We start from the raw sequence: 211148 nt of genomic DNA on the forward strand, positions 1-211148 counted from the left end.
GTTGAGCCGGCGGAGGGACTCGAACCCACGACCTGCTGATTACAAATCAGCTGCTCTAGCCAACTGAGCTACGCTGGCGACTCATTACGGGTGCAAATATAAAATGGATTTTTGTAATTTCCAAAATAAATTTACTGCTTATTTTAATAAAAAACCACCACTAAAAGTGATGGTTTTGTTGAGCCGGCGGAGGGACTCGAACCCACGACCTGCTGATTACAAATCAGCTGCTCTAGCCAACTGAGCTACGCTGGCGACTCATTACGGGTGCAAATATAAAGCGGTTTTTCGTTTTACCAAAATAAATTTGCACTTTTTTATACTTTTTTTTGCTTACAATTCGTTGATTTTAGCAATCAATTGATTAGCAGTTTCTTCCAATTCAACATTGATTTGTTTGAAGTGTGCTTTTTTGTTTTCAACGTTCTTAGCATTCACTTTTGTGATCAAAGTATCAAATGCAGCAATAGCCTGATCGATCAAAGCATTCGTTTCTGGAGTTGGATTTCCTGTAGTAGACATTTCAAATAAGTAAATTGCCTCAATAATATCTCCTAATACGAAGTTGATGTCTTTCTTTAAATTTTTAACGTTTGCCATTTTTATTTTAATTTTAATTTGCGTCTGCAAAAGTACATATAATCTTTATATTTAGCCCTATGAAATGTAAATTTCTAAAATTGAAGCATTTCCATCTAAAATAAATGCATTTATCTCAGCCGGAACCAGAACAGTATCTCCTTTTTTATATCCTTGTTTAAAACCGTCATATTCAATTTCAAAACTTCCTTCGATACACATATATACTGTAAAAGTCGCTCCTGATTTAGTAACGTTTATCTTTTCTTTTAAAGGAATAAAAGTGGTAGTAAAATAAGGACAATCAACCACAACATTCGACGTATTGTCTTTAGTCTCGTATTTCTTTTGAGTATCTACCTTATTATAGTTTATAGCGTCGAGGGCTAAATCTACATGAAGTTCTCTTTTATTTCCTTGTGCGTCTACCCGATCAAAATCATACAAACGATAGGTAATATCAGAGGTTTGTTGAATTTCGGCCACTACAAGTCCGGCACCAATAGCATGAACAGTTCCGGTTTCTAAAAAGAAAACATCCCCAACTTTTGCCTTTACATCATCTAAAATTGAAACGAGCGTATTATTGTGCAAATGCTCTAAATATTCTTCTTTACTGGAATCTTCTTTAAAACCAACAATAATTCGGGCATCAGTATCGGCTTGCAACACGTACCACATTTCGGTTTTACCAAAAGAATTATGACGTTCTTTTGCCAATTTATCATTTGGATGTACTTGTATCGAAAGATCTTCGCGGGCATCTAAATATTTAAAAAGTAACGGAAACTGTTTTCCAAAACGTTTATAAACTTCCGTTCCCAGAATTTCGTTTGGTGTTTCATCAATAAGCTCCATTAATGATTTTCCATCCAGAACTCCATTTGCAACCGTACTCACATCGCCTTCTACTGTAGACAATTCCCAACTTTCACCGGTAATCTTAGATACAATAGGTTTATTAAGAACTGTTTTTAGTTTTTCTCCTCCCCAGATTCTTTCTTTCAAAATGGGGTGAAATTGTAATGGGTATAATTTTGGCTTCATGAATTTATTTATTTTTCGGCTAATATCTTTATTATTCAAATACCGATATAATACTATTTTTTAGTTTTACAATACTAATTCTTTAATCGTCTCAAGTGCTTTCGGAATGTGTTTGGCAGCGTTCATACTATCAAAAATCAAAATAACAACACCATTTCGATCAATAACATATGTTACCCTACCCGGTACAAGACCAAATAAAGTGTTACGGACCCCAAAAAGGTGTCGTAATCTTTTATCCTGATCAGATAATAATATAAAAGGCAAATGATGTTTTTTGGCAAATTTTTGATGTGACTTCACATTATCACTACTTATACCAATAACCTCAGCACCTAAGTCTTTAAAATCTTCGTATTGATCCCTAAAACTACAGGCTTCAGTAATACAACCCGGCGTGTTGTCTTTTGGATAAAAATAAATCACAAGAGGTTTCCGCCCCAAAACGCTTTTGCTTTCAAAAACTTCTCCATGACTATCTTTTGCAGTAAAATTCGGAACTATATCTCCTATTTTTAATGACATTTATTATTCTCCTTTATAAGTTACAAAATTGCGATCCGTTTCATTCAAAACGATTTCTAAATCAAAATCGGCTTGAATTCTTTTTCTAATTTTATTCCATATCACAACCACAATGTTCTCTGCGGTTGGATTCAAATCTTGAAATTCCGGAACATCCAGATTCAGATTTTTGTGATCAAACGGTACTTCTACTTCTTCGCGTATAATATCCGCCAATACTTTCACATCTAAAACAAAACCAGTCTCCGTGTCAATTTTTCCTGTAACACTTACTGTTAAACCATAATTATGACCATGAAAATTAGGATTATTACATTTTCCAAAAACGGCATTGTTTTTCTCAAATGTCCAATCTTTCCTGTGCAATCGATGTGCAGCATTAAAATGTGCTTTTCTTGATATGGTTACTTTCATTTAGGTTTTTGGTTAATATGGTTTATATTTTGTGGTCTTCTAAATAATGATAAAATTCATCAAAAATTATTTTGAACCAAACGGTATAAATTTCGGGCTGCTTTTCAATATCATTCTTTACATCTTCAATCTTCATCCATTTCCAGGCTTCAACTTCATCAAGATTTATGTTTGCATTGTCATTATAATATCCAATCATAACGTGATCCAGTTCGTGCTCTGTAAGACCATTATCAAAAGGAGCTTTATAAATAAAATGAAAGAGTTCTTTCAATTCGGTTTTAAAACCCATTTCTTCAAACAATCGTCGGCTTCCTGCTTCAATATTTGTTTCTCCTTCACGCTGATGACTACAGCAAGTATTTGTCCAGAGTAAAGGTGAGTGGTATTTTTGATGAGCACGCTGCTGTAGCATAATTTCGTTCTTGCTGTTTAGAATAAAAACTGAAAAAGCGCGATGTAAAAGTGCTTTTTCGTGTGCTTCTAATTTTGGCATTAGGCCAATTTGCTCATCATTTTGATTAACTAATATTACGTTTTCTTCTATCATTAGGGCGTTTTGTACAAACAAAAATACGAAAAAAGAAATGGCTTGAAAATCTTAGAAAAGATTGTGAAAAGTTTAACGAGCATTGCATTTTATACAAAACTGATTTACAGATTTTTACAATCAAAGTTCTTCATAAAAACCTTTAAAAATAAGACTTAAAAACTGTAACTTCTTATTTTTCGTAAATAATAAAAAGTTAAAACATACTTAAATAAATCTGAATTGTAAAGTACACGACATTTCAAGGTAAAATCTCGTTGTATCTTTGAAATAACGAATTAAAGCACACAAAAACAATGAAAACAAAAACTCAAATCTTTAGCCTTTGCTTTTTAATTCCGCTCTTTATTCTACAGGCATGTGGACAGAGCGCAAAAAAACAAACCACAAAAACAGTGGTCATGGAAAACAAAATCTCTAAACCCGGAAATCCTTATTATTCAAATACCGACACAACAAAGCTAAATGTGAGTAATGCCGAATGGAAAAAAGTACTTCCTGATGATGTTTACGCCGTAATGCGCGAAGCTGATACTGAAAGACCTTTTACCGGAAAATACTGGAAGTCTGACGAAAAAGGAACTTACTACTGCGCTTCTTGCGGTAATAAACTTTTTAGATCTGGTGCTAAATTCGCAAGCAGCTGTGGATGGCCAAGTTTTTTTGAACAAGACAACAAAACCAGTGTGGTTTACAAAAATGATAACTCTCTTGGAATGGAAAGAATCGAAGCTCTTTGCGGTCGTTGTGGAGGACATTTAGGGCATTTATTTGATGACGGACCTCCTCCAACAGGAAAACGCTATTGCATGAATTCCATAGCACTTGATTTTATTCCTGATAATAAATAATTAAAGACATGAAAAATACCATTTTAATTTACCTTTTTGCCTTATCCTTAAACGGATTTGCACAAAATAAAAAAGCGTCAAACCTCGAAACTATTACACTTGGCGGTGGATGTTATTGGTGTGTAGAAGCGGTTTATGAAAATCTGGACGGAGTTAAATCTGTTGTTTCCGGATTTTCAGGAGGAAAAGTTGCCAATCCATCTTATGAGGAAGTTTGCACGGGAACAACCGGTCATGCCGAAGTAGTTCAAATTACCTATGATAAAAACGTAACTGACATTAATGAAATTTTCAAGGTTTTCTTTACCGTTCACGATCCAACAACCTTGAACAGACAAGGTGCAGATGTTGGAACTCAATATCGCTCTGTGATTTTCTACAAAAACGAAGAACAAAAAAAGGCTGCTCAAAGTATTATCGCAGAACTTAACAAAGCAAAAGTTTATGATAGTCCGATTGTAACAAAAGTAGAACCTTTTAAAGCTTTCTATAAAGCAGAAGATTATCATCAGAATTATTACGCCAACAATAAAAACCAACCGTATTGCAAAATGGTAATTCAGCCTAAAATTGAAAAATTCGAAAAGGTTTTCAAAGACAAACTCAAAAAGAAATAAAAACACTTTATAAAGGTTAACACTAATTGCCGTCCATTTTATGGACGGTTTTTTTATGCTTTTTTTGCCACGAATTTCACTAATTCACGCTAATTTTATAGTTATAATTCTAAAATTTAATTCGTAAAAATTCGTGGCATACTAATTTTGAAAAATGATTATCACAAAAACAGACAAAATTTTACAAGATCCTAATATTCATTTTAATCAATTGCCACAAAAACAGAACTGATTTTTACCGTACTTTGCATTCTTAAATACATTAAAAATGAAAGCACTTACCTTCTCTACTTTCGGGAATTCTGATGTTTTAGAATATATAGAAATTCCAAAACCGGAATTAAAAAACGATGAAATTTTAGTCGAAATGAAAGCCATCGGATTAAATTTTGCTGATGTTTACAGACGAAAAGGAAATTATCACTTAAAAGGAAATCCGCCTTTTATTGCAGGTTACGAAGGCGCCGGAATTGTTGTTGATGCAAATAATCATTCTGAATACAAAGTTGGAGATCGTGTGGCTTTTGCCGATGTTCCTTTTGCAAATGCAGAATTGGTTGCAGTCAATGTAAATCATGTTCTCCCTTTACCGGAAGCCATTTCTTTTGAAACCGCTGCTGCTATTTTACTACAAGGTTTAACAGCACATTATTTAGCAACCGACAGTCACAAAACTCAAAAAGGCGAAACCGTTTTAATTCATGCCGTTGCTGGCGGAGTTGGACAAACCTTAACTCAAATCACTAAACTTTTAGGTGCTAATGTTATTGGTTTAACCTCATCACCTGATAAAGCCAAGGTTGCTATCGAACAAGGCGCAGATCATGTTTTTCTATACAATGAAGATTGGAAATCGGATGTTTTTAAAACTGTCCCAAATGGTGTCGATGTAGTTTACGACAGCATTGGAAGTACATTGAAGGGAAGTTTTGAAGTCACCAAAGAATGTGGGCAAGTTGTTTTCTTCGGAATGGCAGGCGGCGATCCCGAACCTGTAGATCCAAGAATGCTAATGGATACTTCAAAAACATTAACCGGAGGAGATTTATGGAGTTATTTAAACTCTAAAGATGAAAGAATCAAAAGAACCAATCAATTGTTCAATTGGATTATCGAAGGAAAAATTACGCTTTCGACACCAACATCTTTCAAATTATCCGAAGGAAAACTAGCGCACGATTATCTGGAAAGCCGAAAAAGTACAGGGAAAATAATTTTAATTCCTTAAATAAAGTTTTTCGCCACGAATTCACGAATTATTTTAAAAACTTAATTCGTGAATTCGTGGCGATTATTTTTTATTCAAAAATCTATAAAATCTACAACTGATTAATCTCAATCTTTGTCAACTCAGACAATTCTAAAATTCTGTCTACATCATTTTTATTTGCCACAAAAAACAAATAATTATCTCCATGTGTATCGTAAGTCATCAACTCAAGATTACGTTTCTCTAAAGCCGATTGAATATACGGAAACAAATCGTGGCTATAAGTTTCTTCCGGATATTCGAAATTCAAATCTTCACCTATCATTTCTGAGATAAAATATTCTGCATCTTCGGGATCAAATTTCCAATCGCTGTTCCAGCAATCTATACTTTCGAAGAAACTCCAATGATTTGCAACGATCTCGTGATATTCTTTTGATTCCTTTTTAAAATTCTTCAAAAGCTTTTTAGACTGCTTCTGAAGTAACTTTTCATCGACATTTCCTCTTGAAACCAGTTTTATAAATTCTTCAAAAATTTCCTGTGTCAATTCAACTTCTTCAGGCAACAAATTCTCATCAGAAGGGAGATTAACATTTTCCGGAATTGCAATATTTAAGTGTTGACAAATACCTTGTAAAACTCTTTCAAATTCTTTAAAACCTATTTTCTGAACATCATTTTTTGGATCATTAATGTCAATATATTCTGTATCAAGTATTCCTCTGGTATAATCCAGAAAATAACTGTTATTATACAAAATTCTAAAATCGTTGGTTTCTAAACTGTTTGTACAACAAAAGAAAATAGCGAAATTATGCAAAACATGTTTTAAATGCTTTTTCATTTCCGGAGTTGGCGGCTCAGTATAAAACTGAATATGGATATAATCGTATTCTAATTCTGCCTGAATATCCTCTTCAGAAATAGCCCCAATATTAAGCTTTTTATACAATTCGTTTAAAACTTCATAAGCATTTTCAAAACCTGCTTTCTTAATTTCGTTTTGCGCATCTTCATTATTAAATGAATTTGGAAACGAATATAAATTCACCGAAACTGTATCATGAATCCCTTTCATTTTAAACTCAAATCTATTTTCTTCATTATATAAAGAAGCGTAAATAGAATCAATAACATCAAAAGAAACAATTGATTTTGGGTCGTTATTTCTACCAAAGAAATTAGAAAAGAAGTTTTTCATAAAAACATATTATTTTAGAGTTTCAGCAATCATTAATGCACATTTTTCGCCGTCAATTGCAGCAGATATAATTCCGCCGGCATAACCTGCACCTTCTCCACACGGATATAAACCTTTTATTTGCAAATGCTCATAAGTTAGAGGATCTCTAGGAATTCGAACCGGTGACGAAGTTCTGCTTTCCGGAGCATGCAAAATTGCTTCGTTAGTCAAATAACCTCGCATCGATCTTCCGAATTCTTTAAATCCTTCGCGTAAAATCTGTGATAAAAAACCAGGAAAAACCTGCCCCATCTCTACCGAAGTTGTTCCGGGAACATAAGAAGTTTTCGGAATATCTGCTGAAACTTTATTTTGTGTAAAATCAATCATTCGTTGCGCCGGAACTTTCTGCGTTTCTCCAGCCAAATGCCAAGCTTTTTGTTCAATACTTTTCTGGAACTCCATTCCCGCCAAAGCACCAAATTTTGCAAAGGGCTTAAAATCTTCCAATTTTAATTCGATTACAATTCCCGAATTTGCTGTAGCCTGATCACGTTTAGATGGCGACCAACCGTTTGTAACCACTTCACCCGGGCTTGTAGCACAAGGCGCAATTACACCTCCCGGACACATACAGAATGAATACATTCCACGGCCATTAACTTGTTTTACGATAGAATACGGAGCCGGAGGCAAATGCTCTCCGCGATAATCGCAACTATATTGAATACTATCTATTAATTCTTGTGAATGTTCTGCACGAACACCCAAAGCAAAAGGTTTTGCTTCAATAAAAATTTTCTTTTTATCTAATAATTCAAAAATATCACGTGCCGAATGTCCGGTTGCTAAGATTAATTTATTAGCAAGAATCTTATCTCCGTTTTGTGTTACGATTCCTTCAACTTCATTATTTTTTACCAGAATATCAGTTACCCTTGTATCAAACAAAACCTGACCACCAAACTCGATGATTTTATTTCGGATATCTTCAATGATTTTTGGTAATTTATTCGTTCCGATATGCGGATGTGCTTCTACCAAAATATCTTCAGAAGCTCCAAAAGCTACTAGAAGTTCTAAGATTCTGGTTACATCTCCACGCTTTTTAGATCGTGTATATAATTTTCCATCAGAATAAGTTCCTGCTCCTCCTTCGCCAAAACAATAATTAGAATCTTCGTTCACCAAATGATCTACATTGATTGCTTTTAAGTCACGTCGCCGTCCGCGAACATCTTTTCCACGCTCGATTACAATTGGCTTTAAGCCTAATTCAATTAATTGCAGAGCAGCAAAAAGTCCCGCCGGACCTGCCCCAACAACAATCACTTCTTGTGCCGATGATACATCCTTATATATAGGTAGCTCAATTTTTGTTTCCTGAAAAGGTTCTCCCTGCAAATAAATAATAACTTTCAAATTGATTTTGATCGCTTTTTGACGTGCATCAATAGATCTTTTTAAAATAGAAACGTGTTGAATTCCCTTAGAAGAAACCTTTATTTGTTTAGACAAATAGTCTTTTAGCAACAATTCGTTTGCAGCTATTTCCGGAGTTACCTGAAGTAAAAGTTCTCTTGGCATTTTGTTTTATTTATTCAATTAGCTTTTCTATTTATGAAAAGAACATGCAAAAATAACATTTTGAAATGACTTTATATAATTAACCGCAAAGTGCGCTAAGATTTTTAATGGTATGGTTTTATAAAAACACAAAGTTCGCAAAGCTATATCAACAGAAAGCTTTGCGAACTTTGTGTTTTCTATGAGCAAAGTAAAATTAAATCTCAGCACACTTTGCGGTTAATTATATAATAACTTTTCTCCTCTTCCTAAAATAGACTTTGTACCTTTGCCTCTCTAAACCTTTGCACCTTTAAAAAAATGTCTAGAAAAATAAAACTAATATGGGATTTCCGTGGTCCGGCATCGGCAAAAACTGCTGAGCATCACGAAATTCATTTGAAAGAATATATTGTGATAGAAAAACTTCCGCTAAATATTACTGGGTTTAAAATCATAAACGAAATGCAGGCAATCGCTTTTATGGTTGTCACTGACGAAAATATGATTCAGGTAAGAGATGCTTTGAAACCGCATCGTGGGGAAGTATATACGGAGTAAAATTCCAAATTTTTAAATTCCAAACTCCAATTACTATGGAAAATTTCAAATAAAAAAATCCAAATTCCAAACTATCGCTAGCACTTGGAATTTGGAATTTAAATATTTAGTATTCCAAAATTGGAATTTAACTTTAGTTCGCTACTTCACTAATAAATTTAATTCGCATTAAACGCAATTCATCAATATCATAATCACCATCGAATTCTTTAAGAGCATCTTCGATTTTGTCTGATTCTGATTCCATGAAATAGTCGTGAATTTCTTCTTGCTGATCATCATCAAGCATATCATCAACCCAATATTTGATGTTTAGTTTTGTACCTGAATAAACGATTTGCTCCATTTCCTTGATCAAAGCATCCATAGACAAACCTTTTGCAGAAGCAATATCATTCAAGGATAATTTTCGATCTATATTCTGAATGATGTATAATTTATTAGCTGAGTTTACTCCTGTAGATTTCACCACTAAATCATCTGGGCGGATAATATCATTATCTTCTACATAACGACTGATTAGAGCAACAAATTCTCCTCCGTATTTTTTTGCCTTACCCTCTCCAACACCATGAATATTGTATAATTCAGTTAAAGTCATTGGATATTTTAAAGCCATATCTTCAAGAGAAGGATCCTGAAAAACTACAAACGGAGGAACTCCTAGTTTCTTCGCCACTTTTTTACGCAACTCGCGCAACATTCCCATTAAAACTTCATCGGCTGTTCCTGACGATTTTGCTGCTGTTACGATTGCTTCGTCTTCAGATTCATTGTATTCATGATCTTCGGACATCATAAACGAAACTGGTTTTTTAATGTAGTTTAAACCTTCTTTAGTGATTTTAACCACACCATAAGTTTCAATATCTTTAGACAAATAACCTGCAACTAAAACTTGTCGAAGTAATGCCATCCAATATTTTTCGTCATGATCTGAACCTGATCCAAAAAATGATTGTGTATCTGTTTTGTGTGCTTTAATTACCGCATTTATGCGACCTATTAATGTGAACACAATTTCTTTTGATTTATAAATATGTTTGGTATCGCGAACAATTTCCAATAATTTAACGACTTGCTCCTGGGCTTCGATTCTTGTTTTAGGATTACGAACGTTGTCATCCATATCTGCACCTTCGCCTGTTTCGCTGTCAAATTCTTCACCAAAATAATGCAACAAGAATTTTCTACGTGACATTGAGGTTTCGGCGTAAGCCACAACTTCCTGCAATAAAGCAAAACCAATTTCTTGCTCAGCAACTGGTTTTCCGGACATAAATTTCTCCAGCTTTTCTACATCTTTATAAGAGTAATACGCCAGGCAATGTCCTTCGCCTCCATCACGTCCGGCACGTCCGGTTTCCTGATAATAGCTTTCAAGTGATTTTGGAATATCGTGATGAATTACAAAACGAACGTCTGGCTTATCAATTCCCATTCCGAAGGCGATTGTTGCCACAACCACATCTACGTCTTCCATCAAGAACATATCCTGATGTTTGGCGCGGGTTTTAGCATCTAAACCTGCATGATAAGGAACGGCACTGATTCCGTTAACTTGTAAAACTTCGGCAATCGACTCTACTTTTTTACGGCTTAAGCAATAAATAATTCCGGATTTGCCTTTATGTTGTTTGATAAATCGAATAATATCCGACTCTATATTTTTCGTTTTTGTGCGAACTTCATAGTACAAGTTCGGTCTGTTGAATGATGCTTTAAAAGTGTTTGCATCAGACATATCAAGGTTTTTCAGAATATCTTCCTGAACTTTTGGGGTTGCAGTTGCGGTAAGTCCAATAATAGGAACTTGTCCTAATTGTTTAATAATGTTTTTCAGATTTCTGTATTCGGGCCTAAAATCATGCCCCCATTCTGAAATACAATGCGCTTCATCTATCGCAACAAATGAAATTGGCACGCTTTGCAAAAAAGCAACATATTCTTCTTTAGTCAAAGATTCTGGTGCGACATACAAAAGTTTGGTTAAACCAGATGTTATGTCTTTTTTAACCTGCGCAATTTCTGTTTTGGTAAGAGACGAATTTAACACATGGGCAATTCCGTTTTCTGAAGAGAGGCTTCGAATGGCATCAACCTGATTTTTCATCAAAGCAATTAAAGGAGAAACAACTATTGCTGTTCCGTCCTGAATTAAAGCGGGTAATTGATAACAAAGAGACTTTCCACCGCCGGTTGGCATAATTACAAAAGTATTCTTTTTATCTAAAATACTCGTAATGACTTGCTCCTGCAAGCCCTTAAATTGGCTAAAGCCGAAATACTTCTTTAATTCCTTGTGTATTTCAATTTCGTTTGAATTCATTCTTTATATTAATGGATATTTTGTATAAATTTGCAACACATAAAGATACAACTTTCTTTTATACATACAAATTTTAAATATTCTGTTTTGATCACAAAAGAAAATATATTGGCAATCGCCAAAAAAACCATACTATCTGAAAGTGAAGCAATTACAAAGTTAATTGATTTTCTGGACGAAAATTTCTACGAAGCAACACAGCGCATTTACGAAACCAAAGGTCGATTGATCGTTACCGGCATTGGAAAAAGCGCCATTATTGCTCAAAAAATGGTTGCCACTTTTAACTCTACCGGAACGCCATCTATGTTCCTACATGCTTCAGAAGCCATTCATGGAGATTTAGGAATGATACAAAAAGAAGACATCATTATTTGCATTTCGAAAAGCGGAAACAGCCCTGAAATAAAAGTTTTAGTTCCTTTATTAAAACGTTTCGGAAACACTTTGATCGCGATAACAGGAAATATGACTTCGTTTTTAGCCAAAGGTTCAGATTATGTTTTGAACACAACGGTTGACATGGAAGCTTGTCCTATAAATCTGGCACCAACAAACAGTACTACTGCACAACTTGTAATGGGCGATGCTCTTGCGGTTTGTTTGATGGAAATGCGTGATTTTAAACCTGAAGATTTTGCGGTATATCATCCGGGAGGTGCTTTAGGGAAAAAATTATTACTTCGTGTTAAAGATATGATTGAACATTCGTTAAAACCAATGGTCGATCCGGGTACTTCAATCAAAAAAGCTATTTTTGAAATATCAGAAAAAAGATTAGGTGTAACTGCCGTAATCGAAAATAATAAAATCGTTGGAATTATCACTGACGGAGATATTCGTAGAATGCTTAACGACAGAGATACAATTGCAGATTTAACGGCTAAAGATATTATGTCAAAAAATCCTAAAACAGTATCGTCAGAAACTATGGCGGTTGATGCTTTGAATATTTTAGAAGATTTTTCTATAACACAATTGATTGTTTCAGACAACGGCGAGTACAAAGGAGTATTACATTTACATGACATTTTAAAAGAAGGAATCGTATAATGGCAAAGAAAAACCTTGGCGAGATGTCATTTTTAGACCATCTTGAAGAATTAAGATGGTTATTAGTAAGAAGTACAATTGCAACAATGATAATGGCATTTGCTACTTATTTTGTTAGTGATTATTTATTTGATAAAATTATCTTAGGCCCAACCAGACCTACTTTTTTTACCTATGTATGGTTTTGTGATTTATCACATCAATTAGGTTTTGCGGATAGCATCTGTATTACCGAATTGAATTTCATCATCCAAAATACAGAAATGGAAGGCCAGGTTAACATCTTTGTATGGATGTGTCTTCTGGCTGGTTTCATCTTGAGTTTCCCTTATATTTTATGGGAAATTTGGAAATTTATCAGTCCTGCATTATATGTAAAAGAAAGAAAAAATGCTAAGGTATTTATATTCACTTCTTCTCTACTTTTCTTTTTAGGAGTATTATTTGGATATTTTGTAGTAATCCCAATGTCTGTAAATTTTGTTGCTACTTTCTCTGTGAGTGATGTGGTAAAAAACCAATTTACGCTAGACTCTTATATGGGAATGGTAAAAACAAGTATTCTTGGTAGTGCAATCTTTTTTGAATTGCCAATCGCTATTTATTTCTTAACTAAATTAGGATTAGTAACTCCTGATTTTTTAAGAAAATATTGGAAATATGCCGTAGTAATCATTTTAATTATTGCCGCAATTGTAACCCCTCCAGACGTAGTAAGTCAAACTATTGTAGCAATACCAATGTTGCTTATCTACGAAGTGAGTATCCTGATTTCGAGGATTGTTTATAGAAATAAATTGAAAGAAAATGTCTGATATCATACAAGAATTTAACGACTATCGTTCTAAAATGAACGAAAAATTATTAGCTGACAATAACAAAATTGTTAAGCGAATTTTTAATCTTGACACCAATGCTTATGCTCCGGGAGCTCTTGATGTAAAAACAAAAGAACTTTTAGGATTAGTAGCTTCAGCGGTTTTACGTTGTGATGATTGCGTAAAATATCACTTAGAAACAAGTCATAAAGAAGGCGTTACTAAAGAAGAAATGATGGAAGCAATGGGAATCGCAACTTTGGTTGGAGGAACAATTGTAATCCCTCATTTAAGAAGAGCTTACGAATTCTGGGAAGCTCTAGAAGAAGAAGCTGCAAATTAGAAAATGTGTCAATTAGAGAATTAGATAATTTCCTAAAAACTGTAATTATCTAATTTTGAAAGCGCAATATTTTGTTAATTCATTTATCTGATTGATTATTTTACTTTTAATTTGCCTCTTCTAATAAATTTTAAAATTGAATTGAGTTAGTTTTTCAATTATCTCATTTTCAAATTATCTAATTATCTAATTAAAATAATGAAGCTAAGAGCCGATAATTTAATCAAAACCTACAAAGGTCGTAGCGTTGTAAAAGGAATTTCTGTTGAGGTAAATCAAGGAGAAATCGTGGGACTTTTAGGTCCGAATGGTGCGGGGAAAACAACTTCGTTTTACATGATTGTAGGGTTGGTAAAACCAAATTCAGGAAATATTTATCTGGATGATTTGAACATTACCGATTACCCAATGTACAAACGTGCTCAACAAGGAATTGGTTATTTGGCGCAAGAAGCTTCTGTTTTTAGAAAGTTAAGTATTGAAGATAATATTCTAAGTGTTTTGCAATTGACTAAACTTTCAAAAGAAGAGCAGATTGCAAAAATGGAAAGCTTAATTGAAGAATTCAGTTTAGAACATATTCGTACGAATCGTGGAGATTTACTTTCGGGAGGAGAACGTCGTCGTACTGAAATTGCACGTGCTCTGGCAACTGATCCAAAATTTATTTTATTGGATGAACCTTTTGCGGGAGTTGACCCTGTTGCGGTTGAGGATATCCAGAGAATTGTCGCACAGTTAAAAAATAAAAACATCGGAATCTTAATTACCGATCACAACGTTCAGGAAACTTTGGCAATTACCGATAAAACATACTTAATGTTTGAAGGTGGAATTTTGAAAGCCGGAGTTCCTGAAGAATTAGTTGAAGACGAAATGGTTCGACGTGTTTATCTTGGACAAAACTTCGAATTACGTAAAAAGAAACTTGAATTTTAAAAAAGTTATATAGCAATGGTAAAAAGTGAAATGTAAATTACTTTTTACCTTTTTTTTTACAAATTACATTTTTCATAAATTTCTCAAATGAATTCACAAAAACCAACTCAGCAAGATTACAACAATTGGCATAACGATCCTAATAATTGGCATTTAGGAATGTTTTATTATAACAAGGAAGACAAAAGGATGTTTGTTCCCAAAAAATTAAAATGGGCCGGTTTTACGATAAACTTTGCAAATACAAAAGCAATTTTAATTACGATTGCTTTCCTTTTCTTCATATATACTTTGACACAACTGAAATAAAAATAAACAGTCACAATTTTCGACTACTTTATAGTACTGAAAATTGTGACTGTAAACTTTAGTCTACGGTTATAAACTGCAATTGCTCTAAATCGCCATTGTAGATATTAACATCAACACGATGTTTGATTCCGGGCAAAGATGCTTTCTCCGTAAATTGCCAAAAAAGCCAATCTGGTTCTATTTTCTCCCTGTAGAAATTATAGTTGGCAATCCAAAATAGATATCCTCCAAATTCTTCTTTCAGGAAATCGTCATAATAACGCTCTCCCGTATAAATTATAGGACGAACCTGATAATGTGTTTCTACTTTATTAAGCCAACGTTTCAATCCTTTTTTTAAACTATCCAAAGATTGATTCTTTGGTAATTTTTCTATATCCAAAACAGGTGGTAAATCGCCTTTTTGCAATTTTACTGTTTTAATAAAAAGATTTGCCTGCTCGATAGAGTTTTCATTTGGGCGGTAATAGTGATAAGCACCTCGCATAATTTTATGCTTTTTGGCACCTTCCCAATTTCTCTCAAACTGTCCATCAACTCTGTCATTTCCTGCCGTAGCACGAACAAAAACAAATTTAACAGGATATTTTTCTTCCAGAACTTCAACTTCATCCCATTGAACTTTTCCTTGAAATTCAGATACATCAATACCTATTACTTTTCCTTTATGGTTTTCGAGAACCTGAATATTTCTAACATCGGAAAGATGTTTATCTACCTCATCTTCATCTAAAACCTTATTTGATTTAAATCCAAGATAATATGCCAGTCCATCACGATAATGATAAACTGTGCTAAAAAAAAGTAATACTAAAAAAAAATAAATAATGAAACGAAGTCCACTTGCCAAAAATGATCTTTGAGGTTTCGTCTTTCTGGAATAAGAAGTTCGTCGTGTAGTTGTTTTTCTTGCCATTCAAATAAAACTACTTTTTCAAAAACAAATTATTCACTACTGAAAGTAATACATAAAAAATGATAATTAAAGGAATTGCTATGTATTGAAGCGACACTAGCAATATCAAAGAAATCACTAAAAATATTATTTGCAGCACATTATCCTTTATAGTAAACTTTTTAATTTTTAAAGCAAATAACGGAATTTCGGCATTCAAAATATAAGCACTACACAAAGTAATCACTAATAAAACCCATTGATTAGTTAATATTTCAAGCATCAATAAAGAATCTGAAAATTTTAAAACCAAAGGTAAACTCAATATAAAAAGAGAATTTGCCGGAGTTGGCAAACCAATAAACGAATCCGTTTGACGTGTATCAATATTAAAATTAGCCAATCTGTAACAAGATCCTAAAGTCACGATAAATCCTAAAAATGGAATAGCGGGATTTGTTCCTAATTCATGTGCACTGTTTAGAAACAAACTATACATCACAAAACCTGGCGCAACACCACTCGTTACCATATCAGCCAAAGAATCTAACTGCAAACCAAGCGGACTTGAAACTTTGAATAATCGGGCGAAAAAACCATCAAAAAAATCAAAAAAGATTCCTAAACAAACAAAGTAAAAAGCCAATTCATAATTAGAAGAATCGCCCGTTTCTATAGCTTTAGAAATAAAAACAACTGCAATACAGCCACAAAAAAGATTGATTAATGTAATTAAATTAGGAATGTGTTTTTTAATATTCATCTTTTAAAATTTTAGATAATGATAGGGGACAAATTTAGCATAATATGTCTATGCAATCTGCGTTTTTGCAAGAGTTTTTTATTCGAAAATTTGACTTTCGCAATATTTATCAAAAGGAATAAATTTGCTGAGTAAAATATTATATTTTTGGTAAAAATTAAAACAAACTTCGGTTTGCAAAAAAATATCCGTTGAAGAAAATCCTTGCGTTTTTATTATTTAGTAGCTGCACCGTACACTATGGACAAACTGTTCGAAAATATTCGAATGAATTTATGAATATTGGTGTCGACGCTGCCGCATTAGGAATGTCGAGTGCCGTAGTTGCTTCTACAAATGATGTCAATTCTGTCTATTGGAATCCAGCAGGTTTAACGCACCTTGAAGATCATCAGATATCTTTAATGCACGCCAATTATTTTGCTAATATCGCACAATACGACTATATAGGCTACGCAAGCCCAATTGATGACAGAAGTGCCTGGGGAATTTCGATGATTCGTTTTGGTGTTGATGATATTATGGATACTACTCAATTGATCGACAATCAGGGAAACATTGATTACAACCGAATTAGATTATTCTCTACTGCTGATTATGGTTTTACTTTTTCATATGCCAGAAAACTACCTGTTGAAGGATTTCAATATGGTGTAAATGCAAAAGTAATCAGACGAATTATAGGGAAATTTGCTAATTCCTGGGGTTTTGGTTTTGATGTTGGATTACAGTTTGAGCGAAATGATTGGAAATTTGGTTTGATGCTTCGAGATATTACTACAACTTATAATGTCTGGAATATTGACGAAAAAGAATACGAAAAAATTGCCAACGCTATTCCGGGAGAAAATAATACATTACCTGAAAGTACTGAAATAACACTCCCAAAAGCACAATTAGGAGTTTCAAAAAGGTTTGATTTCCACAATGATTATAGTCTGTTAGTTGCTACAAATCTAAACATGCGTTTTGAGCAGACTAATGATATTATATCGACAAAAGCTGTAAGTATTGATCCTGCAGTTGGTTTTGAATTTGGATATACTGATCTCGTATTTTTGAGGGCGGGAGCGGGAAATTTTCAGAATGTAACACAATTAGACAATACCGAAAAAGTAAATTTTCAACCTAATATAGGTTTAGGTTTTAAGTACAAAGGCATTCAGGTTGATTATGCTTTGACAGATTTAGGCAATCAAAGTACAGCTTTGTACTCAAATATTTTTTCTTTAAAGGTAGATTTAGGTATCTTTAGATAATTTTTATAACCCCTTTAAACTTCTTAAAATTTTAAATTATGAAAAATGTCATTTTCAAAAAAGCACTTTTTAGTTTACTATTCTTACTGAGTTTTATTGGTTTCAGTCAAAATTTACCTTTATCCAAAGAGGCTAAAATAAGTGTTATCACTTGTGGATTAGGTAACGAAACATATTCTTATTTTGGTCATACAGCCATTCGTGTTGCTGATCCTGCAAACAATATTGATCTGGTTTACAATTATGGCGCTTTTGATTTTTCGACTCCAAATTTTGTGATGAAGTTTGCAAAAGGTGATTTACAATATTTTGTTGTTGTACATCCATTTGTAGATTTCATGAATGAATATACATATGAGAAAAGAAGTGTTTTTGAACAAGAACTTCTTATTTCGCAGGAGTCTAAACAAAAGCTTTTTGATAATTTAAATACAACCTTACTTTCAGAAGACCGTTATTATACCTATAAATTTATTGATAAAAATTGTACTTCAATGGTTGTTGATATTATCAATAAAACTTTGGGTGGAGCAGTAATTACAAAAAAAGGAGATACTGATATTACTTATCGCTCTATTCTATTTCCTTATTTTGACGGACATTTTTACGATCAATTAGGAACAAGTATTATTTTTGGAACTAAAGTAGATCAATTAGGAACCAAAATATTTTTACCTTTTGAATTGAAAAACAGTTTAGAAAAAACTACTTTTCAAAAGCATCCTTTAGTAAGTACAAGTAAAACATTACTTAACTTTGAAAAAGAAACACCAAAATCCTGGTGGAATAACATTTATTCGTATCTAATTATTCTTGCTTTTATTGTTGTAGTACATAACAAAGTAGTAGATAAAATCTATCTTCTGATTGTATCTTTTGTGGGGATATTTTTTGTTATTATGGGATTTTATTCTTTTCACCACGAACTGGCGATGAATTACAATGTACTCTTGTTTAGTCCGCTTTTATTGCTTTTACTTCTTTTCTCAATACTAAAAAATAAAAGATGGACGTATCGATTTGCAGTTTTACATTTGATTTTTCTGATAATTTATACTATTTTCTTAATCAATAAAGCCCACTTTTTTATTGTTTTACCAATGATAATTACAAGCGGATTTGTTTTAGTAAGAGTAGCAATCCGAAACAAAAAACGTATTCCAATTATTATTTAATCTATTGTCCCCGATAGAATAAAACTGTTGTAACCGTTTTAAAAGTGATACTTAAATCAAGAAAAATACTTCGATGTTTGATATAATATAAATCATACTGAAGCTTAATTAAACTCTCATCTATAGATTCTCCATAAGAATAATTAACCTGCGCCCAACCGGTTAGTCCAGGTTTTATTACATGTCGGGTTTCGTAAAAAGGCATTATTTGAGCAATTTCATCAACAAAAAAAGGTCTTTCAGGTCTTGGCCCAATTACAGCCATATCTCCTTTTAGAATATTAATAAATTGTGGTAATTCGTCAATTCTTGATTTACGCATAAATTTCCCAAATGGAGTTACACGTTTATCATTTGAAGCTGCAAAAACAATCCCGTTTGCCTCTGAATTTTCTACCATTGTTCTAAACTTATAGATTTTGAAAACAATGCCGTTTTTACCTACTCTCTCTTGCGTATAAAACAAACTTCCTTTATTGGCAAACAAGTTTCCAATAAAAATAAAAGGAATAAAAACAACACAAATTAACAACCCTGTAAAAGATAAAAAAAACTCAAACAATCGAATAAACGACAAATACAACTTATTGTTATTACTACGGCTAAAAGGAAAAAAGCGATAGAAATCTCTCGAAATATAGTGAACTGGAATGCGATGTGTTTTACTTTCATAAACTTGTGTGTACTCCCTTATTATATTTCCTGACTCTAGTAAATGAAGTAATTGTTGGTATAAATCGGCGGTGATTCCATCTGTTTTCTGAGAAGCAATAACAATTTCCGAAACATTATTTTTGCTTACAAAAGATTCCAGATCATTCTTTTTAATCTCTTTTACGTAATGAAATTTCAAATTTTCCTCAGACATTGAGTCTGAATTTACAAAACCAATAATTTTATAATGCGGATCTACATTTTCAAGCCCTAAAACTAATCCTTCTACCTGATCCTGATCGCAGATTAAAACTACATTTTGGGAAAAACGATGTGATGCCAAAAAAAGCGCATAAAAAAAACGCCATAATAATATAACACTCAATATTGAAAAGTAAAAGATCAATACAATTAATCTTTGCTTAGGAAGTTCCGGAGACAAAACAGGTGTAAACAGATATACCAAAGCTGCTGTAGTAGTTGTAAGGACTACACTTCGAAGAATTTGAAATTGATTACTGGCAACTTGCAAATTATACATTTCGAAAATAGTTCCAAAAGCATTGATATAGCAAACGAGTAAAACTGGACCAAAATAACTACTACTTTCCAAAACAAAATAGTGATAATCAAATATTAAACTCAGCAAGTATAAAACCGAAAAAACAAAAAAAGCATCACAGACACGAAGCAAAATTTTTCTTTCCGAGATTTCGAAGTGCATTTTTTTATTTGAAAGCATTTGTTCTATTTGTTTAGGGGCGTTAAACTGAGGCAAATATATTATAAAAAAGAGAACTTAATCGATCGAATTTTCTGCTCTTTCAGGAATTTTAACTTGAACTAAAAGAAGTGTCATACCATACATAAATGCAGGCGCTGCGATTCGCATCGCGGCATGATTTATTGTTAATAACCAAAAAACATAAAATGATAAAAAATACAGATGCTGCCGGTTGTTTATATATAACACAAACGGAGTAATAAATAATATCAAAAGCCCAAAAATACCAAATAGTCCATGTTCGCAAAGCATTCTTGTTATTTCATTGTGCGATGCCACGACCTCTCCCATAAGTTCAATCCTTTTAAATTTACTTAATCCTGCACCTACTCCCAAAATAGGATTGTCCAAGAAAAGCTTGATCTCTGCGTCCATAATCTCTTCTCTACCTCCCAAACGATCTTTTTTTACTCTTCCTAAACCATCCTGATTTGCATATCTTTTATTAATTAAACCACTGGTCTGAAGTGAACTATAAGTCCAAATCCCTGTAGCCATAAAACCCGTTAAAAGAAAAACCAAAGTGAACTTTCTTTTACCTCTGGCATTTGAAAAATAATATAATAGAAATAACAGACATACAATCATAACAACAGCAGTAATAATACCACCTCGAGAAAAAGTCACAATACCTCTGTAACTAATAAATATCAATAAACTTGCATTTACTAACATTTCAAATTTTGACTTTGAAAATAATATTAACTGGGTAAAAAAAACAAATATCCCAAATCCTAAAATTGTTGAAACTTGATTTGGGCCAAACCCACCAGAAGTTTCAAAGTTAGACTGTGTGCCTGAAACTACATCTTTCACACTTGGATTATAAAGAAACAAGTATATTGTTGTAGTTATAATTGGCAGCCCCATGGTAACTAAAAGATTTTGAAGATCTGTAAACAAAATTTTTCTTTTAAACATGTATATCGCACATACAGCTAAACAAAACGGTCCCGATAAGTTAAAGAACAATACTTTCTTTACATCTATATTAAAATTCTCAAAGCCGGAGGTAATTAAAATACCGGGGACGAACAAGAGTAAAAAAAATACATAGATGACTGAATTCGAAAAAAAATTGCTATACATCATGCCACAAATCATAAAAAACATGACGCAAAACTTCACATATTCATTATTAAAATTACCTCCTGTCATACGAAGAAAAACCTCTACACCAACTAGATATGCTGCAACAAACAATACTTCATTATTTTTATTCTTAGTTCTATACACTAAAAACATTCCAACTATTGGAATTAAAAGCGCATAAATCTTAGATAAAAAAGGCATAACAAAGACTGCCAAAGCAATTGCTGCATGAATTAAAATTAGGTAGACATATGATAATTTTATATTTTTCATTGGTTTAAAGGCCTTTTTAAGTGGTAGGAATAATTAAAGAACCCAACCATGAAATGTATTTTTTTACGATTGATTCCTCGCTATAATTTAATTCAATTTGTTTATTCAAGTTCATTCCCATCTGCTTCCTTAAATTTTGATTTTCAATTAATTTTTGAATTGACTCTACAAAATGATTTAAGTCATTTGACTTTACAATAAATCCTTCGTTTTCAGAAGTAATTACTTTTGAAATTTCTCCAACATTTGTAGCTACAACAGGCAATTTATGCAAACCATATTCTAAGACTGCCAATGAAAGTCCCTCTGAAAATGACGGCAAAACGGCTATTTCTGATTGTTCCAGTGCTGAAGCAATATTATCTGTTGACCCATAAAAAAATACGGTTTCTTCGAGTTTTAAATTATTGACTTTTTGATTTAAAATATGAGAATATGAATCCTTAAAATCTTTTCCAATTAAGTGAAAGGTCCATTCAGGAAATTTTTTATGAATTAAATTAGCCGCATCAATCAACAATTCATGATTTTTTTGAGGACGTAAATTAGCTACACAAATAATCCTCTTAGCCGGCAATCCTTTTAAAGAAACTTCATTTTTTAAGAGAATAGAATCGCCAATAAAATTAGGAAAATATGTGATACTAGAACACCATAAATAAGATTGGGCCCAGTTTTTTAATGCTGAATTTACAGAAATTATACCCGTAAAAAAAAATGATCCAATTTTTAAACCTATATTTTTTCTTGATGATAAATCCTGAGAAATTCCATAATGATCGTGCCAAATAATTTTAACTTTCGGAAAGGTAAGTTTAACTAAAACTGCAATAAAAAAAGAGGAGCTGTGAGCATGAATAAAGTTGATTTTATTTTTCTTTATATATGTTCTAAGCCGAAAAACAGCTTGAAAATCAATTTTCCTCTTTTTATTGAGAAATAAATAATTAACACTTTTATCTATCTGCCCCAAAAGCAATCCTTCCTTTCGAGTTGCAATTAATCCCGAAAACGCAATCTTTTTAGATAAGCCATTTGCATAAATTACGGACATCCGTTCTGCGCCACCTGCTTCTAATGAATCTATAATTTGTACAATTCTCATTTTATTAAGAGCTTTTTTATTTCAGATTCAAAAAGATCCGTTGTATAATTTTGTGACCAATCACAAGCTAATTTACTTTTAGCAGTAAAGTTCTTTTCATCATTAATCAGTTCATGAATTTGAAGTAAATCTTTATTAATATCCATATCTAATAAAATCCCTCTCTTACCATTATCTATCATAAAAGGTACACATGAAACTTTTGTAGCTATCGGAACACATCCCCAAAACATACCTTCGGCAACTACTTTTGGCCAACCTTCGCTTTTAGAAGGCAAAATAACAAAATGACTTTCCTGATATGCTTTTTTTATAATTTCTTTACTTTGATTTCCTTTAAAAAAAACAAACTTTTCTAATTTATTGTCTTTAATATATTTTTCCAAATGTACTCTTTCCGGACCTTCTCCATAAATATTCAATACGATTTTGTTCCCTTTCTTTAATAATCCTTCAACTAACTGCAAAGCATACATTGGATTTTTTCCTGAAGTTAGGCTTCCAACAAAAACAAATTGTTGTTGTTCCTTAAAATCAGCCTTAATACTTGTTTCTTTCTCATTTTCAGAATATGTCGCAGTAAAAAAAGATTTTATATTTTTTGACTGTCTTTCCCAATTTCCATAAACCAAGACCTGTATGTTCCTTGTCAAAAAGGTATTATTTAGAATGTATTTTTGTATTTTGTATGTCCATGGCTGTTTACTTTTGGGATCCCAATTTCCCGCATATTTAGCTGACTTAATTTTATTTGGAAATAGAATCTGAACAAAACATCCTAATAAACCAACATTTCCGGGACAACGCAAATGAATATGATCTGCATTTTTCATAGCTTTAAACAAAACTACACAATTATAAACGCTACTAAATAAAGACTTTACAATGCTTTTGAAAGTTTTTAAATTAGAATCAACCAGTTTAAAATGAAACGGAATCTTAAAAGGTATTTCAGAAATTAAAAGTCCGTTATCTTCATTCCAAACAGGACAACAGAAAATAATTTCATCACTAAACTTTTTCAAAATAACTAATTCATTTACATAAGGACTATATGCATAAATACTTCCGTCTTTATAAATTAAGGGTGCCGTCGATACAATTAATAATTTCATCAAATGTAACCTTTTGATCCCTTATAGGAAATTATTATAGCCGGTACTCCTAACACAACGACATCATCCGGAAAAGAATCCTTTACCATAGAACATGCGCCAATCAATACATTGTTTCCGATAGTGATCTTACCTGCGACCACTGCATTAGCACCAATGTAAACATCGTTGCCTAAAACTGGTGTTCCTCTATTTTCATCAACACCCGAAACACCTATAGTTACTCCTTGTGAGATATTACAATTATCTCCAATTATAACATTTGAATTTAAAATTATACCTCCAAAATGTGCAATGTAAAAAGAATGCCCAATTTTTACAGAGTACGGAATTGAAATACCTGTCATCATCTCAATAGCTTTTTGCCATATTAAAAACAAAAAAAGTACTGGAACCTTAATAATTCTGACTCTTAAATTTGCGTAAATATAGTGAGCAAGTCTGTATTGAAAAGTTGCCCAAAAACCTTGGGTAAAAAATACTACAGTAAAAAAATTACCACCATATTTTTGATACTTTTTATAATCTGAATGAATAAGTTGAAATAATTTCATCTCTTAATTGATACTCTAGTTTTTAAACAATCTGTTACTTACTAACCGGTTTGCTAAAAAACAAACTCCACCATCCTACTACTCTACCAATTGTCTCTGTAAAAGCTGCCTTTTTATCTCTGTCTGTAAAAACATTTGTAAATCTAATTATAGTTAGCATAATAATAATCGCATTCCATTTAAAATGATCTTCCAAACTAGGATTATGATTTTTTACACGCCAGACATACCAGCCATTTCTAACTACCATTTTTCCGTATTTATACTGATTTGGCCGCCCTGATGGGGCATGATAATGAGATAGCTTTACTTTAGTATTTATTACATTTCTACCAAATTGCAAAGCTCTTAAACTAAAATCAGCATCTTCATATAAGCCGTAACCAATGAAAAAATTCGAAAACATAATGTTATCAAAAACACTTTTTCTAAATGCCATTGACATACCAATTAACAAATCTACATCATAAGTTTTTCCTGTCATTGGAAAACCACATGTTTTGCCATGAGAATATGCAGGCATTTTACCGGGTCCTAAATTAGAAGCTAAACCTAAATAATTTCGAACAACATTTCGTAAACCTTCTTTATACACAAATCCTTCAAATAAATATTGCCTTTTTGGGTTGTAAGAAACGTTCTCATCTTGCGGCTTCCATTTGTATTCATTTATAGCAACACCTCCAACGCCAATAATATCATTACTATTTTGAAATGTATTTATAATTTCAGCAAAATAATCACGTTCCAGAACTGTATCATCATCTAAAAAGCAAACAATTTCCGAATCTGAGTTCACTTTAGAAATTCCAAAATTACGTTGTCTGGTTAGTCCTCTGTTTTTATCAGACACTAAAAAATATTTAATACTCTTAAAAGAGTTTTCTTTTAGAACGTTTTCTGTATTGTAATTTACTGACCCATCAATTATTAAAATTTCGTTGGGATAAAGCGTTTGATTCTGAACTGATTTCAAAAGTAAAATCAAAGATTCAGGCCTCATATAGGTACAGACTATTAATGAAAATTTCATTACTTATTTTTTAATTCGTTAGCCCAAAATAAACTCTGTTTCCATTGTTTTCGAAAATTGTTCAAGTACTTAATTGGATTTTTTACCTTCTGAACTTTATAAAATTTAAAAAACAATGTTGTTTTATATCCTTTAATCTGTTCTGGTGTTTTATGCAATTGGTTGTACAACATTATTGTTGGTGATGGCTTTGGCTGAATAACATCATTTTGCCAAGCCAGAACTGGTTTCGTTCTAAAACCTCCCATAGGTGCACTTAAGTGCGAAATTTCAGGATCAGGAAAAAATAAAACATCAGCTCCTAAATTCCTTAATTGCATTCCGAAATCACTATCCTCTCCATAACCAAACTCAAATCCCATTCTAAAATGAGCTTTTTCAAGTAAATTACTAGTAATAAAACTATTTCCTGATCCAAAAAAAGGAACTTGATTTACATTGTTATTTTGTTTCTTTTCACCAATTTTTGGATAAAAATTATTTGAAACTCTAGAGCCATATTTTACACAATTTCTGAGGGTATCTTCTATTAAATTTGGTCCGAACCGGTTATCATCATCATTTAAAAAAACCCATTCACTGACCACTTCGTTCAAAGCTAAATTTCTTGCATTACAAGCACCTGCCTGATGTGTAAAAGTATGCTTTATGACAAATGGCCAATTTTCATTTGTAATATAATCAAGTTCTGATGTGCTATCTAAAATTGGATTTTGTTCTACTATAATAACGTTTTTTGGTAAATGACTCTGAACAGACAGATCTTTTAGTACATCGTATAAATATTTTTTTCTTCCGATAGTAGGAATTATAACATCTATGGTGCCGTTTTCAAGTATCTTTTTTACGGATTGAACTTCAACAAGATCTAACAAATTATTATTGACCCTTCTTCTTCGATAAAACAAACTAAAAACAAGTGGCAAAATTGTCACTTTTCTTTCATAAATGAAAAAATTAAGAAATAATAAAAATACCCAACTTAACTTGTAATGTTGTTTTATAAATCTAAATAAAACATATAAACTTTGTTTATCCTTATCTAACTCACCCGCGATATCTTTTAATAATGCTGGTTCAGAGTAACACAACAGTCCCAAAGGCATCGCCAACTTAGCTAAAGAATTCAAAAAATAATCAAAATTGTTTGATATCTTAATTTCATTTCTAAATGGCAATAAAGCTGATGCATGTATACCTCCAACAGAACTGCTCATTTGCCAGGTTGGATAAGATACTTTTTTATTAATATTTATAAAAGGAGTTCCCTCAACATAACCAATACCTTGAGACAAAAACGCGTTTTTTGTCAAACTATAGGAAGCCATTATCTTATGATGATGAAAAATACTTTCTAATTTCAGGAAATTTAAGCTTGCTTTTAAATTGGTATTACACCAAATTATCAAATCATCAGGATAATCATTTGCAATTTTGAATAGTGTACTCGGGATATTGGTTGATAAAATATTGATGTTTTTTCCATCGCGTTCAATCTCTGTAACCTTATTATATTGATGAAAAACAACTATCATTTCTTTAGTCCGTTTTTATTGATTATTGTTTTATAAAATTCAATATTTTCAAAAACAACTTTATCAATATCAAATTTGTCTTCAACTCGAGCTCGGGCATTATCACCCATTTGCAGACAAAGCAGGTCATTTTTCAGTAATTTTATAATTCTGTCTGAATATAGCTGATGATCTTCAGGATGCACCAAAAAACCACTTTCTTCGTCAATAATAAGTTCGTTTGCCCATCCAATATTACTACTAACAACTGGCTTCTTCATTGCCATAGCTTCAATAGTGACCATTCCTAAAGTTTCTGCAAAAGTTGGAAAAACACAAATATTTGCTTTTCTTATATAATTTTGAACTTCATTATATGGAATCTTACCCAAATAATCTACATATTTTAAATCATCATCTTTGAATTGATCTTGCATTAATTGCCATGTAGAATTTGTGCCTGTTTTTATATCTGAAGAATCTCCGCCAATCAAAACTAACTTAGCTTCTGGCGAAAACTTATGCACTTTATTAAAAATTTCGGGTAACTCAAGAACCCCTTTTTTTCTGATTAAAGTTCCAACATAAAGAATTAACCCTTTTTCGTAAGTTAAAGGAAACTCATTTGTAAAATTTCTTAACTCTATACCGTGGTGAATCGTTTTTATAACCTTATTTTTTATGCCAAATAGTTCTTTTGACAGTTCTCCTGCAAAGCTCGTTGGCGCAATAAATGCTTGTGCGCCATTTATTGCTCTTTTTTCAAACCAGAAATTTTTAGCTTTCTGTTTCCTTTTTTCTAAATGGCAAAAGTAGGCATCACTTCCGTGAAAGCGAATCACCAGAGGAACTTTAAAACTCATAAAAGCGGTGATCCCAGTCCAATCCGGTGCTTCAATGATATTTATATTCTTTTCTGCAATTATCTTATTAATAAACTGTTCTATTTTTTTTCTGCTAAAATAAAACTTAAGAAAATTGACATCGCTATCTATTAGACTATAAATAGTAACATTTTCTTCTTCAATAATAAACTCGTCTTTTTGTCCGTATACAAAGACGGAAACCCTAACATTACATTTGCTTAGTTTTTCAACTAAATTGTAAACACTGGTTCCTAATCCACCATCGTGCCCAAAGGCCTTATGGGGATAATGCGATACTATATAAGCAACATGTAAGTTTACATCCATATTTATTTTATTGGAAGCACTTTTTTTAATGCTCTTTTAAGCTCTCTTTTTTTTCTTTTTATAAACTTTTTGAAACTATAACCATAGCCTCCAAAACGGTTGAACTTTCCTCCATAAAAATATAATATGCTGCTACAAGGTTCTAAAAATTCATTCTGATCTTCAACTGATTTTTTAGTTCTTTCTAAATAAACTTCAAAACTTCCTTTTCTTTTTTCGTTTTTTGGAAAAGAAAAAATAGTAGAGAATAAGCCAAAATCTTTTTGCTGAAGAAACTCATTATAATTTAAATACTTTGAAACTTTAAATAATTTAATTAATTGATTAACGACTAAACTAGTTTCTGTTTTTCGTAACTTTAAATAAGACGAATAAATTAATAAAGGAGGCAAAAAATAGTCTTTTTTTATAACATAAATATTGCTAAAGGAATCTGTTTCATTATTAGCCTCGATTATTTTTACGTCAAAATAACTAGAAATATATTCTTTAATTTCGTTATAATTTTTCCTTGCCTTTATATTAAAAGCCGTATCGTTGAGTTTAACTTTATTTTCGAGATGATTAAATTTTATCCATCTATCTGAATAGTAATCTTTATCATTAAGTTCCCGACTCTTTAATCCATCGAAATTTTTTAAAGGTCTTATTATTTTTGAATCGCTTTTTTCACCTAACCACGCTGTCCACCATGAAAAGGTAGAATTACTAATAATAAAGTCATCGCACATTGATCCTAAGCATAATTGCTCGATCTCATTTAGTCCGCTTCCAAAAAAGGCGTTTTCCAAAAAAGAAAAATGAAACTTGCAATATTTTATATCATCACTTAAAATGATTAAACTACAAGATTGCCAATCCGGAAAAAATCGCGCTAAACTATTCAAATAATAATTAATTGGCAACTGAAAATAATCCGGATGATTTACAAAATCGCCTCTTCTAATTGAGATCAAAATTGTTCGCTTGCTAAAAGCATTACTATATAAATTTTTAAGTCTATCAATTAAAGAATCCGAAAACTCAAAATAATACTTTGTTAAAGCTCTATCAAAATATTTCTCAGTTTGCAGCCAGCCGGAAAGATCATAATCTTCTGTGTTTAAATTCCACTCATGATAATTATATTCTTTTTCTTCAACATTTATAAAACTTGAAAAATCTGATGTTAAAAGTGGTAATTTGTTTTTAAAATGATCCTGATATTTCCAGTTTAAAAAAGCATATTGCTGATTATTTGTAGCACTCAATCCAATGGTAGATGCAATTTGAAAAAGCTGGTTTCCCAAATTTCCTTTCTTTCCTATTTTAGAGTATGTTATCATTTTTCGTGAGATCTTCTTTAACCCAAGTGTTTATTTATTAAAAAAATCTTTTAAAATTCTGGCAGTAAACATTCTTGCTCCGGCATCATTCATGTGTCCACATGACGAAAAATACTTATCCTCGATTACTACATTCTCATAATTATGAATTTCAGGATATGCCTTTTTTACTTTATCAAAATAGTTCATCCCTTTAACATTTTCGCACATTGGGGTCATAACTGCAATAAAATTAATATTGTTTTCCTTGCAAATATTTTTTATTTCCTCATAATATTTATTGTGAGGTAAAGGGTTTAGATTTACAATATCATTTTTCATATTACCATTTTTATGCTTCTGTAAAGGATAAAAACCAAAATTATCCAGCGCATTTGTTTTTTTATCAATCATAGTAAAGGCAACTTCTCTAAATCCTATTTTAGAGTCGTATTTTATATACCTGTAAAATGGCAAATAATATATTTCATTAAAATTTTCCTGATCCTCGAACTGATTTTTTATTATAGTTGAATTATGAATGTAAGGTAAAAACTTAGCTGAAATTGGTTCAGATCTGTGTTCAATTGCAAGGTTAAGATCCGCTTCGACAATAACATTTTTAATTTCCCATTTTCTTTCAACCATTAATTTCAATAACAATGAGGCTTCAAATAAATGAGCTGCACTCATTCCATAATTAAAGGTTTTTAAACCTTTATCCTGAAACATTTGCGCCACAAAATGATTATTAGCCCTTGATGAACCTAGAATAACTACATCGTATTTCTCGGATTTTGAATTATAAACATTTTCAATTTTTCCTCGTCTTTTAGCTTTCATGAAAACAGCTGTATAAACTCCATCTAAAACAACCGCTATAAAAACTGTTAGAAGAACTATCTTGCTTATATAAATTAGAAAATTTTTCATTAAAATTGGAAATATATGAATTCTTTATAATCTGAAAAGGTTCCAAAAGCCATTATTGCAGCTATTGCCAAAGCTATTTTAAACACGCTTCTTTTTCCTGAAAGTGGTTCTGTTTTTGTTCGATTATTCCATTCTACACAAACAAATATCCCTATTATGAGAAGCAACTCATAATTGTAACGATCATTTTCCATATATTGAAAACCGAAATTTCTGTTCGTAAAAATTTGCTTTAAATATAAAACAGCATCTGATACTGTTTTGGCTCTAAAAAACACCCAGGCAACACAGGTCAATAAAAAAGTATATAGAATACTCATTACTACTTTTACAGAATCAATATTCCATTTTAGTACAACTGCATCCATATTATTTCTATTTCTATTTGATAAAAGTAAAGGCAGAAAATAAACGGCATTTATAAAACCCCAAAAAATGTATGTCCAACTTGCTCCATGCCAAAAGCCACTAACTACAAAAATGATAAACGTATTTCTAACTTTCATCCAAATTCCTCCTTTGCTTCCGCCTAACGGAATATACAAATAATCCCGAAACCAGGATGAAAGCGAAATGTGCCAGCGTCGCCAAAATTCGGCAATATCTCTTGAGAAATAGGGATAATTGAAGTTTCTTAATAAATCTAAACCAAACAATTTTGAAACTCCTAATGCAATATCAGAATATCCTGAAAAGTCTCCATAAATTTGAAAGGCAAAATATATTGCTCCTAAGATTAGTGATGAAGAATTCATAGCTGTGTAGTGATCAAAAATATCATTGGCATAAGTTGCACATGAATCTGCAATAACTACTTTTTTAACCAGACCCCAAATAATTTGACACACACCATCCTTAGCCATCTGAAAATCAAATTCTCGTTTTACTTTTACCTGAGGCAGTAAATGTGTTGCTCTTTCTATAGGACCGGCAACTAATAATGGAAAATAACTTACGAATAAGGAATAGTCAATGAAGTTATATTCGGCTTTTATTCTTTTATAATAAATATCAATTACATATGATAATCCATGGAAAGTATAAAATGAGATTCCAACCGGAAGTATTACCTTTAATAAAATTGGACTTGCCTGAATTCCAGCTGAATTTAGCAATTCAGAGAACGAAGTAGCGAAAAAATTGTAGTATTTAAAAACACCCAAAAAACCGAGATTAACTGAAATACTTAACCAAAACCAAAATTTTCTATTTTTTTCTGACCTCCCTTTTTCGATTTGAATTCCGGTGTAATAATCCAGAAATGTAGAAAAAACTAATAAAAACAGGAATCTCCAATCCCAACAAGAATAAAAGTAATAACTGGCAACTATTAATAAAGCATTCTGGGTACTTTTAGTTTTATTAAAAACAAACCAATACAAGAAAAATACGATTGGCAAAAAAATGGCAAAAGCCAGAGAATTAAAAAACATAAAATTATATCAATATTTAAATAACACAAGTATTTTACTTGCGAAGATGTTTTACAAAACTATGCTACTATTTTTTTTATAGCTTGAAAGATACGTTGAGATGCATATTGTGGTGAATGTTGATTAATTTTCTCAAACCATTCTTTGGCATTTACAACTATATGCTTTTGATTTTCTAAACCAAATTTTATTTTTTCAGCAATTTCATCTGAATTGTTTACCCATATTACCGCTTCTTTATTTGGCATAGACCTGAAATGCACGTAATTATAAATTTTATCTACAGACCAGTTTTCATCATTTTTGTCGACCACATCATAATTAATAAAAGCACATGGTTTTTCATGACTTGCATAATCAAATACCATTGAAGATCCCAGATTTACAACCATCTCTGTATGCATAATAGTATTAGTCTGTAAAACCAGATCTGCTTTTGTTGGCAAAACGGTATTCCATTGTTCCCCATTTTTCTCCCAAAGTGGTTCAATTGGATTTATAACGTCTTTATAATCTTCGAGCACTTTATCATAACGATTTGAAAAATCTACGGGGCATCGTCTAAAAATAACGCCTAACGAATATCCGTTTTTATTCAGGTTTCGAACAGCATTTCCTATATCCGATAAATATTGTGGATCATCAGGACAGGTTACAAGATCATCACCAGAGTAACAAATGTATTTTTTGTTTAGATCTAATTTATTTTGCTCAAAGAAAGTTTCTCTCGAGACTATATTATCAATCTCAAAATGTGCTTCAAACTGCGGAGTTCCTGTAACAAATATTTGATTTTCTTTTATGTACGGATAATAATGCAGTAATTCTTTTTTCATATGTTCACTCCATACAAAATAAAAATCCGTTTCAACAACCATTGTTGCTTTTGGCAAATTATCCCATGAAAAAATGAAAGTTGCTGTTGGTATTCCTAACTCCTGTGCAGCTAAAAGAGGCGCAATTGCCAAAACCGGACGTTGATTAGTACAGAAAACTATAGCAGGTTTTTCTTCTTTAAGTGTTTTTAAACAGTCTTGAAAGTAAGCTGTTTTACACTCTAATTTTTTAATTTTTTGGCGAATTCGTTCTAGTCCTTTTGGAGAAGAATTCATAGTAATTAAAAACTGAGCTAATAAATTTTTAACTGCTGGTTTTATTGATTTATATGAAAAGGGAAAGCGATAATCATTGTACACATTATCATTTTCTCTTTTTATATTTAAATCAAGTTCAATATGTTTTCGGGCATTTTTATAACTATCGGCTAACGGATGCGATTTTGCTTTGTTTATTTTTATCTCTTTAAACCCTAAATCAGTTAATTTAAAAGGAGTATTGTTCCAATATTTAATTTCAAAATTCTCATCCAGTCCTAGCTGGTTAAATTTCGAAAAAGCAAAATTCCTAAGGCCGACCCCATCAGGTAAAAAAATAAAAATTTTATTATTTTTCATTAACTGTCTCTAAATTGTTTTTGGTGATTGAGCTGCCAAATATCCGATTTTTGCAGACATTCCAAAAACAAATCAGTACTATTTCCGTTACCAAAATCATGATCTGCATGCTGAATTTCATGTGAATCTATAATTTTCAACGCTTCTTCGATTCTCTTTTGAGAATAATCTGTATTGACAATATCGGCATGAACAGCCCTATTTTGCTGACGAGTACCAATATTAATAATTGGGATTCCGTAATATGGAGCTTCTCTAATTCCGGCACTGCTGTTACCAATTATAAATTGACTGTTTTTTAATAAAGTCAGAAAATACTCAAATCGCAACGATGGAAATATTCTAAATCTTGAATTATTTTTTATTGTATTATAAGCATCAATAATAAACTGACTTCCCAGATCATTATTTGGATAAATTATAATATAATTATGATTATCATTAAGTAACGAACTTACAAAATCATTGGCATATTTTTTCATATGCTGAAACTCGGTTGTAACCGGATGAAACATGACAATAGCATATTGATCAAAATCAATCTCATAATATTTTTTTACCACCTCAAGTTCGGGCAATTGATCTGAAAACATGATGTCAATATCGGGAGAACCTATTTCAAAAACAGATTGTGGAATCTCGCCCATTTGCAACAGTCTTTTTCTTGCTTCAGCATTAGAAACAAAATGAATGTGACTTAGTTTACTAACACTATGTCTAATTAATTCATCGACAGTTCCTGAAATTTCTCCTCCTTCAATATGGGTAACCAGAATATTATTTAGGGAGCCAACAATAGCACCGGCAAGTGTTTCGACGCGATCACCATGAACCACTATCATATCTGGATTAATGTTTTTACAATAATTTGATAACCCTTCAATGGTTTTAGCAAGAGTCAAGTCCATTGTAGTTTCATGGGTATGATTTTCGAAAGTATGTATATTTTTAAAATTGCAACGCTCAATTTCGATCAAGGTGTAACCATACTCTTCTTGTAAATGCATACCGGTTACAAATACAAAAACCTCAAATTCCTGTTGTTGTTCAAGAATTGAAATTAGTGATTTGATTTTTCCAAAATCAGCTCGGGTCCCGGTTAAAAAAAGGATTTTCTTCATTTCTATTTTACTGAATATCCTCCCAAATTAATTGTTCGTCATTCTCAATATCACGTGTCGCAATTTTACCAATTAAATCATTAAAATGTTCTGCCAAAATTTTACCGGTTCCCGGACGTTTTACCCAAATATTTTCTTTTGTAAAAACCTCTCCTTTTTTAATGGATGAAATTGCACAAACCGTAGCAAATGCAAAATCAATTGTAACTTGTTCTTCTTGTGCCGGTACTTTAGTTCCACCACGCATTTGAGCAATTTCGGCTGAACCAATAATTAAATCTTCACATGCTTTTTCGTCCATACTACAAACAATATCCGGACCTGTACGTTGCATATGATCTGTAAAATGACGCTCAAGAATACTTGCTCCAAGAGCAACTGCTCCTAAACAAGCATTATTATTTAAAGTATGATCACTTAATCCAAAAACTTTATCAGGAAATGCTTCATGCAATTGTATCATCGCACCAAATCTTACGAGGTGAATTGGTGTTGGATATAAATTGGTTGTATGCAACAGAGCAACAGGAATGTTGTGTTTATCAAAAACGTCAACTGCTTTTTGAACGCTTTCGATGGTATTCATTCCAGTACTTAAAATTACTGGTTTTCCAAATGAAGCAATATGTTCTAATAAAGGATAATTATTACACTCACCCGAGCCAATTTTATAAGCTGGAATATCGAATTTTTTGAGCCTTTCAGCCGCGGCACGAGAAAAAGGAGTTGAAATAAAAATCATACCTTGACTTTCAACATAATTCTTAAGTTCTAATTCATCTTCTTCGTTTAAAGAACAGCGTTCCATAATTTCATAAATAGAAACATCTGCATTTCCCGGAATTACTTTTTTTGCAGCTCCACTCATTTCATCTGCCACAATATGAGTTTGGTGTTTTACGATCTCAACACCCGCTCTTTTTGCTGCATCAACCATTTCTTTGGCGACTTTTAATGATCCTTCGTGATTAATTCCAATTTCAGCAATTACCAAAGGTGGATAATCTGGTCCAATTTTTCGACCTGCAATTTCTATATATGGATTCTTCATTCCTTAATAAATGTATTTTAAAACTTATTATTCTTTAAACTTGTAGCTCTCTTTTTAATTACCTCATTTCAATGTAATTGGAGGAATATTTATTATAGTGGTAATAAATCTTATGATTTTAATATTTGAAACCTGAATACTACTTTTTGCTATTCATCATAGTATTTATAAAATTTGCATATTCTAAATCTTCTAAAGTATCGATATCAACTTTTGCAAAAATATGATCAACTTCTAATGGAAAAGCTTTTTCTGAAATCAAGATATCATTTAAGACTAAAGATGCTTTAGCTATATATAACAATCCATTTTCAAAAAAAAGTGGTTCTAAATCCTGACTTCTCTGTCCTATTTTATAATTAAAGGGATAGAATTTATTGTCTTTAATTTTTCCGAATTTCTGGTGATTTCTCGAAACTGTAAATAGACTATCGTAATTTGCTTCCTCATATATCTTAAAAGCATCATTCAATAAATCTTGTGGTCGTAATGGATTTGTTGGCTGCAACAAAACTATGTTTTCAACATCTTTAATGCCAACAGATTCTAAAACATGCTTTAATGCAGTAATGGTAGGTTCCAAATCTCCTGAAATGGATGCTGGCCTATCTATAACTTTTGCTCCAAATTGTAAAGCAATTTTCTTTATTTCATCATTATCTGTCGAAACGTATATCTCGTCTATTATTGCTTCATTCTGTTTAGCATACAAAATAGAATGTGCTAATAATGGCAGTCCTGCAAAAACTTGAATATTTTTTTCAGGAATACGTTTTGAACCTCCTCTAGCTGGAATTATTGCGATCGTTTTCATTAACTCAAACTCTTTTTAGCATTTTGGATTATTGTATTCATTCCGACATTCCAATTTTGCATAGAATATAAATCTTGTGGTACAGCGAAATTGTTAGTCGCATTTTGATTCAGAAATAACTCTATTGCATCAATCCATTCTTGCACGAAATTTGGATTTTCAATAAGTTTTCCTAATTTTCCATATTGCAAAACTTCAGAAACTCCGCCGTTAGCAGAAGCAATGCAATAGCATCCGCAATTTAGGGCTTCTATTAAACTCAATCCAAACCCTTCTTGCCAAAGTGTGGGAAATAAATAACAGTCTGCAATTTGGTAATATTTTGGCAAATCATTATTGGGAATTTTTCCAAGAAAAGAAACTCCATCTATTTTAATTTCACGATCTGCTCCTATTATAAGCAAAATAATATCTTTTTCGTGATTATATATTCTTTTCCAAACTTCTAAAATAAGGTCTAATCCCTTTTTAGGACGGTCTTGAGAACACCAGACAAATACTTTTTTATTACTAATTTTTAATTCTTTTTTTAAAGCTATCTTTTCTGAATCAGGTATTTTATGAAATTTAGAAGTATCAACACCATTATGCAATACCGAAAATTTTATTGGTAAAACTGTATAATAGTTTTTATGTGCCTGATACGAATCATTGGTCAATACGACCATTTCATTTATATTTTCAAAAAACCATCTTCCAAGAAAATTTTCATAAAAAGGTGAAAATCCATGATAAAAAAACTGGATGTAACATTGACTTCTTTTTCCTTTTCTTTCTAAAAAATCAATAATAGGTTTAACGATTCCAAAATTATCAATAATTTGAATAATGAATTTATCTTCTTTTTCAAGAATTTTTTCAAGCGCTTTTAAATAACCCAAATATGGATTTTTTGAAATTCGCTTTTGAAATTTCATAGAAAATGAATTTGCGACAAATTGGTATTGAATTCCTGAATAAAGTCTCTCAGGTTTCGGGCAAATAATATGATCTATCTCATGATGATTACTCAAATAATTATCATATAAAGTAGTCCAGCTCCCAATTTTGGAATATGGTAACGGAACTTGAGAAATCAGAATTACTTGAGGCATTGTAGTAGGATTTGGGTAAAAATAATAAAATTTAAATCTTTCTTATTTTTTTATTTTAAAAGAAATACTTTTTAGATCATTACTTATCTCATAAGAGTAAGGATAAGTATGATAAAATGAAATAATATGCTGTAAAAGCATATCATTAATTTCTTTTAATGAATAATATTTTGGAACTTTTTTTCCAAGTAACTTCTTTATTCTATATTTTGTTGACCCTTGAAATTTATCTTTTACAAAACGAACATTTATGATTCCATTGCTAAAAGTTGGTAATTCACTAAACAAAAAATGTGTTATGACCTCAACTTTATTAAGTATTAAATTTTCGCCTGTACTTTGTTTTAATTCATTAAAGTCAGAGATAGAAACTCCATTTCCCCATTCTGTTTTGTTTACCTGTGTCTTTGCAGATCGATCATTTTGCAGTAATTGCTGGTGATTTATTTGAACAATATTAGTTAATTGGAGATCTTGTGTGAGAACTTTTTTTTCTTCTCGTCTATAACTTTTATGCCATTGATGAAGCATTAAAATTTCATTATTATAAAAAATACTTTCGCTTCCTGTTCTTTCTAATCGATTATGAATATCAATATCCTCGGCTCCCCAAAAATGCAAAAACTCATCATATCCATTAATCGATTTTACCGATTCCAGAAAAAATAATGATAATCCCTGAGCACCAACTTCACTGCCAAAATCAATAGAATAATTATCAAATATTTTTACGGTCTTTGATTCTTGTTCATTCAAAAAACCAACCTTAAAGTAATACGCTTTTAAAGGATTTTTTAACTCCTGCAATTTTTCGATAAAATTGGGGCTAAAAATCATGTCCACATCAGCTGTAAAAACATAATCGGTTGTAATATTTCTTAATCCTACATTTATGGCTTTGGCTCTTGACCAAGGCTGAAATTCTGAAAAATTGTAAACATAAGTTGCAAATGAATAACCGGAAACTAATTCTTTAATACTAGAAGCCGAAGAAATATTGGAGCCATAATCTACCAAAACTACTTTAAAATTAAGATTGGTTTGCTCTGTCAAAGAATCTAAGGAACGCTTAACACGTTCTGTTTCTCTATTGCGATAAGGGTAAAGTATAGTTATCATGGAACCTGGCTTCTTAAATTATCAATTTGCTGCAAAAGTTCAGGGGAATCATTTTTGAATTTTCGGGCGAAAAAAGCTTGATTATCTCCTATTTCGTTACTAACATAATTGCTTTTAAAAACTTCAAGATGCCTTTCAGATATATAAGCTGGTCCCGGATGAACCGACCAATCTACATAAGTTAAATTACCTTTTAAATTACTAATGTTAGAATTTCCTATAATAGTTGGTATCAAAATCTCTTCAGAACAGTACGAATTTTTAAAGAACTTTTCATATTTTGGATTAGAATCAAGGAAATCTAATATATAAACTATGCTCGAATGACTCAAAACCCACCATGTTGGTCCAAAAAAAACTTTTTTGAACGGAAACTTCTTTTTGGGAAAATATAAACTGATTTTTTTTTCCAATTTTAATAATACTTTTATCCAAATTGGCTTGTTTGGTTTTCTTCTATAAAACAAATCAAAGTAAAAATTTGTTACCCACCCTTTCTTCATTTCAGAAGGAAAACCTTCTTTTATACTAATGAACTCTCCTCCTTGCTTTAATTGTGAATATAAATAATCATTATTTTTAATTGGATAATCACTTCCGCTTATTAAAGCATAATAATCATAGTTAGCTTTAACAGCTTCTAACATTAAATTAAGTATTGCTTTTTGATGTGACCATCCTGCCCACCAAACTTTGCTTCTTTTAATGAACTGAACGTTATCAAATTCATTTAGATTAGTTGGCAGTAAAGAGTTTTTATCTATGTGTAAATAAAAAAAGACATTACTATCGTTGAGTGCCTCAATTAATTTTTTAAGATGATCGAAATTATGATAAGCAGTTATTAGATAGGCTATTTTAATATTATTTTGCATTTTATCTATCCTCTCAAATAATTATTAGCTTCTTCTTTTGAAAGTCCTTTCCAGATTAAATAGTACTTCATGATTTTTTTGTTCAGCATAAACTTGGCAAAAAATTTACTTTTAATGTAGTAACTCCATTTAGAACTTGGGTTAACAAGCTTTAATTGAAAACTGCTTTCTTCCTTATTTTGTTCTAGTTTAGAAACTTCATCAAACATCCAATCTTCGACAATATTTCCCATATGATACGTAAAATTATCAGTTGTAGATAATCTCCAAAATCCTTTTTTTACAATCGGGATATCCAAAAACTTTAATTCACTGTCACCGCCAAGCTTATAATTTGTATATCGGCTGTCTAAACCATCAAAAACTGAAGCTCTATAAGTTGTTATAAAATGTCCAGCTCCCACAACTGCCTTTTTATCATTATTGGTTATTATCAGATATTTTTTTAATTGTATCGAATTGTAGAAATCAATATTTCCTACACTATGAGCAAATTTCTTTAATGCATCTGGATTCAACACATTAATAAATTTTATTTTTTTTGAAAAAAACAAATCCCAATATATATTTGATGTATATGTTCGTAATGACCTCGAAGATGGCGTTGAACATACGGCTCCTGCTTTAGAAAAATTTTCAAAAACCTCATAGGTTGCTTTTTGCCAATTGGTTAAAAACAAAACATCTGAGTCTGAAATCGTAATTAAAGAAAAATTGTTACCTGAAATACCTTTTAAAACAGCATTAAGTTTTCCGATATTGGTTGTATGAATTATTTCCTGTATTTTATTTTGTTCAAACAAGTCGTTCAAATAATCCACAATCATTTGACAGCTACCATTATTTACAATTGTAACAAATGTTTTATCATGACTTGTGGTAAAAAGTGAATTTAAACATAGTTTCAAAATCTCAAAACCATTTTGAAAATAACCATCCAGATTGGGTACATAAACAGGAATAATAACCTGATGGGAATAATCAGATGCATCTTGAGTTTTGTCCTTATGCGGATTAAATCCTACTCGCATTTTAAAATATTTTTATAAAGGTCAATAACTTTTTCTTTATTACTTGAATAATCTAATCTTTCAAGGGCTATATCATTATTTTTAATTGTTGCTTTTTCTAATATTTCAAAATCAAAAATAATATTTAAAACAAGCTCTTTAATTTCAGAGATCGATTCCGGATTTTTAATTAATACCCCATTTACTCCATCTTTAATTATTTCTTCGGTTGCTCCTCCAGGGTTTGACTGAATTGGAAAAGCTCCCATTACTATAGCTTCTAAAAGTGTATTTGGCATTCCGTCTGAAATACTATTGCCTATATACAGTAATGACTTCCCCATTAACTGCATTAATTCAATATGTGAAAGTTCATGTCTGTCGTAAACCTTAAAATTTAAATGGTTTGATTTTACATAATCATTTACCTTTTCATGTGCTCCAAAAATAATAATTTGATATTCCTGAATTTGATCTTGAATAGTATGTAGTGCCTTTAAAATATTCAATCCTCTACCAAGATGATGTTCATAACCTTTTACGAGTATTATTTTTCGTTCAGTAACGGGTAATTTGAGAGCTTGAAATTCCTCTAATTTATAACCAGTTCCGCCAGGAATAACTCCTAAATGCACTCCTTTGAAACCTAATTCCTTAGCCAAACCAAAATCGCGTTGACAATCTGTGTGCAAAAAATCAACTCTTTGTAAAACTTGTTTTATTTTTTTTAAATGTGCAGAAAACTTCTGATAGTAATACAGATCATTTCCCCAACAAGAATACAGCCATTTTATCTTTGGATATTTTTGCATTGTTTCTAATATGGGATATGAACAGCTTTGCATTTCAAAACTATGAATAATATCTGGTTTGATTTCAAGAATGATATTTTCTAATGCTTCACTTACTCTTACTTCAAGATGTGGGCTCATCTTTTCATATAGAGCCGGTAATTTTCTGCTTAAAAAAAATTCTCCCTTAATATGTGGTAATTTTCTTTTTTTCCATCCCGTAAATTGTTGAACTGAATCTAAAGTTTCTAACTTTCCTCTTCCCAGAACATCAAACCAATATAGTTGATATGACGTATCTTTTAGATTTTCTATCCAACGAATAACATGAACAGACGGCATGGAAACCAAAAGTATTTTCATTATTATAAAATTGGTTTTATAACAGTTCCTGACAATCCTACAATCATTGTTGATTTACTGAAATTTAGTGGCGCTTTGTCGTGTTTGTATAAAAATTTTATAACAGGCTTTAAAACAACTCTCATTAATTTCTTTTTCTTACCCCATAAATGCATATTGACCCATAATCCCAGCATTTGACCAACTGCAGCATTATATCCTCCACTTGGACTGATTTTAATTGATGTAAATCCTATGCGTGTAAAGATCATTTCAAGAGAATAAGGTGTATATCTATAATAATCATGTGGAACTTCATGCAAAGACATTAAAAAAGGTACTGTAAAAAAGAATAGCCCTCCTGGTTTTAAAACTCGTTTTACTTCCATTAAATATGCGTCCGGATTTAATACATGTTCTAAAACTTCAGTAGAAATTACAACATCAAAACTTGCATCTTCAAAAGGCATAACTTTACCATCCCAAAAAAAATCAGGTTTAATATCTTCATAATTCAACCCTGTTTCAATATCTAAACCCACATAACTTTGCACTTTCTTGTTCGAAAGAATAATTTCTTTATATGGCATTGAACCACATCCAGAATCCAGAATTTTTCCACTTAGCTGTGGAATTACATTTTCAACTGCTTTTAATATTTCTTTCCTTATGATAAAGCTCTCGAGATTATCATAAGTAATTTTTATATCCGTAAAATTATTCTTCATACATAGATTAAATTATTTTCAAGAATTCAGGGGTTATTTATAATACTTTGCGGTTTTCAATTCTTTTAAATCAAAAAAACGATATCCTTTTTTAAGGAAAACTAACATAACGATCCCTATTAAAATTTTAATACGGATTTTAAAGTCCAATTTTATCTTAAATATATTACCCGTAACTATTTTCAATTCTTTTAAAAAACAACTTATAGGAAAAACTTGCCTTACATTGTGCATAACCATTAGCTGCTTGTACAGAATAAATTTGGACAACATTTTACCTTCTTCTTTTTCTAAAATAAAAGAGTTAATTGTTAAGTATAAAAATACTTTTTGGTAATACTTAAACATGGATAAGTAACTATTAATATCTCTCCCTGATTTTCCATCAATACTTTCATGACCACGTCTGACAAAAAACAGTGTTTCATTTAGATATTTAAATCTCGCCCCTTCAATGAGTCTTGAAAAGTTAAAATCAGTTTCATGAGCATTAAATAATGTTTCATCAAAAAGATTTTTACCTTTTAAAAAATCTTTTCTCCATAAAGGAGATGGCGTCAAAAAAATTAACTTTCCTGTGATGTAATTAAATAATGAATTCTGATTATCTTCATAGATCACCGGATTGTTAAAACCAACAATATTTTCAATTCTCCCATCAAATGTCTTTGAAAAACCAGCGCAAAAATCTAATTTAAAATCGCTTACCAACACCAGCAATTGTTTTTCTAAAAAATCCGGATGCATTATGTCATCACTATCAAACCACTTTACATAATTGCCTTTACTTAATTCAAATCCATAATTTCTACAAGGGTTAGCTCCTTTGTTTTTGTTCAATGGCCTTTGATGATATTGAAATCTCGAATCATTTTTACAATACTGTTCTAAAACCTCAGCTGTATTGTCTGTGGAACCATCATCTACAATAATACATTCCCAATTAGTATGAGTTTGTGCAGCTACGCTATCAAGGGTTTCAATAATTATATGAGATCTATTGTATGTTGGGATAACAACGGAAATTAAATCGTTCAATTTCTAAATAGTTTAAATGAATGTTTTATTGATTACTTTGCTTGTATTTACATATTTTATTTTTAAATAAATGAATTTACTTCGAGATTCAAACTTATATTAAATTCATTTTCACAACAGTACTCTAGTACTTCTGTGTTATTAATAAACTTCTAAATTCAAAACATTAAAACTTTATAAAATGAAAAAATGTATTTGAAACCATCCCTAACATTTCACATTGAACATGCAAATTTCAAAAGATTTACTTAAAGTTTAAATTTATAAAAGGGCATTCCTTCGAATAGATTATTTAAAACTATGATAAGAATTTATAACCTTTTTTAAAAAGACTATAGAAAGTAAATCCAACTATTGTTTTAATTATTTCTAAAAATTGAAAAAGTTGAAGTTCTAAAATTAAAAGCTGTTTCAAATAAAAAAATTTATGTTCATTATTTTCCACCAAAGCAGCTCTAAATATAAATTTAAGTCTGTTCTTGAAATGTACTTTTAATACTTGTGGATTTGCTTTTTGATTTTGTTCAATTAAAGATAGATGTTTCCTGATTGCTTTAAATTCTGATTGTATCTCATGAAAATTAAGTTTACTAATTTCTTGAGATAAAGAATTTTCATGTATACGATATTGAATTAGTGGTTGATCTATATAAATTATTGAAGGTTCCAGATACAACATTCGAAGATTAAAATCCCAATCATCCATATTTGTGATCGCTTCATCAAATAAATAAGGTTGATTTTTTAAAAAACTTTTTTTCCATGTTGGAGTAAAAGTATAGAATTTTATTTTACCTGTTAAATAGTCTTGAATTATATTTTCTGAAAGAAAAAAATGTTTTTTTTCTATTTTGTTTTTATTAAAATCTATAAATTCTAGTGATGACACAATCAAATCCGGTAATTTTGAAAAAAACATACTTGAACCCTCAAAGGCATTTAAGGTTAAAAGATCGTCACTATCAAACCACTTAACATATTCACCTTTACTCAATTCAAAACCGTAATTTCTGCACGAATTGGGACCTTTAAGCCTTTCTTCTGGTCTTTGATGATATTGAAATCTATTATCTCTTTCTATATATTTAGCCAAAATATCTGCAGTATCATCTGTTGAACCATCATCAACAACAATACATTCCCAATTTTTATAGGTTTGCATTAAAATACTATCAAGAGTTTCTCTTATAAGTTGACCTCTATTATAGGTAGGGATTATTATTGAGATCAGGTCAGACATCAAATTGATTATTTTTTAATTTTTAATTGGATACTTTTCAAATCAGAACTTATATTGTAATTAAACAAATAATCTTGATAATAAATCAAAAGGGCTTTTAGAAGCATGTCATTAATTTCTTTTAAAGAATAATATTCCTCTGTTTTAAGGTGAAAAATTTTCTTTATTTTATAATTTAATGTTAGTTGATAAGGCGCTTCCTGAAAAGTAACATTAAGAATTTCAGAATTAGTCTTTGATAAAACAATATCCAGAAAATTTTCGATCACATGTTTTTTATTCAATAAAACAACAGATTCCTGATTTGAATTTAAAAGTTCAAACTCTTTTTCCGTAATTAATTTCCCCCAATTTTCGGTGTTAGGTTTTACAATGTTATTTTTTTGATTGAACCTTAATTTTTGTTTGTTAAGACTAAATACATTTGATAATATAGGCTCAATTGTTAACTTATTATTATCCAACTTTTCAAAAATTTCATGCCATTGATGTAATAATAAAATTTCATCATCATAAAATCTTGAAGAAAAACCTGCATTTTGAAGTCTTAAGTGTATATCTTCATCTTCAGCTCCCCAAAAATGAAAAAACTCATCAAATCCTCCAATCATCAATAATGAATCCAATTTGAATAATGATAAACCTTGCCCTTCAGGTATACTTGTAGACTCAACAGTATAAAAGTCAAAACACTTAACCTCAGCACTTTCATATTTATCTAAATAACCTACCTGAAAATAAACATTATCATTTTTATCTTTCAATCCAAATAGAACATCAACAAATCTTTCGTTAAAAATAATATCTATATCTGCAATAAAAACATATTCTGTTTCGACAAATCTTAATCCAATATTAATAGCTTTAGCACGAGACCAAGGTTGATTATTATGAAAAGAATAAATATACTTTACAAATTCGTATTGTTTCAACAATTCTTTAACCGAAGCTGCTGTTTCAAAATCAGATCCATAATCAACAAAAACAACAGAAAAATCCTTATTATATTGATTAACCAAAGAATCTAAAGATTTTTTGATTCTTTGTAATTCTCTGTTTTTAAAAGGATATATTATCGTTATCATTAATAAAAAAAATATTTGAAACTTTATTTATTACCAAATTTTAAGCAATATGATCTGCGTGATCAGTGCATCAATTATCAAAAGTTTATACTAAAACAAATTACGTATATTCACTGAATATTCTATTCAACTATAACATGAAGCGATTTCTGGAATAAAGGATTGGTCCTTATCTGAAAAGTGATTTCAGCTTATATCTAATTTTGTATCTGGGAAAAGCGATTATGCTTTTAAAAAAGAAATAATATTTTACACAAAATTGATTCCTTGTTTTAGATCTTTCAAATCTTGAGTAATAATAATTTGACTTAAGCTTTTTAATTTGCAATGTTGTAAAATTATCTATTACGAGATTAAATTTCATTCTTCTTTCGTAGGCATTTATCATTGCATAAAAATGCCAATATTTTGCTTTAAAGAGGTTTTCATTTGCCGAAATACTATTTTCATGAATCCGATAATTATACAAAACTTTATCTATAAATAAATGTTCTCCTTGTTCTTCTAATTTATAGTATAGATCTTGGTCAACAGCTCTTTTCATTTTATAATCTATGTTCGCAGTTTTTACGTAAAACTCTTTTTTAAAACTGGCAAAAGCAGTGAGTGCACCTTCTCCAAAAGTTAAATAAGATTTACCCAATGGGATACTAGAACCATGTGAACCTAAATTTTTAAAATTCAAATTTAAATCTACTAAATCATATTTAGAAGTAATAATCGCAACTTCAGGATTGTTTTTATGTTCTTCAACCATTATTTGCAAAGCATCAGTTGTAATCGTGTCATCAGGATCTAAAAATCCAATAATCGCTCCCCTAGCTAATTCTGCACACCTGTTTTTAGTATAACCACAACCTTTATTTAAGGGATTGGTAAACAATTTAAATCTAACATCATTTTTAATACAATCTTTAATAACTTCAACTGAATCATCAGTAGAACAATCATCTACAATAATTACTTCCCAATTTTGGTAAGCTTGATTAAGAATGCTTATGTAACAATCTTTAAAAAAATGGCCGTTATTGTAATTAGCTATTAAAATTGAAAATAACATAACTGTGTCTTTAGAATTCATGTATACCATTCAAATAAAACTTTACACATAAAACATTACAGATTGAATATTTGAATGTCTTTTAATTTAACTTTTTTTTATTTGTTACTTTCCAAACAATATCAAATAATTTTACCGTTTTCTTTTTAACAGTTTCTTCTGAATATAAATTGAATAACTTTTCTTTATTTAATTCATATTCATTTTTATCTAAGGAAACTAAATCTTTTTCTTCTATTTTTTTAAAATCAAAAATCTTAATTCCTTGATCTTTAAACGATTCATAAACTGGACTTTTAGAATTCACAAAAATCCTTGCACCAAAATATCCCATTGTAACAATATTACCAACTCCTTGTTGACGAATATGATTAAAAATAACAACTCCACAACTCAATAAAATCTCATTATATTCTTGCAAAGTAATGAAATGAGTAAGTGGAACAAAATTTGATCCCAGTAGTTCCTTACCTTTTCGCATTATAAATTCTTTGTAATCTTTACTTCCTCCATAGCTTAGAGGAACATACACCTTTTTACTATTCAAATTTATTTGTGATAGTTTAAGAAAAATATCGAAATGATTATTCGAAGGATCTGCTGAATTACCAACTAAAATATTACTCTTTCCTAAAACATTACTAGAAATTTTATTTCCTAACGATCCTTCTATACTTCCATAAGCAAACGGTGCATAAATCGCTTTAATACCAATTTTTTTTATAATTTTAAACTCTTCAAAAATAACTGGGACTACAATATCAATGCTTCTAGCAGCTTTGTAAAAAACCGTATTAAAATTCTTATCTAAAATATTTATTATCTTTGATGGTAAAACGTATTTTAAAGAACTTAAATTTTTAAATAGCCAAAAACTAGAATTACTAAAAATTAATTTATTTTTTATCTTTAGTTTTTTATCTTTATAAATGTATGATTTCGTGTTTTTTTCAAATATTGTATCCTTTAATAACGGCCAGTTACCATACAAATCATATCCCCAAATAAACCATACTTTAATAACCTTACAAGAAAGTTTCAATACAATATTTTGTTTGATTTGATCTAAAGCGTGGAAAAAAACAATTGGATATGAATCTTCAATTGCATTTATTCTTCCAATAAAATTTTCAAAACTTTCTTTATCAGAAGCATCAAAAGCCTTAACTATTGTAGATGTTACATATTGATAAACATCGTCTTGTTTTTTAATAATCCAATATTCTGAAATTCCAGGATAGACTGATTCAAATAAATTTATTGCTGGATCAACGAATTTATCATCATCAAAAACATGAATTACTTTACTGTTATTCTGCAAGTTCATTTAAAAGTTAATCAACTTAATTATTTTTGTTAGCTAATTCTCTATAATTTGTAAGCTATTGATTATTCCACTCAAAAATAGGCCTAATATTACCCGGTTCTCTGCCCATATATACTCCCAGCTCTCGACCTCCATCGATTACTGTAAAATGAATGATATCACTCGATTTAAAAATTGATTGCCTTTTATCTTCAACAATAAAAAGTGTTAAGCTAAAACTCCCCGATTGAAAGAAATTTACAGGAAAAGTACAAGTTAAAATATTTTCGCCTTTTCTTAATATCTCTTCAGAACTACTATTAGAAAAAGAGAATAACGATTCTCCCATGTCATTATAAAGATGATATGTTATGTGATATCTTTCCGCATCATTAACTTTTAAAAATATGCTAGTTACTAGCTCAATTTCTTTATTCTCTATTAATGGATCATCATAGCTCTCTCCAACATTTTGAAGTCCAATTTCATTTAATTTAAATATTTTATTCTCAAAATTGTCAAATTTTTTGCTATTTGATCTTTCAGAACTAGATCCACCTAAATAATAAGAAACTGCCGTATCAATATCTTTATCCAAAACTAATTTCCCATGCTCCATAACAATTCCTCGTGTACATAAACTCTTCACCGCCGCCATATTATGGCTTACAAACAAAACTGTACGTCCCTGTCCTTTCGAAATATCCTGCATTTTACCGATCGCTTTTTTCTGAAATTCAGCATCTCCCACAGCCAAAACCTCATCTATAACTAAAATCTCCGGTTCTAAAAAAGCTGCTACTGCAAAAGCCAAACGAACTGTCATTCCGCTGCTATACCTCTTTACTGGCGTATCGATATAACGCTCACAACCCGAGAACTCAATGATCTCATCAAGTTTTGAAGTAATTTCTTTTTTTGTCATTCCAAGAATTGCTCCGTTTAAGAAAATATTTTCTCTTCCTGTCATTTCCCCATTAAAACCGGTACCAACTTCTAATAAAGATGCGATTCTTCCTCGTGATTTTATACTTCCTGTAGTTGGAGCTGTCACTTTAGACAATATTTTTAAAAGTGTTGATTTTCCTGCTCCATTTTTACCAATAATTCCCAGGACTTCCCCACGTTCAACTTCAAAATTGATGTCTTGTAGCGCCCAAACGTAATCAGAAGCCCCCTTTATAGAGCGATCATTTACATCTCCAATTTTTAAGTATGGATTTTCTTTCCCTCGTATTTGGTGCCACCAACGGTTTAAATCATGGCTCAATGTACCCGTACCTACTTGCCCTAAACGATATTGTTTAGAAATGTTTTCGGCTTTTAAAATAATATCTTTTTTCAATTACTAAAGTGTAAATTATGAATTTTGAATCGTACTTACTGTCTAAAAAGTTAACTAGACAGTGTCTATAAAGCTTTTTTCTGTTTTATTAAAAACTAAAAGACCTATAAAGAATATGACAATTGTTATTCCTAAAGTATAGACTAATCCCAAAATCGATATATGACCTACATTTAAAAGCATATATCTACTAGTTTCGATTACATATGCCAAAGGATTGTAATCAACAATCCAACCGTACTTTGGTATTTTTTCTTTTATTAATTCCATAGGATACATCACTGCAGATAAATACATAAGCAATTGTATACCAAAACCAATTAGATTACTAAAATCCCTGTATTTTGTTACCATTGAAGAAATTAACATTCCAAGTCCTAAACCTAAAACTCCCATGATTATGATTAAGACAGGAAAAAACAAAATGGAAATATTTACTGATAAATTAGCTCCATTAAAATAATAGAAAATATAAAAGATTATAAAAATTAAAAATTGGATTCCAAATTTTATTAGAGTAGAAATTACAACTGATATGGGTGTAATAATTCTTGGAAAATAGACTTTTCCGAATATTCCTGCATTAGCTTTAAATGTATCTGAAGTACCATTAAGACAAGCTGTAAAATAATTCCAAACTGTAATACCTGCTAAATTAAATAAAAATGGAGGAACTGTTCCCGTGTTAATTCCTGCAACATTATTAAATATTATAGTAAATGTTACAGAAGTAAATAAAGGCTGAATTAAATACCAGAGTGGTCCTAAAACCGTTTGCTTATAAACTGTAATAACATCGCGTTTAACGAAAAGAAACAGTAAATCTCTATATTGCCAAACTTCTCTAAGATTTAAGGAGAAGAACTTGTTTTTTGGCGTTATTTCAAACAGCCATTGATTGGTATTATTTGTAGTATTCATTTTTTATTTATTTCCTAACAATTACTGCTTCAGGAATTTCTTTATTTTACAAAAAACATTTATTCTAATTCTATAACTTAACTTACAAAACAAACCCCACCTCTTAAATTAACAGGATTTTTATGCGGATATAAAATACTAAAAAAACAAAAAGGCGTTTTTAAAAAACACCTTTTTTCTTTTCTATATTTGAATTATCTAATTCTGTTTTATAAATTTATTTATCTAAAACTTCAAAAGCCGAGTTCATGCTTTTAAATTCAGGAACAATTTTTTTCATTTTAGCAACAATATCATCATTATCATAAAAATCTGCAATACCTATTAGCTCGTCAATTTCAATATGAAGATTTTCATATTCATCCTGAATTTCCTGCGCAATCATGATTTTATTATGATAGGTTGGTAACGTTTTAGAAGTATCATTTAATAATTCTTCATAAAGTTTTTCCCCAGGTCTTAAACCAACGATTTTTATCTTGATTTCTTTTTCTGGAATAAATCCAGCCAATTTGATCATTTTTTTCGCCAAATCAATAATACGAACTGGTTTACCCATGTCAAAAATATAAATCTCGCCTCCATTACCCATAGCTCCTGCCTCCAAAACCAACTGGCAAGCCTCCGGAATAGTCATGAAATAGCGAATAATATCCTGATGCGTTATGGTAACTGGTCCACCTTCGGCAATTTGCTTTGTAAACAACGGAACAACTGATCCGTTTGATCCTAAAACATTTCCGAAACGGGTTGTAATAAACTTAGTTACAACTTCGGTATTTTCTTTTTGGTTTTTTAAATATAAAGACTGTACATATTTTTCAGCAATACGCTTACTCGCTCCCATCACATTACTTGGATTAACAGCTTTATCTGTTGAAACCATAACAAATTTTCTAACGCGATATTTACAAGATAAATCTGCCAGGTTTTTAGTTCCCTTTATATTTGTTAAGATAGCCTGCGAAGGATTTTCTTCCATTAAAGGAACATGCTTATATGCCGCCGCATGAAAAACAACATGGGGGCTATAAGTTTTAAAAACTTTCTCTAGTGCTTTTTTACTTCTTACATCAGCAATTACGGCAACAATTTTTGATTCAGATCCTATTGCTAAAGTCTCCAGACATAAATTATGAAGCGGTGTTTCGGCATGATCTAAAATAATAACCACTTTAGGATTAAAGCCTAATACCTGTCTTACTATTTCACTACCAATTGATCCGGCAGCTCCTGTAATTAAAACAGTTTTATCTTTTAATTGTTTTGAAATTGATCTGCTGTCTAAGACAATAGGCTTTCTTTCTAGTAAATCTTCAATTTGAATGTTTTTTACTTTTTGAGAAATCTCTTTTTGATTTTCCCAATCCGAAATAAGTGGAACTGTATAAACTCTGTAGTTGAACTCTAAGCATTGATCAACAATAATTAATTGCTCTTCCTTAGATAAACTTTTATCAGCTATAATAACACCTTCTGCAGCTACAGAACGCATCAGGGCTGGTAATTTTTTTCTTAAAATCAAAATTGGCAAATCTAACATTCGCTTAGACGCATTTTGATTGTTTTTATCTACAAAACCAACAATTTTAAAACGAGACGGGGTTTCAAACTTCAATGCATTTGCTACTGAAATTGCATTGGCATCTGTTCCATAAATTACAGTTCTGATTAATTTAGAATTTGTTTTCTCTGAAAAATAAAGTTCGAAAGTTTGTTTTACTACAACACGATATAAAAACAAACCACAAAATGATAAAACTAAATTAATAAAAAGCGCAGTATTTAAAAATGCTTTATGTCCTGTATATAATTCAAAGACCAAATTAAAAAACAAGAAAAATACCAAAACTGAAGTTTGAGAAAACAACAATTTTATAGCATCGATATAGCCAGAATGCCTAATAATTCCCGAATAAGTCCTAAAAAGCCAAAAGAAAAAAACATTTACAACAATTAAACTTGCAACAAAGTAAAAATGATGCGAAGTAATAATGTAACCCAATGCTGTTCCTTCAAACAACATATAAGTAAAAGTAAATGAAAAAATGAGTACCATAACATCTATGGCAATAATAATCCACCTTGGCAAATAACTAAGGTTATTAATACTTGCCCTCAAATTTCTTGGTGAGAAAGAATTAAGTAATAAAGAGGCTATTTGGTTTGATTTATCTGTATCCAATTTGGTTCAGTTTAATTGTATAAGCTTTGTAAGACTTACAAAAATACAAATAAAAGTTTTAAAAAATCATTTATTAGTGCAAATTACAATTTAACACCTTTGTTCTTTTGTCTCAAAAATTCTATTAAGTAAGATCCATATCCAGATTTGACTAAAGGTAGTGCCAATTCTTCAAGTTGAGCATCATTAATAAAACCCTGTCTCCAAGCAATTTCCTCGATACAGCCCACTTTCAAACCTTGTCTCTCTTCAAGAACCTGAACAAATTGTCCCGCTTGCATTAAACTATTAAACGTTCCGGTATCTAACCAAGCTGTTCCTCTGCTTAAAATACCAACTTTTAATGCTTCTCGTTCTAAATATACCTTATTCACATCAGTAATTTCATATTCGCCACGAGCGCTAGGTTTTATGTTTTTTGCAATTTCGACAACTGAATTATCATAAAAATACAATCCTGGAACTGCAAAACTAGATTTTGGTTCTTCTGGCTTTTCTTCAATAGAAATTGCTTTTAAATTTTCATCAAACTCTACAACTCCATAACGCTCAGGATCTGAAACATGGTATGCAAAGACAACTCCTCCATTTGGTTTTGTATTTGACTTCAAGAGTTCCTGCATATTGGACCCAAAAAATATATTATCTCCCAAAATTAAAGCTACATCATCATTACCAATAAACTCTTCACCAATTACAAAAGCCTGTGCCAAACCGTTTGGAATAGCCTGCTCAGCATAACTAAATTTGCAGCCTAAACTTGATCCGTCTCCTAGTAATTTTTTGAAATTTGGTAAATCATGAGGCGTAGAAATAATTAATATTTCATTAATACCAGCCATCATCAAAGTTGATAATGGATAATAAATCATTGGTTTATCGTAAACCGGCATCATTTGCTTGCTCATTGCAAGAGTTAAAGGATGCAATCTTGTACCTGAACCCCCAGCTAAAATAATTCCTTTCATATATTCTGATTTTTTACTCTATATTTTATTAGATATCATTCCATAGCTTTCAAATCTTAAGATTTGAAAGCTAAATCATCTTTATTTATACAAACATTTTTCTTAAACTCTCCTTGTAATCCGGTATATTTAAATTATAAATCTCTTTAATTTTTTTCTTATCTAACAACGAGAATTCTGGGCGCTTTGCAGGAGTTGGATAAGATGCTGAAGGAATTCCTCCGATTTTACAATGATATCCTCCAAGTTCTTTTATATTCAACGCAAATTCGTACCAGCTTATTTCACCTTCGTTTGAATAGTTGTAAATTCCAGGAATCCAATTTGGAGATTCAATAATTTCCATCATTGCTTGTGCCAAATCAGCGGCATAAGTTGGAGAACCAACTTGGTCATTTACCACATTGATTTCATCTCTTTCCTGCATTAAACGTTGCATTGTCTTAACAAAGTTATTTCCAAATTTACTGTAGACCCATGACGTTCTGATAATGATTGAATTCGGATTCTCATTCAAACAAGATATTTCACCAGCTCTCTTACTCGCTCCGTATACATTTATCGGATTTGTTTCAGCATCTTCATTCAATGCGGTCGAAGAAGATCCGTCAAAAACATAATCAGTAGAAACATGAATCAATTTCACTTCATTCTCCGCGGCATATTTAGCTATTAACTCGACAGCTAAATGATTAACCCCAAAAGCTATTTCTTTGTCTGCTTCTGCTTTATCTACAGCAGTATAGGCACCGCAATTCAATATTATATCAGGATCAATCTCATTTAATTGTTCTTTCAGCAATACTAAATTATCTAAAGTAACTATTGTTCTATTTGCGAAAACCCACTCAAATTGAGGATATTTTGAAGATAAAACTGTAAGTTCACTACCTAATTGCCCGTTGGCTCCTGTTACAAGAATTTTTTTCATTAAAATAAACTATTACAATTTTCAATAAAAGGCAAAATTTGATCTTTTTCAGAAACGATAGCTTCTTCTAAACTAATTCCCCAATCAATACTCAATGATGGATCATCAAATTTAATTCCGCCTTCAGAGGCTTTATTATAAAATTGGTCACATTTGTACATAACAGATGCTGTATCGCTTAGAACTGAAAACCCGTGAGCAAAACCTTGTGGAACAAGTAATTGTTTTTTATTCTCAGCTGAAAGTAAAACACTAAAAGATTTTCCGTAAGTTGGTGAATCTTTTCTTAAATCTACAGCAACATCAATAATTTCTCCTTCTAAAACACGTACTAATTTTGTTTGTGCAAAAGGTGGATTTTGGTAATGTAAACCTCGTAATGTTCCTTTTTTAGAGTAGGATTGATTATCCTGAACAAACTCGATATTAATACCAAAATCATTAAATTTTGTCTTGCTATAAGCTTCAAAAAAAAAGCCTCGTTCGTCTCCAAAAACAGTTGGCTCAATTATTACTAAATCTTGTATAAATGTTTCTTCTACTTTCATATTAAAATATAATTCTTTATTGTTCTTATTTTTTATTAAAAAATGTTTTAATCACTTTTTCAATTCTATACTTATCGTCTATCGTTAGATTTGAACCAGATGGCAAACACAACCCTTTTTCAAATAGTTCCTCAGCAACTTTAGCACCGTAAAAAGGGTATTTCTCAAAAACTGGTTGCAAATGCAACGGTTTCCATAGTGGTCGGCATTCGATATTTTCACTTTCGAAAGCATTTCTCAAATTCTCTTTACTTATATTATTTTCAACATTTGCTTCAATTAAAACCGTGCTAAGCCAATAATTGGGAAAAAAATCATTGCTCAAAATCTCAAATAAACTAATGCTATCAATATTTTGAAAAATATCTCGATAAAACAAATGATTTTCACGTCTCAAAGCCACATTTTTATCTAGAATTTTCATTTGCCCTAATCCTATGCCTGCACAAATATTGCTCATTCTATAATTATAACCAATTTCGCTATGTTGGTAATGAACTGCTTTATCTTTTGACTGAGTTGCGTAAAAAATAATTTTCTCCTTAGAGTGTTTAGAATTTGTAATCAAAGCCCCTCCACTAGAAGTAGTAATCATTTTGTTACCGTTAAAAGAAAAAATGCCATAGGTTCCAAATGTCCCACATTTTTTGCCTTTATATTTACTGCCAAGGGCTTCGGCACTATCTTCAATAATAGGAATTTCATATCGATCTGCAATTGAATGAATTTCGTCAATTTTATAAGGTGTTCCATACAAATGAACAGCTATAATTGCCTTAGGTTTTTTACCTTTACTAATTCTATCTACAATAGCAATTTCAAGATTTCTGGGACAAATATTCCAGGTTTCTAGCTCGCTATCTACAAAAACAGGAATTGCACCTTGATATAATATTGGGTTTGCGGATGCCGAAAATGTAAAACTTTGACAAATAACTTCATCCCCAGCTTTTATTCCTAAGAGAACTAATGCCAAGTGAATCGCTGAAGTTCCCGAATTTAATGCCGCTACATTAACTGTATTTTCCAGGTAATTTTCCAACTTTTTTTCAAAACTATCAACATTTGATCCTCCAGATGTAATCTGATTTAAATCAATTGCGTTTTGAACATATTTTTGTTCAAAACCGCTTTGATCTGATAGAGATAAGAAAATTTTTTTTTTATCCATCTATTTTCCAATAATCAAAACTATACCTAACATCGTCGTCTTTAACATCTACGAGTGGTAAAGTTGAAAATGAAAGTAGCTTAGAATCTTTTTCTAATGATTGAATTGCATTGGCATAACCAGCAGGAATATGAACAATTTTACTATCTAAAGCCGAAACTGTGATAGTTTCTATTTTTAAATTTGATGACGGTTTTTCCCAATTATCAATTTTAACAAAATGGATTTTGAAAGACCCACATATGCAATAAAAGTTTTTAGCGTCAAGTTTATGCCCTTGCCATGCGCGAATTGGTTTCTCTTCAGAATTACTAATAACATAGAACCTTTCAATATTTCCAAAAGTAAAATCATTTACATAGGAAATACTTCCACGGTCATCTGAAAAATTTCCTCCTTGTATTATTTTAGGATCCATTCGAATTTAGTTTATTTCTTAAATCTTGAATGCCTCAGATTTATTTAGTTTTAACTTGTTCTTGTTTAACAAATAGAACTTCACTGTATAAATCAAAATCAGGGGGAAAACAATAATTACAAACAATACTACATCATTAATCTTTTGGTATAAAAAAACTACCAAAACAGAAATAGCAAGTTGTACTACAGCATAGTACAGCGATACTAATCTGTGTTGTATTTTATATTCATTACTTAAAACCTGATATAAATGCAATCGATGTGCTTCGAAGATATTTTGCTTCAAATACAAACGATGAATAATTGTACAAACTGCATCAACTCCATAAACGGCAAGAAATAATAACCAGATTAAGGAATTTGTTGCTAAAACAAGTTTTAATATTAAATAAATAACCCAAAAAGCAATTGCAATACTTCCAACATCACCTGCAAAACATTTAGCCTTTCTTCTAAAATTAAAAAAAAGAAAAACCAAACTCGCCATCATTGCATATTTTATAAAATTTGCATCGATAAAAAACTGTATATTTTTATTTACATACAATAACGAACTCATAACTACTAAAGTGTACAAACCCGTTATGCCGTTTATACCATCCATAAAGTTATAAGCATTTATTAAGCCAATTGCTAAAATATATGCCGCTGCAATTCCAAAAATATTAATAGAATTGAAAATATTCAGATCATAAAATATTAATGTTATTGCAAGAAAATGAATTGAGATTCTAATTTTATTTGACAAACTTTGAATATCATCCCAAAAACTAACTAAACTCACTAATGTAATTCCGGTAAAGAAAAAATAATTATTTTGAATGTGCTGTACAAAATAAAGTAATGCCGAAAACCAAAAAATGATTCCACCTCCTCTTAAAGTCACTTCAGTGTGTGAACTTCTTTGATTGGGTTTATCAATAATATTAAAATGATTAGCAACTTTAAAATAAAGCAGCATTAAAATCATTAGAAAGATTCCTAATATTGTATATTCCATGTATTTAATTAATTCCTTGGATCCAAATGTTTGGTTCACTATTAACAAACAAACATGAAAGCCATCCTTTTAAGGACATTCTTTCATATAAATCTATATCAACTTCGCTGTAGTCAGATTCAAAAAACTCTTTATTTAGCTTTATGTTCTCACGATCAATAATCAATATGTTATTAGGATTATAGAATTTATACTTTTTAACTTCAGCGTTTGTAGTAATCATTTTTCTTTTTGCACCTATTGTCTCAAAAGTACGCATTGTTAATCCTTTTTGTCCCGGATGATTTATGTCCAAAACAACTTTTGATTTTTGATACAGCTTAAATAAATCTTCTCCCTTTAAGCTTGTAAAGCTTAACTTTTTATAATCGAATTCTTTAAATGTGCGATCAAATAACTTTTTATAAAAATAAACTAATCTTCCCTGCATAAAGTAATAACAATATGACTTCAAGTGAGTTTTTTCACACCAATCTGCGATACTATTGCTTATTTTATATCTATCAGAATGTGCTGTTCCCAAAAAAAGCAAGTCGTTTTTTATTTCTACATTCGAAATAAGATCTATATCCTTATAAAAATCTAAATAAAAAAGTGGCCTAAATCCTAATCCATACTTTACAGCATCATCAGAATCAAATGAAAATTTCTTATGAAAATATTTTAAAATGTTCAAAGCATTTTTATTATTCGCAAAAGAGTCCCAAGTATAAAAAATAAACTCGCATTGAGGTTGAGCTTTTTGAATTTTTTCTAAAAAGAACTCCGGAACAACCTCTCCCTTATTTACGAATAAAAAATCATACTTTTTATCGCTTATGTCGCTTAATATTTTGTTATAATACTTATTTATCTGTAATTGAAGTAAACTCCTTTTAAGTCTAATAATCCCTTTTGTAAAGTTACTATTTGAAGGTCGCTCATCGTAATAGTCGACGTTGGCACCTAAAAACTCTAACTTTTTAATAATTTCTTTTTCGAGATTAAAAGTTTGAACAGAAAAGAATAATATATTTTTATTATTAAGAGCTTCTTCAATTATCATTTTAAAAGACCTTTCTTCTTCATTTCTTCTAGTGACTTACTTAATTTATCCTCCTGGATTTCTTGTTGTAATACCCAAGCAGAGAATTTCTCGATTCCTTCTTTAAAATAGACTGAAGGCTCAAATCCTAAAAGTTTTTTAATCTTAGTCAAATCAGCATAATTATGACGAATGTCACCTAATCTAAATCTACCTGTTACAGTTACCGGAACATTTATATCATAAGCTTTTATCAATGAGTTTGCAACTTCAAGAACATCAGTTGCTACACCTGTACCAACATTAAATACTTGTCCGTTTGCTTCTTCTTTTTCAATTCCAAGAATTGTTGCCGCTACAACATCATCTATAAAAACAAAATCTCTTGTTTCTTTTCCATCTTCAAAAATTTGAATTGGATTATTATTTCTAATCTGCGTAGAAAAAATAGATAAAATTCCAGTATATGGATTCGACAATGATTGACCAGGTCCGTAAACATTTTGATATCTAAAGCCAACAGGAGCAATTCCTATTGTTGGGCAAACTGTCATAATCATTTGCTCTTGATTTTGCTTTGTAATTCCATAAACAGATGATGGATGGATTTTAGAATCTTCGTCAGTTGCCAACAATTCAAGCTCTTGGTCATCAAAAAATGTAAGTTCAAAATTCCCAGCCAACATATCTTTTTCTTTTCTATGGATCGGATATACAATTCCTAATTCTGGATGTTTGTATTTCCCTTCGCCGTATATAGAACGAGAAGAAGCAATAACGATTTTTTCAACAGAATTATCACTATTCGCAAGTATATCAAGCATTATAGCTGTTCCTTGAATGTTCACTTCTGTATATTTTTCAATACAATACATTGATTGACCAGTTCCTGTTTCGGCAGCAAAATGCACTACTACATTTTGATTTTCAAGTGCTTTTGTCCAATCTTCTCTAGAAGTAACAGTTCCCTCAATAAAAGTAACTTTATCTTTTATACTCTTAAAAAGTGGAGAAGTAACTTCTGGATTTTCACCGTGTATTTGTTTTGAAAGATTATCCAAAACTGTAATTTTATGTCCTTTTTCTATAAGTTTAAGGGCCAAATTGCTTCCGATGAAACCAGCTCCTCCAGTAATTAAAATGTTTTTCATGATTTTTCTTCTATTTATCTAAAAATGTACCATCGGGATGTGTTCTATCCCAATTTTGATTGCTAATATTATATCTTTTGACAATTCTTGCTGGTGATCCCACTATAACAGAATAATCTGGAAAAGCTCCCTTTACAACACTGTTTGCTCCAACCACACATTGCTTTCCTAAAATTGTTCCAGCTTGGATACAAGCTCCGATGCCAATAAAACAATTTTCACCAATTTGAGTTTCTTTAATTATATATTTCTGCTTTAATATATGGACTCCAATTTCCTCATAATCATGATCAATGTTAGTTATAAAAACATTTGCCAGAATAGTTGTGGATTTTCCAATAACTAAATTTGAAGATGACGTAATGTGAACATTTTGTCCAATAGAAACATCATCCTGAATTTTTATTACTCCATTTTCTCCATGAGTTTCCATTCTTACTTGAGGATAAATCCTAACATATTTGCCAATGAAAATTTTCCTGCTTCCTTTTATAATTACTGGTTTCCCAATATATGTAGGGAATTGAATTTTTCCAAAAAAAGGGGCATATAGAAAAGCTCTTAGCGCCCAAAAAAATTTGTAAATCATTTTTGTGTTTTAATAATTAAAACTCGAATCAATCCGTAGTAAAGTAGTTGAAATCTATACTCGAGTTTTTGATATAAAGATAAATGCGATTGAGACAAAGTATTTGAATTAGTTTCATTGTGCCTTCTATAGTACATGCAGGGCGTTTCAATAAATTTAACCTTATAACATAGTTCAGAAATAAAACCAAACCACCAGTCATGAAACAATAACAAATTTTCTGGCATTGGAAGAATTTCTTTTAAAATTTCTTTTCTAAATGCCAAACAGCATCCCAGATAGCTACTTCTATAAAAATTTTTGAAAAATCCTTTTCCAGATTTCGCCACTTGAAAATAAGAATTTTGAACAATATTATTAGAATCGTCAGTTACTATACAATTAGAAACAACTAAATCATATGTTTTTAATTCATTAACACAAGTTTCAACTTTATTTGGCAACCAAACATCATCTTGATCTGCAAGAAAAACATAATCACCTTTAGCATTCTTTAAAGCATTTTGAAAGTTATGATTAACTCCTTTTTTGGAATAATTCTTTACAATCAAAATTCGTGGATCTTCAAATTCCTTAATAATTTTTAAAGTATTATCGCTCGAACCATCATCCGAAACAACAATTTCATCCTCTAGCTTTAGCTGTACAAGAATAGAATTTATTTGCTCTTTAATATACTTTTCGCCATTATATGTGGCTATACACACTGAAACCATTTTATTATAACTGTTTTTGTAATTCTAATAATCTTGAAAAAACTACCAAAGTAATTAGTATCATAGATAATCCTATTGGATTATTCATATATGGGTTTGTTCCTGATTGTAAAATAATAAAAATCACACTTAACAAAAAAGGAAGCGCTTTTTTTTTATATTCTTTATTTTTTATATTAGTATACATTAAAAATATATAAATAAACATCCCAAACCAGAAACTTAATCCCAGTAATCCTTGTTTATGAAAAATTTCTAACAAAGAAAGCTCCATACCTCTGGGCCTAATTGGAACACCGATCCCAAAACCATGTCCTATGAAAAAACTAATGGGATTTACATTTGATAAAACCTGATCTATTTGAACAAATCTTGCACTATCTGATCCTGATTTATCACCTAAAGACTCCATAAGAAATGATAAGCCAACTAATACCATTACCATAACAAGAGATGTACAAATCTTTAAAAGAACATTTTTATTAATAAAAAAGACATAATATATTCCTATCAATGTTGTAAATAATATGAAACCTCTGGTTAATGTTAGTACTATTGAAAAAAACAAAAAAAACAGCATCCACTTGCTATACCATTTATTTGAGAAAAGAAAGAAAAAAAAACCTATACATAAATACAAAAATCCTTTATATATGAATAAGGAATCATTTCTGAACATTATTTCTCCAATGTCATTCTGTTTTTCATAAAAAGAAGAAAAATCAATTATTCCATATAATAACAACAAAATAACTATTATATATATTACGGCTAATATTATTGATCCTTTTTTTATAATACTTCCAATTCTGTCAATATCTTCAATTTTCTTAATAACCAAAGAAAAAAATAATATTATGTAAAAGAAAAATAAAGGTTTTAAATCCCCTAGAATAAATTCGACAGGAGCATAATTAAAATATCCAACTATACTGCTAAATGTCGTTAAAATAGTAAAAAAAACTACTAAAACTATTATATCTTTTTTTACAACTTTTTTATTTAAAAAATATATAAAAGATACTGCAAGAGCAATCCCAAACAAAACCATTCTAAAAGATAATGGCCCAAGTTCGAGATAACGACCACCACCACCAATTACTAATTCATATAGAATAGGTACAAATAGCAACTTTAAAAAAAACAACAGATCAAAATTTACTTTTTTAAACATTTAAAATCTTTTTTAAAGTAAATTTATAGTAATTTTTATTTTGAAGTTTTAGTTGTTTTAAGAGCCTAACAATTAATCTCAATTTAAAAACAAAAAAACTTAACAAATTTTCTTTCTTTATAAAGAAACATTCTGCCTCCAACATCTGTCGATATCTCTGAATAGATACACTTTCTTCAAAATTTTCATGAACAGATAAATCTTGATTAATTATCGCATTTAGTAGAAAAATATTGTTTCCGTCTTCAAATATTTTTCTAAAATACCAATGATCCAACATATCTAAAGTGTACCTATCATTAAATCCATTAATTGACTTAAGATAATCAACCTTTAAAAGTGTGCCTGAATTAATACCGCTTATTTTAGAGTTAATTATACCTCCAGGATGTTGAAGAGGTCTACAAACACCTCCTACTAACATTTTTGCAGGAGAAATTTGCATATTATTTGTTAGTGAGATAACTCTGGGAATAATAGCAACCGTTTTATCTTCTAATTGATCTTTTTTTAAAATTTCGATCGCCTCAATATACTTCTTTGAAAAACAGGTATCTTGATCTAATAATAGTAACCATGAGCTTTTTTTGTCTACAGCTAATTTTAGTGCATGATTATATGCTTTACTAAGCCCCGAGTTACTATTATCATGAAAATATGTGACTTTAAATTTTTTATGAGTAAAACTTTCCTCCTGATATTGTTTCTCTGGACTATTGTCATATACAAACAGTTTAATTTCTTTATCTAAAGAAATTTCCAATGTTTTAATAGTTCTTGAATCTTCTAAATTTGTCTTATAAAGGACAATAACAATAAATATCTCTTCAACAAACTTCATATTATTCTATCATTCTTTTTAACCAATGCTCAATGCTATAGCTAGACCTAATTTCTGATGGAACTGGAATGTATTCAGATTGAAAAAAAGATTTTTCTAAAACTGGATCATTGCGATCAATTATAAAAATATTATTCGGATTATAGAAATCATAGGCTTTAATATCCTGATTTGTTGTAATAATTTTTCTTTGAGCTCCAACTAGTTCTATCGTCCTCATTGTTAATCCTGTTTGAAAAGGATGAGCAATATCTAAAACAACTTTTGAATTAAGAATATTCGCGAAATTTGTTGCTGCAGAAATAGGCTTAAATATCAAAAACCTTTTGTTGTTTTTTAATTGTCCTCCTAAAATACTTTGAATAAAATAACTAAAATAGCCCGTAAATAATATAAATTGAAACTTTAAATTATTTTTTCCGCAATATTCTGCTATTTTTTTTATTAAAATCAATCTATCTGAATGATACCATCCTAAATGATAAATATCGTTATTTTGAACATAATCATCCTTTTGATTTAAATATTCATTTCTAAAAAACAAAGGATTAAAAGTAAATTTATCATTATTAGTACAGTCTAATCTATCAAAAGAATATACCTTATCAAAAAGATGTAACTTATCTTCAATATCTTTGATCCTACGCACTGAGTCCCACAAGTACAAAACAAATTTAGCATTGCTATTTAGGTTTTTCAAAAGTTGTATTGCACTCTTTGCGAAACATTCTCCTTTTATAATAAAAATTAAATCATAATTTTTATTCGAATTTTCAACTATCCAAGAGCTATGTTTTGCTTTGATCGCTTCAATTTTCTCCTGTTTTTTGAGTCGAGAATAAAATCGATATAATAATGTATTAGGAGGCGTTTCTGAAAAATAGTCTACCTCATAATTTTGCTTCTTAAATTCCTTGACAATAGCATCTTCGTAATCATAAAACCCAATACCAATAAATAAAACTCTTTTTTTAGTCATTATAATATACTTAAGCTACGAAATTTCCTTTATCATCCGTTTTTCTCCAAGCAGAAGAATCAAAACAATAACGTTTAATTATTTTAGCAGGAGAACCAACTAAAATACAATAGTCTCCAAAAGTCCCAAAGACAACACTATTTGCTCCTACTACACAATGTTTACCAATCTGCGTACCAGGTAGAATGACCGCATTGTTATAAATTTTACAATCCTCCCCAATGCTTACCGGATTAACTCTCAGTGACTGTCTTTCAACTGGTAAATTAATATTTTCATATGGATGATCAATATCCGTAATTGTAACATTTGCCGCAATAGCGGTGTTCTTTCCCAAAAAAATACTTACTGCGCATGTTAAATGTAAATTTTGCTGAATTGTACAATTATCACTTATAACAATATGAGGAGAATACTTTACTCCTTCATAACTTGTTACTGCTTCTATTCTAGAATTCGGCTGAACAAAAACATTATCACCAACAGAGATATACTTTGGAGTTATGATCATTGAATTCTTTATAAACACATTATTACCTAACTTCCTAAACTTTCCTTTATTATTAAAATACCAAAATCTTCTTACCAAGAAATTAAAAATTCTATCCATAATTATATCTGGTTTATCTTTTTATTAAAAAATTTAGTTTTAATAAAATTGAGGTCGATGTTTAAAATTTTAAAACTAAGAGCAACAAACAATAAAGAAATAAAAGTTTTTATAGCGATGTTAGGCAAAACTTTAAAATCAAATAATGAATCATATATAATTGGTACAATAACCACAAGCAGCATTAATAAAAATTGAGTAATAATATATTTTTTTTTAATAACTGTATTATATTGAAAGATAACATTAGAAAACAAAAATGAAACCGCTGAAGCTATTATAGCACCATAACAGCCATAAAAAGGAATAAAAATCAAATTAAGAACCACTGAAATAATAGCAGAAATTATAGAAACTACTGAAACCATTTTTTGTTTTTTATTAGCTATCATCAAAACATTCAAATATGTATTAATTCCCGCAATAACAACAGACACAATAAAAAGTGGAACTAATTTATATCCTTCCCTAAAAGCACCTGAAGTTGCAATAATAAAAAATTCTTTACTAAAAATAGAAGCCCCAAAAGCTCCAATGAAAATTGCTACTAAATAAATTTTGTATAATTTTAAGTTAGTTTCTTGAAAATTTTCATTAAAATACTCTTTAAATAATATGGGCTCAAATGTTTTATATAGGGCCTGGATTACAATATTTAAAACTGTTGCTAAAGTGATGGCAACAGAAAATATCCCTAGTTGATCTAATGAAATATATCTTTCCAGAATAACCCTGTCACTCAAAGACACAAATAAAAAAGCCAAACTGCCGGGCAAAATAGGCAATGTAAAATGTAATGCTTCTTTGATCAACTTAAAATTTATCCTGAAAATACTATTTTTATAAATCATATAAAAATAGATAAACATAAAAGGAATATTTACAACCAGACGCGCATAATAACTACCTAAAAGACCTTGATTGTAAACAACCACTAAAATGTAAACCATCAAAAACTGCAGTAATGTTCTTGAAAGGCTCAACATTAAAAATCCTTTGGCATTTTCTTTGACCCTGTATAAAACTAAAGGTATAATAGAAATGACATCAAAGAAGTTATTTAAAATTGCTAATTGAAAATATGGCTTAAATGGAATATTAACATTAAAAAAATCAATTAGCATTGGAAAAAAAAGCATTTGAAAAAGAATCAAGATACAATTAAAACCAAATATAAACAGAAAGACGCTACCAATAAGTTCTCTTCTGGATTTTTCATCTTTTGAGCTGTAATAATGACGTAAAACAAAAGTGTTTAATGACAATGTAGCAATTACAAATACAAATGTCATTACTGAATTGGTATAGCTTACTATCCCATATTCATCTGCCGAAAGATATTTTGTTAAAATGGGTAATAAAAGAAATGATATAATTCTGGGAACAATTTCTCCTATTGAATAATATATCGTAGTTTTTACGAGTTTTTCAGACATTCAAAAAATGATTTAAAGCGTATAATAAGCCATTCAATTTATTAACTCAAAGAATTTACAAATTGATTAAACTTATGGGAATCAAAATTTTTAAAGAACAAATTTTCAGTGTTCTCATCCTCAATAAATTCTTTATCAAACGCTTCTGAGATTTCACCAGCATTATTTATAAGGTTTATATTTGGCAAATCAAAAACATGTTCGTGTCGCTGATAGGTTTGTTTTTTATATATGAATGCATTTTTTTTCAAATGATAAGCTTCGTAAAGAGCTGTCGATTGTATAACTAATATTGCTTTTGAAATTTCCAGCAATTCATAAACACTACTCTCATTTGAATAAACGCTTATATTTTTAAAGTTTTTAAATTGATCTATATAATATTGTTTTTCGAAAAACTGATTGGGATGTAATTTAAAATACACTGGGATATCTTTATTAATAGAAGCAAAATCTATTGCCAAATTTTTCAAATTTTCACCAAACACATCAGAACTTGCAACCAACAAGCCAGTTGCATTATTTTCTATTTCTTTGAGATCTTGGCTATTGTCTTGACTATTAAAAAAATAAGAATTTCCGATTGAAATATTTTTTTGTATTGGAAAATTTAATCCTTTCATCCAAAAATCAGAAAATGAAAAAAAATAAGTAGGTAAATAAATCTGATTCTGTTTATAATCAATCAATCTAGAATAGCTGTAAGCTAAATGTGCACTATCAATAATCCCATGTTGCATTTCAATAATTGGAATATTTCTTTTTTTACCAGCCTGAAAAAGTCCTTTTTGAATACCATTTTGAGTAATAAAAATTGCCTTAGGTTTTTTAATTTTAAAAATTATTGAATAGTAAAAAAAATCAATTTTAAAATCTACAATCACCCTATTAATATCCTCATTTGTAAAGGATGAATTTGAAAATTCCTTTTTAATCAGAGAAATTAACTCTGAATAATCTTCATTCTTTTTATAGAATATCTTTGCAATTCTTCTAAAGATAGATATGGGATTAAATAAGGTGTTTTCGTAAAACCATTTTTCTTTACTTCTTTCAAAACTTTCAAAGGCATAGTAACTTCTTCGTGGAACTGCGTTTAAGATATCTGCTAAATTTTGATCAAAAGCCTTACTATTTGAAATTTTATTTCTTGAAGCTGTAAAAAATAAAAAATCAACTTTTTTAGAAAAAAGAAAAGTAATAAAAGACTTAATTTCTTTAAATATTTGCTTCTTAGAAATTACTGCCTGCTCATTTTTTACATTTGATTTATGATTCCATAACAAATGATAAAACAATTCAAAACGTATTAAATCCCAATAAAATATACCCTTTGATTCATTACTAAATAAATTGTATTTTTCTTCAAATTCAAAAAAAACATTTTGATTAAACTCTTGTTCCTCTTCCTGCATAAATTATATTCTGTGGCTCAAATTTAAAAAGTTATTAAGTTTTACTTTTGAATATCTTACTCTACAGACCAAGGGCACTTAATTTAATATTTTGGATATAAACATCTGAGTGCTTTGCCTTATACCTATCATGCGAGGAGTAATAACTAACCCATAATTCTCCATCCTTTATTACCATTCCTGCATAACCACAATCACCTCCGCTAGGATATACAAACAATTTCTTATAGGTATTATCGTCCAAATCATAACTATAAAGAACCACTTTCATAGCTTCAGAATCTCGTCCTGTAATTAGCATTTTGTTTTTATAAAAAATAAAATTTGGGCCTCCTAACGATAAGACCGGAATCTTATTAATGATCTGAAAACTCTTCTTATTAGCCTCGTTTACTATTTTTCCTAAAATTAAATCTCTACTTCTTATAATTGCATAAAACTGACCTTTGTCATCTACACGAATTGTTGTTTCCCCTCTAAAAGGAAAAGTGTTTTCTATTAAATTCGTACCCTTAAAGTCTAAACCATCTGTACTTTCATACATATCAAACACTGAGCTTCCTGCTGTAAAAGTGTAGCCAAATGAGTATGCCCTCTCTTTATACCATGTAATTCTCCAAGGCCAGGCCTCGTTTCCAGTGACTTTCGAAGTAATTTTCTTTAAATTATCAAGATGAACATTTTCTAACTCTCCAAAATAGGTCCCGTCTAAATATACAGATCTATAATCTGAAAAACTTAAAAGTTCTTCATTATTATATTTAGAACCATGGATATATACCATTAACTGATTACCATTTACTGAAAACTTTGGATCTCTTAAATCAATTCCATCTACTTGAAAAGTTTTAACTAATGTCCAATTCTCATTATCTAGCCGTGTGTATAAGTTAATAATTCCATCTTTCCCATAAGCATGACTATCAGATTCTCTAAAGATTAAAAACCATCTCTTTTTAAAATATACTAAATCTGTAAAATTATAAGAAGCATTATCATCATACGGGACTAAAGAATTCACTTTAACACCTTTATTATCAGATGAAATATCTTGTGACGAACAGGAAATTGCTGAAATTATAAATAAAATCAGTAGTATTTTTTTTTTCATTAGCCTATAGTGTTTTACTTTTATTAGACAAAAATAGAATTTAAAACCTTATTGTTTAAAGCCTTCCAAAGAATCGAAATACGAATTTAATGCTATTTCAATGTTATTTTCTCCAATTATTTTTTCTACAAATTCTCTAAAAACACCTTCACCGCCTTGTTTATCTAAAATTAAATTACAGTGTTTTTTGACATAATTTGGAGCATCAGAAGGACATCCACTTATCCCTACCTTTTTCAGTACTTGTATATCATTAATATCGTCACCAATATAAGCAATCTCCTTAATTGATATATTAAGTTTTACACAAAGTTCTTCAACAATTTGCAATTTATTTTTAATACCCATGAACAAAATATCTATACCTAATTTATTGGCTCTATTTTGTACAATGTTATTTTTTTCTCCCGTAATAATTCCAACTGATATATTAAGCAATCGACAAAAGAGGACTCCAGCACTATCAGAAGTATTGAATTTTTTGAATTCATTACCAGTATTATCATAATACATACCGCCATCGGTCCAAACACCATCAATGTCAGTAAGAATAAGTTTCGGGAGAATCATAATCTTATTTTATAAAATCTGTATATATTATTTCATTGGCAGCAATATCCTGTTTTATAACTTGTCCAATCAATTTTGCCCTTTCATCCCACTTCAAACCATCACCTGGACTTAATAAATGTAAGTCTCCTTCTGAAATAATATGACCGCTTTTTAAATCTTTTAAGCTTGCTATTGATCTTTCCAATTTAACTCTCGCTGATTGAACAGAATCTGCTATAAAAATCTCTTCCTTACCCATAGAAAGTTCCAGATTTCTGATATCTCTAACCATTCTTTCGATTCCTTCTACAGCCAAAGATCCAGCCTGGTCAGTACCTTTCATTAATCTGTCTAATGTAATATGTTTTTCAATTATTTCAGATCCCATTGCAACCGCCGCTATTGGTGTCGCAATTCCGATCGTATGATCCGAATATCCGATAACAAAATCTGAATAATTTTTTTGAAGATATTTTATAGTATTCAAATTAACATTTTCATATCTTGTTGGATACTCTGATACACAGTGAAGAATACCAATATTACTATGATGCTTTGTAATGACATCTAATGCATTATCAATTTCTTTGGCTCCACCCATTCCTGTAGATAAAATTATCGGAATTTTTGTTTCTGCCATTGCATTCAAAAGTGGTAAATTAGTTAGATCTCTTGAAGCAACTTTCAGCTTATCCGGTGTAAATAATTTGAGTAAACTTAAACAACCTACTGCACAGAGAGTTTCTACGAAATCTAATCCATAACTTTTTGCATAATTGTAAATTTCCAGGTGTTCTTGATCATCTAATTCTAAAAACTCCCTATGCTCTCCATAAGTTTTTCCAAACGAATGTGGCGTATCATATGATTTAGCCATCTGAGAAGCTGAAAGTTCTTGTGTCAAATCACGTTTAGTAAGTTTAACAGCGTCCATACCTTTTAGTTTTTTACCAAAAAGTTTGTCTACAACTGGTCTTGATACTACATCAATAATTAATTTTGCGATGTCAACTGATCCATTATGGTTTTGACCAATTTCTCCAATAATATATGTCATTTTGAATATTTTTTTATGTTATTAATCATTTTAACTTTATACTCTTCGTTAGAATCTATAAAATCAACTAAAAAACTAATGTTATCCTGATTTCCTAATGTGCTCTTAAAAAGTGATGCTAAATTATCAAAATCTTCTTTATCATCTAATGTTAATCTTATATCTTCTCTAGAATAAACTTCAGAGGGGCTTTTTAATAATTTTATATTGAAAATTTGGGGATTCATATATATAAAATTTGTTACATGCTCTTGGTAAATTGAGTCATTCTGAAGATCAGCAGCTTTTAGCAAAGCACGCACAGATACTATTTCTGCAAATAATCCAATATGGGTTTTGATAACAGGAATTCCCAAATAATTACAGTAACTTATATAATCCCAGTTTGTATCATCTAGCTCTCCTATTAATGAGCTAATTGAATTCATATTTAAAAAAGGATTATCAGAACAAATACGCAACAAATGAGTAAACTTTTCATTTACACCAACATCAATAAATCGACTCAATACATTTTCTTCACTTCCTTGATAGAAAGCAATCCCATGTTTTAAGGCGATCTCAGATAAAACATTATCTTTACTATTGATTGAGCTGGCTAGAATAATTTGATAGTTACAAAATTTTAATTTTAACTTTTCAATTGATATGTCTAATATCGATTTACCATCACAAAAGTCCATTAGAATTTTATTTGGAAGTCTACTAGAGCCAGTTCTTGCTTGTATGACTATCCCTATCGAAATCTCATTTTTTTTAATCATTTTTAATCATTTAAACTTAAATCATTCTAAAACAATAGGCCTAATAAATCTAAAGATTATTCAAAATCTTTTTGAAAATTAAAAACAAAACCGTCAAAAATCCCGCAAGAAATCCTCCAAGAATTATGCCTTTTATTTTTCCAAAACGTTCTTTAAATAATGGTAAAATAGGTCGATCCACAACTTGTATTAATGGTGTTTCTCTTCTTAAAGTGACCTTTGCCATTTCAGTCTGCTTTACAAGCTCTGTTAATATGGCAGTATTTGCTTGGACATCTACTTGTCTTCGTGCTGATGGGGCTCTTCTTATGTTTAATGCAGGATTTAGATTAAAAGTATTGTCATTCGCTACAGCTACACCAGTAATAGCACCATTAAGCTCTCCTCTAATAGAATCTGTCTGACGCTCCAATATATCCATATTCATTCGGGCTTTTTTACTTTTAGTGTCCACATAAAATTTACCTACTTGTTTAGCAAGTGCTTCACAAAAATATTTTGCAAATAATTCATTTGTAGAAGACACCTCTACCGTTGTGATAGCAACTTTCTTGTCCTTTTGACCTACTTCTAACCCACCTTTGGATAGTTTTTCATAAATAGATCCTAAGATACTATCATGAACTCTGGTAAAACCTTGACGTTGCTTATTTGGCAAAAACTGAATGTTTTTAAGTTTAGGACTTTCATCCCATCGTTTTCTCCATTCATTATTTTGAATAAACATTTCGGCCAACGAAATTTCTTTTCCATTTACTATCACAGGTGTTAGCAACGTTTGCTCAACCATAGATCTTGACTTAAAAAGTTCTGTCAAATTAGAGCCTGTAAAAATTCCTCCTGCATTACCGCCTAAATCCAGACCTAATGACCCCACCAAACCTAAAGCTCCACCTAGACCTCCTCCTGATTGATCATCTTCTAAAGCGAAAGATAAAGTTGCAGTATAAACTGGTTTTTTAATAAACGAGTATGTTAGCCCTAAAACTGAACCAATAATACCCGCCAAAACAATTATTCTCCATCTCGAAAGCAAGTAAATGCACCATTTTTTGGTCATTACTAACAAATCTTTTAACGAAATTTCTTCATTTACAATAGGTGTACTTTCCATCAAAATAATTTATCTAAATGCAGTTACGATCAATAATGCTAAACTTGTCAATACACTTCCTATACTTACCCATTCTCCTGTACTCATTTTTTTAGTTTCAGGCTTTTCCGGAACAACAATCTGAGAACCTGGCTCAACTGTAGGATAAGATCTAAAAAATAAAAAAGAACCTGTCACTGAAGCTTTACCATTTGGATAAATAATATATGCTTTTTTCTTCCATCCTTTATTATCTACACCTCCAACGGAGTTTATATAATACTTGAATCCCTTTCCGCTTCTATAAGGTATCTCTGATGTAAGCAAAACATTACCCGTTACTTTTACACCTTCATTAAAAGTTGCAACAATAATTTCATCTCCAGGAAACAAAGTAACATTCGAATAATGATTTTTATCTTTAACAATTTTTTCCCAATTAACAGGTATAGTTGCAAATTTTAAATCTTCTTTTAGCTTTTTTGCTAATTTGTCGTTTGAACCAATTGAGTCATTTTTAGATTTAGTTAAATTTAAATCTACGCTTTCAATCTGATCAATTTGATCTTGCTTAATTGGTCTTTTAATTTTCACCCCATCAATATTAGCAATTGATGTTACTCCACCTGCGCGCATTACAATGTTATAAACAGTTTCTTTTTTATTTGCTAAAACATATTTACCAGGATAAGCAACAGCTCCACTGACTGCAACCATTTCTGGCTTTTCATAAACAGCAATTCTTCGAATATTAATTACATCGAAAGGTTTTAAAATAAAATTTTTAATTTGTTCATTGTTTTCAGCTGTAATTTCAAATTCAAGCAATTCTATACGTTTGGGATCATTATCATCTATTACATCAGATTTTATCATTCTGGCAATTTCAACTCTTTTAGAAGCTGAACCTGTTAACCCTCCAACCTGAACAATTAAATCATTCAAAGTAAGATTTTCGAAATAGTCATAAACTCCTGGTTTTTTTACTTCGCCATCAATTGTTACCTTGTATTCTTCTCTAAAATCTAAGATAGAATAAATAGTAATAATATCCTCCCTTTTTAACTCCACATCGGCATTTAAATTTCCTGACAAAGCTTCACTTAAATTTACATTTACAATTTCTGTTGTTAAATCAGATTTTAGGCGAATTATTCTTGCCCTTTTTGTATAAGCATCCTCTTTAAGTCCTTCGGCTCTAGTAATAAGATCTGAAATTCTCATCCCCTCACTATAAGAATAATAGTCTGGTCTAAAAACAGCTCCCTCGATTTTAATACGATTTTCGAATCTATTTAAAATTTTAGTCACTCTAAAAACATCTCCGGATTGTGGCAAATAAGAATTATACTCGCTTTCATTTATATCATGAACTTTAAATTCTTTTCCAGTTTTTTGCATTACACCTACAGAAGCTGTGTAAGCAAATTCATTAAATCCTGATGCAAAATTTAGCAAATCAGTAAAACTCTCCCCTTTTTTCATTTCAAAAATCCCGGGACGTTTTACTTCTCCATTCAGAGTTACTCGTTGACTATAAGCCGGAATTCTAATAACATCATTTTCTTTTAAACTAACATTATCAGATTGATCTCCTTTTACTAAAAAACGATAAATATCAATATTTTTATAAACTTTATTATTTCTAATTAATTCAATATTTCTATAACTGCCATTTTTACCAGGGCCTCCCGCCAAATGTAAAGCATTGTAAACGGTAGCTAAAGATGAAATAGAATAATTGCCTGGTTGTTTACCTCCAACAACCGTAACTTTTATTGTGCGTATACCGCTCAAACTTACACTTACTTGAGATTGTCCGGATCTAACTGTACTGTAAACTTTAGCAATTGCTGTTCTAATCTTTTGAGTGGCAGCTTCAACGGTAATTCCCGAAACTGCGATTTGTCCAACATATTGAATTGTTATTTTTCCTTCGACACTTACCGGAATACTTGCGTTGTACTCCTGAACTCCATACACACTAACTTGCAATTCATCACCTGGCCCCAGAATGTAATTAACAGGAGTTGCTAACTTTAGATCTGGTTCGAAATTTAAGGTGGGGTTATCAAATAATTCGGAACCAAAAATCAAAACATTAACGGAATCTTTAACTTTATTATTGGTGATTTTTTCTTGATTTCTCCCAAATTCTGTTTTAGTATTTTTTGTCTGATTAAGATTATTATTTTTTCCAGATGTACTCACCAGATCTTTCAACTTAAACTTAAGTTTATCAAACTCTTCCTGACTCATTCCTTTAGAAAGTGCTATTGGCTCAGCTTCATCAATAGTCATATTATTACTATTTAATTGTGCTGCAATATTAACAAGATCATCTTGAGACAAATAATCGACTTTAATAGTACTTAGATCTTTAGATTGAAGTATGCCTTGGGCATTAACAGTTAAAGACGTTAATAGACCAAAAAACAGTATAAGAACGTAAGTTATATTTTTCATATGAATTATAATTTTAACCTAAAAAAGACTTAAAACAGACATTTAGATATTTTATGAATATTGTTTTTGATAATATTCTTTATAAATACCTGATGTCACATTTTGTAGCCATTCTTCGTTATTAAGATACCAATTAATAGTTTTTTCTAAACCCTCTTCAAAAGTTACTGATGGTTTCCATCCTAACTCTCTATTAATTTTTGACGCGTCAATTGCATATCGTAAATCATGCCCTGGTCGATCTTTCACATAAGTAATCAACTCTTGGGATTTACCTTCTGTTCTTCCCAGTTTTTGATCCATAATATTACATAGTAATTTTACTAAATCAATGTTTTTCCATTCATTGAAACCTCCAATGTTATAAGTTTCATGATTTTTTCCCTCATGAAAAACTAAATCAATTGCAATTGCGTGGTCCTCGACAAATAACCAATCACGAGTATAATTACCATCTCCATAAACAGGCAATGGTTTATTATTAATAATATTATTAATAAAAAGTGGAATTAATTTTTCAGGAAAATGATAAGAACCATAGTTATTAGAACAATTTGTCAAAACATAAGGCAAACCATAAGTTTCACCATAAGCCCTTACAAAATGATCAGAGCTCGCTTTTGAAGCAGAATATGGAGAATTCGGATCGTAAGATGTCGTTTCTGTAAAAAGCCCTTCTGCACCTAACGAACCATACACTTCATCGGTACTTATATGATAAAAACGCTTACCTTCAAAATTATCTTTCCATTGATTTTTAGCTGCGTTCAATAAATTCATTGTTCCGATAACATTTGTCTTAACAAATGATAATGGATCTTCAATAGAACGATCAACATGAGATTCTGCAGCTAAATGTAAAACTCCATCAAAATTGTGAAGCAAAAAAAAATCATTTATAAAAGTTTCATCTACGATATCACCTTTTACAAATGTATAGTTAGCTTGATTCTCAATATCTTTAATGTTTTCAAGATTTCCTGCATATGTTAACGCATCTAAATTATAGATTTGATATTCCGGATACTTATTTACAAATCGTCTTACGACATGTGAACCAATAAAACCTGCACCTCCTGTTATAAGAATTTTTTTCATTTTCATACTAATTTAATAATTCTGAGTTTTGTCTTTCTAATTCACCATATAAATCTTTTACATCTTGTGAATTTTCTTTTTGCAAAATTAAATTTGCAGTATCTGTATAAATAAAAATAGTGTTTTTTAATCCTAGAAACGCAGTATATTTTTCAGTACCAATAACCATATTCCCATTATTGTCAATGGAGTGTCCTTTTGATACCAAATAATCATAAACGGACTCAAACGAACCTAAATCCGACCAAGAAAATGCAGCTGGAACTACTTTTATTTTTTTACTACGTTCCATAACAGCATAATCAACACTAATTGATGGAATTTCTAATGATAATTCTAAATTAAGAAACCCTTCTTTACTTGCCTCCCACACTGATTTAGATTTTTCATATACATCCGGTTCAAATTGTTTTAATTCATCAAGAAGAACTCCTGCTTTAAAACAAAACATTCCGCTATTCCATAAAAAATTACCTCTTGCAATGAAATTTTTAGCTGTAGTTTCATTTGGTTTTTCACGAAATGATACAACTTTATCTCCTTTTGACTCTATATAACCATATCCCGTTTCCGGTTTAGTTGGAATAATACCAAAAGTTACAATAAAACCCTCTTTGGCTTTTAAAATAGCTTCATTTATGGCTATATTGTAATCCTCCATTTTTTCAATGATGTGATCCGAAGGAGTTACAATTAAGATATCTTCCGGATTAGAGGCAAATGCGGCAAAAGCAATTGCAGCAGCAGTATTTCGTGGAGTAGCTTCTACAATATTGGTGTAAGTCGTTTTAGACTTATCCATTACTCTCCCACTAAGATTATGATTATCAACATTCCCAACAACCATGACTTTATCAGCCAAATGGCTATTACGATCAACTGTCATTTCGAACAAGGATTTGCCGTCAAACATTTCCAAATATTGTTTAGGCTGACTTCTACGCGAAAGTGGCCACAATCGACTGCCTACTCCACCTGTCAAGATTACGTGTATGATTGAATTATTTGCTTCCATTTTTTTCTAAATAAAAAAAAGAGTCTTTATTTACTACAGTCTATTATCAGCTATAGCACCTAAAACTCCTTTTACATCATATAATAAACTATTTTCCTTCTGTAATTCTGAAAAATCCAAGCTTAAAAATTCATTATGAGCTACTCCTAGCACAATCGCATCAAACTTTTCTTTTGGGACAGAATTTATAGTTTCTAATTTGTATTCTTTTTTAACTTCATCAATATTAGCCAAAGGATCGTATAGTGTAACAGCTATCCCGTATTCTTTTAGTGATCTTATAACATCAACAATTTTTGTATTTCTTACGTCAGGGCAATTTTCTTTGAAGGTAATTCCCAGCATCAAAAGATTAGCTCCATTAACTGAAATCCCTTTTTTAATCATCAGTTTAACTACTTGAGAAGCCACATATTCTCCCATACTGTCATTTAAACGTCGACCTGCTAAAATTATTTCAGGATGGTATCCAAATTCTTGTGCACGTTGTGCTAAGTAATAAGGATCTACTCCAATGCAATGTCCACCAACCAAACCAGGTTTAAAGGGTAAAAAATTCCATTTTGTAGCTGCTGCCGTTAATACTTCCTGAGTATCAATATTCATTAAATTGAATATTTTAGCTAACTCATTAACAAAAGCAATATTGATATCTCGTTGTGAATTTTCAATCACTTTAGCCGCTTCAGCAACTTTTATTGTTGGTGCTAAATGTGTTCCTGCGGTAATTACAGATTTATATAAGCTATCTACTTTTAATCCAATTTCTGGTGTTGATCCTGAAGTTACTTTCAGAATTTTTTCGACCGTGTGCTCTTTATCTCCCGGATTTATTCTTTCAGGTGAGTAACCTGCAAAGAAGTCTTCATTAAATTTCAGTCCTGAAACTCTCTCTAAAACAGGAACGCATTGCTCTTCTGTTACTCCTGGATATACAGTAGATTCGTAAATTACTATATCCCCTTTTTTCAAAATTGCACCAACTGTCTCACTTGACTTATAAAGTGGACTGAGATCTGGACGATTATTTTTATCTACGGGAGTTGGAACTGTAATTATAAAATAAGTACAATCAGCAATATCATTCAAAGAAGTTGTGCAATATAATCCGATTTCTGTATTAGGGTTATCGACTAAAACTTTTTGTAAAGTTTCGTCATCGACCTCTAGTGTTGTATCTGTACCGGATTTTAAAGATGCTACTCGTGACTGATTTATATCAAATCCAACAACGGGATACTTAGTCGCAAATAGCCTGGCTAAAGGCAAGCCAACATAACCTAAACCAATAACTGCTATTTTAATATTTCTATCCAATTTATATTCTTTTTTACTCGATTCAGTCAATTTAATTCACGGCTTCGCCCTTCTGAATCACAAAATTTGACTCAGATGCCTAAAAAACATTTTCGGCAAATATAACACATTAAGTCAATTTATTCAATACGGTTTCTAGTAATACTGCTAAAAAGGACCAATTAAAAAAACTAACTTCACCAAACTTCTATCAATCAGTCTGTAAAAAAATACATTATAAAAAAAACAGAAAATAAATTCTCAAATTAAAGAATTTCGTCTTCTGTTTATGATTAGAAAGAGTTAAGCTATAACTACTTTATTTATATTTTATTTTAAGCACACAGCCTAAAGATTCCAAAACCAATATATAATGAGTATTTGATACTTCCTGAACTATAGCGTCCTGATTACTAAAAGCTCCTGCTTCTATTTTTATACGATCCCCAACCTGAATTGAAGTTACCGATATATCAATTATATTGGGAACTTCAAGACTTGCTTTTATACTATTAATTTCTTCATCCCGAACAATCGCTGGTTTACCCAGCCAAAATAAATAACGTACTACACCTGCTACTTGAAAAACAGAATTACGATCAGTGTCTGCCAATTGAACGAATACATATGAATTAAAAAGAGGCACTTCAATTTTCTTTTTGCGATCTGACCATTGTTTTACCTGGGTTATTAATGGACAATAACACTCAATACCTATTTGATTCAGTTTATCGGCAACTTTCTTCTCCCACCTAGGTTTCGTATAAACTACATACCAATTCATCTTTTCTCTTTAAATTGAAATAAAACTTTTAAATCTATCTCGTTCATAATCCTTTCAGATCAAATCTTATTTCAACAAAACTTCCTTTTAAGAACCTATCCCTTTATATATAAAACCAATTGATTCCATTTCTTTTGAATTCAATATATTTCTTCCATCAAAAAGAAATGCCGGTTTATGCATTGAATCATAAATTTCTTGCCAATCATAAGCTGTAAACTCATCCCATTCTGTTAGAATTGCAACTGCATGAGCTCCTTTACAGGCATCATAAGCATCATTAAACGCTACAACTTTAGAATTATTATCCTCAACAGATCTTGTTTGCAAATAATTCAAATCATTTAACATTTTATCTCTTGAAACTTTCGGATCAAAAACAGCAATAGTTGCCTGTTCATTAATCAAATCATCCGCTACATATATTGCAGCCGATTCGCGAGTATCATTAGTATCTTTCTTGAAAGCCCAACCTAAAAATGTTATTTTCTTATCGGCCACTGTATTGTATAATGTTTGAACGATTTTATTTGAAAATCTTCTTTTCTGATAATCATTCATAATAATAACCTGTTCCCAATAATCAGCTACTTCAGTTAATCCGTATGATTTTGCGATATAAACTAAATTCAGGATATCTTTTTGGAAACAAGAACCTCCAAAACCAACTGAAGCTTTTAGAAATTTAGATCCAATTCGGCTATCCATTCCAATTGCTTTAGCAACTTCACTTACATCAGCACCTGTTTTTTCACATAATTCTGACATTGCATTTATAGACGAAATACGTTGTGCTAAAAACGCATTAGCAGTAAGTTTAGACAATTCTGAAGACCAAACATTTGTCGTCAAAATTTTATCTCTGCTTACCCAATTTGCATAAACATCAACCAACGCATTAATTGCCTCTTCACCTTCTGGTGTAGAATCTCCGCCAATTAAAATTCTATCAGGATTTAATAAATCTGTGACAGCAGTTCCTTCTGCCAAAAATTCAGGATTTGACAAAATCTGGAACTGAACACCGTTTCCTGTATTATCTAAAATGCTTTTTATTGCCTCGGCAGTTCTTACCGGAAGTGTTGATTTCTCAACAACAATTTTATTCTCCTTAGCTACCTTTGCAATTTGTCTGGCACAAAGCTCGATGTATTTTAAGTCTGCAGCCATACCTTTTCCTTTACCGTAAGTTTTAGTTGGGGTATTAACTGAAATAAAAATCACCTGAGCTTCATCAATTGCTTTTTCAACTTCTGTCGAAAAGAAAAGGTTTCGTCCCCTGGCTTCAGCTACTATTTCTGAAAGTCCTGGTTCATAAATTGGAATATTATTAGTATCAGGATCATTCCAGTCTTTTATTCTTTGTTCGTTCAAATCGACAACAGTCACTTGAATATTTGGGCATTTTTGAGCAATTACTGCCATTGTTGGTCCTCCAACATAACCTGCACCAATGCAACAAATTTTTGTAATTTTCATTTAATTTACTATTATCTTAATCCTTAGTTTTATTTCAAATTGTTCCAATACCAACTCACTGCTTCTTTCAATCCATCTTGCAATGAATATTTTGGATTATACCCTAATACCGTTTTGGCTTTATCTATACTTGCTAGTGAATGCGGAATATCTCCCACTCTATTTTCTCCATAAACAATTTTGACAGCAGCAATTTCAGAATCAAACTCTGTTAAATACTTTTTTAAATATGCTACCAAATCATTTAATGTATTTCGATCACCAAAAGCAGTATTATAAACTGTATTAATTGCATTCGGGTTTTGACTTGTTATAGCCAACTCATTCATTTGAATTACATTATCTATATAGGTAAAATCACGAGAATAATTTCCGTCACCATTAATTACAGGGCTTTCGTGCTTCATTAATTGCATTACAAATTTAGGAATCACTGCAGCATAAGCTCCATTAGGATCTTGTTTTCTCCCAAAAACATTAAAATATCGCAAACCGATAGTTTCTAGTCCATAAGTTCGGCTAAAAATTTCAGCATATAATTCATTTACATATTTTGTAATCGCATATGGTGACAATGGTTTTCCAATAACATCTTCTACTTTTGGTAATCCTTGAGAATCTCCATAAGTTGAAGAACTTGCTGCATATACAAAACGCTTTATTTTAGCATCACGGGAAGCAACTAACATATTTAAAAACCCCGATACATTTACATCGTTTGTTGTAATTGGATCATTTATAGATCTTGGAACTGAACCTAAAGCGGCTTGGTGTAAAACATAATCAACTCCTTCAACAGCTAAAGCACAATCATCAATATTTCGAATATCGCCTTCAATTAATTTAAAATTAGGATTCTCGATAAAATCTTTCAAATTATAACGATGTCCTGTCGAAAAATTATCTAGACAAATTACTTCATGACCTAATCCTAAGAAGTACTCACATAAATTTGACCCAATAAAACCAGCTCCACCAGTAATTAAAATTCTATATTGTGTTGATACTTTCATTTAATTCAAATTACTTTTTATTGAACTTTTTTAAAATAGTCTTCCATAAACTTAATTCAACCACTTCATCGTGATATCCGTTTGAATAAGCTCCATAACCATATCCGTAGCCATATGATGAACCATATTTTGCTTTATTTTCGTAACCATTCAAAACAATACTAGCATTATTCAATTCACCTCTTTTTACTCTGGTATTCAACAATGTGATCATCTCTTTTTTAGTATAATTTTGCCTTACTATATAAAGGGTTACATCTGCATATTGAACCAATTCTAATGCATCTGACACAAGACCAACCGGCGGAGTATCTAAAATAACATAATCATATTTCTGCTTTAGTTCATCTATCATTTCTTTCATAGCATCACTCAGAATTAATTCAGATGGATTTGGCGGAATTGGTCCCGAAAGAATAACATCAAGATTTGGGATTTGCGTTTTATTTACAATTTCATCCACACTATTTTGTTTAATTAAATAATTAACTACACCCAACTGATTTATTAAACCAAATTCGTCCGCTAATCTTGGCTTTCTTAAATCTAGTCCAACAACGACAGTTTTCTTTTCACTCAGAGCAAAAACAGTAGCAATATTTATAGAACAAAATGTCTTTCCTTCCCCACTTATAGAAGAAGTTATCATCAGCGTTTTTGAACCACTGACTTGTTGTTTTTTATATAAAAACTGTAATGACGAGCGAATTCCTCTAAAAGCTTCAGAAAGTGCAGATTTTGGTTTATCAAAAACAGCAAGATTAACAGCATCTTTATTAACTCCAATAACTCCAATTAAAGGTATATCAGTTAATTTACTAATGTCATCTGTATTCTGAATCGAATTGTTGATAAAAAACAATGCAAAAACGAATAACAACGGCACTAATATTCCTAAAAATAATGCTAGTACATAATTAGCAGAAGTTTTAGGCCCAATTAATCCTCCTCCAATATCTTTTGCCGAATCAATAAAATGAATATCTGACAAATTAGATGCTTTTACAATCTCAGCTTCGTTTCTTTTTTTAAGAAATTCATTATAAATATTATCATTTAGGTCATACTTCCTTTGAATCTTTAACAATTCCTGCTGCTCTTCGGGAAGTCTTTTTACGGTACTTTCGGCTTCACCAATTTTTGAATTAACAAGAGATAAATCATACAACAATGAAGTTTTTGCTGTTGTTATATTTTCTAACAAAACATCTTTTACAGCTCGCATCTGATTATCAAAATCCTTAAAAATCTTATCACTTTTTACCGCATAAGCCATTTCTGATCTTTGCGTAGAAAGCGCTATAAGCTTTGACACATTGGTTACAATATTCGGATCTTCAATTCCCGCAACAGATGGCGCCGGTAATCTTGAATAATCTACACTATTATTTAAATATGCTTTTAATGAATTATAATATGCAATTTTTCTTGAAACTTGATCACGTTCAACATCAAAATCCATGATTTTATTCGAAACCTTTTCTCCACCACCCTGAATTTCATAAATATTCTTATCCTTTCTAAAAATCTTTAATTCATTACCTGTTTGTTTTAATTGCGATTCCATAGCAACTAGAGTGCTATCAATAAATCTAATAGTATTTGTGGCAAACTGGTTTTTACCGTCCAGTTGAATTTTGATCAGCATTCTTACAGTTGCATTCAAATATTCTACCATTCTGGCTTTATTTGTCCCCTGCATACTAAGCGTTAACAGTGAACCTCCGCCTTTATCTCCTTCAACATTAACCCCTCTATATCGGGAAACTGTCCCATCAAAATCATTAAATTTTACAAAATATTCTTTTCCTTTATAAAAACCGGGGTTATCATTTATTTGTAATTTCCAATTCAAAAATGGTAATGAAACTTGTTCTCCAACTTTGTATCTTTTTACAAATACCGCAGGCTGAACGGAAGTTTTGCTATATGCATTAGTAGAATAAGTAATTAAAGAAACTGAATTATTCTCAAAAGGAATTTTAATTTGGTATTCACTTTCACTTAAAAACTTAATACTAATTAAAGTATTAGCAAGCTGAGGCCTTGACTTATCTATATTTACATAAAAAGGAGTCGCACCATAAGAATCAACAAAATTATATTTTCCCTGTTCCAAATAATCGATGTAATACTGCAATTTATCAACCACTAATTCATTATGAGAACGCGATTGCAATATTGTTGAAATCCCGTTTACCTGATCTGAGATTCCACCCCAATTGAAAACTAAACTGGTATTAGAGGTAAAAAATGGATTGCTTTCTTCTTTAATGGAAATCATCGTCTGCATTGCGTAAATCTTCTCTTTACGAACATTTACTTGATATGCAATAGTAAAAGCTATTAATAAGCTAACTAAAAACCATTTCCAATAACTGGCAATTTTCAACAAAAATCCTTTAAAATCAAAACTTGAATGATTCTCAAAAATGGAAAAATCTTTTATATCTAACATCTTTTGAATTTAGTTTTAATTTTTGATAATCAAATAAACTGTTGTTGCCAGTGACAACAACGTAATAATTGTTCCTATAGATTGTATACCTGTCTGACCAGTTCCCCAAGTTTTTTGTCTCAATGGCTTTACATAAATATAATCGTTAGGCTGCAAATAATAATAAGGTGATTTCATAACATTGACATCGGTAAGATCTATATTATTCATTTGAACTCCTGTTGGTGTTTGTCGAATTACGGTTACCGTTTTTCGATCTCCAACAGTATTAATATCGCCTGCATTTGCGATCGCCTCCATAATATTTACATGTTCCTGAAACAATGTTTTTGTTCCGGTACTTCCTACCTCACCATTTATAGTGTATCTAAAACCTGCTAATTTTACTGTAACGAAAATATCAGCTTCACTTTTAAAATATTCCTCAAGCAATTTTTTTTCAATACGAATTCTAACTTCATCAAGTGTATACCCAATAACATTTATCTCTCCTAAAACTGGCATTCTAATATTACCATGATCATCTACGGTGAATCCATCAAAATACAAAGCCGATTCAGTTTTTCCTGTCGTCGATGCTGTTGTATTAAAAATTGAAACTAATTTAGGATCAATAGCTTTTATACTAATACTCAAAACATCATTCACCTGAAGTCTATAAGGCTTAGACTCAACTGCCGAAATGGTATTGGTATTTTGTTCTACTGAATTGTTTTTATCTTGCAAGTACACTAAGTCTTTTATAGGAATACAAGATGTAAATAGTGTACTAATTAATAGAAATATAAAAAAGCTTTTTTTAGTCATTATTGGGGATTTTATCGCAAATATAGCTTTTACTTTAATCTTCAGGAAATCTATACTTTATTTGAGGCTTAATTAATTGTTTTTGAAAGTTTTTTCGAACGGAACCCGATGCAAAATACTTCTTCCGAGTGTAATTTCGTCTGCATATTCTAATTCATCACCCACAGAAATACCTCTTGCTATTGTAGAAATTATAATTTCTGATTCGGCGATTTGTTTATAAATGTAAAAATTCGTTGTATCACCTTCCATAGTCGAACTTAATGCAAAAATAATCTCGACTACTTTTCCAGCTTTTACTTTTTCAACTAAACTTGAAATGTTTAACTGACTTGGCCCAACTCCTTCAATTGGGGAAATTTTGCCACCAAGAACATGGTAAATTCCTTTATACTGTCCAGTATTTTCTATAGCCATAACATCGCGAATGTCTTCGACTACACAAATCGTTTGATGATTTCTGGATGAATTTGCACAAATTTCGCAAACTTTTGTATCAGAGATATTATTACAACTTTCACAAAACTTAATATCAGCTCTCATATTTAATAATGCCTGCGACAAAAAGCTTGTTTGTTCTTTAGGTTGTTTTAATAAATGAAGAACCAATCGCAATGCCGTTCTCTTACCAATTCCTGGCAATTGCGACATTTCGTTGACTGCTTTTTCTATTAATTTTGATGAAAATTCCATGAAGACAAAAGTAATACTTTTAATGATTTAGTAGGCTTTGGGGCAACCAAATTCAATGGTAACCAAAAATGTCAATTGAATTTCAAGAGTTCGTTCTAGCCCAGATGGAAACAACATCCTTTTGTGCGGCCCCGAAACTTCGGGAGCCACAAAAGATATAGCAGATCCCGAAACTTCGGGAGAAATAGCTCCTTAAAAATTTAATATTGATTTGTAGCCAATAAGACCAAAGTGCATGCAACTTCGGCTTTGATATTATTTAGTTCTAACAACTGATAGAACTCTGGATTTTCTGCTCCTGGATTAAAAACAACTCTTTTAGGCTGTGCTTCGATAATGTAATTATAATAATCGCGTTGACGTGCAGGGTTCAGATATAAGGTAACTGTGTCTATATTTTTTACAGGAATTGCTTTAGTATAAATTTTAACACCGGCAACTTCACCCGTATTTTGACCAATTGCTAAAACAGTATGTCCTTTTTCAACTAACATATTTATTGCTCTAAAAGCATAACGATCTGGTTTTGTGGTTGCACCCAGAACTAAAGTTTTTTTATTTTTCATCATTTTTAAATATTCTACAAAAGTAATCAAAAAGAATGAGCTTAGTTTAGGTTATTGATTTAGAAATAACAATAATAAAGACAATATCTTAATACGAATTTGCTTTCATATATCAAAAAAAGAGTATTTTTACTTCACTAACCAAAACTCTATGGATTTATTCATTTATTTATTTGCCGCTCTTTTTTCAGTGTTAAACCCAATTGGAACTGTTCCAATTTTTGTTGGATTAACACAACATGACTCTAAAAAAGAACGTTCCCGAATTTCACTTTGGACCGCTATAAACGTTTTCATCATTTTGATGGTTTCCTTTTTTATAGGACAATATGTTCTGTCATTTTTTGGAATAAGCATTGATGCACTTCGTATTGCTGGCGGAATTGTAATTGTAAACTCAGGATTTTCACTTCTTTCAGGGAAATTCAACAAAAAACGCGGAATCAATAAAAAGATAGAAAATGAGGCACAACAGCGAAACGACATTGCTCTAACTCCGTTAGCAATACCAATGCTTGCAGGTCCTGGATCAATGTCTTTATTGATAGCATTTTATCAAGAACATCATTCAATGGAAGAAATCATCATTTCTTCTTTGGCAATTCTAGCAATTGCTGTTGCTATTTTCGCAATTCTAAAAAGTGCTCATTATCTGGCAAGAATACTCGGTGCTTCGGGAATTGTCGCGATATCCAGAATTGTTGGATTTATTGTGATTTCTATCGGAATTCAATATATAGTGAGTTCAATCATTAATATCGTGAAAGGGAATTTAATGTAATACCTCACAAAAGGAATATTTACATTATATTTTTTTATCTTTGAAATCATAATTTTTAATCCAAATGGCTTTACTTCTAAGCCTGCAGAAAATTTATATTCATTAATGGAACAGAAAATACATCAAGGAAGAAACGTAAAACGTTTTAGAGAAATGCTTGGCATCAAACAAGAGTCATTGGCTTTTGATCTCGGAAATGACTGGAATCAGAAGAAAATTTCTATGCTGGAGCAAAAAGATGTAATTGAAGATGATATACTTGATCAAATCTCACATATATTAAAAATTCCCGTGGAAGCTTTTCAGAATTTTGATGAAGAGCAGGCTATAAATATTATTTCAAATACTTTTCATGATACTCAAGGCTTGATAAATTACAACCCAACTTTCAATAATAATCCAATTGAAAAATTGATTTCACTTCATGAAGAAAAGATAGCTTTGTATGAACGAATGCTGAAAGAGAAAGATGAAATGATGACCAGACTTGAAAAATTAATCAATAAATAAGAAGCTCTTATTCATAATAAAAAAGGCTCAACCAGATGGTTGAGCCTTTTTTATATCAAATTTTATTAGTTATAAACAAACTTAACTTCTTGGCAAAAACACTTCTGCCATCATACATCTTGCACTTCCTCCTCCGCAAGCTTCGATAGTATCAAGACTTGAACTTAAAATTTCAGCGTGATTTTCTAATTGTGAAATTTGTTTAGGAGTCAAACTCTGATGTGCCGATGCGCTCATCACAATATATTTTTTATCATTCGTTCCTCGAACTTCTAACATATTACCTGCAAAATTATTTACCTGAGCTTCTGTAATTAGAATGATTTCTTTTTTATCAGCTTTTAGATTTTCAAGAACCATTTTACGTTCTTTTTTGTCATCAATGCAATCTGCACAGATAACCGCAAAAGTTTCGCCTAAACACATCATAACATTTGTATGATATATTAGTTTACGTTCGCCATCAACAGTTTGAAAAGCTTCGAAAATTACTGGAGCATAATCAAAATCTTCACAGAATTCTATAAATAATTCTTCATCGGCACGAGGCGACAAAGCGCAATAAGCTTTTGCATTAGCACGATCTAAAAGCAGACTTCCGGTTCCTTCAAGAAAAAAACCATCTTCTTCGGCTGATGTGTAATCCATTATATTGCTAATTTCAAAACCTTTATCTTCAAGCGTGTCTAAAATATCTTCACGACGTTCCTGACGACGATTCTCTGCAAACATTGGATACAATGCCACATCTCCATTTTCATGAAAAGAAACCCAATTATTTGGAAATATACTATCAGGGGTGTCCGTTTCTAAAGTATCATCTATTACTGTAACATCAACTCCTACCGCTCTCAGTTTTTCAACAAAAGTATCAAATTCTTGTTGTGCCTTAGTATTAACCGTACTTGGCAAAAGTCCGTCTAATACTTTTTGGTAATAATTATTTACAGCAGTTTGCTCATTCATTCTGAAAGCAACTGGCCGAATCATTACGATCGCATTTGTTGTTTGTCTCATATTCTGAATATTTTTGTTTCAGGTTTCATGTTTCAAGTTACCGAAACCTTAAAATCTTTTTTAGTCTCTAATTAATGGAAGCGTCGAACATCTTAATAATCCTTCCTGCTTTGCAATTTCTGCATACGGAATTTCTTCTACTGTAAATCCGTTTGCACGTAACCAATTGTTTAATCTCGTAAAGTTTTTTTCTGAAACAACAACATTTTCGTCAATCGAAAAAACATTAGAAAACATATTATACATTTCGTTTCTTTCGATATGAAATAAATTTTCCATTCCAAAAAGGTTAACTAAGTACAAGTAATCAGCTTCTTCACGGAAACCTCTTTTATAAATAATTCCTTTATCTTTTCCTACAGGTTGAAAACAACAATCTAAGTGCAAAGCATTGTCGCGAGCTTCTAATTTAGATTTCACTAAATCAAATTCTTTGACAATTTTATTAGGAAACAATTCTTTGATATAATTTACACCTTGCATATTTGTACGCGCTGTAATGTAATCTTTGTAATCACTTCCTTTATAAGTTCCAATAAAAATATGATCATTCCACAACATAACATCTCCACCTTCAATATGAACTTCTTCTGGTGGACGAACCACTTTTAAGGAATCCATTTGATCAATTACATATTGAATTGCATCTAATTCACGTTCTCTATCCGGTAAAATATTCGATTTTACAAACGTATCATCAATTACGAATCCAATATCTCTCGCAAAAATCTGATTGTAATTTTCGATCATTTCTGGTCGATAAACCTTTACATCATATTTTTTAAAAACAGTATTAAAAGCCTCCATTTCAACAACCATATCTTCTTCGATTGGATAAGTTCCTGCCTTAATATGCTCCAATGATTTAGGATCATAAGCCTCTTCTAAAGATGGAGTTGGCCCATTATGAACAGCTGAACCCAAAACTACTGCCCGTAATCTTGACGTTTCGTTCTTTATATTTAATTGCAACATAATAGTATTAGATTTTGGGCAAATATAAAAAAAGCTTCACAGTTAAGTGAAGCTTTTAAAGTTATTTATTTGTTAGACTTAAAGTCTCTCAAGGGATGCCCCGTATAAATTTGTCTTGGTCTTCCAATTGGTTCTTTGTTTTCACGCATTTCTTTCCATTGGGCGATCCAACCTGGCAATCTACCAATAGCAAACATTACTGTAAACATATCTGTTGGAATTCCTAATGCTCTGTAAATAATTCCAGAGTAGAAATCAACATTTGGATACAAGTTTCTTGATTTGAAATATTCGTCTTCTAAAGCAGCTGATTCTAATTTTTTAGCAATTTCTAAAATAGGATCTTCAACACCTAAAGTTTCCAATACTTCTTTAGCAGCTTTTTTAATAATTCTTGCTCTTGGATCAAAGTTTTTATAAACTCTATGACCAAATCCCATTAAACGGAAAGGATCATTTTTATCTTTTGCTTTAGCCAAAAACTTATCAGTATCTCCTCCGTCTTTATTAATCTCTTCAAGCATTTCTAGTACAGCTTGATTGGCACCTCCGTGAAGTGGTCCCCATAGTGCAGAAACTCCAGCAGAAATTGAAGCAAATAAACCAGCATGAGAAGAACCAACCATTCTTACTGTAGAAGTAGAACAGTTTTGCTCGTGATCTGCATGAAGAATAAACAATTTATCTAATGCATCCACGATAATCGGATTTGCAGCATAAGGTCCTGTAGGCAATTTAAACATTAATTGCATAAAGTTCTCTACATATCCTTGTGTATTGTCGTAATAGTTCAACGGATACCCCATAGATTTTCTATAAGTCCATGTTGCAATTACAAGAAATTTACCCATTGTTTTGCAAATGGCTTCGTACATTTCTTTTTCATTTTCAACATTTACTGCTTTTGGATTAAATGCTGTCAAAGCACTTGTCAAAGCAGATAAAACACCCATTGGATGTGCTGTCTTTGGAAAACCATCAATGATATTTTTCATCTCTTCGTTAACCAAAGTATGTTTTTTAATACCATTTTCAAACTGTTCCAATTCTTTAGCACTTGGCAATTCTCCAAAAATTAAAAGATAAGACACTTCTAAGAAGTTAGCTTTTTCGGCTAAATCTTCAATTGAATATCCTCTGTAACGTAAAATCCCTAATTCTCCGTCTAAGAAAGTGATTTCGCTTGTACAAGATCCAGAATTCTTATATCCAGGGTCGATTGTAATAAAACCAGTTAAATCACGTAATTTGTTAATATCGATAGCTGATTCATTTTCGCTTCCTGTGATTACCGGAAGTTCAATTTTTTGACCATCTACTTCTAATGTAGCTATTTTTGACATAATATATCGGAAATAATTCTTTAAAATAATAATTTATCAAATCTAAGGAATTTAAGACTAATTAAAAAAAGAATACTGCTATGAATTTGTTAAAACTCCAAAAAAAAACCACCCATTAAGAAATGGATGGTTTAAATCTATATATAACTCTTACAATTATTTAATCTTGAAAGCGTTTAATCCAGGGAAATAAGCAGTACTTCCTAACTCTTCTTCGATTCTCAATAATTGATTGTATTTTGCCATACGATCAGAACGAGAAGCAGAACCAGTCTTAATTTGACCACAGTTTAAAGCTACAGCTAAATCAGCAATAGTATTATCTTCTGTTTCTCCTGAACGGTGAGACATTACTGAAGTATATCCTGCATTTTTAGCCATATTTACAGCTGCAATAGTTTCTGTTAAAGTTCCAATTTGGTTAACTTTTACTAAAATTGAATTTGCGATTCCTTTTTCAATTCCAGTTGATAAACGCTCAACATTAGTAACGAACAAATCATCACCTACTAATTGTACTTTATGTCCAATTTTTTCAGTTAAGTATTTCCACCCATTCCAGTCATCTTCATACATACCATCTTCGATTGAAATAATTGGATATTTAGCAGCAAGTTCAGCTAAATAATCAGCTTGTTCTTCAGAAGTTCTGATTTTTCCAGTTTCACCTTCAAATTTAGTATAATCATATTTACCGTTTACATAAAATTCAGAAGCAGCACAGTCAAGAGCAATCATAATTTCGTCACCAAAAGTATATCCAGCTTTTTCAACCGCTAATTTGATAGTATCTAAAGCATCTTCAGTACCACCAGCTAAATTTGGCGCAAAACCACCCTCATCACCTACAGCTGTACTTAAACCTCTGTCATGCAATACTTTTTTCAAGCTATGGAAAATTTCAGTTCCCATTTGCATAGCATGTGTAAAAGAAGTAGCTTTTACAGGGAAAATCATAAATTCTTGAAATGCGATAGGTGCATCAGAGTGAGAACCACCATTGATGATATTCATCATTGGAACCGGTAATGTGTTTGCAGAAACTCCACCAACATATCTGTATAATGGTAATCCAAGTTCGTTTGCAGCAGCTTTTGCAGCAGCCAAAGAAACTCCTAAAATAGCATTTGCTCCTAATTTAGATTTGTTTGGTGTTCCGTCTAAATCGATCATCAATTGATCAATTGTGTTTTGTTCAAAAACAGAAGTTCCAACTAATTCTTCAGCAATAACAGTATTTACATTATTCACTGCATTCAAAACTCCTTTTCCTAAGAACGCTTTTCCTCCATCACGTAATTCAACAGCCTCATGTTCTCCAGTTGATGCTCCAGATGGAACAGCCGCTCTACCTAAAACTCCATTTTCAGTTACTACATCAACTTCAATAGTAGGATTACCTCTAGAATCAAAAATTTGTCTTGCGTGAACTTTAATTATAATACTCATTATTTTTGTTTTTTATTAATAAATTATATTTTTTTCGAAATTATAAAAATATTTAATAGAAAAAATGCATTCTTACCATTAAACACCTTTATTTATTAACTATATCGTTTTAGCAGTAGCTACTTTTATATTCTCAACAAATTGATCGAACAAATAAGATGAATCATGTGGTCCAGGACTTGCTTCAGGATGGTATTGTACTGAAAAACAATTCTTACTTTTCATACGCATACCTGCAACCGTTCCATCATTTAAATGCAAATGCGTTATCTCTAAATCTGGATGATTATCTAAAGCTTCTTTATTTACAGCAAAACCATGGTTTTGAGAAGTAATTTCTCCTTTACCAGTAATTAGATTTTTAACCGGGTGGTTAATTCCTCTGTGACCATTAAACATTTTATACGTTTGAACTCCGTTTGCCAAAGCAATTACCTGATGTCCTAAACAAATTCCAAATAAAGGATTATCATTTGCCAAAATTTCTTTTGCAACCTCGATAGCTCCAAAAAGAGGATCCGGATCTCCAGGTCCATTTGACAAGAAGTATCCATCCGGATTAAATTCAGCCAGATCTTTATAAGTAGAGTTGTATGGAAAAACTTTGATATAACAATCTCTTTTCGCAAGGTTTCTTAAGATATTCTTTTTAATTCCTAAATCTAAAGCTGAAATCTTATAAGTTGCATTTTCATCACCAAAAAAATAAGGCTTAGTTGTTGATACTTTTGATGCCAACTCTAAACCTTCCATGTTTGGCACATTTGCCAATTCTTTTTTTAATTCTTCAACAGAAGTACCATCAGTGCAAATAACTGCATTCATAGCTCCATTATCACGAATATAACTTACAAGTGCACGCGTATCAACATCAGAAATACAGATTAAATTTTGTTTTGTAAAATAATCTTCTAAACTTCCTGAAGCATCTTCTCTTGAATAATTAAAACTGAAGTTTTTACAAACTAAACCAGCAATTTTAATGCTATCAGATTCAATTTCTAAATCATTGACACCGTAGTTTCCAATGTGAGCATTAGTAGCCACCATTATCTGTCCAAAGTAAGATGGGTCAGTAAAAATCTCTTGATAACCGGTCATTCCAGTATTAAAACAAACTTCACCAAAAGTTTTACCGCTAATACCGATAGATTTTCCGTGAAAAATAGTTCCATCACTTAGTAATAAAATGGCGCTTTGTCGTGTAGTGTATTTCATTCTTTAATTGTGTATTGTTTTTTTTAATTGTGTCATGAAATCCGTCAGACGTCTTTCATTTGTAATTAGATATTTTGCAAATTTACTCCTTTAAAAGAGTGCTTCCAAGATTTTTTAAAAATTTCATTAATAAAATTAAAACCTAAATTTCGAAATAAGTTACATTTTAAACTATTTTAAAAAAAATCAAAAAAAAAGGATAAACTAAAAATTAGTTTATCCTTGATTTCTATAGAATCATTACTTTCATAATTATTCAGAAGCTTCAGTAGTCGTATCAGACTCAGCAGCTGGAGCTTCAGTAGTTTCCTCAGCTTTTTTTGCTTTACCACCACGACGGCTTTTTGCTTTTTTAACTTCTTTTTTACCTCCATTGTAAAGCTCATTGAAATCTACAAGTTCGATCATTGCCATATCAGCATTATCTCCCAAACGATTTCCAACTTTAATGATACGAGTGTATCCACCTGGACGGTCACCAACTTTAGCAGCTACGTCTCTGAACAAGTCAGTTACCGCATATTTACTACGTAAGTAAGCAAAAACAATACGACGATTGTGAGTCGTATCTTCTTTTGATTTTGTGATTAAAGGCTCAACGAATTGTTTAAGCGCTTTAGCCTTAGCAACAGTAGTGTTAATACGTTTGTGCTCAATAAGAGAACAAGCCATATTAGCTAACATAGCTTTTCTATGTCCAGTCTGTCTGCTTAAGTGATTGAATTTTTTTCCGTGTCTCATTGCTATTTTAAATTTAATCCGCCGTGGCGGATTGAATTATTCTTTATCTAATTTGTATTTAGCTAAGTCCATTCCGAAAGTTAAATTTTTAACTGCAACAAGTTCATCAAGCTCAGTTAAAGATTTTTTACCAAAATTACGGAATTTCATTAGGTCATTTTTATTGAACGATACTAAATCACCAAGTGTATCAACTTCAGCCGCTTTCAAGCAATTTAATGCTCTCACAGATAAATCCATATCAACAAGCTTAGTTTTAAGCAATTGTCTCATATGCAATGACTCTTCATCATACGATTCTGTTTGTGCAATTTCGTCAGCCTCGAGTGTAATTCTTTCGTCAGAAAATAACATGAAGTGGTGAATTAAAACTTTAGCAGCTTCAGTAAGAGCATCTTTTGGATTAATAGAACCATCAGTTTTAATTTCAAAAACTAATTTTTCGTAATCTGTTTTTTGCTCAACACGGAAGTTTTCAATTGCGTATTTTACATTTTTTACCGGAGTAAAAATAGAGTCTGTAAAAATAGTACCAATTGCAGCGTTCTGTTTTTTGTTCTCCTCAGCAGGAACATATCCTCTACCTTTTTCGATTGTTAAATCGAAGTTCAATTTGATTTTAGAATCTAAATTACAGATAACAAGGTCTGGATTCAAAACTTGGAAACCTGAAATAAATTTTTGAAAATCACCTGCTGTTAGTTGATCTTTACCAGAAACAGAAATTGTAACTGCTTCATTATCGATATCTTCAATTTGACGTTTGAAACGTACTTGCTTTAGATTAAGGATAATTTCGGTAACATCTTCAACAACACCTGAAATAGTAGAAAACTCATGATCTACACCTTCGATACGAACAGATGTAATTGCATAACCTTCTAATGCTGAAAGCAAAACTCTTCTAAGTGCATTACCAACTGTCAATCCATAACCAGGTTCTAAAGGTCTAAATTCGAATTTACCTTCAAAATCGGTTGAATCGATCATGATAACTTTATCGGGCTTTTGAAAATTAAATATTGCCATAAATTTCGACTAAGTCAATTATTATTTGTTGTACAACTCTACGATTAATTGTTCTTTAATGTTTTCTGGAATTTGAAGTCTTGCAGGTACAGAAACAAAAGTTCCCTCTTTAAGATCATTATTCCAAGTAATCCATTCATAAACATGACTTGAATTTGATAAAGAACGTTCGATAGCTTCTAAAGATTTAGATTTTTCACGAACTGCAACTTTATCACCAGGTTTAAGGTGGTAAGAAGCAATATTTACAACTTCACCATTTACAGTAACGTGTCTGTGAGAAACTAATTGTCTAGCACCTCTTCTAGAAGGAGCGATACCCATTCTAAAAACAACGTTATCTAATCTTGCTTCACATAATTGTAAAAGAACTTCACCAGTAACACCTTTAGTAGCTGATGCTTTTTTGAATAAATTTCTGAATTGTTTTTCTAAAATTCCATAAGAATATTTAGCTTTTTGCTTTTCCATTAACTGAACAGCGTACTCAGATTTTTTACCTCTTTTTTTAGCCATCCCGTGTTGTCCAGGTGGGTAATTTCTTTTTTCGAAAGATTTATCATCTCCGAAGATTGCCTCGCCAAATTTACGAGCAATTCTAGTTTTTGGACCAGTATATCTTGCCATTTCTAAAAAATTAAATTTAAGGTAGAGATTATGAATTCAGGTCAAATCCTTCGATAATCTATATTCTACCTTGTTTATACTATGAATAAATAAAATTAAACTCTACGTCTTTTTGGAGGACGACATCCGTTGTGAGGCATTGGAGTAACATCGATAATCTCTGTAACTTCAATTCCACCGTTATGAATAGAACGGATAGCAGACTCACGTCCGTTTCCTGGTCCTTTTACATAAACTTTTACTTTTTTAAGTCCAGCTTCAAGAGCTACTTTACTACAATCTTCTGCTGCCATTTGGGCTGCGTATGGAGTGTTCTTTTTAGAACCTCTAAAACCCATTTTACCAGCTGAAGACCAAGAAATAACTTCACCTTTTTTGTTAGTCAAAGAAATGATGATGTTATTGAAGGTAGCAGAAATATGAGCTTCTCCCGTTGATTCAACGATAACTTTACGTTTTTTTGCAGTTGCTTTAGCCATATTACTTATTATTTAGTTGCTTTTTTCTTGTTAGCAACAGTTTTTCTTTTACCTTTTCTTGTTCTAGAGTTGTTTTTAGTTCTTTGTCCTCTTAACGGAAGACCAGATCTATGACGGATCCCTCTGTAACAACCAATATCCATTAAACGTTTGATGTTCAAAGAAACTTCAGAACGTAATTCTCCTTCAATTTTAAATGCACCAACAGCTTCACGAATTGCTCCGATCTCGTCATCATTCCAATCTTGAACTTTTTTATCTTGGCTAACTTGAGCTTTCTCTAAAATCTCAATAGCTCTACTTCTTCCTAATCCAAAGATATAGGTAAGTGCTATAACACCTCTTTTATTTTTTGGGATATCTACCCCTGCTATTCTTGCCATAATTATCCTTGTCTTTGTTTAAATCTAGGATTCTTTTTGTTTATTACGTACAATCTCCCTTTTCTACGCACAATGATGCACTCGGGACTTCTCTTTTTTACTGATGCTCTAACTTTCATAGTGAATATCCTTTAATATCGATAAGTAATTCTTGCTTTTGACAAATCATAAGGACTCATTTCTAGTTTCACTTTATCACCAGGTAATAACTTGATGTAATGCATACGCATTTTTCCAGAAATATGAGCAATTACGATATGTCCATTTTCTAACTCTACACGGAACATCGCATTTGATAATGCTTCGATGATTGATCCGTCTTGTTCTATTGCTGATTGTTTTGCCATAAATATATTAAGCTACCGCTTTTCTATTTTTACCAGTCTTCATTAAACCATCATAATGTTTGTTTAACAAGTATGAATTGATTTGTTGAATAGTATCTATTGCAACACCAACCATAATTATTAATGAGGTACCTCCAAAAAACATTGCCCAAGATTGTTGTACATCCATAATACTTACAACAATGGCTGGGAACACAGCAATCAAAGCAAGGAATAAAGATCCTGGGAAAGTTATTAAAGACATCACTTTATCTAAGAAGTCTGAAGTTTCAGCACCTGGACGAACTCCAGGAATAAAACCACCACTTCTTTTTAAATCATCGGCCATTTTGTTAGTAGGAACAGTGATAGCAGTATAAAAGAATGTAAACACAATAATTAAAGTTGCAAATACAAAATTATACCAAAAACCAAACATATTACTAAACGCACCAACAATAGATTGTGATGTATCTGATTTAGACAATCCAGCTACAGCTGCAGGTATAAACATAATTGCCTGAGCAAAAATGATTGGCATAACTCCAGAAGCATTAAGCTTTAGAGGAATCCATTGTCTATTACCACCAGCCAAATCTTGCTCGTAATCTCCAGTTGTTGTACGACGAGCGTATTGAACCGGAATTTTACGTACTGCCATTGTAAGCAATACACAAGAAATGATTACCAATAACCACACAATAATTTCAATAACTAATAACATTGGACCACCATTGTTGTTTGTTACTCTAGAAGAAAACTCTTGCATGAATGCTTGAGGTAGTCTAGCCAAAATACCAACCATAATCAATAATGAAATTCCATTTCCAATACCTTTATCCGTAATTTTTTCTCCAAGCCACATAGCAAAAATAGTACCAGTAACTAAGATGATAACAGACGAAAACAAAAATTCAGGTGAATTAAAGCCTAGTAAGAATGCACTTCCAGGTAACGTTCTGTATAAATTATAGATATAAGTTGGACCTTGAACCAGTGTAATAGCTATAGTCAACCAACGAGTGATTTGATTAATCTTTTTTCTACCACTCTCTCCATCGTTTTGAAGCTTTTGTAAATAAGGAATCGCAATTCCCATTAACTGAACAACAATAGATGCAGAAATATAAGGCATAATACCTAAAGCAAAAACTGAAGCTTTAGAGAAAGCACCCCCTGTAAACATGTCTAGGATTGATCCTAAACCATTTTTAGTTTGTCCCGCTAAACCTGTTAATTGAGTTGCGTCAATTCCAGGAAGCGTAACGTGTGCACCAAAACGATATACTAAAAGTAATCCTAATGTAATTAAGATTCTATTTTTCAGTTCTTCGATTTTCCAAACATTACTTATTGATTCAATAAATTTCTTCATCTTAATAGATAAGTTATATAGTTACAGCCTCTCCACCAGCAGCTTCAATAGCAGCTTTTGCAGTAGCAGTAAATTTGTGGGCAGTTACTTTTAATTTTGCTTTCAATTCTCCTCTACCTAAAATCTTAACGATTTCATTTTTGGTAGCTAGACGGTTTGCAACGAAATCTGTCATAGAAACAGAATCAGTAATCACACCATTGTCTACTAATAATTGAAGCGTATCTAAATTAACACCTTCGTATTCTTTACGATTGATGTTTGTGAAACCAAACTTAGGCACACGTCTTTGAAGTGGCATTTGCCCTCCCTCAAAACCAATCTTTTTAGAATAACCAGAACGAGATTTTGCTCCTTTGTGACCTCTTGCAGAAGTACCACCTTTTCCAGAACCTTCTCCTCTACCTAATCTTTTATTTTGATTGTGTGTTGACCCTTCAGCTGGTTGTAAGTTACTTAAATTCATAACAGTATTTGTTATTTAGCTTCTTCGACAGAAACTAAGTGTTTAACTTTGTTTATCATCCCAAGGATTGCAGGATTTGAATCATGCTCTACAACTTGTCCCATTTTACGTAGACCTAAAGCTTCCAAACCTCTTTTTTGAGAAAGAGGGCAGTTGATTTTGCTTCTTACTTGTTTTACTAATAATTTAGCCATAATTTCCTTGAATTAACCTTTAAAAACTTTTTCTAAAGAAACACCTCTTTGTTTTGCAACAGTGTGAGCGCTTCTCATTTGTAATAAAGCATCAAAAGTTGCTTTCACTACGTTATGAGGATTTGATGATCCTTGAGATTTAGATAATACATCGTGAATACCTACTGATTCAAGAACTGAACGAACAGCTCCACCAGCAATAACTCCTGTACCATGAGAAGCAGGAATTAAGAATACACGTGCACCACCAAATTTACCTTTTTGTTCGTGAGGAACAGATTGTCCATTCAAAGGAATTTTTACTAAATTTTTCTTAGCATCTTCTACTGCTTTCGCAATTGCTTCAGAAACGTCTTTAGATTTTCCTAATCCATGACCAACTACTCCGTTTTCATCACCTACAACTACAATAGCAGAAAAACCGAAAGCTCTACCACCTTTTGTAACTTTAGTAACACGATTAACACTTACCAGACGATCTTTAAGTTCAAGACCACTTGGTTTTACCAATTCTACATTTTTGTATTTAGACATAATATATTAGAATTTAAGTCCAGCCGCTCTTGCGCCTTCTGCTAATGATTTAATACGACCGTGATATAAATATCCACCTCTGTCAAAAGTGATGGTATCAATCCCAGCTTTTAACGCTTTCTCTGCAACTAGTTTTCCAACAGCAGCAGCGATTTCAACGTTAGTACCTTTTCCTATTTCTTTTTCTCTTGAAGATGCAGCTAATAAAGTAACTCCATTTACGTCATCAATAAGTTGAGCATAAATTTCTTTGTTACTTCTAAATACAGATAGTCTTGGGTTAGTAGCAGTACCACTAATCGATTTTCTAATTCTGAATCTAATTCTCTGTCTTCTATCAGATTTTGTTAATGACATAATCTTATTTTTTAAGCTGATTTACCTGCTTTTCTTCTTAATACTTCACCCACAAATTTAACACCTTTTCCTTTGTACGGCTCTGGCTTACGGAAACCTCTGATTTTCGCAGCAACCTGACCTAAAAGTTGTTTATCAAATGATGTTAATTTTACGATAGGGTTTTTACCTTTTTCAGATATTGTCTCTAAAGCTACTTCCGGAGCAATTTCCAAAACAATATTGTGAGAATATCCAAGAGCTAAATCTAACTTTTGACCTTGGTTTGAAGCTCTATAACCAACTCCAACTAATTCAAGTTCTTTTGTAAAACCTTCAGATACACCAATTATCATGTTATTGATTAATGATCTGTATAATCCGTGTTTTGCTCTTTGGTCTTTATGATCAGACGATCTTTCTAATAAAACTTGATCGCCTTCAACTTTTACAGTAATGTCCGAAAACTCCTGAGTTAGTTGACCTTTTTTTCCTTTTACTGTAACGATACCGTCTTTAACTTCTACAGTTACTCCAGCAGCGATTACAATTGGGCTTTTACCTATTCTTGACATCTTATTTAGTCTTTAAAATTAGTATACGTAACAAATTACTTCACCACCTACATTTAATTGTTTCGCTTGTTTTCCAGTCATAAGACCTTTTGAAGTTGAAACAATTGCAATTCCTAATCCATTAAGGATTCTTGGTAATTTGGCAGCACCTGCATATTTACGTAAACCAGGTTTACTAATTCTTTGGATATCTTTAATTACAGGCTCTTTAGTATCTTTATCATACTTTAAAGCGATTTTGATTGAACCCTGAACAGAGTTGTCTTCAAATTTGTAACTCAAGATATAACCTTGATCAAATAAGATCTTAGTTATTTCTTTTTTTAGATTAGAAGCTGGAATTTCAACAACTTTGTGGTTTGCAGCCACAGCGTTACGAACTCTAGTCAAATAATCTGCAATAGGATCTGTATACATATGTATTTGATTGCGATTATGGTTTTCGGGAGACACCCGTCTCCCGAACCTTTAATCAATTAAAATTATTTTTTGGTTTGCAAAAGTAATAACTTTTTACGAGATTACCAAGATGCCTTTTTAACTCCAGGAATTAACCCATTGTTAGCCATTTCACGGAAAGTTACTCGTGAAATACCGAATTGACGGATATACCCTCTTGGTCTACCTGTTAATTTACAACGATTGTGCAAACGAACTGGTGAAGCATTTTTAGGTAATTTTTGTAAACCTTCAAAATCTCCAGCTTCTTTCAAAGCTTTTCTTTTCTCAGCATACTTTGCTACCGTTTTTTCTCTCTTAACCTCGCGGGCTTTCATTGATTCTTTAGCCATGTCTTAATTCTTTTTAAAAGGTAATCCTAATTCAGCCAATAATGACTTTGCTTCCTTGTCTGTTTTTGCAGTAGTAACAAATGTAATATCCATTCCTGAAATTTTGTTTACTTTGTCAATATCAATTTCAGGGAAAATGATTTGCTCTAAAACTCCAAGATTGTAATTACCTCTTCCGTCGAAACCAGTAGCTTTGATACCACTAAAATCTCTAACGCGTGGCAAAGCAGAAGTTACAAGTCTATCTAAAAACTCATACATTCTCTCACCACGTAAAGTAACTTTCGCTCCAATAGGCATCCCTTTTCTCAATTTGAATGACGCAACGTCTTTCTTTGAAATTGTAGATACTGCTTTTTGTCCAGTGATCTTTGTTAACTCATCAACTGCATAGTCAATAAGTTTTTTATCAGATACAGCTGCACCAACTCCACGGCTCAAAACGATTTTTTCAAGTTTTGGAACTTGCATCACGTTTGTATATCCGAATTCCTCTTTAAGAGCAGAGATTACTCTACTCTTATATTCTTCTTTTAGTCTAGGTGTATATGCCATTACTATAGTACTTGATTAGATTTTTTTGAAAATCTTACTTTCTTATCTCCTTCTACTCTAATACCAACTCTAGTTGTTTCCTTAGTTTTAGGATCAATTAGTGAAATGTTAGATATTTGTATAGAAGCTTCTTTCTTAACGATACCACCTTGAGGGTTTTTAGCACTTGGTTTTGTATGTTTCGAAACCATGTTTACACCTTCAACTATCGCTTTATTTTTCTCACGGTAAACACGTAAAACTTTACCTTCAGCACCTTTATGGTCTCCAGCAATAACTCTTACGATATCTCCTGATTTTATTTTTAGCTTTATCATCTTAAAACGAATTAAAGCACTTCTGGTGCTAATGATACAATTTTCATGAATTGTTTTTCACGAAGTTCTCTTGCTACCGGACCAAAAACACGTGTTCCTCTCATTTCCCCTGCAGCGTTCAAAAGAACACATGCATTATCATCGAAACGGATATAAGAACCATCAGCTCTTCTCACTTCTTTTTTGGTACGTACAACAACTGCAGTTGAAACAGCTCCTTTTTTAACGTTACCGTTAGGAGTTGCATCTTTAATAGATACTACAATCTTGTCACCAACAGAGGCATACCTTCTTTTGGTACCTCCTAAAACACGGATAGTTAAAACTTCTTTTGCTCCCGTGTTATCTGCTACTTTTAGTCTTGATTCCTGTTGTACCATAATTATTTAGCTCTTTCTAAGATTTCAACTAATCTCCAACATTTTGTTTTACTTAAAGGACGCGTTTCGCTAATTCTTACAGTATCTCCAATGTTACAGTCGTTTGTTTCGTCGTGTGCAACATATTTCTTTGTTTTCAACACGAACTTACCGTATAATGGGTGTTTTACTTTTCTTACTTCAGCAATAACAATAGACTTATCCATTTTATTTGAAGTAACAACACCTATTCTTTCTTTTCTTAAATTTCTTTTTTCTTCCATCTTTCAGCAGAATACAATTATTGTAACTCTCTTTTAGTTAACTCTGTAGCCAATCTTGCAACTGTTCTTCTCACACTTCTAATTTGAAGCGGGTTCTCAATTGGAGAAATAGCGTGAGCCATTTTTAGGTCAGCATATATTTTCTTAGTTTGACTAAGTTTTTCTTGCAACTCCGCTGCAGAAAGATCTTTTATTTCTGATTGTTTCATAATATAAATTTAATTATGCTTCGAAATCTCTAGCAACGACGAATTTAGTTTTTACTGGAAGCTTTTGAGCTGCAAGGCGCAAAGCCTCTTTTGCAACTGATAAAGGAACTCCTCCAACTTCAAACATAATTCTTCCGGGTTTAACAACGGCAGCCCAATATTCAACGGCACCTTTACCTTTACCCATACGTACCTCAAGAGGCTTCTTAGTAATTGGTTTGTCTGGAAATATTTTGATCCATAATTGTCCTTCTCTCTTCATGAAACGAGTTGCAGCAATACGCGCAGCTTCGATTTGACGAGACGTTAAGAACATTCCATCTTCATGTACAGATTTAATACCAAACATTCCATTAGAAAGTTCATGCCCTCTTTGAGAGTTACCTTTCATTTTACCTTTCTGTACCTTACGGTATTTTGTTCTTTTAGGCTGTAACATTTTTCTTTAGTTTAAAAATTTACTTTCTTTTACGAGCGTCTGGTTTTCCACCTTTATTAAAGGGTTTTCTGTCTCCTCTCGGAGAATCACCACCTTTACCACCACCAGTTCCAGATTGTTTTTTATCCATTCCTGCAAGTGGAGAAAGATCTCTCTTTCCATAAACTTCACCTTTCATGATCCATACTTTGATACCCATTCTACCATAAGTAGTGTGAGCTTCAGCCAAAGCATAATCAATATCAGCTCTGAAAGTTGATAGAGGAATTCTACCTTCTTTGAAACCTTCTGAACGCGCCATCTCAGCACCATTCAAACGACCAGAAATCAAAACTTTGATACCTTCAGCGTTCATACGCATAGAAGCAGCAATAGCCATTTTGATTGCACGTCTGTAAGAAATACGGCTTTCGATTTGACGAGCGATGCTTGTCGCCACAAGATAAGCATCTAACTCAGGTCTTTTAATTTCAAAGATGTTAATTTGAACCTCTTTGTCAGTAACTTTCTTAAGTTCTTCTTTCAACTTGTCTACCTCTTGTCCACCTTTTCCGATAATGATACCAGGTCTAGCAGTAGTGATAGTAACGGTTACAAGCTTCAAAGTTCTCTCAATGATTACTTTTGATACACTAGCTTTTGATAAACGAGCGTGGATATACTTTCTGATTTTGTGATCTTCGGCAAGTTTATCACCGTAATCATTTCCACCATACCAGTTTGAGTCCCACCCTCTGATGATACCAAGTCTATTTCCAATTGGATTTGTCTTTTGTCCCATGCTGCTTAAGAATTGCTTTGTGTGTTATTGATAGCTCCAAGCACGATTGTTACGTGGTTAGAACGTTTTCTTATTCTGTGTGCACGACCTTGTGGAGCTGGACGAAGTCTTTTCAACATCATTCCACCATCTACTCTGATCTCTTTAACAAATAATCCAGCTTCTTCTAAATTACCTTCACTATTTTTTTGCTCCCAGTTGTTGATTGCAGATAATAATAGTTTTTCTAATTTTCTTGAAGCTTCTTTAGAACTGAATCTTAAGATGTTAAGTGCTCTTTCTACCTTCTGACCTCTTACCAAGTCCGCTACTAAGCGCATTTTTCTAGGTGAAGTAGGGCAGTTATTCAATTTTGCGAAAGCAATAGACTTATTAGCCTCTTTTCTCGCATCTGCTGTTTCTCTTTTACGAACTCCCATTGCTTCTTATTTTTTACCTTTATTTTTTGCTCCAGCATGACCTCTAAAAGATCTAGTTGGTGAAAACTCTCCTAATTTGTGACCTACCATGTTTTCTGTTACGTAAACTGGTACAAATTGACGACCGTTATGAACTGCGATAGTCTGCCCAACAAAGTCTGGAGTAATCATAGAAGCTCTAGACCAAGTCTTTACCACTCCTTTATTTCCGTTTTCAATGTTTTCTTGAACTTTCTTGTCTAACTTATAATGAACGAAAGGTCCTTTTTTTAATGAACGTGCCATATCTTATTATTTCTTTCTACGTTCTACGATATACTTGTTACTCGGGTTTTTCTTAGAACGAGTTCTATAACCTTTTGCTGGTATTCCATTTCTTGAACGTGGATGTCCACCAGAAGAACGTCCTTCTCCACCACCCATTGGGTGATCAACAGGGTTCATTGCAACAGGTCTTGTTCTAGGTCTTCTTCCTAACCATCTTGTTCTACCTGCTTTACCAGATACAACTAATTGGTGGTCTGAATTAGAAACTGCTCCAATTGTAGCTGAACAAGTTAACAAGATCAATCTTGTTTCTCCTGACGGCATTTTAATTGTAGCATATTTTCCATCTCTTGCCATTAATTGAGCAAATGTTCCAGCTGAACGAGCGATTACCGCACCTTGACCTGGACGTAACTCAATACAAGAGATAACAGTTCCTAAAGGAATTCTGCTTAAAGGCAATGTATTACCAATTTCAGGTTGAGATTCTGGACCAGAAACTAATTTCTGACCAACTTTCAATCCGTTTTGAGCAATTACATAAGTTTTCTCTCCATCAGCATAAGCTAATAAAGCGATAAATGCAGTACGATTTGGATCGTATTCGATTGATTTCACTGTAGCCGGAATTCCGTCTTTAGTTCTTTTGAAATCAATAATACGATATCTCTGCTTGTGACCACCACCCGTATAACGCATGGTCATCTTTCCTTGACTATTTCTACCTCCAGAGTTTTTTATCGGTGCTATCAAAGAGCGTTCCGGCTTATCAGTTGTAATGGCGTCATAACCATTCACAACTCTAAATCGCTGACCTGGGGTAATAGGTTTTAATTTTCTTACTGACATTTTTCTATCTTAGATATTGTTGTAAAAATCAATTGTTTCTCCTTCTTGTACTTGAACAATCGCTTTCTTAATTGCATTTGTCTTTCCACTGATTAAACCACTTTTAGTGTATTTTGTAGTTCTATCCGGTCTTACGTTCATCGTGTTAACTGAAACGATAGTTACTCCATAAGCAGCTTCAACAGCTTTCTTAATCTGAACTTTGTTTGCTTTTTTGTCAACAACGAATCCGAAGCGGTTTAAAACTTCACTTTCTTTGGTTACTTTTTCTGTTACTATAGGTCTAATTATGATACTCATACTCCTATTATTTACTTAAATTTTCTTCAATTAACTCCAAAGAACCTTCTAAAAGCACTAAATTATTAGTGTTTAAAATAGCGTAAGTGCTTAATTCTGAGCTAGTTACGACATTCGAAGCCTTTAAATTGCGTGACGACAAATATACATTTTTATTTGACTCTCCCAACACAAATAGAGATTTTTTATTATCTAACCCTAAAGCTTTCAAAACGTTAATGAAATTTTTAGTGTTTGGAGTTTCAAAATTAAAGTCCTCAAGAACGATAATATTTGACTCTTTTGCTTTGATTGAGAAAGCAGATTTTCTAGCCAATCTTTTCAAAGATTTATTCAATTTGAATGAATAACTTCTTGGCCTTGGTCCGAAAACTGTTCCACCACCTTTAAACAATGGATTCTTAATACTTCCCGCACGAGCAGTACCTGTTCCTTTTTGCTTTTTAATCTTACGTGTACTTCCTGTCACTTCAGCTCTTTCTTTAGCCTTGTGAGTTCCCTGTCTTTGATTAGCAAGATATTGCTTAACATCAAGGTATACAGCGTGATTGTTTGGTTCAATTGCGAATACTGAATCAGAAAGTTGAACTTTTCTTCCAGTATCTTTTCCGTTGAAATCTAATACTTTTACTTCCATTACTTCTGAATGATTACATAAGAGTTTTTATGTCCAGGAACGCATCCTTTAATAACAAGTAGGTTCTTTTCAGCAACTACTTTTAAAACTCTAAGGTTTTGTACTTTTACATTATCTCCTCCCATTCTTCCAGCCATACGCATTCCTTTGAATACTCTAGATGGATAAGAAGAAGCTCCCACAGAACCTGGCGCTCTTAAACGGTTATGTTGACCATGAGTTGCTTGACCAACACCACCAAATCCGTGACGTTTTACAACCCCTTGAAAACCTTTACCTTTAGAGACACCTTGTACATCTACAAATTCTCCTTCAGCAAAAATAGAAACATCGATAAGATCTCCTAATTTTTGTTCAGTTGCGAAATCTTGGAATTCAACGACTTTTTTCTTAGCAACAGTTCCAGCTTTTTTAAAGTGACCTAAAGCCGCTTTAGTAGAATGTTTCTCGTTTTTGTCATCGAAACCTAGTTGCAACGCTTCGTACCCGTCAACACCTTTGGTTCTGACTTGGGTAACAACACACGGCCCAGCCTCGATTACTGTACAAGGAATGTTTTTCCCGTTTTCGTCGAAAATACTAGTCATGCCGATTTTTTTACCAATTAACCCAGACATAAATATTAATTATTAATTACTAAAATTCCCTTCAATTTGAAAATAACAGAAATTTCCAAACAGGGAGTGCAAAAGTATACATTAAAATTGAATATACCAAACGGTTGTAAAAATTAAATAGCTCATAATCAAAATCAAAGCACCAACCTCACCAACTTTGACATTCTATTTCTTCAAAAAATTAATTTTTCTCATTTTAACTCTCAATATCATTTCCCTTAACAATTACATAATCTTCAAAAGGTAAAACTTTGTTAACAGCCTAAATCAAAGACATTTCAACAAAAAATAGAAATATTTTATCAAAATGAATATCTTAAAAATTTACTCATCAAAATTTTTTACAACAAAAAAAAGCGAGACATTTCTGACTCGCTTTTTATATGCAAAATATAATAAAAAAATTATACTTTTATTTCTACTTCAACTCCACTTGGCAATTCAAGTTTCATTAATGCATCAATAGTTTTAGATGAAGATGAATAAATATCAATCAATCTCTTGTATGACATTACTTCAAATTGCTCTCTCGCTTTTTTGTTAACGTGCGGAGAACGTAACACAGTGAAAAGTTTTTTGTGAGTTGGTAACGGAATTGGACCTGTTACAACTGCTCCAGTAGTTTTTACTGTTTTTACGATCTTTTCAGCAGATTTATCCACCAACATGTGATCGTAAGATTTTAGTTTTATTCTGATTTTTTGACTCATTTTCTTAAGAATTAAGCGTTACCTTTTGCTTTTTTAATTACAGCTTCCGAAATATTAGAAGGTGTTTCTGCATAGTGAGAAAACTCCATTGTTGAAGTTGCTCTACCAGAAGATAATGTTCTTAATGTTGTTACATATCCAAACATTTCTGATAAAGGCACATCAGCTTTAATAGTTTTAGCACCGTTTCTGTCACCCATGTCATTTACCTGACCTCTACGACGGTTGATATCACCAACGATATCCCCCATGTTTTCTTCAGGAGTAATAACCTCCATTTTCATGATTGGCTCCAAAATAATCGCACCAGCAGCTTTAGCTACTTCTCTATAACCCATTCTAGCAGCTAACTCAAAAGAAAGTGCATCAGAATCGACAGGGTGGAAAGATCCGTCCGTCAAAGTTACTTTTAAACTATCCACTTGATAACCTGCCAACGGACCAGTTTTCATAGCTTCACGGAAACCTTTTTCTACAGAAGGGATATATTCTTTAGGAACGTTACCACCTTTTACTGCATTAATAAACTGTAATCCAACAGGAACTTTACCATCAACTTCGTCAGCTGGCTCAAGTGTAAATACGATATCACCGAATTTACCACGACCTCCTGATTGTTTCTTATAAGTTTCTCTGTGTGTAGCAGTTCTTGTAAACGCCTCTTTATATTCAACTTGAGGCTCACCTTGGTTTACTTCAACTTTAAATTCACGTTTCATACGATCTACTAAGATATCCAAGTGAAGCTCACCCATACCAGAGATAATAGTTTGCCCTGAAGCCTCATCTGTTCTAACTGTAAACGTTGGATCTTCTTCAGCTAATTTAGCCAAAGCCATACCCATTTTATCAACGTCAGCTTTAGTTTTAGGTTCAATTGCAATACCAATTACCGGTGCAGGGAATTTCATAGACTCAAGAATGATTGGGTGTTTTTCATCACACAATGTATCTCCAGTTTTGATATCCTTAAATCCAACAGCAGCTCCAATATCTCCAGCCTCAATATATTCGATTGGATTTTGTTTGTTAGCATGCATTTGGTAGATACGAGAAATTCTTTCTTTATTTCCTGAACGAGTGTTCAAAACGTAAGAACCAGCATCTAAACGACCAGAGTAAGCACGAAAGAAAGCTAAACGACCTACGAATGGGTCAGTAGCAATTTTAAATGCCAAAGCAGCGAACGGCTCTTTTACATCTGGACGACGTAAGATTTTAGTTTGATCTTCTTCTAATAATTCAGCATCATCAGGGTGAATCCCTTCGATACCTTCCTTATCCATTGGAGAAGGTAAATATTTACAAACTGCATCTAACATGAATTGAACTCCTTTGTTTTTGAAAGAAGAACCAGCAATCATCGGAATGATAGCCATATCCATAGTAGCAGCTCTTAAAGCTTTGTTGATTTCTTCCTCTGTAATAGAGTTTTCATCTTCCATGAATTTCTCTAAAAGATTTTCATCGTAATCAGCAACTGCCTCAATAAGAATAGATCTGTATTCTTTAACCTCTGCAACCATATCAGCAGGAATTTCAACAATATCAAAAGTTGCCCCTTGAGTTGCATCATGCCAAATGATAGCTTGATTTTTTACTAAATCCACAACACCTTTGAAATCATTTTCTTCACCAATTGGCAAAGTGATCGCAACAGCATTTGATTTCAACATATCACGAACTTGTTGACAAACTGCCAAAAAGTTAGATCCTTGACGATCCATTTTATTTACGAATCCCATACGCGGAACTCTATATTGATCAGCAAGTCTCCAGTTAGTTTCTGACTGAGGCTCAACACCATCAACAGCACTAAACAAGAAAACCAATCCATCAAGTACACGTAAAGAACGGTTTACCTCTACAGTAAAGTCAACGTGTCCAGGAGTATCAATAATATTAAAGTGGTATGGCAAAGACTCAGGCAAAATCTTACCTTGCTCAGTTGGAAAGTTCCACTCACAAGTTGTTGCAGCTGAAGTAATTGTAATACCTCTTTCTTGCTCTTGAGCCATCCAGTCCATTGTTGCAGCACCATCATGTACTTCACCAATTTTATGTGACTTTCCAGTATAAAAAAGAATACGCTCAGTTGTTGTTGTTTTACCAGCATCAATGTGAGCAGCAATTCCAATATTTCTTGTATATTTTAAATCTCTAGCCATTTCTTACGAATTAAAATCTAAAGTGAGAGAAAGCTTTGTTAGCTTCTGCCATCTTGTGAGTATCCATTCTTTTCTTAACCGCAGCACCTTCTTCTTTAGCAGCAGCTAAACATTCTGACGCTAAACGTTGTGCCATAGATTTTTCATTTCTTCTTCTAGAATAAAGTATTAACCACTTCATTGCCATAGAAATTTTTCTGTCTGGTCTAATTTGCATTGGAATTTGAAATGTAGCTCCACCAACTCTACGACTACGTACTTCTACGTGAGGCATAACGTTTGTTAACGCATCTTTCCAAATTTCTAATGAAGATTTTTCTGAATCTTGCTTTTTAGACTCAATGATGTCAATTGCATCATAAAATACTTTGAAAGCTGTAGATTTCTTACCATCCCACATTAAGTTGTTCACAAAACGCGTTACCAATTGGTCATTAAACCTTGGATCTGGTAAAAGTGGTCTTTTCTTTGCCGCTCTTTTTCTCATGTCTTTTTTTTAATAAAAAGTTATAGGTTATCCGTTAAATGTTATGCGTTACAGATTTCTACTAATGTTTCGATCCCCAACCCTTAACTCCTAACCTCCAACTCTTAACGTTTTAAATTACTTTTTTGCTTCTTTTGGGCGTTTAGCACCGTACTTAGATCTTCTTTGCGTTCTTCCTGCAACTCCTGACGTGTCAAGCGCTCCACGAACGATATGATATCTAACACCTGGTAAATCTTTTACCCTTCCACCTCTAACTAATACTATCGAGTGCTCTTGTAAATTGTGTCCTTCTCCAGGGATGTAAGCATTCACCTCATTACCATTTGTCAAACGTACACGCGCAACTTTACGCATTGCAGAGTTTGGTTTTTTTGGTGTAGTAGTGTAAACACGCGTACAAACCCCTCTTCTTTGAGGACAAGAATCTAAAGCAACCGATTTACTCTTCTTAGTTATCTGAGTTCTTCCTGTTCTTACTAATTGTTGAATTGTTGGCATAATTAATACTAAAAATTTATTATGTATATTAAATTCCCGCTTTTTACGGGGTTGCAAATGTATAAAATATTTTTCACTATACAAACGTTAATTCATTAATTTTCAACAACATTATTTAAGCTTATGATTTTACAAACAAACAATAGATATTTGCAATACTTTTAATAAATGAAAAAATTGCTTTTAAAACCTTTTTTAAACCTAATATTTTTTTGCGTCGGCATTTCTTGTTACGCACAAAATTTCCATTTAAAAATAAATGGATCTAATCAAATTCAATCCCAAATAATTGATTCTGTAAACTATATAACAAAACACACTAATCTAAAATCATTGTTTGATGAAATCAAAAACACATCCGAGAAACTATCTAAAAAAGGATACATAGACAATCAAATACTAGAAACCAACAAAACAAATGACACCACTTACACAACAATAATCGATCTAAATAAAAAAACAAAATACATACATATATATATAGGTACAAATAAATCCTTTTTTGATGTATTCGAAACAAAAAAAGACACCATAATCATCCCATACGAAGAGATCGAAAATTTCTTAAATCAAAAAATAATTGATGCAGAAAAAAGAGGTTTTGCCCTAAGCAAAATAAAACTTGTAAATATTCAAAGGAAGAATTTAATAATTTATGCCGATTTAAATTTTAAATCCGAAAAAAAACGAACCGTAAATTCCATTATTCTCAATCAAGAAAATAACCAAAATAAAAATTATTTCCCAAAAGGACACCTAAAACAACTAAACAAAAAATACCTCAATAAAACTTTCAATCAAGAAACCGTAAAAGAACTCTACAACGACATTAACAGTTACGAATTTATCACTCAAACAAAATACCCTCAAATATTATTCACAAGTGACTCTACCAAAATCTACACTTATATCGAAAAAAGAAAAGCAAATACTTTTGATGGCTATATAGGTTTTTCAAACAATGAAAACAAAAAAACAACACTTAACGGATATCTAGATATAGCATTATTAAACACGCTCCATGCCGGCGAACAATTTTCACTATATTGGAAAAGCGATGGGAATCAACAAAAAACATTCAACACAAAAATAGAAATTCCATACATATTCCAATCCTCACTGGGACTAAAAGCACAATTAAACATTTTCAAACAAGATAGCACCTTTCAAAATACCAAAACATCAATAGACCTTGGATATCTTTTAAACTACAATACAAAAATATACATAGGCTACCAATCTACAGAGTCAAGCGATATTCAAAATACAAATAATTCAAGCATTACTGATTACAAAAACTCCTATATAACTTCGACTTTTGAACACAGAGAAAACGATATTGAAAATATACTTTTCCCAAAAAAAGCATCTGTAAATTTCATCATTGGATACGGAAAAAGAAACACAAACAACGACCCTGAAACAGCTACCTCTAGCCCTCAATTCTACACATCTTCAAACCTTTCTTACAATTTCAAAATAAACAAAAAAAATTACATCTATATAAATCCGCAATTTTTCTATTTAAAAAGCAAAAACTACATCACAAACGAATTATTTAGATTTGGCGGAATAAACTCAATACGCGGTTTTTCAGAGAATAGCCTTCAAGCCAATTTCACCTCCATGCTTCTTACAGAATACAGATACGTTGTCTCAGACAATTTATACATCAATTCAATTATCGATTACGCAATATATCAAGACTTAACAAGAAACATAAATCCTAAAAAAATTAACAATTTAACAGGAATCGGAATTGGGACAACAATCCAAACATCCGGCGGTTTATTAAGGCTTAATCTCACAAATGGAGGGCAAAGCGTTAAGGAAATACAATTATTTAACACTATGGTCAGCATATGTTATAATGTTAAATTTTGACCTAACTCAAAAAAACTTTAAACTATCATTAGGAAAGTTAACAAATTATTAAGAGTTTTGCAACACTAATTCAAAATATTTAAAAATGAAACTAAAGTTCAATGGATTCTTAGTACTACTACTAGTGCTAATGGCGCAGTTAAGTTTTGCGCAAGAAAGAACCGTTTCAGGTACAGTTTCCGATAATGCAGGAATGCCTTTGCCAGGTGTGAGCGTATTAGTAAAAGGAACTAAATCTGGAACACAAACTGATTTTGACGGAAAGTTCTCTATCAAAGCATCAACAAGCCAAGTATTGGTATTTAGCTACATTGGGATGAAAACCCAAGAAATAGCAGCGAGCTCATCAGTAGTTAATGTAAAACTAGGTGACGCAGCACAAGAACTTGAAGGCGTGGTTGTAACAACTGCCTTAGGTGTAAAAAGAGAGAAAAAATCTTTAGGTTATTCTTCTCAATTAGTAACTGCTGAGCAGGTTAACAGCTCACCAACAAACAACTTCCTAAACAATTTATCTGGAAAAGTTGCCGGTTTAGAGATCAAAGCAAACTCTAACTTTGGAGGATCTACTAACATTGTACTTAGAGGTATCAAGAGTATCACTGGTAACAACCAAGCTTTAATTGTTGTAGATGGAGTTGCAGTTAGTAATGCAAATTTAAATGACACAGATTCACAAAACGGAAGACAAGGATTTGACTTTGGTAATGCTGCATCTGATATTGACCCAAACAACATCGAATCAATCAACGTTTTAAAAGGTGCTGCTGCAACAGCTCTTTATGGTAGTCAAGCTTCAAATGGAGCAATCATGATTACAACTAAAAAAGGTAAAAAGAATTCTGCTTTAGGAGTATCTGTTAGTTCAACTGTTTCTGTTGGAGCAATAGACAAAAGTACTATGCCAAGATACCAAACTCAATACGGAGAAGGATATGGCGGAGAAGATAGTAGCTATACTGCTGACGTATTTGGCAATCCAAACGGACTTGTAGCTTCTACTGGAGATGATGCTTCGTACGGAAATAAATTTGACCCTAACATTATGGTATACCAATGGAATGCATTCGTATTAGGAAATCCTAACTATGGAAAAGCAACTCCATGGGTAGCAGCTAAAAACGACCCTAAATCATTTTTTCAAAAATCAACTACGTACACAAACAACGTAAATTTAAGTGGTGGTGATGAAAAAGGAGCTTACAATTTAGGATTCACAAACATCAATAACACCGGTGTTTTACCAAACAGTTTACTGAACAAAAACTCTCTTAACGGTAACTTCTCTAGAGATTTATCAGACAAATTAACTTCTACAGCATTCTTTACTTTTACTGACCAAAATACGACAGGTAGAAATAACACAGGATACGGAGACAACTTCATTGGAGGATTCAGACAATGGTGGGCAACAAACGTTGACATTAAAGAATTAGAAAGAGAATACAACAGAACAGGACAAAACACTACTTGGAATCAAACTGACCCAACCAGTGGCAATTTAGCACCTGCATTCTGGAACAATCCATATTTTGACAGATACCAAAATTACGAACAAGATTCAAGAACAAGATTCTTGGCTGGAACAAGTTTATCCTATAAAATCACTCCAGACTTCGTACTTTTAGGACGTGCAACTGTCGACTACTCTAACGACCAACAAGAACTAAGAAAAGCAGTTGGAAGTCACGCTGAAACATTTGGTATCAGTGGAGCTAACGACGGTTCAGGATATTCTTTATACAAAAGAGATTTCATGCAACAAACTTATGACTTTATTGCTACTTACAATTTTCACTTAAGCGAAAATATTGGAGCTAAAGCATTAGGTGGTTACACATACTTAAGATCAGATGCTTATTCGATTCAATCATCTACTACAGGTGGTCTAGCATCTCCTGGATTATATAGCTTAGAAAATTCTAACGTATTTTTACCAGCAAGAGAATCTCAAATTAGTTACGAAAAATCAGGATTGTATGCTCAGTTATCATTAGACTACAACAAATTCTTATTCTTAGAAGGATCATTCAGAAGCGATAAGAGTACAGCTTTACCAGGAGAAAACAGCAACTATAACTATTACTCAATTGGTTCAAGTTTAATCTTTTCTGAATTAGTACAAGCAGACTGGCTATCTTTAGGAAAAGTAAGAATTAATTACGCACAAGTTGGTAATGATCCTGCTGCAGGAAGACTTGGTGCTAAAGTTAACAACTATGGTATCGACGGAAATCCTCTTTTTGGAAACAGCCCAACATATTTAAATTTTGCTAACCTAAAACCAGAAACTCAAAAAGCTTGGGAAGCAGGTCTAGAGATGTCAATGTTTAAAAACAGACTAAATTTTGATTTATCTTTATACAAAACAAATACAGAAGATCAAATTTTCAACGTACCACAATCTACTTCAACTGGAGTAAACTTCGCAACAGTTAATGCCGGAGAAATCGAAAACAAAGGTATCGAGTTATCTTTATCTGGAAAAGTAATCAAAACACAAGATTTCACTTGGGATCTTGGAGTTAACTGGTCTACTAACAAAAACACTGTAGTTTCTTTAAACCAAGGAAGAGACAATTTATTATTAGCAACTTTTCAAGGAGGAGCTTCTTTAAATGCAACTGTTGGACAATCATACGGAACATTAAGAGGTACAGATTACACTTATGATGCAAATGGAAACAGAATAGTTGATGCTGATGGTTTCTATGTACTAAATAAAAACCAAGTTATTGGTAACACTCAAGCAAAATGGCTAGGCGGTATATCTAACAAATTCTCTTATAAAAATGTTTCTCTTAACTTCTTAATTGACATTAAAAAAGGTGGAGATATTTTCTCTTTAGATCAAGCTTACGGAAGAGAAACTGGTATCTATGACTTAGGAGTAAATGATCTTGGAAACTCAGTTAGAAGCCCACTAACAAGCGGTAATGATAGCGGAGGTGTAATCTTGCCTGGAGTTCACGCAGACGGAACAGCAAACACTACAAGAATTGATGCATCAACATCTGGAGGAACCGCTTTTAGCTCTGACACAAACCCAACAAAAGCTTACGTATACGACGGTTCATTTGTAAAATTAAGAGAAGTAGGTTTTACTTACAGCGTACCATCACAAATTTTAGACAAACTAAAACTTAAAGGATTATCTTTTAGCGTAATAGGAAACAATCTATGGATTATCCAAAAAAATCTTCCATATTCTGACCCTGAAGCAGGTTCGTCAGCAGGAAACATTCAAGGATTTCAATCAGGAGTTATGCCAGCAACAAAAGTATACTCATTTAATGTAAAACTTAACTTCTAGACAAAATGAAAAAGATATTATTATCAATAGTAACGTTAACCGTTTTAACTCTTTCGAGTTGTGTTAGCGACAATGACAATTTTAATGATGATGAAAAAAAGTCTTATGACGTTTCTGCAGAATCATTATTAACAAATGCACAAAAAGAATTAACTGACCAATTAACAACACCTAGTGTAAACAACAATCCATTACGCTATTACGTTCAATATTGGGCCGCTACATTATATGCTACCGAATCAAGATATAACTTAACACAAAGAGCTATCCCTGATACACATTGGACAAACTTATATCAAAATGTTTTAGGTAACTTACAAACATCAGAGCAAGTATTATTGAAGCAAGTAAAACCTGGTGACGTAACAGATAGTGATTGGAAAAAGCAACAACAAAACAAAGTTGCAATACTTGAAATCTTAAGAGTTTATACTTACCAAATACTGGTTGATACGTTTGGTGATATTCCTTATTCAGAGTCACTACAGAATCCAAAAATTATCTTACCTAAGTATGACAATGATGCTGCAATTTATCCATTATTAATTACTCGTTTAAATGCTGCAATTGCAAAACTAGACACAAGTGGAAAAAGTTTTGACAAAGGAGACCTTGTCTACAAAGGAAATGTTGCTGACTGGAAGTTATTTGCAAATTCGCTAAAACTAAAAATAGGAATAAATATTGCTGAGAGCACAGAATTCGCTGCTTTAGCTAAAACAACTATTGAAGAAGCTTATACTGCAGGTGTAATATTAGACAACCCTAAAAATGCTTTATTTACATATGCATCATTTGCTCCTAACTACAACCCAATTTTCGATAATTTGGTTGCAAGTCAAAGAAATGATAACGTTCCTACAACTACTATAATTAATCGAATGAACGCATTATCTGACCCAAGAAGACCTATTTTCTTCACGCCAATGGCTGACGGAACTTACAAAGGGGGAAATCCAGGATCACGTAATGCAAATCCTTACGAAACATCTTATTCACATGTTGGTGATGCAATTAAAAAGCCAGCTGCACCAGGTGTTTTATTAGAAGCATTCGAAGTTAACTTCTACTTGGCTGAAGCTGCTGCAAGAGGATTATCAGTAGGAAACACTCCAGAATACTATTACAATAAAGCAATAACTTTGTCATGTAATTTTTGGGGAGTTACACCTGAAGAAACTAATGCATATTTAGCTCAACCAACAGTAGCTTATGCAACTGCTGCTACTACTCCAATTGCAGGATTCCCAGGAACTGGAACTGGAACATGGCAAGAAAAAATTGGTTACCAAGAGTGGATTGCTTTATACAACAGAAGTTTCCAATCATGGACTGCTTTTAGAAGATTAGATTTCCCAATCTTAATAACTAGTTCAACTTCTTTATCTATCGCAAGAGGACAAGTACCTGTTAGATGGTTTTATCCAAATGCTGAACAAACAGTTAATGGCACAAACTGGCAAGCTGCATCTGCAGCAATTGGCGGAGACCTTTTAACAACTAAAATTTTCTGGGATGTTAAACAACCTCCATTAAAAGACCTATAATATAACATAATTTAACATAAAGCCACCCTCAAAAAGGGTGGCTTTTTTTTTGCAAAAGTTATAAAAAAAAGAAAAACCATACTAATATTCTAAAATTTAACATTTCACAGTATAGCAATGTTTTTCATTATTGTCATATTTCAAGTTAAAAATTACGAATTTACAATTTATACCTCTTTTTTAACTATAAAAAAACAATATCTTATAGTAAAATCATAATTTAACTAAAAAAAAAGCTTTTTATATTAGGTAGATTAACAAATTATTAAGATTTTTGTCGAACTAATTCAAAATAATTAAAAATGAAACTAAAGTTCAATGGATTCTTAGTACTTCTTTTGGTACTAGTGGCGCAATTAACTTTTGCGCAAGAAAGAGTTGTTTCAGGAATTGTTTCTGACAATACGGGAATGCCTATACCAGGTGTTAGTGTATTTGTAAAAGGAACAAAGACAGGAACACAAACAGATTTTGATGGAAAATACTCTATTAAAGCTTCTCCAAGCCAAATTTTGGTCTTTACTTACATTGGAATGAAGGCAAAAGAAGAGCCAGCAACGTCTACAACTGTTAACGCTAAACTAGCAGGAGACGCACTAGAACTTGAAGGAGTTGTAGTAGTTGCTTTTGGAACTCAGAAAAAATCTGAGATTACTGGAGCAGTTACAAAAATAGACGCAAAAGCACTAGAAAACGCTCAAGCTTCAAATGCAATTCAATCTTTAACTGGTAAAGTTGCCGGTGTACAGATTAGTGCTAACTCAGGACAACCAGGAGATCCACCTCAAGTACGTTTTAGAGGTTTGGGATCAATTTCATCTTCAAATGCGCCTTTGTATGTTGTTGATGGTATTCCTTACAACGGTGATATCAATGCTATTGCAACACAAGATATTGAGTCTATTTCATTTTTGAAAGATGCATCTTCAAATGCCTTATATGGTAGTAGAGGAGCAAATGGTGTAATCATTGTTACAACTAAAAAAGGTAAAAAAGGACAATTAAAAGTAACTTACGAAACTAAAATCGGTGTTAACTCTAGAGCAGTTCCTGAGTACGACATGATTAAAGATCCGGGACAATACTACCAAACTGTTTATAACAGAATCAAAACTGGTTTAATTTTTCAAGGAGCAACTCCTGCTGCCGCTTCAAACACAGCAGCTCAGAACTTAATTACTGGAGACACATACTCTTTAGGATACAACAATTACAATGTTCCTAATGATCAGGTTATCAATCCAGCTACAGGACAAATAAACGCTAATGCAAAATTATTGTATCACGATGATTGGTCAAAAGAATTATTTAGAGATGCTACTAGAACAGAGCACTTTTTAAGTTTATCAAGCAGCACTGACAACCTAAGTTCTTATTTATCTGTTGGATACCTTAAAGATAATGGTTACACAATTAACTCAGACTTTAAACGTGCTACAGTTAGAGCAAATGTAGATTATACTGTAAATAGCAAAATTAAAGTTGGAGCGAACTTGAACTATGCTAACACAGATCAAAATGCACCAATTTCTCAAGTTGGTTCTGCAACTTATAGTAACTTATTTAGCTGGGCTAGAAACATAGCTCCTATTTACACTATTTGGCAAAGAGATGCAGCTGGTAACTTCGCTACTAATCCTGACGGAAGCAGAGTTTACGAGTTTAACAAAACTGGAGATCGCCCTTATGGAGGAAATCTAAATCCATACGCGACCACCTTATTGAACACAAATTTAAATCAAGAAAATAAATTTGGCGCAAGAGGATATGTTTCTATTGATTTCTTGAAAAACTTCAATTTCAGATATAATCTAGGATATGACTTATTATCTGGATATTATTTAAACAGTACAACAGGAGAAGGTGGTGATGACATGGGAGTAAATGGTAGAATTGGTACCGCTTCTACTAATGATTACACCATCACTAACCAACAATTATTGTCTTGGAAAAAATCATTCGGAAATCACAATTTGGATATTCTTGTTGGTCATGAATCATCAGATTTTACATCAAAAATGTTAGCAGGACAAAAAAGTGGAGTTGTTATACCTGGCTTACCAATATTAAGTAACGCTACTAAATACAATTATGTAGATGGTTATAATGACCTATACAAAGTTGAAGGTTATTTCTCACGATTAACATACAACTACAAAGAGAAATACTTTGTGAATGGAAGTTTCAGAAGAGACGGATCTTCAGTATTCGCACCTGAAAACAGATGGGGTAACTTCTATGGATTTGGAGCAGCATGGTCTGTAATGAAAGAATCATTCTTCCCTAAATCTAAAGTAATTACAGACTTAAGAGTTAAAGGAAGTTATGGAGAACAAGGAAACGATAATATTTTCTATCCTGCAAGTACATCAATCAATCATCGAAGCTATTTCGGATATGGAAGAAACTACCATGCTGATCAAGACCAATACGATATTGTTCCAGATGCTGACGGAAATGCAACTATTTTACCAGTATATACAGGAAACAAAGAAATCAAGTGGGAAAAATCAAAAAATATGAACGTTGGATTTGAAATCGAATTATTCAACAGAGTAAACATCGAAGCCGAATATTTCGAAAGAAAAGTTAGTGATTTGATCTACAACCTTCCTAAACCATCTTCAACAGGAGTTAGTTTCGTAAGTACAAACATTGGAGATATGGCCAATAAAGGAGTAGAGATCAATCTTGGTGTTGATGTAATCAAAACTGAAGACGTTGACTTTAATATTTGGGCAAATGGAACACATTACAAAAATGAAATAACTTCATTACCAACACCATTCACAAACGGAATTTTCCGTTTTGAAGTTGGAGCTCCTGCTTACTCATACTACATGAGAGAATTTGCTGGCGTTGATAAAACTAATGGAGACGCTTTATGGTATGTGGATCAAAAGGATGCTTCTGGCAAGGTTACAGGCAAAACAACAACTAATGTATACGGAACTGCAACTCAATACTTAAGCGACAAGAATGCAAATCCTGATGTTTACGGAGGTTTTGGAACTGTTGTACGTTACAAAAATTTAACATTCCAAGCTAGTTTTGCATACCAAGTAGGAGGATACATGTTTGATGGAGTTTATCAAAGCGCAATGTATTCAGGATCTGACAATATTGGACAAAACTATCACCAAGATGTAAACAAAGCATGGACTGTTGATAATCCAAATTCTAATATCCCAAGAATTGATCACGTTTCAACTTTTCAAATGGCGACTTCTGATTATTTCTTAATAAAATCAGATTATATAAGTTTACAAGATGCTTCTATAGCTTATGACTTCAAAAACAGTAAACTTACCGATCTTGGAATTTCATCTACTAAATTTAGTTTAATGGGATCTAATTTAGGATTATGGTCAAAAAGAAAAGGAATGGACCCAAGATTAAACAATTTAGGTACTCAAAGCAATAACGGTCAGTCTTTAAATGTGTACGGAGTAATGAGAACTATCTCATTTGGTTTAACAGTAAATTTTTAAGAAAATGAAAAAAATATTAATATTATCAATGTCCCTGTTGATACTCACAGGTTGTTCAAAAGATTTTCTTGATGCACAACCAGAATCAACAATTAACGACGAACAACTTGCAACATCACCTACTGCGAGTAAATCAATTTTAGCTGGAATTTATTCCGCTTTAAGATCCTACGGCTTATCTGTCGCTGGTAGTCACGAAGATTATGGTCATAAATCTATCCTTGCTGCTACTGATCTAATGTCAAACGATATGTTAATGACTAAATCAAGCTGGTATGGTTCTTTTTACAATTATTTAGGAAGACAGCAGACAAACAGTAGATCAAAATTAGCTTGGACAATTTATTATCCACAGATAAGAACAACAAACAAGCTAATACAAGCTATTCCTGCTGACGCACCAACTCCGGAGCTTAAAGCCATTAGAGGTCAAGCATTGGCTTTAAGAGGTTACTTTTACTTTATGTTAGCACGTATGTATGGACCTACTTATGTTGGCAATGAAACAAAACTATGTGTTCCATTATTTACAGAACCTACTGTGGACGCCAAACCAAGAGCTACAGTTCAAGAAGTATACAAAGTAATAGAGAGCGACTTAAAACTAGCTATTACAGAGCTAGAAGGTTTCACACGTGCAAACAAAGACGGATTAGATCAATCTGTAGCACAAGCTTTTTTAGCTGATGTTTACTTAGAAATGGGGAAATATCCTGAAGCTGCTGATTTTGCTCATAAAGCTAGACAAAACTACACTTTACTTACTCAAGCAGATTGGAACACTGGATTCTATGATATAACTACTGGTAATGAAACAATGTGGGGAGCTACAATAACTTCTGCACAAAGTACTTTCGTAGCAAGTTTTTTCAGTCATTTTGACAATACAAACGATTCAGGATATGCTGGAGGTTTAGGGATATACAAAAACATAGATAAAAATATGTACGAGAGTATCTCTAACACTGACTATAGAAAAAAAGCATTTGTACCACCAGCGGGAAGTACAACTTATCCTTCATTACCTGCATATGCTAATACCAAATTTAGAGATCCAACTATTGATTCTGGAGATTACATCTATATAAGATCAGCATCATTGTATTATATCGAAGCTGAAGCTCTTGCGAGATCAGGAAATGAAGGTACAGCAAAGCAAGTTTTATATGATATTACAATTACAAGAGATCCTGCTTATGTATTATCTACAAAAACTGGTACTGCTTTAATCAATGAGATCGTACTTCAAAAAAGAATTGAACTATGGGGAGAAGGATACGCATGGTTTGACATGAAACGTTTAGGAGTTGCTCTTAATAGAGATTATGTTGGATCTAACCACCCATCTTTCGGAAAATTCAATATTCCTGCAGGAGACAATAAATTCATCTTCCAGGTTCCACAAGCGGAAATTGATGCAAATCCATTAATTGTACAAAGCCCACTATAATTTAAATAGCGCTTAAATTACATATTAAACCACTCTGTTCATTCAGAGTGGTTTTTTTTTTATATAAACATTATACCTATATTTGCCCTATGGAAAAAGAACATCAAATATTTGGAATTAGAGCCATTATAGAAGCAATTCAAGCAGGAAAAGAAGTTGATAAAGTATTTATACAAAAAGAAATTTCCGGAGAATTAATGAAAGATTTAATGAAGGTCATGAAACGTGCCAACATAAATTTCTCCTATGTACCTGTAGAAAAACTAAATCGCCTAACACCAAACAATCACCAAGGAGCTGTTGCAACAATCTCTCCTATTGGTTTTATCGAATTAGAACATTTAGTTGAATCAACAATTGAATCAGGAACTAAACCTTTGTTTTTAATATTAGATCAAATTTCTGATGCCAGAAACTTTGGAGCTATAATCAGAACTGCTGAATGTACAGGAGTAAACGGAATTATTGTCCAAAAAGCTGGTTCGGCACCTGTAAATGGTGATACGGTAAAAACATCAGCAGGTGCGGTTTTCAATGTGCCTATTTGTAAAGTAGAACATATTAAAGATGCTATATTTTACCTTCAGGGTTCAGGAATAAAAACCGTTGCTGCAACCGAAAAAACAGATCAAAATATATACGATATTGCACTAAACGAACCTGTAGCAATTATCATGGGATCTGAAGACAGAGGAATAAACCCATCTGTACTTAAAATTGTAGATGAAAAAGCAAAATTACCAATGTTTGGATCAATAGGATCTCTAAATGTTTCTGTAGCTTGTGGAGCATTTTTATACGAAGCTGTCCGCCAAAGAAGTTAAATAGTATTGAGAATTAAGATGACAAGTAAATCTAGTATGAATGTCTTCAAAATCTATTCTTAACATATTCTTTCATAAAATCTGTTGCTGGTTTGTAGTTTTGTTAATTACAAACTTAAGCTACGGACAAACCACTACTTACGGACAATCCTGGAATGAAGTTCAGTTCAATCGGACCATAAACGAAAAATGGTCTACTGAATTTGACCTCGGCTCCTCTTATAGCAGTACTGCAACTTCTTCGAATATTTTTCAGCAAAACATTCAAAAATCCTTCCGAGGATGGGGACATTACTATTTAACTCCCAGATGGAAACTCTCAACCTTTGTTGCCTATTACGACAATAAAGACGTACCCGAAATAGGTCAGTTCAAATCTCCGGAATGGAGATTTGCCCTCCAGGGAACCTACTATTTTCACAAAACAGGATATACTTTAAGTACCCGAATGAGAATGGAACTTCGGCATATCAGAAATGGCGAAGACGATTACGAAAATGTTTTAAGGTATCGCCAGCAAATAAAATACATAAAACCTATTAATAGCAAAGTTTTAAGACAAGGTGTTGTTTATGCTGTTGCCTCAGATGAACTCTATTTTAAATCAGGTGCAAAAGTCACCGGTTTAAGTTTCTTTGATCGAAACAGGTTTATTATAGGTGGAGGTTATTTATTCACAGATGACATTCAGGTAGAATTAACTTATGCAAACGAATATCTACCCAGAGATAATGAAAATCAGATTGTAAATGCTGCATCTTTAACAGTTACATTTAATAATCTTTTTGAGACCATCAAGAAAAAATTATCTCATAATAATGATAACACAAAAACTGACGATTAATATCTACTTTTCATCCTTCTTTAAAAAGCAATTTAATTGCTCTTTAATAGCATCTTTGTGTAATTTGAAATTATAACTACGAACAAACTCTGTTCCTTTCATGTTAATTTCGGCCACTATTGCCTCAAAGTTAGAGAATGCCTCAATATCCTTATCATCAATCAAGTAAAGAACCTGCATAATTGAATCATTATTCCTATATTGAGTATCATAATGTGCCAACTTGTATTGTTTATTATCGGCCAAATGAATAATTAAATCATCTTTTATTTTTTTTCCTTCACTTTTAGCAGGAAATGGTGAAGGCTGGAGTGACACAAAATAATGTTCCTTATCGGTTACGATATTAATCTTTAATGATTTTGATTTTGTTACATAAAAATTAGCCGGTTCAAAATAGTACATCATTGTTCCGTCAGCAAGAACTTTGTTTTTTACGTCGCATTGTGCCATTATACTTGATCCGCTTAAAAGCACTAATAACCCAATTATAAAGCTTATCTTTTTCATAAAAAGGGAGAATGAAATTAGAATGTCTTTAACAAAAATAATCAATTATAATCAAAACAAATATCCTCGCTTACATTTTATCCTCTGATTCTCTTTTCGTTACAGTATAACTTACTGGAAAACTCGAATTATAATAAGTAAAAACATCCTCTGAATCTTCTTCTGGAATTTCGGTATTAACAAAATTTCCATTTTCATCAAAATGCCTCATAAAAGCATCCTCTTCAGGATTAAAATCTGGTTTTTGCCAATCATAAACAATTGGTTTTGCATATTCAGGTGTTTTATAAAGTAAAGACATTGCAAAACCGGTAATAAAACCTGCCAAATGCCCTTCCCATGAAATTGACTTGTCTACATCCGGAAATACATACCAAATCATTCCACCATAAAGTAAAATGACAGACAACGAAAGCGCCACTAAACGATAATAACGTGTTTGAATTCCTTTGAAAAAAATAAAACTTACTAATACATAGATCAAACCGCTTGCTCCAATATGGAAATTTTCCCGACCTATAATCCAGGTGATTAATCCCGAAAATAAAATACCATAAACAATAACACTTAAAGATTGTTTAGGATAAAAAAATTGCAATGCTGCCAGCAAGACCAAAAGCGGAATCGAGTTGTTATATAAATGACCTAAATTTTCATGAATAAAAGGACTAAACAAAACTCCTTGTAAACCTGAAAAATCTCGTGGATAAATACCATGTTGATAAAAATCAAAATCGAAGCGGATTTGCATCCAATAAACAATCCACAGAAAAAGGACAAAAAAAACTGGAAGACCAATAACAGCAGTCGTAAATTTAAAGTGGTTATCGTTCATGATTATTAAATATGTTGTATTGGCAATATCAAAAAACTATCCAAATACAATATACTGATAATTTGTCAGCTAAAGCCTCCTCAGTCTTTGTTATGATTTGTAACCCTTTAATACTATAAAATTAAAATTGAAAATAGTAATTTTACAAAATGGAAGCACCTTTAGCCGAGCGTATTCGCCCACAGCAATTAGAAGACTACATAAGTCAAAGTCATTTGGTTGGTCCAAATGGTTCGTTAACACAACAAATATCAAAAGGAATTATTCCGTCATTAATATTTTGGGGACCTCCGGGAACAGGAAAAACGACTTTGGCACAAATTATAGCACAAGAATCAAAACGTCCGTTTTACATCTTGAGCGCAATAAATTCAGGTGTTAAAGATATTCGTGATGTAATTGAAAAAGCAAAACAAAGTGGCGGGTTATTTACGGCTAAAAATCCTATTCTGTTTATTGATGAGATTCACCGTTTTAGTAAATCGCAACAAGACTCGCTTTTGGCTGCGGTCGAAAAAGGCTGGATTACACTTATTGGCGCAACGACCGAAAACCCAAGTTTTGAAGTTATTCCTGCATTATTGTCACGTTGTCAAGTCTATGTACTAAATGCTTTTACAAAAGCCGATTTAGAGTCTTTATTGCATCGCGCAATGAAAACGGATACTTATTTATCAACCAAAAACATTCAATTAAAAGAAACCGAAGCTCTACTCCGACTTTCTGGCGGAGATGGAAGAAAGCTTTTAAATATTTTTGAACTTGTTATAAACGCTTCGGCTGGCGACGAAATTATTATTACCAATGATCGCGTTTTTGAATTAGTCCAGCAAAATACTGTTTTGTATGACAAAAGTGGTGAACAACATTATGATATCGTTTCGGCATTTATAAAATCAATTCGCGGCAGTGATCCAAACGGAGCTGTTTACTGGCTGGCAAGAATGATTGAAGGTGGCGAAGATGTAAAGTTTATCGCCAGAAGAATGCTCATTTTATCAAGCGAAGATATTGGAAATGCAAACCCGACGGCTTTTATTATGGCAAACAATACGTTTCAGGCCGTAACAACAATTGGTTATCCTGAAAGTAGAATTATATTAAGTCAATGTGCAATTTATCTGGCTACTTCTCCTAAAAGTAATGCGTCGTATATGGCAATTGGAAACGCGCAACAACTGGTTAAACAAACTGGTGATTTACCGGTACCAATACATTTAAGAAACGCTCCAACCAAACTTATGAAAGAGTTGGGATATGGTGATGATTATAAATATTCGCATGATTATGCCAATAATTTTGCCGAGCAGGAATTTTTGCCTGATGCTGTAAAAGAAACGGTTCTTTACAATCCAGGAAGCAATTCTAGAGAGAACAGCAACCGTGAATTTTTAAAGAACCGTTGGAAAGATAAATATGGTTACTAGAACCCTATTTTATATTTAGAATTTAACGACAATTTTTTCTGAAACTAATTTATCATTTTGATAAGATTCGAAATACCATTGACCGTCTTCTTTCAAAATTAGAGAACCTTGTACATTATCTTTTATTGCAATAAACACATTTGATTGCGAAGTTTTAAGCAATTTCATAACCACTTTTGGTGTTTTATCAATTAACTGATAACCTGATTCTGTAGGTTGCGCATACAACAAACTAGGATCTTTCAAATCTGGTGAAGGAGCAACAGCAACTGCTGCTGACGTTGTAACTGCCGCCGAAGTTGTAACTGCTGCAGCTGCTGGAGTAACAGGCGTCGCTCTTACGGTTGAAACAGCAGATTTCCCGCTATATTTATAATGTAATCCCGTTATAGATACAAATGCTAAATCCAGACACTCTCTATAAGCTACTTCGTAATCTTTTTCTTTGCTTTTCCCAACTTCAGAAGTGTAAATTACTTTTCCATAACAATCTTTAAACTCAACATAAAGTTTTGTTATTAAAAATCCATTATCTCTTTTTACATCTACATACAAAAGATCACAACGATCACCATATCCTGTCGGAAGTTCTTCATTAACATAAAAAGCCTGAAAACCAGCTTTGTTTAAATTCGATTTTGTCATTGTAGACATTCTGTATTGATTTTCAGTTTTAAGAAAATCATATTTCAAGGGTACAATCACTGCTTTGTAATCATTAATAGATTGAGCAAACCCAATAAACGTGGTAAGAAGTGCAATCAACAAAAATTTTATTCTCATAATTATAAATATTTTTTAAGTTCTAATAAATGATTTATTTGTTTAATATTTTCAGGAGCTTCAACTTTTTTATCATTAAAAAAAATAGCATCCAAACCGGCATTCAATGCACCATTAACATCTGCATCAAGACAATCGCCAATCATAATACTATTTTCTTTTGAGGCCTGAGCCAAATTGACAGCATAATCAAAGATAATACTATTTGGTTTTTTAACACCAGCTAACTCAGAATTTGTTATAGTATCAAAGTAACCACCAAGAGCGGCATTATTTAACTTTTTATCCTGAACAGCAGCAAAACCATTTGTGATAATATGCAGTTTGTATTTAGGTTTTAAATAATCCAAAACTTCGATTGCTCCATCAAAAAGATAATTATTATCGGTTAAATATTCGATATAATCATTTGCAACCTGATTGATGTCTTCATCTGATATTTCATAATTTAAAGCATCAAAAGAAAGTTTCAATCTATTGTAGCGCAATTCGACATGCGTAATTTCGTCGTTTTGATATAATTTCCAGCAAGCCTGATTTATAGGAGCATAATGGGTTATAAAATCCTCGATCTTAATATCTGGAAATCTGTTTTTAAAAATACGATCAAAAGCCATTTCTGAATTTTTATCAAAATCCCAAAGCGTATGATCTAAATCAAAAAAAATGTCGGTAATAGTGGTATTCATAACTTATAAAATTCCTTCATCTACAAAACTATAATATTTTGTTTCAGTAATAATCAAATGATCTAAAACTTTAACATCTAAAACATCCCCAGCTAATTTTAACTTCTTCGTAATTTGCTTATCCGCTTCACTTGGGATTAACGAACCCGAAGGATGATTATGACATAAAATCAAGCCTGTAGCTCTATTTTCAAAAGCTAATTTAAAAACCATACGCGTATCAACAATAGTTCCCGTTATTCCTCCTTTACTTAATTGCACTTTAGAAATTATCTTATTAGAATTATTAAGAAAAAGCACCCAAAATTCCTCATGAGAAAGTTCACCTATAATAGGCTGCATCATTTGGAAAACCATTTTACTCGAAGTAACTTTCTCTAATATAGATACAACTTCCTCCTTTCTACGACGACATAACTCTAAAGCAGCAACAATAGTAATTGCCTTTGCCTCGCCTATACCTTTAAATTTCATTAACTGAGCAATTGATAATTTTGCTAAAGAATTCAAAGTGCCTACGCTCGCCAAAATGCGCCTGCTTAAATCAACGGCAGATTCATTACGACTTCCTGAACCAATTAAAATAGCAAGTAATTCTGCATTGCTTAAAGCTTCTTTACCTTTAAGCATTAATTTTTCGCGTGGACGATCTTCTTCTGACCAATTCGAAATCGGCAAATAAGTTATGTCCATCTACTGCAAAACATTAATTGATTTACTCATGCAAATACTATTTGTTAAACCCACATATGGCTCGTAGTTTTCTACAATTTTAAATCCAACTTTTTGATATAAACTTATGGCCTCAATTTGTTTGTATAAAGTTTCTAAAATCATGGTTTCAAAACCCTGATTCTTTGCCTCCTTTTCAAGTTCTTTAATAACTAATTGTGCCAAACCTAAACCTCTTGCTTCAGGTGAAACAAACATGCGTTTCAGCTCAACCGTTTTCTCATTGTATTTCTTAAAACAGCCACTTGCAATAGCTTTTCCGTCTAAATAAATAAGGATAACATTGTCATTAAACTCAATCAAATTATTTCCCCAATAATCCTTCTTTAATTCGGGATAACGTTCCCATAAAAAAGCGTCAAATATTTTGATCAATCTTACAAAATCCGGATTCTCACTTGTTGTTCTCACAACCTCTATTCTTGAATTCATTTTATTAAAATCTTAAAAGGCGAATATATTGAAAAATAAGAAAAATCACTCATAAATAACAAATTACTATTTCAAAATTAATTAATTTTAAAGGCAAATAGCTATCAAACAAACTTCTATATTTATTGTAATGAAATCTATATACACTTTAATCGTTGTATTCTTATTTTTTTCTTGTAATCAAAAAGAAAAAGCAACAATTCTAACCGAAAATTCTTCGGCAATAGCAAACACTTTTGCAGATAAATTGTCAAATGCAGCATTATCTATAATTGATTCTTCGATAGATTATGATCCTGCTTATTTTTCGATAGAATATCCTAATGGAGATATTCCTAAAAATAAAGGAGTTTGCACCGATGTTGTTATTCGTACCTATCGAATATTAGGTATCGATTTACAAAAAGAAGTTCATGAAGATATGATAGCAAATTTTTCAGCATACCCGAATTTACAAAAATGGGGAATGACAAAAACCGATACTAATATCGATCATAGAAGAGTTCCTAATTTAGAAATTTTCTTTGAAAGAAAGGGAGAAAAATTACCAATAACCCAAAATCCAAACGATTACAAAACCGGAGAAATTGTAACCTGGCTAATTAACGATAAACTACCTCATATCGGAATTATTACAAACAAAAAAACAACAGACAGAAAACGAAATCTAATCGTCCACAACGTTGGCAACGGACAAGTTCTCGAAGATTGTTTATTCAAATATACTATTGTAGGACATTATAAATATTGGAAATAAAATCAAAATAAAATTCCAATAGAAAAATTCCAAATTCCAATTTAAACTCAAAAAAAAGTGCCAAATACAAAACTGCATTGGCACATTATCAAATTTTCTAATTAATCAACCCTTTTACTTCATCAAAATTCAATCCTCCGTAATTTCCTGAACTCATCAATAATAAAGCAGAGTTTTCAAGATTCAAGTTGAATAAATATTCTTTGAATTCGGCAGGATTCGTATAAATAATTAAATCTTCACGATTAAAAGCCGCCGCAATTTGCTCATAAGTCACTTCTTCGAGTTGTTTAATTTTTACTGCATCAGGTGAATAAAATACTACCGCTACATCTGCATATTCAAGTGCTCCTTCGTATTCTTTCAAGAATTCGGCATTCAAACTACTATAGGTATGCAATTCTAAACATGCTACTAAAGTTCTGTTTGGATATTGTTCTTTTACCGCTTTTGTAGTTGCAGCCACTTTACTTGGTGAATGCGCAAAATCTTTATAAGCAACTTTTCCTTTTCCTTCAGCAATTTTCTCAAGTCGTTTAGAAGCTCCTTTAAAACTTGCAATAGCTTCGTAAAAATCAGCTTCGTCAACACCCATGTTTTGGCAAATCCATTTGGCTCCAGCCAAATTATTTAAATTATGCGCACCAAATACTTCGATTGGCATATCCCCTTCCGGAGTTTTTAATAATGTTACTCCGTCACTAACTGTATATTCCGGTGTATGATACGCTAATTTACGAATTGGGTTTGTAGCCGCTTCAGCAACACGTTTTACTTCCGGATCATTTTCGTTATAAACTAAGATTCCACCATTTGTAATTTTTGCAATAAAAATCTCAAATTGCTCTACATAATTTTCATACGTTGGAAAAACATTAATATGATCCCATGCAATTCCAGAAATCAAAGCAATGTTTGGCTGATATAAATGGAATTTTGGACGTCTGTCGATAGGAGAAGATAAATATTCATCACCTTCCAAAACCATAAAATCATTTTCTTCAGTAAGATGCACCATCGTATCAAAACCTTCAAGCTGTGCTCCTACCATATAATCAACTTCGATATTATGATAATGCATAACGTGCAAAATCATCGAAGTAATCGTTGTTTTTCCGTGAGAACCACCAATTACAACACGCGTTTTATTTTTAGATTGTTCGTGTAAAAATTCAGGATACGAATATATTTTCAATCCCAATTCCTGCGCTTTCAACAACTCCGGATTATCTGCTTTAGCATGCATTCCAAGAATTATCGCATCAATATCGGCAGTGATTTTTTCAGGAAACCAACCTAACTCAGCAGGTAAAATTCCTTTTTTCTCTAATCTTGATTTTGATGGCTCAAAAATAGCATCATCACTACCTGTAACCTGATATCCTTTGTTATGTAATGCCAATGCTAAGTTGTGCATAGCGCTCCCGCCTATTGCGATGAAATGTGTTCTCATTTAAATTCCAATTTTTTAAAATTCCAAATTCCAGTTTTTGTTGGAATCCAATTTTGAAACCGATATTACGCTTCAAACTTTCTTTTTAATTCCTGTGCCTTTTTAGGGTCTTTTAATTTATTCAAATATAAATTATATAATTTTTGAAATGTAACTTTTGATTTACCAATTTCATTTGCTTTCATATAATTTTTTTCTGCTGATATATATCTTTTGAAATATTCATCAATTCTTCCTCTCGACAAATACCCATCCACAGGCGAAAATTGCGACAATTCATTCGAATAAGAAATTGCTTTCGATTCACTACCTCCCAAAATTCCGGGTAATTGCAAGTATATTTCGATCAATGCCCATCTCGCCTGAACGTGTTTTGGATTTAAAGCAATCGCTTTTTCAAATGCTTCCTTCATATCGTCAACCATCGTAAAAGCCTTTATTTTATTAACTTCCGCTGCTCTCATAGCCAAACAACCACCATATTTAAAAAAGTAATCGGCTTCCGTAGGTTTCAATTCTTTCAATTTCTTGAAATACTCCGCTCCTTTTACCCATGATTTTTGATGCGCTTCAATCTCTCCTAAATATTCGAGAGTTTTTATATCTAAAGGTTTTGTTTTTAGAATCCCTTCAAAAATAATTTGTGCTTCAGCATATTTTTTAGCTTGAAACAACTTCTCTCCTTTTTCAAAATTCGATTGCGACCATCCAAAAATGGGCATCAAAACAAAAAAGAATAGCAGTTTTTTCATGGTTCAAAAATAAGGAAATATAAAATGTATCATTTGCTTTTAGAGATAAATTAGTAATTTGTACGAAATTATTTTACAACGTTCCCAACCTTTATTCCAAAACCGCACTCTATATACCAAAACCACCTTATGAAAAATATCTTATTTGTTCTCCTTTTGTTCACAACAGCTTTATTTGCGCAACAAAATGATAAAAAATGGACTAAAGTTACCTCTTACGAAAATGAAGGTAAAATAAAATCTGCAAGCAAAATTGTTGATCAAATCTACAAGAAAGCTGTCTCAAAAAAAGATGAAGTTCAAATGATAAAATGTTTTTTTTATCATTCTAAATATCTTCAAGTCCTGGACGAAAATGCAAAAGCTAAAATCTTAAGCAATCTTAAAACCGATATTAACAAGGTTTCAATACCATCAAAAGCAATTTTGAATTTAGTTTATGCGAAATGTTTAAATAATTATTCTAATTATGATTACGCAGTCGTGGTTGTTGACAGTGCAGCGGCAGTTGTAGACGAAGCAACAGCATTAATAGATTCTGCTGCTGCAACGATAGATACGTCTGCTGTTGACGGTATAGCAATTTCTCAACCAAGTGATGCAAATATTGAATTTACAACCGAAAAAGAAGTCATTGCAGTTCTCGAAAAAACATTAGAAAACGAGTCTATTCTAAAAGCTACTCCACTCACCAATTATCAGACTATTTTTGATTTTTTGTCTTTAGAAAAATTAAAAACAGAAAATTTATATGATTATCTACTTAAAGAAAACATCGAATTTTTTACCGAAAAGATACAGAACTGGCAAATTCAAAATAGTGAAATAGCAGTGCATAAAAACGAACTTTTAGGAAATTCAGAAGCATTTTTGAAACTTGACTTAAGTTTTATAAAAGATGAAAATCTAAGAAAAGTTATTGCTTTATATCAAAAGTTAGAATTAAGTAATCCTTCTTTAGAAAATCAATTTAACCGAATTATATTCTGCAGTGATTTCATACCGGAACCTACGGATGATCTAACGAAGTATTTAAATGATCTTCAACAACAGACGAACGATAAGATTCTAACTCAAAAAATTCTGCTAAAAAAGGCTGAACTTCTACTTGCTCAAGCTTCAAAAGAATTACATCCGGATTATAAAATTGAAGCTGTCAAAATGTATGATGATATTATAAAAATCAACGATAAGTCTAATGCAGCTCAAACCGCTTTACAGCAAAAACAAAACGTTGTTTCCAAATCATTGGATATTCGACTTAAAAAATACAGTTATACAAAAGAGAATACCAGAGCTTTTATCAACTATAAAAATATCGACAACTTAAAAATATCTTTTTACAAAATAGATCAAAAAAAGCTCAAAAAGTTTTCAGACTCTGAAATATACTACAAACAAGATAGTTTAACTGAAGTCATTATAAAAACCCAAAATGCAATTGTGTCTAAAGGATATCAGCTTCAAAACAAAAAAGACTATTTTGAGTATACAACAGAAGTCCTGTTGCCACAATTAGAAACAGGAAGTTATCTAGTTTATTTCGAAAGTGATTCTGGATTAAAAGACAAAAAAGCTTCTGCATTTGAAACGATGACTGTTTCAAACTTAAGTATTCTCGCATCTAAAGAAGACAGTAAACAAAACTTTCAGGTTCTGGATCGAAAAACAGGAAAACCTCTTGAAAATGTATCCATAAAATCATCCTATTATACCCTTAAAACAGATTCAAACGGATTGGCCTCTTATAATGGACTTAACAATCATTCTTATTATGATCACATTGAATTTTCATTAGATAATGATACTATTTTTCCAATGCAAAATTATATTCGATATATCCAGCCGTATAATACCAATGAATACAAAACTTTAAACGCTAAAGTCGAGTTTTATTTGGATCGTGCTATTTACCGTCCCGGGCAAACTGTATATTACAAAGGAATTGCAATTCAAAAGCAAGAAAACAAAACGAGAATTGTTGCCAATACTTCTTTTAAAATTATGGTTAAAGATGCCAACTATCAAAATTATAAAGAATTTGAAGTTACCACAAATGAATTTGGTTCATTTTCAGGAGAATTTGTTTTACCAAAAAGCGGTTTAACTGGTAATTATAATATTTATGCAGTAAGACCCGAAGATTCTACAAACGGAAACTTTGATCTAAAAACCAAACCAAATGAATCTTTCTGGAAAACGGTAATACTTGAAAGCGCAGGAATTAATTTTAGAGTTGAAGAATACAAACGTCCAAAGTTTAAAGTTGATTTTGATCCTAAAAAAGAAAGTTTTCAGGTAAATCAGTCCATTAAAGTAAACGGAACAGCAAAAGCATTTGCAGGAAGCAATATTTCTGATGCAAAAGTGACTTATACTGTAAATCGATTTACAAGTTATTTTAGAAATTATTACGGTCAGGAACAAAACGAAACTATAGCAACTGGCGAAACCAAAACAGATGCTTCTGGTAAATTTGTAATTGAATTTAAAGCCGAACCTTCAAAAAATGCAATCAAAGAACAATTACCCGTCTTTAACTATAGAATAACGGCTGATATTACAGATATTAATGGCGAAACTCACACTTCAGAAACCATCATAAAAGTAGGTTATCATGATTTGATTATCAACGCAGGTATTCCAGGTCGTATTGAAACTAAAAACAAAAATGAAATCATCCTTACAAGTACCAATTTAAACGGAGAATTTTTAGCAGCAAAAGGCGAAATTAAATTGTATTTCGTAAGTCCCTTTTCTAATAAATTCAAAGAACAAGTTTGGCCAAAACCAGAAATCGAAACCATTTCAGCATCTGATTTTGAAAGATTGTTTCCGTATGAAATTCGCGATATTAAAAATGACAAAACCAGCGAAACTTTATTATTCTCAAAGAAAATAGATACTGAAAAAGACAAAAAAATAGCGCTGGATTTTATTTCAAATTATAAATCCGGAAATTATAAAATTGTTTTTTCGGCAAAAGATACTTTCAATAATCCTATAGAATCCGTTTCGACTTTTGAAATCAAACAAAGTAAAGACAAGTTTAATCCGAGTAAATTATTTACAGCAGAACAAATTAATAGTGATCCTAAAAAAGATGGTTTTGTCGAAGTCAAACTTTCGTCTGTAATTCCAGATCTATATATCATTGCAACCGGAAATTATGGCAATCAAACCTATTTTGAAAACACATATCATTTACAAAACAATGAGGTTACAATCAAAATTCCGTTAAAAAATGAATTTGAAAATTCAATGCGTTTGAGTTTTCAAAGCATTTTTGAGAATGAAATTTTTGATGATGAAATAAACGTTCCATTAAAAACAGAGGAAACTAACCTAGAATTTATTGTCGAAAGTTTTAGAAATAAAATCGAACCCGGAAGTGCTGAAAAATGGTCATTTAAATTAAAGTCAACCAATGCAAAAACCGAAGCAGAAGTTTTAGCATCTATGTATGATAGTTCTTTAGATCAGTTTACAAAAAGAGATTGGAATATTTTAAACATAACTAATTACCGTTACAACTCCTCGAATTTTAAATCTGGTTTAGGTTTCGAAAGTATAAATGCTACATTAGAAAACCTCGACGAAGATCCGTCAATAGATGAATTCTATAAAGAAGAAACAAAATTAAAATGGTTTGGTTTTGACTTCGACAATAGTCGATACGGAGATTCATTAGGTTTGACAATAGTAGATATCAAAGACAAAAAAGTAGGCAGTGAAACTATCAAAGGAGATCCTGATGCAGTTTTAACAGTTGACGAACCTGTTGGCTCAGGAACTGCAGCTGTTCTCGAAGAATCAATGTCAGCAAATGATGATAGTGTACAATTTGTAAAACCTGCTTATATGAAGACTAGTGATACTTTAAACAATCCAGAATATTACTTTCAAACTAGCAAGCTTAAATTTATACCTGGAAAAAAAATCATACGCGGTTTAACTTCAATGGTAGTTGATGGATCTACATTATATATAATTGATGGAGAAATTTCTTCAGAAAATAATTTCAAAAAAATAAACCCTGATGAGCTTCTGGACATAGAATTTTTAACTGGCAATAAAGCAACAGCACTTTACGGAAGCAGAGGTGCAAACGGCGTTATAATCATAACAACAAAAAAAGCCCTAGAAGCCTTAACCCAAGTAAAAGCAAGGAAAAATCTTTCAGAAACTGCTTTCTTTTTACCAAATCTAAGAACGGATGCAAGCGGAAAAATAAGTTTCAACTTTACTTCACCAGAAGCTTTAACGGCTTGGAAACTTCGTTTATTCGCACATAATAAAGATGCTGTTTCAGTTTTGTTAGAGAAAAGTGTTGTGACTCAAAAAGAGTTAATGCTTTTGCCAAATTTTCCACGTTTCTTTAGAGAAAAAGATACGATTGTAATCTCGGCTAAAATTTCGAATGTTACAGATAAAGCCAAAACAGGAATTGCCATTTTGCAGTTTTTTGATGCCACAACAATGCAACCAATTGATGCAAAAATGCTGAATGCAAAAAATGTGAGAAATTTTACTGTTGGTGCTTTCGGGAACACAACGGCAACTTGGACAATTTCGATTCCAGAAGGTTTGCAAGGCGTGCAATATAAAATCTTAGCCAAATCCGGTGATTTCTCAGATGGAGAAGAAAATATACTTCCGGTTCTAACAAACAATATGTTGGTTACAGAAAGCATTCCGGTTTGGGTTCGTGAGAATTCGACTAAAGAATATACGTTTGAGAATTTAAAAAACAACAATTCAAGGACTTTAAAAAATCACCAGCTTACATTTGAATATACTTCGAATCCTTCGTGGATTGCGATTCAGTCTTTGCCTTATTTAATGGAATATGAACACGAATGTGCAGAACAAACTTTTGCTCGTTTTTATGCCAATGCTTTGGCTTCAGAAATTATTTCGAGTAATCCGAAGATTGCAACTGTTTTTGAAGATTGGAGAAAAAATGGAAAACTGAATTCGAAATTAGAAGAAAACGAAGAATTAAAATCGATCATTCTGGCAGAAACGCCTTGGCTAAATGATGCACAAAGCGAAGACGAAAAGAAAAAGAATCTTGCACTTTTATTTGATTTAGAGAAAATGAAAACTTCTCAAGAAGCTACTTTCGAAAAATTAAAACAAAAGCAAAAACCATCAGGAGGATTTTCATGGTTTGACGGAAATGACGAAAGCGAATATATTACCAGACATATTCTGGCTGGTTTAGGTCATTTGGCTAAACTAAATAAAACGAAAGAGAGTGATGAAAAAATTGATGCTATCGCCAAAAACGGAATTCCGTTTCTGGACAATAAATTCCTGGAATATTATAAAGGTCGAACAAAAAACTTAAAAGCAACTGATAAAATAATCTGGATCAATCCTTATTCTGATTTGCATTATTTATATACCAGAAGTTTTTATTTAGACAAATATCCCCTTTCTGATACGCTGAAAAAAGCAACAAAATTGTATTTGCAAACAGCCAAAAAAGATTGGTTAAATTATTCTATTTATGAAAAAGGATTAGCTGCTTTGACTTTAAACCGTTTTGGTGAAAGTGAAACAGCCAAGAAAATCATCGAAAGTCTAAAAGAAACTTCATCAAACAATGAAGATTGGGGAATGTACTGGATTGCCAACAAAGCAGGTTGGTATTGGTATCAGGCGCCTATAGAAACTCAGGCTTTATTGATCGAGGCTTTCGCCGAAATAAATCAAGACACCAAATCTGTAGATGCCATGAAAGTTTGGTTATTAAAAAATAAACAAACTAAAAACTGGCCAACAACAAAAGCAACTACTGAAGCAATTTATGCTTTATTAATGCAAGGAACCGATTGGCTATCTGTAAAAGACAATACTGTCATTAAAATTGGAGACGAAAAAATCCTGACGAAAAAATTATCCGAAAACGAAAAAGAAGCTGAAACCGGATATATCAAACTCAACTGGAAAGCCAATGAAGTTAAAAAAGAAATGGCTTCAATAAGCATTCAAAACAAATCTAAAGTTCCAGGTTTTGGAGGTGTTTATTGGCAGTATTTTGAAGATTTAGATAAAATCAAAACCAATTCAGGAGCAGTTTTATCGGTTTCTAAAGAATTATATCTGAAGAAGAACTCATTAAAAGGAGATCAATTAGAAAAAATTACAACTAAAAATCCATTAAAAACTGGAGATTTAGTTACAGTAAGATTGATTATCAAATCTAAAGAAGACATGGAATTTGTTCATCTAAAAGATATGAGAGCTTCGTGTTTTGAACCCGTAAATGTACTTTCGGAATATCAATATAAAGATCGTTTAGGATATTATAGGAGCACAAAAGATGCTGCAACACATTTCTTTTTTGACCGAATCAATAAAGGAACTTATGTTTTGGAATATGATATTCGCGTAAACAACAGTGGAGAATTCTCCAACGGAATTACCACAATTGAAAGCATGTATGCTCCGGAGTTTGCAAGTCACACCAAGGGAATTCGAGTAAAAGTGAATTAAAATTCCAAAAAAATCGCCACGAATTCACGAATTTTTATTTTAATTAATTCGTGAATTCGTGGCGAAAAAAAATACCATAAAAAAAACCCGACAAGTTATTGAAACTTGTCGGGTTTACTTTTATAAATAAATAAATTGAGATTATTTGATAATCGTCATTTCATCAATAATATTTTTAGCTCCGGCGTATTTGTCAATAATCCAAAGTACATAACGAATATCTACGTTGATTGTTCTTTGTAATTTAGGATCAAAAATAACGTCTCCAGCCATTGCTTCGATGTTTCCGTCAAAAGCAATTCCAATTAATTCACCTTTTCCGTTTAAAACCGGAGAACCAGAATTTCCTCCAGTAATATCATTATCAGTTAAGAAGTTCACTGGCATGTAACCTGCTTTATCAGCATATTGACCAAAATCTTTTGCTTTGTTTAATTCTAATAAACGTTTTGGCAAATCAAATTCCTGATCTCCTGCTTTATACTTTTTAACCATACTTTCCATGGTCGTATAGTTATTTATTTTAGCATCATTACGTGGATCTGCAGGCAAGGCTCGAACTTTTCCGTAAGTTAATCTCAAAGTAGAGTTAGCATCCGGATATTGAATTGCATTCAATTTTGATACTCTTAAACCTTCAACAAGTTTGCGGTAAGCAATTGCAAAACCATCATCAGCTTTTGCCTGATCATCTGTTTTAGCACGGTACTTTGTCAACAAATCATTAGAAATGATGTACAAAGGATCGTGTACAATTGCCAATGGTTTTGGATCAGCCATAAATGCAACTACTTTTTCTTTAGAAGTAAAGTAACTTATTTCAATTGCTTTTGCAACGTCAGTAGTGAAATCACCATTATTCTCTGATTTCATTTTAGCAATTTGTGGAGCTAAACCATATTCAGCAGCTTTAGAAGCGTATAAATTCAATTGAGCCGTTAACACATCTTTTTCAAGCGGTGCATAAAATTCACCATAAATGTTATCGATCATTGTATTAATCTTAGGTAACATTTCAGCTTTTTTAGCATCATTCTCATTATAATAAGCGATCAATGCGTTTCCTAAATTTGCAGGTCCTGTTGCATAACTTGAAGTACGCAAAAGTTGCGTTAAGTAATTATCATGAGTAGCTTTTAAGTTTGTTTCTCTGTAATAATCATTAATAGTTGGAATTACATTTTCGTACTTTTCTTTATTAGCCGGTTTAGCTGCCCACTCGTAGAACTTATCTTCTTGTTCACTTTTTGTAGCTGCAGTTCCTGCTTTTGTTAAAGCATCGATCATACCCTGACGGTTTTTCCAGTAGTTTGCTGTCGAAGCATATTTAGATGCATATTGCAAACGAACTGTCGCATCTTTATCCATATACTTTTTCATTTGGTCCATTCCGGTTTTAGCACCTTCAACCCAAGCAGGATAAGCAAACTTAACGTTTTGCTCAATTCCACCAGCAGGCATCCAACGGTTTGTTCTTCCTGGATATCCTAAAATCATAGCAAAATCATTCTCTTTTACACCTTTAATGCTTATTGGTAAGTAATGTTTAGGCTGCAAAGGCACATTGTCTTTAGAGTAAGCTGCAGGATTCCCGTCTTTATCAGCATAAACTCTAAACATAGAGAAATCTCCTGTTTGACGAGGCCACTCCCAGTTATCAGTGTCTCCACCAAATTTACCAACACTTTCCGGTGGCGTTCCAACTAAACGAACGTCTGTATAATCTTGGTAAACGAAATAGTAATATTCATTACCCTGAAAGAAAGGACGAACAGAAACAGTGTATTTTCCACCTTCATTGTTCTCTTTTTCGATCAAAGCAATTTCTTGCTGAATCACTTTATTTCTTTCTGTTTCTGTCATTTTATCATTTACTTTTGATAAAATTCTTTTAGAAACGTCATCCATACGAACAAAGAAACGAACGTATAAAGATTTTGGTTTCATTTCGGCACTTCTTTCTTTTGCCCAAAAACCATCTTTCAAATAATTTTGTTCAGCTGTCGAAAGTTCAGCGATTGCATTATATCCACAGTGGTGATTTGTCAAAACCAATCCGTTTTTAGAAACGATTTCTGCAGTACATCCTCCATTAAACTGTACAACAGCATCTTTCAAACTATGATGATTAATACTATAAATTTCTTCGGCTGTTAATTGCAAGCCCATTTTTTCCATATCTCTATGGTTCAATCTTTCGATAAACATCAAGAACCACATTCCTTCATCTGCTTTTACCGGAAAAGCCATTAGGCACATGGTCAAGAATAAAACTATTTTTTTCATGTTATTTTGTTTAAGTAATGCGAATATAACTCATTTTCGCAACAAAAAATAGCACATATCAACAAAACCAAAAGATACTGGATTAATTTTAAGACAATTTTACGAAATTCACAATTTCAAAAAGAGAAAAATATCATCTTTTCTTTCACTTCTTCTTCCAAGAAACTCTTAAAACTTAAAATAAAAACAGTTAAAGCTTGCTAATTTAATGTCTTAATTGTAAAAATTTACTTTCGTATGTAAAAACATAAAATAAATTATTTCTTACAAATTTTAATTCCATAAGTTTGTCATCAACTATTTAATCAAAATAAAATGAAGAAATTATTATTAGCTGTTGCGTTATTAATTGCAACAATCACAAATGCTCAAAAAGGGTCAATCTTGTTAGGCGGAAATGTTGGATTTGCATCAGAAAAAATTGGTGACGATAAATTTGAAGGATTTGAATTTTCTCCAAAAGTAGGATATCAGTTTACTGACCATTGGACTGCAGGAGTTGAAGGTTCAATCAAGAACTACAAAGAAACAGGTTCAGTGAGACAAGAAGCATACAAAATTGGAGCTTTCGCACGTTACTCAACACCTCTTTCTGAGTTGTTCTCTTTCTATACAGATTTGGGAGTTGGTTATCAAGACACAACATTAAATGATGCTAAAGGAATGTACGCAAGTTTAACACCGGCATTGTTCATCAACATGAAAAAAGGTTTTGGTTTAAATTTCTCTATTGGAGGAATAAACTACGATAACCTTTCCGGAAAAGGAATTCCGAGACAAGAACGTATTGGTTTTGACTTTGGAAAGAATTTCAATGTTGGAATCTCTAAAAATTTCGGACTTTAGTTCTAACTAAAACTCATCTGAAATAAATTTGTTTTTTTCGTTTGAAACAAAAAACCCGACAATTTGAGTTGTCGGGTTTGAATTTTTAAAATATAACGTTTACTCGTTTAACATTTTCCAAAGTTTATCTTTTAAGTCAGTCAAACCTTGTTGAGCAACAGAAGAAATAAACATATAAGGAACATCTTTGAAAGCAACATCAAGTTCTACTTTCAATTCTGCTTTAAGTTCATCATCCAGCATATCACATTTTGAGATTACAAGAAGACGTTCTTTATCTAACATTTCAGGATTGTATTTCGTTAACTCATTAACCAAAATATCATATTCACCTTTTATATCCGGCGTATCAACAGGAACTAAAAACAACAATGTTGAATTACGCTCGATGTGACGCAAGAAATAATGTCCTAAACCTTTTCCTTCGGCAGCACCTTCAATAATCCCGGGAATATCAGCAATTACAAACGATTGATAATCTCTGTAAGCTACAATTCCTAAGTTTGGTTTTAGAGTTGTAAAAGGATAATCGGCGATTTTTGGTTTTGCAGAAGTCAATACAGAAAGTAAAGTTGATTTTCCTGCATTTGGGAAACCTACTAATCCAACATCTGCCAAAACTTTAAGTTCGAGAATCACATCCATTTCTACTCCCGGTAAACCAGGCTGTGCGTATCGTGGTGTTTGATTGGTTGAACTTCTAAAATGCCAGTTTCCTAAACCTCCTTTTCCTCCTTTAGAAAGAATTCGTTTTTCACCATCTTCGGTAATTTCGAATAAGGTTTCTCCGGTTTCTTTGTCTTTTACAACAGTTCCTAAAGGTACTTCGATAAATTTATCATCTCCATCAGCACCAGTACTACGGTCTCCTCCTCCATCTCCACCGTGACCGGCTTTGATATGTCGGGCAAATTTCAAATGAAACAGTGTCCAAAGTCCTTTATTTCCAACTAAATACACGTGTCCTCCTCGACCACCATCACCTCCGTCAGGGCCTCCTTTTTCAATAAATTTCTCTCTATGTAAATGTGTAGATCCTTTTCCTCCCTTTCCGGATGAAACATATATCTTAACATAATCTACAAAATTTCCTTCTGTCATTTTTCCTTGTTTATATATAGTTTCAAGTTTCAGGTTTCAAGTTTCAGGTTAGCGCAACGCACTTAACTTGAAATTTGAACATAATAAAACTTGAAACAAATTCTATTTACTCTTTAAGTGCTTTTACCAACACTTTATCAATCTTTACACCATCCATATCGATGACTTCCAGTACAAATTTTTGCCAGATTAATTTTTCGCCTTCTTTTGGAATATGAGAAAGCTCCGTCATAATCATTCCGCTTACGGTATTTACTTCGTAATCATTTGTCAATTCGTCTAACTCAAAATAAGTTAAGAAATCATGTAATGAATAATGTCCGTCAACCAACCACGAACCATCTTCTCGTTCGATTAATTGGAATTCGTCTTTATAAAAATCAGATGCATCTCCAACTAAAGCTTCAAGAATGTCATTTAAGGTAATTATCCCTTGAAAAACACCATATTCATCAGAAACTAAAGCGTAATGCACACCTGTTTTTTTGAAATTTTCCAACGCTTTGTAAGCTGTTGTTTGCTCCATTAAATAAGGAGCATCTATCATTATTGCGTTCAAATCGAAATGATCACTTTCGATGTTGGCAAATATATTTTTTAAGGTTACGATTCCAACAATGTCATCGTAATTGTCTCTATAAATCGGATAAACAGTATGTAAATCCTGAAGAACTAATTCCTTTATTTTTGCTTTGTCAGCGCTAAAAGGTAACATGTCTACAGATTTACGATGCGTCATTAACGAATTTACTTTTCTGTCACCAATATGAAAAACACGCTCCACGATATCTTGTTCGATTTCCTGAACTTCTCCTCCTTCGGTTCCTTCTTTAATAATAGCTTTAATTTCCTCTTCGGTTACTTTTCCGTCAGCTGAAGGTTTTATTTGTAAAACATTCAATAAAAAGTCAGTCGAAGTAGTTAACAGCCAAATAAAAGGTGCTGTAATAATCGAAACAATTTTCATTGGTAATGCTACCATTTTTGCAATTGATTCAGGATAATTCAAACCAATTCTTTTTGGTAATAACTCTCCTAAAACTAATGAGAAAAATGTTAATACAACTACGACAATCCCAACTGCAACTGAATGTGCGTATGGTTTTAAAACGGCAAATCCGCTAACGAATGTTTCTACATCTATCGTGATTTTATCACCACTATAGATACCTGTCAAAATTCCGATTAAGGTTATTCCGATTTGTACTGTAGACAAAAACTTGTTTGGCGAATTGGCTAAATCGAGCGCAATTTTGGCACTTTTATTTCCTTTTTTTGCGGCAGTTTCGAGTCTATTTTTTCTTGCCGAAATAAGTGCAATTTCGGACATAGAGAAAACGCCGTTTAATAGTATTAGAAAAAATATTATTAGTATTTCCAATTTGTGGATTATTCGTTATTTAATAGTTCGTTAATGTAATTTGCAATTTCAATATTTCATAGCCCTCCCGATAGCTATCGGGAGGAGTGAAAAGCCCGGAGCTAAAAAAACTAATTTTTCTTGCCAGAAAACAGTCTACTCCCGAAGCATCGGGATAAGCTCGTTTTATGGTATAGAAAAATAGTTTTTTTTAGCGTCCCGATAGCTATCGGGATTTCACGTACAGCTGGAATAGCTTCTACAAATTATCTATAACTGACGTTAATCGTTGTGTAATTTCTTCGATTGTTCCGATACCATTTACGGCGTGAAACTTATTTTGTGCTTTATAATATCCAATTAATGGAGCTGTTTTTTCGTTATATTCCTGATATCTTACACGAATTTTTTCTTCGTCCTGATCATCAACTCTTCCACTTGTTTTTCCTCTTTCTAGTAAACGTGCTACTAGAATTTCATCATCGGCCTCTAATGCGATTGTTGCTGTAACGCTTGATCCTATTGTTGGTAAAAATTTATCTAAAGCTTCTGCCTGATCTAAAGTTCTTGGATAACCGTCAAATAAAAAACCAGCTGTATCAGGATGTTTGTTTACTTCGTCAATTAACATTGCTGTAGTAACTTCGCAAGGAACCAATTCTCCATTGTCCATAAAAACTCTTGCTTTTTTACCTAAATCTGTGTCATTTTTTAAATTGAAACGAAAAATATCTCCAGTTGAAAGGTGTGTCAATTTGTATTTTTCTTTTAAAAATTCAGCCTGAGTTCCTTTTCCTGCTCCTGGTTTTCCAAATAAAACAATATTAATCATAATATGAATGAGTGTTGTTACTTCTGTTTTTTATAAGAAGTTTTAAATGAATATATAGTTGTGTGTGTTAATTATTCGGCCAATTTATAGACCTCAGCAAGATTTCTTCCTAAACCGTCGTAGTCTAATCCGTAGCCAACGATGAATTTGTTTGGAATTCTGATTCCGATATAATCTATTTTAATATCTTTTTTATAAGCTTCCGGTTTAAAAAACAAAGTCGCAATTTTAAAATGCTTTACATTTTGTTGTTTAAACAGGTGTTTTAATTCTTCTATCGTATTTCCGGTGTCGATAATATCTTCGATAAGAATTACGGTTCTGCCGGATAAATCCTGATTGATACCAATTAATTCTTTTACAGTATTGGTACTTTCGGTTCCTTCGTAAGATGACATTTTGATAAATGAAACCTCACAATGACCTTTATATTTTTTTAGGAAATCGGCAACGACCATAAATGCACCATTCAAAACGCCAATAAAAATTGGGGTATCATCTCCAAAATCATCATGTACTTGTGCTACTATTTTGGTCAAAGCAAAATCAATTTCTTTAGCCGAAATAAACGGAACAAATTGTTTATCGTGAAGTTGTATCATTATTTTTGTGTTTAAAATAATGCGCAAAGATACAGAATTACAACCAAACTGTAAGTATCAAAATATGCCGTGAACATATTTTTTTAAGATTGTTAAATATCACTAAACATTTGCATTTTTTTTCTTTGAAATGTTTAATATTTGATTAAATTGTTGTCCTTTAAACTCTTAACCCCAAACCACTATGAAAACTGTTTCGCAAATATTATCTATATCCTTTCTTGTTGTACTGACAGCCTGCAATGGACAATCAAAACAAGAGAAGGAAACACTCTCTAAACAACCCTCGATTGTTGTAAAAACTGCTATTGGCGATCTTACTTTGCCTGCACCTTATGCCACCGAATCGAAAACAAAGAACAGTAAAGTCATTGGATGGCCTGAAGGCAAAACACCAAAAGCACCTGAAGGCTTTACGGTGACAAAATTTGCTGATGGTTTTGATAATCCGCGTTGGAGTTATATTGGCCCTAATAATGACATTTTTGTTGTGGAAAGCGGAACAAGAACCAGTAAAAATCAAATTATAGTGCTTCGCGATACAGATAAGGACGGAAAATTTGAAACGCGTGAAGTTTTTATAAAAGACCTGAACAGACCTTTTGGAATGCTGATTCTAAAAGACTTTTTTTACATTGCTAATACTGACGGATTATACCGCTATCCTTATAAAAATGCTCCATTGAAACTAAATACACAGGGAGTAAAAATTGTCGAACTTCCTGCCGGAGGATATAACAATCACTGGACTAGAAATATAATCTCGAATCCTGAGGGAACAAAAATTTACATCGCCGTTGGTTCCGGAAGTAACGTTGGAGAAAACGGAATGGATAAAGAAGTGCGCCGTGCCGCAATTTTAGAAATTAATCCTGATGGAACTGGCGAAAAAATTTATGCTGACGGACTTAGAAATCCAATGGGAATGGATTGGAATCCTGTAAACAAAGAACTTTGGACAGCTGTTAATGAGCGTGATGAATTGGGTGACGATTTGGTTCCTGATTATATTACAAGTGTAAAATTGAATGGTTTTTATGGATGGCCTTATTCGTATTTTGGAAATAACCTTGATCCAAGAATGAAAGGTGAACGTAAAGATCTTGCCGCCAAAGCTATTGTTCCTGACGTTCCGGTGGGTTCTCATACTGCTTCTTTAGGATTGGCTTTTTATACTAAAGATGCTTTTCCGGCAAAATATAAAAACGGCGCTTTCGTAGGACAACACGGTTCCTGGAATCGCTCGATAATATCAGGTTATAAAGTTCTTTTTGTTCCGTTTGCGAATGGAAAACCTTCGGGAAAACCTGAAGATTTCTTAACTGGTTTTGTTGCCAATGCCGATACCGCCGAAGTTTATGGACGTCCGGTTGCTGTAACTGTTATGAAAGACGGATCGCTTCTTGTAAACGATGATAGCGGAAACACAATTTGGAAAGTTACTGCGAATAAATAAGATTAAACTTTAGGAGAAATTTAAAAACGTATTTTTTTACCGCAAAGTCCGCTAAGATTTATTTCTGTTGTTTTTATAAAAATGCAAAGTTCGCAAAGCTTTGTATGGAACCAGCTTTGCGAACTTTGTGTTTGCTAAAGCGAACATAAGAGATAAATCTTAGCGGACTTTGCGGTAAAAAATTTTCGCCTTCTATATTCCTTAAATAATTAAGCATAGAAACTGATCAAAACCCTTTTATGATTCTAAAAAAATATTTCTTTCTTGTTTTTGTCACTTTTGTTTTTCAAAACACTTTTGCGCAAGAACAGAAAAGTAAATCTATTGATTCTGTTCAAACAGAAAAATTAGAAGAAATTGCTATTAGTTCGCTACATATTAATGATAGTTTACAAAATGCGCCGGCTTCGATAGGGATTTTATCAAAAAAAGACCTTCTGCAAAATAACGCCACAGATATAAGTACCGTAATCAACATGATTCCTGGAGTATTTATGCAATCTTCGAATTTTACTACAACCCGAATTTCAATTCGTGGTATTGGCGCAAGAACAACTTACGGAACCAATAAAATCAGAGCCTTTTACGGCAGTATTCCGCTGACTTCTGGAAACAGCGAAACTGTGATTGACGATATTGATCTCGAAAACATCGGTCAGATTGAAGTTATAAAAGGTCCGCTTTCGAGTATTTATGGTGCAGGTTTAGGCGGTGCAATTTTAATTTCGCCTCAACTTTCAAAAACAAAAGGAGAAAATGCAGGTATAAGCAGCGTTTTTGGTTCTTATGGTTTGTTTAAAAACAGCATAAACTATAGTCTAACGGAAAAAAAGTCTAGTTTAAACATCAGTTATCACAAACTAAAAACTGACGGATGGCGCGAAAACAGTGCTTATAATCGGGAAGGAATAACCCTTGCGGGAGAATTGTTCAAAAAACAAAACAGTAAACTTACTTATTTTACAAATTATACTTATCTAAAAGCTTTTATTCCGAGTTCGATCAGTAAACAAGTTTACGATAATAATCCGCAATTGGGTGCGCCAACTTGGGTTGCTTCGAAAGGATTTAAAGAATACAAATCGACTTTGGCGGGATTGGCTTATGAGTTTAAAATCAATGAAAATCTGAGTAATTCAACTTCGATATTTGTCAATTATAAAGACAGTAATGAACCTCGCCCTTTTGATATCTTGCGTCAATATACTTTTGGTACTGGTGGAAGAACGCAGTTTTCAGGAAAGTTTAAAATTGGAAAAACAGAAAATCAATTTATTGCCGGAATTGAATATTTTACAGACAATTATAACGGAAATACTTTTGAAAATTTATACAAAACCAACAACGGTCAGGGAAGTTTACAAGGAAAAGAATTGACCGAAACAGATCAGAAAAGGCATTTTTATAATATCTTCTCTCAAATCAGAGCTTTACTTTCTGAAAAATTCGAGCTACAAGCCGGATTAAATTACAATGAAACTCATTTTGAACTCACAAACTTTCTTCCTCAAAAAACTTCCACTGAAAAATATAGTTATGACGGAATCCTTTCGCCACAATTGTCTTTTCTATTTAAGCCAAATCAGGAACAAACACTATATTTCTCTGCAAGCCGTGGATTTTCATTGCCCGCAACCGAAGAAACGCTTACAAGTACAGGAAACATAAATCCGGATATAAAACCTGAAAGTGGTTATAATTTTGAAGTTGGTGGAAAATTCTACTTTTTCGGCAAAAATCTTTATACTGAATTTGCCGTTTACCGAATGGAAATAAAAGATTTATTGGTTGCCAAAAGAATTGGAGATGATCAATATGAAGGTGTAAATGCTGGCAAAACATTTCATGAAGGAATCGAAATTTCAGTAAAACACAACTGGTCTATTAATCGGTTTTTCTCTTTAAACTCTTATATCGGTGCTTCTTTAGGGAAATATGAATTTAAAGATTTTGTCGATAACGGAAATGATTATTCGGGAAATAAATTAACCGGAGTTGCCGCCAATAAAGTAAATGCCGGAATAATGCTGAATACGAATTTAGGACTTTATCTTTCATCAGATTTTCAGTTTGTAGACAAAATCCCTTTAAATGATGCCAATTCGGTTTACTCCGATTCTTATATGATCATCAATTTAAAAACAGGTTATCGTTTTGAGATTCTTCCAAATCTTAATGCACAATTAGCCTTTGGCGTAAATAATCTTACTGATGAAAAATATACTTCGCTAATTTTGCCAAATGCTGTAGCAGTCGGAAACTCAACTCCAAGATATTATTACCCTGGTCTTCCGACGAATTATTACGGAAATGTTTCGATAAATTACTTATTTTAGACTTGTATTAAATTCATAAAAATGTCTTCGGAATTACAATCAAAACTTGATTACCTAAAAGCTTACAGAGAAAACCGTCTAAAAGTCGCACAAGATGTTTTAGAAAATCCTTCTTTATTTAAAGAATTGATTTCGATTTGTTTTTCTCCATCAGATAAAAACAATCATAAAGCGTGTTGGATTTTAGAGTTTGTATCTTACGAAGAATTGATTTGGCTACAACCTCATCTTGATTTTTTCTGCTCGAATTTGAAGATTTTGAAAGATGAAAGTTCCATTCGCCCAATTGCAAAAATTGTTCAGCTATTAGTCAAATCACATTATAAAAAAGACAAAAATCATATTTCACTTTCCGAAGCTAATCTGCAAGATTGTATCGAAGCTTCTTTTGATTGGCTGATTAATGACGTAAAAGTTGCCACAAAAGCCTATTCGATAAGAACTTTATATGTTTTAGGAAACCATTACGATTGGATCCATCCCGAATTGCAAATTATTTTAAACAAAGATTACGCAGATCATTCGGCAGCTTATAAAGCAGTTGCCAGAGAAGTTTTAAAGAAGATAGAAAAGTGATTTTTTAAAAGTTTGCCACGAATTAGCGCGAATTTTTAATCTGCAAAATCTTAACATATTGCTTTGCGAACTTTGCATCCTTTAAAAAAATAAAGATTAAAACTTTGCGAACTTTGCGGTTAATATTTTTGCCACAGATTAAAGGATTAAAAATGATTTTTTTTAAGTCTGCCACAAATTTCACAAATTTTCACGAATTATATTTCTTTAAAATTCGAGCATAAAAAATTTGCGTTAATTCGTGCAATTCGTGGCGAAAAAACCATAAACAGTCGTTCCTTAAAATCCAAACACTAAAAAAATCATGAAATTCATGAAATTCGTGGCAAAAAAAAGATTAAAAAGTATCTTTGCAAAAACACAACTACAATGAATTATTTTTCTTCTGATTTTAAATTAGGAATATTAGGTGGAGGACAATTGGGTAAAATGCTTTTATTCGACACCAGAAAATTTGATATACAGACTTATGTTTTAGATCCGAGTGACGAAGCTCCGAGTAAAATTGCCTGCAATAAATTCTTTCAGGGCGATTTAATGGATTATGAAACGGTTTATAATTTTGGAAAACAAGTTGATGTTCTGACTTTTGAAATCGAATTGGTTAATCTTGAAGCATTAACGCAATTAGAGAATGAAGGTTTAAAAATATATCCTTCGCCAAAAACCCTAAAAGGAATTCAGAATAAAGGAATCCAAAAACAATTTTACGCAGAGAATAATATCCCAACCGCACCTTTTAAACGATTTGAGAGTCTCGAAAATCTAAAATCAGAAATCTTTAATCAACAATCTACAATCAATTTACCTTTCGTATGGAAATGTACTGAATTTGGTTACGACGGAAATGGTGTAAAAGTAATTCGTCAGGTTTCAGATTTAGATACCTTGCCAAATGTAGAATGTATTGCAGAAACAATGATTCCGTTTAAAAATGAATTGGCGGTTATTGTTTGCAGAAATCCATCTGGAGAAATTAAAACATATCCAGTTGTTGAAATGGAATTTCATCCGGAAGCCAATCAGGTAGAATATGTAATTTGTCCTGCGAGAATTGATGATAAAGTTGCTGAAAATGCCAGAGCAATTGCTTTGAATGTTTCGGAGAAATTTAATCATGTTGGACTTTTGGCAGTTGAAATGTTCCAAACCCATGACGATGAAATCTTAGTAAATGAGGTTGCTCCTCGCCCACACAATTCAGGTCATTATTCTATCGAAGCAAGTTATACATCACAATTCGAAAATCATTTACGTGCGATTCTGGATCTTCCGTTAGGAAATACAGATAGCAAAGTTGCCGGAATTATGGTAAATTTAGTAGGAGCCGAAGGTTTCTCCGGAGATGTAGTTTATGAAAATATCGAAACTATCTTAGGTTGGAATGGCGTTACACCACATATTTACGGTAAAAAACAAACTCGTCCTTTCAGAAAAATGGGACACGTAACAATCGTAAATGAAAATATGCAGGAAGCAAGACGAATTGCTGAAGACGTTAAAAACACTATTAAAGTTATTAGTATATAGTTTTCAGTCTCGGTCGCAGTTTTCAGTCACAGTGAAAACCTAAAACCTGAAATAAAACAAAATAAACACTCTTAGTTCTCAGTTTCAACAAAAACTTGAAACTTGAAACCTGAAACAATAAATAACAAAAACCACATGAGCAAAGTAGCCATCATAATGGGAAGTATCTCTGACATGCCAGTCATGCAGGATGCCATCGACATATTAAAACAATTTAATATTGAAACTGAAGTTGATATCGTTTCGGCACACAGAACGCCGGAAAAATTATTCGATTTTAGTAAAAATGCACACACTCGCGGAATCTCGGTAATTATTGCCGGAGCCGGAGGCGCTGCACATTTACCGGGAATGGTTGCTTCAATGTCACCGCTTCCAGTAATTGGAGTTCCGGTAAAATCAAGCAATTCTATTGATGGTTGGGATTCGGTTTTATCGATTCTTCAAATGCCGGGCGGAGTTCCTGTTGCAACTGTAGCTTTGAATGGAGCAAAAAATGCCGGAATTCTTGCTGCTCAAATCATCGGAAGTCATGATAAAAAAGTGCTTGATACGATTATTGCTTACAAAGAAGAACTAAAAGCTGCGGTTAATAAAGCTGCTGAAGGCTTGAAAAAATAAGATTATTCCGCAGAGATACACAAAGAAAAGACGCAGAGATTCACCGAGCTTTTTCTCATTTTAGTGAAGAAAAACTTTGTCAATCTCTGCGTCTTTTCTTTGCGAGTCTTTGTGAAACAAAAACTTATTTATAATCTGAAATTAGGCTTCCTCTTCAATATCTTCCAGAACAGCTTCAAATTCATATTCAATAATATCTTCTTTATTTATCCAATTCTCTGAAGTAACCAAATCATAATTGATATTATCTTGTGTCGTCAATTCCCAAATAATATTTTCAGCTTCAGGAAACGGAATATTTTGAGACATTTGATTTTCGAACAATCTTTTAATAAGATTTCTATCAGACAAACCTCCATTCAATAATTTCAATACATTCTCAGCTGTCAACTTTTGTACTTCTCCATCAATTGGTGTTAATGAAAAATGAACAACAGAAGCTTTAGCATTTGGAAATTTTCCGTTGTAGGCTTTAAAAAGTAATTGATTAATATGAAACAACGTTCCCTGCATGTCGATTTCAGGATATTCCTCACAAACTTTATCAATTAACATGTTGTGCGATATTTGCTCAATTTGTCCGTCGCTTAATCTATCAGGAAATTTATATTTCAAGACGATTTCGGCAGCTTCGTTGGGTTCATAATCTGAAATAGCCATTTCTAACAATTCCGGCAAACTGGCTTTGTCTGCAGTTGCTCCATCCGGATAATTGAATTTTTCTAATAACTGAACAAAATCTTCATCTGACCAATATCCTTCTACTTCATTAACAGTATCGATTCTCTTTATTACAATTTGATAATTCATCGTTCTTTATTTTGTATTTATTTCTGATTAGCATTTTAGTATTCTAATCCTAATTTTTCACAATTTAAGATTTTTAAAACCCTTACAGAAATAAATAACATATATATAACACACTTTAACAAGTCTTTTACACCAAGAATCAATCTTGTTATGGTAGCTTGATTTCTTTAAATTGCTATCTTTGGAATTCAAAAATTTCGACTTCAATTAATAAAAATAATTATATCATAATGAACGTTTTACTTTCAAAATTCACAACCAAACATAATACAGCACCTTTCTCACAAATTAAAATCGAAGATTATTTTCCTGCTTTTCAAGAGGGAATTACTTTGGCTAAAGCTGAAATTGATGCAATCGTAAACAATCCTGAAGCTCCAACTTTTGAAAACACCGTTGTAGCAATGGATTTCTCAGGAGATATTTTAGATCGTCTTTCAAGTGTTTTCTTCAATTTGAATTCGGCTGAAACAAGTGACGAAATGCAAAAAATTGCTCAGGAAGTTTCTCCTTTACTTTCAGAATTCGGAAATGACATTACTTTGAACGCTGCTTTATTTGCTAAAATAAAAGCGGTTTACGATCAAAAGGAAACATTAAATCTAAATCCAGAGCAAACAACTTTATTAGATAAAAAGTACAAAAGCTTTTCTCGAAACGGAGCGAATTTGCCGGAAGATAAAAAAGATAAACTTAGAGAAATCGACAAAGAATTATCGAAGTTAAGTTTACAATTTGGCGAAAATGTTTTGGCAGAAACGAATGCTTTCGAATTGCATTTAACAAACGAAACTGATTTAGCAGGTTTACCGGAAGGAACAATTGAAGCTGCGAGATTATTAGCAAAAAGCCAGGAAAAAGAAGGTTGGATTTTCACTTTAGACCATCCAAGTTACGTTCCGTTTTTGACTTACGCCGATAATCGTGAATTGCGTAAAAAAATGGCGATTGCTTTTGGTGCAAAGGCTTTTCAGAATAACGAATTTGACAATCAGGAAAATGTATTGAAAATTGCCAAATTACGTTTCGAAAGAGCTAATTTATTAGGCTATAAAACACACGCAAATTTTGTTCTGGAAGAAAGAATGGCCGAAAGTCCGGAGAAAGTTTTCTCTTTCCTAAATGATTTATTAGCAAAAGCGAAACCTGCAGCTCAAAAAGAGTTTGCTGAATTAACGGCTTTCGCCAAAGATTTAGACGGAATCGAACAATTAGAGAAATGGGACGGCGCTTATTATTCTGAAAAATTAAAACAACAACTTTTTAATTTAGATGATGAAAAACTAAAACCTTATTTTCAATTAGAAAAAGTATTAAACGGAGCTTTTACAGTTGCCAAAAAACTATACGGATTAAACTTTACCGAAGTTTTTGATATTGATAAATACCACGAAGAAGTTACAACTTATGAAGTAACAGATACTGATGGTAAATTAGTTTCTATTTTCTACGCTGATTTTTTCCCAAGAAAAGGAAAACGAAATGGTGCATGGATGACTTCATTTAAATCACAATCTATAAAAGACGGCGTAAACGAAAGACCACATATTTCGAACGTTTGTAATTTTACAAAACCAACAGAAACGAAACCTTCATTATTGACTTTTAATGAGGTTACAACTTTGTTCCATGAATTTGGTCACGGTTTACACGGAATGTTAGCAAACACAACTTATCCAAGCTTATCCGGAACTTCTGTATTTTGGGATTTTGTAGAATTGCCAAGTCAGATTATGGAAAACTGGTGTTACGAACCGGAAGCTTTGGCTTTGTTTGCGAATCACTACGAAACTGGAGAAATTATTCCAATTGAATATGTTCAGAAAATTAAAGAAAGTGCCAGTTTCCAGGAAGGATTGGCAACTTTACGTCAGTTGAGTTTTGGACTTTTAGATATGGCTTGGCACGGACAAGACCCAACTAATATTACGGATTTGAAAACTTTTGAAACGGAACAATTTGCCAACACACAATTGTATCCTGATGTAAAAGAAAACGCGATGAGTACTGCTTTTTCGCATATTTTTCAAGGTGGATATTCTTCCGGCTATTACAGTTACAAATGGGCTGAAGTTCTGGACGCTGATGCTTTTGAATATTTTCAGGAAAATGGCATTTTCAATCATGAAATTGCTACAAAATTCAAAGACAATGTGCTTTCAAAAGGAGGAACTGAACATCCTATGATTTTGTACAAACGTTTTAGAGGTCAGGAACCAAAACCAGAAGCTTTATTGAAGAGAGCGGGATTGCTGTAATTATTTGATATCTTTGTTTAATATTAAAAACTATTGAAAGATAAAAATCTATATATTATCGCTGGTTGTAATGGAGCTGGAAAAACAACCGCTTCATACACAATTTTGCCTGAAATTCTAAATTGTAAAGAATTTGTGAATGCTGATGAAATTGCCAAAGGGCTGTCTCCTTTCTAACCTGAAAAAGTAAGTTTTGAAGCTGGAAGAATAATGCTTCATCGCATTGACGAATTATTACAAAAGGAGACTGATTTTGCGTTTGAAACAACTCTTTCTGCAAAAAGTTATATTTCAATCGTAAAAAAAGCCCGAGAACAGGGTTATTTTGTAACACTACTTTTCTTTTGGTTAAACTCTATTGAACTTGCAAAGCAGAGGGTTATACTTAGAGTAAGCTAAGGAGGTCACAATATTCCTGAAGATATTATTGAACGCAGGTATACTAGAGGAATTAAAAACTTTTTCAAGATTTATTTAAATACCTGTGATAATGTGATGCTATTTGACAACTCTAATAGATCACCAATCCTTGTACTAGAAAAAGAAATTAATGAGGAAGCAATAATTATAGATAAAATCTTATTTGACAAAATAAATAATTTACAGTATGACTAAAGATAAAATCAAAGAGTTACAAAGTAAAATTGTTGAGGGTCTTAAAGTTTCATCAAAAAAAATGATTGAAAACAAAAAGAAAATCAACGGAAAGATTGTTGTTTATGCTGATGGAAGGATTCAGACCATAAATGCTGTTGATATTAAAGATTAAATACAAATTTCGACTTGAAAAAATATTTTAAAATTCTCCTTTGCCTTGTAATTATTGGATTAGTTGCAGTTCTCTCCGTAAATTATTATGTAACGTCTTCGACTAAAAAATACATTAATTATTCCCTTAAAAAGTTTCCGAAAAATGATGTCGGGATTATTTTTGGTGCGGGAATTAATGGAGATCAGCCAAGTAAATATTTAAAAGATCGACTTGACGCCGGAATTTCTTTATACAAAGCAAAACGTATCAATAAAATTCTGCTTTCGGGAGATAATGGCCGTGATGAATACGACGAACTAACGGTGATGAAAAATTACTGTTTTAGAAATGGAGTTGATACTACCAAAATTTTTGTTGATTATGCCGGATTCGATACTTACTCAACGATGTATCGCGCCAAACATATTTTTAAAATCAAAAAAGCAACTTTAATTTCGCAGGAATACCATTTAAACAGAGCAATTTATATCGGACAAAAATTAGGCATAAAATCTGTTGGTTATTCAGCTAATAATGGAGAATATCACGGTTACAAATATGTTTGCTTTAGAGAATATCTTTCCAGATTTAAATCTTTTTTTGATGTTTTGAGAAATCGGGAACCACGCTTTCTAGGAAATCCAATTGATATTAATGGAGCTTCAAATTATTCTAAAGAAGATAAACGATAAAGAAAAATCCGAAGTAAAATTTACTTCGGATTTTTTTATGAATTTAATCATAACAACAATCAATGTATGAGTGTGTTTTGATTTTATTTATAAAGGACTACGTTATATATGCCTTCCTAAATTTTTCTATACTCGTCCCGACTGCACTAACCATTCTCCTGTAGCAGTCAAGATAACAGTAACCTCTAAATTTTTAAAATCGCTTAATTCAACTTTTGCAGAGCCTCTGGAAATTGTTGCAAGATCAGCAAGTTCATAACTTGTAAAAGAACCAGTAGCGATATAAAATGAAAATTTTGGAGTAATTGTGTTCTGATCATTTGGAGATGGGGACCACGTAACTCCCAAAAATCCATTTTGTGTCTGAATACCAAAACTCGCGTTACTGTACCACTTTCCATTTTCATTTCTAACTCTATCAAATGAATTAGATAGTAAACCAATAGTATTATCCGGGCTTCTCTCTCCTTGCACAAGATTGACATTTGGTCCTTGATAAGGAGGTATAGTAGCATATTGAGCTTCCCAGGTTTGCTTTAATTGAGAGTTTCTAATAATACTCGAATCAATTTGAACGCCCAAACCTACTGCTTGGTTTGATGCACCTGCTCCCAAAGAATATTGAGTCGGAATAACGAACTTATTTATTCCTCCATAATTTGGCAATACATTTAGGCAAACAGATGAATTTGCAAAGACTCCGCTATATGGTAAGCCGGCAGGTTTTTCTAAAAAACACCAGAAATTTTTATAATCACTACTTTCATTTTTCAAATAAATAGTATAATTGGTTACCGAATTTAATGCATCTATATTTAACATAATTTATAAATCTGTTTACTTATCCCTACTCATAAGCTTTTCGGGTTGCGCTTTACATTACTTACTAAATACTTAGAGTTTATTTTTTTTGCTTTTCTGCATTGATAAAATCTAGAAGTTGTTGTGTTTTCAATGCTTCTATTTCCTTAATACGTTTCGCACGTGAATTATCTAAATTATTTGCATTCTTACCTGAAGAAGCTACTTGAGGTTTGGTAAATAGTAAATAATCTCCAAATAAATGACTTAAAAACAAAGGAGATTTTCCTGGCCTCTTTTTATCAAAGTTTGCAGATTTATGACAAGAAAAGCAGTTTGCTAAATTGCTATTGTTAATTTTATGAATATCATCTTGAAAAGTCTGTGTGTAGGTTTCCATCGTAATGTTTGCCAAATTAACTGAACCTCTGGCTAACGAATCCGGAAGCGCGCTTGCGAGATTTTTTGTTACAATTGCTTTCTTTTGATTTTCAGAAGAAACTCCGTCAAAATTTAACCAAAGAGAACCATTGTAGAAATAGTTTCTAAAAACATCTTTCAAATTAGACGCTACACACTTATTGATATCCTCGATATTATTAAAATTAGCAGGTTCTTTTTGACTTGTCGCCATAAAAGCACCAGTGTTTAAATCCTTTGGCACACCATATTCATAAAGAATAAAAGCTTTATTAGGAACGACAGGAGAAGTTGCACCATTAATCCATCTAATCCCATCTATACCTGTACTTGTTCCTTTTTCGTAAAATAACATTTCGTTTGCAGCAGTTACCGAATTGTTTTTCTTATCGTAAACCGGCGCCATATCTTTGTGTTCGAAAGTTGCCCAGATAAATTCAGGATGATTTTTTACAACTCCAACTACGTGCATACCTAACAAAGCCACCGTTTTTTTAACATATTGCCCTTTACTATTTTGCACCGCAGCCTTAGTTGTAAAATAATTCTGTTGTTGCGCTTTTGCAATAGCATCTATATTAATCCAGGAAACTTTTAATTCTAAAGCCCCAACAGGAAATGTCTCTAAATTAGAAACCGGTAATTTCCCGCTATTGATTAAAGCAGCCATTGTAACTGCTTTGTCTTTTAGCAGAGCATTAACGTGAATAGAATAATACACAGTATCTGTAGCATTATTATATTTAGGATTAGAACGTAAAACAGCACTAAAACCTGCCTGGTTAATAGAGCTCAGTGTTAATTTCATACCCAACTGTGGCACAACAGGCTCCATTTGCGGAGTAACTAAATCCAGAGAATCCAAGAAAAACGGATTCCCGCCCGGCAACGGTTTTGTAACCCACAAAAACTTTTGCCACGACCATTGATGAAAATCACAATTTGTTGTACTTTCACTATCAAACGGACTTCCGTCACCTTCTGCTGGTGCAGGTGTTTGCTCATGCGGAAACCAACTTGTCTCACATTCACATGATTGAGCTGCTTTTGCAGTTGTGGCATATCCTGAAGAACTGCCAACTTTTTTCATTATTTTTTCCTTGTTCAGAAAAAGTATTGAAATAGCTGCTATTACAAAGACAGCTAATACGATTATAATAATGGGTTTTCTTTTCATTTTTTCATTGGTTTAGTAATTATTCAGAAACAGGATTCTCTTAACAAAAAAGACCGCCCAAGCCAGGCGATCTTTTAAATCAAAACTCAAATTGAGTCAGGAAGTTTTTGTTATCCTGTTGAATTTGTTTGGGGAAAATTTATTTCTAAACTAATTCTTCTTTTAAGATTTTTGCTGACGCCACTGGTACATTTTCAATATTATGGTTATAATATGAGAAACCTCCTGTTCCATTCCATGCACCATCGATTGCTAAGTGAGCATCAAACTGTGCCAAGAAAGAACCAATTGCGGGTGGAGGAACCGAGTGAACATATTCTCCATGAAGACTCACCACTTGTGTAACTTTACCAAATCCAGTTGCATAGATTTTTCCTTTTACATGAACAACAATATGACTATCAGGACCTTTTATAGCCTGAGTGATTACTACTGTACCTGTCACAGAATGTTGTGATGGTACAACTACTAAACTGAATGATGCGATTGGAGCACCTGGCATTCCAACATTTCCGATTGTGCCTTTTGCTAAATAAGCACCTAATAATAAATCTGACATAATTTTTTGATTTAGGTTTTCCTACTCGTAAGGCTTTTCGGTACCGCCTCGTTTTTTTAAGTGGGTTCTGCTCCACCTTTTATTTTTAAACTTATATGTTTCTATTAAAATTTATTCTCAACACTAATATGTACATGTACAGAACCTTTATTGTCTGTCAAACCAGCGCCATATATTCCTTTCAAATCATCGTTGATGCACAATTCTAGTTTTCCAACCAGTCCTGCAGGAGTTGTGGCTCCCAGCCCGATTAAGAAAACAGTCTGCCCAATTCTCCCTACAAGAGCTCCTTCATTTGCATTTGGCAAAGCATAACCTGGTTTAGCGTTAATAAAAGTTGGATTTCCGGCAGCATTGTATAACTTACCGTTGTTGATATTTGGATTCGCGGTCCATAAACCATCTATATATTTAATGATTGCAACTGTTTTAGCATTCATTTTGATACCTGTATCAAGCCAAGGATAAGCAGGTTTAGGATTTTCATCAGTACCTGGAGTTGGTTTTGCCTCAATTGTAAAATCACAAGGTGGAACTGCGAAATTGCAAGGTGGTATAGGGGCTGCAAATTCTTCGTAATCAAAATAATCTGCCAAAGCAAGACTTGTTCCTACGCCTACACCTGATTGTGATTGCATAAATGTTACTGGTCGGCTTCTTCTTCCATCGCCGCTTAAAGGGCTGTACCAAGTCCATAAATAAGTAGAATCCGGATAATTAGGTGATGAAGGTGGAAAAAGTACGCCTACAACTGTAACCCTAACATTTGGACAAAGTACAGGATTACCAACAATAGTTGCCTGAATACGAGCTTGTACAGCTGGAGTTTGAACCCAATTTGGTCGTTGTTGAGGAAATTGAAATTTTCCGAAACCAATGGCTTTCGTTATTTTATCGCCTAAATAATCAATTAGAAAACCGGCACCACTGTTTGCCGGTGGTGTTATTCCGCTTGGAGCAGTTCCTGTAAGAAGTGCCTCTTGAGAAGTATATGGATTTACAGGGTTGTAGGTGAATTTCATCAAAGTACTCTGACTCCTATCCGAAGAAACCCGATACTGTGCATCGTCTCTATAATTATATAAAACCCTTGTTGGCAACGGGTTGAACTCTTCGTTGACCGGGGTCATAAAAACAGTCATTCCAAAATTCGTATTCCATGTAAATAATTCATAGTTGTTAGGATTACCAAACGAAAAACCGTCAATAGCCGGAGCTACCATAGGTGAATTTAAAGGATTACTCGTTAGTTTCTCAAAAGAAGGAAAATAGGTAAAGGAAAACATTTGAAAAAGCGCCAGTTGATTGACATCTCCCATAGAAGGAGAAGCAACAGGGCCTTGTCCGAACATAAGACGTACCGGAAAATTAGTATTATGGTCAAACCACATCCAGGTAGCAGGTGGAGGGCTTGCATTGCCAACCGGAATTTTCCACCAGTCTACTTTTTGTGCCTTCATCCAGTTTAGATAACTCGTTCCTGCACATTTTGCTTTACTGCTTTCATTTCCAAACCAATTTGTTGTAGGAATACTCCAGCCTATATTTATAGGATTAAAACTACCTCCATCTATAGAAACTGTCGTTCCCGATGAAGTCACTTTATAGAACCATTTTTTGCCACTACTACCTACAAGCAAAGCATTTAATCCAATCCCTTCTGCATAATAAACAGTTGCGGTACAAATTTCAAAAAACGGACTCGCTTTATCTGCGGGTGTACTGTTACTTTGAATGGGACTAAATGGATGAAGTAAACAGGTACATTTCCAATATTGTGGAAGTTTGGGCTGAGGACCTGTAAAAGGCTCTAAAACTGGGTATCTTGAATCTGATATAGGATCCACACATGCTGCCGGAGAAGTAGATAAATCTTTCATGGGTTAAGTTTTTGGGGTTAACTTTTTTTGATTGTCTGGTTTCTTTTTTTATTGGCTTATTAAATCAAAAAAACTTTGTCCTTTTGATTTAGTTTGAATAGCCTTTAGTAACCATTCTTTTTATTTTCCTGATTAAAATTACAATGCAGATAAGGTCTTCGGTAAAAAAATGTCACGAGGCTGACATTTTCACCCATAAGACGGATAATCAATGAAATAAAACTTTTTTTTAGAACCGAATAAGAATATCGCTTTCTAAAAAACCATTATCTCAAATCTAACAGTAAAGGTGTCTTAGTCGTATTGGGATCGATATACAATTCAGCAGCTGTAACCAGCAAAACATCGGCTTCTACACAATCTTCTGCGTCATTCAATAGTCTTTTCAGCTCGGCACATTTTTCCTTAATGAATTCCTGCCTTTTATCTTCAGCCACATTTTGTACCATTAAAAATCGAACCACATCCTTAAAAAATTCATTAGTCGACAATTGAATCTGAAAAGCGTCAGCTTCACTTGCTAAAGAAAAAAACTTATCTAAATCGTGGTGTAGTTCACAGGTAATAAAAGACTTCGACTCTCTGGATTTTAATTCCAGAAAAGATTTCCCATCAAAATCGACCCATCGGCCCAAGTCGCCTATTGCATATCTAAAAACTGGAAATCTTTTACGATAAGTATTGGTAACTGCAATGGTACCATATCCGTTTTCATCTGGATTCATGATTTCGACTATAATGCCTTTAATCACGGAAAACAAGGATGGATTTTTACTGCAATTTGACCAGGCCCAGATTCCGGTTTCGGCAGAGCCATACATGGAATAAACATTTTGAGAACCGAATGTTTTTTGTAAAAATTCTTGTGTTTTAGGTCTTAAAAACTCGCCCGCATAAAATAAATTTTCTATTTCTACTTTAGTATTGTTCTCTTCTAAGAACTTTGCAAAACATAATAATTTTGAAGGAGTGCCAAATATAAAATCCGGTTTAAAATGTTTGGTTGCTTGTTGCATGTCGGTATAACTGGCATGCGAACTTAATGCTAAAGTCGTGGCCTGGCATTTTTCTAAAATATCATCCATAATAGCTGCCGTGCGATACATATCGGAATAACCAAAAATGTTCAGGGCAATTGTTTTGGAAGTAAAAAAATGGCTTCGGGTGAGTTCCTCTGCCAGTGCTAGCCGCTGATTATGATTTTCCTGAATGTCTACCGGAAAAACCAAAGGCTTTTGGGTACTTCCGCCGGAGCGCACCAAATACACACCCGTTTTTTCATTCTGAAGTTTAAACTTTGTATCTAAAATTGGCATTAATTCTTTTTTGCTTAACATGGGAGCTCCGGCTGCAAAATCATTTCCTTTATAGAATTCGACATACAAAGGATTTTGTTTTGCTAATTCAAAATAATTTTGAAATTCGGAGTGGTCTATTTTTGCGGGGATACAAACTGGATACATGACAGGGCGTTTTTATTTACTTCGTTTTTTTAAATAGTAACTGTTTTTAACTAAGAGTCTGTGATGCTTGAAAAGAAACAGAGCCTTTTCCTTCCACGACGGTAATCGCTTCATTGCGTGTGACAGCCATCGCTGCGACAACATTCCCATTAATTGCTGATCGTACCGATTTGTACTTTTATAATATCTTTTTATTGAAACAGGAATCTCCAATTCTTTCCAATTCGAATAGCTAATGCGGGACAAACTGCCTTCAACCTCTCTTACTTCGATGGAAGCTTTATTCAATAATCCAACACGGGACTGTGGAGGTATATTTTTTAAAACACGATACCAAAAATCAATTCCTTCATTTAAGGAAACATCAGTCTCATAGCGAATGTTTTTCAGGTATTTTTTTCGAATTACCACATTACTGCCGACTCCCATAATAAAATCCGGAGCACTAACGGTGTGCAACGGATCCGGTATTAAAAACAGATCATTAGAAAGGGAAATCAATTCTTTTTCAAACGATTTGATCTTGGGCAAATAATAATTGGAAGGAATCAATACAATTCCAAGAATCAAAACGTCTATTTTCTCCTGCTCCATAATAGCATTAACATCGCTTAAACAAGAAGAAATGTAACAATCGTCTGCATCCAAAAAACTTATAATATCTCCAGTTGCCAGTTCTATCCCCGTGTTTCTCGCATTGCCCGGACCTTTGTTTTCTTTTAATTCAATGATCTGAATGTCTGTTTGTAAAAACTGTGGGGCAAAAAAGGACAAGGAATCTTTTAAATTAATCAGGCTCTGGTCTGAACTAAAATCATCTACAATAATAATTTGCGCCGCTTTTTTTTCCTGAAAAGCCAAGGACTTAATCGTATCAAAGATGTAGGCTTCCTTATTATAAAGAGGTATAACAACTGTATGTTTCATATTTTTTATTGTGCTACTATTGGATAAATCAAAGCTCTTCCCTGGTGTACATTTACAACAGACTCATCTGAGCCTCGAAATATCCCGGATCCATACGTTTTGTCATGTTTACACAACAACATCCCCACTAAATAAATCTGACGATTATTCTGGACATCGTTAAATTCTTTTTGGTCTACAAAATGCTGAATCATGTATTTATTCCAATTTTCTTTGATAATAGTATTCCAGTCTTCGGTTGTGCAATCATTTTTCACATAGGCTCCAATTCCTCGTCCTCCGCTGTTTAATTTTAAGATCAAATTCTCTTCAGAATTGATAAAGGCATCACAACCGGCAGGATCAGTAATCACAAAACTTGGGATGAGATAATCCTGCAAAAAGCCATAATCCTCTTCACTCAAATAATCGAGCATGATTTGTGCATCGTACATTACCGCCAAAACCCTTTTATCATGGATTAAAATTAAAGTTCGAATATCATTGAAATAGCAGTTTTCTTCGATTAGCTTATCCAACACATCCGGACTTATTTTTTTCAGTTCTTCGCGATCCATTTCCAGTATAAATTGCAAAACTGGTATTCCGTTTACCTGTATTGAATTATCTGAAACGATTAGATCCTGAGGTCTTGCAGAAATTAGTTCAATTTTTAGTTTTGCTAATTCCCTTTGAAGATTGAAAATATCGCTTCCCTTTTCATCATCATGAATAAGTGCTACTTTTTTATGTGGAGCAAACTGATGGTATATATCGTTAACAAGATTTTCTAAAGCCGTATCTCTGGTATTTAAACTGCCTTCAGAAGTATTGGTCTGATTGTTCATCAATTGCGCATAATAACTAATCATCCAGCCGTTTAACGGATATCGAGCTCCTATTTCGCAGATTTTTGGCTGATCATTTTTGTCATATAAAAAATCAGGGCGGTAAAAACCCTGATTGTATATTTGGCTATTACTTTTTCTCAATAAAGCTTCAAGGTCATTATCCAGTTGATAATAGTTCCGAATTCTGTCGTCTTCAAAATAATTCAAAACAATTGCTTTACAGGCTTTGTTTAAAACAGTACATAAGCGATTCATTTGCCCGCTATATTCCGCAGACAGAATTACAGAAGAATTAGCAAAAGAATCTCTGCCTAATACTGTACCTTTCTTAAAATATTGAAAAAACAACTGATCCCACTTTTCTTGTTTATCAGTCTGGTTTTGTTGCAATTTAATTTTTGACATACTGCGTAGAAGTTTATTTCTTTGTAATAATTATTGTTGGTATATGGATTTAAAAACTCAATTCTTCCACTTCCATAAGATCCACCATAACAGCCGATTTCTTAGCTAAATAGTCGTTAACAATTGATTCTAAATCATACGCTTCAAGGTCAACATTCATTGCTTTTGCATAGTGGAAAATAGAATTAACGGCAAAGAAGAAATGGTTTTTCTCTGTTGGACCACAATGAACGCTTATCCAGGCCAGTGTTTTATCACTTTCTTCTTCAGTGAAACCATAATCGTTTGCCAGCCAGGATTGGAATTTTGGCAATATCAATTCCACTTCGCCATGCGTATAAATTTCATGTATCAAAGTGGTCAATAAAGCGATCATGATGTCTTTATTTCGAAGCGAGTTTTGATCTTTCCAAGCTTTAAAATCACAAGCACTTTGATTTAAATATCGGCGTGAAAGCCAGTCATCATTTGTACAAATCGTAGTTGCCATAGTATAAAATAACTGCGAATGCAAAATTCTCCCAACAACCGCCAGATCTTCATCAACAATTCGGTTTAAACTGGTGATGGACTGCAATAGTGCTTTTTCGTCTGCAATAGATTGGTTTTTATGAACCAGCATGGTCATGCGGTTGCTAATTCCGGAAACGGTCATTGCACTGTTATTAGTTTGGCTCCAACTGTGAAAAAAACGCTGTAAACGCTCTTTATCCTGAACTTTCGAGGTCAATTGATTGAAACTTTTTTCAATTTTTGAAAATGCCTCTTCCTGATTTGGAAGGAATTTTAATAATTGATCTTTTAAATGTGATTCTTCCATTCCTTCAAGAACCGGAAGAATAATTGAACTTAAACTAGCCATAACTTTTTAATTTTAGATTATTTATTGATTTTGATTTATTTAGCAGATTTAGAGCGGTAATATTTAATTTTCCGGATCACATCAATGTCTTTAAAATGATATTGTTCTAACCATTGGGCCTCATCAAAAAAGATGCAGCGGGACTCGGCAATTACAATAATCGTCTTGTTTAAAGAGATCTGATATAGTTTATCCAATAAAGCCGCATATTGAAAATCGTAAAGAGGATTGTACAGATAAAAAACATTCCCATCGGAAACATCAGTCTTTAAGATATCGCCTGAAATTGCCCTACCATTTGTGATTCCTTCTTTTTCGATTAAATCAACACAAACTTTGTTTCGTTCTTCGAGAATTTCAATTCCTATAAACTGAGCATCCGGATATTTTACAGCTCCATATAAAATGATATTTCCATAGCCTGAGCCTAAATCATAAAACACTGTTTTGTCTGTGATTGGAATAGGATCAAAAAGATCATCCAAAAAACTGGAAGATCCATACCGGTAAGAATTCAGACCGTACTTAATGGTAATATCCGAAAGGCTTAAACCTTCTTCAATATGATGTGAATGCTGATCAATTTCAGATTGAATATTTTTTAACTGCTCCATATTATTTCATCATTAACAGTTCTAATTTTTCCAATGAGCGTTTTGCTTTTTCCATCTTAACAGCATATTCGTTATTTACCTTTTCAATGTCAGCATTGCAAAAAGTACAAGTATGTTCTTCTTCATAGACGTAATTGTCACAGCCATTGCATAACTTCAGTGCTTTTGGTATTCTCGGAACTCTGTCTGTATGGTCTGATGGTGGAATTACAGGAGTATCGTTAGGGGATTGTATTTCTACAATTTCTCCTTTTTCATTTTCAACTATGATTTCAAAAAGCCCAATATCAAAAGAGAGACCCGGTGCTTCTTGTGTTTTTCTTATTCTTTCTCTAAGTCCTTTCTTTTTTAACTCGAGAGCGCGATGGTGGCAAAAAGGATTGTTCCCTCTTTTACCAAACAACACGTGACTTGTCCAGGTACAGCCTGCCAGACAAGAAGATTCGTAATAGCAGCCTTTGCAGCCTCCCCATAACTCTTCTTTATTTCTATATCTGGAGAAAACCATCTCTTCGCTGTATTTCCAGATATCCTCTAGCTTCATGTCTTTTACATTACCTCCTGTGTACACACTCGTTGGTAATGACGGACAGCCTTTAATTTTTCCGTCGGCTTCAATTCCTAGTCCTGTATGTCCTGCGGAACATCCTGTATAATATTTTTCATTACCCTGTCTCCAGATATGTTCGTACGGCCCAAAATAACCAATGTTATTTCCTGCCTGTATCAACACATTATTCACTAAGGCTTTACGATAAATGACAATGAGATTGTCATAAAAATCATTTAATTCATAAGGCTGCACTATCAATTCTTCCGAATTGTCAACGGCATTTCCCATGGCAACAGCAAGCTGTATTTGCCAGTTTTTCACTCCATTTTCAATTAAAACATCCAGTAATTCATTCAGCTCATTTTTACTCCTTTTAGTAATTACAGTATTCACACTAGATGGTATATTGTGTTTTTTAAGCAGTTGCAGACAATTTATTACGTGTTCGAAAGAATCTCTTCTTCCTCGTATTTTATTGTGAGTTTCCGGCATTCCGTCGATAGAAACACCAATATTTCGTATTCCTGCTTTTTTCGCATCAACAATTCGCTCTTCGGTTAAATTGTAAGCACCGGACTGCATCGAGCATTCGATTCCGCTTTGGTGTATTCTTTCAATAATTTCGAGCCAGTCTTTTCTTAAAAAAGCTTCTCCTCCAATAATAGTAATTTCTCTGGTGCCAAGACGTTTAAGACTATCAATAACACCAAAACATTGTTCCGTCGTTAATTCACCCGGCCTTACCTTTCCGGCTCTGGATCCGCAATGCGAGCATTTCAGATTACAGGCTAATGTTATTTCCCATACTACATGAACGGGGGTGGCAGTTTTGTAATCATCTCTTACTCTGTATCGTGTTGAGGTCTTAATAGTATCCATCTTAGTTTTGTTTACGGTTTGACAATTAATTAAAAGACGGTTTAAGAAGTAAAACTTGATAAACCGTCTTTTGTAAAGATTACTTTCTAAAAGTGTCGATTGCTTCTAGCAATTCTAACAACGCTGCGTGTAAATCTTTTTGTTCTCTTACAGTTTGTTTCGCCTGTTCGGCTACTGCCTTCATTTTTTCTAAATCATTCGAAGCGATCGCCTCTCTGATTCCTGCTGCGTAAAGCATTGTTACTCCCATAATAGTTTGTTTTTTGTTTTTTAGTCCTACTCTTAAGGTTTTTCAGCTACACCCTTGTTTTACTGTACAAGTCAGTTTGTTTTTAGAGGGCTCTATTATTTTTTATTTTTTAGAGCGTCTATCGCATCCAGCAATTCTAACAAAGCACCACCCAGATCTCCCTGGTCTTTTATTGTTTTTTTGGCTTGCTCGGCAATAGCCTGCATTTTAGTCAGATCGTTTGAAGCTATAGCTTCTCTGATAGCGACACCATAAGGCATAATTACTCCCATAGTTGTTGTTTTTAGCGGTTATTACTTATTTGTAAAAAGGATATCTCTTTTATAAAAAATGCTTTTCTATACAAGAGATATCCCTCTTTCTTTACTCATTCGAACCAAATTGATGCAGAAAAATCGCAGGCTCATTTGGATTCAAACAAGTTAAATGCCCAAAAGTGACTGTTTTTCCTTCTTTGTTTTTTCCTGAAATGATGATATTTTTCATCCCAACCACTAATTTTCCTGAACGATTACCGCTGATTACCTCAACTCCCATTTCGTGAGGCGTACCTGTTCTGGTTGCAATAACATTACCTGAACCATTTTCAATTAACAGTCTCTCTCCTATTGCCGGTGCAGGAAATAGCTGAGAAACAGTAATATCAGTTAGAGGGCCAAGTGTGATATAAGGCGGTACACTTACTGCGCTAATCGCTTCTGAATTTGGCTGATTAAGTGTTATAGTTCTGCCAAACTCTGCTTCGTTAGTTACATTTGTACTATACATCCACGGAGTTGTAAATGGAGTACCATCTTCTGTCTCTCCAATTGCTACATACTTCTGGTGTATGCCAAGTTTAGAATTTTTAGTCTGTAAATCTAGATTGTAGAATACTGACCTGATAAGTGTACCAACAGCGTAGGTTCCGCTGGCTCCTTCCACAACCGGAAGAATAACGGGTCCAACGCCCCCACCATTCCAATCGATATACGGATACACATTTACATTTTTTACTTTTACTGGTATTGCTTGCATGATAATTAATTTTTGGTCCTACTCATGAGGCTTTTCAGATCCGCCTTCGCCTTTAACTGTGCGAAACAGTTCGTTTTTTCAGTGGGTTCTGCTCCACTCTTTCATTTTTTACTCATCACTTGATAATGAGCGATTTAGAAAACTAATTTTTCTTTAATTTTCTATATCAAAGCTATTTTAGATAGGAAGATGTAAGAAAAAAAATGTAATAAGATGAGAATTATCTGTCATAAGACACTAAAAACATGACATAAGATAATTCTTAAAAAAAACTCATTAAATAAACTTTCATTTATTTTTGAAAGTTTAAAAACTTTTACTTACATTTGTTTCATGGAATTCAAAGAAGCAAAAAATAAGTTTGTACAAACCTGGGGAGCATTAGGTTCTCAATGGGGAATTAATAAAACCATGGCGCAAATCCATGCTTTATTAATGGTCTCAAACGAAGCTGTTTCTATGGAAGACATTATGGACGAATTGCAAATTTCGCGCGGAAATGCCAGCATGAATCTTAGAGCTCTAATGGATTGGGGAATTGTCTATAAAGAATATAAGGCGGGAGAAAGAAGAGAGTTTTTTACTGCCGAAAAAGATCTTGACGAATTGGCTTCTAAAATTGCAAGAGAAAGAAGTAAAAGAGAAATTAAACCTGCTCTTAAAATTTTAAAAGAAGTTTCGACTATAGAAGCAAAAGATTCTGCTGAAGAAAAACACTTTGTAGATCAAACTACTAAATTGTATGACTTTGTTTTAAAAGCTGATAATATGTTAGATAAAATGACAGAATTCAATGAAAACTGGTTGGGACGTTTGGTTCTAAAAATCATGAAATAAAAAAATTTAATTAAAACTTTCATTTTTTTCTGAAAGTTTAAAACAATCAATAAACATGAAAACAATATTCAAAATAATCGAGATCATAAATATAGCGGCACTTATGTTTGTATTATTTGGCGGTTACGGTTTACCTTTTACTGGCGGTTTACAAGTTTTGGCAGCAATTTTATTTGTTTTAATCTTCCCAAAAAACAAATTAATTTATATCTATTTTGCTTTAGTAATTCTCTTTTTTTCGTTTTGGGATGGTGGCTTTGGCTGGCTATTCGTAATTCCTATTTATCTAATATTTTTCCTAACCATAATTATATACCATCAAAAAGCGAAATTATCAACTTCTTAAAAGCAGAATAAAAAAAATTAGCAGCAATTATTTCATCAAAATAAAATTCAATCAAAACTTTCCTTTTTTTATTACTGAAAGTTTAAAAATAACTAAATCATGACCTTTACAACCTTACATAAAATCAACAAAATATTTTACTTCACAACTCTCGGGCTTTACCTTTTGGTATACTTTGGAATGTTATTTCAAATCGTTTTAGGAATTGTACAAATAACGATAGGAATTATTTTGCTTACAAAAATGAAAGAACTCAGCAAAGAAAAAAAGAGAAAAATTCTACTTTATTGGCTTTTAGTTTTTACAGCTTTTATCTTAATTCTATGCAGTTATACGCTAGAAAATGTTTTAGGAAATTTTCTTATTATTTTTCTTTTTCCAATGTTAATAGCAACTTACTTTTATTTTCTAACAGCAAATATTACTTCTGATTCATTTCTAAATGCAGAATGGAGAAACTTAGCACTTTTCAATTATGAAGTTGATGCTAAAATTTTAGAAAAATATATTCCCGTTGGTACTGAAATAGATTTGTGGAACAACAAATGTTATGTAAGTCTGGTTGGTTTCATGTTTAAAAACACAAAAGTTTTGGGAGTAAAAATTCCGTTTCATGTAAATTTTGAAGAAGTCAATTTAAGGTTCTACGTAAAACGTTTTGAAAACGGAGAATGGAAACGTGGCGTAGTTTTCATCAAAGAAATTGTTCCAAAAAAAGCAATCACTTTTATTGCCAACACTTTATATCAGGAACATTATGAAACTCAGAAAATGAACCATAAAATTATTGAAGATGGTACCACACAAACTTTTGTTTATCAATGGAAAAACAAGGAACAGTGGAATACAATTGAGTTAGAAACGGAGAAAAAACCAACAGAAATTGAAGTAGATTCTGAAGCTGAATTCATAACAGAACATTATTTTGGTTATACCAAAATTGACGAAGAAAACACTTTTGAGTATGAAGTTCAACATCCGAGATGGGAACAATTTAAAGTTCTAAATCATAAAATTGATGTTGATTTTCTGGGAAATTATGGTAACGACTTTGAGTTTTTAGAAACTACTATTCCAACTTCAATTTTCCTTGCAAAAGGATCTGCAATTGAAGTAAAGAACAAATGCAAATTGGCAGAAATACAAATTCAAGAGAATCTTACCGCTACAATTAATAGTTATTAATTTATAAAACGCAAAAATCATGAATGCAGCTATACCAAATTGGTTAATAATTCTAAGTGGAATAGGCCAAATATTTACAGCTCTTATCTATCCATACATTCGTCATCAGGTTTTTGATTGGTATAATGATGTAAAACAACTTAAACCACTTAATCAGGAAATCGCAAAAACCTATGGAAGATACATTCAGGGATTAAACTTTTGTTTTGGATTAATCGCAATTCTATTTACAAACGAGTTAAAAGAACAATCAGCTTTAGCGGTTGCATTAACTGGATTAATTGCTTTGTATTGGGTTGGAAAAGTTGCGACTCAAATTGCTTATTATCCGATGTATCAAATTCCTCAAAAATTAATTTTCAAAGTAGGAAGTTACTTTATGAATACACTATTTGTATTGTTTGCAACCGTAAATTCAGCATTGTTTCTTTATAACTTAATTGGACATTATAAACTACTTTAATCATGAATCTCAACATCATTGGATATTTTATTTATCTCGGCATTACGATTTTCATCATTTTAAAAGTTGGAAAAATATGCTACAGAAACGGAAACATTTATGTTCTGGAATTGATTCCCAATCACGCTGATATCTGCCAGAAAATTAATCAGGTTTTGCTTTTAGCCTATTATCTTCTAAATATTGGTTATTGCGCGATGACTTTAATTTCCTGGCAAAAAATACAATCGTTCGCCAATCTTGTCGAAACTATCGGAATAAAAACGGCAATTATCATTTTTATCATTTCAATATTACATTACCTCAACATAATTATATTAACCAAGTACATTCAAAAATTAATCAAATAACACTTTAAATTTAAATATCATGGAAACTACAAAAATCTTAATTGGTTACGGAATCTATTTACCAATCGCTTTATTTCTTACATATTACGTTTCTAAAACGCTTTTCAAAAACGGAAAAATCTTTATGCTGGACATCTTCAAAGGACGAGAAGAAATTGCAGAAGCAACCAATAAACTTTTTGAAACGGGATTCTATCTTTTAAATATTGGCTTTGCCTTAATGATCTTAGAACTTCAGTTAAGCCAGGACAGCTATCAGCAATTAATTGAAAGATTAAGCTATAAAATTGGTGGATTTTCAATTTATCTTGGTATAATGTTATTCTTCAATTTATATTTCTTCTTCAGAGGAAAAAGAAAAGCTAAAGAAGCGCAACAAGAAGAAAGATTAGTTTTTAAAGCATAATTTACTTAAAAGTTTTGCCACGAATTGCACGAATTATCACGAATTAATATTTGAAGCAGATTTTACACATTTAAAAATTCGCGTAATTCGCGTAATTCGTGGCTAAAAAAAAACACAATGAAAAAACTCATAATCGCAGCCGGAACTGGTTTTCTAGGACAAGTTTTGGTCAATCATTTCAAAAATAAATTTGAAGAAATTGTAATTCTAACTCGAGGAAAATCTCAAACTATTGACGGAATTAAATATGTAAACTGGAATGCAAAGACTTTTTCGGGTTGGGAAAAGGAATTAGAAAACGCAACGGTTTTAATTAATCTCGCAGGAAAATCTGTTGATTGCCGTTATACCAAAGAAAACAAAAAAGAAATTCTATTATCCCGAATTGAAAGTACAAAGGTTTTAAACCAAGCCGTCTTAAACTGCAAAAATCCTCCAAAACATTGGCTGAATTCGTCAACTTCTACTATTTATCGTTTTTCTTTGGATAAAGAAATGGACGAAGTTAATGGCGAAATTGGAAATGATTTTTCTATAAACGTCGCGCTATCTTGGGAAAAAGCATTCTTTAAAACCGAAACTCCAAATACATTAAAAACTGCTTTAAGAACTTCAATTGTTCTTGGCAAAAAAGGCGGCGCTTTTATTCCGCTTAAAACTTTGGCAAAAATTGGTTTTGGAGGAAAACAAGGAAAAGGAAATCAGTTTGTAAGTTGGATTCATGAAGAAGATTTTGCAAATGCAATTGACTTTATCGTTCAAAAAGAAATAACCGGCGTTATAAATATTGTTTCTCCTAAACCTGTTTCTAATGTTGATTTCATGCAAAAACTCCGAAAAGCAATTGGTTTTCCTTTTGGTATTCCGATGAATACTTTCTTATTGAAAATTGGATCTTTTTTCATTCGAACAGAACCCGAATTGGTTTTGAAAAGCAGAAATGTGATTCCGAAACGACTTTTAGAAAATGGATTTAAATTTAAGTTTGGAAACATTGACGAGGCTTTTAAAAAATTATTAAATAAATGAATACGATTTTGATGTTAAGACATTGGATATTCACATTATTATGCGGACCAATTATTTTCGCTATAATAAATGGATTTACATCTAATTGGAGTGCAAACAATTTTTATGGCTTTTTTCAACTCTATCCATTTGCAATAATACTAGGATTGCTTTTTTCATTGCCAACTTATATTTTTTATATGTTGATTTTTCTCCTTTTTAAAAACATAAAAATGATTTATGAAAGAATAATTCTAGTCACAATTGTAATAATTGGCGTTTTTATAACAACAGCGCTCATCAATGGAATTGTGTGGTTTGACCTTGCCATATCTTATTCAATTTCATCGATTATAGCAGGAATATTTTTTACAATGTATTTTAAAAATGAAACCGAATCATGACAACTATTCACCTCACAACAAAAATAAAAGCACCAAAACAAATCGTCTTTGATGCTTCAAGAAATATTGATATTCATCAGCAATCTGCAAGTCCTTCAAAAGAAAAAGCAATTGCAGGCGTAAAATCAGGTTTGATCAATTTAAACGAAACGGTAACCTGGCGTGGCAAACATTTTGGTTTTTATCTCACTCATAAAAGCAGAATTACCGCAATGGATTTCTACGATTATTTTGTAGATGAAATGGAAAAAGGAAAATTCAAATCGTTCAAACACGAACATTTTTTTGAAGAAGAGAACGGCATCACAATTATGAAAGACAAATTGCAATATGAAACTCCGTGTGGAATCTTCGGGGAACTTTTTGACATTTTATTTTTAGAAAAACATCTTACCAACTTTCTTCTGGAACGAAATAAAGTTTTGAAAGAAGTATCAATGAATATCGCAATTTCCTGATTTGGGTTCTCTACTTAATAAACTCAACTGTGAATTTTGGATCCCAATAATAATAACCATATAACTCATGAGAATCGAATTTATCATTAAGAATATAAAGTGCAAAATACACAAAAACATCTTCTGTTCCTTCGTACCTTATTTTAGTACTATAGCAAGCTGAATTCTCTTCTTTAAAAACTGGAGGCAAATAATTATATGAATCTGGATTAGGATGTGCAGCTTTAATTTTGGTAAAATACTGTCCAAATGGTGTAAAGATTATGTTTCCACCTCCATGCTCAACTTTGTACATTAGCATTTTGGATTCCTCACAATTTTGTTGAATTGTGGTAGCCCTAAAATAAAAATCATCTGCAATTTTTGTTTTTAGACTTACATCTGCTGTTCCCTGCACTGAGATAATTTCTCTTGGATTATAAACAATCAAATGGTTGCCATTGTGATCTACTTTTTGAGCTTTATTAGGATCTGTATTTCGAGGATAATTTTTCTTAATATATTCAGCATTTATTACAAAAAGAACATCGATAGTTTCAGGACTAAATTTTAAATTTTCATTCATGATATATGTATTTTTATATATCAAAACTAGATTAAACATCAAAATTGCTTAAAAGAAATGCCACAAAAAGCAAGTTTCATGTCATAACACAAATAAAACAAGTCGTGAAATTTTGGAGGAAACAAATAAGGTTTTGAAAAGAGTTTCAGAAACAGATTTACTTTAGTTTAAAACTCAATCATTATCCTGATCGTCAAAAATAATAACTTCATCTAATGCATCCTGACTGTTTCTTTTATAAAACATTCTATACATTAAAAAGATAGAAAAAATATTAATTGTAAGATGTGCCATATAAATCCAGAAATTCATGGGAATCCAGATATTATAAATCAATGTGGCAAAAATAGCTATAACAACCAACATGAATTTCTGATAGAATCGGACAAGTGATCCATTTATAAAAGCCAATGCCAAAATCACCAATGCCACTAATCTGTTGAAAATACCAGCGAAAATAACGGAAAATCCACAAACAAAAATGGACATAAAAAGGTAAGATCCTATAATTAGCGGCCAAACAAAACCCAGGAAAAACATCCAGCAAAAAAAGAATATAATGAACTGTAAGTTCGTGAATTTGAATCCAAAAAAAGAAACTTGTTTTTCCATGTGGTATATTTATTTTCAAATATAGTTTTAATAATTATCAGAATAAAAGATATTATCTCAAAAGTTAAACTGAACTTAAATCGATTGAAGAAGGATTAAAAAGTCAGAAATTATCCCTATTTTCGAAAAATATATCCGAAATTATTAAAAATTAAAATTATGACAATAAAGACTAAAATTTTATCGATAGCATTTTTCGCCATTTCTTTTATCGGATTTTCACAAAGTAATTGTAAAGATCTTAAAGGCTGCGAAAGAAAATTATGTGAATTAAATATCAAACTAACTTCTGCTAAAAAAGCCGGCAATCAAAATCAAATAAAAGGAGTTGAAAATGCTATAGCTCAAACTAAAAAGAACTGTACCACAAAAACAGTTGCTACTGATCTTGACAAAAAAGTAAAAGAAAAACAACAAAAAGTTACGGAAAGAACTAACGATTTGAACAAAGCTATTAAGGATAACGAAAGCAAAGAAAAAATCGACAAGAAAAGAAAGAAATTAGACGAAGCTAAGGCTGACTTGAATAAAGCTTTGGCGGAACAAAAAACGAAATAGATTATTTAGTTTTTTCTCGCAGATTTTACAGATTTAACGGATTTTATAAATGAGTTAGATTCATTTCAATTGCCTCCAGCTTTAGCTAGAAGTTAAAATTCATTTCAAAGTGGGTTTAGCCAAAAACATCAGGTTTGGCTAAACCCACTAATTTTATATTTCATTCCTAGAGCTAAAGCTGGAGGAAATTCAAAATTAATAATTCTCTTTTGAAAACCTTATTTCTTATTTTTACGATTTGCGTGAGAAATAGAAGCGGATAGCCCGGGGCGAACACGCCCGAAGAATGAAGCTTATCTACAAAAAAACAATCATAAGCCACCAAAATATCGGAACACTTTCGACCCAGAAAGAAGTATAATATTTAGAGCGATTTGGGTTTGCAAAGGCAATAAAAAGCATCAAAGTGATTACCATTATTAAATTGATGAGAAGATCATGAAGATCAAATGTCAAAATTCCAACCACCCAAAACGGAACCATCAATGCAAAACCTAAGATTTTAGTTCGCTTAACGCCAATAGTCTGCGGAACGGTTTGTAAATGCGGGTCATCATTTGCTAAATCTATTATCTCGAAAACTAAAATCAAGACAAAAACCAACACAAAACGCTGAATACATTTTACAAAAAAATTGGGAGTAAAAGGAATTTCGGCATTTATTATAGGTAAAACCAGCGTTGCTCCTACCCAACAAATTGCTACAATGTAAATTTTTACGCCTGCCCAATTTCGGGCATTTCTTCTATTTGGAAAAAACGGAAGTGTATAAAGTGCCGTTATAGCAAATATTCCGACAGAGACAATTTGGGTAATTTGTTTTAAATGGAAAAAATAATAGCCAACTAAAACCAGTGAAATAAAACTCAAAACGGCAATAATTTTCAGCTGAATTCCTATTGTTTTTTTCTTTACGCGAACTAAAGCATCGTATTTAACAAAATTATACCCCACAATTGTTCCAAAAAAAACAAATAACGCCATTGGCTCATCATACTGAATATGAAACACATGAAACGTAATTCGCACGAGTGCGTAACACGATAAAGCCACATGAATACTGCTATTCAGGTAAAAATCTAATATCCGTTTTGATACTATCATACCTCAAATCTAATCAATTATTAACAAATCAACTCTTTAGTTGTAAATTTCATAAAAAATGAAGTTAAAAATGCCAATTAAATTATTAATAATACTTAATTTTGCGCGACAAAAAAACAACACTATTACAACTATATGAAAACAGATGCTTTTGCTTTAAGACACATTGGTCCAAGAGAAACAGATCTTCAACACATGTTACAAACCATTGGAGTTGAATCGATCGAACAACTTGTTTATGAAACCCTTCCAGATGACATTCGTTTAAAAGCACCTTTAAACTTAGATCCAGCGATGACTGAGTATGAGTTTTCAAACCATATTCTGCAATTAGGAAACAAAAATAAACTTTTTAAAACATATATTGGTCTAGGTTACAATCAGGCAATCGTTCCTGCTGTAATTCAACGTAATGTTTTTGAAAATCCAGGATGGTACACAGCTTATACCCCATATCAGGCTGAAATTGCACAAGGTCGTCTTGAAGCGATTTTAAATTTCCAAACTACTGTTATCGAGTTAACAGGAATGGAGATTGCAAATGCTTCTCTATTAGATGAAGGAACTGCTGCTGCAGAAGCTATGGCTTTGTTGCTTGACGTTCGTTCCCGCGATCAAAAGAAAAATAACGTAAATAAATTTTTCGTTTCTGAAGAAATTTTACCTCAAACACTTTCAGTTTTACAAACTCGTGCAACACCAATTGGCGTTGAATTAGTAATTGGAAACCATGAAACTTTTGACTTCTCTACAGAATTCTTCGGAGCTATTTTACAATACCCTGGAAAATATGGACAAGTTTACGATTATACTGCTTTTATTGAAAAAGCGGCTGCAAGCGAAATTAAAGTAGCAGTTGCGGCTGATATCTTAAGCTTAGCTAAATTAACCCCTCCGGGAGAAATGGGTGCTGCAGTTGTAGTTGGAACTACACAACGTTTCGGAATTCCGTTAGGTTACGGTGGTCCTCACGCTGCCTATTTTGCAACTAAAGAAGAATACAAACGAAGCATGCCAGGACGTATCATTGGTGTTACTATTGATACTAACGGAAACCGTGCTTTACGTATGGCTTTGCAAACTCGTGAACAACACATCAAACGTGATAAAGCGACTTCAAACATTTGTACGGCTCAGGTTTTATTATCTGTAATGGCTGGTATGTATGCGGTTTATCACGGGCCAAAAGGTTTACAATATATTGCTAATAAAGTTCATGCTGCGGCTGCAACTTTGGCAAATGAATTGAAAAACTTAGGTTTAGAGCAAGTTAACTCAGCTTTCTTTGACACTATCTTAGTTAAAGCTGATGCCAAAAAAGTAAAAGAGGTTGCAGAAGCAAACGAAGTAAACTTTTACTATGCTGACGAAAATACAATCTCAATTTCATTAAACGAAACTACTAGCGTTTCTGATGTAAATGACATTATCAATATTTTTGCTACAGCACTTTCTTTAAAAGCTACTACAGTTTCTGAATTGACAGAAACAAATCATTACCCAGAAACTTTAAACAGAACTTCTGCTTTCTTAGAGCATGATGTTTTCAACAAATACCATTCGGAAACAGCTTTGATGCGTTATATCAAAATGTTAGAACGTAAAGATTTAGCGTTAAATCACTCGATGATTTCGTTAGGTTCTTGTACAATGAAATTGAACGCTGCTGCAGAAATGCTTCCGTTAAGTAACCCAAACTGGAATAACATTCACCCATTTGCTCCGCTTGATCAGGCACAAGGATATCAGGAAATGTTGAAAAAATTAGAGCAGCAATTAAATGTAATTACTGGTTTTGCAGGAACGACTTTGCAACCTAACTCAGGTGCACAAGGAGAATATGCAGGACTTATGGTAATTCGTGCGTACCACCAATCTCGTGGAGACGATCATAGAAACATTGCTTTGATTCCTTCATCTGCGCACGGTACAAACCCGGCTTCTGCTGCTATGGCGGGAATGAAAGTTGTGGTTACTAAAACTCTTGAAAACGGAAATATCGACGTTGAAGATTTACGCGAAAAAGCAATTCTTCATAAAGATAACCTTTCCTGTTTGATGGTAACTTATCCATCTACTCACGGAGTTTTTGAAAGTGCTATTCAAGAAATTACAAAAATTATCCACGATAATGGTGGACAAGTTTATATGGATGGTGCAAACATGAACGCTCAGGTTGGATTAACAAATCCTGCTACAATTGGAGCTGACGTTTGTCACTTGAACTTACACAAAACATTCGCGATTCCTCACGGTGGTGGAGGTCCAGGTGTTGGTCCTATTTGCGTAGCGCCACAATTGGTTCCTTTCTTACCAGGAAATCCAGTTATTCCAACAGGAGGAGAAACTGCAATTACAGCTATTTCTGCCGCTCCTTGGGGATCTGCTTTAGTATGTTTAATTTCTTACGGATACATTTCGATGCTTGGTGCTGATGGATTAAAAAGCGCTACAGAGCATGCAATCCTTAATGCAAACTACATTAAAGAAAAATTAAACGGACACTACGATACTTTATATTCTGGAGAAATGGGTCGTGCAGCTCACGAAATGATCTTAGAATGTCGTCCTTTCAAACAAAAAGGAATCGAAGTAACGGATATCGCAAAACGTTTAATGGATTACGGTTTCCACGCGCCAACAGTTTCTTTCCCGGTTGCAGGAACTTTAATGATCGAACCTACTGAAAGTGAAAACTTAGAAGAATTAGATCGTTTTTGTGAGGCTATGATTTCTATCAGAAAAGAAATTGAAGCTGCTACAATCGAAGACAGTAACAACGTATTGAAAAATTCTCCTCATACTTTAGCAATGCTAACTTCTGAAACTTGGGAATTTCCATATACAAGAGAACAAGCTGCTTTCCCATTAGAATATATTGCCGAAAACAAATTCTGGCCTTCAGTTAGAAGAGCTGATGATGCTTTTGGAGATAGAAACCTAATCTGTAGCTGTGCTCCTATTGAAGCTTATATGGAAGAATAGTTTTTCCTAAAGATATATTTATACCCGACTGGTTTTAAAAACTCGTCGGGTATTTTTTTACCATAACCCCAAAAAATGTCAAAAAAAAATTTCTGGCACCATTGATTTCAAACGTTTGAAATCTCGGTAAAACCAAAAAATCATTAAAAAATTAACAATATATCCTGTAAATAATTATTATTTCATAATTATATGCGTGCATAGTATATTTTATGACAGTTATCATGATTTTATTTATACTTTAGCAATAAATTTACCGGATAATCGAGGAATAATGAAAATAAAAATAATAGGTATAGGAAGTTATATTCCAAATAAAGAAGTAAGCAATACTGACTTTGGCGATCATGTTTTTTTGAATGAAGACGGGACTCCTTTTGGTTACCCAAATGAAGTTGTAATAAAAAAATTTAAAGGTATTACCGGGATCGAAAATCGTCGTTATGCCGAAGACCAACATACCTCATCTGATTTAGCATATTTTGCAGCCGAAAGAGCTCTTGAAAACGCCAAAATAGATCGTGAAACTCTAGATTACATCATTTTTGCACATAATTTTGGTGACGTAAAAACAGGAACAAATCAATCTGATATTTTGCCAAGTTTAGCAACACGTGTTAAAAATAAACTAGACATCAAAAATCCTAAATGTGTTGCTTACGATATTCTTTTTGGATGTCCGGGCTGGATTGAAGGTGTTTTGCAGGCAAATGCATTCATTAAATCAGGAATGGCAAAACGCGTTATGGTAATTGGCGCCGAAACCTTATCAAGAGTTGTAGATCATCATGATCGTGATTCTATGATTTATTCTGATGGTGCAGGTGTTTCAATTCTTGAAGCTTCTGATGATGAAGCTGGTTTGTTATCTTACGAAAGTGCCACTTTTGCAAATGAAGAAGCCAACTTTTTATACTTCGGAAAATCATACAACCCAGATTTAGATCCAGACATTAAATACATTAAAATGTATGGACGTAAAATCTACGAATTTGCTTTAAGCCAGGTTCCATGTGCAATGAAAAGCTGTTTAGACAAAAGTGGAATTGCAATTGACGACGTAAAGAAAATCCTTATTCATCAGGCTAACGAAAAAATGGACGAGGCAATTATTGCCCGTTTCTACAAACTTTACGACAAAACTGCACCCGAAAATATTATGCCAATGAGTATTCACGATTTAGGAAACTCAAGCGTTGCAACTGTACCCACTCTTTATGATTTATTGATTCAGGGAAAACTTGAAAACCACGAAATCAATAAAGGAGATGTTGTAATTTTTGCTTCGGTTGGAGCGGGAATGAATGTTAATGCATTTGTCTATAGATATTAAATCGATCTAAATATTTTATTATAAACAAAACCCGTTTAGCTTTAATTGGCTAAACGGGTTTTCTTATAAACAGTATCAAGTTATGCTATCAAATTGATGTTCTTACATTATTAATTTTCATCAATAAAACAAAACATCAATAGCGAAGAGTAGCGACACTATACTTAATATACATATCACTATTCCAATAAAAGTTAACTTATTTGGTATTTTTCCAAAAATATCGTCCTCATTTTTTTTCATCATTCTCCTAGTTCTAACTGATTCTGAATCAACTCAAAATATTTTCCTTTATTTTTTATTAATTCATTGTGATTTCCTATTTCAATAATTTCTCCATTATCTAATACCACTATTTGATCGGCATTTTTTACTGTAGATAATCTATGAGCCACTACAATCATTGTTTTATTTTTAAAAAACCTATCGATATTTTCAACAATAATTCTTTCATTTTTTGCATCTAATGAATTTGTGGCTTCATCAAAAAACAAATAATCCGGATTTTTATAAATAGCTCTTGCGATTAATATTCGCTGACGTTGTCCATGACTTATACCAATGCCTTCTGTGCCAATGAGCGTATTTAATTTAAGTGGTAATTTTTCTATAAAATCACCAATATTTGAAAGTTTAACTGCGTTGAGCAATTTTTCTTGATTTGCATTTTCTTCTAAGGAAATATTATATGAAATAGTATCTGAAAACACAAAACTATCCTGTAAGATTACGCCACATTTATTCCTCCATAATTTATTGTCAATTTCCTCTAAAGCAGTTTCGTTTAAAAGTAAATTACCTTCTTGTGGTTTATAAAATTTAAGGAGCAGTTTTAAAAGTGTAGTCTTTCCGCTGCCACTTACGCCAACAATTGCTGTGGTTTTTCCTTGTGGAATTTTTAGCGTTATGTTTTTTAAAATATAATTGGAGTTATCATAAGAAAAACCCAGATTTTCTATATTGATATCTTGTATTTCATTTAATTCTAAAACTCGGCTTTTATTCTCTTCATCTGGTTTATTATGAATCTCATTTAATCTTTCAAAACTTACTTTTACCAATTGATACTGCATCACAAAATTTATCAATTGACTAATAGGAACGTTTAATCCGCCTATTATATACATAATTGCCAACATACTACCAATAGTCAGAGTTCCGTTCATTACAGCAATTGCAGAAACAAATACGACTAATATGTTTTGAAGAAAACTGATAAACCTATAACTCTCGTATCGCTGATTAATTTTAAGTTTATCAATATTATTTAAATAGATATTTGTTTGTATTTTCTGCCATTCATTACGTTTGCTTTCTTCCAAATTATTTAATTTGATTTCATGCATTGAATTAATTAGCTCGTAAATCTTATTTTGATCTTTAGCGTCTAATGAAAAGGTTTTTTTGTCTAAAATTTTAATTTTCTTTAAAAAACTAAATATCCATAATAGCTCTAATGTGGTACAAATACAGATAATTAGAAAAATATTTAAATTAAAATATAGTAATACGAAGGAATAAATTATGATGGTAAAAATGGAAAAAACAGTTTGAATAAGGTCTTTTGACAAAAAACCTTCAATCCTTTTGTGATCATTAATTCGTTGCGTTAAATCTCCAATATTTTTGCTATTGAAAAATTTAAGCGGCAACTTCATTAATTTAATAAGGAAATCAGAAATTATAGATAAACTTATCCTGCTGCTAATATGAATAAACAGCCATGATCGATAAAATTCTAAACTGACTCTACTAATAAATAAGGTAATTTGAGCGAATAAAATTAAATAAATAAAAGAGATGTTTTTTTGACCTACACCTTTATCTATAATTTTTTGGGTGAAAAACGGAAAAACAAGCTCAATACAAGAAGACACAAGTAGTGTAAGAGCAATTAAGAACAATTGTCTTTTATGTTTCTTTAAATATTGGGTTACATACTGTAAATTGCCTCGTGTTTGTTTTCCGGAATTGCTTGTATTTTCATTATTATCTGTAGACTCCAGTAATAGGGCCACACCTTCTTCTTGATTTTGTGACCAGCCTTTTATGAATTCATCCTTTGTATAAATAGCTTTACCAAATTCAGGATCTGCAACATGAACTTTATCATCAGTAATGTTATATACTACTATAAAATGATTTTGATTCCAATATGCGATAAAAGGAACAGGAGCATTATTCACCAAAGAATTATAATCTGTTTTGGCAATCAAAGTACTAAAACCCAAAGACGATGCAAAAAGTTCTAGCTTACTTAGTGATATTCCATTGTATTGAAGATCATCACTATAATTTTCATCATTATATGCTTTACCATAATAATCACTAATCATTCGCATACAAGCGAATCCACAATCTGTACTTGAGAGTTGATAATAAAAGGGAAATCTTTTTAAGCGAAACCATTTTTTATTAAACATAATTCTGTAAATGTTTTTTCATTTAAAATTTCTTTATAAGGATTAAGATCAAGAAGCAAGAAACCTTTACTGATTAATTTTAATCTATCCGCTCTATAAGTTTCAGATATTGAATGCCCATACTTTTCCCAAAAATTATACAAACCGTACCAAACATAAATTGCCTGAACAAGATTTCTTATTGTTATAAAATTATTTGACCAGGGAGAAACTACGGTTCTTCCTATTTCATTAGATAATTCTCTACCAGGCTGCCAAACATTAAGCTCATCAATCATATATAATAATCCATGAATTGCTTCATGAACTAATGCATCTACAATCACACTTTCTTCGACAGTATGCCCATTGCAAATAACAATTCGTCCAATAAAACCGCCATCTGATCCGGATGTAAAAAGGGTTTCTTTTGCAGGAATTTTTCTTAATAGTATTGTGTAGATATTTTTTCGAATCAAACATTTTACAATGGGATCAAAACGATCATATATCTCACTTAAATTATCGGTTAATTCTTCCGCTTCAGAATAATCATATGTTGTCGATAACCATTCTTTAGGCATATGTTCTTCATCAATTCTATTATATACACTGAAACAATCGACAGGAATTTTTGTATCTGACAAATATGGGGTTGAAAAAGTATCAAAATTATCATCTCCAGCATGGCTGATAAAGAACGATCCGTCTAACGCCCAAGAACTATCAGAATACTCTGCGTAGTCAAATTTCTTCTTTAACTTTGCAGCTTCCATCTCCATCGCATAAGCAAAAAACACTTTTAATTGGTCAAGCTCGTAATCATTTTTCCATAACAGCTTATTTATAACCTCAGGAGTTTGTAATAAATGTTTTTTCTGTTTAGCATTTAGCTTACTATACTCTTCTTCTAAATTATTTTCTTTAATAAATTTAGAAAAAAGATCTTTTACAAAATGATTAAATTTATTTTCTACAGTTGTAAAAATATCACAACTTTCATCTGAAAATAGTAACGCATGACGTGCAAGAGATATATTTAGTGATTGATCTTCCATATTAATTAGCTTGTACTTTCTGTTTAGCTTATACTTTCTGTTTCTTTTCCGTAATCTAATTTTGTAATCATAGTATCTCGTATGACTTCCTCAGGTAAATTTGACACAATACTGTTTTGTATATGAACGATTAATTTCATAAGGTTGGAGCAGTAAATACTAGGATTGTCAAAACTTTTATCATGAGAATAACGGTGAGGTAAATATCCTCCACCACATATTTCCTTAACATTGCATTTTTCACATTTAGGAGACAAATTCTTATGACTCAACTGATATGTCTTTGCCAAAGGAGTTTGTAAAGCGTCATCAAAGCTTGTAACTTTTACATTTGAATTTCCTTTTGTAAAGCCGTCTCCACATATTTTTAAAACATCCAATGATTCTATATCTCCGTTTGTTTCGATTACAAGAACATCAGTATTTTTATTACCCATACTATCCGCTGATACATCATAACCTAAAACACTTAGCATTATTCTTTCGAAATAGCCAATTTTCAAATTATTTGTAGTATCGTTGAACCATAAATCAAAGATTTTTATCATCCAATCGGCATGCAGAGTTGTATTGTTCTGTAAATCTAATGCCAATTTTTCAGGTATATTCTCATAGTTCCCATCTGATAATAAAATATCAACAGAAGATATATTTAGAGAGAGATACATATCATAAAGCATTTCCGGCTCAATATCTATATTAATAACCGAAAGTACTCCTACCGGTACATTTGAATGTTCATTGGCAAGTTTAATTCCTTTAACGATATCATGATAAGATCCTTTTCCGGAATGATATATGCGATACATATCATTGTATAATTCGGGACCGTCAATACTGATTCCAATAGAAATTCTTAATCTATTAAATAACTCACACCATTCTTCCGTAAGAAGAACACCGTTAGTTTGCATAGTAAATCTCAACTTAATATCAGTGTCTTCAAGGATTTGTTTTGATGTTGCAACTAGGTTTTCGTAAAAACTTTTTGGTGCCAACAACGGTTCTCCCCCATGAATTATAAAGGTAAAACTTTTAATATCATGTTCTAAACAATGCTCTTTTATTCTGTATATAAGAGATTCAACAACCTCAGAACTCATAACTTTTGGCTGAGTCAGATATGTTTTATCTCCTTGATTGTAAACATAGCAATATGTACAATTCAAATTACATCTACTTGCAACTTTTACTACTGCAAAACGACATTTTAGATTATCAGTATTTTTTGGCATATTTTTTTTATTTGGGAAGGAGGGAGTTAACCTAAATTAACTCCCTCCAAAGAATTAATTTTCTACTGATCTTTCCCAAGTAGATCTAGAGAATGAAGGCACGGATTTCGCTCCTGATAAATCCACGATATCTTTTAATCTGTTATTTTGAAATAACGATAAAGATTTAGTAAGTACTTCTTGGTCTTTTTTTGAAAATTTTGTCTTTTTCATGATAAAAATTGTTTAATGGTTTTAGTTAATCAAAGTTTTAACACATTAGATCCGAGTTGGTGTATCCTTGCAAGTATATTTTTGACATTTTTCTTTTGCACAACCTGGCACAAACTACTTCATGTTTAAATTGATCGTATTAATTGGTTCTCTTCTTCTCTTCCTCATTGCTTAATTTTTTCTTTTGAGCTTTTATTGATTTTCCAAAATTCCAAACCAGCGATACTCTGACTTTTTGCGAGTCGCGATAATCATAATTTTCCTGTCTTATACCATTCACGGATTGAGTAAAGGTTTTCTTTTGAGTTCTAAATACATCCAAAAAATTGACAGATGTCTGAAGCTTATTTTTAAGAAATAAAAATGTGAAGCCCATATCAAAATAATAAAAACCAGATATTCTATAACTTCCCGCAATTGAAGGGGATTTACCGGTAAAGTTCAATTCTGACTTAATGGTTTTAGCTTTGTTTAAAGTAAAAACATTCGTCGAATTAAAAGAATAAGTCCAACTATCAATATTAGGAAGGACATTTGTAATATCTGAAGTCGTTTGGGAATAGTAAACATTTAATTGATTATTGCTTTCCCACCACTTCCATTTATTAAAAGTGTAACTCTCGACCCATCCAATACTTTTTTCTGTAAAAAAATTAATAGGTCTTACAATTTGAGTAATGGAACCTGCCGAAACAAAAGCTACCTCATCAAAACCATTTTTTAAATAATAAGCATAAACAGAACTATAAAGATTTTTATAGGTATGCGACAATTCAATATTATCCGTAAAATAAGGTTGTAAAAAAGGGTTTCCCTCTGTATAATTAAATGAGGAAGTATAGAATCTAAATGGATTTAACTTTGAAAAAGCCGGTCTGTCGATCCTTCTATTATAATTAAACCCGAAAGTGCTGTTTTCAGACAATTTGTATGTTAAATATAAAGTAGGAAAAAGTTTTAAATACTTATTTACGTTTGTCTGGTTAAGTGTTTCAGAGAAACCTTTTGTTTGTGTATTTTCTGCCCTTAAACCCAACTGTAAGTCCCATTTTTTTGACAAGGTTTTACTTCCAGACACATAAAGAGCTTGAGTGTTCTCATTATAATCAAAAATATTACTTTTTGAAGGCTCAAAAGTTGGAAATAAATTTGTTGTGTTATAATAGGAAACAGTACTGCTATTATCAATAAAAGAAACTTTTCCTCCCAAAGAAAGATTTACCCATTTCAACGGCAACTCATAATCAACTTTGGCAGAGTAGATATCAATATCCTGATTACTCAGGTTGTTTGCAGATGTATATCTGTTAGGAACATCAGCACCATCAGGTAAAAAAGTATTGGTACTAAAGTTATTATTCAAATGAGAAGAGTAATTAAAATAATCTACATCAACAGAGACTTGCCTGCCAGTACTATCGATCTTTGTTATTACATGAAAGTTTAGCGAATGTGTTTTTCTATCTATTTCCAGACGAGAAGGAGTAACAATCAAAGAATCCAAAACAAAATTATTGTTTGTAATACTTGAAGTATTTAATCCCTTACGAATAGGTTTATTTGAAGCTCCCGAATATTGTAATCCCATAGTTGTCTTTGAATTGATTTGGTAATCTAAAGTAGCTCCACCACTTAAATTATTTTGAAAACTTCTAACCTTGTTGGTTTCAAACCAAGTATATTTGGGATAATATATTGTATACTCCTGATATGGTGCAGTACTTCCGTTATTATAATTAATATTTGACGTAACTGTCAATTTATCCTTTTGATAATTTAACCCGCCACCCAACGTCCCTAAGGGATACTTAGCCTGTGAATACGATGTTTTTAAATTACCGCTTATACTATTTTTTTTTGCCTTCTTCAATTTTATATTTACAATTCCACTATTTCCTTCAGCATCATATTTTGCAGGCGGATTAGAAATTACTTCAATACTTTTGATGTTTCCCGAAGGAATTCCTTTAAGAAAACTTATCAAATCATCTCCTGAAAGCTTTATCAGCTTATCATCAATCATTACTGACATTCCGCTTTTACCAATCATAGAGATTTGATCCTCTTCTATTCTTATCCCCGGAGTCACTTTTAAAGCATCTGTTGCATCACCTCCAATAGCCGAGATAGAATTTTCGACATTAAAAACCAATCTGTCAACCTTTCTTTCTATAAGTTTCTTTTTAGAGAGAACGGTTACTTCCTGAAGTTGCTGCTGATTTTCGAATATTCTAATTACTCCCATATTTAAATCCTGATCTGCCTTTACTTTTTGTTTTTGCAACATTTTTCCAAATCCCTTTATCAGTATTAGATATTCTCCTTTATCAATTGTAGTTTTAAAATCTCCGTTTGCATCTGTCAACTCACTCTTTACAATGACAGAATCTTTATCTTGAAATTGAATTTCTACTAATTCTATTGGCTTATCGTTTTGATTTCTAATCTGCCCACTTATTTTTAGTTGTGAGAAAATCTCATTCGGAAAAAAAATAATTAAAAAAAGTACTATTAAATATACTTTACCCATTTTTATCATACTTTTATAAATAATTGAAAAAACTTGCCAACGTCTATAAAAGTTTAAATAATCTAATTTTACTTACTTTCATTATAATGCCAATTAGTTACGTAAAACATACGTATTATCTTAATCTTACTATATTATTTATAGTTTTTAACTTACTTTTAAACAAATTAACAGAATTTTATCTTACAAAAAATAAGTGAGATTGTTAATTTTATGTTAATTTTAAACAATCTCAACGTGGGCTTGATATCAGACCTTTAAAAATTTAGCAAATAATTTTTTATAGCTGAATTATTAGTGGACAAATTTGAAATAACAAATTATTTAAGAAGCAGAATCTTTATATTTGCAAACTCAAAAATAATTTAATGGTTAAAAACCAATCGCATGTACGAAAAAACGTTTCCGAATAAAAGATTTAAACTTACCCTGGAGTTTTTGCAAAAACACGTTAAAACATCAGAAACCATTTTTGACTTTGGTGTTCCAAATCCGTTCTCTAAAATAATGGAAGAAAATGGTTATACCGTAAAAAACACAAAAGGTGAAGATTTAGACAACGATCAAACTGCTTTACAAACAGAAGAATATACTGTTTTTACTGCATTTGAAATTTTCGAACATTTATTAAATCCGTACACAATTCTGGAAAATGTAAAATGTGATAAATTGTTAATTTCAATTCCGTTACGTCTATGGTTTTCTCCAGCATATCGCTCTAAAACAGATATGTGGGACAGACATTACCATGAATTTGAAGATTGGCAACTGGACTGGCTTCTAGAAAAAACAGGCTGGAAAATAACCGATCGCCAAAAATTCACACATCCGGTAAAAAAAATCGGTTTCAGACCACTACTAAGATATTTCACTCCAAGATATTATATTGTTGTTGCAGAAAAAGTGAAAGCATAAACAAATTCCAATATTTAAATTCCAAATTCCAATTTAAACCACTAATAGGTAAAAGTTAGGATTTGGAATTTAAAAAAATTGGGATTTAATTTAAAATTTATGAGATATTACATCGTTATTCCCGCGCACAACGAGCAAGATCTAATTGGCTTGACTTTACAATCTTTGGTTTCTCAAACTGTTTTACCTTCAAAAGTTGTTGTTGTAAATGACAATTCAACAGACAAAACAGAAGAAATTGTTTTAGGTTTTGCAAAGGAAAATCCGTTTATTTCTGTTGTAAACAAAACTTCTGATGCGATACATATGCCGGGAAGTAAAGTGATTCAGGCTTTTCAGAAAGGTTATGAAACTTTGGATTCGGAATATGATATTATTGTAAAAATAGACGGTGATTTAATTTTTCCTTCAAACTATTTCGAAACTATTATCAATCACTTTCAATCGGATCCAAAAATTGGAATGGTCGGCGGATTTTGTTATATCGAAAAAAATGGAGATTGGATTTTAGAAAATCTAACCGATAAAGACCATATTCGTGGTGCATTGAAAGCGTATCGTGCAGCAACTTTCCAGCAAATTGGAGGTTTAAAACCAGCAATGGGTTGGGATACGGTAGACGAATTACTTTGTAAATACTATGATTGGAAAATCGTTACAGATTCTTCTTTACACGTAAAACATCTAAAACCAACTGGTGCTAATTACAATAAAACAGCACGTTATAAACAAGGTGAAGCTTTTTATACCTTAGGATACGGGTTTTGGATTACTGCAATTGCATCGGCAAAATTGGCAATGATGAAGAAAAAACCTCTACTATTTTTTGATTATATTAAAGGGTTTTGGAAAGCCAAAAAAGCAAAAACTCCTTTATTAGTTACCCCTGAACAAGCTAAATTTATTAGAAATTATCGTTTTGAAAAAATGAAACAAAAGTTAATTTGATTCGGAAAACTACCGAAAAACTTTAACTCATAACCCAAAACTCATAACTTCTTTTTACCTTAGCCAATATTTGTAAAACTATGATGCTAATTCGTTATCTATCTCAAATAGGAAGATATTTTTTAATGCTGAAAGAAATTTTTAACAAACAGACTAAATGGCCTGTTATGAAAAAATTGATTTTCAAAGAAATTGATGATTTAATAATTGACTCTCTTGGTATCGTTTGCTTTATCTCTTTTTTTATAGGAGGAGTTGTTGCCATTCAGACTGCTTTAAACCTTACTAATCCGTTAATTCCAAAATATTTAATTGGTTTTGCTACACGTCAATCTGTGATTTTAGAGTTTGCTCCTACTTTTATTTCGGTTATTATGGCCGGAAAAATGGGATCTTACATCACGTCAAGTATTGGTACAATGCGCGTTACAGAACAAATTGATGCACTAGAAGTTATGGGTGTTAACTCCTTAAACTATCTTGTTTTTCCAAAAATAGTAGCCCTATTGATGTATCCTTTCGTAATTGGAATCAGTATGTTTCTGGGTATTTTTGGAGGATGGCTTGCTTGCGCATATGGCGGATTTTCGACTAGTCAGGATTTTATTCAAGGTGCTCAAATGGAATTTATTCCTTTTCATATAACATATGCTTTTATTAAAACTTTAATTTTTGCAATGTTATTAGCTACAATTCCATCTTTTCACGGGTATTACATGAAAGGTGGCGCACTTGAAGTTGGTAAAGCAAGTACAGTATCATTTGTTTGGACATCTGTTTGTATTATTCTTTTTAATTATATATTAACTCAATTATTATTAGGATAATGATCGAAGTAAAAAACATAGAAAAATCATTTGGCGACAGTAAGGTTTTAAAAGGTGTTTCTACCGTTTTTGAAACGGGAAAAACCAACTTAATTATTGGACAAAGTGGATCCGGAAAAACTGTTTTATTAAAAACCTTATTAGGAATTCATACACCAGATTCTGGTACAATTGAGTTCGACGGACGTGTTTATTCAGAATTAGATCCGGATGAAAAAAGAGAATTAAGAACTGAAATTGGAATGGTTTTTCAAGGAAGCGCTTTATTTGATTCAATGACTGTTGAAGAGAATGTTGCTTTTCCATTAAAAATGTTCACAAACGACAACAAAGCTAAAATACAGGAGCGTGTTGATTTTGTTTTAGAAAGAGTAAATCTAATTGATGCTCATAAAAAATTACCGTCGGAGATCTCAGGAGGTATGCAAAAACGTGTGGCGATTGCCCGTGCAATTGTAAACAATCCAAAGTATTTGTTTTGTGACGAACCTAACTCAGGTCTGGATCCAAATACATCTACGCTGATTGACAACCTGATTAAAGAGATCACCGAAGAATACAACATTACAACGGTAATCAATACGCACGATATGAACTCGGTAATGGAAATTGGCGAAAACATCGTATTCTTAAAAAAAGGATTAAAAGCGTGGCAGGGAACTAAAGAAGAAATCTTTAGAACTGATAATAAAGACATTGTAAAATTTGTTTACTCTTCGAATTTATTCAAGAAAGTTAGAGAAGCGTATTTAAAAGGTTAAAACCTTTTCAAATTCCAATGAAAAAAATCCCAAATTCCAATTTTACTTAGATTGGAATTTGGGATTTTTTCATTGGGATTTAAGAAATCAATATTCTTTACTAAGTCCAAACCCAAAGGAAAACCCTATTCCAACATAACTTCTTTTCGATATATTTCCAAAAAGTTTCATTCCTATACTTGGGATAAGCGTATTATAAATAAGGTGAGATCTTTTTTTAGGATAAAACCATTTAAAACTAGCTTCAAAAGGCACTCCATAAAATGTATCATAACTTAAATGCCTATTAAAATCTTCATCTCTTTTAGTTAATATTAAATTATTATGGCTTATTCCGGTAGAAACACTAAAAGAACGATTGGCTGTTGACCATCTCTTCCCATATAATAAAGCAAACTCATCGTTATCTTCTACATTATAAAAAGAGAAAACACTATCTCTTTTTTTATATCCGGTCGCATGAATATACCGAATACTAAAGAGGCTTTTTTTATATTGATAATTTAATTCGAAACCTCCTGCAAAACCAGCATGTTGCATCGCTGAAGGACCTCCAAACGCTTCAGCAAAAATAATTGGATTCTTTTTTTCAGACGGTATTTTATCATCTGTTTGCTGTGCAAACATTGAGTTTGAAACAACAAAAACAAATAAGACTCTTAGTAGTTTTTTAATCATAATTAAGTTTATATCAATTTTTAAAATGTAAATAAAAAGTCCCAAATTCTAAACTTATCAAAATTGGAATTTGGGACTTTTTAATATTAAAACATCCTTGTGTTTGTTTTAAAATTGCGGAGAGTAAATTTCAAACTTCAACTCTCCAAATTCTTCTAAAAATATTTTTAACTCATCTGAATATTTTTGAGATTCTAATCTTATTATAGATTCTTTATCTAAATGTTTCTCACTCAATAAAACAAAATCCTGAATCGCAAATTTATAACCTAAATCTGCCCCTCCTGCACTGAGATAATCATTTCTTTGAGATACCTTTTTATATAAAATAGAAAATATCTTCTTGTCTTTTGGGTTTATCTTTTTTGCATAAAACTCAACATTCAAAAATGATACTGTTTTATAAAGCACATTGTTATTACTTTTAAATCCGGCTTTAGAAAAAGTCAGACAAAATAAAAAAAGTCCTAAAACGGTAAACATAAATAGAAAAACAAAAAAGACTCCGTTTAAGTTCTCCACATTAGTATTCAATAATATGTCCCAACATGAATAAGAAAGAAACAGAAGAAAAGCAGTCGGTACCAATAGAATCGCTTTTTGTTTAAATTCAAAATTAGAATTTAATATAATTTTATTCATTGTCTTTTTAGTTTTTTATAGGCAAAAGTTCAACCTCAGCATTTGGATTAAAAAGATAAGTTCTTCCCGAACTGATTTCGATACATTCGAAACGTTTGGTTCTAACCGCTAATTTCTTGAAGATTTTACCATTTTTAATTCTGAACACACTTCCAAACGGAATTTCAAAAACATAGTTTTTATCGTTGTGTGCATCGTATTGTTTTAATGCCAGAGACAACGTTGTATCCGTATCACTACTTGCAGATGGGTTTTTAAAATGCCTCGCTAATAACGGCAATAAACCACCCGGAAAGATCTCCGGACGGATAAAAGGAACCATCATTCTCTGGAAAGTATGCTTCCATTCATTCCCATGCGGTTTTATATTTCGTCCAAACTTTTCAAACGCTACCAAATGGGAAATTTCATGAATTAGCGTAATCAAAAAACGATACTTATTTAAACTTGCATTTACCGTGATTTCATGTTTACCGCTCGGTCCCCTTCTGTAATCTCCGTGACGTGTTTGACGTTCGTTTACGATTTTCAGATGAACCTGATTGGCAACAATCAAATCAAATATAGGCTTTACAGCATGTTCCGGTATATATCTTGCAAGAGTTTCGTTCAAAATAATTATGAGTTATGAAGTATGTTTTTTTTATCAAATGAAATAACAAAATGGCTTCGACTTCGCTCAGCCTGACAATTAAATAATTTATAATTAACTAGGGATTTGTTGACGAGACCTCCAATACCTTTCCATTAAAATATTTATTTCCGTTAAGAGTAAAATCATAAATATAAGTTGCCATTCCTTCGGCTGAAATTGGAGCCTGATATCCTGGGAAAGCTTCGTTTAACATTTCTGTCTGAACTGATCCAAGAGCCAGAACGTTGAATGAAATTCCTTGTTCTTTATATTCTTCGGCAAGTAATTCTGACAAAGTAATTACAGCTCCTTTACTTGAACTATATGCAGCCAATCCAGCAAATTTAAGACTTCCACGCACACCACCAATTGAACTAATTGTGACAACGTGACTTCCTTTTTGAAGATATGGTAAGCAAATTCTGGTAAGATTTGCAACGCCAAAAACATTCACTTTGTAAATACTTTCAAAATCAGCCTGAGTTGTTTCTGCAAAAGGTTTTAATAACAAAGCTCCCGCATTGTGCACAACTGCATCTACTTTTTTCCAGGTTGACGAAAGAAAGTTACTCACTTCTTCCAAAGCAGCTTCATTTGCCAAATCAACCGAAAGGCAAGTAACATTTTGATGTTCTAAAAGTGTTTGAGGTATTTTTCTTGAAATAGCTAAAACCTGATGACCAGCATTAGCAAATTGTAGCGCAAGTTCGTAACCAATTCCTCGACTGGTTCCGGTAACAATAATATTTTTCATAAAGCAAAAATAAGCAAATCCGGTAAAATGACCGGTTATTTATTCATCGTAATTTCTTCTGTTGGTGTTATCGCAATTCTAGTCACTGCTGGCAAAAACTCCTGAATAAAAGAAGTCATATGCGGAATATCCATAACCTTAAATTCATCTGAAACATGGTGATAAAATTCAAAATTCTCAAAATCAAAAGTACTTATAGATTGACATGGTTTTTTAAAAACATCATAAAAAGAATAATTATCTGATCTGTAGAACAATTTATATTCGGCTTCTTTTGGTAGAAATCCAATTGTCTTTTTACCCGTATATTCATTTATTTTTTCTGCCATATTCGATTTATCAAAACCTGTGATATAAGCCAGATACTCTCGTTTCATTGGCACACCAATCATTTCAATATTTAGTTGTGCATATAAATTAAAATTCTGTTTTTTCAGTTTCTGTGCTAAACTTTTAGAACCAAGCAAACCTTTTTCTTCGCCGGCAAAAAACACAAAAAGAATACTGCGTTTATTCGATTTGGTTTTACTAAAATATTTAGCCATTTGTGCAACAGCCGTAACTCCGGATGCATCATCATTCGCACCGTTATTAATCATATCTGCTTGTTGTTTAGTCTCCAGTCCAATATGATCATAATGCGCACTCAAAACCACAAACTCTTTTTTTAGTTTAGGATCTGTTCCTTCTAAAACTCCCACAATATTATATGCCGGTTTATCAAAATTGGTAAGTGTATCTCGATAAGTTGTAAAATATGGTTTTACATTGTTCTTTTTGAAAAAATCTTCCAGAAAGAATGCTGCTTTGTCTATACCTTTTGTTCCGGTTTCGCGTCCTTCTAATTCATCTGAAGAAAGATATTTTAAAAATTCTGAGACTTCGGTTTCACTTACTTTATAAGTAACTTCAATGGGTTTTGAAGTGTTTTCGCTTACTGTGGATGGATTTGATTTACAGGCAAAAAAAACAAATGGAAGAAGAAAGTACAACTTTTTCATAAATGAAAGATTTGGTTTTACCTTAGAATTTAATTTTCTAAAACAACTGGTTTAAAATATTTCTTATACACTTTAAACACCTGAATACTTCCTAAAACAATAAAAAACAGCGGAATTAAAACAGGCATTATATACTTTGAAAATTGACTTGTTTTCTGAAAAAGCGTTTGCAAAATTACAATCAAACTCAACATTCCTAAAAAAATTCCAATCAAAGTTCCTGCAATATAATAATATTTTAACTTTCTTTCAATTGTAATATACTTTCCGTTAAGTAAATAAAGATTCCAACTCGTCCAAAATGGCAATTGCAAAAAATTAAAGCAATTTAAAACCACACCAATTACAAATGGCGAATACATCAAATATCCCAATAAATTATCATTTAAAGTTGTAGTCGAATTAAAATTAGAATAAAAGAAATAGGCCAAAACAAACATGAATCCGACAGCAAAAAAATCAATTACCTTCATTAATCTTTTATTTCTAATGAGTTGTTTTGCAAAAAGCAATGTAAAATAAATGACAAAGGTTTCGACAAACACAACTCCAAACAAAAAAAAAATTAAATTATGAAGCCCTGATTTTGAGTAGATTTCTAAACCTACTAAATTTAAATATCCCAACGGAATCGAACCGATGAAACTCACCAGAAATCCAATTGAGATATTCTTCAGTTCTTTCATATTCAAAAATGCATGATCTTACTATTCTGTGCCAAATGCAATCTGTATTCACGGATTCCAACTTTATAATTTAAATACGGAACTCCCATCTTATGATTCTCAGCGCTGATTTCATACATGTACGTAATATGTCGCGCCAATTCTTTCCAGGCAAACCAAACGGAATGTTTAGGATCATAAATATGTGTTGGCTCGCTTGCGGCACCGTTAAGCTCTACGATTTGAAAATTTTCGCCTCGTTCCAGTTCTTCAAAAGTATTGTACATGATATCAAAACGTCCAAAATAGAATTCCGGAATTTGAGTTGCGATTTCGTTAATCATTGCGATTAATTTTGGCGTAATCAAATTACTTCCGTCAAGAAATTTTGCACCGCGTGAGTGATTCCCAAACGGAACTAAATTTACCATTTCACCATTTTGCAAAACCCGATGCAACTGGCTTCCATATTCTTCCTGCAAGGCATCGAGTTGAAATTTAAATCTTGGTGTTTTACAAATTAAATCTTCGATTGTAGAACTTCCGTCACCGGTAACAATTAAAAATTCTTTGGACACAATTCCCGTAATTTTCCCTTCTTTTTGATGCGGATGACGCACATAAAAAACACCAACTTCATTTTTAAACGGAATTAAATCTTGTATCAAAAAATCGAAATTCGCTTTTCTGGCATATTCGCTTAATTCATAAACATTTCTGATTTTTTTTACTCCGGAACCGCGTAAACCAATATCTGGTTTAGCGATTAAAGGAAAGTAAACCCTGTTATCAACTATCGTGCTTACAATCTTTTTTAAATCTGTCTTTTCCTTAATTAAAATCGTTTTTGGATAGAAATTCTTAGGAAGCAAATCATAAATTTGTTTTTTGCTTTCCATTATAAATCCTCCATTTTTAATTTTTGGATTAGAGGCATTAAAAAAGAAAACGGATCTGGCTTTGATCGCATAATATGCCCAAAGAAAATAAATAGGAGCATACAAAACCTGAAATGGCCAATATTCCCAATTGCTTATTTTATGGAAAAATAGTTTCATCTTTATTTGTTTTTAAATGCTCATAAATGAGGTTGAAAAATCTTCTGTTTTAATCAAATCATAGTACTTCATCGTACCTTTATTCTGCTTAATGACAACCTGTGTCACACTTAGTGTTTTTAAAGTGTTTTCCCGATTAATAATCAAACCGTTTTCAGAATCATCACTTTGAGTATTTCTATGAAAATCCAGCATACCTAAAGCTGATATTTCGTTCTTATCTTTCAAAAAATCAAAAAACCAGTCTGAACGCCTTTTTCTAATTTCGTCAGAATATAAAGTGACCGAAGACCAAATATGATTTCTGGTCTGGTCTAACGGCGTCTTCCATTTTGCAAAACCATCCCAAATCAGTTCATATAACTCTTCACTCTGATATAAAACCAAGGTAAACGGCTCGATATCTTCGAGATTTATTTCGTTCCAAAAATCCTTTGGTGATAAACTAGAAATCATATCCAAAGCAATTAATCCCCGGCTTTTTCTATAAAGAAATACAGGATTGTGTTTTTTAATTCCACCATTCAAAAGCACTAATACAGTTCCGCTTTCATCCACTGCAAACCACGTTCCTCCTGCTTTTGGATCTTTTGGATACATTACGTTTTTACCATTCAAACAATAATTTCTTGGCGCAAGAGCTCCCGGACGAATTACTTTTTCATCTCGATTTGAAGTTATTACGACAACTCCGTTATTATTTACAAAACTTACTGTACACATTGTTTTCTATATTCTATGGTCGAGCGCGCTACACCAAAATTTTCATTAACCGAAATATCTTCAAGCTGCAAAACGACTACTTTTATTAAAGCCTGATGGTGAATGCAATGTTCCAGATTATAAAGCAATTCTCTATAATAATTGCTTTGAATCCTGATCGCAAGACCGTCAATTACCTGCTCTAAATAGATGATTTTGTTTTCGCTTTTCAGCCCGGTTTTTATTTCTGTTATAAATTGTTTTGCAAATTCGGTTTCAGTTTGAATACGGATATTTCTTTCGCGATTATCATAGTTTAAAATTCCCGACTCATAACCATCTTCAAGACATTTATACATCTCGACAATATGTCTTACATGTTCTCCAATCGTTGCGTTACTTAAAGCTTCGCAAGATTTTGCATAATCTTTATCAGATAATTGATCTAATAAAGAAATTAATTCATCTAAACTGTGGCGTATTGATTTTAGTAACATGGCTATTTTAGTTTTAGAAGATTAAACAATTTATTTTTATTGAAGTAAAGCAATCCTAAACAACATATCAAGGTAATAACAGCTAATGAAAACAGAAATCCTCCGTCGTTTTCTACCACTATTCCCAAGACAAATAAATGCGACAAAATTGCTCCGGTCATTATCCCGCATCCGCCCAAAGCACCAATATGGGTGGTTTTAGGAATCAGAATTAAAATTGCCACAACCAATTCGGCAATTCCTGAGCCAATTCTCCCGTAAGGTTCTACTCCCAAAGTCGAAAAAATATAAATACTTTCTGCTGCTCCGCTGAATTTAAAAAATAAGGTTTGCAACAAGATTCCTGCTGCCACGATTCTTAAAATCCAGATTATTTTTTCTGTTTTCATGATCGTTATTATTTATATATTTTTTTCCAGTTATTATCAGCTTGTGCCTTTAGATTTGCCTCATCTTTATTCCAGCTTTTTAATGTATTATTAAAATAAGCGTTGTAAAATAAATAGAGTTTACCATCGATAATCTTGAAAGTTTCAGGATTTATTTCGACTTTTTCACCTACACTTCCCATTGCATAAGCGCACCATCCGCCATATTGAGGTTCATATTTTGATGGATTTTTTAAGAACGTTTCTTTATTTTCACTTGATGAAAATTTATAAATCACACCTTGATAATAGGTTGAGATTTCTTTTTTTCCTTTGACTGCTTTTCCCTGATTAAAATATCCAACAGGATCATAACCCTGAATAGCCACTTTGTTTTCTAAGTTGTATTGATTAATTCGTTTCGCATCGTTTTGAGCAAATGAAATACCCGAAACCAAAATCAACACAAATAATATTAGCTTTTTCATCTTATTTTATTTGATATTTGTTAATACTGAAACAAGTAAATCGGTCGTGATGCGATGCTTAAAATCCGGAGAAATATATTCGAATAAGATATCAGATTCCGTGTTTAGAACAAAAATGGACGGAACTGGTAAGAAATTGGTATTTGCTCCTTTAGAATGTACGTAAATTACTGCTTTATAGTTTTCGGGAGCATCATAAATAATTCCAACTGCTTTAATAAGTTCTCCCTTTGAATCAGAAAGCAAGGTGTATTTTACTTTGTCTTTTTCTTCTGTAATTTTTAAATTTTCGGGCGCATCTGGACTAACGGCTATAATTTGGTAGCCTAAATCAAGAATTTGTTTTTCGGCTTCGGCCAATGCCTGCAAATGTGAATTGCAATAAGGGCACCAACCGCCACGATAAAAAACTAAAACTGTTTTTTTCTTTTTAAATAAATCAGAAAGTTGAACATCTGCATTTTCAGATGTTTTTAAAGTAATGTCCGGAATTTTCTCTCCTATTAATAAAGGAGCAATATCTGTCGCAGATTTGGGAATTGTGTTCTGTGCATTAGCAATCGAACTTAAGGTTGCTAAAACAATAAAAAGTAATTTTTTCATAGTTTTTTGGTTTTACATCTTTTTGATGATGTAAAATTACTTTGCTATGAAAAAGGAAAATGTCGGCTAATTTACACTTAGCCTAAAATAATTATATTTTGGTAATGTCCGGAATGATAATTTCTTTTCTATTGTAAGCTAAAAGATTATTAGATTCCATTTCATTCAATAATTGTGTCGCGGTTTGCCTTGAAGTGCAAATGATTTGAGCTATATCACTTTGAGTAAGATAATTATCAATTGCCACCATATTTCCTTCTCTTATACCTTCTTTCTCAGCCCAATCCTTTAGGAAGTGATACAATCTGGTTTTTGCATCTTTAGAAATTAAATTCGCATAACTGTTCTTGATGCGTTTCATTTTCAAACCAACAAATTTGGTATATGAAAGTGCCAAGGTTGGATTTTTAAGCAATAAATCTTCAAAATCAGACATTAAAAAACTACAAATCGCAACATCGTCTGAAAGGACTTTTGCGTACTCTTCATTTTTTGAATCGGTTTCTAAAGTTAATTCGCCAAACAAATCTCCTTTTTGAATAATGTCTTTTATGGTTTCATTGCCATCGTCGTCAACAGCAACAATTTTGATATTTCCTTTTTTAAGTAAAAAAATACGTGGCAAATCTGAAGTAGAGAAATAAATAATTTCTCCTTTTGAAGCTTTTTTAAAACCTGTAATAATACACAATTGTTTGATTTGTGAATAACTCAAAGTTCTAAACAATTTATGATCTCTTAAATACCAATATTTTAAATCTTCGTACATAAAAAAGTTTCTTTATGTAAAGATAACCAATTTAAAAACCAAACAAAAACCCTTTCAGACACAAGCGCCTGAAAGGGTTTTACTTTATAATATTTATAAGAAAATTACCCTGCAATAACCGCTCTTGAAATTACAATTTTCTGGATCTCTGAAGTTCCTTCATAGATTTGAGTAATTTTTGCATCACGCATAAAACGCTCTACATGGTACTCTTTTACATAACCATTTCCTCCGTGAATCTGAACCGCTTCTACAGCTGTGTCCATTGCCACTTGCGAAGCAAATAATTTTGCCATTGCACCACTTACATCATAGTTTTTATGTTGGTCTTTATCCCAAGCTGCTTTCATACATAAATGACGAGCTGCCTCGATATTAACCGCCATATCTGCTAATTTGAAAGCAATTGCCTGATGATTGCAAATTTCAGTTCCAAAAGCTTTACGCTCTTTAGAATATTTCAAAGCCAATTCATAAGCTCCTGAAGCGATACCTAAAGCTTGAGAAGCAATACCAATACGACCTCCGGCAAGTGTTTTCATCGCAAATTTGAATCCGAAACCATCTTCTCCAATTCTGTTTTCTTTAGGAACTTTTACATCACTAAACATTAAAGAGTGTGTATCAGAACCACGGATCCCCATTTTTTGTTCTTTTGGTCCAATAGAAAAACCAGGCATATCTTTGGTCATAATCAAAGCATTGATTCCTTTGTGTTTTTTCTCCGAATGCGTTTGCGCAATTACCAAATAAACAGATGCTGTATTTCCGTTAGTAATCCAGTTTTTTGTTCCGTTTACTAAATAGTAATCTCCCATATCAATGGCAGACGTTTTTTGAGAAGTTGCATCACTTCCGGCTTCTGGCTCACTCAAGCAAAAAGCTCCGTGAATTTCACCTGAAGCTAAACCCGGTAAATATTTTTGTTTTTGCTCTTCAGTTCCAAATTCTTGTAATCCCCAGCAAACTAATGAGTTGTTTACAGACATTACTACAGAAGCTGAAGCGTCAACTTTAGAAATTTCTTCCATAGCAATTACATACGAAATTGCATCAAGTCCGCTTCCACCATATTTAGGATCAACCATCATTCCCATGAATCCTAATTGTCCCATTTTTTTAATTTGTTCTGTCGGAAAAATTTGTTTTTCGTCACGTTCAATAACACCTGGTAACAATTCGTTTTGAGCAAAATCTCTAGCGGCTTGTTGAATCATTAAATGTTCTTCGGTTAGATTGAAATCCATAGTCTTTGTAGTTTTATTGTTTTTGAAAACCAAAATTTAAAAAACTTCGTTTATAGAAATAATTTGGTTTTGTGTTTTAATTGTTTTTGCTTTTTTAAACGGCTTCCAAAGATAATTTTTAAAACTTAAATTAACAATGCGCGCATATAAATTTAATAGATCAGCAACAATTACGATAACGTTTTCGTAATAATAGCGAAATTTAGCGCAACTGACATAAACTTTGCAACGTTTTCTCTAAAATTTAAGAATATAATTGCCGTTTAAATTTTACAAAACCAAAAAAATTAAGCCAACTTTCGACTCAAAAAGATTAAACAAACCTTAAAACGCGCAAATGTACGTAAAACAACTCTTACTAAATTGATTTTTAATCATATACATTAAAAAAAATAAAAAATCGAAATAAAAAAACATCTGCAATAACAACTTAAAATTAATAAATTAGCATTATTTTTGCCCAAAAACAAAATTATCGACAGAATATGAAAAAGATTTTACTATTACTTACTTTACTTTTAAGCTTACAATTTTCGACGGTTTCTGCCCAAACTCAACTTGAAGTAAATGGTGTTACTGTTCCAAGAAAAATTGAAGTTCAAAATAAAACAATGCAACTTAATGGCGCTGGCGGAAGATCAAAAATGTGGTTGGAAGTTTATGTGCAGGCCTTGTACTTATCGCAATTAAGCCAGGATCCAAAATTCATCATTGATAGTGATACAGAAATGGCAATTAGAATTGAAATTACCTCATCTATGGTTTCTTCAAACAAATTGACAAAAGCAATGAATGCTGGTTTTGAAAAATCTGCGGGAAGTAATTTTGAAGAATTACGTCCAAGAATTGAGGATTTCAAAAACTTATTAAGCGATGCTATTACAGAAAAAGATGTTTTTATTTTATGGTACAATCCGTTAGACCAAACTGTAAGTGTAATTAAAAATGAAGTCCCAAAAGGAAAAATCCCTGGATTTGATTTCAAAAAAGCATTATTCGGAATCTGGTTATCTGACAAACCAGTTGACGAAACATTAAAGAAACATTTATTAGGGCAATAATAATTATCCCAAATTTTTATAAAATTCTTAAGCCGAAAGCGTATTGTTTTCGGCTTTCTTTTTTATGTTTGATAAATTTGGCACAAAATACATTATTCGCATTATTCTATTTTATACTTTTACGCAAACTAAACATATCTCAACAAAATGAAAGATTTATTACAGCAATTTGAAAATAAAGCACCTGAAATTGTTTTTAACTGGAAAGATTCTGAAACAGAGGCTGAAGGATGGACCGTTATTAATTCACTACGTGGAGGAGCTGCAGGTGGAGGAACAAGAATGAGAAAAGGCTTAGATATGAATGAAGTTTTATCATTGGCCAAAACTATGGAGGTTAAATTTTCGGTTTCGGGACCTGCAATTGGAGGCGCTAAATCCGGAATAAACTTTGACCCAAATGATCCTCGCAAAAAAGGAGTTTTGCAACGTTGGTACAAAGCTGTTTCGCCTTTATTAAAAAGTTATTACGGAACTGGTGGTGATTTGAACGTAGATGAAATTCACGAAGTAATCCCGATGACAGAAGAATGTGGTGTTTGGCATCCGCAGGAAGGTGTTTTTAACGGACACTTTAAACCTACAGAAGCTGACAAAATTAATAGAATTGGACAATTACGTCAAGGTGTTATCAAGGTTATCGAAAACCCAAAATTCTCACCAGATGTTACCAGAAAATATACTGTTGCCGACATGATTACAGGTTACGGAGTTGCTGAAGCTGTTCGTCATTTTTATGCTACTTATGGCGGAGACATTAAGGGTAAAAAAGCAATCGTACAAGGTTTTGGAAATGTAGGTTCTGCTGCTGCTTTTTATTTGGCTGAAATGGGTGCAAAAGTTATTGGAATCATTGATCGCGATGGTGGATTAATTAAAGAAGATGGTTTTTCTTTTGAAGAAATCAGAACTTTATTCTTAAACAAAGACGGAAACAAATTAGTTGCCGACAATATGATTCCGTTTGAAGAAATCAACTCTAAAATCTGGACGATTGGTGCTGAAATTTTTACGCCATGTGCCGCTTCAAGATTGGTACAACAATCTCAAATTGATAGCTTAATTGCAAACGGATTAGAAGTAATTTCTTGTGGTGCGAATGTTCCTTTTGCTGATAAAGAAATTTTCTTTGGGTCTATTATGGAAGAAGTGGATCGCAAAGTAAGTTTGATTCCTGACTTTATTTCGAACTGCGGAATGGCGAGAGTTTTCGCTTATTTCATGGAGAAGAAAGTTCAAATGACTGATGAGGCGATCTTTAATGATACTTCAGAAATTATAAAAAATGCGATTGTAAAAGCCCATGCTTTAAATCCATCAAAAACAAATATTAGTGCAACTGCTTTCGAAATTGCATTGAAACAATTAGTATAATTTTTATACTTTCATTCTAAACGGATCAAATACTTTTATTTGGTCCGTTTTTTTTTACCGCAGAGTCCACAAAGTTTTTTCGCAAAGTTCACAAAGTCTAGTTTGAGTTGATTCTCAAGCTAAGTTCGCAAAGCTGTTTGTTTTTAATCTCGCAAAGACGCAGAGTCGCAAAGGAAAACTTTAAAAAATGAAAAACTTTGCGCCTTCGCGACTTTGCGAGAAATAATCTAGCGTTCTTTGTAGTTAATTTTTTACCACAGATTTACACTAATTAAAACAGATTAACTTCTTTGTGAACTTAATAAACTTAATTTAAAGCAACTCAACAAAACTTTGCGAACTCTGCGTAAACCTTAGCGAGCTTTGCGGTTAAATTAAGCCCAGCACTTTCATTCTAAACAATTTTTAGTACTTTTAAACGTTTTTATTTAATACTATTACAAAACTCAGAATCAAAATGACTTCTACGGATTCTTCAGATAAAAAGAAATCTCTATTAATATCTACAGCAATTTATGCTGCTTTACTGTTGCTTTTATTTTTTATACGTTTCTGGCCTCCTTATAATCCGGAGAACAATGTTGCTCTTGCAGATGGCGGCGGTGGCGGTGGCGGCGTAACGGTAAATTTTGGAGACAGTGATTTAGGTTCGGGAGCAAATTATAAAAGTAAAGTTCTGGAAGTAAAAAACGAAGCCAAACAGGCTCCCGCAAAAGCAACTCCTGATGAAGCTATTATTACACAAGAAAATACAGCTGACGATAATGACGTAGTTATTCCGACAAAAGAAAAACCTAAAAAACCGACTCCTGTTGTAAAACCGGAAACAAAACCTGTTCCTGAAAAACCTAAAGTTTCTAATTCTACAAACGATGCTTTATCGAGCATTTTAAAAGGATCAAACAAAGGCGGTGATGGCGATGATAAAGTTGCCGGAAATAAAGGAAAAGGTAACGGAAGTTTAAATTCTAACGGATATTATGGTTCTGGAGGTTCCGGTGGCGGAACTGGCGGAGGAAACGGAACTGGAAATGGTATTGGTACCGGAAGTGGTTACGGAGCCGGAAGCGGCGGTGGTTCTGGTGGCGGATCAGGTTATTCTTTAAATGGAAGAAAAGCATTGTCTAAACCTGCACCAAAATATACTTGTAATGAAGCCGGAAAAGTTGTTGTCGAGGTTACTGTAGATCAAAGCGGAAAAACCATAAGTGCAACTCCGGGAATAAAAGGAACAACTAATACCGCAAGATGTTTGCTTGATCAGGCAAAAATCGCAGCAATGAATACCAAATGGGATGCTGATAGTAATGCTCCCGCAAAACAAGTTGGTAAGATTATTTATAATTTTAGTTTGGATTAAAAACACGAATTTCACTAATTTACACGAATAGAAAAAGGCTTTCTGAAATATTTCAGAAAGCCTTTTTTATTTAGTCTTCGCATTATAAGGCAATTTATTTTTTATATTACTCTATCTTTCTGGCACTGCAGGATATATTCTTTTATTTAGCTGTTAATTAATATGAATTAAAACACCCGTTTCTTCAGTTTTTTCGATTTGGTTCCCGTAAGTCTTTCTGTATTTCAAGTTTTCTGTATCTGTCTTATTTATCTCGAAGACAGTTGAACCTAAGTTTTTATACCAATGTTTAACTCCAATATATACAGAATCTTCTTTTTCATTTATATCTTTTATATAGTCATGCCCATTTTTAAGAATCATATCATTACAGACAAGTAAGATTCTTTCTGAACTTAAGCGAACCACTTTAAACTTTCCCTTTGCGATAGAACCACTTTTATATACACTCGTATAAGATTGATTATCCATATCAAAAATATAATCATTGTCTTTATTGAAATTTGTTTTATAAGTACCAGTCATTTTATCTTTTGAAGCGCAACTAATCATAAAAAAACAAAAAAGAGTCAGTAAAAGTAAATTCTTCATAAATTAAGTCTTTGATTATAAAATTCTGCAGATTAATTCGCATACTTGCGTATATGATTTCTTTTCAATCGTAAAGACAAAAATAACCAATTTCACGCATAATTTGCTTTTTGTCGTGAGATTGCTTCGTTCCTCGCAAAGACAAATTGCTGCGTAAAGATTGTGTGTTTTTGCGTGAGGGATAGAAGCTGTCCTTCGCGGCGGAGCGGATAGCCCGACCCGAATAAAAAAATGGGCGAATCAACATTATGCTGATTGGCCCATTTTTTTATTGTGGTCACACCCTAATTATAATTTTACTTCGGGCTAGTAGCAATTACAAACTTCAAGTTGTTCTTCACTCCTATTTGTAACACATCTACTAAGTCCTGAACTTGTAAATTAAACGGAATTCTAACGACAACTGTTTGTTGTTTGTCGGCTCCAATTTTAGACATTAAAGTCGTTTCGAGAGCGTCAAATTCTACGGGTTCTTTATCGATATAGAATTTTTTATCTTCGGTAACTGATAAACTTATCAGCTGCTTATTTGTTTTTTCATTTGATTTCGCTTTCGGCAAAGTCATTTTGATAACATTAGGATTTGCAAGTGTTGAGATAATAAGAAAAAACAACAGCAGGAAAAACATAATATCACTTAATGACGAAGTCGCTACTTCGGCATGAAATCTTCTCTTTCTCTTAATAGACATACCTTACGATCTTTGAATTATGTTTACAAATTCCAGTATTTGTTTCTGAATTTTTAAAGCAAAATCATCAATTTTTCCGTTTAATAAGTGGTAAGCGCTATAGGCAATAATCCCTACAATTAATCCGGAACCGGAACTAATCATTTTCTCGTATAAACCTCCGGAAATATTTCCGATACTAATATTCTCTGTAACTGAGATGCTGTAGAAAATCTTGATAACCCCAGAAATAGTTCCAATAAAACCAAGTGTTGGCGCAATACCGGCAATTAATCCAAGGTGACCTAAACGTCTTTCCATTTCTCCAATTTCGATATCAGCAGCACGATCCATATTTGATTCGATTTCGGCAATTGGTCTTCCGATCACCAGAACTCCCTCTTTCAAAATATTTCCCGCAGCAGTATTACTTCTTTCTACAATTGTTCTTGCCAGTTCGATATTACCGGAATTCAGTTTATCACCGACATCCTGCATCAATCTTGAATCAATTCTTGAAGCTTTACTAATGTATAAATACCTTTCTATGATGACATAAAAAGTATAGAATAATAAGATGGCGATTGGAATCAGGAAAAAACCTCCTTTTAAGATAAATCCTAAAACTGAGATTTCGGTATTTGGAGCAATTTTTTCGATAACTACGTTAGAAGCGGCGTTTGCAATGGTATCTGTTTGTAATTGAATAAAACTAAACATACATTAATTCTGGTTTTTAATAATTAATTCTAAAAAATATTTGAAATTTGCAATAAAGATAATTTTCGCTGTTATATAAAACTAAAAAAAACGAAAATTATTTCAATCAACAACACTTTTAACCAAAATCAATGAACTATCAGGAAACTACCAATTGGATGTTTAATCAACTACCAATGTACCAACTTCAAGGCGCTTCGGCATACAAAGAAGATTTGACCAATATTAAGTTGTTGGCAGCACATCTTGATAATCCTCAAAATGGTCTAAAATGTATTCACGTTGCGGGAACCAACGGCAAAGGATCGACTTCGCATATGTTGTCTTCGGTTTTGCAGGAAGCGGGATATAAAGTTGGATTGTACACGTCACCTCATCTAAAAGATTTTAGAGAAAGGATAAAAATCAACGGTAAAGAAATTTCAGAAGATTTTGTTTGTGAATTTATCGCCAAACACAAAGATTTCTTCGAAGCCAATGATATGAGTTTCTTCGAAATGTCAGTTGGTTTAGCCTTTGATTATTTCGCTTCAGAAAAAGTAAATATTGCTATTATCGAAGTTGGCCTTGGTGGAAGACTTGATGCAACTAATATTATAACGCCGCTAGTTTCTGTAATTACAAACATTGATTTAGATCACACCCAGTTTTTAGGAAATACTCCAGCAGCAATTGCAGGCGAAAAAGCCGGAATTATAAAACCAACTGTCCCTGTTGTTATTGGTGAATATACCGCCGAAACTCAACCTGTATTTTTGGCTAAAGCCGAAGAAAATAAAGCTCCAATTTACTTTGCTTCCGATTTAATTTCAGAAGTTTTTCCATCTGATTTAATTGGTGATTACCAATTTCACAATAAGAAAACGGTTCAGCAAACTATTGCTGTTTTGAATTCTCAGAATGAATTTAAAGTTTCGGACGAAAATCTAAAAGCTGGTTTATCAAAAGTGGTAAAAAATACTGGTTTACAAGGAAGATGGCAACAATTGGGAGAAAATCCAAAAATTATTTGCGACACCGCACACAACAAACACGGACTTGCAGTTGTGATGAACCAGATTAAAAATGAAACTTTTGAGAATCTACATATTGTTTTAGGAGTTGTAAATGATAAAGATCTGGATTCGATTTTGCCTCTTTTCCCTAAAAAAGCACAATATTATTTCTGCAAGCCCGATTCGTCACGTGGTTTACCTACCGAAGTTCTGAAAGAAGCGGCAGAAAAACATGATTTATTAGGCGAAAAATACGAGTCGGTTGCAATCGCTTTCGCGGAAGCAAAGAAAAATGCCTCCAAAAATGATTTTATTTACGTTGGCGGAAGCACTTTTGTCGTTGCCGAATTGCCTTTGCAGTAACCAAAGCTGAAATTCTTTAAAAAAGTTAAAAAAAATACTTCTATAATAAATTCAGCACCAGCAAGATAATAAGACACGCAGAAAAAAGTTTAATTTTTTATTCTATTTTCTTTGCAGAACTCGAAAACTAGCGTATATTTGCACTCGCAATCACGAAATGATAGCAACCTAGTAAAATAGGGCGATTAGCTCAGCTGGTTCAGAGCACCTCGTTTACACCGAGGGGGTCGGGGGTTCGAACCCCTCATCGCCCACCAAAAAACTCCTTAAGAAATTAAGGAGTTTTTTTTTTATCATTTTCTCCGAAACTATACAATGGATGAGATCCAAGTTAAATTTAGGGATCAACACGAAAACCTGTGGAGCAGCAAAAATTAAGCATAAATATTGGTTAATCTAAAAAGGAAGAATTCTACATTTCTAACACCTCTGAATTTTGATCTAAATGCTTTTATTTTAGCATTGAAAGATTCTGCAGACGCATTAGTGCTTCTGTTGTCAAAATAATTCAATATCGTTTGATAGTGATTTATAATTGTTCGGGATATTGTACCAAAAGATTTAAATCCAGATTGATTTACTTTTTTATGCCATTTGGCTAGTTTGGCAAAGCCTATGATTTTGTCTTTTGTATTCTCGAAGATTCCGCGAA

At 32.3% G+C, this 211148-nt stretch carries 212 protein-coding genes, 3 tRNA genes and 1 pseudogene; 53 read left to right on the top strand and 163 right to left on the bottom strand.

Annotated elements, in window-relative coordinates; translation table 11 throughout:
• Positions 1 to 4: 4 nt before the first annotated feature.
• The 7 genes from CHB81_RS10380 to idi all read right to left on the bottom strand — a co-directional run bounded on the left by CHB81_RS10380 (position 5) and on the right by idi (position 3115).
• Positions 5 to 78 (bottom strand) — tRNA-Thr (locus tag CHB81_RS10380).
• A gap of 103 nt (positions 79 to 181) precedes the next feature.
• Positions 182 to 255, bottom strand: a tRNA-Thr gene (locus tag CHB81_RS10385).
• A gap of 78 nt (positions 256 to 333) precedes the next feature.
• Positions 334 to 600, bottom strand: a complete 267-nt coding sequence (locus CHB81_RS10390) for a hypothetical protein (RefSeq protein ID WP_026982865.1) — start codon at positions 598 to 600, stop codon at positions 334 to 336.
• A gap of 57 nt (positions 601 to 657) precedes the next feature.
• Positions 658 to 1626: a type I phosphomannose isomerase catalytic subunit gene (locus tag CHB81_RS10395; RefSeq protein ID WP_089351838.1), complete on the bottom strand. Its 969-nt coding sequence runs from the start codon at positions 1624 to 1626 to the stop codon at positions 658 to 660.
• Positions 1627 to 1692: 66 nt separating this feature from the next.
• Positions 1693 to 2151, bottom strand: a complete 459-nt coding sequence (locus CHB81_RS10400; RefSeq protein WP_089351839.1) for a peroxiredoxin — start codon at positions 2149 to 2151, stop codon at positions 1693 to 1695.
• A gap of 3 nt (positions 2152 to 2154) precedes the next feature.
• Positions 2155 to 2565: a 6-carboxytetrahydropterin synthase gene (locus tag CHB81_RS10405; protein ID WP_089351840.1), complete on the bottom strand. Its 411-nt coding sequence runs from the start codon at positions 2563 to 2565 to the stop codon at positions 2155 to 2157.
• 22 nt (positions 2566 to 2587) lie between these two features.
• Positions 2588 to 3115, bottom strand: coding sequence for an isopentenyl-diphosphate Delta-isomerase (idi, locus tag CHB81_RS10410; protein ID WP_089351841.1), 528 nt, complete (start codon positions 3113 to 3115; stop codon positions 2588 to 2590).
• A 296-nt stretch (positions 3116 to 3411) separates the two neighbouring features.
• On the opposite strand from idi, the gene msrB reads away from it, so the two are divergent.
• The 3 genes from msrB to CHB81_RS10425 all read left to right on the top strand — a co-directional run bounded on the left by msrB (position 3412) and on the right by CHB81_RS10425 (position 5811).
• On the top strand, positions 3412 to 3966 hold the full coding sequence (gene msrB, locus CHB81_RS10415; RefSeq protein WP_089351842.1) for a peptide-methionine (R)-S-oxide reductase MsrB: 555 nt from the start codon (positions 3412 to 3414) through the stop codon (positions 3964 to 3966).
• An 8-nt stretch (positions 3967 to 3974) separates the two neighbouring features.
• On the top strand, positions 3975 to 4583 hold the full coding sequence (gene msrA / locus CHB81_RS10420) for a peptide-methionine (S)-S-oxide reductase MsrA (RefSeq protein WP_089351843.1): 609 nt from the start codon (positions 3975 to 3977) through the stop codon (positions 4581 to 4583).
• A gap of 268 nt (positions 4584 to 4851) precedes the next feature.
• Positions 4852 to 5811: a quinone oxidoreductase gene (locus CHB81_RS10425; protein ID WP_089351844.1), complete on the top strand. Its 960-nt coding sequence runs from the start codon at positions 4852 to 4854 to the stop codon at positions 5809 to 5811.
• A gap of 91 nt (positions 5812 to 5902) precedes the next feature.
• Here CHB81_RS10425 and CHB81_RS10430 read toward each other — a convergent pair whose 3' ends face one another.
• Both CHB81_RS10430 and CHB81_RS10435 read right to left on the bottom strand, forming a co-directional pair.
• The gene (locus CHB81_RS10430; protein ID WP_089351845.1) at positions 5903 to 6997 is read right to left on the bottom strand and encodes a hypothetical protein; all 1095 of its coding nucleotides are present in this window, start codon (positions 6995 to 6997) and stop codon (positions 5903 to 5905) included.
• A gap of 9 nt (positions 6998 to 7006) precedes the next feature.
• The gene (locus CHB81_RS10435) at positions 7007 to 8566 is read right to left on the bottom strand and encodes an NAD(P)/FAD-dependent oxidoreductase (RefSeq protein ID WP_089351846.1); all 1560 of its coding nucleotides are present in this window, start codon (positions 8564 to 8566) and stop codon (positions 7007 to 7009) included.
• 300 nt (positions 8567 to 8866) lie between these two features.
• Here CHB81_RS10435 and CHB81_RS10440 point away from each other — a divergent pair, with 300 nt between their 5' ends.
• Complete coding sequence (locus tag CHB81_RS10440; protein ID WP_089351847.1) at positions 8867 to 9106, top strand: hypothetical protein; 240 nt, start codon at positions 8867 to 8869, stop codon at positions 9104 to 9106.
• A gap of 133 nt (positions 9107 to 9239) precedes the next feature.
• Here CHB81_RS10440 and recQ read toward each other — a convergent pair whose 3' ends face one another.
• Positions 9240 to 11435, bottom strand: coding sequence for a DNA helicase RecQ (gene recQ, locus CHB81_RS10445; RefSeq protein WP_089351848.1), 2196 nt, complete (start codon positions 11433 to 11435; stop codon positions 9240 to 9242).
• A gap of 87 nt (positions 11436 to 11522) precedes the next feature.
• Here recQ and CHB81_RS10450 point away from each other — a divergent pair, with 87 nt between their 5' ends.
• The 5 genes from CHB81_RS10450 to CHB81_RS10470 all read left to right on the top strand — a co-directional run bounded on the left by CHB81_RS10450 (position 11523) and on the right by CHB81_RS10470 (position 14897).
• Positions 11523 to 12488, top strand: a complete 966-nt coding sequence (locus CHB81_RS10450) for an SIS domain-containing protein (protein WP_176427516.1) — start codon at positions 11523 to 11525, stop codon at positions 12486 to 12488.
• Positions 12488 to 13303, top strand: a complete 816-nt coding sequence (gene tatC / locus CHB81_RS10455) for a twin-arginine translocase subunit TatC (protein ID WP_089351849.1) — start codon at positions 12488 to 12490, stop codon at positions 13301 to 13303. Before CHB81_RS10450 ends, tatC begins: the two co-directional genes overlap by 1 nt.
• The gene (locus CHB81_RS10460; RefSeq protein WP_007803834.1) at positions 13296 to 13649 is read left to right on the top strand and encodes a carboxymuconolactone decarboxylase family protein; all 354 of its coding nucleotides are present in this window, start codon (positions 13296 to 13298) and stop codon (positions 13647 to 13649) included. Before tatC ends, CHB81_RS10460 begins: the two co-directional genes overlap by 8 nt.
• Positions 13650 to 13847: 198 nt before the next feature.
• Entirely contained in the window at positions 13848 to 14588 is a 741-nt protein-coding gene (lptB, locus tag CHB81_RS10465) for an LPS export ABC transporter ATP-binding protein (protein WP_053470913.1), read from the top strand.
• A gap of 87 nt (positions 14589 to 14675) precedes the next feature.
• Positions 14676 to 14897: a DUF5808 domain-containing protein gene (locus tag CHB81_RS10470; protein WP_089351850.1), complete on the top strand. Its 222-nt coding sequence runs from the start codon at positions 14676 to 14678 to the stop codon at positions 14895 to 14897.
• Positions 14898 to 14955: 58 nt separating this feature from the next.
• Here the strand turns inward: CHB81_RS10470 and CHB81_RS10475 are convergent, their stop codons facing one another.
• Positions 14956 to 15816 (bottom strand): glycoside hydrolase family 25 protein, encoded by an 861-nt coding sequence (locus CHB81_RS10475; RefSeq protein ID WP_089351851.1) that lies wholly within the window; start codon positions 15814 to 15816, stop codon positions 14956 to 14958.
• Between the two features lie 10 nt (positions 15817 to 15826).
• Positions 15827 to 16558: a phosphatidylcholine/phosphatidylserine synthase gene (locus tag CHB81_RS10480; protein ID WP_089351852.1), complete on the bottom strand. Its 732-nt coding sequence runs from the start codon at positions 16556 to 16558 to the stop codon at positions 15827 to 15829.
• A gap of 275 nt (positions 16559 to 16833) precedes the next feature.
• Here CHB81_RS10480 and CHB81_RS10485 point away from each other — a divergent pair, with 275 nt between their 5' ends.
• Together CHB81_RS10485 and CHB81_RS10490 are read left to right on the top strand one after the other, a co-directional pair.
• Positions 16834 to 17817: a PorV/PorQ family protein gene (locus CHB81_RS10485; protein ID WP_089351853.1), complete on the top strand. Its 984-nt coding sequence runs from the start codon at positions 16834 to 16836 to the stop codon at positions 17815 to 17817.
• Between the two features lie 38 nt (positions 17818 to 17855).
• On the top strand, positions 17856 to 18992 hold the full coding sequence (locus tag CHB81_RS10490) for a DUF4105 domain-containing protein (protein ID WP_089351854.1): 1137 nt from the start codon (positions 17856 to 17858) through the stop codon (positions 18990 to 18992).
• Position 18993: 1 nt separating this feature from the next.
• On the opposite strand, the gene CHB81_RS10495 is transcribed toward CHB81_RS10490, so the two are convergent.
• The 61 genes from CHB81_RS10495 to CHB81_RS10795 all read right to left on the bottom strand — a co-directional run bounded on the left by CHB81_RS10495 (position 18994) and on the right by CHB81_RS10795 (position 85783).
• A complete protein-coding gene (locus CHB81_RS10495) occupies positions 18994 to 20388 on the bottom strand; it encodes a sugar transferase (protein ID WP_089351855.1) in 1395 nt (464 codons plus the stop codon).
• 57 nt (positions 20389 to 20445) lie between these two features.
• A complete protein-coding gene (locus CHB81_RS10500; RefSeq protein WP_089351856.1) occupies positions 20446 to 21795 on the bottom strand; it encodes an O-antigen ligase in 1350 nt (449 codons plus the stop codon).
• Positions 21796 to 21811: 16 nt separating this feature from the next.
• The gene (locus CHB81_RS10505) at positions 21812 to 22900 is read right to left on the bottom strand and encodes a glycosyltransferase (protein WP_089351857.1); all 1089 of its coding nucleotides are present in this window, start codon (positions 22898 to 22900) and stop codon (positions 21812 to 21814) included.
• Positions 22897 to 24015, bottom strand: coding sequence for a glycosyltransferase (locus CHB81_RS10510; protein ID WP_089351858.1), 1119 nt, complete (start codon positions 24013 to 24015; stop codon positions 22897 to 22899). The genes CHB81_RS10505 and CHB81_RS10510 overlap by 4 nt, the downstream gene beginning before the upstream one ends.
• The gene (locus tag CHB81_RS10515; protein ID WP_089351859.1) at positions 24015 to 24569 is read right to left on the bottom strand and encodes a serine O-acetyltransferase; all 555 of its coding nucleotides are present in this window, start codon (positions 24567 to 24569) and stop codon (positions 24015 to 24017) included. Before CHB81_RS10515 ends, CHB81_RS10510 begins: the two co-directional genes overlap by 1 nt.
• A gap of 34 nt (positions 24570 to 24603) precedes the next feature.
• A complete protein-coding gene (locus tag CHB81_RS10520; protein ID WP_089351860.1) occupies positions 24604 to 25602 on the bottom strand; it encodes a glycosyltransferase family 2 protein in 999 nt (332 codons plus the stop codon).
• Positions 25602 to 27137 carry a glycosyltransferase family 2 protein gene (locus CHB81_RS10525; RefSeq protein ID WP_089351861.1) on the bottom strand — a complete coding sequence of 512 codons (1536 nt, stop codon included), beginning with the start codon at positions 27135 to 27137 and terminating at the stop codon, positions 25602 to 25604. Before CHB81_RS10525 ends, CHB81_RS10520 begins: the two co-directional genes overlap by 1 nt.
• The gene (locus CHB81_RS10530) at positions 27134 to 28309 is read right to left on the bottom strand and encodes a glycosyltransferase family 4 protein (RefSeq protein WP_089351862.1); all 1176 of its coding nucleotides are present in this window, start codon (positions 28307 to 28309) and stop codon (positions 27134 to 27136) included. The genes CHB81_RS10525 and CHB81_RS10530 overlap by 4 nt, the downstream gene beginning before the upstream one ends.
• Before the next feature lie 2 nt (positions 28310 to 28311).
• Positions 28312 to 29634 (bottom strand): alpha-1,2-fucosyltransferase, encoded by a 1323-nt coding sequence (locus CHB81_RS10535; RefSeq protein WP_089351863.1) that lies wholly within the window; start codon positions 29632 to 29634, stop codon positions 28312 to 28314.
• A gap of 30 nt (positions 29635 to 29664) precedes the next feature.
• Complete coding sequence (locus CHB81_RS10540) at positions 29665 to 30546, bottom strand: hypothetical protein (protein WP_089351864.1); 882 nt, start codon at positions 30544 to 30546, stop codon at positions 29665 to 29667.
• Positions 30546 to 31979: an MBOAT family protein gene (locus CHB81_RS10545; RefSeq protein ID WP_089351865.1), complete on the bottom strand. Its 1434-nt coding sequence runs from the start codon at positions 31977 to 31979 to the stop codon at positions 30546 to 30548. The genes CHB81_RS10540 and CHB81_RS10545 overlap by 1 nt, the downstream gene beginning before the upstream one ends.
• Before the next feature lie 59 nt (positions 31980 to 32038).
• Entirely contained in the window at positions 32039 to 33433 is a 1395-nt protein-coding gene (locus tag CHB81_RS10550; protein ID WP_089351866.1) for a UDP-glycosyltransferase, read from the bottom strand.
• On the bottom strand, positions 33433 to 34554 hold the full coding sequence (gene neuC, locus CHB81_RS10555) for a UDP-N-acetylglucosamine 2-epimerase (RefSeq protein WP_089351867.1): 1122 nt from the start codon (positions 34552 to 34554) through the stop codon (positions 33433 to 33435). Before neuC ends, CHB81_RS10550 begins: the two co-directional genes overlap by 1 nt.
• Before the next feature lie 7 nt (positions 34555 to 34561).
• Entirely contained in the window at positions 34562 to 35605 is a 1044-nt protein-coding gene (gene neuB, locus CHB81_RS10560) for an N-acetylneuraminate synthase (protein WP_089351868.1), read from the bottom strand.
• Between the two features lie 139 nt (positions 35606 to 35744).
• Positions 35745 to 36419 carry an acylneuraminate cytidylyltransferase family protein gene (locus CHB81_RS10565; protein ID WP_089351869.1) on the bottom strand — a complete coding sequence of 225 codons (675 nt, stop codon included), beginning with the start codon at positions 36417 to 36419 and terminating at the stop codon, positions 35745 to 35747.
• Positions 36419 to 37513, bottom strand: coding sequence for a glycosyltransferase family 4 protein (locus CHB81_RS10570; RefSeq protein ID WP_089351870.1), 1095 nt, complete (start codon positions 37511 to 37513; stop codon positions 36419 to 36421). Before CHB81_RS10570 ends, CHB81_RS10565 begins: the two co-directional genes overlap by 1 nt.
• A gap of 42 nt (positions 37514 to 37555) precedes the next feature.
• The gene (locus tag CHB81_RS10575; protein WP_089351871.1) at positions 37556 to 38632 is read right to left on the bottom strand and encodes a glycosyltransferase family 2 protein; all 1077 of its coding nucleotides are present in this window, start codon (positions 38630 to 38632) and stop codon (positions 37556 to 37558) included.
• Positions 38629 to 39507, bottom strand: coding sequence for a beta-1,6-N-acetylglucosaminyltransferase (locus CHB81_RS10580; RefSeq protein WP_089351872.1), 879 nt, complete (start codon positions 39505 to 39507; stop codon positions 38629 to 38631). The genes CHB81_RS10575 and CHB81_RS10580 overlap by 4 nt, the downstream gene beginning before the upstream one ends.
• A 5-nt stretch (positions 39508 to 39512) precedes the next feature.
• Complete coding sequence (locus CHB81_RS10585; protein ID WP_089351873.1) at positions 39513 to 40538, bottom strand: glycosyltransferase family A protein; 1026 nt, start codon at positions 40536 to 40538, stop codon at positions 39513 to 39515.
• Positions 40529 to 41671 (bottom strand): glycosyltransferase, encoded by a 1143-nt coding sequence (locus CHB81_RS10590; RefSeq protein ID WP_089351874.1) that lies wholly within the window; start codon positions 41669 to 41671, stop codon positions 40529 to 40531. The genes CHB81_RS10585 and CHB81_RS10590 overlap by 10 nt, the downstream gene beginning before the upstream one ends.
• Before the next feature lie 2 nt (positions 41672 to 41673).
• Positions 41674 to 42378 (bottom strand): class I SAM-dependent methyltransferase, encoded by a 705-nt coding sequence (locus CHB81_RS10595; protein ID WP_089351875.1) that lies wholly within the window; start codon positions 42376 to 42378, stop codon positions 41674 to 41676.
• Between the two features lie 33 nt (positions 42379 to 42411).
• Entirely contained in the window at positions 42412 to 43416 is a 1005-nt protein-coding gene (locus tag CHB81_RS10600; RefSeq protein ID WP_089351876.1) for a glycosyltransferase family A protein, read from the bottom strand.
• Between the two features lie 298 nt (positions 43417 to 43714).
• The gene (locus CHB81_RS10605) at positions 43715 to 44656 is read right to left on the bottom strand and encodes a glycosyltransferase (RefSeq protein WP_141130390.1); all 942 of its coding nucleotides are present in this window, start codon (positions 44654 to 44656) and stop codon (positions 43715 to 43717) included.
• 8 nt (positions 44657 to 44664) lie between these two features.
• Positions 44665 to 45741, bottom strand: coding sequence for a glycosyltransferase family 2 protein (locus CHB81_RS10610; protein ID WP_089351878.1), 1077 nt, complete (start codon positions 45739 to 45741; stop codon positions 44665 to 44667).
• 169 nt (positions 45742 to 45910) lie between these two features.
• Positions 45911 to 46822 carry a glycosyltransferase family 2 protein gene (locus tag CHB81_RS10615; protein WP_176427517.1) on the bottom strand — a complete coding sequence of 304 codons (912 nt, stop codon included), beginning with the start codon at positions 46820 to 46822 and terminating at the stop codon, positions 45911 to 45913.
• A 61-nt stretch (positions 46823 to 46883) separates the two neighbouring features.
• A complete protein-coding gene (locus CHB81_RS10620; RefSeq protein ID WP_089351880.1) occupies positions 46884 to 48128 on the bottom strand; it encodes a TDP-N-acetylfucosamine:lipid II N-acetylfucosaminyltransferase in 1245 nt (414 codons plus the stop codon).
• A gap of 55 nt (positions 48129 to 48183) precedes the next feature.
• Positions 48184 to 49452: an ABC transporter ATP-binding protein gene (locus tag CHB81_RS10625; RefSeq protein WP_089351881.1), complete on the bottom strand. Its 1269-nt coding sequence runs from the start codon at positions 49450 to 49452 to the stop codon at positions 48184 to 48186.
• Between the two features lie 54 nt (positions 49453 to 49506).
• Complete coding sequence (locus tag CHB81_RS10630) at positions 49507 to 50373, bottom strand: ABC transporter permease (protein WP_089351882.1); 867 nt, start codon at positions 50371 to 50373, stop codon at positions 49507 to 49509.
• A gap of 217 nt (positions 50374 to 50590) precedes the next feature.
• Positions 50591 to 52558: a nucleoside-diphosphate sugar epimerase/dehydratase gene (locus CHB81_RS10635; protein ID WP_089351883.1), complete on the bottom strand. Its 1968-nt coding sequence runs from the start codon at positions 52556 to 52558 to the stop codon at positions 50591 to 50593.
• A gap of 83 nt (positions 52559 to 52641) precedes the next feature.
• Positions 52642 to 53526, bottom strand: a complete 885-nt coding sequence (gene rfbA, locus CHB81_RS10640; RefSeq protein WP_089351884.1) for a glucose-1-phosphate thymidylyltransferase RfbA — start codon at positions 53524 to 53526, stop codon at positions 52642 to 52644.
• 85 nt (positions 53527 to 53611) lie between these two features.
• A complete protein-coding gene (gene rfbD, locus CHB81_RS10645) occupies positions 53612 to 54457 on the bottom strand; it encodes a dTDP-4-dehydrorhamnose reductase (protein ID WP_089351885.1) in 846 nt (281 codons plus the stop codon).
• Complete coding sequence (rfbC, locus tag CHB81_RS10650) at positions 54457 to 55005, bottom strand: dTDP-4-dehydrorhamnose 3,5-epimerase (RefSeq protein ID WP_089351886.1); 549 nt, start codon at positions 55003 to 55005, stop codon at positions 54457 to 54459. Before rfbC ends, rfbD begins: the two co-directional genes overlap by 1 nt.
• Before the next feature lie 25 nt (positions 55006 to 55030).
• Entirely contained in the window at positions 55031 to 56176 is a 1146-nt protein-coding gene (locus CHB81_RS10655) for a DegT/DnrJ/EryC1/StrS aminotransferase family protein (RefSeq protein WP_089351887.1), read from the bottom strand.
• The gene (locus tag CHB81_RS10660; RefSeq protein WP_089351888.1) at positions 56169 to 56594 is read right to left on the bottom strand and encodes a WxcM-like domain-containing protein; all 426 of its coding nucleotides are present in this window, start codon (positions 56592 to 56594) and stop codon (positions 56169 to 56171) included. The genes CHB81_RS10655 and CHB81_RS10660 overlap by 8 nt, the downstream gene beginning before the upstream one ends.
• A gap of 18 nt (positions 56595 to 56612) precedes the next feature.
• Positions 56613 to 57596: a glycosyltransferase family 4 protein gene (locus tag CHB81_RS10665; RefSeq protein WP_089351889.1), complete on the bottom strand. Its 984-nt coding sequence runs from the start codon at positions 57594 to 57596 to the stop codon at positions 56613 to 56615.
• Positions 57597 to 57600: 4 nt separating this feature from the next.
• A complete protein-coding gene (locus CHB81_RS10670; protein WP_089351890.1) occupies positions 57601 to 58641 on the bottom strand; it encodes a lipopolysaccharide biosynthesis protein in 1041 nt (346 codons plus the stop codon).
• A complete protein-coding gene (locus CHB81_RS10675; RefSeq protein WP_089351891.1) occupies positions 58638 to 59771 on the bottom strand; it encodes an NAD-dependent epimerase/dehydratase family protein in 1134 nt (377 codons plus the stop codon). The genes CHB81_RS10670 and CHB81_RS10675 overlap by 4 nt, the downstream gene beginning before the upstream one ends.
• A gap of 10 nt (positions 59772 to 59781) precedes the next feature.
• Entirely contained in the window at positions 59782 to 60360 is a 579-nt protein-coding gene (locus CHB81_RS10680) for a DapH/DapD/GlmU-related protein (RefSeq protein ID WP_089351892.1), read from the bottom strand.
• Positions 60357 to 61076 carry a glycosyltransferase family 2 protein gene (locus CHB81_RS10685; protein ID WP_089351893.1) on the bottom strand — a complete coding sequence of 240 codons (720 nt, stop codon included), beginning with the start codon at positions 61074 to 61076 and terminating at the stop codon, positions 60357 to 60359. The genes CHB81_RS10680 and CHB81_RS10685 overlap by 4 nt, the downstream gene beginning before the upstream one ends.
• 4 nt (positions 61077 to 61080) lie before the next feature.
• Positions 61081 to 62250: a hypothetical protein gene (locus CHB81_RS10690; protein WP_089351894.1), complete on the bottom strand. Its 1170-nt coding sequence runs from the start codon at positions 62248 to 62250 to the stop codon at positions 61081 to 61083.
• Positions 62243 to 63091 (bottom strand): glycosyltransferase, encoded by an 849-nt coding sequence (locus CHB81_RS10695; RefSeq protein WP_089351895.1) that lies wholly within the window; start codon positions 63089 to 63091, stop codon positions 62243 to 62245. Before CHB81_RS10695 ends, CHB81_RS10690 begins: the two co-directional genes overlap by 8 nt.
• A gap of 1 nt (position 63092) precedes the next feature.
• Positions 63093 to 64070, bottom strand: coding sequence for a hypothetical protein (locus tag CHB81_RS10700; RefSeq protein WP_089351896.1), 978 nt, complete (start codon positions 64068 to 64070; stop codon positions 63093 to 63095).
• Positions 64071 to 64080: 10 nt separating this feature from the next.
• Positions 64081 to 64680, bottom strand: coding sequence for a DapH/DapD/GlmU-related protein (locus tag CHB81_RS10705; RefSeq protein ID WP_089351897.1), 600 nt, complete (start codon positions 64678 to 64680; stop codon positions 64081 to 64083).
• 2 nt (positions 64681 to 64682) lie between these two features.
• The gene (locus tag CHB81_RS10710) at positions 64683 to 66116 is read right to left on the bottom strand and encodes a lipopolysaccharide biosynthesis protein (protein ID WP_089351898.1); all 1434 of its coding nucleotides are present in this window, start codon (positions 66114 to 66116) and stop codon (positions 64683 to 64685) included.
• A 41-nt stretch (positions 66117 to 66157) separates the two neighbouring features.
• Positions 66158 to 67531 carry a hypothetical protein gene (locus tag CHB81_RS10715; RefSeq protein ID WP_089351899.1) on the bottom strand — a complete coding sequence of 458 codons (1374 nt, stop codon included), beginning with the start codon at positions 67529 to 67531 and terminating at the stop codon, positions 66158 to 66160.
• A 61-nt stretch (positions 67532 to 67592) separates the two neighbouring features.
• On the bottom strand, positions 67593 to 68552 hold the full coding sequence (locus CHB81_RS10720) for a hypothetical protein (protein WP_132022377.1): 960 nt from the start codon (positions 68550 to 68552) through the stop codon (positions 67593 to 67595).
• A gap of 138 nt (positions 68553 to 68690) precedes the next feature.
• Complete coding sequence (locus tag CHB81_RS10725; RefSeq protein ID WP_089351901.1) at positions 68691 to 69212, bottom strand: HAD family hydrolase; 522 nt, start codon at positions 69210 to 69212, stop codon at positions 68691 to 68693.
• A 4-nt stretch (positions 69213 to 69216) separates the two neighbouring features.
• Positions 69217 to 70251, bottom strand: a complete 1035-nt coding sequence (locus tag CHB81_RS10730) for an N-acetylneuraminate synthase family protein (protein WP_089351902.1) — start codon at positions 70249 to 70251, stop codon at positions 69217 to 69219.
• Positions 70248 to 71015: a hypothetical protein gene (locus CHB81_RS10735; protein WP_089351903.1), complete on the bottom strand. Its 768-nt coding sequence runs from the start codon at positions 71013 to 71015 to the stop codon at positions 70248 to 70250. Before CHB81_RS10735 ends, CHB81_RS10730 begins: the two co-directional genes overlap by 4 nt.
• A 49-nt stretch (positions 71016 to 71064) precedes the next feature.
• A complete protein-coding gene (locus tag CHB81_RS10740; RefSeq protein WP_089351904.1) occupies positions 71065 to 72129 on the bottom strand; it encodes a Wzz/FepE/Etk N-terminal domain-containing protein in 1065 nt (354 codons plus the stop codon).
• 9 nt (positions 72130 to 72138) lie between these two features.
• Positions 72139 to 74574 (bottom strand): SLBB domain-containing protein, encoded by a 2436-nt coding sequence (locus tag CHB81_RS10745; protein WP_089351905.1) that lies wholly within the window; start codon positions 74572 to 74574, stop codon positions 72139 to 72141.
• A gap of 51 nt (positions 74575 to 74625) precedes the next feature.
• On the bottom strand, positions 74626 to 75672 hold the full coding sequence (rfbB, locus tag CHB81_RS10750; protein WP_089352011.1) for a dTDP-glucose 4,6-dehydratase: 1047 nt from the start codon (positions 75670 to 75672) through the stop codon (positions 74626 to 74628).
• 7 nt (positions 75673 to 75679) lie between these two features.
• On the bottom strand, positions 75680 to 76687 hold the full coding sequence (locus CHB81_RS10755; RefSeq protein WP_089351906.1) for a mannose-1-phosphate guanylyltransferase: 1008 nt from the start codon (positions 76685 to 76687) through the stop codon (positions 75680 to 75682).
• A gap of 33 nt (positions 76688 to 76720) precedes the next feature.
• Positions 76721 to 78004 carry a nucleotide sugar dehydrogenase gene (locus CHB81_RS10760; protein ID WP_176427518.1) on the bottom strand — a complete coding sequence of 428 codons (1284 nt, stop codon included), beginning with the start codon at positions 78002 to 78004 and terminating at the stop codon, positions 76721 to 76723.
• Between the two features lie 298 nt (positions 78005 to 78302).
• Positions 78303 to 78767, bottom strand: a complete 465-nt coding sequence (locus CHB81_RS10765) for a UpxY family transcription antiterminator (RefSeq protein ID WP_089351907.1) — start codon at positions 78765 to 78767, stop codon at positions 78303 to 78305.
• 87 nt (positions 78768 to 78854) lie between these two features.
• Positions 78855 to 80246 (bottom strand): UDP-glucose 6-dehydrogenase, encoded by a 1392-nt coding sequence (locus CHB81_RS10770; protein WP_089351908.1) that lies wholly within the window; start codon positions 80244 to 80246, stop codon positions 78855 to 78857.
• A 29-nt stretch (positions 80247 to 80275) separates the two neighbouring features.
• The gene (locus CHB81_RS10775) at positions 80276 to 81259 is read right to left on the bottom strand and encodes an SDR family oxidoreductase (RefSeq protein WP_089351909.1); all 984 of its coding nucleotides are present in this window, start codon (positions 81257 to 81259) and stop codon (positions 80276 to 80278) included.
• A 10-nt stretch (positions 81260 to 81269) separates the two neighbouring features.
• A complete protein-coding gene (locus CHB81_RS10780; protein WP_089351910.1) occupies positions 81270 to 83717 on the bottom strand; it encodes a polysaccharide biosynthesis tyrosine autokinase in 2448 nt (815 codons plus the stop codon).
• Between the two features lie 15 nt (positions 83718 to 83732).
• The gene (locus CHB81_RS10785) at positions 83733 to 84524 is read right to left on the bottom strand and encodes a polysaccharide biosynthesis/export family protein (RefSeq protein WP_089351911.1); all 792 of its coding nucleotides are present in this window, start codon (positions 84522 to 84524) and stop codon (positions 83733 to 83735) included.
• A gap of 72 nt (positions 84525 to 84596) precedes the next feature.
• Positions 84597 to 85217, bottom strand: coding sequence for a recombination mediator RecR (gene recR, locus CHB81_RS10790; protein ID WP_089351912.1), 621 nt, complete (start codon positions 85215 to 85217; stop codon positions 84597 to 84599).
• A gap of 200 nt (positions 85218 to 85417) precedes the next feature.
• Positions 85418 to 85783 carry a CoA-binding protein gene (locus tag CHB81_RS10795; protein ID WP_089351913.1) on the bottom strand — a complete coding sequence of 122 codons (366 nt, stop codon included), beginning with the start codon at positions 85781 to 85783 and terminating at the stop codon, positions 85418 to 85420.
• Positions 85784 to 85934: 151 nt separating this feature from the next.
• Between CHB81_RS10795 and CHB81_RS10800 the strand changes: the two genes are divergently transcribed.
• The gene (locus tag CHB81_RS10800; RefSeq protein ID WP_089351914.1) at positions 85935 to 86564 is read left to right on the top strand and encodes a MarC family NAAT transporter; all 630 of its coding nucleotides are present in this window, start codon (positions 85935 to 85937) and stop codon (positions 86562 to 86564) included.
• Between the two features lie 105 nt (positions 86565 to 86669).
• Positions 86670 to 87074, top strand: a complete 405-nt coding sequence (locus CHB81_RS10805) for a helix-turn-helix domain-containing protein (protein ID WP_089351915.1) — start codon at positions 86670 to 86672, stop codon at positions 87072 to 87074.
• Between the two features lie 81 nt (positions 87075 to 87155).
• Here the strand turns inward: CHB81_RS10805 and ctlX are convergent, their stop codons facing one another.
• The 37 genes from ctlX to rpsL all read right to left on the bottom strand — a co-directional run bounded on the left by ctlX (position 87156) and on the right by rpsL (position 110831).
• Positions 87156 to 88091 carry a citrulline utilization hydrolase CtlX gene (gene ctlX / locus CHB81_RS10810; RefSeq protein WP_089351916.1) on the bottom strand — a complete coding sequence of 312 codons (936 nt, stop codon included), beginning with the start codon at positions 88089 to 88091 and terminating at the stop codon, positions 87156 to 87158.
• Positions 88092 to 88151: 60 nt separating this feature from the next.
• Entirely contained in the window at positions 88152 to 89066 is a 915-nt protein-coding gene (locus CHB81_RS10815) for a dimethylarginine dimethylaminohydrolase family protein (protein WP_089351917.1), read from the bottom strand.
• A 65-nt stretch (positions 89067 to 89131) separates the two neighbouring features.
• Complete coding sequence (locus CHB81_RS10820; protein ID WP_089351918.1) at positions 89132 to 90409, bottom strand: citrate synthase; 1278 nt, start codon at positions 90407 to 90409, stop codon at positions 89132 to 89134.
• Between the two features lie 156 nt (positions 90410 to 90565).
• Positions 90566 to 91858 carry a phosphopyruvate hydratase gene (gene eno, locus CHB81_RS10825; protein ID WP_055093067.1) on the bottom strand — a complete coding sequence of 431 codons (1293 nt, stop codon included), beginning with the start codon at positions 91856 to 91858 and terminating at the stop codon, positions 90566 to 90568.
• A gap of 99 nt (positions 91859 to 91957) precedes the next feature.
• Complete coding sequence (gene carA / locus CHB81_RS10830) at positions 91958 to 93076, bottom strand: glutamine-hydrolyzing carbamoyl-phosphate synthase small subunit (RefSeq protein WP_089351919.1); 1119 nt, start codon at positions 93074 to 93076, stop codon at positions 91958 to 91960.
• Between the two features lie 252 nt (positions 93077 to 93328).
• Positions 93329 to 93817, bottom strand: coding sequence for a 50S ribosomal protein L17 (gene rplQ, locus CHB81_RS10835; RefSeq protein ID WP_089351920.1), 489 nt, complete (start codon positions 93815 to 93817; stop codon positions 93329 to 93331).
• Positions 93818 to 93853: 36 nt separating this feature from the next.
• Complete coding sequence (locus CHB81_RS10840) at positions 93854 to 94846, bottom strand: DNA-directed RNA polymerase subunit alpha (protein ID WP_026109818.1); 993 nt, start codon at positions 94844 to 94846, stop codon at positions 93854 to 93856.
• A gap of 21 nt (positions 94847 to 94867) precedes the next feature.
• Positions 94868 to 95473: a 30S ribosomal protein S4 gene (gene rpsD / locus CHB81_RS10845; protein WP_026982953.1), complete on the bottom strand. Its 606-nt coding sequence runs from the start codon at positions 95471 to 95473 to the stop codon at positions 94868 to 94870.
• A 95-nt stretch (positions 95474 to 95568) separates the two neighbouring features.
• Positions 95569 to 95952 (bottom strand): 30S ribosomal protein S11, encoded by a 384-nt coding sequence (gene rpsK / locus CHB81_RS10850; protein WP_007803677.1) that lies wholly within the window; start codon positions 95950 to 95952, stop codon positions 95569 to 95571.
• A gap of 8 nt (positions 95953 to 95960) precedes the next feature.
• Complete coding sequence (gene rpsM, locus CHB81_RS10855) at positions 95961 to 96335, bottom strand: 30S ribosomal protein S13 (protein ID WP_056245953.1); 375 nt, start codon at positions 96333 to 96335, stop codon at positions 95961 to 95963.
• A gap of 2 nt (positions 96336 to 96337) precedes the next feature.
• On the bottom strand, positions 96338 to 96454 hold the full coding sequence (gene ykgO / locus CHB81_RS10860) for a type B 50S ribosomal protein L36 (protein WP_072945378.1): 117 nt from the start codon (positions 96452 to 96454) through the stop codon (positions 96338 to 96340).
• A 12-nt stretch (positions 96455 to 96466) separates the two neighbouring features.
• Positions 96467 to 96682, bottom strand: a complete 216-nt coding sequence (gene infA / locus CHB81_RS10865; RefSeq protein ID WP_007136545.1) for a translation initiation factor IF-1 — start codon at positions 96680 to 96682, stop codon at positions 96467 to 96469.
• A gap of 7 nt (positions 96683 to 96689) precedes the next feature.
• Positions 96690 to 98036 carry a preprotein translocase subunit SecY gene (secY, locus tag CHB81_RS10870; RefSeq protein WP_089351921.1) on the bottom strand — a complete coding sequence of 449 codons (1347 nt, stop codon included), beginning with the start codon at positions 98034 to 98036 and terminating at the stop codon, positions 96690 to 96692.
• Positions 98037 to 98049: 13 nt separating this feature from the next.
• Positions 98050 to 98502 carry a 50S ribosomal protein L15 gene (gene rplO, locus CHB81_RS10875; protein ID WP_017495009.1) on the bottom strand — a complete coding sequence of 151 codons (453 nt, stop codon included), beginning with the start codon at positions 98500 to 98502 and terminating at the stop codon, positions 98050 to 98052.
• Between the two features lie 11 nt (positions 98503 to 98513).
• Positions 98514 to 98696: a 50S ribosomal protein L30 gene (gene rpmD / locus CHB81_RS10880; protein WP_017495010.1), complete on the bottom strand. Its 183-nt coding sequence runs from the start codon at positions 98694 to 98696 to the stop codon at positions 98514 to 98516.
• Between the two features lie 12 nt (positions 98697 to 98708).
• Positions 98709 to 99233: a 30S ribosomal protein S5 gene (gene rpsE, locus CHB81_RS10885; protein WP_085950926.1), complete on the bottom strand. Its 525-nt coding sequence runs from the start codon at positions 99231 to 99233 to the stop codon at positions 98709 to 98711.
• Between the two features lie 3 nt (positions 99234 to 99236).
• A complete protein-coding gene (rplR, locus tag CHB81_RS10890) occupies positions 99237 to 99587 on the bottom strand; it encodes a 50S ribosomal protein L18 (protein ID WP_042565878.1) in 351 nt (116 codons plus the stop codon).
• Between the two features lie 11 nt (positions 99588 to 99598).
• Positions 99599 to 100141: a 50S ribosomal protein L6 gene (gene rplF, locus CHB81_RS10895; protein ID WP_042565877.1), complete on the bottom strand. Its 543-nt coding sequence runs from the start codon at positions 100139 to 100141 to the stop codon at positions 99599 to 99601.
• A gap of 18 nt (positions 100142 to 100159) precedes the next feature.
• A complete protein-coding gene (rpsH, locus tag CHB81_RS10900) occupies positions 100160 to 100558 on the bottom strand; it encodes a 30S ribosomal protein S8 (RefSeq protein WP_017495014.1) in 399 nt (132 codons plus the stop codon).
• 104 nt (positions 100559 to 100662) lie between these two features.
• Complete coding sequence (gene rpsN, locus CHB81_RS10905; RefSeq protein ID WP_007803655.1) at positions 100663 to 100932, bottom strand: 30S ribosomal protein S14; 270 nt, start codon at positions 100930 to 100932, stop codon at positions 100663 to 100665.
• Between the two features lie 3 nt (positions 100933 to 100935).
• Positions 100936 to 101487 carry a 50S ribosomal protein L5 gene (gene rplE / locus CHB81_RS10910; protein WP_007803652.1) on the bottom strand — a complete coding sequence of 184 codons (552 nt, stop codon included), beginning with the start codon at positions 101485 to 101487 and terminating at the stop codon, positions 100936 to 100938.
• Positions 101488 to 101489: 2 nt separating this feature from the next.
• Complete coding sequence (gene rplX, locus CHB81_RS10915) at positions 101490 to 101804, bottom strand: 50S ribosomal protein L24 (protein ID WP_007803650.1); 315 nt, start codon at positions 101802 to 101804, stop codon at positions 101490 to 101492.
• Between the two features lie 11 nt (positions 101805 to 101815).
• Positions 101816 to 102184: a 50S ribosomal protein L14 gene (rplN, locus tag CHB81_RS10920; RefSeq protein WP_007803649.1), complete on the bottom strand. Its 369-nt coding sequence runs from the start codon at positions 102182 to 102184 to the stop codon at positions 101816 to 101818.
• A 2-nt stretch (positions 102185 to 102186) separates the two neighbouring features.
• Positions 102187 to 102447 (bottom strand): 30S ribosomal protein S17, encoded by a 261-nt coding sequence (rpsQ, locus tag CHB81_RS10925; RefSeq protein ID WP_007803646.1) that lies wholly within the window; start codon positions 102445 to 102447, stop codon positions 102187 to 102189.
• 17 nt (positions 102448 to 102464) lie between these two features.
• On the bottom strand, positions 102465 to 102656 hold the full coding sequence (rpmC, locus tag CHB81_RS10930; protein ID WP_007803639.1) for a 50S ribosomal protein L29: 192 nt from the start codon (positions 102654 to 102656) through the stop codon (positions 102465 to 102467).
• Between the two features lie 13 nt (positions 102657 to 102669).
• Positions 102670 to 103095: a 50S ribosomal protein L16 gene (gene rplP / locus CHB81_RS10935; RefSeq protein ID WP_007803637.1), complete on the bottom strand. Its 426-nt coding sequence runs from the start codon at positions 103093 to 103095 to the stop codon at positions 102670 to 102672.
• A gap of 19 nt (positions 103096 to 103114) precedes the next feature.
• Positions 103115 to 103876, bottom strand: coding sequence for a 30S ribosomal protein S3 (gene rpsC, locus CHB81_RS10940; protein ID WP_007803635.1), 762 nt, complete (start codon positions 103874 to 103876; stop codon positions 103115 to 103117).
• A gap of 5 nt (positions 103877 to 103881) precedes the next feature.
• A complete protein-coding gene (gene rplV, locus CHB81_RS10945) occupies positions 103882 to 104295 on the bottom strand; it encodes a 50S ribosomal protein L22 (protein ID WP_007803631.1) in 414 nt (137 codons plus the stop codon).
• Positions 104296 to 104301: 6 nt separating this feature from the next.
• Complete coding sequence (gene rpsS / locus CHB81_RS10950; protein WP_007803626.1) at positions 104302 to 104580, bottom strand: 30S ribosomal protein S19; 279 nt, start codon at positions 104578 to 104580, stop codon at positions 104302 to 104304.
• 6 nt (positions 104581 to 104586) lie between these two features.
• A complete protein-coding gene (gene rplB, locus CHB81_RS10955) occupies positions 104587 to 105411 on the bottom strand; it encodes a 50S ribosomal protein L2 (RefSeq protein ID WP_007803623.1) in 825 nt (274 codons plus the stop codon).
• Positions 105412 to 105420: 9 nt separating this feature from the next.
• Positions 105421 to 105711, bottom strand: coding sequence for a 50S ribosomal protein L23 (gene rplW, locus CHB81_RS10960; RefSeq protein ID WP_017495018.1), 291 nt, complete (start codon positions 105709 to 105711; stop codon positions 105421 to 105423).
• Between the two features lie 7 nt (positions 105712 to 105718).
• On the bottom strand, positions 105719 to 106348 hold the full coding sequence (rplD, locus tag CHB81_RS10965; protein ID WP_089351922.1) for a 50S ribosomal protein L4: 630 nt from the start codon (positions 106346 to 106348) through the stop codon (positions 105719 to 105721).
• A complete protein-coding gene (gene rplC, locus CHB81_RS10970; protein WP_007803612.1) occupies positions 106348 to 106965 on the bottom strand; it encodes a 50S ribosomal protein L3 in 618 nt (205 codons plus the stop codon). Before rplC ends, rplD begins: the two co-directional genes overlap by 1 nt.
• A gap of 404 nt (positions 106966 to 107369) precedes the next feature.
• Complete coding sequence (rpsJ, locus tag CHB81_RS10975) at positions 107370 to 107675, bottom strand: 30S ribosomal protein S10 (RefSeq protein ID WP_007803605.1); 306 nt, start codon at positions 107673 to 107675, stop codon at positions 107370 to 107372.
• Between the two features lie 11 nt (positions 107676 to 107686).
• A complete protein-coding gene (gene fusA / locus CHB81_RS10980; protein ID WP_089351923.1) occupies positions 107687 to 109843 on the bottom strand; it encodes an elongation factor G in 2157 nt (718 codons plus the stop codon).
• A 10-nt stretch (positions 109844 to 109853) separates the two neighbouring features.
• Complete coding sequence (gene rpsG / locus CHB81_RS10985; protein ID WP_007803600.1) at positions 109854 to 110330, bottom strand: 30S ribosomal protein S7; 477 nt, start codon at positions 110328 to 110330, stop codon at positions 109854 to 109856.
• Between the two features lie 117 nt (positions 110331 to 110447).
• Positions 110448 to 110831, bottom strand: a complete 384-nt coding sequence (gene rpsL / locus CHB81_RS10990; protein WP_007136570.1) for a 30S ribosomal protein S12 — start codon at positions 110829 to 110831, stop codon at positions 110448 to 110450.
• Between the two features lie 333 nt (positions 110832 to 111164).
• On the opposite strand from rpsL, the gene CHB81_RS10995 reads away from it, so the two are divergent.
• From CHB81_RS10995 to CHB81_RS11025, 7 genes are all read left to right on the top strand, one after another.
• Positions 111165 to 112715, top strand: coding sequence for a hypothetical protein (locus CHB81_RS10995; protein WP_254921063.1), 1551 nt, complete (start codon positions 111165 to 111167; stop codon positions 112713 to 112715).
• An 85-nt stretch (positions 112716 to 112800) separates the two neighbouring features.
• Positions 112801 to 116028, top strand: a complete 3228-nt coding sequence (locus tag CHB81_RS11000) for a SusC/RagA family TonB-linked outer membrane protein (protein ID WP_089351925.1) — start codon at positions 112801 to 112803, stop codon at positions 116026 to 116028.
• A gap of 5 nt (positions 116029 to 116033) precedes the next feature.
• Complete coding sequence (locus CHB81_RS11005) at positions 116034 to 117575, top strand: SusD/RagB family nutrient-binding outer membrane lipoprotein (protein ID WP_089351926.1); 1542 nt, start codon at positions 116034 to 116036, stop codon at positions 117573 to 117575.
• Between the two features lie 302 nt (positions 117576 to 117877).
• On the top strand, positions 117878 to 121066 hold the full coding sequence (locus CHB81_RS11010) for a SusC/RagA family TonB-linked outer membrane protein (protein WP_089351927.1): 3189 nt from the start codon (positions 117878 to 117880) through the stop codon (positions 121064 to 121066).
• Positions 121067 to 121070: 4 nt separating this feature from the next.
• Positions 121071 to 122516, top strand: a complete 1446-nt coding sequence (locus CHB81_RS11015) for a RagB/SusD family nutrient uptake outer membrane protein (RefSeq protein WP_089351928.1) — start codon at positions 121071 to 121073, stop codon at positions 122514 to 122516.
• Between the two features lie 89 nt (positions 122517 to 122605).
• Positions 122606 to 123340: a 23S rRNA (guanosine(2251)-2'-O)-methyltransferase RlmB gene (gene rlmB / locus CHB81_RS11020; protein WP_089351929.1), complete on the top strand. Its 735-nt coding sequence runs from the start codon at positions 122606 to 122608 to the stop codon at positions 123338 to 123340.
• 40 nt (positions 123341 to 123380) lie between these two features.
• On the top strand, positions 123381 to 124184 hold the full coding sequence (locus CHB81_RS11025; RefSeq protein ID WP_089351930.1) for a DUF2490 domain-containing protein: 804 nt from the start codon (positions 123381 to 123383) through the stop codon (positions 124182 to 124184).
• A 3-nt stretch (positions 124185 to 124187) separates the two neighbouring features.
• Here the strand turns inward: CHB81_RS11025 and CHB81_RS11030 are convergent, their stop codons facing one another.
• On the bottom strand, positions 124188 to 124694 hold the full coding sequence (locus CHB81_RS11030) for a hypothetical protein (protein ID WP_089351931.1): 507 nt from the start codon (positions 124692 to 124694) through the stop codon (positions 124188 to 124190).
• A 70-nt stretch (positions 124695 to 124764) separates the two neighbouring features.
• The gene (locus tag CHB81_RS11035; RefSeq protein WP_089351932.1) at positions 124765 to 125529 is read right to left on the bottom strand and encodes a rhomboid family intramembrane serine protease; all 765 of its coding nucleotides are present in this window, start codon (positions 125527 to 125529) and stop codon (positions 124765 to 124767) included.
• 149 nt (positions 125530 to 125678) lie between these two features.
• On the opposite strand from CHB81_RS11035, the gene CHB81_RS11040 reads away from it, so the two are divergent.
• Complete coding sequence (locus CHB81_RS11040; RefSeq protein WP_089351933.1) at positions 125679 to 126956, top strand: replication-associated recombination protein A; 1278 nt, start codon at positions 125679 to 125681, stop codon at positions 126954 to 126956.
• A 15-nt stretch (positions 126957 to 126971) separates the two neighbouring features.
• Here the strand turns inward: CHB81_RS11040 and CHB81_RS11045 are convergent, their stop codons facing one another.
• The 4 genes from CHB81_RS11045 to CHB81_RS11060 are packed head-to-tail and all read right to left on the bottom strand — an operon-like array spanning position 126972 to position 129592.
• Positions 126972 to 127739, bottom strand: coding sequence for a hypothetical protein (locus tag CHB81_RS11045; protein WP_089351934.1), 768 nt, complete (start codon positions 127737 to 127739; stop codon positions 126972 to 126974).
• Between the two features lie 2 nt (positions 127740 to 127741).
• Entirely contained in the window at positions 127742 to 128428 is a 687-nt protein-coding gene (locus tag CHB81_RS11050; protein ID WP_089351935.1) for a YjjG family noncanonical pyrimidine nucleotidase, read from the bottom strand.
• A 3-nt stretch (positions 128429 to 128431) separates the two neighbouring features.
• Complete coding sequence (gene radC, locus CHB81_RS11055) at positions 128432 to 129121, bottom strand: DNA repair protein RadC (RefSeq protein WP_089351936.1); 690 nt, start codon at positions 129119 to 129121, stop codon at positions 128432 to 128434.
• Positions 129122 to 129592, bottom strand: coding sequence for a GNAT family N-acetyltransferase (locus CHB81_RS11060; protein ID WP_089351937.1), 471 nt, complete (start codon positions 129590 to 129592; stop codon positions 129122 to 129124).
• 130 nt (positions 129593 to 129722) lie between these two features.
• Between CHB81_RS11060 and CHB81_RS11065 the strand changes: the two genes are divergently transcribed.
• Complete coding sequence (locus tag CHB81_RS11065) at positions 129723 to 130349, top strand: DUF1287 domain-containing protein (protein WP_089351938.1); 627 nt, start codon at positions 129723 to 129725, stop codon at positions 130347 to 130349.
• 97 nt (positions 130350 to 130446) lie between these two features.
• Here the strand turns inward: CHB81_RS11065 and murC are convergent, their stop codons facing one another.
• Positions 130447 to 131802: a UDP-N-acetylmuramate--L-alanine ligase gene (murC, locus tag CHB81_RS11070; RefSeq protein ID WP_089351939.1), complete on the bottom strand. Its 1356-nt coding sequence runs from the start codon at positions 131800 to 131802 to the stop codon at positions 130447 to 130449.
• A gap of 65 nt (positions 131803 to 131867) precedes the next feature.
• On the bottom strand, positions 131868 to 132554 hold the full coding sequence (locus CHB81_RS11075) for a lipopolysaccharide assembly protein LapB (protein WP_089351940.1): 687 nt from the start codon (positions 132552 to 132554) through the stop codon (positions 131868 to 131870).
• Between the two features lie 129 nt (positions 132555 to 132683).
• Between CHB81_RS11075 and CHB81_RS11080 the strand changes: the two genes are divergently transcribed.
• Positions 132684 to 139058, top strand: coding sequence for an alpha-2-macroglobulin (locus CHB81_RS11080; protein ID WP_089351941.1), 6375 nt, complete (start codon positions 132684 to 132686; stop codon positions 139056 to 139058).
• Positions 139059 to 139199: 141 nt separating this feature from the next.
• Here the strand turns inward: CHB81_RS11080 and CHB81_RS11085 are convergent, their stop codons facing one another.
• Positions 139200 to 141344, bottom strand: coding sequence for a S46 family peptidase (locus CHB81_RS11085; RefSeq protein ID WP_089351942.1), 2145 nt, complete (start codon positions 141342 to 141344; stop codon positions 139200 to 139202).
• A gap of 315 nt (positions 141345 to 141659) precedes the next feature.
• Between CHB81_RS11085 and CHB81_RS11090 the strand changes: the two genes are divergently transcribed.
• Positions 141660 to 142190 carry an outer membrane beta-barrel protein gene (locus tag CHB81_RS11090; RefSeq protein WP_089351943.1) on the top strand — a complete coding sequence of 177 codons (531 nt, stop codon included), beginning with the start codon at positions 141660 to 141662 and terminating at the stop codon, positions 142188 to 142190.
• A gap of 99 nt (positions 142191 to 142289) precedes the next feature.
• Here CHB81_RS11090 and obgE read toward each other — a convergent pair whose 3' ends face one another.
• The 4 genes from obgE to hpt form a co-directional block, all read right to left on the bottom strand.
• Complete coding sequence (obgE, locus tag CHB81_RS11095) at positions 142290 to 143291, bottom strand: GTPase ObgE (RefSeq protein WP_089351944.1); 1002 nt, start codon at positions 143289 to 143291, stop codon at positions 142290 to 142292.
• A 106-nt stretch (positions 143292 to 143397) separates the two neighbouring features.
• Positions 143398 to 144672 (bottom strand): hemolysin family protein, encoded by a 1275-nt coding sequence (locus CHB81_RS11100; RefSeq protein ID WP_089351945.1) that lies wholly within the window; start codon positions 144670 to 144672, stop codon positions 143398 to 143400.
• Between the two features lie 238 nt (positions 144673 to 144910).
• Positions 144911 to 145483: an adenylate kinase gene (locus tag CHB81_RS11105; protein ID WP_089351946.1), complete on the bottom strand. Its 573-nt coding sequence runs from the start codon at positions 145481 to 145483 to the stop codon at positions 144911 to 144913.
• A 71-nt stretch (positions 145484 to 145554) separates the two neighbouring features.
• Positions 145555 to 146085, bottom strand: a complete 531-nt coding sequence (hpt, locus tag CHB81_RS11110) for a hypoxanthine phosphoribosyltransferase (protein WP_089351947.1) — start codon at positions 146083 to 146085, stop codon at positions 145555 to 145557.
• 184 nt (positions 146086 to 146269) lie between these two features.
• On the opposite strand from hpt, the gene CHB81_RS11115 reads away from it, so the two are divergent.
• From CHB81_RS11115 to purE, 5 genes are all read left to right on the top strand, one after another.
• The gene (locus tag CHB81_RS11115; RefSeq protein ID WP_089351948.1) at positions 146270 to 147541 is read left to right on the top strand and encodes a sorbosone dehydrogenase family protein; all 1272 of its coding nucleotides are present in this window, start codon (positions 146270 to 146272) and stop codon (positions 147539 to 147541) included.
• A 239-nt stretch (positions 147542 to 147780) separates the two neighbouring features.
• Positions 147781 to 149877: a TonB-dependent receptor gene (locus tag CHB81_RS11120; RefSeq protein ID WP_089351949.1), complete on the top strand. Its 2097-nt coding sequence runs from the start codon at positions 147781 to 147783 to the stop codon at positions 149875 to 149877.
• Positions 149878 to 149898: 21 nt separating this feature from the next.
• A complete protein-coding gene (locus CHB81_RS11125; protein WP_089351950.1) occupies positions 149899 to 150453 on the top strand; it encodes a hypothetical protein in 555 nt (184 codons plus the stop codon).
• A gap of 369 nt (positions 150454 to 150822) precedes the next feature.
• Entirely contained in the window at positions 150823 to 151983 is a 1161-nt protein-coding gene (locus CHB81_RS11130) for a 5-(carboxyamino)imidazole ribonucleotide synthase (RefSeq protein ID WP_089351951.1), read from the top strand.
• Between the two features lie 135 nt (positions 151984 to 152118).
• A complete protein-coding gene (gene purE, locus CHB81_RS11135) occupies positions 152119 to 152604 on the top strand; it encodes a 5-(carboxyamino)imidazole ribonucleotide mutase (protein WP_039111763.1) in 486 nt (161 codons plus the stop codon).
• A gap of 141 nt (positions 152605 to 152745) precedes the next feature.
• On the opposite strand, the gene CHB81_RS11140 is transcribed toward purE, so the two are convergent.
• Entirely contained in the window at positions 152746 to 153414 is a 669-nt protein-coding gene (locus CHB81_RS11140) for a hypothetical protein (RefSeq protein WP_089351952.1), read from the bottom strand.
• A gap of 230 nt (positions 153415 to 153644) precedes the next feature.
• On the opposite strand from CHB81_RS11140, the gene CHB81_RS11145 reads away from it, so the two are divergent.
• The 4 genes and pseudogenes from CHB81_RS11145 to CHB81_RS11155 all read left to right on the top strand — a co-directional run bounded on the left by CHB81_RS11145 (position 153645) and on the right by CHB81_RS11155 (position 157115).
• Positions 153645 to 155672 carry a M3 family metallopeptidase gene (locus CHB81_RS11145; protein WP_089352013.1) on the top strand — a complete coding sequence of 676 codons (2028 nt, stop codon included), beginning with the start codon at positions 153645 to 153647 and terminating at the stop codon, positions 155670 to 155672.
• A gap of 33 nt (positions 155673 to 155705) precedes the next feature.
• A pseudogene (locus CHB81_RS11150) lies at positions 155706 to 156287 on the top strand (zeta toxin family protein).
• Positions 156280 to 156441 carry a hypothetical protein gene (locus tag CHB81_RS26845; protein ID WP_176427519.1) on the top strand — a complete coding sequence of 54 codons (162 nt, stop codon included), beginning with the start codon at positions 156280 to 156282 and terminating at the stop codon, positions 156439 to 156441. The pseudogene CHB81_RS11150 and the gene CHB81_RS26845 overlap by 8 nt, the downstream one beginning before the upstream one ends.
• Positions 156442 to 156455: 14 nt before the next feature.
• Positions 156456 to 157115, top strand: coding sequence for a vancomycin high temperature exclusion protein (locus tag CHB81_RS11155; RefSeq protein ID WP_089351953.1), 660 nt, complete (start codon positions 156456 to 156458; stop codon positions 157113 to 157115).
• Between the two features lie 126 nt (positions 157116 to 157241).
• Here CHB81_RS11155 and CHB81_RS11160 read toward each other — a convergent pair whose 3' ends face one another.
• From CHB81_RS11160 to CHB81_RS11220, 13 genes are all read right to left on the bottom strand, one after another.
• Positions 157242 to 157937 carry a hypothetical protein gene (locus CHB81_RS11160; protein ID WP_089351954.1) on the bottom strand — a complete coding sequence of 232 codons (696 nt, stop codon included), beginning with the start codon at positions 157935 to 157937 and terminating at the stop codon, positions 157242 to 157244.
• Positions 157938 to 158016: 79 nt separating this feature from the next.
• Entirely contained in the window at positions 158017 to 159513 is a 1497-nt protein-coding gene (locus CHB81_RS11165; RefSeq protein ID WP_089351955.1) for a hypothetical protein, read from the bottom strand.
• A 145-nt stretch (positions 159514 to 159658) separates the two neighbouring features.
• On the bottom strand, positions 159659 to 160072 hold the full coding sequence (locus CHB81_RS11170) for a DUF1842 domain-containing protein (protein WP_089351956.1): 414 nt from the start codon (positions 160070 to 160072) through the stop codon (positions 159659 to 159661).
• A gap of 104 nt (positions 160073 to 160176) precedes the next feature.
• Positions 160177 to 161952, bottom strand: a complete 1776-nt coding sequence (locus CHB81_RS11175) for a hypothetical protein (protein ID WP_089351957.1) — start codon at positions 161950 to 161952, stop codon at positions 160177 to 160179.
• Between the two features lie 266 nt (positions 161953 to 162218).
• Positions 162219 to 163415 (bottom strand): AMP-binding protein, encoded by a 1197-nt coding sequence (locus CHB81_RS11180; RefSeq protein ID WP_089351958.1) that lies wholly within the window; start codon positions 163413 to 163415, stop codon positions 162219 to 162221.
• A 12-nt stretch (positions 163416 to 163427) separates the two neighbouring features.
• A complete protein-coding gene (locus tag CHB81_RS11185; RefSeq protein WP_089351959.1) occupies positions 163428 to 164342 on the bottom strand; it encodes a glycosyltransferase family 2 protein in 915 nt (304 codons plus the stop codon).
• A gap of 5 nt (positions 164343 to 164347) precedes the next feature.
• On the bottom strand, positions 164348 to 165577 hold the full coding sequence (locus tag CHB81_RS11190; RefSeq protein WP_089351960.1) for a hypothetical protein: 1230 nt from the start codon (positions 165575 to 165577) through the stop codon (positions 164348 to 164350).
• Between the two features lie 49 nt (positions 165578 to 165626).
• Entirely contained in the window at positions 165627 to 166439 is an 813-nt protein-coding gene (locus CHB81_RS11195; RefSeq protein ID WP_089351961.1) for a hypothetical protein, read from the bottom strand.
• Positions 166440 to 166474: 35 nt separating this feature from the next.
• Entirely contained in the window at positions 166475 to 167053 is a 579-nt protein-coding gene (locus CHB81_RS11200; RefSeq protein ID WP_089351962.1) for a hypothetical protein, read from the bottom strand.
• Position 167054: 1 nt separating this feature from the next.
• Entirely contained in the window at positions 167055 to 168485 is a 1431-nt protein-coding gene (locus tag CHB81_RS11205) for a radical SAM protein (RefSeq protein WP_089351963.1), read from the bottom strand.
• Between the two features lie 79 nt (positions 168486 to 168564).
• Entirely contained in the window at positions 168565 to 168735 is a 171-nt protein-coding gene (locus tag CHB81_RS11210; protein WP_089351964.1) for a DUF1843 domain-containing protein, read from the bottom strand.
• A 95-nt stretch (positions 168736 to 168830) separates the two neighbouring features.
• On the bottom strand, positions 168831 to 169007 hold the full coding sequence (locus CHB81_RS11215; protein WP_089351965.1) for a DUF1843 domain-containing protein: 177 nt from the start codon (positions 169005 to 169007) through the stop codon (positions 168831 to 168833).
• 91 nt (positions 169008 to 169098) lie between these two features.
• Positions 169099 to 169752: a hypothetical protein gene (locus CHB81_RS11220; protein ID WP_089351966.1), complete on the bottom strand. Its 654-nt coding sequence runs from the start codon at positions 169750 to 169752 to the stop codon at positions 169099 to 169101.
• Between the two features lie 333 nt (positions 169753 to 170085).
• Here CHB81_RS11220 and CHB81_RS11225 point away from each other — a divergent pair, with 333 nt between their 5' ends.
• From CHB81_RS11225 to CHB81_RS11265, 8 genes are all read left to right on the top strand, one after another.
• Positions 170086 to 170589, top strand: a complete 504-nt coding sequence (locus CHB81_RS11225) for a GbsR/MarR family transcriptional regulator (protein ID WP_089351967.1) — start codon at positions 170086 to 170088, stop codon at positions 170587 to 170589.
• Positions 170590 to 170644: 55 nt separating this feature from the next.
• Positions 170645 to 170935 (top strand): hypothetical protein, encoded by a 291-nt coding sequence (locus tag CHB81_RS11230; RefSeq protein WP_089351968.1) that lies wholly within the window; start codon positions 170645 to 170647, stop codon positions 170933 to 170935.
• A gap of 99 nt (positions 170936 to 171034) precedes the next feature.
• Positions 171035 to 172120: a YqjF family protein gene (locus CHB81_RS11235; RefSeq protein ID WP_369597376.1), complete on the top strand. Its 1086-nt coding sequence runs from the start codon at positions 171035 to 171037 to the stop codon at positions 172118 to 172120.
• A gap of 19 nt (positions 172121 to 172139) precedes the next feature.
• Positions 172140 to 172583 carry a hypothetical protein gene (locus CHB81_RS11240; RefSeq protein ID WP_089351969.1) on the top strand — a complete coding sequence of 148 codons (444 nt, stop codon included), beginning with the start codon at positions 172140 to 172142 and terminating at the stop codon, positions 172581 to 172583.
• Positions 172584 to 172585: 2 nt separating this feature from the next.
• Positions 172586 to 172933, top strand: coding sequence for a hypothetical protein (locus CHB81_RS11245; RefSeq protein ID WP_089351970.1), 348 nt, complete (start codon positions 172586 to 172588; stop codon positions 172931 to 172933).
• 19 nt (positions 172934 to 172952) lie between these two features.
• Positions 172953 to 173339 carry a hypothetical protein gene (locus tag CHB81_RS11250; RefSeq protein ID WP_089351971.1) on the top strand — a complete coding sequence of 129 codons (387 nt, stop codon included), beginning with the start codon at positions 172953 to 172955 and terminating at the stop codon, positions 173337 to 173339.
• Positions 173340 to 173456: 117 nt separating this feature from the next.
• Positions 173457 to 174368 (top strand): TIGR01777 family oxidoreductase, encoded by a 912-nt coding sequence (locus CHB81_RS11255; RefSeq protein ID WP_089351972.1) that lies wholly within the window; start codon positions 173457 to 173459, stop codon positions 174366 to 174368.
• 379 nt (positions 174369 to 174747) lie between these two features.
• Positions 174748 to 175209 carry an SRPBCC family protein gene (locus tag CHB81_RS11265; RefSeq protein ID WP_089351974.1) on the top strand — a complete coding sequence of 154 codons (462 nt, stop codon included), beginning with the start codon at positions 174748 to 174750 and terminating at the stop codon, positions 175207 to 175209.
• A gap of 10 nt (positions 175210 to 175219) precedes the next feature.
• Here CHB81_RS11265 and CHB81_RS11270 read toward each other — a convergent pair whose 3' ends face one another.
• Both CHB81_RS11270 and CHB81_RS11275 read right to left on the bottom strand, forming a co-directional pair.
• Positions 175220 to 175774: an AidA/PixA family protein gene (locus tag CHB81_RS11270; RefSeq protein ID WP_176427520.1), complete on the bottom strand. Its 555-nt coding sequence runs from the start codon at positions 175772 to 175774 to the stop codon at positions 175220 to 175222.
• A 174-nt stretch (positions 175775 to 175948) separates the two neighbouring features.
• On the bottom strand, positions 175949 to 176263 hold the full coding sequence (locus tag CHB81_RS11275) for a hypothetical protein (RefSeq protein WP_217899726.1): 315 nt from the start codon (positions 176261 to 176263) through the stop codon (positions 175949 to 175951).
• Between the two features lie 282 nt (positions 176264 to 176545).
• Between CHB81_RS11275 and CHB81_RS11280 the strand changes: the two genes are divergently transcribed.
• The gene (locus CHB81_RS11280; protein WP_089351977.1) at positions 176546 to 176944 is read left to right on the top strand and encodes a DUF1090 family protein; all 399 of its coding nucleotides are present in this window, start codon (positions 176546 to 176548) and stop codon (positions 176942 to 176944) included.
• Positions 176945 to 177241: 297 nt separating this feature from the next.
• On the opposite strand, the gene CHB81_RS11285 is transcribed toward CHB81_RS11280, so the two are convergent.
• Positions 177242 to 178048 carry a hypothetical protein gene (locus tag CHB81_RS11285; protein WP_089351978.1) on the bottom strand — a complete coding sequence of 269 codons (807 nt, stop codon included), beginning with the start codon at positions 178046 to 178048 and terminating at the stop codon, positions 177242 to 177244.
• A 135-nt stretch (positions 178049 to 178183) separates the two neighbouring features.
• On the opposite strand from CHB81_RS11285, the gene gcvP reads away from it, so the two are divergent.
• Both gcvP and CHB81_RS11295 read left to right on the top strand, forming a co-directional pair.
• Positions 178184 to 181033: an aminomethyl-transferring glycine dehydrogenase gene (gene gcvP, locus CHB81_RS11290; RefSeq protein WP_089351979.1), complete on the top strand. Its 2850-nt coding sequence runs from the start codon at positions 178184 to 178186 to the stop codon at positions 181031 to 181033.
• Positions 181034 to 181307: 274 nt separating this feature from the next.
• On the top strand, positions 181308 to 182366 hold the full coding sequence (locus tag CHB81_RS11295) for a 3-oxoacyl-ACP synthase III family protein (protein WP_089351980.1): 1059 nt from the start codon (positions 181308 to 181310) through the stop codon (positions 182364 to 182366).
• Between the two features lie 242 nt (positions 182367 to 182608).
• Here CHB81_RS11295 and CHB81_RS11300 read toward each other — a convergent pair whose 3' ends face one another.
• From CHB81_RS11300 to CHB81_RS11315, 5 genes are all read right to left on the bottom strand, one after another.
• Positions 182609 to 184789 (bottom strand): peptidase domain-containing ABC transporter, encoded by a 2181-nt coding sequence (locus tag CHB81_RS11300; protein ID WP_089351981.1) that lies wholly within the window; start codon positions 184787 to 184789, stop codon positions 182609 to 182611.
• Positions 184762 to 185826 (bottom strand): hypothetical protein, encoded by a 1065-nt coding sequence (locus tag CHB81_RS11305; RefSeq protein WP_089351982.1) that lies wholly within the window; start codon positions 185824 to 185826, stop codon positions 184762 to 184764. Before CHB81_RS11305 ends, CHB81_RS11300 begins: the two co-directional genes overlap by 28 nt.
• Before the next feature lie 23 nt (positions 185827 to 185849).
• Positions 185850 to 187061: a radical SAM protein gene (locus CHB81_RS11310; RefSeq protein WP_089351983.1), complete on the bottom strand. Its 1212-nt coding sequence runs from the start codon at positions 187059 to 187061 to the stop codon at positions 185850 to 185852.
• Between the two features lie 54 nt (positions 187062 to 187115).
• Positions 187116 to 187274 carry a hypothetical protein gene (locus CHB81_RS26850; RefSeq protein ID WP_158283870.1) on the bottom strand — a complete coding sequence of 53 codons (159 nt, stop codon included), beginning with the start codon at positions 187272 to 187274 and terminating at the stop codon, positions 187116 to 187118.
• A gap of 139 nt (positions 187275 to 187413) precedes the next feature.
• Positions 187414 to 189804, bottom strand: coding sequence for an outer membrane beta-barrel family protein (locus CHB81_RS11315; protein ID WP_176427521.1), 2391 nt, complete (start codon positions 189802 to 189804; stop codon positions 187414 to 187416).
• 387 nt (positions 189805 to 190191) lie between these two features.
• Here CHB81_RS11315 and CHB81_RS11320 point away from each other — a divergent pair, with 387 nt between their 5' ends.
• The 4 genes from CHB81_RS11320 to CHB81_RS11335 all read left to right on the top strand — a co-directional run bounded on the left by CHB81_RS11320 (position 190192) and on the right by CHB81_RS11335 (position 193255).
• On the top strand, positions 190192 to 190719 hold the full coding sequence (locus CHB81_RS11320; protein ID WP_089351985.1) for a methyltransferase: 528 nt from the start codon (positions 190192 to 190194) through the stop codon (positions 190717 to 190719).
• Between the two features lie 99 nt (positions 190720 to 190818).
• Complete coding sequence (locus CHB81_RS11325; RefSeq protein WP_089351986.1) at positions 190819 to 191667, top strand: glycosyltransferase family 2 protein; 849 nt, start codon at positions 190819 to 190821, stop codon at positions 191665 to 191667.
• Positions 191668 to 191747: 80 nt separating this feature from the next.
• The gene (locus CHB81_RS11330) at positions 191748 to 192494 is read left to right on the top strand and encodes an ABC transporter permease (RefSeq protein WP_089351987.1); all 747 of its coding nucleotides are present in this window, start codon (positions 191748 to 191750) and stop codon (positions 192492 to 192494) included.
• Positions 192494 to 193255 (top strand): ABC transporter ATP-binding protein, encoded by a 762-nt coding sequence (locus CHB81_RS11335; RefSeq protein WP_089351988.1) that lies wholly within the window; start codon positions 192494 to 192496, stop codon positions 193253 to 193255. The genes CHB81_RS11330 and CHB81_RS11335 overlap by 1 nt, the downstream gene beginning before the upstream one ends.
• A gap of 87 nt (positions 193256 to 193342) precedes the next feature.
• On the opposite strand, the gene CHB81_RS11340 is transcribed toward CHB81_RS11335, so the two are convergent.
• From CHB81_RS11340 to CHB81_RS11405, 14 genes are all read right to left on the bottom strand, one after another.
• Positions 193343 to 193933, bottom strand: a complete 591-nt coding sequence (locus tag CHB81_RS11340) for a hypothetical protein (protein ID WP_089351989.1) — start codon at positions 193931 to 193933, stop codon at positions 193343 to 193345.
• Between the two features lie 108 nt (positions 193934 to 194041).
• Positions 194042 to 194575, bottom strand: coding sequence for a hypothetical protein (locus tag CHB81_RS11345; protein ID WP_089351990.1), 534 nt, complete (start codon positions 194573 to 194575; stop codon positions 194042 to 194044).
• Between the two features lie 7 nt (positions 194576 to 194582).
• Positions 194583 to 195188, bottom strand: a complete 606-nt coding sequence (locus tag CHB81_RS11350) for a SprT-like domain-containing protein (protein WP_089351991.1) — start codon at positions 195186 to 195188, stop codon at positions 194583 to 194585.
• Between the two features lie 97 nt (positions 195189 to 195285).
• Positions 195286 to 195963, bottom strand: a complete 678-nt coding sequence (locus CHB81_RS11355) for an SDR family oxidoreductase (protein WP_089351992.1) — start codon at positions 195961 to 195963, stop codon at positions 195286 to 195288.
• Between the two features lie 35 nt (positions 195964 to 195998).
• A complete protein-coding gene (locus CHB81_RS11360) occupies positions 195999 to 196964 on the bottom strand; it encodes a M20/M25/M40 family metallo-hydrolase (protein ID WP_089351993.1) in 966 nt (321 codons plus the stop codon).
• Positions 196965 to 196993: 29 nt separating this feature from the next.
• Positions 196994 to 197650, bottom strand: a complete 657-nt coding sequence (locus CHB81_RS11365; RefSeq protein WP_089351994.1) for a hypothetical protein — start codon at positions 197648 to 197650, stop codon at positions 196994 to 196996.
• 2 nt (positions 197651 to 197652) lie between these two features.
• Positions 197653 to 198687 carry a D-alanine--D-alanine ligase gene (locus CHB81_RS11370; RefSeq protein WP_089351995.1) on the bottom strand — a complete coding sequence of 345 codons (1035 nt, stop codon included), beginning with the start codon at positions 198685 to 198687 and terminating at the stop codon, positions 197653 to 197655.
• Positions 198688 to 198699: 12 nt separating this feature from the next.
• The gene (locus CHB81_RS11375; protein WP_089351996.1) at positions 198700 to 199410 is read right to left on the bottom strand and encodes an NRDE family protein; all 711 of its coding nucleotides are present in this window, start codon (positions 199408 to 199410) and stop codon (positions 198700 to 198702) included.
• The gene (locus tag CHB81_RS11380) at positions 199398 to 199886 is read right to left on the bottom strand and encodes a hypothetical protein (protein WP_089351997.1); all 489 of its coding nucleotides are present in this window, start codon (positions 199884 to 199886) and stop codon (positions 199398 to 199400) included. The genes CHB81_RS11375 and CHB81_RS11380 overlap by 13 nt, the downstream gene beginning before the upstream one ends.
• Positions 199887 to 199888: 2 nt before the next feature.
• Complete coding sequence (locus CHB81_RS11385) at positions 199889 to 200275, bottom strand: DoxX family protein (RefSeq protein ID WP_089351998.1); 387 nt, start codon at positions 200273 to 200275, stop codon at positions 199889 to 199891.
• Between the two features lie 8 nt (positions 200276 to 200283).
• Positions 200284 to 200742, bottom strand: coding sequence for a YHS domain-containing (seleno)protein (locus CHB81_RS11390; protein ID WP_089351999.1), 459 nt, complete (start codon positions 200740 to 200742; stop codon positions 200284 to 200286).
• Positions 200743 to 200748: 6 nt separating this feature from the next.
• On the bottom strand, positions 200749 to 201345 hold the full coding sequence (locus tag CHB81_RS11395) for a peroxiredoxin-like family protein (protein ID WP_089352000.1): 597 nt from the start codon (positions 201343 to 201345) through the stop codon (positions 200749 to 200751).
• Positions 201346 to 201436: 91 nt separating this feature from the next.
• Complete coding sequence (locus tag CHB81_RS11400) at positions 201437 to 202114, bottom strand: Crp/Fnr family transcriptional regulator (RefSeq protein ID WP_089352001.1); 678 nt, start codon at positions 202112 to 202114, stop codon at positions 201437 to 201439.
• A 104-nt stretch (positions 202115 to 202218) separates the two neighbouring features.
• On the bottom strand, positions 202219 to 203361 hold the full coding sequence (locus CHB81_RS11405) for an acyl-CoA dehydrogenase family protein (protein WP_089352002.1): 1143 nt from the start codon (positions 203359 to 203361) through the stop codon (positions 202219 to 202221).
• 485 nt (positions 203362 to 203846) lie between these two features.
• On the opposite strand from CHB81_RS11405, the gene CHB81_RS11410 reads away from it, so the two are divergent.
• The 3 genes from CHB81_RS11410 to CHB81_RS11420 all read left to right on the top strand — a co-directional run bounded on the left by CHB81_RS11410 (position 203847) and on the right by CHB81_RS11420 (position 207156).
• Positions 203847 to 204422, top strand: coding sequence for a chalcone isomerase family protein (locus CHB81_RS11410; RefSeq protein ID WP_089352003.1), 576 nt, complete (start codon positions 203847 to 203849; stop codon positions 204420 to 204422).
• A 147-nt stretch (positions 204423 to 204569) separates the two neighbouring features.
• On the top strand, positions 204570 to 205796 hold the full coding sequence (locus tag CHB81_RS11415) for a Glu/Leu/Phe/Val dehydrogenase dimerization domain-containing protein (protein WP_089352004.1): 1227 nt from the start codon (positions 204570 to 204572) through the stop codon (positions 205794 to 205796).
• A gap of 457 nt (positions 205797 to 206253) precedes the next feature.
• Complete coding sequence (locus CHB81_RS11420) at positions 206254 to 207156, top strand: hypothetical protein (protein WP_089352005.1); 903 nt, start codon at positions 206254 to 206256, stop codon at positions 207154 to 207156.
• 153 nt (positions 207157 to 207309) lie between these two features.
• On the opposite strand, the gene CHB81_RS11425 is transcribed toward CHB81_RS11420, so the two are convergent.
• The 3 genes from CHB81_RS11425 to CHB81_RS11435 form a co-directional block, all read right to left on the bottom strand.
• On the bottom strand, positions 207310 to 207747 hold the full coding sequence (locus tag CHB81_RS11425) for a hypothetical protein (RefSeq protein ID WP_132022382.1): 438 nt from the start codon (positions 207745 to 207747) through the stop codon (positions 207310 to 207312).
• A 296-nt stretch (positions 207748 to 208043) separates the two neighbouring features.
• Entirely contained in the window at positions 208044 to 208439 is a 396-nt protein-coding gene (locus CHB81_RS11430) for a biopolymer transporter ExbD (protein WP_089352007.1), read from the bottom strand.
• A gap of 3 nt (positions 208440 to 208442) precedes the next feature.
• Complete coding sequence (locus CHB81_RS11435) at positions 208443 to 209138, bottom strand: MotA/TolQ/ExbB proton channel family protein (RefSeq protein ID WP_089352008.1); 696 nt, start codon at positions 209136 to 209138, stop codon at positions 208443 to 208445.
• A 131-nt stretch (positions 209139 to 209269) separates the two neighbouring features.
• On the opposite strand from CHB81_RS11435, the gene CHB81_RS11440 reads away from it, so the two are divergent.
• Positions 209270 to 210496 carry a folylpolyglutamate synthase/dihydrofolate synthase family protein gene (locus CHB81_RS11440; protein ID WP_089352009.1) on the top strand — a complete coding sequence of 409 codons (1227 nt, stop codon included), beginning with the start codon at positions 209270 to 209272 and terminating at the stop codon, positions 210494 to 210496.
• Positions 210497 to 210675: 179 nt separating this feature from the next.
• A tRNA-Val gene (locus CHB81_RS11445) sits at positions 210676 to 210753 on the top strand.
• 117 nt (positions 210754 to 210870) lie between these two features.
• On the opposite strand, the gene CHB81_RS11450 is transcribed toward CHB81_RS11445, so the two are convergent.
• A partial coding sequence (locus CHB81_RS11450; RefSeq protein WP_141130391.1) for a transposase occupies positions 210871 to 211148 on the bottom strand: 278 nt, incomplete at its 5' end.

Origin of the sequence: Flavobacterium sp. ov086 (assembly GCF_900187965.1) — a bacterium.
GTDB lineage: Bacteria > Bacteroidota > Bacteroidia > Flavobacteriales > Flavobacteriaceae > Flavobacterium.

Excerpts from the sequence above, each read along its gene's own strand:
- CHB81_RS10390 (WP_026982865.1), bottom strand. The coding sequence starts at position 600 with ATGGCAAACGTTAAAAATTTAAAGAAAGACATCAACTTCGTATTAGGA.
- CHB81_RS10395 (WP_089351838.1), bottom strand. The coding sequence starts at position 1,626 with ATGAAGCCAAAATTATACCCATTACAATTTCACCCCATTTTGAAAGAA.
- CHB81_RS10400 (WP_089351839.1), bottom strand. The coding sequence starts at position 2,151 with ATGTCATTAAAAATAGGAGATATAGTTCCGAATTTTACTGCAAAAGAT.
- CHB81_RS10405 (WP_089351840.1), bottom strand. The coding sequence starts at position 2,565 with ATGAAAGTAACCATATCAAGAAAAGCACATTTTAATGCTGCACATCGA.
- idi (WP_089351841.1), bottom strand. The coding sequence starts at position 3,115 with ATGATAGAAGAAAACGTAATATTAGTTAATCAAAATGATGAGCAAATT.
- msrB (WP_089351842.1), top strand. The coding sequence starts at position 3,412 with ATGAAAACAAAAACTCAAATCTTTAGCCTTTGCTTTTTAATTCCGCTC.
- msrA (WP_089351843.1), top strand. The coding sequence starts at position 3,975 with ATGAAAAATACCATTTTAATTTACCTTTTTGCCTTATCCTTAAACGGA.
- CHB81_RS10425 (WP_089351844.1), top strand. The coding sequence starts at position 4,852 with ATGAAAGCACTTACCTTCTCTACTTTCGGGAATTCTGATGTTTTAGAA.
- CHB81_RS10430 (WP_089351845.1), bottom strand. The coding sequence starts at position 6,997 with ATGAAAAACTTCTTTTCTAATTTCTTTGGTAGAAATAACGACCCAAAA.
- CHB81_RS10435 (WP_089351846.1), bottom strand. The coding sequence starts at position 8,566 with ATGCCAAGAGAACTTTTACTTCAGGTAACTCCGGAAATAGCTGCAAAC.
- CHB81_RS10440 (WP_089351847.1), top strand. The coding sequence starts at position 8,867 with ATGTCTAGAAAAATAAAACTAATATGGGATTTCCGTGGTCCGGCATCG.
- recQ (WP_089351848.1), bottom strand. The coding sequence starts at position 11,435 with ATGAATTCAAACGAAATTGAAATACACAAGGAATTAAAGAAGTATTTC.
- tatC (WP_089351849.1), top strand. The coding sequence starts at position 12,488 with ATGGCAAAGAAAAACCTTGGCGAGATGTCATTTTTAGACCATCTTGAA.
- CHB81_RS10460 (WP_007803834.1), top strand. The coding sequence starts at position 13,296 with ATGTCTGATATCATACAAGAATTTAACGACTATCGTTCTAAAATGAAC.
- lptB (WP_053470913.1), top strand. The coding sequence starts at position 13,848 with ATGAAGCTAAGAGCCGATAATTTAATCAAAACCTACAAAGGTCGTAGC.
- CHB81_RS10470 (WP_089351850.1), top strand. The coding sequence starts at position 14,676 with ATGAATTCACAAAAACCAACTCAGCAAGATTACAACAATTGGCATAAC.
- CHB81_RS10475 (WP_089351851.1), bottom strand. The coding sequence starts at position 15,816 with ATGGCAAGAAAAACAACTACACGACGAACTTCTTATTCCAGAAAGACG.
- CHB81_RS10480 (WP_089351852.1), bottom strand. The coding sequence starts at position 16,558 with ATGAATATTAAAAAACACATTCCTAATTTAATTACATTAATCAATCTT.
- CHB81_RS10485 (WP_089351853.1), top strand. The coding sequence starts at position 16,834 with ATGAATATTGGTGTCGACGCTGCCGCATTAGGAATGTCGAGTGCCGTA.
- CHB81_RS10490 (WP_089351854.1), top strand. The coding sequence starts at position 17,856 with ATGAAAAATGTCATTTTCAAAAAAGCACTTTTTAGTTTACTATTCTTA.
- CHB81_RS10495 (WP_089351855.1), bottom strand. The coding sequence starts at position 20,388 with ATGCTTTCAAATAAAAAAATGCACTTCGAAATCTCGGAAAGAAAAATT.
- CHB81_RS10500 (WP_089351856.1), bottom strand. The coding sequence starts at position 21,795 with ATGAAAAATATAAAATTATCATATGTCTACCTAATTTTAATTCATGCA.
- CHB81_RS10505 (WP_089351857.1), bottom strand. The coding sequence starts at position 22,900 with ATGAGAATTGTACAAATTATAGATTCATTAGAAGCAGGTGGCGCAGAA.
- CHB81_RS10510 (WP_089351858.1), bottom strand. The coding sequence starts at position 24,015 with ATGAAATTATTAATTGTATCGACGGCACCCTTAATTTATAAAGACGGA.
- CHB81_RS10515 (WP_089351859.1), bottom strand. The coding sequence starts at position 24,569 with ATGAAATTATTTCAACTTATTCATTCAGATTATAAAAAGTATCAAAAA.
- CHB81_RS10520 (WP_089351860.1), bottom strand. The coding sequence starts at position 25,602 with ATGAAATTTTCATTAATAGTCTGTACCTATATGAGGCCTGAATCTTTG.
- CHB81_RS10525 (WP_089351861.1), bottom strand. The coding sequence starts at position 27,137 with ATGATAGTTGTTTTTCATCAATATAATAAGGTTACAGAGATTGAACGC.
- CHB81_RS10530 (WP_089351862.1), bottom strand. The coding sequence starts at position 28,309 with ATGGATGTAAACTTACATGTTGCTTATATAGTATCGCATTATCCCCAT.
- CHB81_RS10535 (WP_089351863.1), bottom strand. The coding sequence starts at position 29,634 with ATGATAACATACTCTAAAATAGGAAAGAAAGGAAATTTGGGAAACCAG.
- CHB81_RS10540 (WP_089351864.1), bottom strand. The coding sequence starts at position 30,546 with ATGAAAAATTTTCTAATTTATATAAGCAAGATAGTTCTTCTAACAGTT.
- CHB81_RS10545 (WP_089351865.1), bottom strand. The coding sequence starts at position 31,979 with ATGTTTTTTAATTCTCTGGCTTTTGCCATTTTTTTGCCAATCGTATTT.
- CHB81_RS10550 (WP_089351866.1), bottom strand. The coding sequence starts at position 33,433 with ATGAAAAATAATAAAATTTTTATTTTTTTACCTGATGGGGTCGGCCTT.
- neuC (WP_089351867.1), bottom strand. The coding sequence starts at position 34,554 with ATGAAGAAAATCCTTTTTTTAACCGGGACCCGAGCTGATTTTGGAAAA.
- neuB (WP_089351868.1), bottom strand. The coding sequence starts at position 35,605 with ATGAAGAATCCATATATAGAAATTGCAGGTCGAAAAATTGGACCAGAT.
- CHB81_RS10565 (WP_089351869.1), bottom strand. The coding sequence starts at position 36,419 with ATGAAAACGATCGCAATAATTCCAGCTAGAGGAGGTTCAAAACGTATT.
- CHB81_RS10570 (WP_089351870.1), bottom strand. The coding sequence starts at position 37,513 with ATGCCTCAAGTAATTCTGATTTCTCAAGTTCCGTTACCATATTCCAAA.
- CHB81_RS10575 (WP_089351871.1), bottom strand. The coding sequence starts at position 38,632 with ATGATAACTATACTTTACCCTTATCGCAATAGAGAAACAGAACGTGTT.
- CHB81_RS10580 (WP_089351872.1), bottom strand. The coding sequence starts at position 39,507 with ATGCAAAATAATATTAAAATAGCCTATCTAATAACTGCTTATCATAAT.
- CHB81_RS10585 (WP_089351873.1), bottom strand. The coding sequence starts at position 40,538 with ATGCGAGTAGGATTTAATCCGCATAAGGACAAAACTCAAGATGCATCT.
- CHB81_RS10590 (WP_089351874.1), bottom strand. The coding sequence starts at position 41,671 with ATGAAAATACTTTTGGTTTCCATGCCGTCTGTTCATGTTATTCGTTGG.
- CHB81_RS10595 (WP_089351875.1), bottom strand. The coding sequence starts at position 42,378 with ATGAAGAATAATTTTACGGATATAAAAATTACTTATGATAATCTCGAG.
- CHB81_RS10605 (WP_141130390.1), bottom strand. The coding sequence starts at position 44,656 with ATGTCTGACCTGATCTCAATAATAATCCCTACCTATAATAGAGGTCAA.
- CHB81_RS10610 (WP_089351878.1), bottom strand. The coding sequence starts at position 45,741 with ATGATAACGATAATATATCCTTTTAAAAACAGAGAATTACAAAGAATC.
- CHB81_RS10615 (WP_176427517.1), bottom strand. The coding sequence starts at position 46,822 with ATGAATTCTAAAGACACAGTTATGTTATTTTCAATTTTAATAGCTAAT.
- CHB81_RS10620 (WP_089351880.1), bottom strand. The coding sequence starts at position 48,128 with ATGAACTTGCAGAATAACAGTAAAGTAATTCATGTTTTTGATGATGAT.
- CHB81_RS10630 (WP_089351882.1), bottom strand. The coding sequence starts at position 50,373 with ATGAATACTACAAATAATACCAATCAATGGCTGTTTGAAATAACGCCA.
- rfbA (WP_089351884.1), bottom strand. The coding sequence starts at position 53,526 with ATGAAAGGAATTATTTTAGCTGGGGGTTCAGGTACAAGATTGCATCCT.
- rfbD (WP_089351885.1), bottom strand. The coding sequence starts at position 54,457 with ATGAAAAAAATTCTTGTAACAGGAGCCAACGGGCAATTAGGTAGTGAA.
- rfbC (WP_089351886.1), bottom strand. The coding sequence starts at position 55,005 with ATGAAAGTAGAAGAAACATTTATACAAGATTTAGTAATAATTGAGCCA.
- CHB81_RS10655 (WP_089351887.1), bottom strand. The coding sequence starts at position 56,176 with ATGGATAAAAAAAAAATTTTCTTATCTCTATCAGATCAAAGCGGTTTT.
- CHB81_RS10660 (WP_089351888.1), bottom strand. The coding sequence starts at position 56,594 with ATGGATCCTAAAATAATACAAGGAGGAAATTTTTCAGATGACCGTGGA.
- CHB81_RS10665 (WP_089351889.1), bottom strand. The coding sequence starts at position 57,596 with ATGGAATATACAATATTAGGAATCTTTCTAATGATTTTAATGCTGCTT.
- CHB81_RS10670 (WP_089351890.1), bottom strand. The coding sequence starts at position 58,641 with ATGATAATTGAAGAAGCTCTTAATAATAAAAATATATTATTCTTTTCT.
- CHB81_RS10675 (WP_089351891.1), bottom strand. The coding sequence starts at position 59,771 with ATGAAAAACATTTTAATTACTGGAGGAGCTGGTTTCATCGGAAGCAAT.
- CHB81_RS10680 (WP_089351892.1), bottom strand. The coding sequence starts at position 60,360 with ATGATTTACAAATTTTTTTGGGCGCTAAGAGCTTTTCTATATGCCCCT.
- CHB81_RS10685 (WP_089351893.1), bottom strand. The coding sequence starts at position 61,076 with ATGGTTTCAGTGTGTATAGCCACATATAATGGCGAAAAGTATATTAAA.
- CHB81_RS10690 (WP_089351894.1), bottom strand. The coding sequence starts at position 62,250 with ATGTTTAAAAAAGTAAATTTTGATCTGTTGTTTTTTTTAAAGTTGCTA.
- CHB81_RS10695 (WP_089351895.1), bottom strand. The coding sequence starts at position 63,091 with ATGAAGTTTGTTGAAGAGATATTTATTGTTATTGTCCTTTATAAGACA.
- CHB81_RS10700 (WP_089351896.1), bottom strand. The coding sequence starts at position 64,070 with ATGACTAAAAAAAGAGTTTTATTTATTGGTATTGGGTTTTATGATTAC.
- CHB81_RS10705 (WP_089351897.1), bottom strand. The coding sequence starts at position 64,680 with ATGGATAGAATTTTTAATTTCTTGGTAAGAAGATTTTGGTATTTTAAT.
- CHB81_RS10710 (WP_089351898.1), bottom strand. The coding sequence starts at position 66,116 with ATGTCTGAAAAACTCGTAAAAACTACGATATATTATTCAATAGGAGAA.
- CHB81_RS10715 (WP_089351899.1), bottom strand. The coding sequence starts at position 67,531 with ATGCAGGAAGAGGAACAAGAGTTTAATCAAAATGTTTTTTTTGAATTT.
- CHB81_RS10725 (WP_089351901.1), bottom strand. The coding sequence starts at position 69,212 with ATGATTCTCCCGAAACTTATTCTTACTGACATTGATGGTGTTTGGACC.
- CHB81_RS10730 (WP_089351902.1), bottom strand. The coding sequence starts at position 70,251 with ATGACATATATTATTGGAGAAATTGGTCAAAACCATAATGGATCAGTT.
- CHB81_RS10735 (WP_089351903.1), bottom strand. The coding sequence starts at position 71,015 with ATGATTAAAAAAAATGAGATTTCGATAGGGATAGTCATACAAGCAAGA.
- CHB81_RS10740 (WP_089351904.1), bottom strand. The coding sequence starts at position 72,129 with ATGGAAAGTACACCTATTGTAAATGAAGAAATTTCGTTAAAAGATTTG.
- CHB81_RS10745 (WP_089351905.1), bottom strand. The coding sequence starts at position 74,574 with ATGAAAAATATAACTTACGTTCTTATACTGTTTTTTGGTCTATTAACG.
- rfbB (WP_089352011.1), bottom strand. The coding sequence starts at position 75,672 with ATGAAAAAAATTCTTATAACAGGAGGTGCAGGTTTTATTGGTTCACAT.
- CHB81_RS10755 (WP_089351906.1), bottom strand. The coding sequence starts at position 76,687 with ATGGAAGCAAATAATTCAATCATACACGTAATCTTGACAGGTGGAGTA.
- CHB81_RS10765 (WP_089351907.1), bottom strand. The coding sequence starts at position 78,767 with ATGAATTGGTATGTAGTTTATACGAAACCTAGGTGGGAGAAGAAAGTT.
- CHB81_RS10770 (WP_089351908.1), bottom strand. The coding sequence starts at position 80,246 with ATGAAAATTACAAAAATTTGTTGCATTGGTGCAGGTTATGTTGGAGGA.
- CHB81_RS10775 (WP_089351909.1), bottom strand. The coding sequence starts at position 81,259 with ATGAAAGTATCAACACAATATAGAATTTTAATTACTGGTGGAGCTGGT.
- CHB81_RS10780 (WP_089351910.1), bottom strand. The coding sequence starts at position 83,717 with ATGTTAGATATAAAAGATTTTTCCATTTTTGAGAATCATTCAAGTTTT.
- CHB81_RS10785 (WP_089351911.1), bottom strand. The coding sequence starts at position 84,524 with ATGACTAAAAAAAGCTTTTTTATATTTCTATTAATTAGTACACTATTT.
- recR (WP_089351912.1), bottom strand. The coding sequence starts at position 85,217 with ATGGAATTTTCATCAAAATTAATAGAAAAAGCAGTCAACGAAATGTCG.
- CHB81_RS10795 (WP_089351913.1), bottom strand. The coding sequence starts at position 85,783 with ATGAAAAATAAAAAAACTTTAGTTCTGGGTGCAACCACAAAACCAGAT.
- CHB81_RS10800 (WP_089351914.1), top strand. The coding sequence starts at position 85,935 with ATGGATTTATTCATTTATTTATTTGCCGCTCTTTTTTCAGTGTTAAAC.
- CHB81_RS10805 (WP_089351915.1), top strand. The coding sequence starts at position 86,670 with ATGGAACAGAAAATACATCAAGGAAGAAACGTAAAACGTTTTAGAGAA.
- ctlX (WP_089351916.1), bottom strand. The coding sequence starts at position 88,091 with ATGAGACAAACAACAAATGCGATCGTAATGATTCGGCCAGTTGCTTTC.
- CHB81_RS10815 (WP_089351917.1), bottom strand. The coding sequence starts at position 89,066 with ATGTTGCAATTAAATATAAAGAACGAAACGTCAAGATTACGGGCAGTA.
- CHB81_RS10820 (WP_089351918.1), bottom strand. The coding sequence starts at position 90,409 with ATGTCAAAAATAGCTACATTAGAAGTAGATGGTCAAAAAATTGAACTT.
- eno (WP_055093067.1), bottom strand. The coding sequence starts at position 91,858 with ATGAGTATTATAATTAAAGTTCACGCAAGACAAATTTTTGATTCTAGA.
- carA (WP_089351919.1), bottom strand. The coding sequence starts at position 93,076 with ATGAAATACACTACACGACAAAGCGCCATTTTATTACTAAGTGATGGA.
- rplQ (WP_089351920.1), bottom strand. The coding sequence starts at position 93,817 with ATGAGACACGGAAAAAAATTCAATCACTTAAGCAGACAGACTGGACAT.
- CHB81_RS10840 (WP_026109818.1), bottom strand. The coding sequence starts at position 94,846 with ATGGCAATATTTAATTTTCAAAAGCCCGATAAAGTTATCATGATCGAT.
- rpsD (WP_026982953.1), bottom strand. The coding sequence starts at position 95,473 with ATGGCAAGATATACTGGTCCAAAAACTAGAATTGCTCGTAAATTTGGC.
- rpsK (WP_007803677.1), bottom strand. The coding sequence starts at position 95,952 with ATGGCTAAAGCAACTGCAAAAAAACGTAAAGTTATCGTTGAATCAACG.
- rpsM (WP_056245953.1), bottom strand. The coding sequence starts at position 96,335 with ATGGCAAGAATAGCAGGGGTAGATATCCCAAAAAATAAAAGAGGTGTT.
- ykgO (WP_072945378.1), bottom strand. The coding sequence starts at position 96,454 with ATGAAAGTTAGAGCATCAGTAAAAAAGAGAAGTCCCGAGTGCATCATT.
- infA (WP_007136545.1), bottom strand. The coding sequence starts at position 96,682 with ATGGCAAAACAATCAGCAATAGAACAAGACGGATCAATCATCGAAGCA.
- secY (WP_089351921.1), bottom strand. The coding sequence starts at position 98,036 with ATGAAGAAATTTATTGAATCAATAAGTAATGTTTGGAAAATCGAAGAA.
- rplO (WP_017495009.1), bottom strand. The coding sequence starts at position 98,502 with ATGAATTTAAGTAACTTACAACCAGCTGAAGGGTCAACACACAATCAA.
- rpmD (WP_017495010.1), bottom strand. The coding sequence starts at position 98,696 with ATGGCTAAATTATTAGTAAAACAAGTAAGAAGCAAAATCAACTGCCCT.
- rplR (WP_042565878.1), bottom strand. The coding sequence starts at position 99,587 with ATGTCATTAACAAAATCTGATAGAAGACAGAGAATTAGATTCAGAATT.
- rplF (WP_042565877.1), bottom strand. The coding sequence starts at position 100,141 with ATGTCAAGAATAGGTAAAAGCCCAATTGTAATCGCTGCTGGAGTAACT.
- rpsH (WP_017495014.1), bottom strand. The coding sequence starts at position 100,558 with ATGTATACAGATCCTATTGCAGATTATTTGACTAGAGTTCGTAACGCT.
- rpsN (WP_007803655.1), bottom strand. The coding sequence starts at position 100,932 with ATGGCTAAAGAATCAATGAAAGCCCGCGAGGTTAAGAGAGAAAAAACG.
- rplE (WP_007803652.1), bottom strand. The coding sequence starts at position 101,487 with ATGGCATATACACCTAGACTAAAAGAAGAATATAAGAGTAGAGTAATC.
- rplX (WP_007803650.1), bottom strand. The coding sequence starts at position 101,804 with ATGATAAAGCTAAAAATAAAATCAGGAGATATCGTAAGAGTTATTGCT.
- rplN (WP_007803649.1), bottom strand. The coding sequence starts at position 102,184 with ATGGTACAACAGGAATCAAGACTAAAAGTAGCAGATAACACGGGAGCA.
- rpsQ (WP_007803646.1), bottom strand. The coding sequence starts at position 102,447 with ATGGAAGAAAAAAGAAATTTAAGAAAAGAAAGAATAGGTGTTGTTACT.
- rpmC (WP_007803639.1), bottom strand. The coding sequence starts at position 102,656 with ATGAAACAATCAGAAATAAAAGATCTTTCTGCAGCGGAGTTGCAAGAA.
- rplP (WP_007803637.1), bottom strand. The coding sequence starts at position 103,095 with ATGTTACAGCCTAAAAGAACAAAATACCGTAAGGTACAGAAAGGTAAA.
- rpsC (WP_007803635.1), bottom strand. The coding sequence starts at position 103,876 with ATGGGACAAAAGACAAATCCAATTGGAAATAGACTTGGTATCATCAGA.
- rplV (WP_007803631.1), bottom strand. The coding sequence starts at position 104,295 with ATGGGAGTTCGTAAAAGAGAAACAGCAGATGCGAGAAAAGAGGCTAAT.
- rpsS (WP_007803626.1), bottom strand. The coding sequence starts at position 104,580 with ATGGCACGTTCATTAAAAAAAGGACCTTTCGTTCATTATAAGTTAGAC.
- rplB (WP_007803623.1), bottom strand. The coding sequence starts at position 105,411 with ATGTCAGTAAGAAAATTAAAACCTATTACCCCAGGTCAGCGATTTAGA.
- rplW (WP_017495018.1), bottom strand. The coding sequence starts at position 105,711 with ATGAGTATCATAATTAGACCTATAGTAACAGAAAAAGTAACCAAAGAA.
- rplD (WP_089351922.1), bottom strand. The coding sequence starts at position 106,348 with ATGGAAGTAAAAGTATTAGATTTCAACGGAAAAGATACTGGAAGAAAA.
- rplC (WP_007803612.1), bottom strand. The coding sequence starts at position 106,965 with ATGTCTGGGTTAATTGGTAAAAAAATCGGCATGACTAGTATTTTCGAC.
- rpsJ (WP_007803605.1), bottom strand. The coding sequence starts at position 107,675 with ATGAGTCAAAAAATCAGAATAAAACTAAAATCTTACGATCACATGTTG.
- fusA (WP_089351923.1), bottom strand. The coding sequence starts at position 109,843 with ATGGCTAGAGATTTAAAATATACAAGAAATATTGGAATTGCTGCTCAC.
- rpsG (WP_007803600.1), bottom strand. The coding sequence starts at position 110,330 with ATGAGAAAAAGAGCGGCAAAGAAAAGACCACTTTTACCAGATCCAAGG.
- rpsL (WP_007136570.1), bottom strand. The coding sequence starts at position 110,831 with ATGCCAACAATTCAACAATTAGTAAGAACAGGAAGAACTCAGATAACT.
- CHB81_RS11000 (WP_089351925.1), top strand. The coding sequence starts at position 112,801 with ATGAAACTAAAGTTCAATGGATTCTTAGTACTACTACTAGTGCTAATG.
- CHB81_RS11005 (WP_089351926.1), top strand. The coding sequence starts at position 116,034 with ATGAAAAAGATATTATTATCAATAGTAACGTTAACCGTTTTAACTCTT.
- CHB81_RS11010 (WP_089351927.1), top strand. The coding sequence starts at position 117,878 with ATGAAACTAAAGTTCAATGGATTCTTAGTACTTCTTTTGGTACTAGTG.
- CHB81_RS11015 (WP_089351928.1), top strand. The coding sequence starts at position 121,071 with ATGAAAAAAATATTAATATTATCAATGTCCCTGTTGATACTCACAGGT.
- rlmB (WP_089351929.1), top strand. The coding sequence starts at position 122,606 with ATGGAAAAAGAACATCAAATATTTGGAATTAGAGCCATTATAGAAGCA.
- CHB81_RS11025 (WP_089351930.1), top strand. The coding sequence starts at position 123,381 with ATGTCTTCAAAATCTATTCTTAACATATTCTTTCATAAAATCTGTTGC.
- CHB81_RS11030 (WP_089351931.1), bottom strand. The coding sequence starts at position 124,694 with ATGAAAAAGATAAGCTTTATAATTGGGTTATTAGTGCTTTTAAGCGGA.
- CHB81_RS11035 (WP_089351932.1), bottom strand. The coding sequence starts at position 125,529 with ATGAACGATAACCACTTTAAATTTACGACTGCTGTTATTGGTCTTCCA.
- CHB81_RS11040 (WP_089351933.1), top strand. The coding sequence starts at position 125,679 with ATGGAAGCACCTTTAGCCGAGCGTATTCGCCCACAGCAATTAGAAGAC.
- CHB81_RS11045 (WP_089351934.1), bottom strand. The coding sequence starts at position 127,739 with ATGAGAATAAAATTTTTGTTGATTGCACTTCTTACCACGTTTATTGGG.
- CHB81_RS11050 (WP_089351935.1), bottom strand. The coding sequence starts at position 128,428 with ATGAATACCACTATTACCGACATTTTTTTTGATTTAGATCATACGCTT.
- radC (WP_089351936.1), bottom strand. The coding sequence starts at position 129,121 with ATGGACATAACTTATTTGCCGATTTCGAATTGGTCAGAAGAAGATCGT.
- CHB81_RS11060 (WP_089351937.1), bottom strand. The coding sequence starts at position 129,592 with ATGAATTCAAGAATAGAGGTTGTGAGAACAACAAGTGAGAATCCGGAT.
- CHB81_RS11065 (WP_089351938.1), top strand. The coding sequence starts at position 129,723 with ATGAAATCTATATACACTTTAATCGTTGTATTCTTATTTTTTTCTTGT.
- murC (WP_089351939.1), bottom strand. The coding sequence starts at position 131,802 with ATGAGAACACATTTCATCGCAATAGGCGGGAGCGCTATGCACAACTTA.
- CHB81_RS11075 (WP_089351940.1), bottom strand. The coding sequence starts at position 132,554 with ATGAAAAAACTGCTATTCTTTTTTGTTTTGATGCCCATTTTTGGATGG.
- CHB81_RS11080 (WP_089351941.1), top strand. The coding sequence starts at position 132,684 with ATGAAAAATATCTTATTTGTTCTCCTTTTGTTCACAACAGCTTTATTT.
- CHB81_RS11085 (WP_089351942.1), bottom strand. The coding sequence starts at position 141,344 with ATGAAAAAAATAGTTTTATTCTTGACCATGTGCCTAATGGCTTTTCCG.
- CHB81_RS11090 (WP_089351943.1), top strand. The coding sequence starts at position 141,660 with ATGAAGAAATTATTATTAGCTGTTGCGTTATTAATTGCAACAATCACA.
- obgE (WP_089351944.1), bottom strand. The coding sequence starts at position 143,291 with ATGACAGAAGGAAATTTTGTAGATTATGTTAAGATATATGTTTCATCC.
- CHB81_RS11105 (WP_089351946.1), bottom strand. The coding sequence starts at position 145,483 with ATGATTAATATTGTTTTATTTGGAAAACCAGGAGCAGGAAAAGGAACT.
- hpt (WP_089351947.1), bottom strand. The coding sequence starts at position 146,085 with ATGATACAACTTCACGATAAACAATTTGTTCCGTTTATTTCGGCTAAA.
- CHB81_RS11115 (WP_089351948.1), top strand. The coding sequence starts at position 146,270 with ATGAAAACTGTTTCGCAAATATTATCTATATCCTTTCTTGTTGTACTG.
- CHB81_RS11120 (WP_089351949.1), top strand. The coding sequence starts at position 147,781 with ATGATTCTAAAAAAATATTTCTTTCTTGTTTTTGTCACTTTTGTTTTT.
- CHB81_RS11125 (WP_089351950.1), top strand. The coding sequence starts at position 149,899 with ATGTCTTCGGAATTACAATCAAAACTTGATTACCTAAAAGCTTACAGA.
- CHB81_RS11130 (WP_089351951.1), top strand. The coding sequence starts at position 150,823 with ATGAATTATTTTTCTTCTGATTTTAAATTAGGAATATTAGGTGGAGGA.
- purE (WP_039111763.1), top strand. The coding sequence starts at position 152,119 with ATGAGCAAAGTAGCCATCATAATGGGAAGTATCTCTGACATGCCAGTC.
- CHB81_RS11140 (WP_089351952.1), bottom strand. The coding sequence starts at position 153,414 with ATGAATTATCAAATTGTAATAAAGAGAATCGATACTGTTAATGAAGTA.
- CHB81_RS11145 (WP_089352013.1), top strand. The coding sequence starts at position 153,645 with ATGAACGTTTTACTTTCAAAATTCACAACCAAACATAATACAGCACCT.
- CHB81_RS26845 (WP_176427519.1), top strand. The coding sequence starts at position 156,280 with ATGACTAAAGATAAAATCAAAGAGTTACAAAGTAAAATTGTTGAGGGT.
- CHB81_RS11160 (WP_089351954.1), bottom strand. The coding sequence starts at position 157,937 with ATGTTAAATATAGATGCATTAAATTCGGTAACCAATTATACTATTTAT.
- CHB81_RS11165 (WP_089351955.1), bottom strand. The coding sequence starts at position 159,513 with ATGAAAAGAAAACCCATTATTATAATCGTATTAGCTGTCTTTGTAATA.
- CHB81_RS11170 (WP_089351956.1), bottom strand. The coding sequence starts at position 160,072 with ATGTCAGATTTATTATTAGGTGCTTATTTAGCAAAAGGCACAATCGGA.
- CHB81_RS11175 (WP_089351957.1), bottom strand. The coding sequence starts at position 161,952 with ATGAAAGATTTATCTACTTCTCCGGCAGCATGTGTGGATCCTATATCA.
- CHB81_RS11180 (WP_089351958.1), bottom strand. The coding sequence starts at position 163,415 with ATGTATCCAGTTTGTATCCCCGCAAAAATAGACCACTCCGAATTTCAA.
- CHB81_RS11185 (WP_089351959.1), bottom strand. The coding sequence starts at position 164,342 with ATGAAACATACAGTTGTTATACCTCTTTATAATAAGGAAGCCTACATC.
- CHB81_RS11190 (WP_089351960.1), bottom strand. The coding sequence starts at position 165,577 with ATGTCAAAAATTAAATTGCAACAAAACCAGACTGATAAACAAGAAAAG.
- CHB81_RS11195 (WP_089351961.1), bottom strand. The coding sequence starts at position 166,439 with ATGGCTAGTTTAAGTTCAATTATTCTTCCGGTTCTTGAAGGAATGGAA.
- CHB81_RS11200 (WP_089351962.1), bottom strand. The coding sequence starts at position 167,053 with ATGGAGCAGTTAAAAAATATTCAATCTGAAATTGATCAGCATTCACAT.
- CHB81_RS11205 (WP_089351963.1), bottom strand. The coding sequence starts at position 168,485 with ATGGATACTATTAAGACCTCAACACGATACAGAGTAAGAGATGATTAC.
- CHB81_RS11210 (WP_089351964.1), bottom strand. The coding sequence starts at position 168,735 with ATGGGAGTAACAATGCTTTACGCAGCAGGAATCAGAGAGGCGATCGCT.
- CHB81_RS11215 (WP_089351965.1), bottom strand. The coding sequence starts at position 169,007 with ATGGGAGTAATTATGCCTTATGGTGTCGCTATCAGAGAAGCTATAGCT.
- CHB81_RS11220 (WP_089351966.1), bottom strand. The coding sequence starts at position 169,752 with ATGCAAGCAATACCAGTAAAAGTAAAAAATGTAAATGTGTATCCGTAT.
- CHB81_RS11225 (WP_089351967.1), top strand. The coding sequence starts at position 170,086 with ATGGAATTCAAAGAAGCAAAAAATAAGTTTGTACAAACCTGGGGAGCA.
- CHB81_RS11230 (WP_089351968.1), top strand. The coding sequence starts at position 170,645 with ATGAAAACAATATTCAAAATAATCGAGATCATAAATATAGCGGCACTT.
- CHB81_RS11235 (WP_369597376.1), top strand. The coding sequence starts at position 171,035 with ATGACCTTTACAACCTTACATAAAATCAACAAAATATTTTACTTCACA.
- CHB81_RS11240 (WP_089351969.1), top strand. The coding sequence starts at position 172,140 with ATGAATGCAGCTATACCAAATTGGTTAATAATTCTAAGTGGAATAGGC.
- CHB81_RS11245 (WP_089351970.1), top strand. The coding sequence starts at position 172,586 with ATGAATCTCAACATCATTGGATATTTTATTTATCTCGGCATTACGATT.
- CHB81_RS11250 (WP_089351971.1), top strand. The coding sequence starts at position 172,953 with ATGGAAACTACAAAAATCTTAATTGGTTACGGAATCTATTTACCAATC.
- CHB81_RS11255 (WP_089351972.1), top strand. The coding sequence starts at position 173,457 with ATGAAAAAACTCATAATCGCAGCCGGAACTGGTTTTCTAGGACAAGTT.
- CHB81_RS11265 (WP_089351974.1), top strand. The coding sequence starts at position 174,748 with ATGACAACTATTCACCTCACAACAAAAATAAAAGCACCAAAACAAATC.
- CHB81_RS11270 (WP_176427520.1), bottom strand. The coding sequence starts at position 175,774 with ATGAATGAAAATTTAAAATTTAGTCCTGAAACTATCGATGTTCTTTTT.
- CHB81_RS11275 (WP_217899726.1), bottom strand. The coding sequence starts at position 176,263 with ATGTCCATTTTTGTTTGTGGATTTTCCGTTATTTTCGCTGGTATTTTC.
- CHB81_RS11280 (WP_089351977.1), top strand. The coding sequence starts at position 176,546 with ATGACAATAAAGACTAAAATTTTATCGATAGCATTTTTCGCCATTTCT.
- CHB81_RS11285 (WP_089351978.1), bottom strand. The coding sequence starts at position 178,048 with ATGATAGTATCAAAACGGATATTAGATTTTTACCTGAATAGCAGTATT.
- gcvP (WP_089351979.1), top strand. The coding sequence starts at position 178,184 with ATGAAAACAGATGCTTTTGCTTTAAGACACATTGGTCCAAGAGAAACA.
- CHB81_RS11295 (WP_089351980.1), top strand. The coding sequence starts at position 181,308 with ATGAAAATAAAAATAATAGGTATAGGAAGTTATATTCCAAATAAAGAA.
- CHB81_RS11300 (WP_089351981.1), bottom strand. The coding sequence starts at position 184,789 with ATGTTTAATAAAAAATGGTTTCGCTTAAAAAGATTTCCCTTTTATTAT.
- CHB81_RS11305 (WP_089351982.1), bottom strand. The coding sequence starts at position 185,826 with ATGGAAGATCAATCACTAAATATATCTCTTGCACGTCATGCGTTACTA.
- CHB81_RS11310 (WP_089351983.1), bottom strand. The coding sequence starts at position 187,061 with ATGCCAAAAAATACTGATAATCTAAAATGTCGTTTTGCAGTAGTAAAA.
- CHB81_RS26850 (WP_158283870.1), bottom strand. The coding sequence starts at position 187,274 with ATGAAAAAGACAAAATTTTCAAAAAAAGACCAAGAAGTACTTACTAAA.
- CHB81_RS11315 (WP_176427521.1), bottom strand. The coding sequence starts at position 189,804 with ATGGGTAAAGTATATTTAATAGTACTTTTTTTAATTATTTTTTTTCCG.
- CHB81_RS11320 (WP_089351985.1), top strand. The coding sequence starts at position 190,192 with ATGTACGAAAAAACGTTTCCGAATAAAAGATTTAAACTTACCCTGGAG.
- CHB81_RS11325 (WP_089351986.1), top strand. The coding sequence starts at position 190,819 with ATGAGATATTACATCGTTATTCCCGCGCACAACGAGCAAGATCTAATT.
- CHB81_RS11330 (WP_089351987.1), top strand. The coding sequence starts at position 191,748 with ATGATGCTAATTCGTTATCTATCTCAAATAGGAAGATATTTTTTAATG.
- CHB81_RS11335 (WP_089351988.1), top strand. The coding sequence starts at position 192,494 with ATGATCGAAGTAAAAAACATAGAAAAATCATTTGGCGACAGTAAGGTT.
- CHB81_RS11340 (WP_089351989.1), bottom strand. The coding sequence starts at position 193,933 with ATGATTAAAAAACTACTAAGAGTCTTATTTGTTTTTGTTGTTTCAAAC.
- CHB81_RS11345 (WP_089351990.1), bottom strand. The coding sequence starts at position 194,575 with ATGAATAAAATTATATTAAATTCTAATTTTGAATTTAAACAAAAAGCG.
- CHB81_RS11355 (WP_089351992.1), bottom strand. The coding sequence starts at position 195,963 with ATGAAAAATATTATTGTTACCGGAACCAGTCGAGGAATTGGTTACGAA.
- CHB81_RS11360 (WP_089351993.1), bottom strand. The coding sequence starts at position 196,964 with ATGAAAAAGTTGTACTTTCTTCTTCCATTTGTTTTTTTTGCCTGTAAA.
- CHB81_RS11365 (WP_089351994.1), bottom strand. The coding sequence starts at position 197,650 with ATGAAAGAACTGAAGAATATCTCAATTGGATTTCTGGTGAGTTTCATC.
- CHB81_RS11370 (WP_089351995.1), bottom strand. The coding sequence starts at position 198,687 with ATGAAACTATTTTTCCATAAAATAAGCAATTGGGAATATTGGCCATTT.
- CHB81_RS11375 (WP_089351996.1), bottom strand. The coding sequence starts at position 199,410 with ATGTGTACAGTAAGTTTTGTAAATAATAACGGAGTTGTCGTAATAACT.
- CHB81_RS11380 (WP_089351997.1), bottom strand. The coding sequence starts at position 199,886 with ATGTTACTAAAATCAATACGCCACAGTTTAGATGAATTAATTTCTTTA.
- CHB81_RS11385 (WP_089351998.1), bottom strand. The coding sequence starts at position 200,275 with ATGAAAACAGAAAAAATAATCTGGATTTTAAGAATCGTGGCAGCAGGA.
- CHB81_RS11390 (WP_089351999.1), bottom strand. The coding sequence starts at position 200,742 with ATGAAAAAGCTAATATTATTTGTGTTGATTTTGGTTTCGGGTATTTCA.
- CHB81_RS11395 (WP_089352000.1), bottom strand. The coding sequence starts at position 201,345 with ATGAAAAAATTACTTTTTATTGTTTTAGCAACCTTAAGTTCGATTGCT.
- CHB81_RS11400 (WP_089352001.1), bottom strand. The coding sequence starts at position 202,114 with ATGTACGAAGATTTAAAATATTGGTATTTAAGAGATCATAAATTGTTT.
- CHB81_RS11405 (WP_089352002.1), bottom strand. The coding sequence starts at position 203,361 with ATGGATTTCAATCTAACCGAAGAACATTTAATGATTCAACAAGCCGCT.
- CHB81_RS11410 (WP_089352003.1), top strand. The coding sequence starts at position 203,847 with ATGAAAAAGATTTTACTATTACTTACTTTACTTTTAAGCTTACAATTT.
- CHB81_RS11415 (WP_089352004.1), top strand. The coding sequence starts at position 204,570 with ATGAAAGATTTATTACAGCAATTTGAAAATAAAGCACCTGAAATTGTT.
- CHB81_RS11420 (WP_089352005.1), top strand. The coding sequence starts at position 206,254 with ATGACTTCTACGGATTCTTCAGATAAAAAGAAATCTCTATTAATATCT.
- CHB81_RS11425 (WP_132022382.1), bottom strand. The coding sequence starts at position 207,747 with ATGAAGAATTTACTTTTACTGACTCTTTTTTGTTTTTTTATGATTAGT.
- CHB81_RS11430 (WP_089352007.1), bottom strand. The coding sequence starts at position 208,439 with ATGTCTATTAAGAGAAAGAGAAGATTTCATGCCGAAGTAGCGACTTCG.
- CHB81_RS11435 (WP_089352008.1), bottom strand. The coding sequence starts at position 209,138 with ATGTTTAGTTTTATTCAATTACAAACAGATACCATTGCAAACGCCGCT.
- CHB81_RS11440 (WP_089352009.1), top strand. The coding sequence starts at position 209,270 with ATGAACTATCAGGAAACTACCAATTGGATGTTTAATCAACTACCAATG.